Below are 230,686 nucleotides of genomic sequence, written 5' to 3'. Positions count from 1 at the left end.
ACATAAATTTGATGTGGAAAAATTTGGTTGTGATTGGGCATACACTATGGATGGAAGCCAAATAGGTGAATTAGAATACGAAAATTTTAATGCTGCTGGTGCAAAAATCACATTCAAAGGAAAAAGTGTTCATCCTGGATACGCAAAAGGAAAGATGATTAATTCTATGCTTTTGGCTAACGAATTTATCTCAGCTCTACCAGAAAACGAAGTTCCTGAAAAAACAACTGATTACGAAGGTTTTTTTCATGTTCATCACTTAAATGGAAACATAGAAGAAACCGTACTACAATTGATTATAAGAGATCATGACAAAGACCTTTTTGAAGCTAGAAAAGACTTAATTCATACCATAGCTACAAAAATGAACAATCAATATGCAAAACAATTTGGAGAAGATATTTGTATTGCCGAAGTGAAAGACCAATATTATAATATGCGAGAAAAAGTAGAACCTGTTTTTCACATTGTTGAAATTGCCGAAAAAGCAATGAAAGAAGTTGGGATTACTCCAATTATTAAACCTATACGCGGAGGGACAGATGGATCTCAATTATCATATAAAGGGCTTCCTTGTCCAAATATATTTGCTGGCGGACACAATTTTCATGGCAAATATGAATACGTTCCTGTAGAAAGCATGGTAAAAGCAACAGAAGTAATCGTTAAAATTGCTGAATTAACAGCTCAAAAATAATTGAATAAGAGGAAGCATGCTTCCTCTTTTTTTATACACAGCTATATGTCAGAAAAAAAAGTTTGGGATAAAACCAATCAATGGGCGGAAGAACTGGAAACTTTAAAGTCCATTATCGAAAAAACCGATTTAGTAGAAACTACAAAATGGGGAACAGCTGTTTATACTCATAACAACAAAAACATCATTGGCATAGGTGGTTTTAAATCTTATTTTGGGATATGGTTTTATAATGGTGTGTTTTTGAAAGATGATAAAAATTTATTAATTAATGCACAAGAAGGAAAAACAAAATCGTTAAGACAAATGCGTTTTCAATCCAAAGCAGAAATAGATGAAAAAAATATTTTAACTTATATTAAAGAAGCTATTGCTATTGAAGAAAAAGGATTAACTATAAAAGTAGAAAAACAAACTTTCCAGTCTGATTATCTGGAAAATGCACTAAACGCTAATTCCGAATTAAAAAAGGCTTTTCTTTTATTTACAAAATACAAACAAAATGAATTCATAGAATATATTGCTAGCGCTAAACAAGAAAAAACAAAACAAACCCGTTTGGAAAAAATAACACCTATGATTTTAGCCAATATTGGACTCAACGACAAATATAGATAACCCAAAAAAAGCAAACAAAACAAACATCTAAAACTAATTCCTTCTAAAACCTAATATGAAAAAAGTAACATTCTTTATTTTACTTCATATCTGCTTATTAACCTACTCTCAAAAAAACAAATTAAAAGATACTGACTATCTAAGGCTACAAGATAAAGCTCGAAGCTATCTTTACATTGATATCGACAGCGCCTACTACTTTGCCTCTCAAATAGAAAAATCTTCAAATCACATTCATCAATCTTTTGCAAATGGAATAAAAGGATATATTTTTCAATTGAAGAACGACACTTTAAATTCAAAAAAACATCTTAATTCAGCTTATGATTTACTTAAATATATTCCAGATTCAAAAGAAAAAAGGATGACAACTTCCTATCTTTTAAACTATGACGGCTTGATTGAATGGAAAAAAAATAATTTAACTATTGCTTTGAAAAAATATCAAGAAGGCAAAAAAATAGCTGAAAGTATAAATGATATCGTTCAAACAGTAAAATTTAATGCTAATATTGGATTAATAAATAAGAACATCAAAAATTATGATATAGCTATTACCACTTTTAAAAAAAGTTTGCTACTAGTAAATCAAAACTTTGAAGTATTTCCAAAAGAAGAAATAAACTCCATGATTAGCAATATTCACTTAAACATAAGTAATTGTTATGAAAGAAAATTTCAAGAAAAAAAAGACATAAAAAAAATTGACTCTGCCTTATATCATACTCAAAAAGCATTACAATACACTAGAAATAATGGTCTTTTAAAAATGCGTTCTTTAACCAGTCTTGGAAATATTTACTTTTTAAAGGATGATTATACTAATTCTAAAAAAGCATATCAAAGTGCATTAATAATAGCTAAAGAAATTGGTATGTTAGCCGACTACAATACACTTTTATGCAATCTAGGTCACATTAATTATTATTATAAAAAAGAAAAAGAAGCGCTCGTATATTTTACAAAAGTAGACTCTCTATATCAGGCAGAAGAAAGCAATTTAACAGAAGAATATGTGCTTTCAAATTATTATTTAGCTAAAATTTACAACATATTAGGGAAAAATGAAGAAGCTTCTAAATACTCAAAAAAGTATCTTGAAAATTATGAAGCTATGGCTGTAAAGGAAATCAAAGAAACTTTGGACATCAATAACACCTTAAACAATCAAAAGCTTCAAGAAGAAATGATTCAAATAAACAAGCAGCATCAAAAAGAAAAAATAATAAAAATAACGACATGGGTTATTATTCTTAGCTTGTTATTATTTCTTCTTTTCTATTTTAGAAAAAAAAACAAATTGAGGATACAGCAAGTAAAACAAACAGCAGAAAAATTTCAATTAGAAATAGAAAAAACAAAAAGTAAAAATATCGCTTTACAAAATGAAATAGAAGATTTTAAAAAAGAGAAGAAACCTAAAAACACTGTTACAATAGATAGTGAAAAAGAGGAGCAAATTGTAACCATGCTTTTAGCTTTGGAAAAAAAAGAAGTTTTTTTAAATCATGACTTCACACAACCGTTTGTCGCCAAAAAAATAAAAACAAATACAGCTTATTTATCACACGTAGTTAACAAACGATTTGGAAAAACTTTTAGCGAATATGCAAATGATTTAAAAATTAATTATGCAATTCATCAAATGAAAACAAATCCAATCTATAGAAAATATAACACGCAAGCAATTGCTGAAAGTGTCGGGTTTAAAAGTGCTGTTTCTTTTCGTAAATCTTTCAATAAAAAAACGGGGCTTTCTCCTACTCAATTCTTAAAACAAATAGAAGAAGAACAAAATAAATAATGCTATCTATTAATAAAACTTAAGAAGTAATCAGTCTTTATATACTTCTATTTTTCAATGTAAAAAGAGGGAAACAATTTGTAAATTAATTCCAAATAATTTATAAATTGTTTCTCCTTTTTATTTCTATTTATTTCATTACTAGATACTTTTGACCTAGCAAATTATAAAGAAAATGAAAAAATAATCCTCATTTTCAAAATCAATTTTCAAACAAAACAAACAAAAACAATCAAAATGAAAAAAAGAAAAGTACTCTTAAAGTTAGGAGCATGCCTGCTATTGCTCAAATTAAATGCTCAACAACTTATCATTTCAAGTCAAAAAGGGTTTATCAACTTCAACACAAAAGAAAAAAAATCTGAACCGCTCAAGAACCTTAAATTCAACACAGAAATCATTCCTCAAAGCATTCGCTATTTAGATCAATTAGCTTTCTATCCCCATCAAATCTCTACTGAATTAACAGAAAAAAAAGGATATGATTTTTTTCAAGGTTTACAATCTCCTTTTGATTCAAATATTTGGATATATATGGAAAGAGAAAAAATTGGAGGAAGCTATATTATTCATAAATTAAATACAAAAAATCAGAAAAACCTCATTCTTGTAAATGTAAAGAACAAAGACAGAAAAAAGTTAGCCTACAAACCCATTGCATGGAGTCATAATCCAAACGAAATTTATGTAGAAGGACTATATTTAGATAGCGCTGAAGAACATGAAGGGCTTTGGGTTTTAAATGTAAATAATGGAAAATTAAGACCTGTTTATTTGCCTTTTAAATTTATGAGAACCCCTATACTTTCTCCAGACAGACAAACTTTCTATGGAGTAGGTTCTTTGGATTCTAACATGAATATATTACATGGAAACACAGATATTGTTTATCAATACGACCTGTCTTCACAAAAAGGAAAAACGATTCTTGAGGACAAAGGAGAAACATTTCTTATTAATGGTTGGCAAAATGATTTAAACAACAAATCTATACCGTATAATGAAGCCAAAGCATCTAATATTGATTATTATCTGCCATGGGATTACAATAAAGAATTGTGCGTATCAAGACACGGAACACCTGCTCCAACAGGAATAAACAACAATGTAGGAATTTGTAATATTTTTAGTCCAGGAGGGCAACATAGTTATGCAGCAGTAGATTTTGCAACTTCTACAAATAGCAACGACAATGTTAGAGCGGCTGCAAGTGGTACAGTATCTTTTGCAGGAATTAGTGGTAGTTTAACTTCTGGTTATGGAAGACTAGTTATTATAACTCATAATGATGGAACAAGAACCTATTATGCCCATAATTCATCGATAGTAGTAACCCAAGGACAAAATGTTACTCAAGGACAAATCATAGCTAAAGAAGGCACTACTGGCGGATCAACAGGAGATCACATTCATTTTGAATGGAGAGCTGCGGGTGGTAATGCTTCAACAATAGGTAGTTTTAAAGATATTGGGCAACCCCGTGTAGATAACAGATATCGATCTAACAACAGCACAACTCCTCCTAACGTTCCAACCCCTATTTCGCCAGCAAATGGTGCCACTAATTTAGGTTTACCAATCAATTTTACATATTCATCACCTGTAAATGCCAATGCTTTTAGAATTCAAGTTGCCACGTCAAATACAGGTTGGAATGCTGAAGATGGTTTTACAGCAAATGATACACCAAACGCAACAGTTGTAGTAAACGCAAGTATTAATACAACTAATTATTATTGGAATGAAACTGCAGCTGGAAGTTTTGAAGGTCCAAAAGCAAGTAAGACTTATTATTATACTATCAGAAGTTGGGACAGTACAACAGGCACTTCTAACTATTCTCCAGTAAGAACAATTACAACCGCTTTTGGAGTACAACCCATTGCTCCAATAAATAATGCAACGGTGAACAGTCCGGCTAACTTATCTTGGACCAGTACCATCTCTGGAGCTTCGTATCGTTTACAAATTGCTAAAACAAACTCGGGTTGGACTGCTGAAAACGGTTTTACTACCGATACCAATCCTACGGCAAACGTACCTGTAAATTATAGCACAGCCAATTTATTAAATTATACTTGGCCTAATCAATATACTGAAACACAAAATCTACCTACTTCAGGAAACACTTACTATTGGACTGTAAGACTTTGGAGTTCTGCAACAGGACCTTCTAAATATACTCCTGTGAGAAGTTTTACAATTCAGTAAATTTAATTTATAAAAAAACCAAATTACATATTCAAGTAATTTGGTTTTTTATTTTATAGAAATTAAAAAAATTATTTTTTCTCTTTCTCCACTAATTTAGCGCTCAATTCTAAAGAGATAGCAGATTTTTCCATTTTTATTTTCCCTGCCATAGTTTCAACAACTACTGTACTTTCTGATAATTCAGCTATTTTTCCATGAATTCCAGCTTTTGTAATTATTTTATCTCCTACTTTTAGTCCTGTCTCAAAAGCTTTTTCTTTTTTAACTCTTCTTTGTCCTGGTAAAATAATAAAAAAATAAAAAATTGCTATTATCGCTACTACTTGTAAAATTATTGGGTTCATTTAATTATTTATTTTTATTTTTAATTAGCAATTCCACTTCCTTCTTTAGGAAGCACATTCGCTTTAATAGTAAAAGTTTCTTTACCTGTTTCAGTATTCGTTGTTAAAGTAACTGTTTTACTTTGTTGACCTGTCTTTCCTGTAGAATCAAAACTTACTTTTATAGGAGCAGAACTACCTGGCTTAATTGGTTCTTTTGGAGGATTTGGCACAGTACAACCACAACTTCCATGTGCTTCTAAAATGATCAAATCAGCCTCTCCAATATTTTTAACCATAAATTCGGTTTCCACTTTTTCACCAGATTTAATAGTTCCAAAATCATGCTCTAATTTATTAAACTGAATTTTTGGATATTTACCATCCACAGGCTTAACTGGCTGATTTGTATTGGCCATCTGATTATCTGCTGTTGACGACTGGGAATTATTTGTATTTGCTGCAACTTTTTCAGATTCAAATGTTTTCATATCATCCTCTGTAATTTTTGCAGTCCCATTATCTTTACATGCTGTAGCAGAAAATAGTAATGATACTACTAATAGGCTTACTGTTTTTTTAAACATAACTAAAATTTTTATTGGTTATAATAATCCTCTTCCCGCTTTGCTTAAGCGGTTGTCTTTTTGAAAATCTTTAACTAAATTATCTAAGATTCCGTTGATAAAAATACTACTTTTTGGTGTAGAATACTCTTTTGCAATCTCTAAATATTCGTTAATTGTTACTTTAACAGGTATAGAAGGAAATTTCAACAGTTCACAAATAGCCATTTTTAAGATAATAGTATCTAATTCAGCGATACGTTCTGTATCCCAATTAGGTGTTTTATCAATATATTCTTTTGAAAATTCCACTTCATTTAAAACTGTTTTTCTGAATAATGTTTTCACATATTCTTTATCATCTAAATCTTTGTATAATTTAGAAACAGAGAAGTCATCATCAGTTTCCCTCAATTGTTTTAATTGCTTTAAAATCAATGTATTGACCGCTGGCAAATCATCTAACCAAGTTAATTTATGCTCTTCTAAATAATCGTAAAGTCTTTCGTTTGGAGCTATTACATCAGTAAATAAAGTGGCAATAAATTCTTTATCATCATCAAAAGTAGCCTCTTTTACATCAGCATTCATGTAGTCTTTGTAAATAGCACTTTCTTTAATGGCATCTAATAAGAATAATACGATATCGTCATTGCGTTTCCAATTTGTAATACTTCTATCATCAATAATAGAGTTTAATGAGTGACTCTTTCCTAATAAGTTTAAAACTTTATTATTTACAAATTTTTTATTGGGATTTCGCTCTTCTTTAGTTGCTAAATATTTTTTTGAAGCTAATTCTAAATACTCTTCTTCTTTTTCACGTATTTCGATTAATGCAGAGAGCATTAAAAGATATAAATCATGCATATTTTCAATACTTTGAAACAAGAATTTTTCTTCTTTATCCAAGTTTTCAGCTTGGTGTTGATGCATCGCATAAATACTTTGCATTACTTTTACGCGTATATGTCTTCTACTTAACATACTATTATAAGAACTTTTAAAAATTAAGAAAGCGAAAGAAACTCTTTCGCTTTGCAAAAATACAATATTATTATTTAAATATTATTTATTCTCTAACTCTTTTTTTCTATCATCAATTCTTTGTTGAGCAATAGAAAGAGCCGCTTGATGTGTTGTAATGTTATTTTTAGTAGAAAAATCAAAAATTTCAAGAGCTGTGTTATAAATATTCTCTGTTTTTTCCATTACCTGAGCTTTAGTTAAGTTAGCTAATTCAGAATAAACATTAATAACACCTCCAGCATTAATTAAAAAATCTGGAGCATATAAAATCCCTTTTTCTTTTAAAATTTGACCGTGTACCACTTCATTCGCTAATTGATTATTAGCTGCACCAGCAATAATTTTAGCATTTAATTTAACAATAGTATCATCATTAATAGTAGCTCCTAAAGCACAAGGCGCATAAATATCTACATCTGAACTATACAAATCATCTCCTGTAAAAATCTTAGCCCCATATTTTGCGCCTACTTCATGCAATCTATCTTCATTAATATCTGATATAGTTACAATAGCTCCTGACTTTGTTAAATAGTCTACTAGCACTTCACCTACATGACCGATTCCTTGTACTAATACTTTTTTTCCTTCTAAATTATCTGAACCAAACTGATACTTAGTAGCTGCTTTTATACCCATGAAAACACCATAAGCTGTAATAGGCGAAGGATTACCTGATCCGCCTTTACTTTCTGAAATTCCTGAAACGTATTTAGTTACCTCTCTTACCGTATCCATATCCTTAGTTTCCATTCCTACATCTTCAGCTGTAATATATTTTCCAGATAAAGAATCCACGAACTGACCAAAACGTCTCATTAATTCAGGTGTTTTTTGAGTTTTTGCATCTCCAATAATAACAGCTTTACCTCCACCTAAATTTAATCCTGAAATAGAATTTTTAAACGTCATACCACGAGATAAACGCAATACATCATTTAACGCTTCCCATTCGTTAGAATAATTCCACATTCGGGTTCCTCCCAAAGCTGGTCCTAAAACTGTATTATGTATTCCTATAATTGCTTTTAATCCTGTATCTTTGTCATGGCAAAAAACAACTTGCTCATGTCCGTCAAATGAAACTTGACCAAAAACTGGATCAACTTTATGTAGCTCGTTAGCTTGTAATAGTTCTGTTGACATATGATAAATGTGTTGAAAATTATTCAATAATTGAACACAATATTACGAAATATTTTAAAATAATTCAATATTTTATATTATTTTTAGCGATATGATAATTTTTTTGCCGATTTTTAAATTTTATTTTATTAAAGATTAATCACAAAAAATTGCCTTTTTATCAAAAATTAACACAAGTCTTAAATCAAAAATGAAAGAATTACAATATTTAAATAAATATTTTATAAAATACAAATACCGTTTCTTGCTTGGGATTATCATTACTATTGCCGCACAAATTTTTAAATTATTTGTTCCTAAGTTTTTCGGAGATTCCTTACGAGCTATAGAAAATAGTGGCATTTCAAAAGAACAGGCTTACAGTATTTTGGTTGACAACTTCATATACACCTTATTAGCCGCTTTAGCAGGAGGTTTTTTAACCTTTTTGATGCGTCAAACATTAATAGTAATGTCTAGACATATTGAATTTGACTTAAAGAATGAGATTTATGCGCATTACCAAGCCTTAACTCAAAAGTTTTATAAAAGAAACAGAACTGGCGACTTAATGAACCGAATAAGTGAAGACGTGAGTAAGGTAAGAATGTATGTTGGCCCTTCGGTGATGTACTCAGTTAATACACTTATAACTTTTATAGTAGTGATTATACAAATGGCCTTAATTTCTCCAAAATTAACGTTATATTCTTTAATTCCTTTGCCACTATTATCTTATGGCGTCTTTAAAATTAGCTCAAAAATTCATAAAAAAAGTGGGTTATTTCAACAAAACTTATCTACACTATCTTCTTTTGCTCAAGAAATGTTTTCTGGAATAAGAGTTATTAAAGCGTATGCAATTGAGAAACAAAAAACAAAAGAATTTATTGCCCTAACAAAAGATAGTAATGACAAAGCCATGAGCTTAGCAAAAACCAATTCTTTATTTGGGCCGTTAATGATTCTACTAATTGGTTTAAGTAACCTCGTTGTTATCTATGTTGGAGGTATGATGTATATTAATGGAGCCATAAAAGACACTGGTGTAATTGCTCAATTTATTTTATACATCAACATGCTTACATGGCCAGTAGCTTCGTTAGGCTGGGTTTCATCTCTTGTTCAAGAAGCTGAAGCTTCACAAAAAAGAATCAATGAATTTCTGAAAACAGAACCAGAAATTTTCAATGAAGTTGCAACACATACAGAAATTCAAGGAGATATTAGTTTTAACAACGTTTCATTTACTTATGAAGACACTAATATTCAAGCCTTAAAAGAAATTAGTTTTACTGTCAGATCCGGTCAAACCTTAGCTATTTTAGGAAAAACTGGCTCGGGTAAATCAACCATTTTATCTTTAATAAGTCGTTTATACGATGTTTCATCTGGAACCATTTTAATTGACAACACACCTATCCAACAAGTTAATTTAGACGATTTAAGAAATAATATTGGCGTGGTTCCACAAGATGCTTTTCTTTTTTCTGATACTATAAAAAATAATATTAAATTCGGCAACGAAAAAGCCACAGATGAAGAAGTAATTGAAGCTGCAAAAAAGGCATATGTTCATCATAATATTGAAGGCTTTACCAATAAATACGACACTGTATTAGGAGAACGAGGCATAACCCTTTCTGGAGGACAAAAACAACGCGTTTCCATCGCAAGAGCTATTATCAAAGATGCTCCTGTTCTATTATTAGACGATTGTTTGAGCGCAGTAGATACTGAAACTGAGGAAGCTATCCTTACTAACTTGATGGATTTCTGCAAAAACAAAACCACACTATTAGTTAGTCATAGGGTTTCTTCTGCAAAAAACGCTGATTTTATCATCATTTTAGAAGACGGAAAGATTATCCAACAAGGTTCTCATAATCAATTAATAAATCAACAAGGTTATTATAAAGATTTATACAACAAACAACTATCTGAAAAAGAAATTGTCTAAAATATTGCTTTATACATTTTTTTTTTAGACTTTTGGAAAACATAAAACTAAAAATTGACAGTTTGGATTATGAGAGAAAATGAAATGTTAGAAAAAGAAGATATTTTTTCTAAAGTATTAAGAGCTGGAAGAAGAACATATTTCTTCGATGTAAGAGCTACTAAAGCTGATGATTATTACATTACCATTACTGAAAGTAAAAAATTTACTGAAGAAGATGGTTCTTATCACTTTAAAAAACATAAAATCTATTTATATAAAGAAGATTTTGTTGCTTTTAAAGAAATTTTAGACGAGATGACTGAATTTGTTGTTTCACAAAAAGGGGAAGAAGTTATTTCTGAAAGACATCAAAAAGACTTCAAAAAAGAAGTGTATTCAGAAGCAGTTTCAGAAAATCCTTCTACAGACAGTTTCACTAATATAGATTTTGACGATATTTAATCATTTCTTTAGAAAAATTAGAAAAAAATTAAAGTCCGATGTCTCGGGCTTTTTTTATGCCATCCTCAAACCGTTTGGCACTGGAAAATCTGGAGATAATAACACAACATCGTTTTCTTCTCCAACCAATCCTAAAACCAAACATTCACTCATAAATTTCCCAATTTGCTTCTTTGGAAAATTGACTACTGCAATAATTTGTTTACCAAGTAACTCCTCCATTTGGTAACGGGTTGTAATCTGAGCTGAAGATTTTTTAATCCCAATTTGTTCTCCAAAATCTATTTGCAATTGAAAAGCTGGTCTTCTTGCCTCGGGAAAAGGATTAACTGCTATAATAGTTCCTACGTGAATAGCAACTTTTTCAAAATCATTCCAAGAAATTAAATTATCTTCCATTAAATAAAGTATGAATTACCCAAGCTGGGCCAATTAATAAAAACTGTAAATCTTTTAGAAAAGAAGGCTTTTTCCCTTCTATTTTATGTCCGTAAAATTGTCCTATCCAAGCTACAACAAAAACACCAACTGAAAACCACAACAAGGGTATTTTTTGAGCTATGAAGTAATTTCCTATTAAACAAAATACTGCAAAAAAAGTCATTTTAAATCCCATTGAAAATGACAATCTATAATAAAACAATAACACCAATAATAAAATTACACCAGCCCAATTAGCAAGTAACGGATGCATTTGTGTAACAGACAACAAAAAATCATTAGGTATACAAAAAACCAAACCTACAACTGAAAAAAAGATAGCAGGCACACAGAAATAATGAATTTTCTTATTAACCTTGTTTTGATGACTAACACTATATTCTGTAAACCAGTCAGATAACGTTTTCATGTTTAAAGCACTAAAGATTCTATATAAAACTACTTATTTTGTAACTAATTCACAAATTAATACGTATAATAATCAAAGAAGCTATCTGTCTTTCTAACTATTAATTTCAAACTTAAAAATGGCACAAACACCTTCTAATATGTTATCTCTTGGAACAAAAGCTCCAGATTTCTTATTACCTGCTACTAATTTCAATACAGTTTTTAATTTCGATAGCTGTAAAGGACAAAAAGGAACTTTAGTAATTTTTATTTGCAATCATTGTCCGTTTGTTTTACACGTAATTGATGAAATAGTCATGATCGCAAATGATTATCGTGTGCAAGGAATTGGTATAGTAGCCATCTCTAGTAATGACATTGTAAAATACCCACAAGATAGTCCAGAAAAAATGGCTGATTTTGCACTTGAGAACAAAATAGACTTTCCGTATTTATTTGATGAAAGTCAAGCCGTTGCAAAAGCTTATGACGCCGCTTGCACACCTGATTTTTATCTTTTTGATTCCGAAAAAAAATTGATATACAGAGGACAATTAGACGATTCAAGACCTGGAAACGGCATTCCTGTTAGCGGAAGCGATTTAAGAAATGCGATTGATAGCATAATTTATAATAGACATTTAAACGAAGTACAAAAACCCAGTATTGGTTGCAACATTAAATGGAAATAATCTTTGCCTTTTTGTGCAAAAAATCATAGGTCTGCTTTTTTAGATTAGTTACCTTTGCAAAAAATCTTTTAGAAAACCAGCAAATTCCTTAAAAATGACAAATGAAGAAACTGCCATTAAAGCAACTTATTTTAGCATTATAGGAAATATTGGTTTAGCTACAATAAAAGGCTTAGCGGGCTTTTTTGGAAATTCATATGCTCTTATTGCTGATGCAATCGAATCTACAGCAGATATATTTTCTTCATTTTTAGTCTTATTTGGAATAAAATATTCCAATCGCCCTGCAGATGAAAACCATCCTTATGGTCATGGAAGAGCCGAACCATTGATTACTTTTATTGTTGTTGGTTTTTTAATAACCTCAGCCACAATAATTGCTTACGAAAGCATTCAAAATATTGGTACACCACATCAATTACCCAAATCATGGACATTATTTGTCTTAGCAATCATCATCATCTGGAAAGAATATTCTTTTCAAAAAGTAATGAAAAGAGCTATTGAAACCAATAGTTCTTCGCTTAAAGCAGATGCTTGGCATCATCGTAGTGATGCAGTTACGTCAATTGCCGCTTTCTTAGGTATTTCTATTGCTTTATTTTTTGGAAAAGGATATGAAGCTGCTGATGATTGGGCTGCTTTGTTTGCTTCTTTTTTTATTCTCTATAATAGCTATTTGATTTTCAGACCTGCTCTTGGTGAAATTATGGACGAGCATCGCTATCAAGACTTAGAGCAAAACATAAGAATAATTTCTTTGACAGTAGAAGGTATTTTAGGAACTGAAAAATGCTTTATCAGAAAAGCTGGTATGAAATACCATGTTGATTTACATGCTATTGTAGATGCCAACATCTCGGTTAAAGAAGGTCATGATTTAGCACACAAATTAAAAGACACCTTACGGAATGAAATCTTTGAATTAGGTCATGTTTTAATTCATGTGGAACCACACGAATAAAAAAGATTATTTTTCCAAAATAACCTCTACAGGATTATTTGTCCTTTTACCAAACATTTTCGCTTTTTCATTTTCGGAAGAACACAATACATACATATTAAAACTTTGTAAGGGAATGTTTTGTGTTTTATAAACACCTTGAATATCTTCTATTTTTATACTAAAAGTTTCGGCAGGAAAAGTATTGGTAACAGAAATAAAGTAATTATCCTTAGCATATGGAAAAAAATAACGCTCCTTTTCACCTTTTTTACTAACTAAATAATTCTGGGTAAAAACCAAGGGTTCATTTCCTTTGTTCCAACTATACATATTATTTATATTGATTACTTCTTTTCCATTTTCAGCAACAATGGTAATTTTTAGACTTTTAGGGTTTTCCGTAACACCATTTTCATGAGCATTCACCACAATATAAGATGTAAAATCATACCCACAATGTTGAATTTGACTAAAAGCAAAAAAAGAAAAAAGAAAAAAAAGGAAAGAAAATGTATTTTTCATAGTAAAAAAAGGCTCGTTATATACTTTTAAAACAAGCAAAAAACGAGCCAAAATATTATTTATTCATTACTAAATAATTAAAAACTAAATCACGTTGTGCATCTGTAATTCTAGCTTTTTTCTGCATTCTTAAAACAATAGGTTCCCACTGCTCTTTTGTAAATTTATCTGCACTAAATAAAGCATGGCATTTTCCACAATTATTTTCATATAACATTTTTCCTTCTGCGTGCTCTGGTGAAAGTACAACTTCCTTACTTGCTACAACTTCTGTTGTTTCTACTGTTTTTTTACTTGATGAACAAGCTACTAAAAAAAAACCAAGAACAAATCCTGTTATTATTTTTATCTTCATATTTTAAAGTTACTATTTTGGTAAAAATACAAAATCAAATAGGATATAAAATATTTTTTTTTATAAACACTAAACAATATAGAAAGCAATTTATTTGTTTTTAAAATGATGCTCTAAAAAATCATATACTAAATCAAAGTGTTTCAAAGGCTCGGTGTGTCCTCCATGAATAGGAATATGTTGATAGTATTTCTTATAATTATTTTCTTTTAATCTTTTCACAACAGCTTCACTCATTTCCATAGATGGCCATTCTTCATCTTTAGTTGCAGAAAGCAATAAAAGAGTAGCATTCATTTTCTCCACTGGAATAGTTGCTTTTTTAGCCGCTTCTTTTTCATTCAACATCATTTGAAAAGCAGCTAATCGATCCCCTTTTAACAAACAAGGTATTATTGCATAAGGAGGCAAAATAAAAGGAATTTCTGTATCATTGTATGTCCAAGAAGAAGTATTGTTCATTATCGTTAATGCAGGAAAGCTTACATTACTTGCTACAATAGCTACTACTGCATCTATATCTGAATATAAACTAGCTAAATTCAACACTAACTCACCTCCTTTTGACCCACCAATTATTGCAATTTTGGAAGCGTCAATTTTAGCATGTTTGGCAGTATTAATAATAGAGTCGTGAATAGCATTGAGAGAAATTCGATCTAAATTTGAAGAAGTCGTTTTGCCTCCAAAATATTCAACTGCTAAAAAAGCATATCCTTTTTTTAAAAATTCATCTCGAGTAGATTTCCAATAATCACTTTCCCAAGAATTACCCCCTTCCGAACCTCCAAAACCTACTATTAAAGGTTGGTTTTCAGATTTACCAACATATAATCTACATCTTATTTTACCATAATTTTTATCTAATGGTGGTCTGTAATATTCTAAAAAAATATAAATACCTAACAGAAGTAACAATAATATTGATGCTGTTTTTAAAAGTTTTTTCATTTTTACAAATTTTAATTACATCAAAGAAAACTTTAAAAAACAGTAAAACTTTTGACCTACATCAAAAAATCATTTTCTAATTCTACTGAGTGTTTCTTGTGCAATTCCTAAATATGAAGCCATCATTCCAAGAGGAATTCTGTGATAGACATCTTTATAAACTTCGCAAAAATGTTCATATTTTTCTTTTGCAGTGGTAAATCGTAAAATAGTTATACGTTCTAGTAAATGTCCTAAAATGGTTCCCATGGAAAGCCTTGCGTATCTTTCCATCTCAGGAAAATGATCAAATAAATATCCCAAATCTTTTATATCCAGACAAAAGACTTTTGTATCTTCAATAGCATCAATGGCATAAATATCTACTTTTCTTTGCATAAAACTTTTTGGAGAATTTACCCATTCATTTTCACAACAAAAAAATTCTGTAATTTCTTTTCCGTCTTTCAGAAAAAAACTTCTTACTAGTCCTTTTTCTATAAAATAACTTGTAGTACATATTTTATGACTTTCATGTATTAATTCCCCTTTTCGAAATTCTTTACATTCGATTCTATCCAATAATTCTTTTCTTAAAGATTCACTCAAAGGAATAAACTCTTCAAAATGACGACATAAAATAATTTCTTTTTCAGTTTGCATAATGATTTAATAAAAAAAATCCCGAAGTGTTTTTCGGGATTTTAGTATTATTTGTTCAAATATATTTTTAAAATTAAGGATTATCTTACATCCATTAATTCCACATCAAATACTAAAGTAGCATCTGGTGGAATAACTCCTCCTGCACCTCTAGATCCATAACCTAAATAAGAAGGAATTACAAAACGAGCTTTATCGCCTACTTGTAACAAAGCAATTCCTTCATCCCAACCTTCAATAACTTGACCAACGCCTAATTGAAAATCGATAGGTTGTTTTCTTTTGTAAGAAGAATCGAAAACTTGCCCATTATCTAAAGCTCCTTGATAGTGTACAGAAACTTTTTTCCCTTTTTCAGCTTGCTTTCCGTTTCCTTTTTGGATAATTTGATAACGTAAACCACTTTCCGTTTTTTGGAAACCAGCAGCTAATTTTTCTAAAGCTTCTTCTGCTGCTCTTTTTTGTTCTGCTAACCTTTTCTCACGAGAACCTTCAAATGTTCTAAAAGCCTCTATAGCATTCCAATTTTTAGCTTCATCTCCTACTCTTATAATCTCTACAGATTCCATAACATCTCCTTGTGCTACAGCATCCACCACATCTTGTCCTTCTACTACATGACCAAAAACAGAATGCTTCCCATCTAACCATGGTGTAGGCACATGTGTTATAAAAAACTGAGTTCCATTGGTTCCTGGTCCAGCGTTTGCCATAGACAAAACACCTGGTTTATCATGTTTTAATTCTGGATGAAATTCATCATCAAATTTATATCCTCCATCTCCAGTCCCAGTTCCTAATGGACACCCACCTTGAATCATAAAGTCTGGAATAACACGGTGGAATTTTAATCCATTATAATATGGTGTCCCCATTGCTTTTGCCTTGTTATCTAATTGACCTTCAGCTAATCCTACAAAATTCCCTACTGTACCTGGTGTTTTATCGTGTGTTAATTTTACTAATATACTACCTTTAGGAGTAGTAAATTTTGCATAAATTCCGTCTTGCATTTCTTGTTTATTTAAATTTTATGGTACAAATTTACTAATATTATATCTAAAAGATTTATAAATAAACTATAAAATCTCTTCTCCTTTATCTAATTTTGTTGTTCTAACACGTTACAAATGAAACCGCTTATTATTTCTTACAAACCAGAGTATAAAAATGATTTTATTTCTTTAAACAAGGCTTGGCTAGAAGAATATTTTGTTGTAGAACCACATGACAATGAAGTTTTTAACAACATTGAAACTTACATATTAAAACCTGGTGGAATGATTTTCTTTTGCTTAGTCGATAATGAAGTTGCTGGAACAGTAGCAATGCAAAAAATAGATAACACTACTTATGAATTAGCTAAACTAGCAGTGGCTAAAAAATTTCAAGGTCATAAATTAAGTAATTTATTAATGGATAACTGTCTTGCTTTTGCGAAAGAAAAAAAAGTTCATACCATAATGCTTTTATCTAATAAAAAATTACAAAATGCATTACGCCTATACGAAAAATATGGTTTTATAGAAGTTCCTATGAAAAAAAACGATTACACTAGAGCCGATATACAAATGGAATTAAAGTTATAATTTTCATTTTATAAATCTCTGTTTATTCAAATTAAATTTACCTAAATTTCATACAAAACTTTCAAAAATTTATCGCACAAACAACTAATTTTGTTACCAAATTAAAATTTAAAAAAATGACAACTTTAAAAGGTAAAAAAGCGATTATTACTGGAGGCAGCAGAGGTTTAGGAAAAGCGACTGCTATTGCATTTGCAAAAGAAGGAATAGACGTTGCAATTACTGGGAGAAATGAAAAAAAACTACAAGAAACAGTTGAGGAATTACAACAATTTGGCATAAAAGCAAGCTACGCTGTTTTTGATGTAGGTAATTATGATGAAGTAAAGAACGGCATTAAAAGAATAATTGCTACTATAGGAGCGGTAGATATTTTAGTTAACAATGCTGGTATAGCTGCTTTTGGCTCGTTTAATGATATGGAAGTAAAACAATGGACGGAGATTATCCAGACTAATGTTTTGGGGATGTATTATGTAACCAAAGAAGTGCTTCCTTTCTTAATAGAAAAAAACGAAGGAGATATCATTAATGTTTCTTCCACAGCAGGTTTAAACGGAACTCCAAATACTTCTGCCTATTCAGCTTCAAAATTCGCTGTAATTGGAATGTCTGAATCGTTAATGAAAGAAGTGCGCAAAAACAACATCAGAGTATGCACGTTAACACCAAGTACTATTGTTTCAGACATGTCTATAGATTTAGGTATTGCTAGTAATGACACTCTCGATTCTGTATTACAACCAGAAGATTTTGCAGCATTAATTGTTGCTGGTTTAAAATTACCAAGAAGAGCCATGTTAAAAGGAGCTTCACTATGGTCTACAAACCCATAATATTAAAGATTTAAAAAAATGCATAATAGAAGTAAAATTCTGTTATGCATTTTTTTGTACCTTGTAAGCAACAAATAAAAAATCATGAACGCCAAAGATTATGTTGCTATAAACAAAGCGACTTGGAACAATAAAGTACCTATTCATATTGATTCTGAATTTTACGACATGCCCTCTTTTCTAAACGGAAAAAATACAATTCCTGCTATTGATTTAAAATTATTAGGTAAAATTCAAGACAAAAACATTTTACACTTACAATGTCATTTCGGTCAAGATTCTCTTTCTTTAGCCCGTTTAGGTGCCAAAGTAACTGGAATTGACTTATCTAATATGGCTATTGAAAAAGCAAAAGAACTCAACCAACAATTACAATTAGACGCGACCTTTATTTGTTGCGATGTGTATGATACTTTACAACATATTAATAAGAAATTCGATATAGTGTACACTAGTTATGGTACTATTGGTTGGTTACCCGATTTAAATCAATGGGCAAAAATAATTGCTAACAGTTTAAAACCTGATGGAAAATTTGTTTTTGTAGAGTTTCATCCTGTAGTATGGATGTTTGATGATGATTTTCAAAAAATAAAATATCATTATCATAATGAAAAACCAATCATGGAAGAATATTCTGGAACTTATGCAAATAAAAATGCTCCAATTACTACAGACTATGTAGGCTGGAATCATTCGATAGCTGAAGTACTTCAAGCATTATTGCAAAACGGTTTACAAATAGTTCGTTTTGAAGAATACGACTATTCAAATTACAATTGTTTTAACCAAACCATAGAATTCGAGCCTGGAAAATTTAGGATACAACATTTAGACAATAAAATCCCTATGATGTATAGTTTAGAGTGCATTAAAAAATAAAATTATCTTATTTTTACAATTATTTATCGTAAAACAATAATTATTTATATATTTGCAATAATAATATATTTGTTTTATGAAGACAACCAGAATCATTTCAACCCTATTATTTTATTTTGTAAGAATAATTGCGTTCTTATATGGTCTAACTACAGTTTATGTAGCCATAGTAACAATTTTTAAAACTACTGCGCTGCGAATACTAGAACATAATCGTTTTGCCGTGTGTTATCCTTTTACAGATAAAAATTTTATCTTGGGTAGCGCCTATACTTTTCATTACATCACAGAAATGTTAGTCACTTTAGCTTTTTATAGTTTGTTTTTCTTTGGTTTAAGTAATGTATTTCAAACCTTCAAACAAACAAAATTATTTACCGCTCGTGGTGTATTTCATTTAAAATTTTTTTATATAACAAATCTACTTGTGGCACCCATTATTTTTAGCTGCATTAGTATTAATCCTACAGAAGATTTTCCTTATTTCGCTATGATAGTAGGACATGCCATTATTGGTATATTCGCATTCTTTATAGCAGCTATATTTCAACAAGGTTTACATTTGCAAACCGATCAAGACTTAATTATTTAAAAACATGCCAATTATTGTTAACATAGATGTTATGCTTGCCAAGCGTAAAATGCAAAGTAAAGAATTGGCTGAAAAGTTAGGTATAACTCAAGCCAATTTATCCATACTAAAAACAGGAAAAGCCAAGGGTATTCGTTTCGAAACTTTAGAAGCAATTTGTGACGCACTAGAATGTCAACCAGGAGACATTTTAGAATACGTTACTGAATAACATCTTTTAAAAATACTACTCTTTTTTTCAACTAAAATATAGTTGAGAGCCTGTCTATTGTCTAAAAACAAAAATAATAATCATCAAAATCAATCTCAAAATGAACAGTTTAACCATCAACAACCTCCATAAGACATATAAAAATGGGGTCGTAGCGATAAATGATATTTCGCTAGAAATTACTAATGGCATGTTTGGACTTTTAGGCCCAAATGGTGCTGGAAAATCATCATTAATGAAAACCATTGCTGGTTTACAGAAGCCAGATAATGGCACTCTTTTCTTTAACGGAATTGACTGTCTTGAAAATCCTCTTTTTATAAAAAAGCAACTTGGTTTTTTACCTCAAGATTTTGGTGTGTATCCAAAAATTTCTGCTTATGATTTACTAACTCACATTGCTATACTTAAAGGTATTACCAATACAAAAGAGCGTAAAGAACAAGTTAATTTTTTACTAGAAAAAGTAAACTTACAACAACAAAGCAACAAAGAAGTACATACTTTTTCTGGTGGTATGCGACAACGCTTTGGTATTGCGCAAGCTTTACTAGGTAATCCACAATTAGTTATAGTAGACGAACCCACGGCAGGTTTAGATCCTGAAGAAAGAAATCGGTTCAATAACCTACTTAATGAGATAAGTGAAGACATCATTATTATTCTTTCTACTCATTTGGTCGAAGATGTAAAAAATCTATGTAAAGAAATGGCCATCATTCATAACGGAACACTTTTAGTAAAAGGCAAACCAAATGATTTTATTACAGCACTTACTGGAAAACTTTGGCAAAAAACCATAGACAAAAAACAGGTAATACATTATGAAAAAGAACATAATGTTGTTCTAACTCAATTAAATATGGGAACCGTAACGATTCATGTACAATCGGATGCACAACCAGACACTTCTTTCAAACCCATTCTACCTAACCTAGAAGATGTGTATTTCTCTATTCTTAACCAAAAATAAACACTCATGAATGCTTTATTACAATTTGAATTGCAGTCTTATTTTAAAAAAATAAGATTCCATCTCCTGATGGCTTTTATTTTAATCATAGGTGTTTTTGCTGGAACAAAATTCTCTATTTCTGTAGGCTCTGAAATTTACAAAAACGCACCATATACCTTATTTTATATGATTGGCTTTCTTAGTCTTTTAAATATACTTTTTACAACACTTTTAGCCTCACAAATACTTTTTAAAGAGAAAGAAGCTCATTTTAATTTAATTCTATATACTACACCAATTACTAAAAAAGTGTATTTAAAAAACCGGTTTATTTTAGTCTTTGGCATCAGTTTTCTCTTTTTTTCTCTTCTCGTTTTAGGCTATGCTATTGGTCTACAAATAAGATGGAATCCTAGCGATTATACTCATTTTAATCTTTTAGCTTTTCTTATTCCTCTTTTTCTCCTTGGAGGTATTAATACTTTCTTTTGTAGCGCAATTATTTGCAGTATTAGTTGGTTAACTCAAAACAAATTAACTACTTATATTTCAGGCATATTTATCTACATCCTATACATGGTTGCTTTGCTTTTTTCCAATTCCCCTTTTATGGCACAATCCATGCCTCAATCGGATGAAGCAAGGAAATTATCTGCACTTATAGACCCCTTTGGTCTTTCAGGGTTTTTCATGCAAACCAACACCTATTCTATCACTCAAAAAAACTCCAAAATTATATTTCCTGAAAATTATTTTCTTATCAACAGAGTAAGTATTTTATTATTCTCTATCCTTTTTTTAGTAATTACCTATCGCTTTTTTTCTTTTCAAATTAAAAATAGAAAATCAAGAAAAAAGAATACAATAGTCATAATCGAAAACAGTACAACCGTACCCGTTAAAAAAGTAATTCCCATTTTCAATTGGCAGACAGAATTGAAAACTTTGCTTTTTTCAACTAGTTTACATTTAAAATATATTGTTAGAAGTATTCCTTTTATTTTAATTTGTTTAGGCTTGCTTTTTAGTGTGGGAATGGAAATTTATGGAGCCATTGAAAAAGGAATTAGGTTGCCTCAAAAATATGCAACTTCAGGAGTAACAACCAATGCTATTTTAGACACTTTTCCAATTCTTGGACTTATAATTATTCTTTTTTATGGACATGAAATTATTTGGCGAAGCAAAACAAATCGTTTTCATCTCATTGAAAATGCCACACCTCAAAAAGAATTTGCAAAGCTTCTTTCGAAATGGTTAAGTTTATCTATCATCGTCACAGGGTTGAGCACTTTACTATTACTTTTAGGCATACTATTTCAGGTTGCGTATCACTATACTTTTATCGATTGGAAAGCTTATAGTGGCATCTATCTTTTTGCTAGTTGCCCTTTATTGCTTAGTGCCGGACTTATTTGCCTCATTCAACATTGGATTCCTAACAAATATATGGGTTTAACCATTTCTTCTATTTTTATTATATTAACAGCTACCGCTATCGGGAAAAGTTTTTTAATTCATCCTTTACTACGTTTTCAGATCCCATTAAAAGCAGTTTATAGCGACATGAATGGTTTTGGAGTATATGCCTCTTCGTATATTTGGCTACTACTCTTCGGGTTTGCTTTTGTGGGTTTGCTTTTGTATATAACCACACAAATGTTAAGTAAACAAAAAACATCCCTTCATATTACTATTATAATCATATTGGTTTTTACAACTGGAGTAAGCGGATTTCTATTTTCTAAAGATTTTCAATTTAAAAATCCTCATGAAATATTAAAAAATCAAGCGCTATATGAAAAACAATATCGAAAATTTCAAAACAAACCTCAACCATCGATAACCAATGTTGTGACTAACGTAGCTCTTTTCCCTAGTCAAAATAAATATAGCATTAGAGGCGAATACCAAATTCAAAACAAAACCGACAAACCCATTTCAGAAATTTTAGTGAATTTTAGTGATAATTTTAACATTAAAAAAGCCATTTTACAGCTACATAATGCTTCGTATACAGTAACGAATCAATACGAAATCATCTCCTTACAAAAAGATTTATTACCGCAAGAAAAAGCTGTTTTTAATTTTGTTTTAGAATACCAATGGTTTCCTGTAAACGGTCATCAATCCTTCAATGCAATTGTAACCAATGGTTCTTTCATGAGAATTAGCAGGTATTATCCTCAATTTGGTTACCAAGCCGATAAAGAAATAGAAAAAAAAGAACAAAGAGCAAATTTCCAGCTTGGTGAGGCTACTATTTTGCAAAAATTAGAAACTCCAAAAACAAAAACAGATGATTTTATACATCTAAAAATGACAATCTCAACGGAACAAAATCAAACCGCCATTGGTGTTGGTGAATTAACAAAACAATGGAAAGAGAAGAACAGGAACTATTTTGTTTATGAAACTACAAGTCCTATTCCGTTTCGTTTTGCTATTTCATCTGCTCGTTATTCCTTAAAAGAAACCCTTTATAAAGGCAAAAAAATTGAAGTATATTATCATTCAAAACATAGTGAGAATGTCGCTCATTTAATCAAAAATATTAAAAACACTCTCGATTATTGTCAAAATAATTTTAGTGAATACCCATTCAAAACCATTCGTTTTGCTGAGATTTCTTCGTTTACCAAAGGTTTTGCAGCTACTGCTTATCCTAATACTATTTTCATGACAGAAAACACCCTATTTCACAGCAATATAAAAGCAGATAAGCAACAAGACGTTATTAATGAATTAGCAGGTCATGAATTATCACATATATGGTGGGGAAACAACCAAATTAATCCAGACAACAGAGAAGGATATACGATGCTCACTGAAAGTTTTGCCATGTACACCGAACTCATGCTAGCAAAAAAAATGTACGGGCAAAAAAGAGTATTGGAAAACGTGAATTTACATACAGGTATTTATTTAAACGAACGAAACTTTGAAACTGAAAAACCATTATATAAAGTTAATCATGACCAAACGCATCTTAACTATTCAAAAGGTATGGTTGTACTGTATCAACTGAGTGAACGAATAGGTGAAGCAAAAACAAATGAAGCCCTGAAAAACTTTCTAAACAAAAATAAGTATCCCAATCGCAATCCCACGACTACCGATTTTTTAAATGAATTATATGCCATTACTGAGAAAAAAAAGCATCCAAAAATAGATGATTTGTTTAAAAGAATTACGTTTTACAATTTCGAAGCAAAAAATATGATTGTAAAAGAAAACAAAGATACTTTCGAATTACAATTGAATATAATAGCTCATAAATATTATGAAAATGGTAAAGGAAAAAAAACAAATGCTCTTTTTAATGATGCTGTTGAAATTGCTATTGAATTTTCAGATGGAACTAACAAAATAATACAAACCCCATTGTTTAAAGATAATAAATCAATTAAAATTATTTTAGAGAAAAAACCAGTATATTTATACTTCGACCCGAATCAGAAATTCATCAAACAAACCAATGAACGCTTTTTTATACAATAAAAAACAGAATAAATACATTTAAAATTGTAAAAGAGACACATCTATATCTCATTATTTTCTAATACTAAATAGTTATACCAATGAAAAACATTTTCGAACCAAAAGATAATCAAGAAATCATAGCAAGAATTCACAATCTAACTCCTGAGTCTAAAGCACTCTGGGGCAAAATGAAGGTAGACCAAATGGTTTCTCATTGTATTGCCCCTATTAATGTTGCACTTGGAAGAGAAAAAATTAATGTCCCAATTCCACTAAGAATTATGGGAAGATTGATGAAAAAATCATGGTTAGATGCTCCAGAATTTAAAAAAAATTCTCCCACAGCAAAAGAATTCATTCGTAAAGAAACCTATGATTTTGAAGCTACAAAAACAGAATTAATAAAAAGTGTACAAAAACTAGGTGAAGGTTTTCAGGTAGTACAGTTGGAAACACATCCATTTTGGGGAAAACTCAATGAAAAAGATTGGAACAATCTCCAATGGAAACATTTAGATCATCATTTAAGACAATTTGGAGTTTAATTATTTTTTGTATCCGTTTTAAGTTACTTAAATTTGCACTTCTTTTTTGTTTTTTAACATACATCTGAAATAAAAATTACCATGCGTATCGATATTATTACTGTATTACCTGAATTGATTAAAAGTCCGTTTGAAGCTTCTATTCTTAAAAGAGCTATCGAAAAAGGACTTGTTGAAGTTCATTTTCATAATTTGAGAGATTATACCACAAACAAACAGAAAAGTGTGGATGACTATCAGTTTGGTGGTGGTGCAGGAATGGTAATGAGTATTCAGCCTATCGATGATTGCATTACAAAATTAAAGAGTGAGCGTACCTATGATGAAGTAATTTATATGACTCCAGATGGAGAAACATTAGATCAAGGGATAGCAAACAGCATGTCTCTTTTAAAAAACATTATTATTCTTTGCGGACATTATAAAGGAGTAGATCAAAGAGTTCGTGACCAATTTATCACACGTGAAATTTCAATTGGAGATTATGTCTTATCTGGTGGCGAATTAGGTGCAGCAGTATTATGTGACAGTATTATTCGTTTAATCCCTGGTGTTTTAAGCAATGAAACTTCAGCTTTAACCGATAGTTTTCAAGACAATTTATTAGCACCTCCCGTTTACACTAGACCTGCTGAATATAAAGGTTGGAAAGTTCCAGACATCTTATTAAGTGGCAATTTTCCAAAAATAGAAGAATGGAGAGAACAAAAAGCATACGAGCATACAAAAAACAGACGTCCAGACTTATTAAGTGAATAACTATCAAAAGCTTATGCTTTAGAATTACTGTTAAAAAGTAAAGAAAACAAGTAAAAATATTAGCGTATGGGATTTGAAAATTAGTTTTTTTAATTATCTTTGCACCCACATTTGGACCAACCTCTAGCGAAAGACGTGTATGTTGCTCTGAATCAAATATTTATTTTATACAAAATGGCTAATTTAGTTGATTTCGTAAATAACGAATTCGTTGCAAAAAAAGATTTCCCAGATTTTAATTCTGGAGACACAATTACTGTGTATTATGAAATTAAAGAGGGTGAAAAAACAAGAACTCAGTTCTTCAAAGGTGTTGTAATCCAAAGAAGAGGTTCTGGTTTAACTGAAACTTTTACAATTCGTAAAATGTCTGGTGCTGTTGGTGTAGAGCGTATCTTCCCAGTTAACATGCCAGCATTACAAAAAATTGAAGTGAACCAAAGAGGTAAAGTTCGTAGAGCTCGTATTTTCTACTTCAGAGAACTTACTGGTAAAAAAGCAAAAATTAAAGAAAAAAGAAGACGTTAATATCTCATTTTCTGAAAATTATAAAAAAGTCGCAACAAATGTTGCGACTTTTTTTATTAGACACAAATCTATCTATAGCAACAAAACGAATAACTTAATTAGCTATATTTGATATACTAACCTTAAAATTATTCATATGAGAATAGCAACGATTATTATTCGCATCCTTCTAGGATTATTTTTACTTTTTGCTTCTATTACTTATTTTTTTTCATTGGGAGAACAGCCCGCACCAACTGGTGATATGGCAACTGTTTTTACAGGATTTATGGCTACTAAATACTTAATGCCATTGGCAAAATCTGTAGAATTATTAGTGGGCCTTTCTTATGTTTCAGGAAAATTTGTACGCCTTTTTAATTTAGTTTTGCTTCCAGTTTCACTCAATATTCTATTATTAAATATATTTCCATCTAAAGAAGCGCTGCCTATCGCATTGGTTTTATTTTTAGGAAACTTATTTTTAATTTATTCGCATTGGAACAGTTATAAAGATATTTTAAAAGCCTAATCTTTTAAAAAACAAAAAAAGCCAAATTCATTGATGAATTTGGCTTTTTTTAATACTATAATTTTTAATTTATACGTGTAAAGCTCTGTTATCTGTAGCTGCTAAAGCCGCTTCTTTTACCGCTTCCGCAAAAGTAGGGTGCGCATGAGACATTCTCGAAATATCTTCTGCACTAGCTCTAAACTCCATAGCCGTAACTGCTTCTGCAATTAAATCCGCACAACGAGCACCAATCATATGAATTCCTAAAACTTCATCCGTTTTTGCATCAGCTAAAATTTTAACAAATCCATCCGTATCACCACCAGCTCTTGCTCTACCTAATGCCTTAAATGGGAAGCTACCCGCTTTATAAGCAATACCTGCTTCTTTCAACTGCTCTTCAGTTTTTCCAACCGCTGCTACTTCAGGCCAAGTATACACTACGCCTGGAATTAAATTATAATCAATATGTGGTTTTTGTCCTGCTAAATATTCAGCTACTAAAACCCCTTCTTCTTCCGCTTTATGAGCTAACATAGCACCACGAATTACATCACCAATGGCATAAATATTAGAAACGTTGGTTTGCAAATGATCATTCACTTCCACCAAACCTCTTTCTGTTATTTTTACACCAGCTTTATCAGCATGCAATCCGTCTGTATATGGACGACGACCTACCGCTACTAAACAGTAATCTCCTTCTAAGACCAATTCTTTACCTTTGGCATCATCTGCTTTTACAGTTACATTGTTTCCACTCCTTGTAACTTCTTTTACTTTATGAGAAGTATAAAATTTCATTCCTTGTTTTTTCAACACTTTTGTCAATTCTTTAGACAAAGCCCCATCCATACCAGGAATAATTCGATCCATATATTCTACCACAGAAACTTGAGCTCCTAAACGCAAATACACCTGACCTAATTCAATACCAATAACTCCACCTCCAATAATTACAAAATGTTTAGGAACTTCTGGCAACTTTAAAGCTTCAGTAGAAGTAATAACTCTTTCTTTATCTATTTGGATAAAAGGCAAATTAGATGGTTTAGATCCAGTAGCAATAATTGTATTTTTAGATTCAATTACCTCAGAAGAACCATCTTTTTTAGAAATTTTTATATGGGTTGCATCTTCAAATGATCCTACTCCTTCAAAAACAGTAATTTTATTTTTATCCATTAAAAATTTAACACCACTACACGTTTGATCCACAACAGCTTGTTTGCGTTCAATCATTTTCTCTAAGTTGATTTTTACATCTCCTGAAACCTCAATTCCGTGATCTGCAAAATGTTGTAATTCTTCATAATGATGAGAAGAAGCTAATAATGCTTTTGAAGGGATACATCCTACATTTAAACAAGTGCCTCCTAAAGTACTGTATTTTTCTATAATTGCTGTTTTGAATCCTAATTGGGCACATCGTATAGCTGATACATATCCACCAGGACCAGAACCTATAATGGTAACATCAAATTGACTCATAATATATTATTTCGTTGATTTATTTTAAAAGTACAAAATTATAAAATATTAATCCTTTTTCTACATAATTTGCAGATATTTAAAATAAAAAAGTCTGCCTTATACAGACAGACTTTTAAATCATTTTAATTTTAAAGAAATTTAAATTTCTTCATGACATGTATATACTTGTGGGCAAGCAATGAATTTTTGGCAATAAAATGGTCCTGTTACAGATCCGCTACAAGAACACCCACATTTTGACAAATCATAATCACCACTTATTCCTCCTAAAATATTTTTTTGACTCTCTTTAGAAAGAACTTGTACTCCAGCGATGTTTAAAAATTTACTTTTCATGTTTTTTAAAATTTTATTTGTTAGTGATGCTAATATACAAAAAAAAATTAGTTGTTCTGCAATCTAAAAACAGTAGTATTTTTCACTTCACCAATCATAAACGTACTATGCGTACTTCCAATATGCTGAATAGTAGTTAGTTTGGTTACCATAAATTCACGATATGCTTCCATATCTTTAACATAAATTTTTAAAATATAGTCGTAATCACCACTCACGTGAAAACATTCTAAGACTTCGTCTAATTTAACAACCTCTTTCTCAAATTGTGCAATTAAATCGATATTATGTTGTATCAATTTCACATGACAAAAAACAACAAAGTTTTTATCTATCTTTGATTTATCTAGAAGTGCTACGTATTTTTGAATAACATGCTCTCTTTCAAGCTTTTTAATTCGCTCATAAACAGCTGTAACAGATAAATTTAATTTCATTGATAATTCTTTGGTAGTCTTTTTAGTATCTGTTTGCAACAGCTCTAACAACTTCTTATCAATAGCATCTAGTTTCATTTTTTATATTTTTAACCAAATTTACAAAATAATAGTATAAAAAACTATTTTAAAACAATTAAATAGCACTAAATTCTAAATAAACTAATTTATGTTGAAAATTTAATTTGATTTGCTCAATTTTGAATCAAATTAAAAATATACTTTATGAGCTCATTTAATCCAGCTGACAAAATCCAAGACCTACAATATTTTGGTGAATTTGGTGGCGTTAATCCATCTATATCTGATAGTTCAACATATACATTTCTTTCTGCAAAAACCATGTTTGATACTTTTGAAGGAAACGCAGAAGGCTGTTATTTATACTCTAGACACTCTTCTCCTAGTAATCTTTACCTAGATAAAGCATTAGCCGCTATGGAAGGCACAGAATCTGCCAACGTAGCTGCATCAGGAATGGGAGCAATAACACCTACTCTTTTACAATTATGCGGTAATGGAGACCATATTGTTTCTAGCCGAACCATCTATGGAGGAACATATGCTTTTTTAAAGAATTTTGCACCAAGAATGGGAGTCCAAACCACTTTTGTAGACATTACAAAACTACATATTGTTGAAGCCGCTATTACACCAAACACAAAAGTAATCTATTGTGAGACTGTAAGCAATCCATTGTTAGAAGTTGCAGATTTAGCTAACCTGTCTAAAATCGCAAAAAAACACAATATAAAATTAGTAGTAGATAATACTTTTTCACCTCTTTCAGTTTCACCAATTCAATTAGGTGCAGACATTGTCATTCATTCGCTTACAAAATACATTAATGGTAGTAGTGACACTGTAGGGGGTGTTGTTTGTGCTTCACAAGAATTCATAAATGATTTAAAAAATGTAAATACTGGGGCTAGTATGCTTTTAGGACCAACAATGGACAGCATGAGAAGTGCGAGTGTCATGAAAAACCTTAGAACTTTACATTTAAGAATTAAACAACATAGCTATAATGCGGCTTATTTAGCTGACAAATTTGAACAAGATGGCTTAAAAACAGTTTACCCTGGGTTAAAAAGCCACCCAAGTTATGAAACGTATAAAAACATGATTAATCCAGAATATGGTTTTGGAGGCATGTTGACAATAGATGTGGGTTCTCTTGAAAAAGCAAATGAATTAATGGAATTAATGCAAGAAAGGAATTTAGGGTATTTGGCTGTAAGTTTAGGATTTTACAAAACATTATTTAGCGCTCCAGGAACATCAACATCTTCAGAAATACCATTAGAAGAACAAAAAGAAATGGGATTAACAGATGGTTTAATTCGTTTTTCAATTGGTCTCGACAATGATATTGAAAGAACCTATCAAATGATGAAAGCTTGCATGATAGAATTAAACGTTTTATAATGCAATTCATTTAATATGTTATAAAATCCAATTACAAAAACGGTAGTTGGATTTTTTTTATCTTTGAAAGAAAGTAACTACAATGAAAAAAATAATTTTCTTTATCTTTCTACAATTTTCTTTATCTTTCCACGCACAAGACTCCCGAATCTATGATATTATTAACAATATATCATCAGACAGAATAAAAAAAGACATTACTAAATTAACCGAATTTGGTACCCGAAATACATTTAGCGATACCGTTTCCAATAAAAGAGGCATAGGTGCCGCAAGGAGATGGATAAAATCTGAATTTGAAACTATTTCTAAAAACTGCAAAAATTGTTTAGAGGTGTTTTACCAAAAAGATTTTGTTACCACCAATGATGGAGAACGCGTTCCAAAAGACACTTGGATTGTCAATGTTGTAGCCATACAAAAAGGAACAAAATATCCGAATCGATATATTATTATGAGTGGCGATATAGACAGTAGAAATTCAGACACTATGGATTATACTAATGATGCTCCAGGTGCAAATGACAATGCTTCAGGTATGGCTGGCACCATTGAAGCTGCAAGAGTACTTTCTAAATATCAATTTGAAAACAGCATTATATATGTTGGCCTTTCAGGTGAAGAACAAGGGTTGTTCGGTGGCAAAGGATTTGCTAATTACGCTCAAAAAAAAGAATGGGAAATTATAGGTGTACTCAATAACGATATGATTGGAAATATAGAAGGAGTAGATGGCGTAATTGATAATCGAACATTTCGTATTTTTTCTGAACCAACACCTGCAAATGAAACAGAAAAAGAACGCAACCTGAGACGTTTTTACGGCGGAGAGGTTGACGGTATTTCAAGACAATTAGCACGTTATATCGAAAAAACTACCAAAACCTACATGCCGGAAATGAATCCTATGATGATTTATCGATTGGATCGTTTTGGTAGAGGAGGACATCATCGCCCCTTTAACGATTTAGGTTTTGCTGGAGTTCGAATTATGGAAGCACATGAAAATTACAACAGACAACATCAAAATATTAGAACAGAAAATAACATTAAATATGGTGATGTTTTGGAAGGTGTTAATTTCGAATACGCTAAAAAACTCACTTCAGTAAACGCTATAAACTTAGCTTCTTTAGCTTGGGCGCCACCTGCACCAAAAAATGTTCAAATAGGAGGTATTGTAAAACCCAATGTCAAATTAAAATGGGAAGAAATAGATGACAACACCATTTTGGGTTATAAAATATATTGGAGGCTAACTACTTCCCCTCAATGGGAATTTAGCAGGTTTGTAGGCAACACTAATTCTTTTGAACTAGAAGGAATTGTGATAGACAATTATTATTTTGGCGTAGCAACTGTAGGTAAAAATGGTCATGAAAGCCCCGTTGTTTTTCCAAACGATATCATTAAAGAAACCTTTAGAAAAAGATAACACAAAATCACAAAAAAAAGACCTTATAACCATTAGCTAGTTACCATAGTTTTAACGATAATTTTTTGCTAATCGTAACACTTTGGCTATATTGCGGCTTCAAAAAAAATAAATGGACACAAAAATTATAAAAAACAAAGAATTAAATATTTGGGAAGCATTAATCCCTGTAGTAGCATTAGTAATAATGCTGGGTTACAATGTATATGTATTTGGAGATAGTGCCTTAGGTGGAAGTAATCAATTCATATTAATCCTTGGTGCTGCTGTAGCTGCCATAGTGGGTTTTTTCAACAAAGTCTCATATCAAAAAATGATTGAGGAAGTAGCCGAAAACATCAAATCTACTGCAGGTGCCATTCTTATTTTACTTATGGTTGGTGCTCTGGCAGGCACATGGTTAATTAGCGGTATTATTCCATCAATGATATACTATGGTTTACAAATTTTAAGTCCTGCTATTTTCCTACCTGCTACATTAATAATTTGTTCAGTAATCTCAATCGCAACTGGAAGTTCTTGGACTACATCAGCAACAGTAGGTATTGCATTAATTGGTATTGGAGGTACTCTAGGATTTCCATTAGGAATGGTTGCAGGAGCAGTTATTTCTGGAGCTTATTTTGGAGACAAGCTATCACCTATGTCTGATACTACTAATTTAGCACCAGCTATGGCCGGAACAGATTTATTTACCCATATAAAATATATGGCTTTAACCACAGTTCCAACTTATGTTGTTTCTTTAATTTTATTTATTATACTTGGATTAACAGTAGACACCGCTGGAGTTGCTGACTCTTCTGTATTATTAGCCGACATAGAGAAATCGTTTCATATTACTCCTTGGTTATTTATTGTACCAATAATAGTAATTGGTTTAATTGTAAAGAAAACAGAGCCTTTAATTGCTTTATTAGTAGGAACCTTATTAGCAGGAGTATTTGCAATAATTTTTCAAAGCTCAATAATTTGGAACAAAGGATTACGATATAGTATATCAGAAATACCATCGGAATTTAAAGAATATGTGCAATGGGATACTAATTTTAATTCTGTTTCTAAGAACGCTTATCAATCAACTGGTACCTATGCCTTGATTCCTAAAAATGATGAAATAAAATTATCGGAAAATATAAAAGTTGATTTAACTTCTAATCCAAATGAATTAAAAACAATAGAAAAAGAAATTACCATTTTTAAAAATGAAAAAGAAATTGGAAATTATACTTTTATCGCAAAACCTACAAATTACCTGACCACTTCATATATTGCTATTTTAAATGCAATAACTACAGACAATGAAATCCACACAGATAATACTGAATTAGCTGACTTATTCAAATCTGGAGGAATGCAAAAAATGTTAAGCACAATATGGCTTATTTTATGCGCCATGGTTTTTGGTGGTATAATGGATGCTATTGGAGCCTTATCTAGAATTAGCCAAGCTTTATTAAATTTAGCAAAATCAACTTTTGGTCTTTTTGCTTCTACTGTTGGAAGCTGTCTTGCTTTAAACATCACTGCATCTGATCAATATTTAGCCATTGTTGTTCCTGGAAAAATGTTTGCCAAAGCCTATGCAGATAAAGGGCTAGCACCAGAAAATCTAAGTAGAACATTAGAAGATTCTGGAACAGTAACTTCTGTTTTAATTCCATGGAACACTTGTGGGGCCTACCAATCTGGAACATTAGGAGTAGAAACATTTGACTATTTACCTTATGCTTTTTTCAACTTGTTAAGTCCATTCATGACATTACTTTTTGCCGCATTCAATATCAAAATAAGACAATTAGTTTCAACTATTAAAAAATAAAAAAACTATAGTTAAAATCTATTTTAAAATAAAAATTAACCATTACTTAAAAACAGTAGTGGTTTTTTTATTTGTAAATTTGAGAAACAATCAATTGATTATAAAAACATTTGATAAAAATTTCTCAATATTAATACAAAATCAGTAAAACTATGGAACATTCAAACGACCTAGGCAAATGCCCTTTTCACAGTAAAGAAAATCTCACCAAAAAAGGAACTAACAATCAATTTTGGTGGCCTGAGACACTTAATCTAGATATTTTACATCAACATGACTCTAAAACAAACCCTTTAGGAGAAGATTTTGATTATGCTGAAGAATTTAAAAAATTGGATTTGGAAGCCGTAAAATCAGATCTAAAAAAATTAATGACCGAAAGTCAAGATTGGTGGCCTGCAGATTGGGGACATTATGGTGGTTTAATGATACGATTAGCTTGGCATTCCGCTGGAACCTATAGAGTTTCTGATGGTCGTGGAGGGAGTAATACGGGTAATCAAAGATTCGCACCATTAAATAGTTGGCCAGACAATGTAAGCTTAGACAAAGGAAGGCGATTACTATGGCCAATTAAGAAAAAATATGGCAATAAAATTTCATGGGCCGATTTAATGATATTAGCAGGAAATATGGCTTATGAATCTATGGGACTTAAAACTTTTGGTTTTGCTGGAGGAAGAAAAGATATTTGGCATCCAGAAAAAGATGTTTATTGGGGTGCAGAAAAAGAATGGTTAGCAGCTACAAAAGAACGCTATGATAATGATGAAAACAGAGAATCATTAGACAATCCTTTAGCTGCTGTACAAATGGGATTAATTTATGTGAATCCTGAAGGCGTAGACGGAAAACCCGACCCATTACGAACAGCTATAGATGTACGTACTACTTTTAAACGTATGGCTATGAATGATGAAGAAACAGTTGCACTAACCGCTGGAGGTCATACTGTAGGAAAAGCACATGGAAATGGTGATACCTCTATTTTAGGAAAAGAACCAGAAGCAGGAGAAATTGAAAGCCAAGGTTTTGGCTGGGGTAATCCAACAAGAACTGGCGTTGGTACAGATGCGGTAACAAGCGGTATTGAAGGAGCTTGGACCACAAATCCAACACAATGGGACAATGGTTATTTTTATTTACTTTTCACTTACGATTGGGAATTAAAGAAAAGTCCAGCTGGAGCATGGCAATGGGAACCAATTAACATTAAAGAAGAAGATAAGCCAATTGATGCGTTTGACTCTACAAAAAGAAACAATCCTATTATGACTGATGCCGATATGGCTATGAAAATGGATCCAATCTATAGAGAAATTGCCGAAAAATTCTATAAAAATCCTGATTATTTTACAGACGTTTTTGCAAGAGCATGGTTCAAATTAACCCATAGAGATTTAGGTCCAAAAGACCGTTATCTTGGAGCCGATGTTCCAAAAGAAGATTTAATTTGGCAAGACCCTATTCCTAAAGTTGATTACACATTAAGCGAACTTGAAATCACTGAACTAAAAACACAATTACTAAACAGTGGTTTATCAAAATCCGACTTAATTACTACAGCTTGGGACAGTGCTAGAACATTTAGGGGATCTGATTTTAGAGGAGGAGCTAATGGCGCACGTATTCGTTTAGCACCACAAAAAGATTGGATTGGAAATGAACCAAATAGATTACAAAAAGTTCTACAAACACTTTCTGAAATACAAGCTAGATCATCTAAAAAAATTAGCCTTGCCGATTTAATTGTATTAGGAGGAAGTGCTGCTGTTGAAAAAGCAGCTCAAGAAGCCGGATTTAATGTTACTGTTCCTTTCTTAGCTGGTAGAGGTGATGCTACTACTGAAATGACAGATGCAGAATCCTTTGCTGACCTTGAGCCAACTCATGATGCCTTTAGAAATTGGTTAAAAAAAGACTTTGCTGTTAAACCTGAAGAATTACTATTAGACAGAGCACAATTAATGGGATTAACCGCTCCAGAAATGACAGTACTTATAGGAGGAATGCGTGTTTTAGGTACTAATTATGGCAATACCAAAGAAGGTGTTTTCACAGACAAAGTAGGTGTACTTACCAATGATTTTTTTGTAAATCTAACCGATATGATATACAGTTGGAAGCCAACTGGCAAAAACTCTTATGCTATTGTAAATAGAAAAACAGGAGAAACGAAATGGACAGCAACTCGAGTTGATTTAGTCTTTGGATCAAATTCCATTTTAAGAGCCTATGCTGAAGTGTATGCACAAGACGATGCAAAAGAAAAATTTGTGAACGATTTTATTAAAGCATGGGTAAAAGTAATGAATGCCGACCGTTTTGATCAATAAGCAATAAAAATACATCTAAACAAAAAACACCACTTATTCAAGTTGGTGTTTTTTTTTATTTATTCAATAAATAAAACACAAAAAAAATAGTAATTCAATAAAAAAAAAGTTAATTTTTTGTAAGAAATATAGGTATAATTATTATCTATCCATCAATAAAAACAAACCATTAAAACACCCTAAAAATACTTGTTGATTTTGTAATTTTGCATCAATAAAATAACATTAAAAAGTATTTAATTATGTCATTAGTAGGAAAAAAATTCCCAAACATTACAGTTGATGCTATCTCAGAAATGGGAGACAATTTAAGAATCAACGTTTTAGAAGAAGCTACAAAAAACAATAAAAAAGTTTTATTATTTTGGTATCCAAAAGATTTTACTTTTGTTTGTCCAACGGAACTACATGCTTTTCAAGCGGCTTTAGGTGAGTTTGAAAAAAGAAACACAATAGTTATCGGTGCTTCTTGCGATACTAATGAAGTACATTTTGCTTGGTTAAACACTCCTAAGAATAACGGTGGTATCGAAGGTGTAACTTATCCTCTTTTAGCTGACACTACAAGAAACTTATCGGCAGCTTTAGACATTTTAGACGCAGAATGGGTTTATGATGAAAACCTAGATGAAGAGATCTTAGAAGGATCAAATGTAACATTTAGAGCTACTTACTTAGTAGATGAAGATGGGAAAATTTTCCACGAAAGTGTTAACGATATGCCATTAGGAAGAAACGTAAACGAATATTTACGTTTAATCGATGCGTACACTCACGTTCAAACTAAAGGAGAAGTTTGTCCTGCAAACTGGGAAGAAGGAAAAGAAGCTATGAATGCAGATCGTTTAAGCACAGCTGCTTATTTAAGCCAAAACTAAATTAAAATAAACACAACATCAGATTCAATATCCCATATGCTGATATTGAATTTTGATGTTGTAATTGAAAATTAAAAAATATGTTTACAGAAATAGAACAAGACAATCTATCAGAAATTATTAATTCTAATGAAACTGTTGTAGTACAATACTCTGCAACATGGTGCGGAAATTGTAGAATTATGAAACCGAAATTTAAAAAATTAGCTTCAGAAAATGAAACTATTCCTTTTTTAGTGGTAGATGCTGAAAAATTTCCTGAATCTAGAAAACTAGCTAAAGTGGATAATTTACCAACTTTTGCTACTTTTAAAAATGGCGCATTGGTAAACCAAACACAAACAAATAAGGCTGAAGTATTAACTGAGTTAGTAAACGAAGTGATTTAAAACCTTTATCATTTAATTTTTTTTCATAAAACTAATGAAATTACCCGTAATAAAACAATTAACACAATTTATTGAAGATAATGATGCTGACTACATCATCGAAAGTATTGAAGTATTGGAAAATCTAACCGAAATTCCTTCCCTAAAAGACGAGGAGTTAGATGTAATTGGCGAGTTAATTTCTAACATGTATGGTGCTTTAGAAGTTCACAAATCAATTAAAGACGGAAAAGACAAAAAAACAGCTTTAAATGATTTTATGCAACGTGTTCTTGGTTCAATAGATAAATAAAAACGCTCCATTTAGCGTTTTTTTTTATAAAATCAATCAATAACTTTTAAAACAAAAATACAGCATCGAAACGAATTCCAACACTGTATTTTGCTTAAAAACTAATAATCTCAAATTAACTTAACAATATTATTCTTTTATAATTTTATTGGTAATTATTCCTTTTTTCCCAGAAAGCCTTAGAAAATAAATCCCAGAACGTAATCCTGAAGCATCCAATTGTATTGATTTGTTATCTCTAATCTGCTTTTCAAACAAGACTTGCCCCGTATTATTCATCAACAATACCGAATCATAATCTACTAAAGAGTTCAATTCAATGGTGATATAATCTTTAACTGGATTTGGAAAAATTTTATAAGCAACTTCAGCTACATTGCTTTCATTATTTTCAGCTATTTTATTCGTTGCATTATCACAAGTACCTACAACAAAATTCATCTTATCGTTAGCTGTATTATTCTCTCCACCAGTTGATAAACTATAGGTATAATAAAAGTACACCGATTGACCAGCTGATGCATTTATTTGATAAGGCACATTAGGTTGAGCCATATAACCTGGATAGGTTGCATTAAGAACGGTACTGTAATACAAAATCAACGTGGTATTTCCTAGACCAGTTTTATTTGGTACAAAAGTAACATAAGAACCGTTCGCATCGTTAGTAATCACCGCATTAAAATCGCCATTAGCAGCTACTCTTGTACAAGAATTATTAGGAGGTGGTGGCGGACTTTGAGTTACTTCTGTAAAAGTGAATTGCTCCCATGTATCTTGTGAATCGACACCTACTTGCTTTAAAATTCCAGCACTATTTAATTGTAATCTTCTTAAATTACTTTCCAAAGTAGTTAAATAAAAAGTTCCATTACCCGCTGGAGTTATTTGCCAACGTTCCCAAGTACCTGCATAACTACTTGGTTGCATATCTGTAAAATCAGTATTATCAGAACGTAATCTCGGATTACCTTGACCTCCTACACAATCTATATAGTAACTATTGTTTGGAGCTGTTGTAAACTTCCATTCCACCGTAGCTCCAGTAGTCGTTACTGCTGTACTAAAAGGATCTTCAGAACCATTAGCACCGATTCTTTTATTATGAAAAGGATTAGCAATATAATAAGTCTTATTAGGATCTGGTGTAAATGTATTGACTGAAGTTACAGTAACGACGAACGTCTGTGTTGTTGTAGCACCACAATCATTGGTATAAGTAGCCACATAATTCCCCGCTCCACTAGATTGTACATTTGACAACGTTATTTCTCTTGAAACAGCAACAAATCCGTTTGGACCAGACCAACTCCAACTACCTCCAGTTGTAGGTTGTGGTCCAAAAATCACATTATCACCTGCTTGCAAAGGAACCGAATTAGCAGATACCCAACCTTGATTATTTATATTATAATAAGGCACAATTGCTGTCGGTTGACACACGGTGGTATTTCCATCTTCCCAAACAATATCATCAATTGCAAATTGAAAATTAGACGCTGGAATTGCACCATCATTTCCAATTCTAAACATATATGACATATCTTGAAATGCGACTAATCCACCTAAATCACTTATCGGTATAGTTACTTGTCCCCATTCTCCATTACGAACCAAACCATATTTGGTTTGTCCTGCAGGAAATTTCACCTCAGCTGCATTCGTATAATTATCATTAACACCAATAAAGAAAGACACATCAGCCGGTATTTTAATTTTAAACTTTAAAGAACCATTTTGCGTATAATTTGACATGTTTTTACCAAACAAAGTAGTAATTCCTGCTCCAAACCAACCTTTAGAACTATCATTTGTAAAAGACAGCACATTAGATCCTTCGAAGGGTGGTGTAGCATTATTTTCAATTAAAGTTTCACCAAAAATGTAAAATTCAGCATCTGAACCAAACACCAAACTATTATTAGTAGGCGTGGTATCTGTAAAAAGCCCGAAAGTCCCGTTTTCAGCAGGAATTGTTCCATCAGAAAGTTCTACACTTCCGTACCCGTTCCATTTATGTACACGCACATAATCTACATACATTTTTCCTGGTAACGGTGCAGTAACTCCTCCATTTGAAGACACTCCTGGCAAAGTTCCGCCAACAGCGAGGTTCAGCAACATATAAAAAGGTCTTGTAAAAGGTGCTGTTACAGAATTATTTGCATCAATAGGAAAAGGGTTTTCATATAAATCGTATTCATTATTACCGTCTACAACAGTAAAACGAATTTGTGTTGGTTCCCAATAAATTCTATATTTCACAAATCGATCATTTAAAGGAGTTGTGGCGACATACGGCTTATTATAATTTACATCAGACGCAATATTTCCAACGCCACCAGGAACTGGAAAAAAAGTATTAGCACCAACATAAGTATTTACTGAAGAAGATGGTTCTCCTTGTTCATTCCTAGCTGCCTGACTAAAGCCCATTTCCATCATATCAATTTCCCCTTTAGCTGGCCAAGCCAAATTTGTGGTTCCTAACATCCATACAGCCGGCCATAACCCTTGATTTAAATTAGGCACGCGCACACGCACTTCAACCATACCATAATGAATAGCAACTTTATTATCTGTATTTACTTTTCCTGAAGTAAAGACTCTAGAACCAGAAACTTCATTTTTAGCTTCCAACACTAATGCCTTATTGCCTGTTTCCCCTGGAATATCTGTAACATATACATTATTAGATTCATAAGATTGTAATTCTTGGTTTCCCCAACCACAGAGTCCTATATTACATCCATCTCCAATATCTTTCGTCCATTGTTGTGCATTAAAAGTATCAAAATTATCCTCCCAAATTACAGGACCAATTTGGGAAAAAGAAATTTGCAAAGTGAATAAGTAAAATCCCAAAAGCAATAATGGCTTTTTAAAAATTGTTCCACATTGAAACCATTTTTCATTTGTAAGAAAAACAGAGTGATTGTTGTTTTTTTTCATAATGTTTGTAGCGTTTGTTTTGTTTGCATCTTGAAAAAACACGATTTTATTAAAATTGAAAAATTATGATATCAAAAAAAATAAACTTGTTTTTTTACGGTATTTCAAAAATAATGTTAAAAAAATACATTATAAACAAAGTAACTGCTACAAAAAATATACAACTTTGTTAAACTAATACTTTTCTCCTTATAAAAATACAGTCATACCCTAAAGACGCTATATACCGCATAATAATCACAACACCACTACATTTATAGGGTATCTTACAATGACACGTTTTAAAAATTTGTTGTGGTAATGTTGAGGAAAGCTATTTAAACAAGATGAAAATTAGCAATATTAATTTTTAAGATTTACAACTTGTGAAAAGACATAAGCCATTTCAGAAGCAATTTCTAAACTTTTAGAGATGTATTTTTCATTCATAAAATCGGTTCCGTCAAATACTTTGGGATCATCATAACGAATAGAAAATTTTTTTTCCGCACCTATCACAAAAGGACACCCTACATCAGCCGAAGAACACGTCATTATTGCTGCAAAATTTGATTTTGGATTGAATTGATGATCAAATGTTTTCGAAAACCCAATTATTGGCAAATTATTATCATCATTTTTTATCGCATAAATCGGGTTAGAAGTATCACTCAATTGCTGAATACAAAAACCTTGTAACTGAAGCGTATCAACCACTTTACTAAACATAGCTGTTGCTTCTGTACCACCTGAATAACAATAAACATTAGAAACATTAAAATATGCAGCCAACGTTTGCGCCCAAATTTGAGAAAAATGACTTCTTCTCGAATTGTGTGTACATATAAAGTTTAGAGCAACAACTTCTTGTTGATTCAACTTTTCTTGAATATAAACTATTAATGAATTAAGCTCTTCTTTCCTTTCTTCAGAAATAGTTATATTTTTTAATCCATTTATTGTTTGCAATAATTTAGTATACATTATCATTTATTTTTATAGCCCAGACAGCAACAACTACCCTTTTGCAGTTGAAAACATCGTTTGCTTTTTTTTTAAAAAGCGACCTAAGAAGCTCTTTTAAAAAACAAAAAAACAGTTTGAAACAAAAAAGATAGTGTGAATGGCTGGAATTAGCTTCTTATCATTAACAACAACCAGACCCAGGAGCACATGAATTTTCTTTTGCTTTCCACTCTCCTATTCTAACTTTGGTTTTTTCTTGAGGAATTCCACAGGAATCACTAGCCAAACAAGTAGTAAGTTTTGAAGTTAATAAAAATTTTTCACCATTAAAATCGAGATTAAATTTACCAATAGTATCCGACATTTGATACTCTACTTCTATTTCTAAATCCTCAATACCAATAATTTTTTCCGATAATTCAATGATATGGATTAACTTTTCAGGATGCAGGCGATGATCATAATCATGAGCTTCCCATAATTGAAAATTCACCACATCTTCATGACGAACAGTACCGCCACAATCGATAAAATGCTTTGACACTTTCCCTACTTCAGTAACATGAAAATGTGAAGGAACTAACTCTCCGTTTGGCAACTGAAAAGCCAAAGTATTCATTTCTTTTAATTGCTGTTTGATTTCAGATAGTTTCATATATTGTTTTTTGATTTTAATTTAACAACACTTCGTATGTAATTGGTTTGATATTTCTTTAAAATAAGTTTCTATACCATTAAACGTTTCCTTGTTTAAACAATAACAAATAGCCGTCCCTTCAATAGCACCTTTGATGATATTTGCGTTCTTTAACTCTTTTAAATGTTGCGAAACGGTTGGTTGTGCTAATGGCAATTCATTTACAATATCACCACAAATACAAGAATCAACACTTAACAAATATTGAATGATTGCAATTCTCGCAGGATGTGACATTGCTTTAAACAACACAGCCATATCATTTTGTTCTTTTGTAAAAAATTCGGTTTTAGAAACTCCCATGAGTATTTAAATTTACTTATTTGATATAATTTAAAAACGATTCTCGATACAATTTTATAATTATTATCAATTATTATATTGCAATATTACGATATATGAATATAAATTACAAATAAAACTAAAATTTAACACTTATGATACATATACACAAGCAGTTGTTACATGAGTTTAACCTAAAAAAATACGACTTCTTTACCTTTACAACATCAACATTTAAACAAGAAAAACATGAAAAACTTAAAAATGATAGCAATAGGCGCATTTTGTATAGTAGCTATAGCTTGTCAAAATGACTTCAAAGAAGTAGAAACAACGAATACTTCACAAAAGGAAATTACATTTTCAGAAAAACTAGCGCCTTGCCCAGAACTCTACGCCTTAGTTTTACCTGCAAACGGAACTGGAAGCCCTATATTACCAAATGTTGAATCTTTTATTTTTAAAATAGATTTAAGCATTACCCCTATTGACTATAACTTTGTCTCACAAATTAAAATTGGAGGTGTACCCGTAACATGTGTTACCGGAATAACTGACATGCTTGGAGTACCCAATTATGCTTGGGCTGTAACCGGAGTTAATTCCAATTTTCCAAAAAGATTACTAAAAGTAAAAATAACTACTGGTCAAGCTTCAATAGCAAACACCACCACAGACTACCTACAAGATATTGATAACTTAGACGCAAATACATTGGTAGGCATAAAAGAAGGTAGTTCACAAATAATGAAAATAGACATTAGTTCTGGAACTTGTTCCCCTTTTGGACCTAGCGGATTTCCTTCACAATATAATGGGCTAACCGTTTCAGGAGGAAAATTATATACTATTTCCGGTAATACCGATTATATTTGCTCTGGAAAAAGAGGAGACATATTTCAATACGAACTAACCGGAGGTGATTATACAGAAAAGTTTTCATACAAATCAACTAGTTCGAGCTATACTATGAAAGAATTAGGCTTTTACTATGATGCTTGTTATGGTAAAAAATGGCTCATTGGTAGCGCACAAGCTATTATATCAAACAACACCAATATAAAACCATGCGCTATTCCATATCCTACATTTATACTCAATACAGTTACAACCCATCAAAATTATCATGGTATTTACGATTTTATGAGTAAAATTTAAGCATAAAAAAAACTCCCAAAAAAATTTGGGAGTTTTTATTTATTTAAAGAAAAACAGGATTATTTTTCTCCTTTTTCCATTTTAGCTTTTAATTCAGCTAATGCATCGATATCACCTAAAGTTGATTTTTCTACATTGTTATTATTTGCAGAAGATGTTTCAACAGTTTTCGCTGCTTTTTCTTCTTCTTCACGGAAGATAGCAGTATGAGAAGCTACCACTCTTTTGAATTCTTTATTGAACTCAATTACTTTAAAGTCTGCAGTATCTCCTTTTTTCAATTTTTTACCATCTTCTTTTTCTAAATGACGTGTTGGAATGAAAGCCACTACATCATCACCGAAATCTACAGTCGCACCTTTGTCAACGATTTCTCCGATAGTTCCATTATGAACAGTACCAACAGCGTAAGCATCTTCATGTTTATCCCATGGATTTTCAGTTGTTTGTTTGTGACCTAAAGATAATTTACGTCCTTCAACATCTAACTCTAAAACAACCACTTCCATTTTGTCTCCAACGTTTACAAATTCTGATGGGTGTTTAATTTTCTTAGTCCAAGATAAATCAGAGATATACACTAAACCATCGATTCCTTCTTCTAATTCTACGAAAATACCAAAGTTTGTGAAGTTTCTAACAATACCTGTATGCTTAGAACCTACTGGGTACTTAGCAGTGATATCAGTCCAAGGATCTTGCGTCATTTGCTTAATACCTAAAGACATTTTTCTCTCATCTCTATCTAAAGTTAAGATAACTGCTTCTACTTCATCACCAATTTTCATGAAATCTTGCGCACTTCTTAAGTGAGTTGACCAAGACATTTCAGAAACGTGGATTAAACCTTCAACACCTTCAGCAACCTCAATGAAAGCACCGTAATCAGCTAAAACAACCACTTTACCTTTTACTTTATCACCAACATTTAAGTCAGCACTTAAAGCGTCCCAAGGGTGAGCGTTTAATTGTTTTAAACCTAATTGAATTCTTGTTTTCTCATCATCGAAATCAAGGATTACTACGTTTAATTTTTGATCTAATTCAAGAACTTCGCTTGGGTGATTGATTCTAGACCAAGATAAGTCTGTAATATGGATTAATCCATCTACACCACCTAAGTCAATAAACACACCGTAAGAAGTAATGTTTTTAACCACACCTTCTAAAACTTGTCCTTTTTCTAATTGACCAATAATTTCTTTCTTTTGCTCTTCGATATCTGCCTCGATAAGCGCTTTGTGAGAAACAACTACGTTTTTGAACTCATGGTTAATTTTTACCACTTTGAATTCCATAGTTTTGTTCACATATTGATCGTAATCACGAATTGGTTTTACGTCAATTTGAGAACCTGGTAAGAAAGCTTCAATTCCAAAAACATCTACAATCATACCCCCTTTAGTTCTGCATTTTACAAAACCATTCACGATTTCTCCAGACTCATGAGCAGCAATAACTCTATCCCAAGCTTTGATAGTTCTTGCTTTTCTGTGAGACAATACTAATTGACCTGTTTTATCCTCACGAATATCAATAAGTACTTCTACTTTATCACCAACTTTTAAGTTAGGGTTATAACGAAATTCGTTTAAAGAGATAACACCTTCAGATTTAGCATTGATATCAACAATAGCGTCTCTATCAGTAATTCTAACTACAGTACCTACTACTACTTCCTCATCCTTAGTATCGATAAAAGTTTTAGATACTAGGTCTTCAAATTCTTGTAAGTTTTTCTCATCTACTACATCAATACCTTCTTGGTAGTTGTGCCAGTTAAAATTTGCTAAAAACTCTTCTTGTGTTTTGTTAATTTCAGACATATGCTGATTTAAAAATTTGTATGTTGCGTTCTTATGGGTTTTTTTAACAGAGTAAAAACAACAACAGTGTTTATATATTTTATTGATTCCTAATGAAAACCCAATCCCGTCAAAAGGTGTGCAAAATTACAAATAATTTATTAACTAACAAATATTTAAGTCAAGAAAAACAAAACACTTATCACCTTATAATTAACAACAAATGAAAAATGGTTTTTTTGTAGCTTTATAAATAAAACTAACCATGCATCAATACATCGCGATAATAACTTTAGTAGTAAAAGATTATGATGAGGCAATTGCTTTTTACACACAACGATTAGCATTTAAACTCTTAGAGGATTCCTATATAAATACAGAGAAAAGATGGGTTCTTATTGCTCCAAAAAACTCACAAGAATGCGCCATCTTGTTAGCCAAAGCTGCTAATAATGAGCAGAAAAAACACATCGGAAATCAAACAGGTGGTCGAGTATTTTTATTTCTATACACCGATTCCTTTTGGGAGGATTACCAAAAAATGCTAGCTAATAAAATTCGTTTTTTAGAAAACCCAAGAAATGAATCATATGGAATTGTGGTTGTTTTTGAAGATTTATATGGAAATAAATGGGACTTAATCGAACCAAAAAACAGCACTAAGAAGTTAATTCAGCCCAAATGAGTTTCATTACTAAATCAAATTGTTCTTTTTTGGTCATTGTAGAATTATCAACCTCTACCGCATCGGTTGCTTTTACCAAGGGAGAATCCTCTCTATGCGTATCAATATAGTCTCGTTGTTGCACGTTTTGAAGCACTTCTTCATAAGTAACACTTTGACCATTTTCTAACAGCTCATCATATCTTCTTTGGGCTCTAGTTTCCGCTGAAGCATTCATAAATAATTTCAATTCTGCATCTGGAAAAACCACTGTTCCAATATCTCTTCCATCCATTACAATAGCTTTGTTTTTACCCATAGCTTGCTGTTGCTCTACCAATTTAGCTCTCACTTCAGATATTTCAGCAATTTGACTCACATTTCTAGAAACATCAATCGTACGAATGGCTTGCTCCACATTTTCACCATTTAAATACATTTCAGCAAAACCTAAAGCAGGATTAAATTGAAATTGCAATTGAATAGTTGGTAATTGAGCAATTAAATTTTCTTTATCTAAAAAATTATCAGAAACCCATCCTTTCTCCATAGCATAATAAGTTACTGCTCTATACATTGCTCCAGTATCCACATAAACATACCCTAATTCTTTGGCTACTTGTTTTGCTAAAGTACTTTTACCTGTTGATGAAAAACCATCTATTGCTATTGTAATTTTTTTCAAAATATGTATCTCTTTTCTTTATAGTTCTTTTATGTTACTCTAAATTGATCATTAAACCAAATAAATTCGTACTGGCAGCTAATGTATACCTCGAATACGAATAATCAAATTTTATCTTACCAAAGCGCAAACCAAATCCTGCTGAAATACCAGAAAAACTTCTCTGATCTAGAATTTTTAATTCTTGACCTCTTCTAAAATTATACCCTAAACGAATATTAAATCCTTTTTCAGGAAATAGTTCAGCTCCTAAAATAACATGTCGCAAAGCATTATTAAAAAAAGACACCTTTTCTTCAACTACTTCACCATCTAGAGTGGTTTCTGCTCTATTTGGATTGGAAAAAGCAATATTCCATTGTTGCAAGTTTTCCAAAGTTAAATGCCAACGAATAGGTACATTTTCTAATAATTGTGAAATTCCAGCATCTATAGACAAGGGTAATTTTTCTCTTACATCTTGATACGGTGTAATTTGAAATCCTAAATTACGAACCGAAAACCCATAATTAATATCATTTTTTTCATCTACATACAAAAACCCTAAATCTGTAGCTACACCCCAAGAGTTATAGGATTCTAAAGTGGAAGAAATTAATTTCACATTGGTTCCCAAATACACACTTGTCCAAGGTATATTATAAGCATAACCCAACGACAAAGCAGCTTCACTCCCTGTAAAATCAGAAGTTTCATTTCCTAATTCATCTCTTCCTTCAAAGGTACCGTAGTTAATGTAATTAATTCCTGCATGAAAAGTTTGCACATGTTGATCCCAGGTATAGGCATAAGCTGCTGTACCATAAGAAACTTCTCCATAATAATTTCCATAATTAACAGACAACCGATTACTCATTTCCTGATTAATCGTGGCTGGATTATAAAAGGCTTGATTTACATCATAATCCACTACAGTTACCGTTTTACCACCTAAAGCAGCTTGTCTAGGAGATTGTGCTAAATTCAGAAATTGGTATACATATTTCCCTCCTATTTGCGCTTGACAAAGAGTAACAGAAAAAACAAAAAACAACTGTAATTTTAATTTCATTTCTAACTTTAATTACCAACCAGCGACTAATAATCTTTTAGCTGATTTTTCACTGCACTTTTGATACTTAGCATATGCTTTTGCCGCTGCTTCAATTATCATACTTTCATTTCCCCCATTACAATACTGATTAATAGCATCATGAATTGTATAGGCTTCTGGTGCCATCAGACCAGTAGTCCAAACCAAAGGATTCACATTCGCCTTACTTATAAACGAAGAAAAAAAGCTTTTACTATAGCACGCTAATATAATACAATCTCTTTTATTATGATCGATATTTTTTATTTCATCATCTATAGTAAAATCCATTAACCCATCGTGTCCTATATATCCCACTAAATTTGAATTTCCATTAATTCCTAAAACTTTATCTCCAACAGTAATGGTTTCTTTTAATTGTCCTGAACAGCTTTTTAAGAAATCTATCGTACACTCTTTAATATACTTACCATTATAAGCATCTGCAACAACATAACTTTCCTGACTTACATGCTTAAAGACCAAGCGTTCCATTTTAACACTATCTAATAGCTCTGTACTAATTAATTTCCAATTTGCGCTTTTTTTAAAATAGGTTTTTACACCATAAGCACAACCCCAATACAAATTATTTTTTGGATCTTGACCATTACCGATACCTTTTGGAACAGGAACAATACCTTGGTATTTATTATCGCACAAAGCTACTAAAATATGTATAACATTCTGTGATTTATTAATAAACTCATTATTAATCGAGTCTCTTTCTACGAAAGAATTGACCGATTTGAAAGACTGTTCTTCATTTTTTACAGTAAGAAATACAGAAAAAAAGAAAAACACCTGGACAATAGCATGGGTAAAATAGGTCATTAACAAACAATTTTAAAAGATAACGTTAGAATGCTTTTTTAAGTATATATATTAAAAATCAACTGAACAAAAAATAGCCCAAACCATGATATAGTTTGGGCTTCTTTATTTTTTTTGAAAAGTATTAATCTAATTTCTTAGCGTTTTTAACTTTTTGATTGGTTATCGCAATATCAACCACTTCACTCATTCGATCTACATAATGAAATGCAAGTCCTTTTAGATACTCGGGTTTAATTTCATCAATATCTCTTTTATTCTCATGACAAAGAATAATTTCCTTGATATTCGCTCTTTTGGCCGCCAATATCTTTTCTTTTATCCCACCTACTGGCAATACTTTCCCTCTTAGTGTAATTTCACCAGTCATAGCGATACTTTTCTTTACTTTTCTTTGCGTGTAAGTTGAAACCATTGAAGTTAACATCGCAATACCTGCACTAGGACCGTCTTTTGGTGTTGCTCCTTCTGGCACATGAATATGAATATTATTATTACTAATTACATCATTTGGTATACCCAGCAATTCATTATTCGATTTGATATATTCTAAAGCAATAGTAACCGATTCTTTCATTACTGTACCTAAATTTCCCGTCATAGTCATCGCTCCCTTACCTTTAGAAATAGTTGACTCTATAAATAAAATATCACCTCCTACCGATGTCCAAGCCAAACCAGTCACCACTCCAGCCATATCATTATTTTCATATTTATCACGTTCTAATGTAGGTGCTTTTAGAATAGTTAGAATATCTTCATCAGTTAATGCCTTATTGTAGTCTTCTTCCATTGCGATAGATTTTGCAGCATAACGAACTACTTGTGCAATTTTCTTTTCCAAACCACGCACTCCGGATTCTCTTGTGTAGCCTACAACAATTTTTTCTAATTGCTTTTTACCAATTTGCAAATCATTTTCACTTAAACCATGCTCTTTTAATTGCTTTGGCAACAAATGTCTTTTGGCTATTTCTACTTTTTCTTCAATAGTATACCCAGACATTTTAATGGTTTCCATTCGATCTCTCAAAGCAGGTTGAATTGTTGCCATATTATTAGATGTAGCAATAAACATCACTTTAGATAAATCATATCCTAATTCTAAGAAATTATCATGAAATTCACCATTTTGTTCTGGATCCAACACTTCTAATAATGCAGAAGATGGATCACCATTAAAACTACTAGACAATTTATCTATCTCATCCAATACAAAAACTGGATTTGAAGTTTTTGCTTTTTTAATACTTTGGATTATTCGACCTGGCATCGCCCCAATATATGTTTTTCGATGACCACGTATTTCCGCTTCATCTCTCATTCCTCCTAATGAAACACGAACATATTCTCTCCCTAAAGCTTCTGCAATAGATTTCCCTATTGAAGTTTTCCCAACTCCTGGAGGTCCAAAAAGACAAAGAATAGGCGATTTCATGTCATTTCTCAGCTTTAATACCGCTAAATGTTCAATAATACGTTGCTTTACATCTTCTAACCCAAAATGATCTCTATCTAATATTTTTTGAGCTCTTTTTAAATCAAAATTATCTTTAGAATATTCATTCCAAGGTAAATCTAAAAACAATTCTAAATAATTTCGTTGAATACCAAAATCAGGCGAATTAGGATTAGAACGTTGCAATTTAGAAACTTCTTTTTCAAAATGAACAGCCACTTTTTCATCCCAGTTTTTACTTTTGGCTTTAGTTCTCATTTCTTCTATTTCTGCCTCATAAGAAACACCTCCTAATTCTTCTTGAATAGTTTTCATCTGCTGATGCAAGAAGTATTCTCTTTGTTGTTGATCTAAATCAAAACGGACTTTAGATTGAATATCGTTTTTTAATTCTAATTTTTGCAATTCTAAATTCATGAATCGCAATGTTTCTAAAGCTCTATCTTTTAAATTGTTAATCGAAAGTAAATTTTGTTTCTCATTAACTGTCAGATTCATATTTGAAGAAACAAAATTGATTAAAAAAGGATTACTTTCTATGTTTTTAATAGCAAAAGTTGCTTCAGTAGGAATATTAGGACTCTCTTTAATGATTTGTATTGCTAAATCCTTAATAGAATCTACAATAGTATTAAATTCCACATCTTCACTATCAGGACGAACTTCACTTACTTCCTTAATGGTCGCTTTTAAATAAGGCTCTTCTTGCGTAAAAGCATCAATCTCAAAACGTTTTTTTCCTTGCAAGATAACAGTGGTATTCCCATCTGGCATTTTTAAGACACGAATAATTCTCGCTACAGTTCCTATATGATGCACATCGGCTGGGGTTGGCTCTTCAATTTCTTCATCTATTTGAGCCACAACTCCTATAACTTTTCCACCTGCGTTTGCATCATTTATTAATTTTATAGATTTATCTCTACCAGCAGTTATAGGAATAACCACTCCAGGAAATAAAACTGTATTTCTTAAAGAAAGAATTGGTAAATCATTTGGCAACTGTTCATTATTCATTTCTTCCTCATCTTCAGGAGTTAATAACGGAATCAATTCTGCATCAGAATTAATTTCTTGAAGTGACAAGTTGTCAAATGTTAGTATTTTTTGATTTGGCATAATTATAAAAGGGTCATTTTGTCATTAATAACTTATAATATTCGTTATCATTGCCTTACAAAATTAAGATTAAAATATTGAAAATCAGCAATAATAGCAAAATTTGCTTTTTACAAGCTATTAATAAAGTCAACATTTATGCCATAAAAAAAATCCTGAAAAAAAATTCAGGATTTTAATTTTTAATTTAGTAATACACATCAAATTCTCCATCTGTAATTGAATGGGTATCGGTATTAAAAAAACTAGTTCCTGCAAACTGAAAAGTTCCTACGATATGTCTAGATGTTGTATCATGAGAAGTAATGGTTACTGTTCCAGGATCAGCACCAAAACTATTCATACCAGTCGCATCTAAATTATACAATCCAATATTGTTTGTTCCTAAAGGTAGATTTTCCAAGTCATGGGTACCCACTCCTATATTAGAAAGCAATGCCACTGATATAGTTTCAACACTTCCTCTTCTTCCATTAATATTGATTAAATTGTTTGCTAAAATTGCATCAACATTAGTAGGATTAAAATCATTACCATCTAATTTACAGAAAAAATGATTTGTTGAAGGAGAAGTATTATTTTCAGTATAAGGAACAGAGAATTGCCCGTTTGTAAAAACTTTTGTTTGTGTTTGCGTTAATGTACTATCAAATCGTACACCAGTAAACTTAAATGTTCCAGTGATGATTTTTGTAGTTGTATTAATAGAAGATATTACGATCTCAGCGGTATCATTATAATTCACAAATCCTTGTCCTGTTGCATCTGAATTACTAAGACCTATGAATGGAACTTGCCCATTTCCTGTAGAATAAGCCAACCCTGGATACGTAATATTAGTTGCATTAGCCCAAGTATAAGTACCAACTTCTCCTTTAGCAATAGTTATCTGAAAAAAACTTCCGTTTGATTTCATCCCTGTGATAGCAATATAATCTGAATTTACAATTGCTTGTGTGGTTGATGCTAACCATGTTTGCCCATCAAAATCAGCTTTAAAAACACTAGAAGCAGTACCTCCTCCAGAATTTCCTCCGTTTGAACCTGAACCAGATCCGTTATTATTTCCTGAAGAAACTTGTCCTGACAACGCAGGATCTAAAGGCTCCACTTCACTACAAGAAGCAAAAGCAACTATCAATACAATAAAAGCAAAAAAATTATTAATTTTTCTCATTATGCAGAAATTATTGAGACACCAAAATTATTCTTTATTTTTTGGTACTCGGATTAGTAAAAATATTCCAATTATAAAAAAGGCTGTTAAAAAAACAATAGCATTTCGCATGGATCCTGTAATTTGATCAATGGTCGCAAAAATCCCCATTCCTATTACAATACCTATTTTTTCTGACACATCATAAAAACTAAAATACGATGTAGTATCTTCTGTAGCGGGTAAAAATTTAGAATATGTTGAACGAGATAGAGACTGAATCCCGCCCATTACTAATCCCACAAAACCAGCAGTTACATAAAAATGAATTGGTTCGGTTACAAAAAAGGCAAAAATACAAATTACAGCCCAAATAATATTTATAAGTAATAAGGCTTTAATGTTTCCAATTTTAAAAGCCAATTTAGAAGTTAAATAAGCACCTAAAACAGCAACTAATTGGATAACTAAAATACTTACAATTAAGCCTTGTGTTTTTTCACTATCTGAAGCCCAATTAATTTCTTGTTCTCCAAAATAAGTAGCTACTAACATAACGGTTTGAACTGCCATACTATAAACAAAAAAAGCAGCCAAATAACGCTTTAAAGCTACATTATGAAAAAGTTGCTTTTGCACTTTCAAGAGTTCTTTAAACCCATTAAAAAGAACATGACTAGAAATTTTGTTATTCGTTTTATTTCCTTTAGGTAAATAATAAAATGTATATTGACTAAAAATCAACCACCAACCACCAGTTAAAGCAAAAGAAAGACGCATAGCAAGCAAAGAATCTGCATCTGTTTTCCTAGTTAAAATTAACGCCAAACAAGCAATCAACAAAATAACACTACCAACATATCCAAAAGAAAAGCCCTTAGCACTCAAGGCATCCTGTTGTTCTTCATAAGCAATATCTGGAAGGTAAGAATTATAATATACAATACTTCCCCAAAAACCAATTAAGCCAAAATAGAAACAACTAATTCCCCAGTACACATTCTCTGGTGTAAACCAATACAAACCTATACATGATAGTGCTCCCAAATAACAGAAAAACTGCATAAAACGTTTTTTATTCCCAACAAAATCTGCGATACCAGATAGTATAGGAGACAGAACTGCCACTGTTAAAAAAGCAAATGCTGTAACATAACTAATTAAAGCTGTACTCTTAAAGTCATGTCCAAAAAAAGGTATAACAGGATTCTCTTTTGTGTAAAGAAAACCAAAATATAAAGGAAATATACTAGAAGAAATAACTAACGAATATACTGAATTGGCCCAATCATAAAACGCCCAAGCATTTAATAATTTCTTTTCACCTTTTTGTAATTTTTCCATATTTTTAAAATAAAAAATCCCGATTTAAAATCGGGATTGAATATACTTCTTTTTTTTATATTATTTAAAAGTTACTCCAAATTTTGCTGCTTCTTGTTTTGCAAAAGGCAATAACTCTTTAATTTTATTAATACGTGTTTCATTACTTGGGTGTGTACTCATAAATTCTGGCGGAGCCTGACCTCCTGATTGCGCTGCCATTCTTTCCCAAAAACCTACAGCTGTATCTGGATTGTATCCTGCAATTGCCATTAAAACCAACCCTATTTCATCTGCTTCACTTTCATGATTTCTACTAAAAGGCAACATACCACCAAATTGCGTGCCAGCACCATAAGCTGTCATCCATAGTTGTTGCTCTTCAGAAGATTTACTTCCTGTAGCTACTGCTACTCCTGCTGCACCAGCTTGTTGCAACAAACCTGCACTCATACGCTGTTGTCCATGATTTGCTAAAGCATGTGCTACTTCATGCCCCATAACCGTTGCCATACCTGCATCGTCTTTGCAAATCGGCATAATTCCTGTGTAAAAAACTATTTTACCTCCAGGCATACACCAAGCATTAACTGTTTTATCATCAACTAATTTGTATTCCCACGAATATCCTTCAAGATAATTAGAATACCCATTAGCATTCAACCATCTTTCAGCAGCTGTTTTAATTTTCATACCAACATTTTCTACTCGTTTTGCATCTTTTGTACCAGTAATAACCTTATTTTCTGAAAGAAATTGATCATACTGTTGAAATGCCATAGGCAAAATTTGACTATTAGGAACAAGAGCTAAAGTACTTTTACCTGTAAAAGGATTCTTTGCACAAGACAAAACCATTGCAAATAACATTGCAAATACAATTTTTATTTTATAGTTCATTTTAAATAGTTTTTTAACAAAGTTACAGTTTTTAAAATTTCATTTCAAACAATCATACAAAAAAATAATAGTAATTTTGCAGTACTATAGTTCCAAACTACATATATTATGCCAAAAAGAAAAAAACCGATTACTGGCGATTCTGTTCCTAAAAACATAATTCGTTTTTTCTCTATTTTACAAAAATTATCCACCAATATAACTGTTCGATTTGCGAATCGTCTATTCAGCACTCCTATTAAGTATAAAATTCCAAAAAGAGAGTTTAGAATGGACGCAGAAAGCCAACAAGAATTTACTTTTATTCCTACTATCCAGAAAAAAGTAATGACATATAGGTATGGAAAGAGTTCTAAAAAAATCTTATTGGTTCACGGATGGTCTGGTAGGGGGACGCAATTGGTAAAAATTGCCGATGCAATGATTGTACTTGGATATGAAACAATAAGCTTTGATGCTCCTGCACACGGAAAATCACCTGGAAAAACTACCTTAATGCCTGAATTTATTGCTAGCATTCTAGAATTAGAAAAAACATATGGCCCTTTTGAATTTGTTATTGGTCATTCCCTAGGAGGTATGTCTATTTTAAACGCAATCAAACAAGGCTTAAATGTAAAAAAAGCAATTATTATTGGTAGTGGTGATAGTGTTACGGCTATTTTAAATGATTTTGTCTCGAAATTACAATTAGCCCCTAGTATCGCTATAAAAATGAAAAACAGGTTCGAAGAAAAGTTTCAAATAGACATGGAAAGTTTCTCTTCATATATTGCTGCCGAACAATGTAATATTCCAATATTATTATTACATGACAAAAACGACTTCGATGTTCCTTTCACAGCCTCCGAAAACATTCATGCTCATCTAAAAAATAGTCAATTAATACTAACAGAGAATTTAGGTCATCGAAAAATATTAGGTGATGAGAAAGTAATTCAAGCAATTCAGAACTTTTTATCTCAATAAAATAATAAAAAAACACTTCTTAATAGAAGTGTTTTTTTATTTCAACGAATGTAAAATACTACATTCCTAACATAGATTTTTTAAGGTTTTTATCTGCTGGATTATTTGACAACCAAATTCCGAATAATGCTTTTTTAAAATCTTGCCCTTCAATTGCCCCTTTCTTCACACCATTTTTATATACAACTATACCTGTGCCTGAAACATACGCAAACGTAAATGAATCCCCTTTGTTAAATTTTTCTTGGAAGAAAGTTTTAAACTTCTCAATTCTTTCTTTTAAAGGCTCTAAATTATTATTAGTTGACTTAACAAAACCTTCATCTAACGCACCCATCATTTTTTCTGCCGATACCATACCAGATACAACATCTAATTTGATTGCTGATGTTTCAGAACTATTAACCACTTCTGTTCCATTAGTACTCTTCTTAGGAAGATACAAAGATCCTACATAAAGATCAATCCACCATTTTTCCCTAGTTCCAGCACCATTAAGAACTAACTTTTTACCCTCAATCGTAATTGTTTCTTCTAATTTAACACCTGAAATAGTTGTTTGAGCCGAAACAAAAGATGTAATGAGAATGAGAATAAATGCAAAAAATTTTTTTTTCATAACTTATTTATTGTTTTTTTTTGCTAATTTATAATTTTTATTGAAATATTTTTTACTTTTTGTAATTAAAATCGTAAAAAACAGTAAAAACTCAAATTACAAACCAAGCATTGCTTTCTTCAGCTTTTCATCAGCTGGTTTTACACAAAGCCATACTCCAAATAAAGCTTTCTTAAAATCATGCCCTTCAATGACACCTCTTTTTACACTATTTTTAAAAACTGTGATTCCAGTTTTAGGATTATAAACAATCATAAACTCATCGTTTTCTTTCATAGTGTTATCAAAGAATGAAATAAATTTATCTATTTCAGTTTTTAAAGCTTCTGTACTTCCGTTCATAGAATTTTTAAAACCTTCTTCAAACATTTCTTTCATTCTGTCAGATTTTAACAACCCAGACACCACATTTATTTTTATAATAGCTGGTTCTGTACTATTAATAATCTGATCCGCATTTGACGTTTTTGTAGGAACATACAATGATGCAACATACATGTCAATCCAAACTCTTTCTTTGATACCCGCACCATTTAAAACAAGTCGATTTCCACCAAAAGATAAAGTTTCATAAACACTTACTCCAGATAATTTCGATTGAGCTGTAGCAAAAAATAGGGGTAACATTGTAAAAGTTAACAGTAGGTAAAGTTTTCTCATAGTTGAAAATTATTAAATAATTGTTAAATATATAAATTTTTTCTTTTTAATTTGTTAATAGTTGCATTTAATTCAAAACCGAGTAAAAGAACCATACAATTTATCCAGATATAAAACATTAAAACAAGAAGCGTGCCAATTGACCCATACAACTCATTATACCTTGCAAATTTCTCAACATAAATACCAAATATATAAGAAGTTAGCACAATCAACAAAGTTGTAAATACCGCACCATAACTAATAAAAGAAATGTTTTTTGTTTCGGTTGTTCCAAACTTATATAATATTGATGTTGTAATTAATATCATTAAAATTACAAATAAATATCTTCCCCATTCAATCAAATGCACATCATTAGTTATTAATCCTTGTACTTTTATTTTTTGAATTAGCACTTCAAAAATTACTATTGATGCGACTGTAATAATCAGTATTAATGACAAGGTGATTGAAATAGCCAATGCAATAAAATATTGCCGAAAAAAACCTCTTGTAATCGTTATGTGCGTCGACATTTCAAAACCTCCTAAAATCGCATTTACCCCATTTGTCATTAAAAAAATAGATAAAATAAAACCAGAAGAAAGCAAGCTCTTATAACTAGTATTCATAATATCTTTAATAATTAACTCAATTGCATCATAGGTATTTGGAGGCACACCTTTTTCTACAAAAAAAAGAAAATCATCTTGAAAATTTTCAATCGGAATATAAGGAATTAAATTTAAAATAAATAATGCAAAAGGGAATAATGCCATAAAAAAACTAAACGCTACCGCACTAGCTCTATATGAGAACGCTCCTTTTAAAATTCCTAAAACATATAACTCAATAATATCATACAATGTGAGCCCTTCCAAAGAAGACAATCTAATTTTCTTGCAAATAGCAACCAAATTTTTAATTATAGGAATTTTTCCTAATTTATTTTCGATTGCCTCAGACATTAAATCGCTTTTAAGCTTAAATCCATATTATAAACCGAATGTGTTAATGCTCCGGAAGATATATAATTAACTCCACATTCCGCATACTGTCTTATTGTGTTTTCATTAATATTACCTGAAGATTCTGTTAAGCAAGTATTCCCAATTAAAGTAACTGCTTCACGAGTCATTTCAAATGTAAAATTATCTAACAATATCCTATATACTCCAGAGCTTTTTAATATTTCCTTCACCTCATCTATATCTCTAGCTTCTACAATTATTTTTAAATCTTTATTGTTTTCAGCTAAATATGTTTTTGTTTTCTCTATTGCTTTTGTTATTCCGCCAGCAAAATCAATATGATTGTCTTTCAGCATAATCATATCATAAAGAGCAAATCTATGATTTTCACCTCCTCCAATTTTTACAGCCCATTTTTCTGCAGCTCTTAAACCAGGAGTAGTCTTTCTTGTATCTAAAATTTTAGCAGTAGTTCCTTCTAGTAAACTCACAAAATAATTCGTTTTTGTAGCTATAGCACTCATACGTTGCATGGCATTTAAAACCAATCTTTCTGCCTTTAAAATAGACTGTGATCTTCCAGTTACATGAAAAACAACATCTCCATGGCTCACTTTTTGACCATCATCAATAAACGTTTCTATTTCCATCTCTGGATCAACATAAGCAAACACTTTTTTAGCAAATGCAACTCCTGCTATAATTCCTGTATCTTTTACTAATAATTTTGCTTTTCCTTGAGCATCTTTTGGTATACATGCTAACGAACTATGGTCTCCATCTCCTACGTCTTCTCGAATAGCATTAGCGATAATCAAATCCAATTCTCTTTGAAATTGTTCTTCTGAAATCATGTTTATTTTTTTGAAATGCTAAAGTAAGCATTCGTATTCACAATTTTTTATTTTTAACATAAATACAAAAAAAATCCCGATTACATCGGGATTTGGTTAATTTTTTATATTTTATTTATAAACAGCTTCTTTGTTAAAATGTTTTGTTAACAGATAATAAAAAACAACTCTATATTTATTCTTATTGGATTTACCATACTGATCAATTACAGCTGCAATGGCTGTATCTAAATCTGGCCCATCTTTTAAACCTAATTTTTTTATTAAAAAATTATTTTTTACTGTTGCCAATTCTTTTTCGTCTGTACCTGAAACTGTAGAAGAGTCCGCATTGTAAATTGATGGTCCACAACCTATAGTAACTTTCGTTAACAAATCCATATCAGCAGTAAGACCACACTTATCTTTTAAATCAGCTGCATATTTAGTAATTAATTCATCTCTTTTACTCATAATTTTGTTGTTTTATTTGTTTATAGTTTACTTTAAAAATAGGTATTTTAATTTTAAAACGTAAGATTTAATCATAAAAGTATGATATTTATTTCAAATTTTTAAAATAATCCAACAAAATTTTATCATTAACTTTTTCTGGAGTGGCTATTTCTAACAAAGAAGGTTTACTATCATTTTGAAAAAAATCATCCATACAATCATCTAAATCAACTTCATTGGAAGCTAACATATAATTCAAATCAAACATAGCTGCCAAGTGCTTTGCATTTAATCTATGCGAGGTTTCAAAAAACGTATTAAAAACCTTATTTTCTTGATGTCCAGGTAAAATTCTAAAAATACCACCGCCTCCATTATTAATCAATATAATTTTAAAATTGTTAGGAATATAGTTATTCCATAGCGCATTACTATCATAAAAAAAACTAACATCACCCGTTATAAACACTGTCTTTTTTTTCGACCCTATTGCTGCACCAATCGCTGTAGAAGTACTCCCATCTATTCCACTTGTACCTCTATTACAAAAAACAGTTATCGAAGAATCAATAGCTACTAATTGCAAATATCGAACTGCAGAACTATTACTTATTTGTAACTGAATATGGTTTGGAAGTTTTTTGGCTATATATTCAAAAACTTTAAAATCTGAAAAAGGAATTTGTTCTAAATACTGTTTTGTTTTCTCTTTTCTTAATGTAATAATTTCCTGAATTTTCAAATCATAGTTACTTTCTACAAAACGAGAAGCATGAAATAACAAATTAAAAAAATGATTGGGTTCTGTTTGAAAATGCTTGGTAAGAGCGCCATAAGTATCATACGCTCTTAAATAATCTATATGCCAATGCGCTGTAGGTTTATATTTTCTTAAAAAAGCTTTTACTCTTTTAGAAACAACCATACCTCCAAAGGTAACTAAGATGTCTGGTTGAAAAAAAGTAAACTCTTCTTCTGTAAAAGGGGTAATAATGGCATCAATATGATTTACAAATTTAGGGTGAAAAAGATTAGAGGTCTTCTCTGTCATCACAACAACAGAAGGATCAGCCACTAATTGCTCGATTATTCTTTCTTCAATCGTATTCGGTTTATTCTCTCCAATTAAAACCAACTTTTTCTTACTTGCATACCATTGATTTATATCCTTTTCTTCTATTGCAAAAGATTTTTTTTCATTTTCAAAAGTAGCCCAATTTGTAGTTACAGAAATGGCGTCAACAACCTCGTATAAAGGTTCTTCAAAAGGCACATTAATATGTACAGGTCCTTTTAGATTTACTGCAAGATGCAGTGCATATTGAATGGCTAAATCGTTTTTTTCAGAAGCTTCCTCAGTTAAGTTAGCACTATTAATAATATGATTAGCAAAAACATTTTCCTGTCTAATAGTTTGTCCGTCTCCTATATCAATTTTATCATGAGGTCTATCGGCACTAATAACGACTAAAGGAATTTGGCTATAAAAAGCTTCTGCCACAGCTGGATAATAATTTAAAAGAGCTGATCCTGAAGTACAAACCACTGCTACAGGTTCTTCCAATTGTTGTGCAATACCTAAGGCAAAAAAAGCAGCACACCTTTCATCAGCAATACTATAACAAGTAAAAAAGCTATTACTTGCAAAACCAATAGTTAATGGTGCATTTCTTGAACCTGGAGAAATTACAATATGTTTTAATCCTTTGGCTTTACAAATTTCAATTAGACTTTGTGCTAAAGGTATTTTGGGATATTTAGTATTTGGTATCAAATTTTTACAGTAACTATATTCTAAAATGGAACGAATAAATTGAAATACAAAGGTAAAAAGTTACCTAAGTTTTTAATAATTTTACTAAAAATAAATTATGTTCTCATGCAGGTTATTATAAGACCGTACCAAACAGAAGATTGTCAGGCTATTTTAGACATTATCAATTACAACATACATCACACAACTAATATTTATGAGTACGAAGCTCGAACGTTAGAAGAACAAAAAAATATTTTTACAGAAAAAACAGCCAAAAATTTCCCTGTCATTGTTGCCGAACTAAACCATGAGGTTGTAGGGTTTGGATATTACAGTGAGTTTCGTACTAGACCCGCTTATCAATTTACTGTGGAACATTCTGTCTATATTTCTCAGCAGCATTGTAACAAAGGTATAGGAAAATTACTGCTACACAAATTAATTACTTTGGCTAAAAAACAACATAAAAACACCATGATAGCAGTAATCGATTCTGAAAACGAAAAGAGTATTCTATTTCATGAAAAAGCAGGTTTTAAAAAAATAGGAACCATTTCACAATCGGGGTATAAATTTGACCGTTGGTTAAATACCGTATTACTACAGTTATTTCTACAACCTTAACGTTTATTTTCTATCCAATTAATTACAGTAGTATCTGTAGGTAATGTTTTTGGTGAAATAACCTTTTCTACTTCCCCTTTTTCATTAATTAAGTATTTCTGAAAATTCCAAGACACTTCGCTGTCTTCTAAACCATTTTTAGCTTTTTGAGTTAAAAATACATACAGAGGATGCATATCGCCCCCTTTTACAGAAATTTTACTCATCATTGGAAAAGTAACACCATAGTTTCTCTCACAAAAAGTAGCAATCTCTTCATTGTTTCCTGGCTCTTGAGAAGCAAAATTATTAGCCGGAAAACCAACAATGATAAAATTTTGATTTTTATAAGTGTCGTACAATGCTTGTAAATCTTTATACTGAGGTGTTAGCCCACATTTTGAAGCCGTATTGACTACCATTATTTTCTTCCCTTTTAAAGTAGCAAAATCAAATTCATTTCCTTCAATATCTTCCACTTTAAATTGATATATGTTTTCTTTCATACTATTTTTTTTATTATTAGATGTATTGCTCTTTTTTTGAGCAACTAAACTTTGCTGTACAGAACAGATGATGGCACAAAGAATTAAAAACTTTTTCATATTTCTTATTTTTTAACTCAAAATTACATTTTTTAATAGCCTCTTCTTCTTAAACAAATCATAAATATTAATAAAATTTTGTATTTTAGAAATCTAAATAAGTAAACCGTATGTTTTTCTACAGAACCTTAATTTCATTTTTACAAGATGATGAATATAGGGATTTATTAATTACCACTATAATGATTGTTTTGGTAGGAATGTTTACCTATCATTATTTGGAAGGCTGGAGTTTTATAGATTCATTATATTTTTCTGTAGTAACCTTAACAACTATAGGTTATGGCGATTTTGCACCAAAAACGGATGGCGGTAAATTATTTACAGTTTTATACATAATAATAGGAATAGGAATGATTCTTAGTTTTATTAACACCATTCAACATCATTATACCCACATGCGTTATAAAGAACGCAAAGAAATTTTACGAAAGAAATTAAAAAAAGAAAACAAGCATAACGCATAAAAAAACGAACTATCAATAAAGACAGTTCGTTTAAACAAACAAATACAACATGGCAAAACTAATTGTTAATGCTTTTTATGCCCTTTATGCTTTCCATTATTAGCATAATATTTTTTAGCTTTATATTTTCTTTTATGATTGTTAAAATAGGTATAAGGTTTATGTCCGTGATAATCTAACGCTACTCTATATCCTCTTCTCACATCATACTGATTACAATATCTTGGTAAGGTTTTAGATCTTACCCAGCCATTTGATGTATAGTAAATATAAACCGATGAGTTAATATCAAAATAAGCTTCTATCTCTGGATAATAATAATATTCTACAGCTTCATAATGATTGCATCTTGCCGTATGCACATGTCTATATTCTGGAGCATAAGCACGATTGGCATTGGCATTAATACTAACACTAACCGATACCTGAGCATTACTTTGTAATGCAAACAAGGAAGCAAAAATGAAAAACAAAAGGGCTATTAATTTTGTAATGGCTCTATTCTCGTTTTTTATACTAATCGTTTTCATAATACATTATTTTATTTGTTAGTATAAGTATAAAACCAAATACTGTGCCAAAATAAACTTTCATTTTTTTTTGAAAGTTTAAAAACTTTTATATATCTTTGTTTCATCAAATACTCTTTCACATAATAATGGAATACAAAGAAGCAAAAAATAAATTCGTTCAAACTTGGGGCGCCTTAGGCTCGCAATGGGGCATTAATAAAACCATGGCTCAAATACATGCTTTATTAATGGTGAGCAACGAACCAGTTTCTATGGAGGATATTATGGAAGAATTGCAAATTTCTCGCGGAAATGCGAGTATGAACATTCGTGCTTTAATGGATTGGGGAATAGTATATAAAGAATTTAAAGCTGGTGAAAGAAGAGAGTTTTTTACTGCCGAAAAAGATTTAGATGAATTAGCTGTAAAAATTTCAAAAGAGCGTAGTAAAAGAGAAATTAAACCCGCCTTAAAGGTTTTAAAAGAAGTTTCTTCTATTGAAGCGAGTCAAAGTGATGAAGAAAAACATTTTGTAGAGCAAACTTCTAAACTTTACGATTTTGTTTTAAAAGCCGATAATGTTTTGGATAAAATGACCGAATATAAAGACAATTGGCTGGCTCAATTACTAGTTAAGTTTATGAAAAAATAAAAAATTTTAATTTAAACTTTCATTTTTTTCTGAAAGTTTAAAAAAATAAGAATTATGAAAACAATTAAATATTGGAATACTTTTGCTATAGGTCTACCCATTATACTTTTATTTTTAGGCTGTTTAGATGAAGTATTTTTGTTTTACGCTGCTGTTTCTACGATATTAACTGGTCTAATTCAAATTATTTTAGGGTTAAAAATGTTATTTGAAGCACCTTCTAATAAGAGTTTACAACTTTATGCAGGAAGCGTTGGTTTATTCTTTTTTACTTGGATACTAAATGCCAGATTCAATTACATCGACATCATTACTTATATACTGGTACCCATTCCACTTATTTTAACGGTTTATCTCTCTGTAATTATTTATAACACTAACAACTAAGTTATGGAATTCTTAAAATACATCAAATTTATTAATATAATAGCACTTCTCTTTTTACTTTTTGGTGGTTATGGAATTGCTTTCACTGGAATCTTTCAAGTTATTGCTGCCTTTCTTTTTTTATTACACGACCCTAAAAACAAATTAATCTATATCTATTTTGTTTTAGTTATTATATTTTTCACATTTTGGGATGGTGGCTTTGGATGGCTTTTTTTAATTCCTATTACTTTAATTTTCTTTCTAACTTATATTATTCATTTTCACAGAAGAAAATCAGTTAGTTTTCTAACAGCCAACTGGAAAAATCTGGCTTTAATTAATTATGAAATTAATCCTTCTATTTTAGAAAAACACATACCAAAAGGCACCGAGCTAGATGATTACAATGGAAAACACTACGTGAGTTTAGTTGGCTTTCTATTCCAAAATACGAAACTATTAGGTTGGAAGATTCCTTTCCACAGTAACTTTGAAGAAGTGAATTTGCGTTTTTATGTTAAACGTTTTGAGAATAATGAATGGAAACGAGGTGTCGTTTTTATTAAAGAAATAGTCCCAAAACCAGCCCTAACATTAGTTGCCAATACCATTTATAAAGAACATTATCAAACCTTACCTATGAAACATAGTAGTTTACCATCAGAAAATAATTCTAAATTAAGTTACCAATGGAAATACAATAATTTTTGGAATACAATCGAACTGATTACAGAAAAGGAATTACTTCCTATTGAGGAAAACTCTGAAGCACATTTTATTTGCGAACATTACTTTGGATATACTAAAAAAAACGACACTACTACTTTTGAATATGAAGTAAAACATCCTAAATGGGAACAACACAAAGTAGTTGAAACCGAAATAAAAGTTGATTTCGAAGCAGTGTATGGATCGGATTTTGGATTTCTAAAAAATACAGATCCATCTTCTGTAATTGTAGCGAAAGGTTCTGAAATAAGTGTTGAAAATAAAAAAAGAATATCATGAAAACACTAATTAAAATTAACAAAGTCACTTTTTTTACTGCATTAATTCTTATGGTTACTTTTTATGGAGGTCCAATTGGGTTGTTATTCTTGGGTTTTGTACAAATTGTTTCTGCTATCTATTTGAGTTATTCTTTTTATAACAAATCTATTAAAGCCAAAAGATATTTAACAGTGTATTGGGGCTTGACTTTCATTGAATCGTTAATTCTCTTTTGGATATTCAAAAGTAAATTTATTCTTATTCATTTTGAACTCTTTTACGCTATAACACTTATAACTCCTTGGATTGCTGCCACTTACTTCTATATAATTCTAAATAAAATAGTTACAGAAAATGAAAACCTTAACGAACCACACATTACTCTATGACGAAGATTGCCCTATGTGCAATTTATACACTGCTGGGTTCATCAAAGCCAAGATGCTAGATGAAAATGGGCGGAAAGCATTTGTTGCTTTAACTGATAAAGAACAAACCTATATAGATGTAGATAAAGCGAAAAATGAAATTGCTTTAATAGATAACATGAATAAAAAAGTTGTATATGGAATTGACAGTTTATTAAAAATAATTGGCTTCTCTTTCCCTTGGATTGAAAAAATAGGCAATTGGAAACCAGTCAACTACCTGTTGAGAAAGCTATACAAGTTTATTTCTTACAATCGGAAAGTAATTGCACCTAGCAAAATAAACGATTCAAATAAGCTAGAATGCACACCCGATTTTAATGTTGCTTATCGCATTTCATATATAATTTTAACAATTTTATTTACAGCTTTTGTACTATTCCAATATGCCAAATTATTGTCTTTCTTATCAAATACTCTTTTTAGCAAAGAATTAGCATTAGCCTTGGGGCAAATTGGTTTTCAATATCTTTTTATTCGTAAGATAAACAAACAAGACCAACTCCATTATATTGGAAATTTAATTACTGTTTCTGTAATAGGAAGTTTGTTTTTACTTCCAATACTTATTCTAAATCAATTTGTAGTTCTCCATGAATACATTACTCTAGGTTGGTTTGGCATAACCGTAAACCTAATGATTCTAGAACATTACAGAAGAATCAACCTGTTACAATTACCAAAACACCTAACATTAACGTGGATTTTGTATCGCATCTTAGCGTTACCCTTCTTATTAAATTTTTAAAAAATGAAAAAAATTGTCATAGCTGCTGGAACTGGATTTTTAGGTAACGTCTTAGTTCGTTTTTTCAGACATAAATGTGATGAAATAGTGGTGTTAACGCGTGGAAAATCTGAAGATAGAAACCATGTAAAATATGTCCATTGGGATGCCAAAACGCTTACTGGTTGGGAAACCGAATTAGAAAATGCAACAGCTTTAATTAATTTAGCAGGAAAATCGGTTGATTGTCGTTATACAGAAGCCAATAAAAAAAAGATTTTAGATTCTCGAATTGATAGTACTGCCATTTTAAATATTGCGGTTTTAAGTTGCAAAAACCCGCCTCAACATTGGTTAAATTCATCAACGGCCACCATTTACAGACATTCGGAAGACAAACAAATGACAGAACGTAATGGAGAAATTGGAGAAGATTTTTCAATGAATGTGGCCAAGACTTGGGAACAAACTTTTTTTGAAGTACCTACCAAAAACACCTTAAAAACAGCGTTACGTACATCTATTGTTTTAGGTAAAAATGGAGGAGCTTTTATTCCTTTAAAGCGACTGACTCTGCTAGGATTTGGTGGTAAACAAGGCAAAGGCAACCAATTTATTAGTTGGATACACGAATATGATTTTGCTAGTGCTATAGCATTTATTTTGGATCATCAATTAACTGGTGTTGTTAATATTGTAAGCCCAACACCAATAGCAAATACAACATTTATGAAGCAATTGCGAAAAAGTCATGGGATGCCTTTTGGTTTTTCTACTCCAACTCCAATTTTAAAATTAGGGGCAAAATTCATTGGTACCGAAACCGAATTAGTATTAAAAAGTCGAAATGTGATTCCGGATCGATTACTTCAAGAAGGATTTCAGTTTCAATTTGACACCTTAGAAAAAACAATTTCAGATTTAGTATCATGAATCTCAATATCATTGGCTACCTAATTTATTTTAGCATTACATGTTTCATTATCCTAAAAGTGGGAAAAGTATGTTATGACAACGGAAATATTTACGTTGCCCAATTAATTCCTAATCATGAAGCACTTTGTCAAAGAATCAATCAAATGTTGCTCATTGGATATTATCTGTTAAATATTGGTTATTGTGCTATGACAATTATTTCATGGCAAAAAATAATTTCTTTTGAAAACTTAATTGAAATTATTGCATCAAAATCGGCTATTATCATTATTACCATTGCTTTTATGCATTACCTCAACATTTTTTTACTCACTAAATTCATTAAAAAATTAATTTAAATTACACATTATGGAAACTTCAAAAATTTTAATTGGCTACGCTATTTATATCCCAGTAGTTATGTTTTTAACCTTTTATGTTTCGAAAACCCTTTTCAAAAACAGTAAAATTTATATGCTCGATATCTTTAATGGGCGTGAAGAAATTGCTTTAGCTACTAATAAACTTTTCGAAACTGGCTTTTATCTCCTAAATATTGGTTTTGCATTTCGTATTTTAGAAATGAGCATCAGTGATAATTCCTATCAATCTTTAATAGAAAACTTAAGTTATAAAATAGGTGGTTTTTCAATTTATTTAGGCATCATGTTATTTTTAAACTTATATTTATTTTTTAGAGGAAAAAGGAAAGCAAAAGCAAGTCGAAAAACACAAACTGTTGTGGTTAATGGCTAACTCTTTTATTTAAAATCATGACAACCATACATCTTACAACCAGAATTAAAGCACCTTGCCATATTGCTTTTGATATAGCAAGAAACATTGATATACATCAACAATCGGCAACCAAAACAAAAGAGAAAGCCATTGCAGGTAAAACTTCAGGATTAATCGAGTTAGGAGAGACAGTAACCTGGAAAGGGAAACATTTTGGTTTGTATATTAAACATCAAAGTATCATTAGCCAAATGGAGTATCCAAATTCTTTTGTAGACGAACAATTAAAAGGACACTTTAAAGCTTTTAAACATACGCATTTGTTTGAAGAACAAAATGGAATAACCATAATGCAAGATATTTTAGAATATGAAACCCCTTATGGCATTTTTGGAAAGTTATTTGATAAATTGTTATTAAAAAACCATTTAAAAAACTTTCTTAGCTCTAGAAATACAATTTTGAAAAGAATTTCAGAAAAGAAATAATTCACTTTATCCTATTTTTAAAAAATCCCCATAAAATATTTTCATTTATGGGGATTTTAAGGTAAATGTCTTTTATAAAAAATTAATTTACTTCACTAGCTTCAACTACCTTAGCCACATCTGGTCCCATTTTAGCGTCAGTAGTTAATTTCATAAAATAGACATAAGGTCCGTTTTTAGGAGCTTCCGCTATATAAGCACAGTTCCAACCTGTTCCCCAAACTAAACCAGTGTCCCAATCATGATTATGATCGGTATCCCAAGTCCATTTTTTATCATTGTCTGTTGGGTTAGAAGGAAAACCTCCCTTATAAACATATATTCTTCCTTGTTGTGCTCTAAAAGGAGCATTAGTACTCCATCTCAGCCATAAATTACCTTGTTTTTGGTAGGCTTCTAATTTCCATTCAAATTGTGCAGTCATAATTTTTGCTTATTTGTATCCTTACTCGTAAGGCTTTTCAGGTTGCGCCTCGTTTTTTAATGTGATTTCTGAACTTCACTTGGTTGTTGTAATATTACGTTGTAAAATTACTTTTAAACCACAGAAAAAAACAGAGCACAAATAACTGATTTACAATAAAGTAAAAACACTTTTTTTCCAAATAAAAATACCTGATTTACAAAACAAGTAAAATCGCAAAAAAGAGACTATTTATCAATTAGTCTCTTTAACAAATTAAACATAACAAAACCTTATTTTAGATTTAACCTTGTAATTGAGGATTTAAAACTCCAGCAGTAATGGTATAAATTAATCCATTTGGGCCTTCTTGCGCGAATCCAAAAATTCCATTTTTTCCTTCTTGATAAATTTGATTCTCTCTTTCATTATAAGGTATGTTTGCCCATTTTTGAACATCGGAAGCTTTTACCGTTATTTTAGTAACTGGATAATTAGAATCAGAAGGGCAATTAATTTCTAGCTCAAATGAAGTTTCTAAGATGTTGTTTTCAGGAATCAAAAACCATGAAGGGGTATCTCCTGAACTGTTTTGACCTGGAGGTGTTGGTAAATGGACTGCTTCATTAATTGGAAAAGATCCTGTTCTTAAAGTTCCATTCGTAATTTTTGCGAGTGTGCAAAATATTTTGCTTCCGTCAGCAGCTTCTACATCATTTTGGCTTACAGCAGATAATTGAAATACATTAGTTGTTATCATTTTATTTAAATTTATTTGTTTATTCTTACTCATTAGGCTTTTCAGAATACGCCTCGTTTTTTACATGGTTTCTGAACTCCACTACTTAAAAATTAATTTAGCAAACTATTAATTTGTTATATAAAGCTAAAAATGAATTGTAGTAAAAACGAACAAATAACCATGAGCACCAACTTTTTAGTCACAAAACGAGCAACGAATGGAACCAAACAAAAAACACTTTTAAATTGAAAAAACAATCCTCTTGGTTTGAGATTAATTGTTTTCGGTTACATTAAAAAAAGATATTTCTAAAGTATCCACATTGGCAGGGTTTAATGATACTAAAACAGGTGCAAAACGATCGGAGTAAGCAAAATTATAAGCATCAGACAATTGTTGTAAAGTGGCTGCATACTGATTATAATAAGAACTATTACTTTGCAAATAACTAAACAATTGATCATTAGCAATAGTAAACCATTGACTACTAAACATGGCACCAACCATAACATCATTCATTTTAGTTTGCGAACCAATTGCTCCAATATTAAATCCAGCTAATAAATCTCCTGTAATCCATCCATATACATCATTAGCTGGTTTTTGAGTACTAGCACCATTTAAAGAGAATGACGCATTGGCTCCATAAATTCCGTCGGGATTAAGCAAATCTTCTTTTTTATACACCATTGTTGTATTAGTTGTACCTACCCTTCCAGATAAGGTAACATTTCCATTGTCATCTATAGTAGCTGTCAAATCATACGCTTGGGCACTTTGAGGTCCTGAAAGTGGCACATTTGGTCCTACACCATTAAATTGTCCTTTTATATATGCTATTTTTCCAATTCCCAATGTAGGAATTATATGCCCTAAAGTTGTTTTTGTACCAAAATTAGTCATTAAGTAATTCAAATAATCATTAAAAAGTGGATATGGTATAACAGGTACGCCACCAATTGGTGGATAAGAAGAGGGGCCAATAATTCGGGCAAAACCTGTACCTGGCTGGTTTATATTTTGATGAAAATCACCTGGAACCAAAGCTGGTAATGCGTTAGCAAGTCTAGACTGAGTGGTAGATGTAAGATTATTCAAATTAGAATAAATCATTTGTGAAGTAACTCCAGCTTTTATTCCTTTATCAATTTGTATGATAACATCATCTTTTAAGGTAGTTAATTGCATCGGTATACTCCAATAATCTATACTCGTTAAATCGGCCACGTCGCTAGCTTTACCATTAAAAGTAAGTTCCATTTTATCATAGCGAAGAAAAAAATTAACATCGGTAATATTTTGAGCAGGTTCATAAAACGTATTTAAAACTGACCACGTTTGCCCATAAGAAATATAAATTCGACCACTAAAATTTCTTATTGAAACTCCTTTTTTTAAATCCTCAAAAGCATACCATTTTCCTTTCCCTACTTCTTGGTTTAGAGGAAGGATTTCAATATCTAAAGGATCTAACGGGTTAGAATTTGGGTAACTTATTGCAAATGGTGCCGTTGTGCTTCCTGAAACAAATCCAATAGAAATTAACTTGTCGGATAACCCACTTTTATTCTGAAAAATTACATTTAAAGTTGTCATAAGTATTTATTTTTGAGTTTAGTCTATTTTTTAATTACCAAAATCAAAAATAAATTCAAGGAGAATGCATCTGAAAAAAATAGGCATAAGAATGAAAATAATTGGCACGAAGAAAACCTCGTTTTTAAAATTATTTTAAAGTACGCACATTTTTAATAATATCTTTATACTTTTCGCTTAAAGTAGCCTTGTATCCTCCTGTTAAAACAATAAGGTTATCGGCAAGAATAACTTCAGTAATTTTTTTATTATTTACAATAAAATTTCTGTGCGTTCTTGCAAAAAGAGAAGCATCAAGTAATTCTAGAATTTTTGTTAAAGAAATTAGAATAAGAAACTTTTCATTTTCTGTAATGATGTTGCAATACTTTTCTTCAACTTCAATGTAAATAATATCTTCAATTAAAACTTTCTTTAGCGATTTTCCTTTTTTTATAAATAGATATTCTTCACTTATAACCGTATTTTCTTCATCACTTAAAAAAACATCACTTTGATTATAGAACTTTTCCACAGCTAACTCTAAAGCATATAATAATTCTAATTCATTAAATGGTTTCATTAAGTAACTAAAAGGTTTAGTTAATTTGGCACGCTCAAATATTTGTCTGTCAGACGAACTGGTTAAAAACACAAAAGGTTTAGAAGCATTTGGAACAATATTTATGGTTTCTGCAAATGCAATTCCATCTGGAGAACCATTTAAAAAAATATCAATAATTACAATATCTATTTTAGCTTCATAAAACATAGACAAAGCATCTTTATGATTGGTAGCAACACCAGCAACAGTATAATTATTTGCTTCTAATACTTTAATCAATGCTTCACTTTCAGAAGGAGTATCTTCAATAATTAATACATTAATATTATCCATGTAAATGCTTTTTAGGCAAAGATACAATGATTTTTGTTCCTTTTCCTAATTCGCTTTGTATATCTAATTTCCCGTTATTCTTTTTTATAATTGATTTACATAATTGCAATCCTAAACCAGAACCAATTATTTTTTCGTTTTCTTTTTTAGCCAGCAAAGTAGTTTCTTTCAAAAGAGATTGCCTAGTAATTTCACTCATTCCTAATCCATTATCTTCAATAATCAAACGGCAATAACTATCATCAACACTTTCTGAAAATACTTTTATAAACCCGTTTTCATTAGAAAACTTTATAGCATTGTCTAAAAAATTTCTAAGCAATAATTTTAACGATTCTTGATCTACAAAAATGATTTCTTTCTTATTGACTGTATTTTCAAATTGAAGCTTTTTGTCATGCATTAAAGGCAAATAATTATAGGCTACTTGCTCCACTAAAAAATACAATCGCTGAGAAGTAATTTCAAAGTAGGATTGTTTTGTTTGTAATAGTGCCCAATGTAATAAATTATCTAACAAATTATAGGTACTATTTGCAATTTGATTATTTTGGTGAAGTAAAACATCTAATTCCTCCAAGTTTTTAGTCGCTAAATTTTCTAATAATTTAGCATTACTAACTTTCATCATATTTACAGACGATCTCAAATCATGACTTACGATAGAAAACAGCTTGTCTTTAGTGGCATTTAGTTCATTTAAAGCTTCTTTCTGTGCCAAGATAATTTTATTTGTTTTTATTTTTTCTTTATAAAAATAAATTGTTGTTCCTAGCAACAACAACAGTACTATTGCTGAATAAAAAAGACCATTTCGTTCTGCAATTTTAACTTTATTTTCGACCTGTAAAAAACTTACTTCTTTTTGTTTTTCTTTTACAGCAAATTGTTTTTCGAGTTGTGCAACCTCCCATATTTTATTTTGATCGTTTAAAGAGTCCTTCCACTTTTCCAATTCCTTCCTATATTGTAACGCTTTTAAAAAATCTTTTCTATTCTCTTCCACAACTGCCATATTATTCGCCGTATGAAATTTTAACTTATAATCTTTTGTATTCTTAGCTAATTCATACGCTTTTATAAAATAAGGAATTGCCAAATCATCTTTATACTGCTCATAATACAGGTTCGCAATATCACCATAAGAACCTACCAAAAGAAGTGTGTCTTTGTCTTCTTCTTGCTTTTTAGCACTTTGTAACAAATAGTATTCTGCCTTTTCAAAATCTTTGATGTGAATATAGCAAATACCTAAATTATGTTCCACTGTACTTTTCTTAATTCCAAAAAAATCGAGATTAACAACATTTTCTAACTGTTTAAAATAGGACAAAGCTTTTTCAAAATCTTTCAATTCTAGTGTAGTTTCACCTAGAAGCATTACTACTCTATTATAAAAATCAAAATCTTCAGTAACAGAATCAAGTTCTTTTTGACTTTCAAGAAATAACTTTTTTTGTTTAAAACTAAACCCTCTAAAAAAATGGCAATAATTATTTAGTTCCAATTTTTTTTTACTTTCGCTTAATTGTTTCATGGAATAAACTAACGTTGAATCCCAATTTTTCTCTAAGAAAAAGAATGAAGCTTTCTGAAAATGAGGCTTATTTAACCAGTTTTGGGTTTTAATTTTGATGTTTTTTTCAAATAAATCATTTTCAATACTATTTTGACAAAAAGCTGAAAAAGTTAAAAACATCAAAATAATTATACTCTTATCAAAGAATTTCATTTGCTATAATTTGACAGCAATTTACTTAAATTTAAAACATAAAAAAAAACAGAAGTTGTTAGCTTCTGTTTTTTTTAAATCTTAAAGATACATCTTAAGGTTGAACAGTTGTAATAGTACCTCTTGAAGTTTCTGGATCTTCGTTCCAAACTGTAGTTTGAATCGTTTTAGGTTGAGTAGATATATCTAACATAAAATTAACTTGATAAGCGCTAAAATTAGCTGATGACTCTTCAGGAGCATCATAGGTTACATATAAGTTAGGCATTATATCATTTTTTTCATAATACACTTGAATAGCGTCTATACTTGCATTGGCATCTATTAAAACTACTGCGCTAACTTGCAATGCTTTAGACTCAAAATAAGCTTGTACCAAAGGAGGAAAAGGTGTTGATGGTCTCGCATTAGGAAATGCAATATTAACCTCTAGTTTTGTAAACCCAACCTTTTCTAACTGAATTCCTGGCGGAACTATCGTATTTTTCATATTCATATTTTTAAATTGGTTATTTTGAAAATATTTTAAAAGTAAACATAATAAGAAGTATTAAACTGAGTTTGTCCTAGTTTTGGTTTAAAAAAAAATTTTTAAGATACTTAACAAACTCAGTTTATATTCAATTACTTTACAATAATTAAAATTAATATGGTAACACAGTAAATTTTGAAAGCGTATATGCTCCTGTAACTCCACCAGTTGTTATAGTACAAGAACTTCCAGTAACGTTAAATGTCATTGTTATTCCTCCACACCCAGAGTTTAACGTAATCACATTGGCAGTAGCAGACATATTGGCTGAAGGCAATACATTTGCAGAACTCATTATAGTAATATCTCCTGAAGGAGCAATAAGCATAGTTCCTCCAAATACCTGACCTTGAGCGCAATTATTATAAATCATAAAAGTAATCATGGCTCCTCCACTTCCAATACTAAAAGCAGCTGAAGGTGTTCCATCAAAACTATCTACTTGATAATATGGAGCAACCGCAGGACTTGCCCATTGACCATCACCTCTTAAAAAAGTAGTATTACTAGGTGTACCTCCCGCACTAATCTTTGCTGTAGTAACACTAGAATTAGCTAATTTTTCTGTAGTAACAGTTCCATCTGCTACTTTAGAAGTTGTAACGGAATTGGCTACTAAATCTCCATTTTGTATCGAGTTAGTTAAATTTAATTTACTGTAAGAAATAGCTGCCGAAGGGCTTACATCAGCATTTACAATTGTTCCATCTACAATATCTGCTGAAGTTACTGGACCAACTGAAGGAGTAGTCCAAGTTGCAATACCATTAGCATCAGAAGTTAAAACTTTCCCAGCACCCTGATTACCATCTTCAATTCTAATATTTCCTTTAACATCTAACCTAGCCAGAGGATTATTCGTGTTAAGTCCAACCATATTATTCTTAACGGTTATGGTTTCGTAGTTACTAGAGTATAAACGAAGACTACTAGTTGCTCCGCTATTTAACCCGATATAGATATCCTTATCAATAGTACTATTCGTGTTTTGAATAACTCTCATATTAGCGTAACTATCATGAGTAGACAAATCTAATCCTTGCTGTCCGGCACTACCACCGTTTATTACTAATTTAGCAGTAGTAGGATTTGTCGTGCCTATACCGATATTCCCACCATTGTTATAGAAATTATTCCCATTAGTTACCCATGTTGTACCATTCCAATAAGGTGTATTCCCTGCAACTGTTCCGTCTGCTAATGTTCCGTCTGCTTTACCAGCATACAAAGCATAAGGCACACTTAAAAGTTGACTTGTACCAGAGATAGTATAATTTGTACCTCCGTTTAAATCTGTTTCAGATTTAATATAATAATTCCCTGTTGACCAATCTACAGTCGCTAAATTTCCTGTAACTACGTTTCCTGAACCGATTTCTACACTTACTAAACCATTTACGTTAGTTGTAGGTGTATGTGTTTCAACGTATACAGGAGTTCCTGAAGAAGAACCTTCTAAGATACTTATTTGTATACCAACTGTAGTAGAGGTAACTAAAGCGTCACTTGCGTCTCTAATAACTGCCTGATAGCTCATTTTTTGAGGTGCTTGAGCAAAACCTAATATACTGATAAATAAAAAAGTAACAAGAGTAAATATTTTTTTCATAAATTATTTTTTAATGATTTTAAAAGTTTTGATTATTTTGTTGTTTTCCACAACATTTAACAGATAAATTGCCTTTGGATATTCGCTCATCAAAAGGGTTGTGTCTTGACTAGTGATTAAACTACTTGCTAGTATTCTTCCATTAAAATCTACAAGTTGATATGATAAATTTGAAAACGCTCCTTGTTGGATTGTTAAATTTAAAACATCAGTTGTTGGATTTGGATAAACAGCAACATTTAGGTTAATCGTAAATAATTCAGAACCTAGAACGGTTTGAATCTCATAAGGTTGTTGCACCCCTTGAGCAACAGAACCAGTCGTACCAAAATTTGTAGTGTACACTATTTGCCCTACTGAGTAAGAGGTACCACCACCACTTCCAGATGCGTCACCCCCAGAACTTACAGTTCCTTGTTGCCCATAAGTAACAACAGAACCCAAGCCAAAGAGCAAAGCAAAATAAAACTTTGTTTTTTTGTACTTCATAATACTAATTTAATGGTTAATTTAAGTTATTAATTCTACTAATCATTGATTTATGAATTAGGTTTTAAACTTAATAATAATTTATAATACAAAAATAAAGTGTCAAAAAAATTGCTAACATAAAATGTGAACAAGATTGGTATTTTTTGGTATAAGAAGGGTATTTAGTAAAAATAGTCTTTTTTAGGTCCTTTCATTTGTAAAAAGACTACTGCTACCCTGTATAAACAAAAAATCTTCATTAAAGCAATGAAGATTTTTTGTTTATACACAATTCGAATATAATTTATTCATATTCATAATTCACAATTGTTTTTAATAATCCTGTATGCTCTATATGTGTTTTAGGATAATTTAAATCATTATACGTATATATATATCGATATTCTTTTTTGGAAGGTGTTGTAGACGAAAATTTTAAAAAATTATGATATGAAATACTTTCTAAAGGAAATTCTTTTTCATGGGGTGCAATTAAAGTTACAATTGTCTTGTAATTTTTACCAAATACATTTTGAACAAATAATCGCATAGCTGAAAATTTATCATCATAATCATAACTATCTGTGGAACGATCACCAAAAACGCCTTTGTAAGCAATTAAGTCTCCTTCTATATAATCAATTCTTCTATTACTAATTACTTTTTCATTAATATCTCGTTCAGATTCATTTACGATTCGCCCATTTTCTAAAGTATAGTCTATCCATTGTACAAACTTTAATGAACTATTACTCCTTTTTGTAATTGCCTTTATCTTATTACCCTCATACTTATAGGTAATTGTTTTGGAAACGCTTTTCCCTCCCTCTTCATACTCATTCACATATTTAATTAAATTATTTCTATCATCATAAAAATAAGATGCAACTTCTCTCCAATCGCTCATTTCATTTTCACGAACTGTTCTATCTAAATAGCCATTTGCGTTATAAAAAAAAGATTGCACAATATCAGATGTTTTTATGGATAGTATTTTTCCATCTTGAAAAGTATACTTTTTGGTACTATATTCGCCTGTTTTAGTATTTGTTTCGGTACTTGTAATTTGTTTCAGTTTAACCGACGTTTCAGTTTCTTGAGCTTGTACGCACAATGCAAATACAAACCCAAAAAGGGTAAGTAGTTGTTTTTTCATAGGTTTAAATTGTTAGATTTGGGATTGCTAAAATACAAAATCGTTTTTTATAAAAAAACTTTTATTGTATTTCAATTGATTTAAACCCCAAAAAAAACAGATTTGATTTTGATGTAAAATCACTATTTATAATGATGTCTAGTCCTCTATTTAATTACAATTTTGTAAAACTAAAACTGATCGTATTTTAAATCTAAAAAAAATGGAAAGACAACTAAATCAAAAATTAGCACTAGGTCCACATTATCTTTTAACTGATAACGATTCAAAATGGCAAGGATTAACAGGAGAACAACCTATTTTTATTTTTAATTATCTAGAAATAGACAAATTATTACAATATAAAATTAAAAATGATATTGCAGAAAAAGCAAATATCAAAATAACCTCTTTAGACATCATTTGGGTTGAAGGTCAAGAGGAATTACTTGAAAAAGATATTCTTTCTTTTTGGCTTTGGGAAGAAAATGGATTAATCCCATTTGCTTTCATTGGTAAGGAAGCACATAAAGGGCCATTTCAGGACTGTGAAGGTGTTTTATTTATAAATACGAAATCAAAATCTAAAAAAGATATTTTATTTTATGCTATAAAAAACAACACTATTTCAAAAGTCGCAGATCAATATGAAAAAATTCCTGTAATAGAAAGATCCTTTGATAGAAATTTATCAGAAACTATTAAACATCAAGGAAATCAATTATTTGGAGAAGAAAAGTTTGAAGCAGCAGCAAATGAATTTTTCAAAGCAATGTACATTGACCCTACAAATCCTAATCCTTATAACAATATTGGAATGATTAGTCAGGTGACTAAAAAGAGGTACCCTAGAGGTGAGTTTTTTATGCAACTTTCATTTTTGGTTGATCCAAATTTCACCAATGGTATGCGTGGTTATAGTGGCTATCCCGCAAGCAATGGTAATTTTGAAAAAAGTATTGAAATCATGAAGAACTGCATTGCTATTGAACCTTCAATTCAAAATTATATTATTCTAGCAAACTTTTATTTAGAATCCTCAAACTTGGAAGAAGGCAAACAATGGTATAAAAAAATCAAAGCTATTAACCCTGATGTTCCAGAATTAAAGACACTTAAAAAGAAAATAAAAGAATTATCTATTTAAAATTGTTGTTTATCCTAAAGCTTTGAATATTAGTCTTTTCAAAGCTTTTTGTATTTATATAACATAATGTAAGTACAATAATACAGAAGCAATTTGCAATAAACTCTTTTCTACTGGTGAAACAGTAATCCCCATACTCTCATCGTCTTTCATTAATTCTCCAGCATCTGACCAATGTATTTGTTCCCCAGAAGAAGCTAAAAATTTTCCATCTTTATGTATAACAAGAACTTCTTTTCCTTCATTATCCAAAAACAAAGAATCGTTATGATCTCCCAGTTGCAAAATAGTTCGTTCTTTTTTATCCACAATAACTCCTTTCTTTTTTACAGCTCCCACTTTAATTCCTTGTTTTATTACATTTCCTTTTTCATCTACTCTAATTATAGATTGTCCATTAGCATCTGTTATCTTAAATTTAGAAACCATTAATTTATCGGGTTCTGTTTCACAACTTAAAATAGTAAACAATAAAGTTAACCAGATTATTTTTCTCATTTTATTTTTTTTAACAGTTATCCTATTCCAACACATACACTATTTTTATATTATTTTGTATAATATAGTGCAGTGCATATAAAACAACTTACTTAATAGCAAGATGTAAATATAGCAATATTGAAGCTGTTTGAAAAGAGTCTCGATTAGCAGGGAAAATTTTTAAACCTAAGGGTTCGTCGTCTTTTAACAGTTCACCAGTTTCAGACCAAGTAATAGACTCACCAGCGCTATTTTCTACAGCTCCATTTTTATCAATTTGTACTAATTCATTTCCGTTTCCGTCTACAATAAAGTTATCTTCTATTATTTCTGCTAAAACGGTTCCATTCTTAGTACTAATTGTTCCTTCTTTATCGACTAATCCAATAAGATTGTCACTAATATAAATCGTACCATTATCTTCAACTTTAATTTCTGTACGACCTTTCTCATCATTAATTATAAATCTTGAAAAAGTAAGTTTTTCTTTCTTTGTAGCGCAAGAAGAAAAAATTATAATTAAAAGAAAAAAGAGTATTTTTTTTATCATAAGCATTTATAATATATTAATTTTCAATCAATTATTTAAAACTCAATAACTATTATGCAAGCATAATAATGATAAAGATAAAAATTTTTGACAATTAAATCAATACGTATTTACACGTATTTTTTACATAATTCCTACGTATAAATACGTACATATTCTTACAAATCTTCATTTTTATGTTAAATAGCTACATTTTTTCTTTATTTTTTTATACAGTAGATTAATACATAAAAATGAAAAAAATACAAATTCCTCTTAAAATAATATAAAATACTTTCTAGTGAGCTACGCTAATTTTGTAAATATTTTTTTATTCAAAATCATTTTTAAAAGCAAAATCATGAATCTAAAAAGAATTTTTGGTACCATTTTAACCACTCTTGGTATAGGAGCGTTACTTTATACCGCTGTAGTTTTTAGTAATACAAATGGAGGGAATCAAGACATTAGAACTTTAATTATTTATTCTATTTTAGGTTTAGTATTTTTTAGTTCTGGAATTAGTTTAATCAAAACAACAAAAGACGAGTCGTAATAGAAAAAATTCAGCAAAATAAGTCTTAAAATTTAAAATACCATAAAAGTGTGACTTTCAACCAAGGTTTATATCATTATAGAAATAACAGCAACAACAACCAAATTAATGGTACACTTTCAACCCAAAAACTAGTATAATATTTATTTCTCTTAGCGTCAGCAAAAAAAGCAAACAAACTAATTATAGAGGCAATAAAAACAGTTGACAAAAGATGTTTCTCTGTTGCATTTTCTTTCAGAAAGTCTAAAATTATAAATAAGGAGAGCAAAGCATAAATTAAAGCTTTTGTTTTTGGTATGCCTATTTTTTGTGGAATAGTTTCTAAACTACGAACATCTACTTGTAAATCTATAATTTCAAATAGCAACATTAAAACGAAAACCAATAAAAAACGCTGGATACTTTTTAAAAGAATTAGTGTATCAAAATCATATTTAGCATTCAATACGGGCAAAAAAACCGTCACGGCAACCCAAGCAATCGCAACCAAATAAATTTTTACACCACTCCAATTACGCATATTGGATTTCTTTGGAAATATAGGCAAAGTATATAAAATAGTAATTCCTAATGCAATAAAACCAACGAATTTAGTTCTTGTTTTCAATTCTAAAAAACAATATAATGCTGCAAAAAAGGAAATAAAACTCAATCCTATTATGGCTTTAAACATTGCATTTAATTTCACTTTTTTTACTCTAGCTAGTTCATCATATTTGATAAAATTATAACCCACTATAGTACCAAAAAATCCAAAAAAAGCAACCGAATGATCTGGAGGTAAATTAAGTTTTAAAAACGTTATTCGAATTAAGGCATAAACCGCCAAAGCCACATGTAGACTACTTTCAATATAAAAATCGAGAAGGTTTTTTAAATACTTCATATCACAAAAATAACGAATGTGTTAATAAGATAGGCTATTTGTTCAAAAAATCACAAATTTTCAATTTAATTTAGGAAAAAATTACAACATTAATAATTACTTTTGCAGTGGTAATTTAGAATCTTTTTTTAAAACATCTAAATTTAGTTCTTATTACAAAAAAACACAACTCACATATTTATATTTGGATAAATGAAAACAGACTCATTTGCTTTAAGACACTTAGGTCCAAGAGAGACAGATTTACCTAAAATGTTAGAAACCATAGGTGTTGAAACTTTAGATCAATTAATTTATGAAACCATTCCAGATGATATTCGCTTAAAACAGCCTTTACAATTGGAACACATTATGACAGAATATGAATATGCTAATCATATTCGTCAATTAGGTAGAACCAACAAAGTTTTTAAATCTTATATTGGTTTAGGATACCACCCAACGATTGTTCCTCCTGCGATTCAAAGAAACATTTTTGAAAACCCAGGTTGGTACACCGCTTATACTCCATATCAAGCAGAAATTGCGCAAGGAAGACTAGAAGCTATTTTAAATTTCCAAACTATGGTTATTGAACTTACAGGAATGGAAATTGCAAATGCCTCTTTATTAGATGAAAGTACAGCGGCTGCAGAAGCAATGGCCTTGTTATTTGATGTTCGTTCTCGTGATCAAAAGAAAAACAATGTCTGTAAATTTTTTGTTTCTGAAGAAATTTTACCACAAACCTTATCTGTTTTACAAACACGCTCTACTCCAATCGGTGTAGAATTAGTCGTAGGCAATCATCAAGAATTTGATTTTTCAAATGAATTTTTTGGAGCTATTTTACAATATCCAGGAAAACATGGACAGGTTTATGATTATGCAGATTTTATTGCCAAAGCAAATGATAACGAAATAAAAGTAGCTGTTGCTGCTGACATTTTATCTTTAGTAAAATTAACGCCTCCAGGAGAAATGGGAGCAGCAGTAGTTGTTGGAACCACGCAACGTTTTGGTATACCAATGGGATATGGAGGTCCACATGCAGCCTATTTTGCAACCAAAGAAGAATACAAACGCTCCATGCCAGGAAGAATCATTGGCGTTTCTCAAGATGCCAATGGTAATAGAGCTTTGAGAATGGCGTTACAAACTCGTGAGCAACATATCAAAAGAGAAAAAGCCACTTCAAATATTTGTACTGCCCAAGTTTTATTATCTGTTATGGCGGGTATGTTTGCGGTATATCATGGTCCAAAAGGATTACAATATATTGCAGATAAAGTACACGGAATGGCTTCTACTTTAGCAGAAGCATTAAATAAATTAGGCGTTTACCAAACAAATACCGCTTTTTTTGATACACTTGTAGTAAAAGCTGATGCAAAAAAAGTAAAAGCAATTGCTGAAAAATACGAAATCAATTTTTATTATATAGATGATGAAACGATTTCGATTTCTCTAAATGAAACCATTTTATTTACAGATGTGAATGAAGTGATTGCCGTTTTTGCTGAAGCTGTTGGCAAAGAAGCTTTTGAAGTAAGTGAATATGCATTAGAAAATAATTACCCAATGCATTTGAACCGTAAATCAGAGTTTTTAACACATGAAGTGTTTAACAAATACCACTCTGAAACGAGTTTAATGCGTTATATCAAAAAATTAGAGCGTAAAGATTTAGCTTTAAACCATTCTATGATTTCGTTAGGTTCTTGTACCATGAAATTAAATGCTGCAGCTGAAATGTTACCTTTAAGTATGCCATATTGGAATACCATTCATCCATTTGCTCCATTAGATCAAGTGGAAGGATATACCAAAATGCTTAAAAAATTAGAACACCAATTAAGTGTGATTACTGGATTTGCTGGTACTACTTTACAACCTAACTCAGGTGCACAAGGTGAATATGCGGGTTTAATGGCAATTCGTGCATACCATCTTTCACGTGGAAACAAAGAAAGAAATGTATGTCTAATTCCGGCTTCTGCTCACGGAACTAATCCTGCTTCTGCTGCAATGGCAGGCATGCAAATTATCGTAACCAAAACCATGGAAAATGGTAATATTGATGTAGAAGATGTAAGAGAAAAAGCCATTCAATATAAAGATCAGTTATCGTGTTTAATGGTAACCTATCCTTCTACACATGGTGTGTTTGAAAGCGCTATTAAAGAAATTACTCAAATCATCCACGATAATGGTGGTTTAGTATATATGGATGGGGCTAACATGAATGCTCAAGTTGGATTAACCAACCCTGCTACTATTGGTGCCGATGTTTGCCACTTGAACCTTCATAAAACGTTTGCTATTCCTCATGGTGGTGGTGGTCCTGGAGTAGGTCCAATTTGTGTAAACGAAAAACTATTACCGTTCTTACCAAGTAATCCGTTTGTAGCGGTGGGTGGAGAACAGGCAATTACTGCTATTTCTGGAGCACCTTATGGTTCTGCTTTAGTGTGTTTAATTTCGTATGGCTACATTTGTATGTTAGGAGCTGAAGGAGTAACCAATGCTACTAAATATGCGATTTTAAATGCCAACTACATGAAAGCACGTTTAGAAGCACACTACCCTATTTTATATTCAGGTGAAAAAGGAAGAGCTGCTCACGAAATGATTTTAGATTGTAGAGCATTTAAAGCAAAAGGTATAGAAGTAACGGATATTGCTAAACGTTTAATGGATTATGGATTCCATGCTCCAACGGTTTCTTTCCCAGTAGCAGGAACTTTAATGGTAGAACCAACAGAATCTGAAGATGTAGCTGAATTAGATCGTTTCTGTGATGCCATGATTGCCATTCGTCAAGAAATTGAAGAAGCAACAGCAGAAGAGCCTAACAATGTTCTAAAAAATGCACCGCATACGTTAGCAATGCTAACCGCTGATACTTGGAGTTTACCTTATACAAGAGAGAAAGCAGCTTATCCATTGGAATACATTGCTGAAAATAAATTTTGGCCTAGTGTACGTCGCGTAGATGAAACGTATGGCGATCGAAATTTAGTATGCAGTTGTGCTCCTATTGAAGCGTATATGTAATATAGTAATTAGTGACTAAATAGTTAAAATTAGACCCTAGTCCAACCTTATAATTGTCATTTCGAACGAAGTTGAGTGCTCTTTATCCCATAAGAAACTCCTTTTCTTCGAAATGACTTTTTTTTAGCCCTACCCTTTTTTATTTTTACACTATGAATATGAAAGACATAGCCACTAGAGAAGACCTTCTTTTCCTTATGCAAAAGTTTTACGACAAACTCTTAGCAGATGATCAGATTAATTTTTTCTTTACCAAAATAACGCACACCGACCAACATTTACCACATCATTTTGAAGTTTTAGCCACTTTTTGGGAGCAATCTCTGTTTATGAAAGGAGGCTATACGAATAATATGTTTCAAATACATAAAGAGGTGCATTACAAACATGCCTTTACAAAAACGCATTTCGATATTTGGCTCCATCATTTTTACACAACTATCGATGCTCATTTTAAAGGAAAAGTAGCAGAACAAATGAAGACCAATGCTTTAAGTATGGCAACCGTAATGCAAATTAAATTGTAATAAAAAAATAATTCTCATAGATTCATTAATACCGCAATGCTTCTTTGGAATAGCTTTTAGCTTTTACCTACTAGCAAAAAGGATATCATTATAAGCTTTAGAGTTATAAGTAACAGCTTTTAGGTTCTTCATACTATCTTTTTGATTATAATTTAGAGCAAAAAGCTTCTTTTTAATACCTTTTTGGTTCTAATGAATAGCTCAAAGGTTATTTTTTAAAGCTTTTAGGTTCTACCGAATACCTTTTAGCTTCTTTCAATGAACCAAAAGTTTATCAATACTACCTTTTAGACTATATACAACAGCTTTTTACGAGACGCATAAAAAAGACCCCAACTATTATTGGAGTCTTTATTCTTGAAGTATTTCAATATTTATTCTGCCTTATTCGTATTGACTTTCTTAGCTCGTTTAATAAATCGTTGGCTTAAATCTTCATAAATAGGCTTTGCAGTAACAATACCTTTGCTATTTGCTTCTTTAACTTGACCATAGTATAACATAGCTGCTTGTAAAGCTTCACTTCCTGCTAGCATCATGGTATCGTTCACATCAGTGGCTAATTGATTGGCTAGATTCACAATAGGATTTAAAACAGTTACAACAGCTTCATCTTTTAGAAATTCATCCTTATCCATATAAGAAGGAACAAATTCTGGATTGGTATCTACATAAGATTTTGTTTTTTGAACAGTAGCGACGGTTTTGTCTCCCATTTTAAATAAAGAAATACGTTCTTCCATTGTTAAACCTTGTAAATAAGGAGACAACGCTGTTTTACATTCTTGTAGTTTTTGTGTTACTGTATCAATTACCGCCTGAGGAATTTCGATACTAATTTGATTTTTTGCATTCATGTTTTTGAAATTAATTGTTTATAATTCCAAAACATTACAAGTTATGTACCAAAAAACAAGATTACTTATCAATAGTATTTCGTTTTAACATTTTTACAGAAATATATTTAACCAAACAACTGATTTATTGTTGTTTATTATTTTTAAAAAAAATAAAATTTAACTAAGAACATAGTTTTATTGTAATGGTTTCATTATTTAAAAATTACTAGTCGTAATTTGTGTATAAAAAACAACCCCTAATGGAGTTGCTTTTCAAAACATATCTATAAAATAAACACGATAAAATTCTTCCGTTTCGATTTATATATTTTAAAGAACTTGTTTGGTATACGTTTCAGTTATGATGTTTGTAATTGTAGTTTCTGTTCCATTAGTTGTAACTGAAATCTTTTTTACCACAAGAGTTGTTTCATTTACACTTATGATTTCATACGTCATTTTATACGTCTCATCTGAATTTTTGAATTCCATTTTTGAATTCGCAATAGTATATTTATAGGCCTCTGTATTTTCTCCACAAACAAAACCATTCCCATTATATATGGTATTTCCTATTGTAAAAGAACCATTCCCATTCGCATCTAATACTATTTTATTTCGTCCATTTTCGCATCCAGAGATAGCAATTGTATTATCGTCTGCATCTTTTTTAGCACTTAATATCCATGTGGCATGGTATTTTGAAAAATCTTCAGTATTAGTTGTTGTATCATCATCTTTAGAACATGACACTAAAATTAACCCCATAAGAAACCATACAAAAATTATTTTTTTCATTTTTATTTATTTTTAAATTAACCTGGTTTTTAATGAATAGCTTATTATTGTTTTATTATTTTCTTTATAATCGCATCACCGTCAATTGTTGTTGCCTTTAACACATACAAACCAGTTGATAAACGAGACATATCCATATTGTTATCAATTACATTTATTGGTATTTTTTGTCCAGTAATAGTGTACAATTCAATTCTTGCCAATTCTTTCTTGGACTGAATTGTTACTCTATTTTGTACAGGATTTGGATATACCAAAATTATTGAAGTAATTTCAAAATCATCACTACCTAACGCCGCACAATCATCGCTATAGCTCGCTGTTACATCTTTAAGCCAAGCTCCATTGGATGGTGGTGTAAAAGCAGCATCAATTTGAATACAAGTTAGACTAGCATTGTTAGTAGCATTAATTCCTTGTATCATGGTATTATTCCCATTGGCTAAATTTAAAATAGTCAATTGATTATCATAACATTGTAAATACAACACATCATTATTTTGGCTTATATCTAAACTTGTTATTTGATTCAAATTACAATATAATGATTCCAAATTTGCATTAGCAGAAACATCCAAACCACTAATTGAATTCGAATCACAATTTAATTCAACCAAAGCTAGGTTTGTCGATACATTTAAGTTTGTTAACTGGTTATTATAACACCCTAAAACCAATAAGGAAGTATTATTAGAAACATCTAATACTGTTAATTGATTTTGAAAACAATACAAATTTTCTAGGTTTGTATTTTGACTCACATCTAGATTCAATATACCATTATTTCCACAATTTAGTGTTACCAATGCCATATTTTGAGAAATATCAAGAGATGTCAATTGATTATTAACTACCAATAACCCTGTTAAAGAAGTAAAAGTTTCAATTCCTGTTAAATCTGCTATATTTAAATTATTACAATTTAGAGTTCCTGTGAATGTCTGTGCTTCATTACATTGAATTTCGGCATCTCCATTAGTATTAATAGCTGTATTATTAACTAAATAATTCTTAAAATTGGTATCTGGAATAGTTACAACACAAGCATTTGGTTGCTCTAATTTAATCACATATACATCGTTACCTGTTGTACCGTTATTAGGCACTGTACTATTAGAAAAAGGATTTATCGCAAAGTTACCACTTGCCGTATACCCAGACATATATACATTATAATTATCATCTACTGAAATTCCCCAAGCATCATCATTATCCATAGATTTTAAACTGCCACCCCATAAATAAGCTCCTGCATCATCATAACTCGCAATATAAGAATCTTTCGCTCCAAAACTAGAAATAGAAGCACTTGAGGTAGGATTTAAATATACTAAACTCGTAAATGTTCCCGTAGTATATACACGTTCCGGATTTCCTTTTACAGCAATACTTGAACCTCTATTATCGGAACCCGTTGTACCTCTAATTTGTTTCACCCAAACAAATGTGGAAGTAGAAGTATATTTAGCCACAAACGAATCAATACTTCCTGTTCGGTTCAATATATCTCCACCACCTGAACCTGTAGTGTTAAAGTCAGCTTGTGATCCTGCAAAATAACCCGTTACATAGATGTTATTATTGGCTGAAGCTACATCCAAAACAGTATCATTTGATGAAGAACCCAATGACCTTGCCCAAGAAAAATTACCATTCCCTGCTTCTAATACCTGAATAAATCCTGTTGATGTTGAATTACTGTTACTATATAATAAATTGCTTGCGACACTTGGATTAAAATCTACGGAGGTACCTATAAAACTACCAACTGTTACTACTTTATCATCATCAGTAAGAGCAATACCATAAGGAATTTCATCATAACCTGCTCCGGTTGTATTTGACCATATTCTTTCTCCATTCGAATTGTATTTGGCTACAAAAAAATCATAGTTCGTTGAAGCCCCTGCACGAGTTAGTGTTGTCCAAGTACTATTTAAACCACCCAAAGTAGCCGATGCAGTATTAAAAAAACCAGTTGTAAATATATTTCCAGAATCGTCAGTGGTAATACCTAAAAAACCTTCAGTTCCACCTCCAGAAAGATCTAGCACCCATTGTAGCGTTCCAGTCGCATCCATTTTCAACAAAAAACCATCATAACCACCATTACTACTAAAACCTCCAAAACCAGTAAACGTTACTGTATTTTGAAAACGTCCACCTACATAGATATTTCCCGAATTATCTACTGCAATTCTTTGCCCAAAATCGACTCCAGTTCCTCCATAGGTTCTCACCCAGCTTAAAGCACCTGAAGCATCTAATTTTAAAATGAAAATATCTCTACCTCCTGTTGCATTAGCCGTTTGGTTTGAAATTCCAGCACCCGGATCAAAATCTACCGTACCAGAATATTCTCCTGTTAAATAGACATTTCCATTGGCGTCTGTAGCATTATCATATACATACAAATTTTGATTATTACCAATCATTTTTCCCCATGTGTATATAGGAGTTTGTGCATTTGTAAAATAAAAAGCAAATAAAGAAATCAATAGTAATATTTTTTTCATAATGAATAGTTTTTTAGAATTTTAAGTCAAAAGTAGCTTTGCTAAACAACAAATTAAGCCCCTAACTTCTGAATGAATTATTTGGACTTCTAAAAATAGAAAAGCGACTCAATAGTCGCTTTCAAATTAAACTTAAAAAAAACAAATTATTCTTTCATAACCTTACTAATCAATACCTTACCTGTTACATAAGTTCCTTTTACCAAATAGTATCCTTTTGGTAATTCAGACATATCGATAGCATTATTTTCATAGGGAAGTGTTATTTTTTGCCCTGTAAGATTATAAATAGTAATCTCAGCTAAATCTTTACTCCCTGTTACATTTAGTTTATTTTTCACAGGATTTGGATAAAAGACAAAAGCATTAGTACTCTCAAAAGTAGCATTAGATAAGGTAGATTGGCTTAATTTTGCAATAAAAATATCGCTACTTCCATTAACATTTCCTGTTACTAATTGATCACCCGCATAAGGAAGTGGGTTTAAATCTATTTGTGTTGAAGTAAAATGTCCTGCAATTAAGATATTATAATTATCATCTACATTTATGCCCCATGCGTCATCATTATTATTACTATTTGTAAACGAAGTACCCCAGCTATAGTCTCCATTAGCATCTAATCTGGCAACAAAAACATCGCTAGTTCCTGCTGTACTACCATAATTAGGCACAGTTACCGAGTTAGCGGAAGGATCTAAATCCAAACCTCCAAAACTATTGTAAGTTCCAATAACATATATATTACCTAAATTATCCACATCGATACCACTCCCTTGTTCATTCGTTCCAGAACCAACACCTTGAAATGATTTTACCCATTGATAATTTCCAGCTATATCATATTTTGCAACAAAGGCATCAAAACCCGAACCTCCATTAGAATTAGCAATAACGCCAGGACTAAAATTAGCAGAAGTTCCTGCGAATCTTCCTGTTACATATACATTGTTTGCACTATCGAAAGCAGCATCATAAGAAGCACAAGCAGCGGTAGAATTTCCAAACGCTTTTGCGAAAATAAATCCTGCAGAAGAATCAACAACATATAAAAGCCCTGAATCAGCATTACCTATAGAACTTAAATTATAAATTGAAGCGCCAGCAGTATCAAAATCAATTATTCCTCTAAAATAACCGGTTACAGCAACTTTAGTTTCATCATCAGAAAGCGTAACACTATACCCTATATCATTTGAATTACTACCAAACTTATGCGCCCAAAGTGTAGCACCTGTACTCGATAATTTCATTAATAAAAAATCATAAAATCCTTGTGCCGCATTACCAAAATTAGATACAGTACCTGGTCCTAATTCTGCAACACCACCTTTATAACTAGCTGTAGCATATACATTTCCATTACTATCCACGTCTAGACCCACAAAAAAATCAGTACTAGCACTAGCTACTCGTTTATACCAAACTGGAGTTCCAGTATTATCCATTTTTAACAAAAATCCATCATAATCTCCTGAATTTGTAGCTGTACCTGCTGGAGCAAATGAGATAGATGAACTTTGATATCTTCCTCCTACATACACATTTTGAAAATCATCTACAACTACTCTTGAAATTAATTCCATTCCAGTGCCTCCAAAAGTTTTAACCCAAGTATAATTTCCTTGAGAGTCTAATTTTAAAACAAAAGCATCATTTTGACCAGCAGCCGTTCTATTTTGCACACCAGTTACATCTGGATCAAAATCGATTGTTCCAACAAATTCCCCCACAAGGTATATATTCCCATTGGAATCGAATGCATTATCCCACACTTTAATATCATTTAACCCTCCAATGTGTTTACCCCAATCATAGGATGGCGTTTGAGCAAATACAGTAACTGAAATAAATAATGTAAATAGTAAACTTTTTTTCATAATCGACTTAATTTTATTATTTTAAGTCAAAATTAGTTTACAGATGGAGTAAGAATTAGACTCAACTGCTGAATGTAATTTTTCAACTTCTAAATGCAATTACATCAGCATTTCTATAATTTTGTTTAATTCTTCTTTTTTCTCTTTTGAAACAGGGATTAAAGCATTATTTTCTAATTCTATAGAAGTCCCATCTTTTTTAACTATTCTTTGTAAAAACTTTAGGTTTACCAAATAAGAACGATGGGGTTTATAAAACATATCTTTATTTTCGAGCATATCGGTAAAATATTTCATGGGTTTACTAATCAATAATTTTTTACCATTCGTTAAATAAAACTGTGTATACATACTATCTGCTTGTAAAAAATAAATTTCATCTAGTTTAACAAACAAAACTCCTTCTTCTACTGGTAATGCAATTTTCTTAAATTTATCAGCAGTAAGTACATTTTTTAATTCTGTTAACCTTTGTTGTACCTGATTTTGCTCTAAAGCTTTTTTCGCTTTATCTACAGCTTCTTTAACCTTATTAGGACGTAATGGTTTTAACAAATAATCTATAGCAGAAAACTCAAATGCTTGTATGGCATAATCACTGTAAGCCGTTGTAAAAATAACTTCAAAAGTTATTTCTTGAATATCTAAAAATTCAAATAACTGCAAACCAGAATGATTTGGCATTTCAATATCAAGAAATACAATATTAATTTGTTCTTGTTTAATAACCTCAATGCCTTTCATTAGATTTTCTGCCAAAAATATCATTTCAATTTCTGAAGAACAATACTCCTTTATAATAGTATCGAGTAATGATCTGGCTTTACTTTCGTCATCAATAATTAATGCTTTCATTTTTTAATGTAATTTTTTAAAACATGACATTTTTACTTCGAAATTGGAATAGTAACACTAACCATAGTACCTATTGCATTCCTATTTTCGTCAAATAAATCGGTTATAACAAGCCCTATTTTCTTCCCAATATTTTGGTTTAACAATTGCAATCTATTGTTACTCGCTTCAGTTGCAAATGATTTGTACTTTTTGTTTTTATTAATTTCCATGCTTGCTGCACGTCCTATACCATTATCTATAATTTCACACTTTAAAACAAACTCACTTTCTAGTAAAAACCGTATTTCAATTTTCTTTTTACCTTCTTTATGTAATAAACCATGCTTAATCGCATTCTCTACAAAAGGTTGAATTAAGAAGGATGGAATTTGGATACCATCTATATCTGAAATATCTAAAAAAGCAACCTCATAATAAAAGTCATCTTCAAAACGTACTTTTTCTAACTTTAAATACAATTCTAAGGTTTCAATTTCATCTCTAAGACTAATATAATCTTCCTGACTATATTGCAAATAACTACGCATTAAATCGGCAAAATCGCCTAAATAATTAGAAGCAAGTTCCTTTTTATTTTGCAAAATAAATTCCTGAATACTGTTTAAAGCATTAAACATAAAATGCGGATTCATTTGTGATTTCAAAGCAGTTAACTTCGATTTATTTAATTCTTGAATGTATTTCTGCCTTTCAATTTCTTCATTTTTCTTACGAATGAGATAATAAATTCGGATTCTATAATAAATAACAAAACCAATAATAATGAATAAAAGAACACCTACAACAAATTGCCATTTTTTCCAAAACACTGTTTGAATTTCAAAAGAAAACAATTCCATTTGAGTAGCAACAGAAGTATCGTCTTTTAACTTTACTTTAAATTGATACTTTCCAGCTGGAAGTTTAGTAAATTTTATTTTATTATTGTAAAAATCTGTTGTATACCAATTTTCATCAAGTCCTTCGAGTTGATACATATATTTTAAGTTTCTTTTGTCTTTATGGGTAACCGAAAGAAGAGAAAATTCGAGCGTATTTTCTTCGTATGAAAGCACTGTATTTTTTGCGATATTTTTAAATCCGTTTACTAAAACTTTATCAATTTTAATTTTTGGCATTTTTTTTATTTCACTCAAATCATCAAAACTAAATTTTTGTATTCCTTTTGCGGTTATCACATAAATTTGATTCTGTACTATTTCAAAATCGAAAATAGCATTAGACAATAATCCTTCTGATTTAGTAAAATTTTTAAATGTTTTTTTTGCCAAATCATACCGCTGTAATCCTTCATTAGTAGATACATAAACAAAACCATTGGCATACATTAACTTCAACACATTGTTAGATAACAAATCTTCTTTAGTTGTAATTTTGTTTACCAAAGTATCTTTTTCAAAAATTAAAATTCCATTAGAAGTAGCCATCCAAATTTGTTCACCAACGCCTATAATACTTAATGCAAAAACAGTTTTACCATCTATCTCAACTTTTTTAAATTGCTTACTTTTATATATCTCTAATCCTGTTGAAGAGCCTATCCAAAGTGTTTTATTCAACTCGTCGTTATACAAAGCATAACTCCTAACATTATAATTAAGACTCGTATAATCATATTCTTTATCTAAATAAAATAAGCCTGAACGATTTACAAAATAGATAGAATCTGAGAATTGATTTTGAAAAACATCATATTTATTATAGTTATTTTTCCTTAGAAGACTAAAATTGGTTCCTCTATACACTTCATTATTCACAAAAAACAAATCTGCTTTTGGCAAATACTTTATGGATTCGATTTTTCTAGTATTTTGAATCCCTAAAGTAATTTCATCGTTTTGCAGTGTATATAATACTCCTTTTGAACCTCCAAAATAAACTGTATTTCCTCTTTTAGCTATCTTTTTTAAGTCGTCTTTTTCAAGCAACTCACTATTCGTATAATCGACTACTTTCAGGTTAGGAATTACAATGATTCCTTTTCCAAAAGTACAAAACCACAAATTACCTTCGTTGTCTTCTAAATGAGAGGAAATAAAATATTGATTAAAAAGCAACTTATTGTTGTACAATGGCTTCCCATCAATCGTAAAGCAATATACACCATTTTTAGAGCTAGTTATCCAAACTAAATTTTGTTTCTTAGAAAGTAATGCTGTATAAAGAACAGACTTGTCTTTAATGACATTATAATTAACTATTCTAAATTGTTTGTTCTCCTTTAATAATGCCTTTGCTTCAAGATTAACAAATAATCCTATTTTATCATTTGGGAGTATTTCGGCTTTTAATAAGTTAGAAGAAATAGCAGGAAGATCTTTAGAAACAATGGTTAATTTTCCGTTGGCATACTCAAAGAAATTATTATTTTCATAAAAATAAATCTTCCCTTCTTTGTTTTTTACTAGTTGACAGGCAGTTTCTTTTTCATAAGGATAAACTAAGGCTACTTTTTTATCTGGAGTAACTTTTAAAAGGCTGTTTACGGAAACCAATAAATTATTTACATCATCAAAAATAATATAAATAACACTAGAGATGTATTTTTTTGGAACTTGCCAGTATAATTCTATTTTACCGTCAATAATTCGCAAGATTTGACCACTCAAATTATAACAATAAATAATGCCATTGTTATCTTTGGTTAAACCAAAAAGAGACAAATCATTTACTATAGGACTACTTAGTTGTGTAAAGCGCAACCCGTCATAATGATAAATACCATTATTTGTAGCCAGCCAAACCGTTTGATCATCATCTTGAATAATACTGTAAATATTTACACCAGCCAACTCGTCTTCTCCTATTATATTGTGAGAAGGTTGTTGCGCGACACAAATAAAAGTGAGCAGTAAAAAAAATAGTATTTTTAATTTCATTCAAAGATATATTCCTTCAAAAATACATTATTGTTGAATTAATTGTCTCTCAAAACTTTTAAAATTACGCTTTGAGTTTCTGAAAATCGAATCCCTTTATGAAAGTTTATATAAAATTGGTTTCAACAATACCAAATATTGCTCTTCAAACTAACAATTTGACAATTTTTAAACTTTATTTTAACAATATCATAAATAATTACAATTACTACAACGTTTTAGATACGTTTTAAGAAATAATACATAATTTCGTTGTGTTAACCCAATAAATCACCATGAATATAAAAATAACTGGATCTGGGAGCTATATCCCTACAGAAGTCATTTCTAATATCGATTTTGCTAAACATGTTTTCTTAAATGATGATGGAACACCTTTTCCTCATCCAAATGATATTGTTGCTCAAAAATTTCTTGAGATTACTGGAATTCGAGAAAGAAGATATGTAACACCAGATCTAAACACCTCAGACATTGCAACATTAGCAGCAAAAAAGGCTATTGAAGAGGCTCAAATTGACCTGGAAACTATTGATTATATCATTTTTGCTCATAATTTTGGAAATGTAAAAAATGGAGCTATCCAAGCTGACACATTACCTAGTTTAGCTACTAGAGTAAAGTTTGATTTACGTATAAAAAATCCTAAATGCGTTGCCTATGACATGCTGTTTGGATGTCCTGGCTGGGTCGAAGGTGTTATTCAAGCTAAAGCTTTTATACAGTCTGGTATGGCAAAAAGATGCTTAGTTATAGGAGCTGAGACACTCTCACGTGTTGTGGATTTACATGATAGAGATTCTATGATTTATTCTGATGGAGCTGGTGCTACTATTGTAGAAGCTACTGATGATGAAGGTGGTATTTTAGCTCATGAAACTGCCAGCTTTACCTATGACGAAGCCTATTATTTATTTTTTGGAAATTCATTTAATAAAACACATGATCCAGATGTTCGTTATATAAAAATGTATGGTCGTAAAATATATGAATTTGCTTTAAGTAATGTTCCTAAAGCTATGGCTACCTGTTTAAACAATAGTGGTATATCTATTGATGAAGTAAAAAAAGTATTAATTCATCAGGCTAATGAAAAAATGGATGAGGCTATTATTCATCGTTTTTACAAATTATATAAAAAAACACCTCCAGAAAACATTATGCCTATGAGTATTCATAAATTAGGGAATTCTAGTGTAGCTACTGTTCCAACTTTATATGATTTATTGATAAAAGGTGAACTAGAAGGACACCACTTAAACAAAGGTGATGTTATTATTTTTGCTTCGGTAGGTGCAGGAATGAATATCAATGCTATTGTATATCGCATGTAAAAATAAAAAGAGGCTCTAAAAAGTCTACAAAGGTGTTATTCTGAATTTATTTCACAATCTTAAAATGTTTATGATTAGATAAATTAATAATCTGAAATAAGTTCAGATTGACAAAAATTATTACTTTTTGGGCAGCTTCTTTTGTTATTCATTTTTATATACTTTTCCTCCTTTCATGACAAAAGTAACTTTTCCCATTACTTCAATGTTTTTTGTAGGATCTCCATCCACCGCAATAATATCGGCTAATTTTCCTTTTTCTATAATTCCTAAATTATCCGATTGACCTAATAAATCTGAGGCATTTATAGTTGCCGTTTTTATAATTTCCATAAAAGGCATGCCTACTTCATTCATATAAATAAACTCTCTCCAATTATCCCCATGAGCAAAAACACCAGCATCCGTTCCAAAAGCAATTTTTACACCATATTTATAGGCTTTTTCAAAAGTACTTTGAATTTTCGGTCCAATCGCTAGTGCTTTGGGAATCACAATCTCAGGATAATAATTAGGAATTTTAGCAAATTGTCCTACTGCTTTTCCCGCTGTTATTGTGGGCACTAAATAAGTACCATGTTCTTTCATTAATTCCATTACTTCTTCACTCATATAAGTTCCATGCTCAATGGAGTGCACTCCTCCTATTACAGCTCTTTTCATAGCTTCTTCACCATGACAATGTGCCGCTACTTTAAAACCATAATCGTGAGCTGTTGTAACAATACTTTCTATTTCTTGAATAGTAAACTGAGAATTCTCTCCACTCTTTGCTACACTTAAAACACCTCCAGAGGCTGTTATTTTTATTAAATCGCTCCCATTTTTATAACGTTGTCTAACCGCTTTTGCACATTCATCTACCCCATTTGCAACACCAGATGCTGGTCCTGGATTCCCCATTAAATCACTTCTATATCCATTGGTTGGATCTGCATGACCTCCAGTAGAAGCTATTGCTTTACCTGCTGTAAAAACCCGAGGTCCTTTCACTAATTCTGCATCAATTGCTCTTCGCAGAGCAATATTTACATTGGTACCTCCTAAATCTCTAACCGTTGTAAAACCAGTAAGCAGTGTTTTTTCAGCATAACCTACTGAACGATAAGCAATATCTGCTTCATTTAAAGTAAACTCTTCTAAATATTGTTTTGGATTCGTTTCGTGTTCTAAATGCACATGCATATCAATAAGTCCTGGCATGACTGTCTTAGAGGATAAATCCAGAAAAACATCATCCTTACCTACATTAACTTTTTTATCAGTTACCTTTTCAATTTTATCACCTATAACAACAACGGTTATATTATGAAGTACTGTAGCGTTTTTAACATCAATAAATTTTCCACATTGAATAATAGTTCTGTTTTGAGCGACAAGTATACAAGTTACAAAAAGTAACACAATCGAGATTATTTTTTTCATTGTTAGCATGTTTGATAAGAATAAAAATACAAAAAAGACAGTGATAAAATAATCATTTCAAAAGCTTTTATTTCTTTGTAACTTTACCACCCATTAATTTTAATTTAAGAACAAAAGAAAATGTGTTCCGTTGAATATTATGTACGAAAAAACATACCCAAATAAACGCTTTAAAATTACTTTAGAGTTTTTAAAAAAACATATTACCACATCTGAAACCATATTTGATTTAGGTGTTACCAATCCGTTTTCTAAAATTATGAAAGAAAATGGATATACTGTAATAAATACTAATGGAGAAGATTTGGACAAAGATCAAAGCGCCTTAAAAAATGAGAACTATAGTGTGTTTACTGCTTTTGAAATTTTCGAACATTTATTAAATCCTTATACAGTTCTTGAAAAGATTACTTGTGACAAAGTGCTCATTTCAATACCTATGCGATTATGGTTTTCTGCTGCTTATAGAAGTAAAACAGATCCATGGGACAGGCATTATCATGAATTTGAAGATTGGCAACTCGATTGGTTATTAGAAAAAACAGGATTTAAAATTATAGATCGCGTTCAATTTACACATCCTGTTAAAAAAATTGGTTTCCGACCTTTGTTGCGTTATTTTACACCTAGATATTATTTAGTATATGCTGAAAGAAGTTAATAGTAATTAGTTTTAGATGAACTATCAAATAATTATACCCGCACATAATGAAGCACAATTCATTGGTTTAACCTTAGATTCTTTGGTTAACCAAACTGTTTTACCTTCAAAAATTATTGTTGTGGACGATCATTCTACCGATGCGACTGCTAAAATCGTAAAATCCTATTTAGAAAAACATGCCTTTATTTGCTTAGTTGAAAAAAAATCGGAAGCAATCCATTTACCTGGAAGCAAAGTCATACAAGCTTTTCATGAAGGCGAAAAGCAGCTCGATGTAAATTATGACATTATTGTAAAAGCGGATGCTGATTTAATTTTTCCATCTCATTATTTCGAAACCATAATACAACACTTTGAAGCAGATGATGCCGTAGGAATGGTGGGCGGTTTTGCCTATATTGAACGTAATGGAAAATGGATTTTGGAAAACTTAACTGATAAAGATCACATTAGAGGTGCTTTTAAAGCCTATCGAAAAAACACGTTTAAAGAAATTGGTGGTTTAAAAGCGGCAATGGGTTGGGATACTGTAGATGAACTTCTTTGTAAATATTACAATTGGAAAATAGTAACCGATAAAACATTACATGTAAAACATTTAAAACCTACTGGTGCTAATTACAACAAAGCATCTCGTTATAAACAAGGAGAAGCATTTTACAGTTTAGGTTATGGTTTTTTAATAACTACAATTGCATCTTTAAAACTGGCTTTACGAAAAGGCAAACCGTTTTTATTTATTGATTATTTGAAAGGTTTTTTGAAAGCGAAAACAGCTAAAAAAGAATTATTAGTAACTCCAGATCAAGCGCAATTTATTAGAAATTATCGTTGGAAAAAAATGAAAGAAAAAATTTTCAATTAAACAAACATGTCAAAAATCAATTATCTGTTCCTCTTATTATTAACAGTAATCACAGGATTAAACGCCCAAAACAGTACCAGAATTGCATTTTATAAACAACAGTTTTTCTTACTTCAAAATAATCCAGATAGTGCCTTAGTTTATGTAAATAAAATATTTGAATCAAAAGAAGATATTGATTTAGCGTTTGCGTATACATCAAAAAAATATCTTTTAACCATAACTGGAGTTGAATTCAAAAGTTCGGACTATGATACTAAAATTAATTATTTTCTTAAAAGAATAGAACCAAAAAAAGAAACCTATAAAGATTTGGCAAGCATTTATATACTACTAGGACATATAAAAAAAAATCACAACAAACTTGATGAATCTCTTAAAAATTACATAAAAGCAAGAGAATTTGCTCAACTAAATAATGATTCTTTTCAGCTAGCAAAAATTAAAATCAACATAGCCATTAATATGGGCGCTTTAAATCTTTTAGATGAAGCAATTAAAGAAATTAAAGAAACCAAAAAAATATCAAACGATTTTAAAAATGACAGTATTAATTATCAATTTGTAAAAAAATATTGTATTAACACTTTAGGATCTACTTACTTTAGAATATTTAATAATGATCCTGAAAAAAACATAAAGTATTCCGATTCAGCAATTATTGAATTTAATAAAATTATAAAGGAAACAGATGAAAAATACTATTTGGCACCAGCTTCATATTATCTTGGTCTTCTTTACAACTACAAAAAAGAATACACTAAAGCTAATACCTATTTATTAAATTCAGTTGCTCTTTACAAAGAGTTGAATTTCAAACAATCCTTAACAAATGCACAATTTAATTACTACTTTAATAATTTTCAAAAAGGAGATTATAAAATTGCAAAAAAAGGGTTTTTAGAAATAATCGAAAACCATTCTGATAGTATTATTGACTTTAATTATTTATTTTCTCATAAATATCTAACAAAAATTTTCATAGAAGAAAACAATCCAGATTCGATAAATTATTACTATGATCAGTTTTTGTTTTTATATGACAAAAGTACACAAGACGAAAAGAAACAATTTTCAGAGGCTTACAAATTATTAGAAAACTCCGACTTAAAAGAAGCAATTAATTCTGTAAAAAAAGAAAATAAACAATTAAAATTTGACAAAAAAATAATAGTCATTTCGTTAGTATTGATTATATGTACACTTCTAATCCTTTTTATATTTTTTATTTCGAAGAAAAGAAATCAAAAAATAAAATTATTAAAAATAATAGAAGAGTATAATACTCAATCAAAAGAAGTCCTCCAATCGGAAAAAAATTCGACAATTATTAATGATGAAATTGAGCTTAAAATCAATGAGGGTTTAACTAAAATAGAAAAAAATTCGACATTCTTAGATAAAAATTTCAGTTTACATTTTGTTGCAAAAAAAATAGGTACAAATACAACATATCTCTCAAACTTTGTAAACAACCATAAGAAAATGTCTTTTAATGATTATACAAATAAATTAAGAATAGATTATGTTATAAAATTATTAATTGAAGACAAGAAAACAAGAAACTACACTACTCAAGCTCTTGCAGAATTACTAGGATATAAAAATGGGGCTTCTTTCTCAAGAATTTTTAAAGAGAAAACGGGAGTTACCCCGATTCTCTTCATTAATAATTTGATTAAAAAATACAGTTCCCAGGATCAGTTGGATTCTGATACATCTGAACACAATTAAGCCATTGTTGATGTAAAACTTCATAGTTAGGATTAGTAATCTCAGGTTCTGATCCACAAGGACCATTCATACCATCTGGGTTACCACCTAATTTCCCTTCTGAACCTTCAATTTTTATTGCGTTAATATTAATTAGTTCATTTTTGGTTAATTTTTCAAACTGGAATCGATTAAAAGTTTTCTTCATTTTATAATTATTTAGTTAATACTGAAATCAAAATTACAATTAAAAGCAATTTAACAAACGCAAAACCATCCCTTCAAACCATTTAAAGTCCAACAGCGCCATAACAAATTAATAAACAACACTTTATACATAAAACAAAAGCGTACTATTTATAAATAATACATGTATTATTTATAAATAACAACACATATCAATTGTAAAACGCCATTTATAGATACATATTTGCTCCAGATTTCTTGCAAGATTCAAAAAGACTTTAAATTCAAAATACTCTAAAGTTTAAAATTATTTATCATGAAAAAAATTTATTTATTTATTGTTGCATCTTTATTTTGGAACTTAAATGCACAAAAAACTAGCGCTCCACTAAATTGTATTAATGGCCCATTAAACATTTATTTAGGTCAAACTTCAAGCTTCTCTAGCTCTACAACAGCCCAATGCACTAATTGTTATGATTGGGATATTAATAATAGTTCTACTTCTTCCAACAATGATATTGTAGGAAATGTACAAATAGTAGGAAATGATTTTAACCAATCAGTACAAATAAAAGGACTTTCATTAGGTAGTTTTACATTACAATTAACCTATTTTGATGAAACTGGTTGTCATGAATGTAGTATCATTGGTAATGTTATAAATGGTGATTCTCCAACACCATTACCATCGGTAAACTGTTTTGGCTTTGATCCTCCTCAAGGAGGTTTAGACATTAATTCTGAAGGAACTCTAAACTACGCTTATGTTGGTTATCCTTATGGGGCTCCAATATCTTCATCAGGTTTAACATTTACATGGTATTTTAAGTTTGAACAAGGACAGTTTTTAACTTTTAATGTACAAAACCCTACCTTTAGAGAAAAATGTCCGGATAACCCAGTAAGAAGCTTTGCTTTAATTATTTCAAATGGTGTACAAACAAAACAATACAGATCAATAGATCCTGCCTACCCAATACAAGGAATTTCGTCAATTGCCAATACACCAACTTGCTTCTTACATCCTTGTTGTAGTCCAAATGTAATAGATTGTAACAATGGTGGAATTTCTAGAGAAAATAATACTAAATCCCAAATAATAGTTTCCCCAAACCCAACCAGCTCAAAGGTTACTTTTATAGGAGAAAACTTAGATCAATATACTGTTACCATATTTGATTCTAATGGCAATAAAATTATTAATGAATCTAATATAGAAAATTCAATAGAGCTGAAAGGTTACAAAAAAGGAATCTACTTATATATCTTAGAAGATAAAGAAGGAAATCTCCAAAAGGGAAAAATTATAAAAGAATAAAAATAGAATTTTAAAATAGTCTGTAATGTAACTACAGACTATTTTTTTACATAAAAATTAAATTATTTTAAATAACTCGTAACTTCTTATTATTTTAGCAGATATTTATAAACCATGATGCTTATTCGTTACTTATCGCAAATAGGAAGGTATTTTATTATGCTTAAAGAGGTTTTTAACAAACCAACCAAGTGGAGTGTAATGAAACAACTTATATTTAAAGAAATTGATGATTTAATAATAGATTCTTTAGGAATTGTATCTTTTATTTCTTTTTTCGTAGGTGGAGTTGTAGCCATTCAAACGGCTTTAAACTTAACTAACCCTTTAATCCCAAAATATCTAATTGGTTTTGCTACGAGACAATCGGTTATTTTAGAGTTTGCTCCAACTTTTATTTCTGTAATTATGGCTGGTAAAATGGGTTCTTTTATTACTTCAAGCATTGGAACTATGCGAGTTACAGAACAAATTGATGCTTTAGAAGTTATGGGTGTAAATTCTTTAAACTACTTGGTTTTCCCTAAAATAGTTGCTCTTTTATTGTATCCTTTTGTTATTGGATTAAGTATGTTTTTAGGGGTTTTTGGTGGTTATATTGCGGGAGTTTATGGTGGTTTTACCTCTAGTAACGAATTTATTCAAGGAATTCAAACGGAATTTATCCCTTTTCATATTACTTATGCTTTTATAAAAACTATTGTTTTTGCTTTAATTTTAGCAACCATTCCTTCTTTTCATGGTTTTTACATGAAAGGTGGTGCACTTGAAGTAGGTAAAGCCAGTACTGTTGCCTTTGTATGGACATCAGTGGTTATCATTTTGATGAATTATATATTAACTCAACTCCTTTTAAGCTAATGATAGAAGTAAAAGATTTAGAAAAAACCTTTGGTGATCAAAAAGTTTTAAAAGGGATTAGTACCAATTTTGAATCAGGAATGACTAATTTAATTATTGGTCAAAGTGGTTCAGGTAAAACTGTTTTTTTAAAATCGTTATTAGGTATTCATACTCCTGAAACTGGCACCATAGCTTTTGATGGTCGTATTTATTCTAATTTAACAGATGATGAAAAAAGAGAACTTCGTACAGAAATTGGAATGGTTTTTCAAGGTAGTGCTTTGTTTGACAGTATGACTGTCGAAGAAAATATTGGTTTTCCATTAAAAATGTTTACTAAAAAAACAGCTGCAGAAATTAAAGAGCGTGTTAATTTTGTAATAGATCGTGTAAAACTAATTAATGCCAACGATAAAAAACCTTCTGAAATTTCTGGAGGAATGCAAAAAAGGGTTGCGATTGCCAGAGCCATTGTAAACAATCCTAAATATTTATTTTGTGATGAACCAAACTCAGGTTTAGATCCCAAAACTGCGATTGTTATTGATAACCTTATTCAAGAAATTACAGAAGAATATAATATTACAACCATTATTAATACACACGACATGAATTCTGTAATGGAAATTGGACAGAAAATTGTGTTTTTAAAAAATGGTTTACTCGAATGGGAAGGTTCCAATAAAGAAATTTTTAAAACAGATAATGAAGCGGTTACCGATTTTGTTTATTCTTCTGAATTATTCAAAAAAGTAAGAAAAATGTATTTAGAAGACGATAATAGTTAGTCGACTTTTACTTCTATCTTTTTCACTTTCAACTTGGTTTTTAACCAGTTTTCTAATCTTTCAGTAGCTTCAGATTTTGTTTTTGAAGTTACTTTTTTAGACCAAGTAATTCCAAATGTAGGAATAGTGTCTACTTTACTAAAGTTTGTCACAATCTTATCGGCATAACTAACAGCTTCAATATTAGGATCTAATGCTTTCATTTCTTTGGTTACCTGATCAAAAGAAAACAGCGTGGCCTTTTTAGCAGTCAATTGATTCTTTAAATCAAATATTTGGCGATCTTTATCCAACAAATCAGCATCTTTTTTAACTAATAATTGTTGGTTAGACAAAAAGGATTGCTCAATATCTTTCATTTTTGTCATTGTTTCTATGTTTCCTGTATCTTGAAAAACTTTAAAAGTACAATTTGCATAACCTAACTCACTCATTTTCTTTTCAAACTCTTTTACTTCATTTTCAGACAAACTCTTACCTATAACGGCAAAATTAATTTGTCTTTTAGAATAATCTTTCTTTACATCTAAAATTAACACTCCTTTTTCCGTTTTTAATTCTTCAATTAATGTATCTACTTTCTGACCAAAATCAGATTGTTTATACAATTGATAAAACATATATACACTTGGAATAAGTATTGCTAAAGCTAAAAACGAAATAGCACGAGATAATAACTTTCTTCTTTTCGAATTGGCGTATTCCTCATAAGGAAACTTCAAAAAACGAACGACTAGAAAGGTTGCAGAAGCAATAAAAATAGTATTAATTGAAAATAAAAACAAAGCACCTCCGAAAAAGTCCCATTTACCCGTTGCTAAGCCATAACCCGCAGTACATAAAGGTGGCATTAAAGCAGTAGCAATAGCAACACCTGCAATAGCATTAAACAACTTATTTCGTTGACTTATGGCTATAATTAAAGATAGACCACCAGACAATGCTATAATTACATCTCGAACATCTGGAAAAGTTCGCGCAATTAATTCTTGAGTTTCATTTTGGAAAATTGGAATACTGAAAAACAAAAAAGAAGTTAGTAAACTTAAAATAACCATTACGGCAAAATTATTCAAAGCCTTCTTTAACAAATCAATATTATTAATACCTAAAGAAAGACCCATTCCTAAAATAGGTCCCATTAGAGGAGATATTAACATGGCTCCGATAACCACAGCGGTAGAACTTGTATTTAAACCTACCGATGCAATAAGAATAGAAAATATAAGTACCCAAGCAGTAGCGCCTTTCATGTAAATTCCTGCTTTTATATCTTCAATAGTATTGGTCTTATCTGAATCTCTTGAGATATCAAAAATACTAATTACAAATTGTTTTATCTGTTTAACTATCTCTGAGAAATTTAACGGAGTATTATTTTCCATGTTTAATTTATTGTAGTTTACTTACAATTCCTTTGATTTCTTGCTCTTTACTTTTTGGATAAATTAATAAAGTATCGGTTTTATCAACAATTATAAAATCATCAAGACCATCCACAACCACGAGCTTTTTACCTTCAGTCCTAATGATATTGTTAGAAGCGTTTTCTAATATTACAGTAGCATTTACAACGGCATTATTATTGAAATCTTTATCCAATTTTTCGTGTAAAGACCCCCAAGTTCCTAAATCATTCCAATCGAAAGTTGCAGGTAAGACATACACATTCGATGCTTTTTCCAAAATAGCATAATCTATAGAAATATTTTCGGCTAAAGGATAATTTTGAGCAATAAATTCTTTTTCAGCTATCGTATTGTAGCTCTCAAAACCAGAGACAAAAAGAGCATTCATTTCAGGTTGAAATGTTGCAAAAGCTTCTAAAACCGAAGAAACACTCCAAATAAAAATACCGCCATTCCAAAGAAAATTACCACTTGCTAAAAAAGATTTCGCTGTTTCATAATCTGGTTTTTCTCTAAACTGTTTTACTTTCTTTATTGGATTTATATCTAATTTATCAAATTCGATATACCCAAAACCAGTATTTGGAAAAGTGGGTTGAATACCAAGAGTCATTAATGCATTATTTGAAGTACAATAATCAAAAGATTGTTGCACATTTTGCACAAAAGCAGTTTCATCTTCTATCCAATGGTCTGACGGAGCAACAATAAGCAAAGCGTCTGGGTTTTCTTTTTTAATTTTCATAGAAGCGTACAAAATACAGGGTGCTGTATTTCGCATAGCAGGTTCAAGAACAACCTGATTCGGTTGAATTGACGGCAATTGCTCTAATACTAAGTCGTTGTATTTTTCATTGGTTAAAACCAAAATATTTTCAGAAGGAATGAGTTTACTTAATCTGGAAAATGTTTTTTGAATCAGCGTTTCTCCAGTTCCTAACATGTCGTGAAACTGTTTTGGAAATTCGGTTGTACTTACTGGCCAAAAACGCGAACCTACACCACCAGCCATTATTATTGCGTAATAATTGTTGTTTTTCATATATACCTTAAAAGGGTTCTTTTTATAACTTTAAATATACTTAAAAATATAATGCCAAAAAATAGCAATTCAGAAAATAGATAAATTCCTGCAAAAATTGAAATTATAATATTAATATCAAAACTTTCGTTGAACTAATAAACCATTTAATTGGCCACCAATTCTACTTCTGCGTTGGGCTGAAAAAGAAAAATTCTTCCCGTTTGTAGTTCAATACACTCATACCGTTTTACGCGTAGTGCTATTTTTTTAAAAACTCGCCCATTATGAATTTTAAAATAAGCTCCATACGGAATTTCAAAAATATAATTCTTATCTGATTCTTTTTCATCATACTGCTTCAATGCCAAAGATAGTGTAGCGTCTGTATCGCTACTTGCTTTCGGATTTTTAAAATGACGAGCTAATAATGGTAACAATTGATTTGGAAAAATCTCAGGTCGTATATATGGCAACATCAATTGTCTAAACGTGAGTTTCCATTCATCACCATGAGGTTTAATATACCTCCCGTATTTTTCAAAGGCAACTAAATGTGCAATTTCATGAACTAGAGTAATTAGGAAACGATATTTATTGAGACTGGCATTTACTGTAATTTGATGATACCCATTCGCATCTTTTCTATAATCACCATGACGAGTTACTCGTTCATTTACGATTTTTAAATGAACGTGATTGTTTTTGATTAATTCAAAACAAGATTGAACCGCATGTTCAGGTAAATATTTTTGTAAAACGTCGCTCAATTTTTAAGGTGTTGTAGATGAAACCTGCAAAACTTTACCGTTGTAATATTTATTACCCGTTAAACTAAAATCAAAAATATAAGTTGCCATTTCTTTAGCTAAAAGCGGTGCTTGATATCCTGGAAAAGCTTCTTGTAGCATTTCTGTATTGACAGCGCCAAGTGCTAAAACATTAAAAGCAATTCCTTTTTCTTTGTATTCTTCGGCTAACAATTCAGACAACGTTATTACTGCTCCTTTACTAGAGCTATAAGCTGCTAAAGTTGGAAACTTCATACTTCCTTGAATACCACCCATAGAACTTATGGTGACCACATGACTCCCTTTAGACAAATAAGGAATACAGATACGGGTTAATGCTGCAACAGCAAAAACGTTAACTTTATAAACTTGTTCAAAATCTTCAGAAGTTAGTTCAGCAAAAGGCTTCCCAATAAGTAATCCTGCATTATGTATGACTATATCTACATTACTATTCCATGATTTTTCAACAAACTCTTTAACTTGTAGTAATTCCTTTTCATTTGAAATATCAATTCCTAAACAAGTTATATTTTTATTCTCAAGAAATTCTTGAGGTTGTTTTCTTGAAACAGCCGCTACTTGATGTCCTTGATTGGCAAACAACAAAGCTAATTCATATCCAATACCTCTGGAAGTTCCTGTTATTATAATGTTTTTCATTTATTTAAAATTTGAAAGTAAAAAACATAATGATAATCTTTCATTAGTTAATTTTTCATTTTTAGAAGCATTTTTTATGCTTATTTCATCTGAATTTCTTTGCTTGGTGCATTCATCATTTTTTCTAAAACTGGAATCGTTTTATTAACCACATTCGTCATGTGTTTGGTATCCATTAATTCAAATTCATCATCTGGCTGATGGTAAAATTGAAAATTTTCAAAATCAAAGGTAGATACGGTTTGAGCTGGAACTTCAAATTCGGTATAAAAAGGATAATTATCAGATGCTCTAAATAATTGATACTGAGTTTCTGCAGGAATATAGCCTATCAAATTTTCACCTGCATATTCATTCATTTTTTGCGCCATATTACTTTTACCAAAACCAGTTAAATAAAGTAACATATCTTCTCTATTCATTTTTACCCCAATCATTTCATAATTAAACATAAAATATAAATTAAGATTTTGCTCTTTTAATTTCTTTGCTAAGTGTTTAGAACCTAATAATCCTTTTTCTTCTGCTGAGAAGAAAGCAAAAATAATGCTTCTTTTATTAGTTTTATGTTTTGCAAAATATTTTACAACTTCAGTAACCGCCGTTGTTCCTGAAGCATTATCATTGGCTCCATTACCAATATCATCTCCATTTACTGGTGTAATTCTACCTATATGATCATAATGTGCTCCTATAACAACAAATTCATTTTTTAATTTAGGATCATTTCCTTCTATATAGCCAACGATATTATAAGCGGGTAAATCATAATTTGAAAGGGTGTCTCTATAGCTTTTAAAATAAGGTTTTACTTTGTTTTGCTTGAAAACACCTTCTAAAAAGTAACTTGCTTTTTCAATTCCTTTACTACCTGTATTACGACCTTCCAGTTCATCTGAAGTTAAAAACTGAAGTGTCTTTGCTATATCTTCTTGATTTGCAAAAGAATTTTCACTTCCACTGATACTTTGGGAAACTGTGTTCAATTCATTAGAAACCGTTGATTTCGAACCATTACAAGCTAACAAAACTAAGCTTACAATAAAACATATTTTTTTCATTCCTATATTTATTTTCGTAAAAATAATAAAATCCCGACAAAACTTAGGTTTTAAAGCATAAGAATTGAAAACTACATCTTAAATTGGAGAAGTTTAGTAAAGTTGTCTTTGTAAAAATAAATTAGTATTAAGCAGGAGATTAAAGTAATTACTGCTAAGATGAATAAAGTTCCGCCGTCATCTTGAACTTCAACACCCAAAATAGTTAGATGAGAAAACACAGCTCCCAACATTGTTACTCCACCAAGAATTGCTCCTATTAAAGTTGTTTTAGGAACTAAAATTAAGATTGAGGCTATTAATTCGATAATTCCAGAAGTTATTCTACCAAAAGGTTCTGCATTTAAAGTAGAAAAAATATAAACACTTTCTGGTGCAGCAGTAAATTTGAAAAATAAAGTTTGTAATAGTATAATAGCTGCTACACACTTAAGAATCCAAATAAAGACAGTTTTTTTCATAATTTCATCATTTAACAAGGCAAAAATACGTACTAAACGACTCAATAAATGTTAGTTACACTACCTAACTGAGTTTTACACATAAAAAAAAGGCTCTGAAATACAGAGCCCTTTCAAATATTTAAATATAATAATTATGCTAACATCGTTACTGGATTTTCCATAAACGCTTTAAACGTTTGTAAGAATTGTGCTCCCGTTGCACCATCAACAGTTCTATGATCGCAAGCCAAGGTAACAGTCATGGTGTTTCCAACCACAATTTGTCCGTTTTTAACTACTGGTTTTTCAACAATAGCACCTACAGATAAAATAGCTGAGTTAGGTTGATTGATAATAGAAGTAAAAGACTGAATACCAAACATTCCTAAATTTGAAATTGTAAAAGTACTACCTTCCATTTCTGCAGGTTGAATTTTTTTCACACGAGCTCTTCCAGCCATATCTTTAACATTTGCTCCAATTTGAGTTAATGTCATTTGATCTGTAAATTTCAACACAGGGACAACTAATCCATCTTCAACAGCTACCGCAACTCCAATGTTTACATGATGATTTAAAATCATAGCATCTTCTTTCCATTGTGAATTTACTTGCGGATGTTTCTTTAAAGCCATCGCACTTGCTTTAATAACCATATCATTAAAGGAAACTTTAGTATTTGGAATACTATTAATCATTTCACGAGAAGCAATTGCATTATCCATATCTAACTCTATAGTTAAATAATAATGTGGTGCTGAGAATTTTGATTCAGCTAATCGTTTTGCAATTACCTTACGCATCTGAGAGTTTTTCACTTCTTCCTGATACACTTCGCCAGCAGGCACAAAAGGCTTCACATCTGCCACTGCATTTGAAGCTTCTTTTACAGGTTCTATTACTTTTGACGTGGTAGCAACTGTATTTGGCGTAAAGTTTTCTACATCAGATTTTACTATTCTACCGTTTTCACCAGAACCTTTAACTTCGGTTAAATTAATTCCTTTTTCTTCTGCTATTTTTTTGGCTAAAGGGGAAGCAAATATCCTACCATTAGAAGCAGAATGTGTATTCTGAACTGGTACTGAAGTTGCAGACTCAATCGGTTTAGATTCTTCTTGAGCTTCTTTATTTTCGGCGCTCCCAGAATCACCTGATTTATAATTTGCAACTACACCTGAAATATCTGTTCCTGAAGGTCCTAAGATTGCTAAAATACTATCTACAGGAGCAGATTCACCTTCTTGAACACCAATATGCAATAAAGTTCCTGCGTTAAATGATTCAAATTCCATAGTAGCTTTGTCGGTTTCAATCTCAGCTAGGATATCTCCTTCAGAAATGATATCACCTACCTTTTTCAACCAAGTAGCTACAGTTCCTTCTGTCATAGTATCACTTAAACGAGGCATTGTTACAACAATAACTCCTTTAGGTAATTCTGATTTTCCGCTTGCTGGTTTTTCAATATTAGATTCTTCCGTTTTTGATTTTGTTTCTGGTTTTGAATCAGTATTATTTTCAGTGTTAGCACCACTTAATAAACTTGAAACATCTTCACCTTCTTTGCCAATGATTGCCAAAAGAGAATCTACATCTGCAGTTTCTCCTTCATTAATCCCAATATACAAAAGAGTTCCTGCATTAAAAGATTCAAACTCCATAGTAGCTTTGTCGGTTTCAATTTCAGCTAAAATATCGCCTTCTTCTATTTTGTCACCAACTTTTTTAAGCCATTTTGCCACGGTTCCTTCTGTCATTGTATCGCTTAAACGCGGCATTGTTATTACTGTTGCCATAATACTTATAATTTATGAGGTAAAAATGGATAATTTTCTTCTTCGTATACTACATCGTACATCACATTCAATTCTGGATAAGGTGATTCGTCAGCAAATTTCTCACATTCTTCGACCAAATCTCTTACACGGCTATCAATCGCTTCAATTTCCGTTTCTGTAGCATAACCATTTTCTTTTATGATATCTAAAACTTGAGTAATTGGATCGATTTTTTTATACTCTTCTACTTCTTCTTTAGTTCTGTAGTGTTGCGCATCAGACATAGAATGTCCTCGATAACGGTATGTTTTCATTTCTAAGAATGTTGGACCGTCGCCTCTTCTTGCTCTTTCAATCGCTTCATGCATCGCTTCTGCAACTTTTATTGGATTCATTCCATCTACTGGTCCACTAGGCATTTCATAACCTAATCCTAATTTCCAGATATCTGTATGGTTTGCAGTACGTTCTACCGAAGTTCCCATTGCATAACCATTATTTTCTACAATAAATACTACTGGCAATTTCCAGTTCATCGCCATATTGAACGTTTCATGTAACGATCCCTGTCTTGCAGCTCCATCACCAAAGTATGTTAAAGTAACTCCTCCTGTTTCAAAATATTTATCTGCAAAAGCTAGTCCTGCACCAAGTGGAATTTGCCCTCCAACTATTCCATGTCCACCATAAAAACCATGCTCTTTAGAAAAAATATGCATTGACCCACCTAATCCTTGAGAAGTACCTGTAGCCTTACCTAATAACTCAGCCATAACTCTTTTTGGATCAACTCCCATTCCTATAGGCTGAACGTGATTACGATACGCCGTAATCATTTTATCTTTAGATAAATCCATTGCATGTAAAGCACCAGCTAATACCGCTTCTTGTCCATTATATAAATGTAAAAATCCTCTTACTTTTTGTTGAATGTAAAGTGCAGCAAGTTTGTCTTCAAACTTTCTCCAAAATTGCATTTCCTCATACCACTTTAGGTAAACTTCTTTAGTTATTGGTTTCATTTGTTTATGAATTAAATTGGATTATTTTACAAAAAAAGATAAAACTTAATTTGAAAAATTTTACAAAAAGCAAAAATACTACATAGAAGCTTATTGAAAAAATTAATTTTTATCAATTTTCTTTATTTTATTACGAATATGTTATTTTTTATCAACGAAATCGTTATAGATGCTTTTTTTCAAAAAGGAAAGGCAATAGATTTTGCAGGGAATTTGAATGGTATACTTTACCCTTTGATCCCATAAAATAAATTTCAATTCCTGAATCTTGTTTCATCTCATATTCAGCAATAGATTGTCTGCAAGAACCACATGGTGGAATTGGATCTTCTAGTTCTCTATCTTTTGGTGAGGCAGAAATAAACAATTTCAAGACTTTAGCATCAGGGTAATTTGCCCCTGCATAAAAGATAGCAACCCTTTCTGCGCACAATCCTGAAGGGTAAGCTGCATTCTCTTGATTAGAACCCAGAATAATTTCTCCATTATCTAATAATATTGCAGTACCTACTTGAAATTTTGAATAAGGAGCATAGGCCTTTTTTCTAGCTTCTATTGCTTGCAACATGATTGTTTTATCTTTTACATCAAGTTCTTCTAAAGAATCAAACACTGAAAATGTTGTTGTAAATGTAATTTGCTTCATATATATAGGAAAAAAAATCCAAACTCTTTAAGAATTTGGATGTTTCATTTTTTAATTGTTATTATTATAATTCATCATAGCCATCACCAAAATTGAATGATAATGAGAATCGCAATGTATTTTCTAATGGGTTTCTAACTTTTGATGCTGAAAACAAATACGAAACATCTATTTTAACAGCATTGTATTTAAACCCTGCACCTAAAGTAAAATATTTTCTAGCTCCTTTTGTTTCACTTTCATGAAAATAGCCTGTTCTTAAAGAAAAAGAATCTTGATAAGCATATTCAGCACCTAAAGCATAAGTAAATTCTTTTAACTCTTCACTAAATCCATCTGGCGCATCACCAAAAGATTTAAAAATACCACTCACCCAGCCTGTTTTTCTATAATCAATAATAGCCTGACTATTAGCAGTATCAGCTTCAGCTTGAGTATATGCTGTTCCATCTTCTTTCAAATCACCAGAATTAATTCTCTTTGGAGGTGTTGGCACTAATAATTTAGTTACTTCCACTCCTACTGCTACTTTATTATATTCGTCAAAAATAAAATCAAAACCAGCACCTAATCTCATATTAGACGGAATAAAATTTGAATTCTCATCTAACTTATCGTTATCATAGTTAATCTTAGGACCTAGATTTTGAAAATTAAAACCAGCTCTCCATCTTCCGTTAAAATCATTATAAGCTATTTCTTCAGATTGATAATATCCAGAAATATCAACTGCAAAAGTTGAAGCTGCTGTTGCGTCATTATTATCTGTAGCAATTTTTAGATTAGAACGTATAAATCGTCCTCCAACTGACATAGAGAATCGTTCGCTTAATTTCAAAGCATAAGAACCATCTAAAGCTAATTCATTTGGCGAAACTGTATTTTGAAGTTCTCCTTGTGCATTCGTTAACTGTATATCACCTAGCCCAAAGTAACGTAAAGAAGCCGCAAAAGCACTACGTTCATTGATTCGATTAAAATAAGTAACTTGACCTAAGGAAATATCATTTGCGATACTTGTCAAATAGGGCGTATAACTCAACGAAAAACCTTGTTTTTCCAAAGAAAAAGCATATTTTGCTGGATTATGTTGTTGAGAAAAAGCGTCTGTAGAAGTTGCCACCCCCATATCTCCCATACCAGCAGATCTAGCATCTGCAGCAATTAATAAAAAAGGAACCCCTGTTGTAATTACTCTTTCCTGAGCTTTTACATATTGACCAGTTATAAATAGAATTAATAAAACTGCTATTTTCTTCATTAGAATTGTAAATTAAATTAGACAAATATAATATTTTATTATAGTATTACAAGTTTCTCATATTTTTCTGCTGTATCTCCAGTTAAAGAAGATCGCACTGTAAGCTTATACACATAAACGCCTTTTCCTATTTTATCTCCAAAATCATCTTTCCCATCCCATTTTAATTCTCTACACAAAAAGCCTTCAGTCATTACTTGTTGATTAATTGTTTTTATCAGTTTTCCAGTAATGGTTAAAATTTGCACTTGCACATCTAAAGATTCAAAAGGTCTATTATGAGTAAACCAAAACTCAGTATAACTAACAAAAGGATTCGGATAATTTAGAACACGCTCTAAGGCAATATTTTCACTCCCGCAAACTGCATTAAACTGAATTTCAGCCGTTACCAAATTATTATAAACATCCCATGCTTTAAAAAGTATGGTATGCAAACCTGACGTTAGATTTCGAAACTGATATCGCACCTTCCCTTTAGTAAAATCGTCATTTTCAGTTTCATAATAATCATTTAAAATATATGGATTTGATTCATCTCCATCTAAAATCGCAACAATATCATGACCTATGCCACTTGCCGTATTAATACCATTTTCATCTTCTAAAAACGCTAACAATATAGGGGAACAATTTGAAATTCCTCCAGAAACAAAACTTTCATCATTTAAATACAATCTTACTACTGGCGGCGCATTATCTGCTGGAGCGTTAGCATTTACTCCTCCTATTAAAATATCTTTATTATAACCCGTTTGATCTTCTAAAATCGGATTATTTCTCTTAGCATAAAAACTAATCTTACCGTTCCCTACGGGAATTTTAATATCTTGAGGCACCACAAAACTTAATTCAAAAACTCCATTATTTACGGAAGCATTACCTCTAAAAATAGTTTCTCCAATTGTGGTAAAATCCATAATTATAATCCCTGAAGCATCACTAGCTCCATTATTTCCTAAAGTACTTCTATTAATATCTTTATCAAAAATCTGAACGGCTAAATCACCATTATAACCAGTCATTACAACGTCGTTTTCATCTAATATACTACCCTTGATTTTCATCAAACTTAGTGCTTGAAAAGTTCCATTAAATTGATTAATTGGAATATCATTAACCTCTGTAAGCACTACTTTAGGCTTTGGTATTGCTAATTTCAAAGCAGGATCTCCAATATAAAAAACTACCCTTCTATTAGATGATGTTCCGTTTTGAAGTTTAGCCATTCTCAATGCTTCTGCTATGGTAGGATAATTATTAGTCCCAAAAGCATACAAATAACTATTCAAATAATCATTCATTACCAAACCAGTAGTTACACCTATTAATCTTGTAGTTGCAATAAGGCTTACTGCTCCACCTTGCGCATTCCAATACAAATACTCACCACCTGAAAAACGATTAGGATCATCGAATCGAGTAAAATCACAAGTAATAGTTATAAACAAAGGATACCTGTAAGGATTATAAAGATTTTGAGCATCTAATTTTTCAAACAATCTTTCTCTAGCTAATGATTCTTCATTACCATGTCCCAAATAATTAACCACTAGAGCACCTAACTGTATTGCGTCTAAGAAATCACTTTTAGCATCTGGATAACGCTCCCCTCCAGCCGCAACTTGTTGAACATAAGAGTCTGTATGGATTTTTTTTACATTCACAAATGGTTTTGCCGCAATTAAATCATCTGCCAAATCATCTAAAGCAAACTGCAACTGTGCATCTCCTTCTGTATCAGCATCATCAGAATAAATAACATAACTATTTCTCCATCTACCATAGGATTGTTCATCATAATAATCTATCACTTTATCAACCATTTGTTTCGCTTGTTGAACTGAAGAAACAATCATTCGTCCCACAGCGATATCGATTCCATCCATAGTAGAAGTCATTGGACCTTCTCCATTATCCATTAATGTAAAAAAATCATCTGATATAAAAGCCGAAAAAAGCGACATATTAGAAGAATTGTTTACCTCTGAACTATTGGGATTAAATCCATGAAATGTGGGAACAATATTACTATTATTTGGAACTCTATCTTTATAATCATAAGAAGCATCGCCAAAAAGGTTTAAGTATTTTACTCTTCTTGACGAGTCTGAAGCATTCCAATAGACATATTTTACAAAATTCCGAATCGCTGCTACATCCTGTTTACCTGAGCTAAATTCTTTATAAATGGATTCTAAACTAACCACTCGAACCACTAATCCTGAATTGCTTCTATGAAAATTAGCCAATCTTTCTGCCTGATTAACTAAAAAAGAAGGTGTAATAATTAAACAATCAATATCTTGAAAATTACCCTGATTATCATTAAAAATAGTTCCTTTTAAATTTTGATTAGCCACACGTGTAACCGCATCTTTTAAAGGCGTATAGAAATCGGAGTCATCTAAAGCGATATATTTTTTTTGAAACCCCAGATCTACTTTAAAAGAAAAACTAGACTGGTTATTATTCACATAATTAGTAACATTATAAATATCCGTCACATCCCAAACCTCATTAATAGAAGTAGCATTGGAAACCACATACTCACCAACTCCTATATTATTTGCCTCCTCATTATTAAAAAACTCAAATTGCTTGCCATAACCTTGCAAATTTCTTTTAGCCTTTAACATTATAAAATCTAAAAAACCATTTGAAGAAGGCACGCCTCCATTATTGTATGTTAAGTCGATATTCACAGATGATGCTGCACTAAAAGTAGCATTAAATACATTCTCAAAACCTTCTGCTGTTCCGCCACTTTGCACCACAGGAAAAGAGACCGTACCTAAGGCTTGATTATTTACTTTTACAGCAAAAGAAGAATTTCCAAAAGAAACAGAAGCAAAATTAATCTTCAAATTTATAGGTTCGGAAGCATCAACATTTGGGATAGAAAAATTAAAAGTTTGATTGTTATTAATATTAAACTCTTCTCCAAACCATCTTCTCCCTACTTTAGCCACATTAACCAGATCCTTTTCGTAAATGATAACATCATCAAAGTTTGAAAAAGTTAAAGATGCAGAATTTGTAGGTTCTAAAGCAGCTGTTATCCTTTTTCCCTGACCCATACCAGAAGTTATATAGTAATAAGATTTATTTGAAAAAAGATTTATTTTAGTTAAACTTTCAGCATTCCATGTATCTACCCCTTCCGCATAAAAAAGAATATAATCCGAATCATGAAACACACCGTCATTTTCACCCACAAATCGTATGGCATTTTCAGCTATATCGTCTGGATAAGCTGTATCATTTAACAATGGCAACATTCTTCCTCCATTACCAAAAATCTTAATAGTCCTAGGATCAACATTCACATCAAATCCTAAACCTTGAAGAAACGATTTTGATATTTTATAAACACCAGATTTTTCAACATAAAATCGGTACCAACTCCCAGTTGCAAATGCTGAATTTGTAATACTCTGGGTGCTAAAAAAACGATTATTACCTGTTTTAAAATTATAGGCATAACTTAAAGAAACAACTTTTTGAAAAACACCATTATTTTTAATAATTGGCGAAAAACTAAACAAAGAAATTATTTGATCCCTAGCATAAAAAGACTCTATCCTAGGATTTATTGAAGTAGGTATTTTTTGTATATCCAAATCAAACAACTCTTCAGGTAAAATATTCTGATAACTAACATTAGTTACAACTAAAGAATTTTCATCTATCAATTGAGACACAAATGCTTCTTCGTTATAAGAAACAGTATGATTATTTAAATCTAAACTAAAAAAATCGCCCGTAAACCTAGGACATTTAAATGTATAATCTCCATTTGAATAAACTTCAAATCCTTTCCAATTCAAGGAAACAACTTTACTATTTTGTGCTACAGAAACAACACAAATCAATAGAAAGAAATATATAATTTTCTTTTTCATTAGTAGAATAACGCAATTAATATTTTAATATTACAAAGAGAACAAAAAAAATTAAATATACTACAACACAATAAAAAATAAAATAATTCGTTGTTATTAAGCGATTTTAACATAAAATTAATTTTTTTTTAGATTTTTTAAAAATCATGTTGCAAATTAACACATAATTACTATCTTGCGACACTAAATTTATTACCTACTAGAGTATGAAAATTAAGCAAATTATGACTTTGAAGGCGTTATTGATACTATCAATAACTATTGGTTTGAGCAGCTGTAGCAAAAGTTCTAGCACAAAAGGAGCCTCAAGAGCTACTGGATGGAAAATCAACGACAAAAACGGTGGTTTCCAACACAATTCTAAGTTTACAAAACAAGAAACACCTCCAGGAATGGTGCCAATCGAAGGTGGTACATTTACAATGGGTAAAGTGCAAGATGATGTAATGCATGATTGGAATAACACACCAAGTCAGCAACACATTCAATCTTTTTACATGGACGAAACAGAAGTAACTAATTTAATGTATACAGAATACTTATTTTGGTTAAAAACTGTTTTCCCACCTACAGAAGAAAATTATAAAAACATATATACAGGGGCAATTCCAGACACATTGGTTTGGAGAAACCGCCTTGGTTATAACGAAACTATGACAAACAACTACTTAAGACATCCAGCATATGCTGAATATCCTGTAGTAGGTGTAAACTGGATTCAAGCAGTTGAATTTAGCAAATGGAGAACAGACCGTGTTAACGAAAACATGTTAGAAAAAAACGGTTATTTGAAAAAAGATTCTAAAGTTAAGTTAGGTTCAGAAGTTACAGCTGAATCAACATTTAGCACAGAAACCTATTTAGCTTCACCAACTAAAACATATGGAGGTAATGAAGACATTGTTTTAAAAAGAGAAATGAATGGCGGAAGAAAAGAAGTTGCTGATACTGCTAAAAATGTGTATGCGCAAATTAATTCAGGTTTAATTTTACCAGAGTATAGACTTCCAACCGAAGCAGAATGGGAATATGCTGCAAGCGCATTAGTAGGAAACAGAGAATTTAATATTTATAAAGGTCAAAAGAAATACCCTTGGAATGGTCAATACACAAGATCTGGCAAAAGACAACAAAGAGGTGATCAGTTAGCAAACTTTAAACAAGGTAGAGGTGATTATGGTGGAGTTGCTGGTTGGAGCGATGACGGAGCGGATATTACAAACAAAGTAAAAAGTTATCCTGCAAACGATTTTGGTCTTTATGATATGGCTGGAAATGTAGCTGAATGGGTAGCAGATGTTTACAGACCTATGGTTGATGACGAAGCAAATGACTTCAATTACTACAGAGGTAATGTTTACATGAAAAATAAAATTGGCGAAGATGGAGTTGTTGAAGTTGTAACAGCTGAAAATGTAAAATATGACACATTAAGTAATGGTAAAATTTTAGCTAGAAACTTCCCTGGTCAAATTGCACAAGTTCCAGTTGATGATAATGAGACATATTTAAGACAAAACTTCTCAACATCTGACAATAGAGATTATAGAGATGGAGACAAGCCTTCTACAAGATTCTTTAATTTTGGTTCAGATGATGAAGAAGAAGATAAAACGAAGAGAATGTATGAATCTCCAAGACATTCAATAGCTGTAGATTCGGCAACAGGTAAATTAGAGAAAAAATATGACCAGTCAGACAAAAGAACAACTCTTGTAAACAATGAAGTAAGAGTTTACAAAGGTGGTTCTTGGAGAGATAGAGCATACTGGTTAGACCCAGCGTCAAGAAGATACTTCCCTCAAGATATGGCAACCGACTATATTGGATTTAGAAATGCTATGTCTAAAGTAGGTCCAAAATCTAACAAGAAAACGCCTAGAGGTAATCCAAAATTCTAAGACAAATTAATTTTCATATTAAAAAGCCCATTTTTTTAAAAAAATGGGCTTTTTTAGTATATTCGCTTTATGAATATCGATAAAATATACGAAAAGTTTTTAGAATGTAACAGAGTCATAACTGACACAAGAAAGATTGAAAAAAACGATCTTTTTGTTGCCTTAAAAGGAGCTAATTTTGATGCTAATACATTTACAAAAGAGGCCATCAAAAAAGGAGCAAAATATGTACTAATTGACAACCCTAATTATCAAATTGAAGGGAAGACAATTTTAGTTTCTGACACTTTAATTATCTTACAAAGACTAGCCAATTATCACAGAAAAGAGCTTCAAACAAAAATAATTGCATTAACAGGAAGCAATGGTAAAACAACTACAAAAGAACTTATTAATACTGTTTTATCAAAAAAATACAAAACAACTGCAACCTCAGGCAATCTAAATAATCATATCGGCGTTCCACTAACTCTATTGTCATTTACAAAAGATACTGAAATAGGAATTGTGGAAATGGGGGCAAATCATAAAAAGGAAATAGCCTTTTTATGTGAAATAGCTGAGCCTGATTTTGGTTATATTACCAATTTTGGAAAAGCTCATTTAGAAGGCTTTGGAGGTGTTGAAGGTGTTATCGAAGGAAAAAGTGAACTGTATCAATTTCTAGAAAAGAAAAAGAAAATAGCTTTTGTAAATTTAGACGATACTTTACAAGAACAAAAGACAAAAACTATTACCCGTTATTCTTTCTCTACAACACAAAAAAGTGATGTTATTGTAACCGATATTAAGGTAAATCCTATGGTGCAAATGACTTATAAAAATTTAGTTATTTCTTCTCATTTAATTGGCATGTATAATGCAAATAATATTAATGCAGCTATAACTATTGGAGAATATTTTTCAATTAATCCCAAACATATAAAAGAAGCTATAGAATCATATATCCCCACAAACAATCGTTCGCAACTTATTCAAAAAAACAGCAACGAAATTATTTTAGACGCATACAATGCTAATCCAAGTAGTATGCAGGCGGCTATTGAAAATTTCAAACAATTGAAACATCCAAATAAAATAGTTGTTTTTGGAGATATGTTTGAACTAGGTAAAGAAAGTAATGATGAGCATCAAAAAATTGTTGCTCTATTAAAAGAAAATGAAACTATAGTATCCTATTTTATTGGCAAAGACTTTTTTGCTAATAAAATAGAAAAAAGTAACCTTCTATTTTTTGATTCATTTGAAAATTTTTCAAAGCATTTTATCAAAAATACACCTCAAAATGCATTGTTATTAATAAAAGGATCAAGAGGAATGGCACTGGAAAGAACATTGGAACTATTATAAAAAATAATTTCTATTCTTTTAAATTATTTGACAATGCTAGTCTCTTATTTTTATTAATTTTAAAAAAATCGTAGTATAAAACACCAATCACAATACCGTATTCCAAGAAAAGAAAAACCATATTTTCTTGAAAAGGTATTTGGCTATAGGCGTAATAGCTTAAAACAACTGTATAAGTCCATACTATAACAAATCTAAATTTAGTAAACAAAGAAAGTACCAGTAAGTTAATTAAATACCACGGGTGAACTGTTGTAGAAATAAAAAAATAGATAGTTAATGCAAACAAACTATTTCTAAAAAAGGAATACGGTTTTCTATTTTCTTTTACTAACGCAAAAAACAAGATCATTATGACTGCAAAAATTGGTGTTATTTTACCAATAATACCAATTGTATTATATCCTTTAATCCAATACCCTATCGTTCTAAATAGATAATAAAAACTCGCATTAAATTCAAAATTAACAAACCATAAAGCGATTGTATCTGAATAATTTTGAATAAGAGTATTGGTTAAAAATGGTAAAAAGAGTATACAATTAAATAGTATTACAACTAAGCAAAAGAAAAAACTTTTCTTAAATCCTAATCGTTGATAAATAAATGGTAATAATAATAATGGCAACAATTTAACTGATACAGATAATGCAATACAAAAAGCTGCTAAAATCCATTTATTTAGAAAGAAAAAATAAAACCCTAAAATTAAAAAAAACAACATTACTCCTTCAAAATGAGCATTTCCTGCTAATTCCAATATCACTAAAGGATTCAAAAAATATAGAAAAATATTTTTAGTTTCAACTAAAAGTAATTGCAATAACTTTTTACCAAAATAATAGATTCCAATGTCGGAAAAAAATATAAATACTTTTAAAAAAAAAGCTGAAAAGAAAATAGATTTTGGTGAAAGAAAAGCTACAATAGCAAATAAAAATTGGTTTACTGGAGGATAATTTGAAAAATGAGAAGCACTTAAACTTCCCATTTTTTCATATAACTCATGAGATTGCAAAATAGGCACATTGCTAATTATATCATTTGGTTTAAATTCATACGGACTAATTCCTGAAAGCAATACTCTTCCATCCCAAATAAAACGGTAAAAATCTTGTGACCAAAATGGCAAACAAAAAAGAAGTATTATTCTAAAGCAAATTCCAAAAGCAAACAATTGACGTTCTGAAAAAGACGAAGTATATAAAAAATAGAATGCAATAAAAGTTACTGTATATAAAGAAAACAATAGATTAAAACTTTCTCTTGCAACAAAATAACCTAAAAACACATAGGTTAAGGCAGAAAAAAACACAAAAAAAACACTCTTATATTGCAATAACAATTGCTTCAAAATCAAATCGTTTTAAAGGATTTAACAAAAACATAACCATACCCTATAAATAACATTATATGAAAAGGTAAAAGTCCGAAATCATTTAGTTTGTATCCACTATAAATACCAAATAAGAAATACAAAACTAGCAATCCTTCAACTATAGTATTTTTAGAAATTTTACTGGAGAGATAAATATTTTCTTTCCATTTTTCTTTTAAAGATTCAATGTTAAACTTCGGAGTTCTTACAAATTCACTTTTTTTACCAAACAATCCTTCTAAAACAGCTATAGAATTTTGAAAAGAAAACCCCATTGCTATAGTATAAAAAGTAAAAAACATACGAATGTACTTAAAGAAATTTGCGATTCCTCCTCCATTTATTTTCTTATAAGTAAACCAATAACAGGTAAAGAAAATGATAGAAGTTAACACAAAAAAAGCCGCTATATTAAATAGAATTTTCAATTCTGGAAATTGATTCTTTATATACAAAGCAGGTACGCTTAGAATTGCCATAGCAAAAATGCATAAAAACATAGAACTATTTAAAAGATGTAGTAAGCCATGAAACTTAGTTTTTAAAGTAATATCATGTGCTGCAATAACTCTTTTTGACATTTTTTTAAAATTTTCTGCTCCACCTTTATTCCATCTAAACTGTTGTGATCGAGCCGCACTTAAAACAGCAGGTAGTTCAGCAGGGGTTTCTATGTCTTCTAAATAAACAAATTGCCATTTTTTTAACTGCGCTCTGTAGCTTAAATCTAGATCTTCAGTTAAGGTATCACTTTCCCAATTTCCCGCATCTAGTATACAACTCTTTCTCCAAACTCCTGCAGTTCCATTAAAATTTATAAAATGTTCTTTTGAATTACGACCTACCTGTTCTAAAGTAAAATGAGCATCTAAGGCAAATGCTTGTATTTTTGTTAATAATGAAAAATCTCTATTAATATGCCCCCATCTGGTTTGAACCACACCAATATTTTCATCTTTAAAATAAGGTATTGTTTGAAATAGCCAATCTTTATTTGGTACAAAATCGGCATCAAATATGACTATAAAATCTCCTTTTGCAATTTTTAATCCTTCTTTTAAAGCTCCTGCTTTAAACCCTACTCTATTTTTTCTTCTTATATGATGTATTGCTACCCCATTTGCTGCAATAGTCTCAATTATTTCTTTTGTCTGATGTACAGAATCGTCTGTAGAATCATCTAAAACTTGTATTTCAAATTTATCTACTGGATATTCTAATTGAGAAACCGTGTTCAACAATCTTTCTACTACATATTTTTCATTAAAAATAGGCAATTGAATTGTTACAAAAGGTATTTCTGATACTTTAGAAAAATCAAACTTTACTTTCTCTGTCTGTTTCTTCTTACTTTTTAAATAATTTAACAACAAATTAAATTGAGCCAAACTATAGAAAAAAATTAGCACTATAGCCAAGCTATAAAAAAATAAGATTATATAAGATAGTACTAAATAGGTCATTATTTTTTAAAACTATATTTGAGGATCCATCCAATAATTTTAACACCAGCCATAATTGTTCCTTTAACTGTTCCAGAAACTTTAGAAACACCAATTCTATTTTTATACCGTACAGGTATTTCAATATAAGACATTTTTTGTTTCAAAACTTTTAATTGCATTTCTACGGTCCATCCATACGTTTTATCTTCCATTTGCAAAGCTATTAATTTATCATACTTAATAGCTCTAAAGGGTCCTAAATCAGAAAACTTAGCTTTAAAAAATACTTTCATAAGAAATGTAGCTAGCCAATTCCCAAAAATTTGTTGCGGAGTCATTGCACCAGTTTCTCTTAAACCTTTTACCCTTGCTCCAATCACAAAATCAACATTTTGTTCTACAATTGGCGTTGTAAGTTGTATCAGTTCTTCAGGGTAATCTGAATAATCTCCATCTAAAAAAACAATAATATCTGGTTTTTCTAATTGCTGTTCAATGTATTTCATTCCACGTAAACAAGCATAACCATATCCTTTTCTAGGCTCAAAAAGTACAGTTGCACCTGCTGTTTTAGCAACGGTTGACGTAGCGTCGTTGGAGTTATTATCTACCACAATTATTTCAGAAACAAGAGTAGGAATCTCTTTAATTACATTAGAAATCGCCTTTTCTTCATTAAAAGCTGGAATAATAACTTTTATTTTGGGTGTTATCATAAAAACAAAAACGGATTATCTTTTTTAAAAGCTTCCAAACTTTCCCATTGATTGGTTTTCTTATTCATAGTATATTCTTCGGCTCGTATTATTTTATTTTTCTCGTACACAATCGTAAATCCATTTAACTTATTATTTTCAAATTCGCTTTTTTTAACAACTTTACCTTTGGCATCATAAAAAATCCACCATTTTACTTTTTGATTTTTATCATAATGCCCTTCTTCTTTTTTTACGCCATTTTTATCATAAAAAAACCAATAATCAACTTTTTGGTTGTTTTCTACCCAACCTTCTTCTTTTAACACACCCGTATCATAGTAATTCTTAATGTATGTCTTTTGACCAAAAGCAGACATAATAACAATCAAAAATAAGCAAAGTGACAGGTATATTCTCATAGTCTTATATTTTATTTGTTTTGTTTTTTAATACTAGGGTTACTATTCGTTAAGTAAACTTATTTTCAAAGAAAAACAATAGTAATCCAAATTATAAAATTATATACGACCAAACTTTGTTCTTGGTTTTAAAAATTATTTTTTGTTAAGTAAATCCATCAAATCTATATCATTACCTAGTAAAATTTCGTTTGCTTTTATCCTTCCCTTTTCTGGAGCATTTTCTAATTTAAGTACACCTCTTGGACAAACAGCTGCACAAACACCACATCCTACACATGAAGCTCTAACGATATTTTCTCCTTTTTGCGCATACGCTCTTACATCGATGCCTTGTTCACAATAAGTTGAACAATTGCCACAAGAAATGCATTGACCCCCATTGGTAGTGATTCTAAACCTTGATTTAAATCGCTGAATAAGTCCCATATATGCTGCTAAAGGACACCCAAATCGACACCAGGAACGATTGCCAAGTATGGGATAAAATCCAGTTCCAATAACACCCGCAAAAATGGAACCAATCAAAAAGCCATATACTTCATTAATTTTATAAGCATTAATTCCAAACAAAGTATTATTACCTATGTTTGAAGGATTATAAACAATATTATAAGTATTATATCCAACCACAACGGTCATTACTATTGCAAAAACAAGAATGGGATAAATAGTCCATCGCTCTATTTTCCATGCTATTAATCTCTTATCAGAAAGTTGTCTGTAAGGATCTCCTAATGTTTCGGCTAATCCACCACAACCACAAACCCAAGAGCAATACCATCTTTTACCATAGAAATAGACCATAAAAGGTACAATCACTAAACTTAAAACAACACCCCAAACCAACATAAATTTACCTAAATGTCCTGCTTCTAAATGTTGTTTTACATTCCAATCAGTAACAAAATTGTAATCCAATGGCCAAGCATTTTTTAAATCTACTCCAGGCAAATCAAATAGTGGCAATATTTCAACCAAAAGAAAAGCAAAAATAATTTGAAAAAATAAAACGCTTGCTGTTCGTACAACCTGATAACTATTATGACGGTATTTTATAAACATTCTAATTCCCATTACTAGCATAGAAACACAATATAAAACCCCATAAAGAAACCATTGTGATGCTTTGCCATTTCTAATAAACAGCGATTTTAAAGGATCTACTATATTCGTCCAATTAACAATGTAAAAAGGAAAAAAATATAATAAAACATAAAATGAAACTAGAAAAGCAAAAACAAAAAAAGCGACCCAACCTCTATTTGTTGCTTCAGACAAATAGATGCCGTTATTTTTGATTCCTGGTAAAGGTTCCAAAAACAATCCAGTAATAATAAATAATAATGAACCAAATATTCCTAAACCAAAAGTCAACCCTAAATAAGTAGTTTTATTTTCTTGTAATGTTCCTGTAATAGAGGCTTTAGTAAGATCAAATTTAGTATATTTATTAGGATACAATAAAAACTCTTGTGCATTATTTCTATTAATATCGGCTATTTTATTAGTAAAATCGTTTCTAAAATCGGTTTCCTTTTCATAATTTCTATTTTCAGCATACATCCAATTTGTCGCTTCATCCACTAATTTTGCTTTTTCTGGTGCTTTCAGAAAAACAGTATCAACAACCGCTCTAGTGTAGTTAATTCTACCATTTTGAATTGATTTAGCAAAAATCTGATCAATTTCATTTTGCGACAATCCTTTTTCTTTTTCTATTAAATCTGTTATTTTAGTATTATACTCTTCTAATAAGACTCCAACTTCTTTATCAAAAACAAAAACATTATTATACACTTTATTTAAGATATCTTTTTCTTGAGCTACTGTTTTTATAGTTGTACGTACTCTTTCTGGTTTATTCGAAAAAGTAGTATTTAATACTTTCTCAGTTATGGTATAATTACCAATAAATAAAGTTCCTATAAAAGCAACTATCGCGGCAATAAAAAGAACTAAACCTAATAATCGTAATATTTTTAAATTCTTCATATGTGTGCTCTTACTGTTTGTAATACTGATTTAAACTCCTGTGTCATTTCTTTCTCATAATGTGTATAAAATTCAGGATCAAAATTAGCTTGCTTTAAATGATCAATTACATAACCTACTGTCTTTTGCTCTCTTAAGACTTTATCAAAAAAATCATGACGCATTCTGATACCGAAAGTATTAATCCCTAAAAACTGTTGTGTCTCTTTATGATAAGCAATTCTAACGGCTATTTTACCTGACTTATGTTCCCAATAGATTTGTTTCTCATAGTCTCTTGGTTTTGCCCAAACCCAACCATACGTTTGGTATTCTATATCCAAAAATTTAGCAGAGTTAAACCAAGGTCCTGGATTATATGCCATTTTATTACCACAAATAGTTTGCGCTAAAACTTCACCCATCATTCTTCCTGTATACCAAACCGCTTCCACTGGTCTTCTGTATCCAATAGCTTCTCTTTGTTCTGCGCAATCACCTATTGCATAAATATTTGAAAGATTAGTTTCTAAAAAACGATTTACTAAAACACCTTTGTTCGTTTCAATACCAGAACCTTCTAAAAAAGCAATATTCGGTGAAACGCCTACCGTTAGTCCAACGATATCGCATTCAATTTCATCTCCTTCTTCTGTTAGAATTGCTTTCGTTCTTCCATTTTCATCAGTAAGAATTTCTTTCAAATTGGTTTCCAAACGCAAATCGACATGATGTTCTTTTATATGTTTCTCTATTAATTTTGCCTCACCTTCTGGTAAAACACTTCCCCAAAAATACTTTTCTCTCACTAAAAAAGTAACTCCTATTTTTCGAGTAAGTAACATTTCGGCTAATTCAATTCCTATCAAACCTCCTCCCACAATTACGGCATGCTTAGCTTCTTTCGACAAAACTTCTAATTCTTCCAAATCTTGCTTATGATACAATCCCAAAACACCTTTAGCATCTTGACCGGGCCAACCAAATTTATTTGACTTTGAACCTGTAGCAATCACTAATTTATCATAAGAGAATTTCGTTTGATCGTTTAAAAGCAAACTATTTTCATTTGGCAGTACTTTATCCACTTTTTTAAATACTAAATCGATCCTGTTTTTTTTCCAAAAATGGTTTTCATATGGTTGCGTATGTTCAAATTTCATATGTCCCATATAAACATACATTAACGCAGTTCTGGAAAAGAAATATTCTGTTTCCGCAGAGATAATAGTAATTTTTTTATCTGAATTTTTACGAATATGTCTCGCTAGTGTAACACCAGAAATTCCATTTCCAATTATGACGATGTGTTCCATATTAAAAATTTAACTGGGTAAAAATAAAGTTTTAAGATACTAATAAAAGTTAGAAATCTTACTTTTATTTAAAAATAGCTTTCCATTCTAGATAAACTAATTTGATAAATCAAGATAAATAAGCTTTTAGAAAAGATTTTTTTAATGATTCGAATGATTTTGTATATTTAAACATTTTGGTTTAAACTAAAAATAGCATAAAACTTTTCTGAAAATTGATTACTATTTTAAAATGAAAAAGTTATTTTATTTTACCTTTCTTCTTTTTACCTTTTGTTCATCTCAAGAGCATAAAATAAATGGAATAAGCTTTGTTGCTTCTCCTAATTTAACCACTCAAAAAGAAATAAATCCAGTAATAGAAACCCATGCTAATTGGGTTACTTTGATGCCATTTGCCTTTATGAAAACTGTGAATGATACCGCTATTTTTTTTAATTCTAAAAGACAATGGATAGGAGAACGAAAAGAAGGTATTGAAAATGCAAGTACTCTTTTTCATTCCAATAATATTAAAATAATGCTGAAACCTCAAATTTGGATTCCTAAGGGATTTACAGGACATCTTGAAATGAAATCAGAAGAAGATTGGCTAGCCCTAGAAAAAAATTATGCACGGTTCATTCTATTTTATGCTAACATAGCTGAATATCAAAACATTGAATTATTTTGTATTGGAACAGAATTAAATAGTTTTGTTATCAAAAGACCTTTATTTTGGAAAACATTAATCCAAGATATAAAAAAAGTATATCACGGAAAATTAACCTATGCTGAAAATTGGGACACCTATCAAAATGTTCCTTTTTTTAATACGTTAGATTATATTGGCATTGATGCTTATTTCCCTTTAGCGAATGAGCAAACACCTTCTATTGAATTACTTGAAAAAGAATGGAATCGTCATAAAAACAGTATGGAATCCTTTGCTGAAAAACACAATAAAAAAGTTTTATTTACCGAATACGGTTACCAAAGCACGGATTATACTACCCATGAACCTTGGAATTTTTCAAAAGAAAAAAAGGTAAATTTACAAGCGCAGACCAATGCCTTACAAGCACTTTACAATCAATTTTGGAAAGAAGATTGGTTTGCGGGCGGTTTTTTATGGAAATGGTTTGAAGACCACACTTCAGTAGGAGGGGTTAACGATAGTGATTATACGGTTCAAAACAAACCCTCATTAGAAATTGTAAAAAGAATGTATTCTGAAACCAGTAATGCATCTAAAAATTGAAAAAACAAATAAAACTCCCTATCTCATTATTTTATGAAACAGGGTGTTTTTTTTATAAAAATAAGTAAGACTAAAATTTTTATACTAATTCTTTTTCAATTGGAGTTGCTATAGGAAAATCGATAGCGAAATCAGTTAAATTATGAATGTAATTACTAATGATTTTATCACCTATTACTAAAACAACATCAATCATATTTGCTTCATTGTAACCCGCTTGAAAAAAATTTTCTTTGGCTACATTTGTGGCTTTTCCTCTATTTTCAACTACAGAAGCTGCAAATTTAACTAAAGCGTCTAATTTAGAATCAAAAGATGCGAATCCTTTTCTAAGTTCAATAACTTGCTCATCCGAAAAACCATTCATTTTTCCAATTACAGTGTGTGCTGATTGACAATACAAACAATTATTTATTTGACTAGTTACTAAATTAATCACTTCTCTTTCTTTGGCTTTTAAAGTACTTTTTCTGTTTTGCAACGCTAAATAGTCTCCTAAAGCTGTCTCATTTTTAGCAAAATAAGCGTATAAATTAGGTACAAATCCTAATCCTTTTTGTAAGTTATCAAAGATTGCTTGGTTGTTTTCTGATACTTGTTCTCTTGTTGGTACTGTGAAATTTGACATAATTTTAAAAATTTAATTAATTATTGTTCGTTTAATTTAACAGTACAAAGTTGTTTCAAAAAAACAACCATAGGTTAGACCTTTTTTCCTTGATATTTGTTAATTTTTCCCTTTACCCCTTTTTCTTAAACTCAGAAGGGGAAACACCTTCTATTTTTTTAAAAAAACGACTAAAAGTTTGAATGTCTTCATAACCTACTTCATATGTAATTTCTTTAATAGATTTATCTGTATAGCGTAATAATCGAATAGATTCTAACATAATTCGATCCTGAATAATTTGCAAAGGTGTTTTTTTACCCACTTTTTTAAACACATTCGATAAAGTTTTTGGGCTTTTATGTAATAAAACAGCGTAATCTGACACCTGATGTTTGCTTCTAAAATGAATTTCCACCAAATAATTGTATTCTCTAACAATATCAAATTGTTGCTTATCAAAATGTGTTAATTCCGCTTGTTCTTTATAAATTCTAATACAAAGAATAAGCAGTCGTTTTAACATCATTTGTAACATTTCGCTTTTGAGATCGTCTTTGGATAACATTTCAATGACAAACATTTTCCAAAGTGTTTCAAATTTTTCAAATTCTAAATTCGGGATTTCAATTTTAGCTAATTGCGCAGCACCAAAAAACAAAACTCCTTTACAACCTACTTCGCTATCATGGTCTAGAATACAATAGAAAGCTCTATTAAATCGAATTAACCTAACTTTCTGAACTTGAACAATTTCTACATTATGATATTCGGTTACAAAAATGATTTCATTTTCTTTTACTAAAGTAACCACACCGTCTACTTTAATATGCAATGCTTCAACTGCCCAAATAATACTAAGTCCTTCTTTAATTTTTTCTTTCAGTAATTCACAATTATTGGGCGTTATTTCTTCCAATCGAATGAATTCATTTATTTGACCAGTGTAAATCATATAACTTCTAGGTTCTTTTTTTCATTTTCACTTCCAAATTTTACCATAAACAATAAAACTGATAGTAAAACTATCAGTTTTATTGTTTATTTTATAAAGTGTTTATTTCAAAGTAACTGGAATTTCCGCAATTGTTTTATCCCAACCAATTTTAATATGTACTACATTTTTACTTTTCTCATACATTATAATTGATAACGCTTCAATTTCATTTTCGGAAGTTGTTGTAGGAACAGTAACACTTGCGATATCAAAAGAGGCATCATAAGAATAATTACCCCAACCATCATTTATGGAGTTTAATTTAATAGTCCATTCTTTTTCTTTTGGTATAGCGATTAGTGTATATCGTCCTGCTTTTACATTGGTTCCACCAAAAACTGCATCGGTTAAAAATAGTATTTCTGTAGATTCATTTGCTCCTATTCTCCAAGATTCCCCATATTTAACTACGTCTCCAAAAATAGTTCTTCCTTTTTTTAGCGGACGAGAATACAATATTCTTATTTTTGGTTCTGCTTCTACTTGTTTTTCTTTATCTTTAATAAATGCTCTTTTTGTTGCATTTTCAGGAAAGTAGGTAGCGTCCATAACGCTTTTATCTATTTTAGCAAATTCTTGAGCATTACTCAATAATGTAAACGCCCCGAACAAGATACTCAATACCGTTTTTTTCATAAGTTGTTTTTTATTTGTGATTAAAAATTTAGTTTTCTTTTTAGTAATATAGTAGTTAAAAATACATTTTTTATCTTTATTTTTTTAGACAGCTATTTTATATTTCTACTGTAATATTGTAAAATTTTCTCTTGGTTGTAAATCTTTAAATTATACAGTAGATGAATCATCATAAAGTGATATTGCAATTTCCAGAACCCATTTTCCTCATATCGTCTTGCAGATGTAATGATATGTTGCTGAATAACTGTAAAACCTATTTTCTTATACAATCTATAAATCAAATCATTATCTTCATAAATTCGATATTTTTCATTAAAGCCTTTCTCTTCTTGAAATATCTTTTTGGTAACAAATAAAGATTGATCACCTCCTCTAAAAAACTTTACATTAAATTGTGTAAACCATTGTGTTATTTTTAAAACAATATGATTAGAGTTAAATTTCATTTTAAAACAACCTGCTAAATTTCCTTTCCCTACTTCATTTATAATAAGACTATCAAATTTTTTAGGAGGCAAACTATCACAGTGTAAAAAATAGAGTATTTCTCCCTTAGCAAATTGAGCACCATAATTTAATTGTTTCGCTCTACCTTTTTCAGATTGCAAGATGGTAATACTTTTATATATTTTTGCAATCTTAAGCGTATTATCTGTACTTCCACCATCAACTAAAATAATTTCTTTAATTGTGTTATCACCTTTATTTTCTAGGAGATAATCTAATAGTATAGCAATATTTTCTTGTTCATTGAAAGTGGGTATGATAACAGAAATCATGCTTATTCATTTAAATTCCAATTATACTCTAAATAACGAATTTTAGCATTTTCATTGATTTTGATGTCTGCAAATTGATTCAAATAAGTAATTAAAGAGTTATTTTGGGTTTTAAAATCTTTGGAAAACCAATTAAAAATCTCAGAAATCTTTATTTCATTTACCGATAATATATTTTTCGTGCTATCATTAATAAATTTTTTAGCAGCAGTTTCTAGTTGATTATCTAGTGTTTTTGGTAGATAAGGAACATTAGCTAATATTGGACAGGAATAAGAAGCACAATTAATCGCAAAATGAATCCTTGGTTCATTCATTTTTCTCAAGATATTGTGTTCAATATAAGTCAACGAAATTTTCTTAGAACCCAAAGTTATAAACTTATCATCCCAAGCGTTATTAATATCTTTAATACTTTTTACAGGATAATTATCAATTATTTTTTTTAACGTATACACATTATAGGCGTTAATATAATAGGCTAAAATTTCATTTCTAGACCATTTACTAGTAGGGTAGTTCATTTCAAATTGACGTACTACTTTGTTTAGATCCATTACATTTGATTGCAATAGACTATAGTTTACATTTCCTTTATTAGAGACATGTTTACTTAATAATAAGCCATACTCTTTATAGTCAAAATTTTGAGAAAAAATGGGTACTGAAAAGAAAAATAGTAGAATAATATATTTTTTCATAATTGTAACTATTGCTTTTTGTTTAGCAACTTTATTAGATCTAAAAATTAATTATCATCAAAATTAAATTGTTCTTATAATTGTAACGGATACGCTTCTTGTTTTATAAAATCTTTAGGAAATTCTTCATCGTTTTCAAATCCAAGTTCAATATCCTTGCCATCTTTTGGAATGTAATCGCTTTTAAACATGTAATCCCATACACTTAGTGAAATACCAAAATTTGCACCATACTTTCTTGGCATTTCTTTACTATGATGCCAAATATGCATTTTGGGATTATTGAGTATATATTTAAAAAGTCCATAATCCCAACCAATATTGGCATGATTTAAATGGCCAATAGTAATAGCTATAAAATGCACAATAAATACGTCTTGAATACTAAAACCACCAATAATGGCAACGGGCACATACAATAATGTTTTATAGACAACTGGTTCCATCCAATGATATCGTAAATGAGCTGCAAATCCCATTTCTTTTACAGAATGATGCACTTTATGGAAATTCCAAAAGAATTCAAACCGATGCAATAAACGATGCGTATTCCATTGAATAAAATCGGTAATTATAAAGAAAACTAATAAAGCAACTGGCTTGGAAAACTGAGACAAATCAAGGAGTTGTAATGATTGTAAATGTAAACCAAATAAGGCTAAAAAATCATTAAACAACTGTGCCGTTACATTATTCATTGCCATTAAAATAATAAGATTTAAAAGAAAGAAGTTAAAAAACATATAGAATGTATCTAACCAAAAATCTTTTCTTATAATGGCTTGATTTTTTCGCCAAGGAAATACAATTTCTAAAACAAAAACCAATAAAGAAATAATGAGTAATCCATAAAAATAGTTTTCAATGTGCAATGTAACCAATTCGTTTTTCAGATAATTAAAATAATCTGAATAGGATGTTATTATTATTTCTTTATACTTATTCATTATTATAATTTTGTATAAACACCAATATTAATAGTTGGCGCTAAAGGAGCGTTATCTATTCCAAAAGCACCAAAGGTAGAAAAATTAGCCCCAAATTTATCCTGAATAAATTCATAATTAGCTTTGATACCAATAGCATTATATGTTTGTCTATCTAAATGAGAAGCCCACTGAACGGCATCATTAAAATAAGCATCTTCTTTTGCAATTGGATTTCTGGTATCCAAAACTAACATTAAATGACCTTTAGGAATAATATTATAACCCACTTCAATGGTTGCTTTTAGATAATCTGAATAATCGTTGTCCATATAACCATAACCAAGCATACCAAAATAGTACCATTTATTATAACTAGAACCGATACTTACGTAAGGTAAAATTGTATTGGCATTAATTCCTGTGGAACTGACTACTAGGCTTTCATCTTTCTTAATCGAATTAGCTGTAAATAAAACTCCTGAACTAATTTTCCAATTGCCATCCGATAATTTGTATTTTAATCCTAGAGAAACATTACCTAATCCAGAAATACTTTGTGAAACCCCTGCGTTATCATAATTAGCCGTTTTATAAGGCAATATTAATTGTGCTTCCAACTTGTTTGTGATTCCAAATTCAGAATAAATCTGAAATGTAACATCTGAATAATCACCTATATTCTCCACTTTATGACCATCTAATTGAAGGGCATCATAACTCAAACTAGTAACACCTAGCTGTAAATAAGCGCTGCCTTTTTCTCTTGTCCACGGACTTTGTGCATTTGTAAATTGAAATCCAAACGCACATACAATACTTAAAATAGCTGTTTTTTTCATTGTTTTGTTTTTGAATTTGGTAAAAGTAAGATACGACAAAAAAACAAAACGTTAGCTATATTACATAACTTTAAAAAACGAACTTTTTAGCAACAACCTCCACCATTATAATGGAATGTACTTTCACTGATAAAAATATCTTTTCTTCCTAAACTAGCTAAAGCATTTGCCGTTTTATCGCAAACGGCTAAAGGTTGATTTTTTAGCAATACATGTCCTTTTTGATCGTCAAAATAATCCTCTTTTCCATAATATATTGCCGCTTTACCAGTAAAAACACACGGTCCATCTTCTGGCATAGGATCTTTAATAGCACATACTTCAATACTTTCAATATAAATTAACTCGTCTGTAGGATAATTTTCAGGGTCCAAAATACGATAAGGACGTCTACCTCTAATTTCAATAGTTCCAAAACCTACGTCTGTTAGCGCTTTAATATATTCTTTTATTGGAATACTGCCACTTAAGCAAAGAGCTCTTAAATGATCGTCATTACGAAGTGTTGCGTTCATTTCCTGTTCGCATGTGGGATCACTCATTACTAAACGACCGTGTGGTTTTAAAACACGATACATTTCTTGTAATGCTTTTTTTAAATCTTCCGTTTTAAAAATATTAAAAAGACAATTTTGAGCAGCCACATCTATACTCTCGTCTTCGATAGGTAACTCTAATGCATTTCCTTTTTTTAATTCTACAAATTCACTTTTAAACCAATCGTTTTGTTCTTCAGCGATTTGAAAATTTTTCCTAGAAGCCTCTAGCATTTCATCTACAACATCCACACCTACTACGCCTCCTTTTTGACGAGAAAAATAAGCAAATTGCAACAATTCCATTCCACCTCCAACACCAACATATAACACTTTCGGATTATTAATTAAATCTTGAGCTGCAATAGTACTTCCACACCCATAATTCATTTCCTGCATAATTTGAGGAATTTCCAGTCCTGGAAATTTCCATATAGGAGTTGTGGTACAGCACAAGCCCACGTCAGGAGTTAAAGCAGCATTTTTATACAAATCGTTTGTAGCGTCTAAATAATTTTTCATAGCTTAATTATTTTTTCTTTTAATTTATTATTAGTAAGATAACTCCAGATAAAAACGGCAACTGCTGCACCTAATGTAGGTGCTAATAAATAGATCCATAGTTGCTCCATTTGATCAGCCACAAAAGCAGGTCCTAAGGACCTAGCTGGATTCATTGAAGCTCCACAAATGGGCCCAGCAAACATCGCTTCTAAACCTACAACTGATCCTATCGCAATGCCCGCAAACATACCTTGCTCTTTTGAACCATGTGCCACACTTAAAATAACTAACATTAATAAAAATGTAAGTATAAATTCTAGTATAAAAGATTGCATGTTACTTCCAGAAGGAATAGTTGCTCCTAAAAAGGCATTTGATGGAAAAAGTAAATATAATAATCCACTAGCTAATATTGCCCCTAAAAACTGACTTATAACATAGGGAATGATCTCTCTTTTTTTAAATTTATTTGCGATTGAAAATGCAATAGTAACAGCCGGATTAAAATGAGCTCCTGAAATACTTCCTAAAGCATATATCATTGCCATTACAATTAACCCAAATGTAATAGCAATACCCGAATGAGAAATGGTTCCGTTTGTTTCTTGATCGATAATTATAGCACCAGTTCCACAAAAAACAATGGCGAAAGTTCCTATAATTTCGGCAATATATCTTCTCATTTAGATTTTATTAATTCTTTAAAAAGTGTGATCATTTTAGGCTCTGCTTCCCCTGCTACGGCAATAATTTCAGGAATATTTACAGGTTTTAAATCATCTGGGTTGCATTCGTCAGTTAAAACAGAAACAGCCATAACTGGCAATTGTAAATGATTTGCTACAATAACTTCTGGAACTGTACTCATCCCTACAGCATCAGCTCCAATAATTTTCAAATAACGATATTCCGCTCTGGTTTCAAGTTGTGGTCCTACAACAGCAGCATAAACTCCTTTATGCAAAACAATATTATTCTCATTAGCTATAGCTAATATTTTAGTGTTCAACGAAATATCGTAAGGGGTACACATGTCTGTAAAACGCTCACCAAAATCTGAAACAGTTGCAAAAGCCAAAGGAGAACCTCCTTGTAAATTGATATGATCGTCCAACAACATTAAATCTCCTTTTTTATAATTTAAATTGATAGCACCAGCAGCATTTGAAATTAACAAACTAGAAACCCCTAAGGCTTTCATTACACGTATTGGAAAAGTTATTTCTTGTAAACTATAGCCTTCATACAAATGAAAACGACCTTGCATTACTATAACTTTCTTTCCTTCTAACATTCCTAATAGTAATTTTCCTGAATGAAATTCTACGGTTGAGACTGGAAAATTTGGAATTTCAGAGTAATTGATACTTACCTCAACTTGAAGATGATGTACTAACTGTCCTAAACCTGTGCCTAAAACTATCCCTATTTCTGGATTAAGAAATCCTTTTTGTTGTAAAAATTGAGTTGTTGAATTTAAAATTTCTTGTGTCATGTAATCGTATATTTTTTAAAAACTGGTATTTCTTTTATATCCTCGTAAGTATCTATATCGTTTTTCTCTTCTAACAAATAATATGGTAATTCTGAAATATCTTCTAAAGTATCTTTAAAAACGGTAGCCGTGCTCCATTCTTTATTTTGAAATATTTTTTCATGCATTGTTTTCATTCCTAATAAATAATAACCTCCATCTAGAGCAGGACCAAGAACTATATCATGATCTTTTAGCTTTTGGAACGCTTTATCAATATCATTCCTTTCTAAAGCAATCAAATCGGAACCTATAATAACAATCTTTTGATATCCTTCTTTGAAACCTTCTCTAAAAGCGTGATACATTCGTTCTCCTAAATTATTCCCAATTTGTTTTCCTTTTTGAAAGAATTGATTATCCCAAATATCATTGTTATTGATTACTTCAGAATACAATACTCTCTTATCAACGTTAGTTTCTAAAACCGTTTTCTTAGTATGCTCTAATAAATAAATGTATACTTCTAATGCATTTTCGTTACCAATAGTGGCTGCTAAACGAGTTTTAACCTTACCTAATTCGGGGTTTCTTGTAAATATTAAAATTAAATTTTCTTTCATTTTTAAGATACTACAACACCTTGACAACTACTTCCTGCTCCTGCTGTACAACCGTAACAATGTTGAGAAATCACGATATTTCTGTTATTTAAAATTGCTTCATTAAATTCTGAAATATGTTTTGATTTAGAAGCTACTTTTAAATCTAACATTTGGTTAAAATCGCAATCATATAACCACCCATCCCAACTAACAGATATTGTATTAGTACACATTACATTTGCTACTGCAGCAGGATTATAGGCTTCTACTAAGGCATACATATAATCTTCATAATTATCTGATGCGATAAGATAGTCGAGAAATCGAGAAATCGGTAAATTTGTAATAGCGAATAGGTTGTGAAAATGAATATTGAAATCTTCTTTTAACGCTTTTTTAAAATCTTTTTCCATAGAAAATTGATCACTTGGAAGAAAAGCTCCTGAAGGGTTATAAACTAAATCTAATTTTAAATTACTATCTGGCATACCATAACCAATAGCGTTTAATTCTTGTAGCGCTTGGACAGACTTATCAAAAACGCCTTCTCCTCTTTGTACATCCGTTTTTCCTTTAGTCCAATGTGGCATAGAACTTACTACATGAATATTGTGCTTTTTAAAAAAGGCTGGCAAATCGTAATATTTTTTATTAGCTCTAATAATTGTCAAATTAGATCTAACAATAAAATCCTTGACACCTGTTTTAGACGCTTCTTCTACAAACCATCTAAAATTTGGGTTCATTTCAGGTGCTCCTCCAGTTAAATCTAAAGTGGTAACAGCTGTTGTTTTTAGAACGTCTAAAATTTGCATCATGGTCTCTTTTGTCATTATTTCTTTTCTATCTGGACCAGCATCTACATGACAATGAGCACAAACCTGATTGCACATATAACCCACATTAATTTGTAATATTTCAATGTTTCGGGGTTGTAAAGGGAATTGGTCAGTCTTATTAATCTGATCTGCAAAAGTAGGCAACGACCCATCTCTAAAAATTCCGCTGGAGAGAATTTCCAATTGCTTATCTGTTTTTGACAACGGACTTTCTTTTGCATGAAGTGATTTCAACATATTTTTCTGTTTATTCAATGTATCGAGAGGAACAAAAATAGCATAATCCTTTTTTAAAAAATGTTAGCTATTTTACATATATACGAAAATACTACATGGATAGTTTTTTATATTTATTCATCATTTGAACGCCATGAACTAAAGCCGCTCCACTTTTAATGGCCGCAGTAACATGAACGGCTTCCATCATTTCTTCTTTAGTAATTCCCCTTTTCAGACCATCACCTGTATAAGCGTCTATACAATAAGGACATTGTACGGCATGAGAAACGGCAAGCGCAATTAGCGACTTTTCTCTAGCGGAAAGGCTGCCTTCTTCAAATACTTTTCCATAATACTCAAAAAAGCTATTCCCAAGTTCTTCACTCCATTCTACAATTTTTCCAAATTTTTTTAAATCCGCTGGATCATAATATGTCTTTTCCATTTTCTATTTATTTTTTATTATAAACTTTAATTCCTTTGATTAAATACTTCCCCCAAGTTTTTGAAAAGGCATGCACTTCTTCCGTTTCAACTCCTTCATTGGTAAAAACCGCATTTCCTTTGTTTTTCCACTCAAAAATACCACCATATAAGTTGTGCACATTGGTATAACCTAAATTCATAATTTTTTCAGCTATGATTTCACTTCGAATACCTAAAGAACAATACACAATAATAGGCATTTCTTTATCTGGAAACTGTACTTGAAACTGAGCAGTATCAAACTCATTATATCCTATATAAGTGGCATTTTTTAAATGACTTACGTTAAACTCCGCTTTTTCTCTAGCATCTAAAATTATACTGCTATCGTTTTTATCCTTTGTGTCTTCTACGCTAATGTAAGGTACCGTATTTTTATTATATCGTGCAATTACATCCGAAATTTCTTTTTGAGAAAAAACAGACATACATGATATTAAAAATACAAATACTATTCCTTTTTTCATGTGGTAAAAACGACTTATTTTAGAAATTCTTTTTTGTTTTTTTGTGCTTTCTTTTTACTTTCCTTTTTCATGTTTTTTACTTTAAAAGAAAAAATCATTTTATCTATAGTGGTTTCATATTCCTCTTTTTTATCCAATAAAGTCCAACTCATAATCTGATAATAATTATCAACCCCATTTACATAGGCTACCGCGTAAAAAACATTATATGTTTCTACTTTTCCTTCAAATTTTATTAATTTGGTTTGCAAACCATTAATTAGAGTATCTTTTACTGTTTCATTTTCCATTTCAATATCATTTTCCAAACCTATTTTTAATAGATCTACATAACCATTAAAATCATTGGAATATATTTTATCAAGACCATTATTATGTAAAGCTTTTCCTAATTCATTTTTATCTTCATCAATAGCAATTATATATAATTCTTTAAAAACATTTTGATATTGTAAAGAAGCACTATTGTTTAAATTTGTAGTCTTTGAAAGATAAGTCGGTAAATCTAAACTAAAATTATTGACTCCTATTGTTTCAAAATTTTCAAAAGAACCACAAGAAATTAGGATATGTGTAAGTATTAAGAATACTATTTTTTTCATTTATTTAAATTTTATCTATACAAAAGTAGAGAAATATAAATGAAAAGATACGGAAGATTTTTCTAGCAGAAACTTATTTAATCATAAAATTAATTAAATTGATCTCTAAACATCATGGGAGTAAGTTTCGTTTTGGCTTTGAATAATTTATTAAATGATTGAGAATGTTCAAAACCTAATTCGTAAGCTATTTCGCTAATTGTTAGTGTTGTTGTAGATAATTTTTCTTTAGCTTTCTCAATTAATTTTTCATGAATATGCTGTTGCGTGGTTTGTCCTGTAAGAGATTTCAACAAACTACTCAAATAGGTTGGAGAAATATGTAAAGCATCGGCAATATATTGAACAGAAGGTAAGCCTAAGTTATTTTCATCATTAAAGTAATCTTCTATCAGTTTTTCAACATGGTCTAAAGTTTTATGATTACTAGCTTTTCTGGTTAAAAACTGTCTTTGATAAAATCGATCAGAATAAGTAAGCATTGTTTCAATTTGGGAAATAATAATACTCTGACTAAATTGGTCTAAATTGGCATTGTATTCTTGTTCAATATTTTTAACAATACCTTTCAAAATAGTTTCTTCCCTTTCAGATAAAAACAAAGCTTCATTTACAGAATAGTCAAAAAAATCATATTTTTTTATTGTATTAGCCAAAGGTGTATTCCATAGAAAATCAGGATGCACCATCAATATCCAACCACTTTTTGGTGTTGCAATTTCTGCTATGGGTTCGATTCCAAAGACTTGATTAGGTGCAATGAAAAACATTACACCATCATCAAAGTCATAATTTCCTTGTCCGTATTTATATTTTGTACCAATGCTTCTTTTGCATGAGATATGATAAAAATCAAAAACAAAATTTTTATGGTTTACCTCTTTGGAACATTCTATTTTACTATAATCAAAAATACTAATTAATGGATGTTGTGGTGAAGGCAACCCTTTCATTTTATGAAATTCTGCAATCGATTTTACTCTGTGTATGGTTTGCTGATTCATATCTCAAATTTACATTATTTTATAACATCATACCTCCAGAAAGTTCTATTCGTTGCCCATTCATCCATCCTGCTTCTGGAGAACAAATAAAAGCAACAACTCCTCCAATATCTTCTGGTTCTCCCACACGACCAAGAGCAGTAATACTAGCTATTGCATTTCTCTTTCCTTCATCTGATTTGTTCGAACCTCCACCAAAATCTGTAGCAATTGCACCTGGAGCTACAATATTAGCTGTAATTTTTCTAGGTCCTAATTCTTTCGCTAAACACTTGGTATAAGTTTCTATAGCTCCTTTCATACTGGCATAAGCAGAGACATTTGGAAATGAAACTCGGGTTAAACCAGAAGAAATATTAATAATTCTTCCGCCATTATTAAGAATTGGCAATAGTTTTTGTGTTAAAAAGTACACTCCTTTAAAATGAATATTCATCATGGCATCAAAAGCGTCTTCAGATGTATCAGTTACCGAACCATAGACTCCTGTTCCAGCATTATTAATTAAAAAATCGAAAGTGACTACCTCATATTCCGATTTCAAATAAGCTTTTAATGTAGTTATAAAAGTATCAAAATTTTTAACATTACTTGTATCTAATTGTAGTGCTTTTGCTTTTTGTCCTAATAGATTGATTTCCTGAACTACCTCAGCAGCAGCTTTCTCATTACTATTATAAGTTAACATTACATCGATTCCTTTTTTGGCTAGATTAATAGCCATGTCTCTTCCTAAACCTCTACTTGCTCCAGTTACTAAAGCTATTTTAGTTTTTACTTCCATATTTATTCTTATTTATAATTATAGCACAAATTTCGGAAGAAATGTTTTTGACAATGTAGCCAAATCTGAGAATATTGTAGCTAAAATTCTCCTTCATCAAATCTCCTCATTGTTCTATATTCTATCCCCCAATCAGCTATTGTTTCTGTTACTTTTTTTAAAGACATTCCAATTTCCGTTAAAGAATATTCAACACCAAGTGGCTTTGTATCCAAAACTTTTCTTTCAATAAGTTTATTTATTTCCAATTCTTTCAATTCCCTACTTAACATCTTACCAGAAATACCTTCGACTTCATTTAAAATATCTGAATACCTCTTGTTACCATAGCATAAACAGGTAATAATTGATATTTTCCATTTTCCACCAATAATATATATTACATCATGAACGGCTCTTATTTTGTATAAACAAGCCGAATTTGTTTTTTCTATCGTTTTTTCCATCTTATGTCACTTTGTTACCTTTTTGTCACTATTACTTTTAAACACAAAGTTACCAAAAGTAACTCAAAATAGATACTTTTGACATAAATTTAATTGTTTTTACTATGAGTTTAATTAATGATTTACAATGGCGATATGCCACAAAAAGAATGACAGGAAAAAAAGTGTCACAGGAAAAAATAGATTATATTCTTGAAGCTGCCAGATTAGCACCTTCTTCTTCAGGATTACAACCATATGAAATTTTTGTTATTAGTAACCCAACACTTTTAGAAGAATTGAAACCACATTCCTTTAATCAGGAACAAATAACAGAATGTTCTCATTTATTAGTTTGGGCTGCTTGGGACAGTTACAGTTTAGAAAGAATTGAAAAAGAGTTTAATTATATTTTATCTGAAAGAGGTTTACCTTTAACACAAATGGATGATTACAAAAAACTTTTATGGGGGATGTATGAACCATTAGGGACTGATTGGCATGCTATTCACACAGCAAAACAAGCTTATATCTCTTTTTCTGTGGCAATAGTTGCTGCTGCAGAACAAAAAATTGACGCTACTCCTATGGAAGGTTTTGATCCTCAAGCCTATGATCGTATTTTAGGCATGAAAGAAAAAGGTTTAAAAACGGCTGTAATCTTACCAATAGGCTTTAGAGACAGTGGAAATGACTGGAATGAAAACATGAAGAAAGTAAGAAGACCTATAGAGCAATTGGTTACAGAAATTGAATAATAAAAAAAGCACTTAAAGTGCTTTTTTTAATTAAATCCCATTCTGAATTCAATAGGTGTTTTTCCTGATTTGCTTTTAAAAAAACGGCTAAACGATTGCGAATGTTCAAAGCCTAAATCAAAAGCGATTTCACTTATACTTAGCGCTGTAGTTGAAAGTTTTTCTTTTGCTTTTTCTACAATCTTATCTTGAATATGCTGTTGTGTATTTTGACCTGTTAAACTTTTAAGTAAATTTCCTAAGTAATTTGATGAGATATTTAATTTACTTGCTATTTCATTTACGCTTGGCAACCCATTTTGAATTAAACTATTCCCATCAAAATATTCAGATAACAAGTCTTCAAATTGCCCTAAAATATGATGATTAGTAATTTTTCTTGTTATAAATTGACGCTGATAAAAACGCTCAGCATAGTTTAACAAAACCTCTATTTGAGCTATTATTATGTTCTGACTAAATTTATCTATCAATGAATGATACTCTAATTCTATATTCTGCATTACATTTATCAATACATTTTCTTCTTTTTCAGACAAAAACAAAGCTTCATTTACAGCATATCCAAAAAAATCATATTGTTTAATTTGTTTTGCTAATGGTGTATTCCATAAAAAATCTGGGTGAATTACTAATAGCCAACCTGAAGGTTTTATTTCTTGTTCAACAAACTCATATTGAATACGTTGACCAGATGCAATAAATGTCAACAATCCTTCATTAAAATCGTAAATTTGTTGTCCGTAAACAAACTTTCCAGCTACATTTCGCTTTAATCCAATGGTATAGAAACCTTGAATCCAAACGACTTCTTTCTCTGCAAACTGATATTCCACTTTAGAATAATCAATTAAACTAATCAATGGATGCTCAGGTTTTGGCAAATTTGCAATGGTGTGAAATTCGCTAATTGTATTAATTTTATGTACTTTAAATTTTTCCATATTACCTAATAGCTAAAATACAAAATAAACAAACGCAAGACACCTGATACTTATCTTACGTTTGTTTTCCTTTTATTAATAGTCTGTTGAAGTTGCTAATTTTTCGTTAGCATTTAATTCCTTCGTTACAATTTCTATTTTTTGCTTTGCAAACTGATAAGAATCGGAACCTAGAAACAAATGCAAGGGTGGTTTTTCTTGTTTAGAAATAGCTATAAATACATCTGCAGCTTTATCTGGGTTCCCTGTTTGATTTCCTCTAATTTCGTTTACATGCATTTCTTCTAATTTTCTAGCTTCGGTATAAACGGCAATAGGATTTTTTGGTAATTTAAAAGAACCATTGTCTAGAAAGTTTGTCCTAAAATAGCCTGGATAAACAACAGTAGCATGTATTCCTAAACTTCCCACTTCAGCAGCTAAAGCTTCCGTTAAACCAACTAAAGCATACTTTGTCGCACAGTATACACCAAAACTAGGAAAGTTACCCATAAAACCACCTACTGAAGAAATATTGATAATATGTCCCGCTTTGTTTTCTCTTAAATATGGCATCACTTTTCGGATTACATGTAAGACACCAAAAACATTAACATCAAAATTTTCTCTTGATTCTTCATCACTTAATTCTTCTAATGTACCCGCTTGACCATAACCTGCATTATTGACTACCATATCAATTTTACCAAACTTTTCAACTGCTGCCGCTAATCCATTGGTTACACTTTCTTCATTTATTAAATCTACTTCTAGAGGCAAAAAATTATTCCCTAAATAATTGACGGCTTTTTCCAAAGCCAATTTGTCTCTAGATGTTGCAGCTACATAATAATCATTTTCCAATAATTTTTTTACCAAGGCTAAGCCTAAACCTTTAGAAGCCCCAGTTACAAACCAAACTTTTTTTGCATTCATTTTTTTATTTTTTAAATTCATAAAGTAATGATGCAAATTTCTTAAGATCATTTTTCATTGATGTAACCCAATCCGACTTTCCTGTAACCTAATCAATACATTTTAAGAAGTTTTATTTTTAATTTTTTAGCAGAAATACCTGTTGGTCTTTAAGTGTTTTTCTATTTCCCATAAATACAAATTATAAACAAATAGTATCAGGCATGATTTTGCATTCAAAGCCTAATTGGTTCACAAGTATTGTTATCAATTCTGACTCAATTTTATTTCCTTCTATTCGGAGTACAGTATGCCCGCAAGGAAAAACAAGTCCTGTTTCATCCAAATCATAATCAATTTGTAAACCTAAAAAGTTCTTGGAAATCCTTTCAATAACATTTTTCACTTGATATACTTTCGTTATGTTTGTGATGAAAACCTCTATCATAATTTAAAATTTTCTAAAATTCTTCTTTAATTAACTCCATATTTACCATTGCTCCACACATATTTCCAGAAGCAACCGCATGAGCTACAGATCGCAACATAGAACTATTGTCGCCACAAGCAAAAACTCCTGAAATTGTTGTTTTTTGTAAAAAATCTACTTTTAAATGTCCCATCTCAGTTATTTCACAGCCTAGTTCTAACGGAATACTACAATGTTGTGTGAAAGGTACAGCAGCATAAACTGCTTCAAAATTTTCTTGACTCCCATCATTAAAAATAAGTTGGTTTAGATATCCTACCTGATGAACAACTTCTATGATCTCTTTATCAATAATTTTGATGTTATGTTTTTCTAATTTTTGTATTTGTTCGTCTTCTAATAAAGAAATATTTGAAGTAATTAACGTTACATCTTTAGTTAAATTATTTACCAAAGACGCCAAATGAAACGCTTTTTCACCTTGAGCAAAAATTGCCGTTTTTTTATCTTTTATTTCATAACCATGACAATACGGACAATGCACTACAGATATTCCCCAGCAATCAGAAAAACCTTTAATAGTAGGCAGTATGTCTTTTATACCTGTTGCAAAAATTAATTTCTTTGCATAAAATTCTTCTAAACTATTAGTTGAAATTCTAAAATAATCTTTCACTTTTTTTCCTTTTACAGCTACTCCTTCATAGAATATAATCGTTTTATATTGAAGCACTTGTTCCTTAGCTTTCTTAGTAATAATAGCTGGTTTTTCTCCGTCCAAGGTGATAAAGTTATGCGACTGAGGTGTTTGTTTGTTACAAGGTAAACCACTATCAATTAATAGTACTTTTCTCAAGGAACGTCCTAAGGCCATAGCAGCCGATAAACCAGCATAACTTCCTCCAATGATGATAACATCAAATACATTTTCATTTTTCATATTTTATTTATTAAAAGTTAAAAGAAAAATTCAATCTAAATTAAATGCAACTTAATCGCATTAATAGATTTTGCAAATGTAAAAAAATTTTATAATATTGCAACTTAGTTGCATTAATTTATTGCAATTTAGTCGCGTTTACAATGAAAAGAAGAAATACACCTAGCCAAGAAGTTGTTTTAAGCGTATTAACAAATACAAAAAAAGCAATGAGTCATGATGCTATTGAAAAAAAAATAGACATTACAATAGATAGAGCCACTATTTACAGAATTTTAAATCGCTTTTGTGAAGATGGTATTGTTCATAAAATAGTAGCAGATGACGGCAAACAATATTTCGCAGTATGTATGAAATGTGATGAAAACAAATTACCAAATAATCATTTTCATTTTAGATGTACCACATGTCAAACCATTGAGTGTCTTCCTTCTGTTGTAAACTTTTCTATACCAGAAAATTACGAAGTAGAAAAAGTAAATTGTGTTTTAGTAGGAACCTGTAAAGAATGTTTAAACGATACTAAATAACTAAAAAGCAATGCAAATTTATTATTTACATTGCTTTTTAAAAGTCAATTTTAATTTATTTCTGTAACCAATTCTTCATGATTTTTTGTAAAAAAGGAAGCAACACATAGACCATAATAGGCACTTCAACTATTGTTACTACTAAGGTTCTAAGAGGTAAAGATTGGATATTCATAATGTATTCTCCAAGAACAGCAAAAATAAAGGTTGTTAAAGGATAAATTGCTAACCAAATAAGAATTGACCATTTCCATTTTTTTGGTGTACTCATTTTTTAATTTATTTTTTCTGGATTATTTCATAATGTTGCACATCAGGAGCATTTTCAAAATAAGGACCAATTAATGTCCCTAATTCTTGAAACAAACTAGACTGTACAAACGTTACAGTATGATCTTCTAATTTTTCCCAATGAATCACAGCAACATATTGATTACTTTTCTCAATATTTTTTTGTAATTCATGTGAGAGATAGCCTTCTGCTTTCGCTAAGACTTCTTCAATTTTTTCAAATGCAGCTTCAAAAGCTACATTATGATTTTCTTTAATTCTTATGGTTGTTAATTCTACTATCATTATACTTTATTTCTGTTATAAATTCTTGTTTTGGAGTGCGTACTTTTTTTAATTTTACCAAATAATCATTAGCTTCATCTCTATATCCTAGTGCCACAATAACAGCACTTCTCAAGCCTTTATCTTGCAGTTCTAATAACGCATCTAAGGCAATAGGATTAAAACCTTCCATAGGAGTGGCATCAATTTTTTGTTCGGCCGCAGCAACTAGAGCCAAGGCGACAGCAATATAAGCTTGCTTAGCTGCATGATGAATATGCCATTCTTGAGTACATTTTTCATACATGCCCCACATCATGTTTTTGTAATTGTCCATTTTATCTAAGGGAAGTCCTCTTTCTAAAAGAGTTTTATGAAATACCTTTTCCATTTTTTCTAAAGAATAGCCATCCCATGTTGCAAATACTAAAAGATGAGATGCTTCTGTAATTTGCCCTTGATTTAAAGCAATGGGTTTTATTTTTTCAAGTAATTCTTTATTACTAATTACAAAAATGTGATAGGGTTGTAAACCAGATGACGAAGGAGCTAATCTTGACGCTTCTAAAATATAATCTATTTTTTCTTGTGGTATTTTTTCACCCGTCATTTTTTTGGTAGCATAACGCCATTGAAGATGATCTAATAAATTCATTTTATTTCTATTTAATTAAGTTATTTTTTGAAGTAAACCCACCACTCTGCATTAACAAGCCAAACCAGTCTTCTAAATGCCAAGTATGTGTTAATTGACCATGTTGTAAATAATGAAAATCATGAATTCTGACTATAACTCTTTCTTGAGTTGCCGGAATTCCAAACAATTCACTTTGAAGGGTAAAGCTCATTTCAGCTCGAACAGCAATACGTTCATTGGTTCCAAAAACATCTAAAATATTTATTTTAAGATCAGGGAATTTTTGAGTAAAACCTTCTATAATCTTTTTAAAACCTTCCAAGCTATCTTCTTGATTGGGAGCTAAAGGAATATCTTTCCAGTTAGTTACACAAATAGTGTCTAAGACATCATACTGTTTGTGTTCCCATACCTTATAAAACTCAGAAATAGTTTGCATTTCTATAGTGGTAATTCCTTTTACCATTGTATCTAAACTATAATTTGCTATCATGTTACTTATTATTACGGTTACTAATCTTTAAAACACTATCAAGACTCCTATTGCCTGGTCCAAAAAAGAAAAGAAACAATATGATTATTAAATATACCAAAGCTAATTCACCATGTATTTCCATTAGATTTGCTTTATGTACAATAAAAAAAGCAACCAAAAGATTACTTGCTATTAACAACGCGCTCCATCTGAACAGCAATCCTAAAAAAAGAAAAACAGAACCTACTACATCTGCCATAAAAGCAAACAATAAGCTTGGTAATTTTCCTATACCTAATGGATCAGGAAAAGTGATGAGCATGGCGTTAAAATCGACTATTTTTTCAACTCCATGATTTAAAAAAATGAGTAGCGCAATACCAGTTCTTAAACTAAATATCAAGCCATCTATTCGATAACTATCTTTAGTATTATGTCTAATTTTATTCCACATATTAAATTTATTTTAAAATAGTTTAGCAAATAAACTTATAATAGTTTATATTTGAAACTAATTAATATGATTTCACTAAAAAAAGTGGTAACAAAAATGTAACTTATGGGAAGAAAGGTGATTGAAAACAATGATTTTTGTTCAATGGTTCACGCTATGAATATCATTGGAAGTAAATGGAAACCAATTCTGTTATACTTATGTGCGAATGGAAGTATCCGTTTTGGAAAATTATTGTTTTTCCTTCCAGATATTTCTAAAAAAGTCTTAACAGACCAATTGAGAGAATTAGAAGAAGACGGACTTTTAATTAGAAAAAAATTTCCTGAAATTCCACCACGAGTAGAATATTCCTTATCAGAAAAAGGAAAATCATTTTTACCTGTTTTAAAACATTTGAGCGACTGGACCATTCAAAATTATCCAGATATAGCCTTTAAAAAATGTCAGATTATCTTAGAAAATGAAAATTAATATTTAAAAAAAGCCTTTAAATTAAAATTTAAAGGCTTGTATTATAACTTTATTTGTTTTATTGCATGGCTTGAATCACTTTTTGACTATCAACAAATTGCTCATAACTAATAATTTTTGCGTTTTTGAATTTGAATAAATGAGCAACCCTAGCCTCAAATGATTTATTTGTTTTTTTGTTTATTCCACTATAGGTCCCATAAGCTACAATTTTATCTCCATCGACAACAAAATCTTCAACATCGATTTTATAATCTATCCAATCATTTCCTAAATGAATGAATAGTTTTACGACTTCATCAAAGCCTATATATGTACCAGAATAAGGAAAACCTTCTGCTTCTTTCCAAGTTACATTTTTGTCTAAATGTTTCTGAAGATTAAGTACTTTTTCTTCAACAGCACCTTCATAAGTACTTTTTAATATTTCTAAATTTGTCATTTCTCATTTAATTTAAAAACTCGGCAATTGCCGAGTTTAATTTATTACCATTTCATTTCTCCTGTATTCACTTTAGCTCCAATTTCTAAGACGGGTAAAAGACCTGCATTTGGATATTTTTCTTGCATTGTTTTTATCAAACTTTCAGAAGTAGCATTCGTTTTTAAAGCTTGTTTATAAAACAAAATATATTCTTTTGTGTAAGTAACTGATTTTATATCTAGTGAAGCTTCTGCATCTATGTGTGTTGGAATAACAATTTTTGGTTGTAAGCTTCTAATTTTATCCAAAGCTGCGATCCAATTTTTTCTCGCATCTTTCTCCGTTGACTCCTTATCTTCTGCCATCCAAACATGAAATGTATCTCCAAAAACATTAATTCCACCTACAACTGCTTTTATAGAAGGTATCCAAACAAAAGTGCGATGTGCAAAATTATCAGAACCTATAATTTCCAATTTTTTATTTTCTAAAGTGATTGAATTTCCTTTTAGAACTTGAGGCAAAACGACATTTTTAGTAATTGCATCTCCTACCTGTGCTCCCCAAACATCTAATTTCTTTTGCTCAGTAAGTTTAATATGTTCCACTGTTTCTTCTGTTGCATAGACAATCGCTTCAGGAAAATGTCTTTTAAATACTTCTAATCCAAAATAAAAATCTGGGTCACCGTGACTTATAAAAATCGTCGTTAGCTTTTTTCCAGATTTTTTAATTTCTTGTGCTACATTTTCGGCATCAGCCAATGTAAATTGAGCATCAATTAAAACAGCTTCATTTTGTCCAGAAATAATTACCGAAGTAACACCGAAACTAGATGGTGCAGCATAATATACATTTAATGTTATATCACCTGCAACAATACTTTTAAAATTTTGTGCTTGTAAATCCATAACTATAAAAGATAATGTTATTAAAATAATTTTTAAAATAGTTTTCATTCTTATTTTTTTAGAAATTGATGGTACAAAGTTCTGACTATCAAAATCCAAAAACATTGAAAAACTTCAATAAATTCAATCTTAAATTATCTTTTTAGACACAATCTTTTTTCTAATTTTACTTAGTAATTCATGTGAAACACCCAAATAAGCAGCTATTTGAAGATTCGTAAGTCGTTGTAGTAATTGTGGATATTTTTCAAGAAAATCGCTATATCGTTCTTCAGCAGGTTTCCTAAGATTTTCGGACATTCTTCTTTGTAAAGCAATCAAAGCTTTTTGTCCCATAATACGAAACAATTTTTCAACCTTGGGCAGATTAACATATAAATTTTCTTTATCCTCTCTACTAATAAGTAAAACCTCAGCATCTTCCAATGCTTGGATAAAATAGGAAGACGGTTTTTGATTCGTAAAACTATCAATATCGCCCACCCACCAATCTTCTCTTGGAAATGAAATTATTTTCTCAAGTCCTTTCTCATCATAATGGCATACTTTAAACAAGCCTTTGGTTACAAATCCTTCGAATTTACAGATTTCGCCCTCTCGCAATAAAAAATCTTTTTTTTGAATTGAAATTGGCTTAAAATAACTTACAAAATAGGTTTCTTCTTCTTCAGAAAGTTGAATATGCTTTTTTACATTTTGTAATAGCTTTGTTTCCATTTTGCACTTTTAAATAAGTATAAATATACTAAAAATAGAAATTATTTTTAACTTCATTTCAACGGAATTCCATCAAAAACAAACATTACAATGATGGTTTGTTAGTCTTGTTCAAAAGATGTGGAATGAGTTATCTCTTTCCATTTTTCCAAATCTGATTTTACTTTTTCTATTTTTTATAAGACGCATTATAAGCATCTCTACCCATAAATAAATGTAACGGTGGATTATTGCTCTTTGCTATCTCAATAATTACCTCTGCAAATTTTTCAGGATCACCTTGTTGATTGCCGTTCAGCTCATTTTGATAATATTTTTGTGAAATTCTTGCCGCTTCATAATCCTCAATTAAATGAGAGGGTGTTTTAAGAGACGTATCATTTAAAAAATTAGTTCTAAAAGCTCCAGGATATATTACTGTAGATTTTATTCCTATTGCATTGGTTTCTGCAAATAATGCCTCTGTTAAATTCCTCATTGATTTCAAAAACAGGAGTTCCATTAGGTTGAAATACTTCATAATCTCTCAGATTACCAAAATGATGAAAAAAAGCAGGAGTAAAAACACAAAAAAAATACAGACAGTAAAAAATAGCCGCAAAATTCTTGCTAATAAATTAATTAAAGTGATTTGAATTACTAATTTGGAATTTCTTCATAATGAATTGCGTACTCCATAAAAATTAATTGGATATTAAAAGACGATAAATTAGTATTCATAATAGCGACATAAGTATATCCTTTTTTAAGAAAATACCCTTTAACTTCTTTATCCATTAGACATCCTAAAATTATTTTCGTTTTTTCAGTATAGGTAAATTCTTTTGCAAAAAGACCTGAAATAACACTCCTAGATTTACTTTTTATCTTAATTTATGACTATTCATTTCGCCATAAATCTACTAAAGAAAGGTCTTTCTATAAATTGGTAACTATTCTTAATTATAGTATCAAAAATGATTACAAACTGCCTATTTTTTGTAAAATTTCATGATTCTCTTTTTAGCTTTCTTTTTAAGTTCAAAAGATTTCGACACACTCAAAACCCAACTTATTAATTTCTCTACTAATAAAATTATTCATACTGGGAAAGTTATTTATTCTGAGTATTTTTTCAGAGTCTTCCAAATCAAAATTCCATTTTCCTGCACCAACTAGGTAATCAAGTAAAGGTTTTAAATTCTTAACATCACATTTTGAATTGACAGAAGTTCGAAAAATGGATATTTCTCTTTGAATTAAAGTGTTGTTTAATTTTGTCATTTTCATTGTAATTTAATCTAAGTTATGCTTCAATTAAGTAGTTAGAAAGATTCTGAATTATAAATACTTATAAACGTTATTTTTTTAATACCATTCTAAGTTCTTATTCCTTTTTACCATGGGGTATTTTATATGTTAACCCAACACCAAAAGCAACTCCCATTTTTTCTGATTCGTAACCGATATTTTCAATTTCATTATAATCAGCATCTGTTAATCCTGTTTCAGATATTAAATTAATACCTGCTCTTGCATAAATATTGAGTTCATTTGAGAGGTAATAATTAATCTGTGGTGTAAATGCTAAAACGTTTGTGGTTTGATATGCTGGTTTTACAGGCATACTTGAGATAAGGTTGCTATCAAATTCAACATCAAATGCTCCTATATCATAGTTTACCATAAATCCCGCTTCGATTTTTTTAGTAAACCGGTGAAAAACATTCAGTCTAGGATACATTAAATCTATAAGCCATTTATCTGTTTTATAATAAATAAAAGCTACTGGCAAAATTAACGCGTCTCCCATATCTTTAGAATAGGTTACACCCAATCCATATCTAAAATTATCGTCGCCTTTAGGGCTAAAACCAACCGTAACAGCATTAACTCCTTTATAGGCATTTGAAAAATTAAAATTTTTAAAATCTGATTTTACTGAGGAGAAATTTACATAGTTTAACGCCCATTTATTACTTAACTTATAATTAAATATTGTAGCTAACCTAACATCATGCAAATCTTTTGCAAATAATAACTCTTGATTATTTCTACTCGTGAAATCATTTTGATACCATTTATATTCAGCATTATAAATGATTCTTAGTTTTCCTAATTCAATTGGTGGACCAGCTAAATAGAATTTGGTCAAATTCAGTTTATTACTCTTAATATTGCTGCCAAAAAGATTATTATCAACTTCGGAAAAAGAAGTATGACTAAAATTAAATATGTCTTCAAAAGACTGTGCATTAGAATGTGTTGAAACTAACAGCACCATTATTGTTACAAATAGGGTTTTTCTCATTTTTTTTATTTTTTAAATTATTATTCTGAAACAACTTGACTTTTTATATAGCCTAAATTTGAAATTTGTGCGTAAATTTTCTCACCATCTTTTAGATAGTCATCTTCTTTTCGAAGTTTTTTAATAAATTGATCCACTACATACTCCTTTGGATTCCATTTGAAATATTTAAATAAAAGGGAATACTTAATAGCTTTTTTAATAATATACCCTTTTGTTGGGGTTGTAAATATGACACCACCTGGCGTTCCTGTTATTACAATTGTTCCTTTCTCAATGTAATTTTTGGGTAGTAATGAAATAGGTTTATCTCTGAGTGTCCAAATTTCTTTATTTCCAAACTTTAAAGTTTCTTCCGTTATTTTTGAAATATCCCAATATAGATTTTTAGGCGAATCATTTTGCTTTAATTCTGTACCTCTCCAAAGTTTTAGTTCTAAATCTTTATAGTAATCTTGCCATTTTCTGGGAATTACCAAGATAGGTCCAACTGGAAAAAATCCTTCGTGACTTTTACTATTTGTAAACCCAACGGCTAATTCTGGGTGACTCGTATCATATTCTCTTAATTGACTTTCTCTATCTGAATAATCCATAACTACCATAAAACCTAATAATTGATTTTCTAAATCTTCTCTTTTTTTTACATCTTTTGAATACACAAACCCCAACTCTACTTCGTAGTCTAAGAGATAAGCGCTTTTAGTTTTTACAGTACTTATGTAAGGGGTTAATTGTGCAATTTTTGGAAATAAAACGGGGTCTATTTCAACATGGGTCTCTTCTTTGTGTTCAGGATAATTTGTTGCAGCTGCTATGGTATTATTAAGTGCATCAACAGGAGGTAAAACATCTGAAGATCTAACCCTTATGATATTTCCTTGAGAGATTTTTTCTAAAATTTGATCATACCCTACTTCTTCTACTAACTCAAAAATCGCAATTGGATAACGATTAAATTGCTCGCTCAAATTTATTCCCTCAATATATTCATCATCAATTTTGTTTACCTGTACAATGTGTGTTCTTCCATTTTTTTTTATTCTAGCCAATGAAAGTGCTTTTAAAGGATTTGGTTCCTGAGCTTCCATAAGTGAGATAGAAAGTAAGGCAAAAAAAACATAGAATGTCTGTTTTAAATCTAAATTCATTTTTACTATCTTTTTTTAATTTTGATGCTAAATTGCTGCAAAACAAAATCTTAAAAAAGCAATTTCCTATCAACTGTTGAATAAGTTGTTAAACTGTTACTTTTAACCTTTAAAATATTTTTGTTGATTTAATTTTAAAAAACAACCATTCAAAAGAAAATATGCGGTTTCAATGTCTAAAATCAACAGTTTAATAGTAAAAGATTCCCCTATGTAATTAGTTCCTTATCTTTGTTTTTAAATATTCAGGATAATGACAAGAACTACGTATCATCCTTCATTTAAAAAAATATTCATTCGTTTTTTGCTAATTACTATAGTTTTTTTGTGCATCAGGTTAACGGTTAACAAAGAAGATGAAAACATTTTTTTTAGTATTACCAATCTTTTTTACTATTCAACTGCATTTTTATTTTTTATAATTACTTGGGAATTGAATGACTGGCTTATAAAAAATCATTTAAAAAAAGACTTACTAAATAGACTAGAGTGGTTTTCGGGTATGAAAATTTTAGGATTGACACTTCTAACAGTTGCTCCAATTTTTGCTTTAACGTATTATCTCGCTATATTTCATTTTTCTGACACACTTGATATAGTTGATGTAATAGATCCTTGGTTACAATTTCGTAGTGATTTTTTACGAGCTTGTCTAATAGCTGTAACCGTTGTAGTATTTAATTTGTTTTATTTTTCAGGAAAGGTTAAGAAAGATTTAGAGCAAAAAATGATGGAATTGGAAAATGAGGTTATGCAGTCAAAATATAAAAGTTTGAAAAATCAGATAAGTCCTCATTTTCTTTTTAATAGTTTAAACACATTAACATCTTTAATGTATGAAGATAGAGACTTAGCATCTGATTTTGTATCTAGACTTTCTTCTTGCTATCGCTATATTTTAGAAAATGAAGAAGAAGATTTAATAAGCCTTGAAAAAGAGCTTAACTTTTTAGACTCTTTTATCTTCATGATGGATGTTAGACATAAAATATCACTTCAAATTACCACAAAAATTGATTTAAAAGCTAATAATTATGTTATTCCAACCTTATCGCTTCAAATGCTCATTGAAAATGCCCTTAAACATAATTACTATTCCAAAGAACATCCTTTAGTAATTTCTATTACAAATAAAAAAAATGAATGCATCATTGTTGAAAACACAGTAAGAATTAGAAAAGATAGCCAAGAATCTACTAAAAAAGGATTAGAAAATATAAAAAAAAGGTTTTCTTTCTATACGGATGATAAAGTAAAAGTAATTCAAGAAAACGATACTTTTAAGGTTAGTCTGCCATTATTAAAAAAAGAAGTTAAACGACGAACACCGTTAAAATAATAAACAAATGAAAGCAATAATAATAGAAGATGAGCCAATTGCAAGCAGAAGACTTGAAAACCTTATTAATGAGGTTTCGTCTGACATTGATGTTATAGAAATACTTCCTTCTGTAGAAAGTGCACTCAAATGGTTTAAAACTAATACATTACCTGATTTAGTCTTTTTGGATATTCAATTAAATGATGGATATGGTTTTGATATACTTGATACCATAGAGGATCATCCTCCTATTATTTTTACAACTGCTTATAATGAATATGCTATAAGAGGGTTTAAATATAATGGTCTTGATTATCTTTTGAAACCAATAGATAAAAAGGAACTACAACGAGCGTTAGATAAATTTAGACTTTCTCCTTATCCAAAAAATGAGACTATCAATCCCAAACTTCAAGATTTTAAAAATCTTTTTCAAAAACAGTACAAACAACGATTTATGGTAAAAGTTGGTAATCATTTTAGCACGTTTAATGTAAATGATATTGCTTTCTTTAAATCAGAGAATGGTACGATATGCTTAAATACTTTTGATGGTAAAGATTATCCTGTTGAATATACAATTGACCAACTAGAAGATATTTTAAATCCTATTGATTTTTTTAGAATCAACAGAAAATATATGGTTTCATTAAGTTCTGTAAAAGAAATTCATAATTATTTTAACAGTCGATTATTATTAAAATTAAACCCCTCACAAGAAGATGAAGTTATTGTTTCAAGAGAACGCTGCACCGATTTTAAAGCATGGTTAGATATGTAATATATATTCAGTAATGAAGTATAGAAATAACAAAAGGCACTTATTTTATTTAAGTGCCTTTGTTAGGATTAATTAATTATCTCATCAAACTAATATTAGTCATTCCACCATCTGAAAGAAGTTCTGTACCTACAACAAAAGAAGAGTCATCTGAAGCTAGAAAAACTGCTGCTTTTCCCATATCAGAAGGCAATCCCATTCTGCCTACTGGGATAATGTTTTTCCAAACTTGTTTCACTTGTTCTACTTGTTCTTGCGGAACTATTTTACCAAATACCGGAGTATCAATTGAACCTGGAGATAAAGTGTTTACTCTGATCCTTCTATCTAACAAATCAAGTGATAACCCTTTTGCTAAAGATATAATAGCTGCCTTTGCAGCACTATATATGGCCATACCTGGCGCAGCTCTGTGGGCGGCACTTGAACCTATTAAGATTATAGATGCTTCATCATTGAGATAAGGTAATGCTTTTTGAACAGTAAAATAACTACTCTTTAAATTCAAATCCATATATTTATCATAACTTTCTTCGGTAACTTCACTAACCATATCCATAGCAATTCCATCTACAATACCCCCAGCATTAACTACAAGTATATCAATTTTCCCAAATTTATTATAAGTCTCTTTGAATATTTTTTCAAGATCTTTCATTCGGGTTACATCTCCTTTGATTCCAATAAAACTAGAATCTAATGCTTCAACTGAACTATTAATTGTTGTTTGATTTCGTCCAGTTATAGAACCAACTGCACCTTCGTTTTTGAAAGCTTCAGCAATACCAAACCCTATTCCACTATTACCACCTGTAATTACGGCTACTTTGTTTTTTAATTTACTCATATTATAATTTTTATTTTTTATTTTTTTTAGCATTAACTGCTCTTGCTATTTCGAAAGAATCTTCTAATAAATAGTAGTGTGTGATTAAACCGTTTTCAACTACAATATCGATAGTGAATTGCGATTTCATAACATTACCATTATTTTTCATAAGAGATTCAAGGTATCCTAATACTACTACTCGGTTGCCTTGAGCAACTATATCTGTAAATGACAATTTTTGAGGTTGGATATGTAGCTTAAGTAGTCTAAAGTGTTCAGCAATTTCCTTACGCCCTGTTCTTTTTCCAATCCAAGGAACATGTACTGTGTCACCCGGAATATAATGTTCCGCTTTTTCATCAAAAAAATTAGCAAGTTCTTCTGGTGTTGCACCGTTTTTGAACCGATCAAAAAAACGGTTAACAACTTCTAATGCGGTAGGATTTGAATTATTGTTGAGTTGTTCTGATATCTTTTCAACATCTACAAGATACCACATCTCAACAAATTTGCCATTATGAATTCTATATGAAGCAAACTCTGTAAATTCTACTGATTTTCCATCAGGATTTATTCCTAAAACTGAATTTTCTTTGGGAGTTCCAGTATTACGTAAACGAACAGCTAGACGCTCACCATCGATGTAAAGATCTTCGATGTGCCATTTATGATTCGGGATCATATCAAAAACCTGTTTAAAACCTGCTATAGATTCCTCTTTTTTAGTTTTTTTACCATTTATCAAAACATCTTCACTTACCATACTTGCGATTGTTTCAAAATCTCGATTGTTTGCTGCTTCAATATAGCGCTGATAAAAATTACGCATTACAGTTTTATTTGAATTAGTGTCAACATTTGACTTTTGAGCTTCAACATTGACAATGGAAACAATTGTTATAGCTAATGTTATTAAAAACTTTTTCATTAAGTTTTTAGAAGTACTTACTTTCATCTCTTTTGACACATCTGTAAGTATAAATACTTTGTTTTTAATTTTTTTCATTTGTGTGATACATTAAATTTTGAATACAAAAGTAGAATGCTTTTATTTATTTTTGTAACTTTGTAACAAAAAGTAACAGTAACTTAGAAGTAACATAGTAACATATGACAGATAATAATTGTGTACAAGACAATAAAGGAAACATGATGGCCATACAAGATGCCATGTATGTGCTTAATGGAAAATGGAAAATTGCGATTATATCGTCAATTTGTTATCATAACAAAAGAAGGTTTTCTGATATATTGAATGATGTAGTGGGCATATCGAACAAGATGCTCAGCAAAGAATTGAAAGAATTAGAAATAAATAAATTAGTTATTCGGACTGTATTAGATACTCAGCCAATTTCTGTTCAATATCAACTTACTGAGCATGGCAGAAGTTTACAGACTATTATTAATAACTTAACCGATTGGGGAAAAACACACAGAGAAATGATTATTAGTACATAAAAATTAATTAAATGATTGTCTGAACTCTAATGGGCTTTTATTGGTTTTGCTTTTAAATAATTTAGAAAAACTTTGTGAATGTTCAAATCCTAATTCAAAAGCAATTTCAGATACTGATAAATTTGTTGTTGATAGCAGTTCTTTTGCTTTTTCTATGACTTTATTTTGAATGTGTTGTTGTGCATTTTGTCCTGTAAGCATTCTCAATAAATCACTTAGATAACTTGGTGAAATATTTAATTCTTCTGCTATTTTCTGCACTTTGGGTATTCCTAAATTACTTGATTTTTCTTGGTTGAAATAGCTGTTTAAAACTTCTTCTAATTTTTGCAATATTTCATTATTAACTGCTTTACGAGTAATAAATTGACGTTTGTAGAAACGATTACTGTAATTGAGTAATAATTCTAATTGTGAGATAATTACATCTTGACTGAAATCGTCTATTCTACTTTTTAATTCCTCATCAATTATTTTGAAAACTGAAAAAATTGTTTCTTTCTCTTTTTCTGAAAGGTGTAAAGCTTCGTTTGTACTATAAGAAAAAAAACGATGTTGTTTGATTTTTTTAGCTAATGGGTATGTCAATAAAAAATCAGGATGAACTAATAACACACAACCTGAGCTCACATTGTTATGTACTTCAAAAAGTTGATTGGGTGCTGTATAAACTAAACCACCTTCTCCAAAATCATAATAGTGTTGCCCGTATTTTGCCTGACCACAAAGATTTGATTTATACGATATTTTGTAAAAATTTAAAATGAATGTGTTTCCAACTTGCTCGTCTGAAATATTTACATCTTTTACATCAAAAAAACTAATCATAGGGTGCAATGGCTTTGATAAACCAAGCACCTTATGAAAGTCTGTCAATGAATCTATTTTTGTTGAAGTAACGCTTATTTTTTTCATTGTATAAATTTACTAAATTAACACACAGTTTTTTACCATGGACATTCACCCGTATCTGGGTTGTGCTCTTCTGCAATAAATTTTCCAGTAGGTCCATTTTGGTCAATCATTGCATATTTAGAAATACGGTCTGCTGCTTCTTGGACAGTTCCTGTTCCTCGATGTCCATTAAAATCTGTAGCTACAAAACCTGGACAAACTGCATTTACTTTAAATGAAGTATCTTTTAATTCGTATGCCAAATTAATTGTGTACATATTGAGTGCAGCTTTTGAAGCAGGATAAACTGCTGCTTTGTGTGTATAATACTTCCAATTTGGGTCACAATGCAATGTTAGTGAGCAGCCACTTGAAGATACATTTACAATGCGAGGTTGTTCTGCTTTTCTCAATAAATCTATAAATGCTTGTGTTACCCTTGCTACGCCATACACATTGGTTTCAAATACATTTTTAAACTGCTCAATACTTGCTTCTAAAGCTGCTTGTGGCCAACCTCCATTTATTCCAGCATTATTTATTAATACATCTAAAACTCCAGTTTTATTACCAATTTCAGTTCGTGCTTTTTTAACTGACTCTTCACTAGTCACATCTAATTGAATTACTTCTACATTTTTTAAACCTTCTTTATGTAGTTTTTCAATAGCGGTTACTCCATTTTGTAAATCACGACTTCCTAAGTAAACATAGTACCCCTTTTTAAGCAATACTTTTGCAGTTTCAAATCCAATACTTTTGTTGGCTCCTGTTATCAATACTTTCTTCATGATATTAGTATTTATTGATTATACATTTGAGCAAAATCTTGTGCAAAATCGGTTAATTTGATTTTACCTAAAACGGGTTTGTTTTTATAGAAGTCTTTATATAAAATTCCGCTTTCTTGTGCTGCTTGCATTTCAACAAATCCTTTAGCTACCCAGTCGTTCATTCCAGAAGCTATTACTTCCTCTAATAGTTGTTCAGCAGGTATAACCAACCATTTTAACTCATTATTTATGGCATTACCTAAAATTCTCGCTATTTCATTAGGTGACACCTCATCACTAGCTATGTAGCGAAAAGTTCTAGCGTTAAATGGAGTTTCAATTTCTTCTACAATGGCATTGGCAATATCTAAAGGAGAAACCCAAGGTTCTTTAGCGTCTCCTCCATAACTTTGAATGATTACACTATCAGATTTAATGGTTTGCATAAATCTATAAATATTTGGATAAAATGCCACAGGACGCATATATTTTACAAACACATCCATTGGAAGTTGATTCATAATTTGTTCTACCTCGTGATAGATAGAAAGGCTACCAATGCCTGTATTAGTATGTGCCCCAATGCTACTTAATTGTACTACTTTTTTAACTCCTGATTGCTCAATGGCTTGTTTGTAATTATGAGCAATGTTGAGAAATTCAGTAGGAAAATCAATTTCTTTATTGAAGATATTACCTATTGCATCCCATGCAATCATAAGATACACAACATCTGCACCTTTAAAAGTAGTAGTTAAAAAATTTACATCTTGCATACTACCAATAGCTGCTTTTGCTCCAAGTTCTTCAATCTCTTTTTGTCTTTCAGATTTACTACTAATCACAGTAACTGAATGTCCTTTTTTAACTAAACTTTGGGTTAATGGTTTTCCAATTCGTCCTAATGAACCTGTCAATACTATTTGCATATTGTTTTTTTTAAATTTACAATGCAAAGATTGTATTGAATGATTTTTTGATTGTAGCTCAATTGAGGAATTTTGTAGTTGAAATGAAATACTATATTAAACAAAATATAAAAGTTGTCTCAGAATCAGAGACAACTTTATTCATTTAAAAATTCACTGAAATTATTTTTAAAAATATTTTACTCTTTTTCTTCCCATTTAAAATTACCTATACGTTTATCAACCAACCATTCATTATTGATTTTAACATATTCATCTGTATAGATTGCTCCAATAGTTGTTTTTACATTTTCAGTATCAACAAGTGTAATCAAACAATAGCAAGTTCCCGATGCTTTATTACCATTTAAAGTTATTGTTTGTTGACCATTGAGATGATAAATCTTTTTATAATCTTTTAGAAACTTGTTAAAAGCCTCTTCCATTACATTTCTTCCTTCGAGCTTCAAAATGACATTACCATCACTAATTGTTTCTGAAATACCATTTTTAGTAAATAACCTAACCTGATTTTTAAAATCTTTATTATCTCCATAAATTGAAATGTTTGCAACTAGTTCTTGGATAGAAAATTTATCTGATAATTCTTGAATAGTCATAATAACAATTAATTTACCGTTAACACAATTTTACCTTGAATGTGTCCTTTAGCAGCTCTTTCGTGAGCTTTGCTAGCTTCAGCTAATGGAAAAGTACTATCTATGATTACTTTTATGGTTCCATCATTTAACAATGGAACAAATTCTTCTAATTGTTTCCCATTGGAACGTACTTGTGTAGCCGATACAGTAACATCCAGCTTTTGAGCTTCTTCATTATCATTAAATCCTAGAGGAAAAATAGGGAATAATGCTCCGCCTGGTTTTAGTGTTTTTAAAAACCGACTTGTAGTAGACCCTCCTACCGAATCAATTACAAGATCTAGATTGTGGACTATCTCCTCAGCTTTAGATTTTGTGTAATCAATAAATTCATCAGCACCCAATTTACGCAATAATGTTTCTTGTTTGGTTGATGCCACTGCAATAACGTAAGCTCCTTTCCATTTAGCAAGTTGAAGAGCAAAATGACCAACACCGCCTGCAGCGCCATTAATTAACACTCTCTTATTATTAAGTTCAACTGGTTTGTGTGTATTCGATTGTAAAGGATTTTGAACATCATGACCCAGTTCAATCATAAACTGCCATGCTGTTAAAAGAGACATTGGAACTGCAGCAGCTTCAGTGTGATTAATGTTTTTTGGTTTCAAAGCTAATTCTAACACAGGTACGTTTACATATTCTGCATATGCCTGACTTGGTCCGTAACTAGGAAAACGAACCATTGAATATACTTCATCTCCTACTGAAAATTTGCTAACGTCATCTGCGACTGCATCTACGACTCCTGAAATATCGGTACCAAGTATAACAGGAAAAGGCACTTTAGGTTGCCATTCTGGAGGCAACATTTTATATCCTTCTCTTAAATACCAATCTGGCGGATTAAGTCCGATTGCTTTAACTTTCACTCTTACCTCTCCATTTTGAAGTGGTGGTATTGGAGCATCTTCATATTGTAATACTTCTGGCCCACCAAATTCATGTTGCCTGATGGCTTTCATCAACCTAGGATTGTTTTTATAATTTTCCATATTTTTAAATATTTTGATACAAAACTAGAATAATAGTATATTTGTGACAAGTATGTACTTTTTTGTACTCTACATACAAAAAAGTATGTAAATTGAAAATCAACACTTTAAATATGAAAAAAAAAGAAAAAAAATGTCCTGAAGTGGCAACTTGTTCTGTTGACTATGCATTTAAACGTATAGGTGGAAAATATAAAGGAAGAATTTTATGGTATCTTCATCAGTATAACATCCTAAGATATGGCGAACTTAGCAGAACTTTACCAGATATAACTACAAAAATGCTAACACAAACACTTAGAGAACTTGAAGCAGACAAATTAATAGATAGAAAAGTATATCACGAAGTTCCTCCCAAGGTAGAATATACTCTAACTGAAATAGGTAACGAACTTATACCTTTTATAATTCATTTGAAAGAATGGGGTGATAAGCAATTAGAAAAAGAAACTCAACTTTAATGCGTTTTTTTTTAAAGAAATTATTCCCACACTATTGGGGGTTTTTTATTTTAATTTTATAGTATCTAAATAAATTTAAAATGAATATTTATAAGTAATAATTAGAATAGTTTTTATAAAAATATCATATAGAGGCTTTATTTTCTATTTCGCTTATTAGCTTAATCAACTTGTTTATTGGATTCACTTCTTTGTTTAAAACATTAGAATAGAATAGTTCAATATTCAGTTCTTTACACTTTTCAATTATTGAGGGTATTGGCAATTCTCGAGAAACTAAAATTGATTTTGCTATAGCACCACCATATGTTTGCTTTACTACCTTCATTTTATTGATATCCTCTTGTTTAACTAAACCTGATTTACACTCAATAAAAATCAACTTTTTTCCTGTATTTATTAAAATATCAATTTCATTTTTTGTTGTATTTTTATCAGATTTGAAATTAAGTTCAAAGCCTAAAAATAATTCTTTAAATTTTATTGATTTAGCAATTTCATTTGCTATTAACAATTCCCACCAAGCTGCTTTAAAAAATAAATCATTAATAATAGATGAATTTAAATCTAGTATAATTTTATTATTAGATTTTATTTTTAAATTTAAAGGGTCCCAAATTATTTTAAGATTATTATTAATTGATTCATTACCAGATAACGACAATGCAATGTTTTTATTAAGATATTTTCTTCTTAGATATCCTATAATTACTTTATATCTAGTATCATTATTCGCAAAATTTCCAATTTTTTCAGCAGCTTTAAAATCTTCTGTTTTAAAATCTTTAATTGTTTTATAATTAAAAGTTTTATGACCACTTAAATCAAAAAATTCATTTACAGTTAACTCTAAACTAATATTTTTCCTTTCGTAGGAAGGCAATTCTAAATAAGAATTATCTTGATTAATGTAAAATCCTTTTATCCCTTTTTCGTGTATAATTGCTTGGCAAGCTAACACCATAATTTTAGTACCACCAGTAAGATTAAATTCGATGGTGTCGTTTGGATTTAATTTCTGAATTATCTGTTCACAAATGGATTTAATTTCATAAAAATCAAATGGATTACATTGGTATTCATTTAAGAGAATACCTTTAATAATTGGCTTTATGTTGTTTAAACTTGTAGCCGATTCTTTTGAAACAATAAAGTGTATTTTGCCAGGATTAAATTCTTTAATACCTACATATATTGGTAATAATTGTCCTCCAACGAGTGAAATTTGATGCTTCATTATATGAATAATTCAGGTTGATTGACTAAAGGATCGTAAACAATATTCATAATTTCTGAACCTGGCAAAGGTTTTCGTAAATCTTTTAAATATTCGGTAAAATCTACATAAACTATTTTACAACCATAATCTTTGCCAAAGATGCTTGCAGCAGCTACCATAGATTTTTTACCTCCTGTAATATCAAGGGTTATATTTGAGTTTGGATTTAAAATTAAAGATTCTTTTAATGCTTTATACAAAGTATTAAAATTTTCATCGTCAATGTATATCATCTCATATTTTGAGTCTAAAAACTTTTCTAGATAATCATTTCCATCACTTCTATTGTTTGTTGTAAAAATGATATGCTTTTCTGGTTCAATAGCCTTAGCAGTTAAAATAATTGGTTCTGGAGAAAAACCTAAAATTGAAAACAATACTCCACCTGATTCAATTTTATTGCTGAAATTATTTTTAAAATTATCAACAACTGCATTAAAAAGATTTTCATAATACAGTTCCTGTGCTTTGTTGAAATTACCTGAATTTGCTAACTCCAACCATTCTTCTAAGTATGGTAAATTATTTTTCATTACTTGATTTCTAAAATTAAGCTATCGTATTTCAACAAATATTTCTCTCTATTATATTGAAAAGGTAGTTTCTTTATGATACTAAAAATGTTGCCTAAAAATGTTGCCTCATATGTAGACTGACCTACTGTAACATGAGTAAGTATCTCTGAAACATTATAAAATATTGGTAAATTTTTAAAATCTTCAATTTCAATATTTATTTTTTTATTCGCTGAAATTATAATTTGCTGAGGAATTGTAGGAGGCTTTAATTTTTTAAAACGTTCATAATTACAAAAAGTTTTAAATAAATCTATTCTTTTGGGATGAATTGCAAACTTATGAGTACTATTATAAATCAATTCTTTGTGAAAGTTAAAAAAATCTTCATATTGTTCATCATTTAATATATACCCAACCTCAAAACCATTTGTTAAACCATGATTCCCATCGATATTAGCTGTAAAAATCATTGCTTCATTTTCTGTAACAATTCCTTTTGAGTGATTGTCATAATTTGCAAAAATATCACATCCTAATTCTACTAAAGCTTGTGAAGCAACAACATGATCGTTACGATAATTCATTCCTCTACAAAATATCTTTATAACTACCTCTCTCTGAATTGCCGTCTTAATTGCTTCCATAAATTTCTCAATATTTTGTAAACCTACAATACTGTATGTGGATAAATAAATAAATAAATTTGCCTCATTAATACATTTAATTATTTGTTCTAAAAGATTTGTATGCTCATCTATAAAAGTGTATCTAAGGTTTGAATCTTCTGGTACAGGTAAATTTTTGAAAGCATCATCGATATCTGAACTTATTACAAACATTTTATTTGAACTAGATGAATCTAAAAACTTTGTATAATTTGTTCCTTTTTGATAAATAATATCAAATAAAATATCTAATTCTTGACTACTATTTTCATCCAAATACACACCCGATTCCATATTTTCATTTAATGATGGAGTTGTAAGGTTTGCGCTAGTAATAAAACCTTTATCTCTATCGGAAATAATAAACTTGGCATGAGCAGATACCGAAGCCCTGATATGAACACCTACATCATATAATTTTTTGATATTTGATAAATGTTTTTCTTCTGGTTTTTCTGCTATTTCTTCCTCTGTAATAAAATCTAAATGATTACTTCTACTTGTCATTTTTTTAGCATCCAACTGAGTTAATATGAATATAACGACATCAGTTGATGTTGCCTTGTCTATTAATACTTCAAAAATTTCATCATCAGTAATTATAAAACTACAAATTTTAAGTACTGTTTCTGCCGAATCGATAATTTCAATAATTTCTTCTTTAAGTCTTTTATCTTCTTTATGAGTACAATAAATAGATTCATAATCATAAAAATTATAACTAGATTGTTGGCTCTCTATGTTGATAAATGCTCCTTGATTGAGAACATCTGTAGGTTTAACTTCAAAATTCATTACTTAAGTTGTAACATGTGATTATAAATATCTATAGTTTCTAATACTTCAAATTCACCGGCTGCTTTTAAACATTCTCTGAAATCGTATTTGTACTCAGGATAAGAATAAATAATGGTCTTAAAATCTTTCTTGTTTTTTGTATATTCATCAATGATTTTTTTAAACTTAATTACTTTATTAACAAATGCATCTGTAGATTTATAATACAAATAGAGCATAAATACATTATAATACGTTTTTAATATTATATAGTCTCTTTCCCTCAATAAATTTGATAATAATGTCTTTCTATCATTTGAAGCAAGCAACATTTTTTTTGTGATGTTGATACCAATTTCAGATTCTTCATTAATCAAATTTTCTATTTCAACGTTTTTTAAGTTATAAAGCTTTTCAACTACTTCTTTTAGGTCTTCTTTACTGAAAATAAAACATTTTTGATTACTTTCTTTGTATTTGTCAATTTCATTCCAATTAGAAGTAATAAGTGGTTTTTTATCTGTATTTACTTCCTCTCCTTTATTGGGTATTATAATTTTAAATTGCAAATTTTTGATTCTCTCTATACAATTCTTTTCAAATCCTATAACATTTTTGCGTGCTTCATCATAGTATGAATTTTCACTATCAAAAGCATGAAATACAAAGCCATCAATTAATTCTTTTTTTATTCCATTTTCATTTTTTGTAACATTAATTAGAATTGGTAATGATAGTTTTGTAAATGATATATCTTCAATTTCAACTAAGCCTAATGGAATCGCATAGCTTTCTCTTTCAAGTTCAGGGATATCCATTATTTTATTTACTAAAGTTTCTTTTGCAATAGGAGTATGAACAATATCTGGAGCAAACGGTCTATTAGTACTAGTTTTTCCTTTGTTAATTGTATAGTATTCTATATCATACTCACTAAAAAAATTGGCTTTATAGAATTTGTAAAAATCTTCACTTAAAGGGTTTAAATTAATCCCATCTAAATAAAAGTCATATGATTTTTTATGAAGTCGTTTTAATGATTTATTAATAAAAACTTCTTTACCTGATTCTGTAATAATAAAATTATTTTCTTTTTTTTCTAAATGGTTATCTACAATTAATTTATCAATACGGTATTCTATTAATTTTTTTGAAGTACCTAAAATAGCTGCTAATTGTAATTGTGAATAATTTGATTTTATATTTAAACAATCTATTATTAATTGGTCTAAACTGTCTAAACTATCAATTGAACTGTCTAGAATATTTGTATGAATACAATATATTGGATATTGTATGCAAAACATACCAAGAATTTTTTCACCTTTTACTGAAAGTTCCTTGTAAATTTTTTCGATATCTAAGCTAAATAAACCCATATTATATTTTTACCGCTATTTGTTTTTTATTGTAATCTATTTCATGGATTTTGACTTCAATTTCATCATTTATATTCACAATGTAATTCTCTGGAATTTGTCGATTGTGAAGTAATGCATCAAAAATGTTATCTAATTTGACAAAATAACCAAATTCGACTTTCTTTGTAATTATTGCTTTAATAGTTTTGTCTACAGAAAGATTATCTTTTATTGAATCCCAATACTTATTTCTCTTACTCAAAGCAATATTATCTCTTTCCTTTTTTGATAATGGTAATATTAACGTTATTCTTTCTTGATCTTTATCTATTTTATATATCGATAATTTGACAGTTTGCCCTTTCTCCAAACTTTCAAAGTATTTTAATTGATGATTAGGGATATGTGATTTAGGTAATAAAGCTTTTACACCATCAATATAAAAGAAAGCTCCAAACATTTTTTCATTTGTTTTACCTATGTTATCAAATTTTGCTTCTACAATATCTCCTTCCTTGTACTCTTTATAAAAATTTTTGAATGATTTTATGCTACTATTATAATTAGCAATGTTTATTAAGTTTCCTATATCTCTATTCTTACTTAGTTTTACTAACTTTTTAAATAAATCTGTATAATTAAAAAGAAGGTCGAAGTGAGAACGTTTGTCGGTTAAAGTTGTCGCATTGCCAACTAAAATTAATTTTTTCTTTGCTCTACTAAATGCTACATTCAATCTTCTTGCATCGTCTAAAAAACCAACTTTATTTGATATCTTTTTACCATTTATAATTGTTGGTTTTGAAAAATTTGATGCTCTTGTAAAACTAAAAATAATGATATCGTATTCCTTACCTTGGAAAGAATCTAGTGTTGCTACATCAATATTTTTTTGTTGGCATAACGTTGATTTCTTTATAAAATTCTTAATATTCGAAACTTGAAATTTATAAGGTGCTATTATTGCAATATTTTTCTTATAAACACCATTTTTGAACAATTCTGGTAAAATGAACTCTGATATGTATTTAGCTTCTGTATCGTTTTTTACAGAATTTTCACTTTTTATTTCATAAGGATTTGAGGTATTTGAAGTGTCAAAAAATATAATTTCTTTATCAAATGGAGTGGGTAAATTTAATCTATTAAGATGCGTTCTACTTCCCATTTCTACTTCAGTATCATAAAATGATTCTGATACAAATTTTCCTATATTAGGGTGCATTCTATGTTGATAATTCAACATTTCTTTATTCTCTTTGGGAAACAAATCTACAGTGATACGGTTTATTAAAAACTCAAAAAATGATGTCTTTAAAGCATGTGCAATTTCATCTTCGGTGAAACCATAGCCATATATTGAATTTGGAAAGCTATTTTTATCATTTTTATCCAAAAGTGAACTATCCATATAGGGTGGTAATTGCATTTGATCTCCAACAAGGATTATTTTCTTACCTAACTCCATTGCTACTAATGATTCTGCTATATTTGCTTTACCTGCTTCATCAATAATAACCGTATCAAATTTGAAATTAGTTTCCCTAAAAATCTTATCCCCTTTTATTCCAATACAAGTAGCAAATACAACGTCGACAGAATTGTATATAAATGGTTGTAATAAAATTTCGTATTCCTTACTAAATGAATTTTCCCAGTTTTCAAGTATCGTAATGGTTTCAATTAACTCTTGTTCAGAAAGATTTGACACATTATCTCGTAAAAGAAAATGCTTTTGTATAAATGTTTCCTTTTGCGAATTATAGTTTCCCGCTAGTTGATAAACTTTATCTTTAAACCTGCTTCTTTGTTCAGTTGCTTCAGTATTATTTTCATTAAATGCAAGTAATAACTTTGTTAACTCTTTTTGATTTGTTATAAATTTTTTGAAATCCAATTTATATTCTTCAACCAAATTCTCATAACAATATTTCACCAAACTTTCATCAATTCTTTCTATATTCCCTACTCTCAAAAGATTTAAATTTGGTTTTTTTGAGATTTTTTCGAGAACATTATCAACTGCCACGTGATTTTGGCCTGTTACTAAAATTTTTTCTCCTTTTTTAGTTAATTGCTCAATGATTTCTGCAATAACTGTTGTTTTTCCTGTACCTGGAGGACCTTGTATTAAAAATACATTTTGATTACCAATAGCTTTTTCAACAGCTTTGATTTGATTGTTATCTGGTTGTTCTTCTTTTGTTCTTTGTAAATCTTCATTAATAAAGGTAACCTGTTTTTTTATTGGATTTTTGACCTTATCAGGGTTCACTAACAATGATTCTATGTGGTCAATTTTAATTTTTCTTTCTAAGAAATCTTTGATGATTTCTCTTTGAATATCAAATTGTCTCGTTGATACTTTAACATCAATATAAAAACCTTTTTCTAAATTTGTTAAATTTATTTCATTAATAAAATCAATTTGATATTCGTCATTTATTATTGAAATTACACCTTCACTAATTTTTTGTTTTTTTTCGTCTTTTAATACTCTGATGTTAACAATATTATCTTCTGCTAATTCTAATCTGTCTCCTACTACTTGATGAATTTGAATAGCACTATTGCCTTTATTACTTTTTACTCTTTCGAAACCTTTAATTTCAATACTATTTGCTTTGTCTTTTTTTAATAGATCAATTTGATATTCTAAAAATTTATCGATGATTCCTAATGTTCTTCCTTCTTGTTTTAAAATTTCCCCTGATTCTATTTTTAGATTTTGATAAATTTCAAAACATTCTGTTTTTGTAACACAATAATTTAAAAATTTACTTTGAGAATCGTCAAATGGAATTACACCATTAGGTGCTACCAACTTTACTTTATTATTTAAAAGAAATGAACCATATTTTTCATTATTTTTTTTTGCTTTCGAGGCAGAATGAAACGATTGGCCAAAACTGAAGTTTTTAATTAAAAAATTGACGTCTTTCACTTTGTTATTTTTTATAACCTCACCATAAAAATTAATTTCGTTATTATATAAAGTAAACCCTATTATCTCATTAGGTTCATTCTCTTTATTATTTTTATTGTCGATTCTTTTATTTAATTTGAACCAGTATTTTTCATCAGATAATTTATCTAACAATGCTTTTTCATTTGCATCGTTATATTTTTCACCATTTAAAAAATAAGGTATGGCTTGAGATTTAAAATTATTTTCATACGAAGCATCACTCATTCTAAATTGAATATAAAATGTTACTCCAGTATCAATTTCTTTACTAAATATATTATTATCTAATTGAAAACCTTTTTCAATACATTTTAATTGTTCTTTAGAAGCTGTATTACCTAAAATTGATTGTTTAAATTTTGAAAATGTTCTAAGTTCTGGTTTAATAAAACTTGCGTGTTCTTCAATTAGTCTTTCATATTTTGACTCTTCGTGATTCTGATGAACAATAGGAATAAATTCTAACAAACTTGCTTTGTTTAATTTAGCATTTACTCTAAAAACTTCCTTATTTAAAGTCTCTTTATCTACATTCCTACTAAGTAGACCAAATAGTGAGTTATTTGTTTTTACTATGTAATTCTTATGAAGACTTTGTACTATTTCTAAATTAACTTCTTCACCTCTTTTTATTTTTTGCCATTTAGCTGTTTGGTTTAAAGGTGTTACTAAATGTTTTTGAGATAGAATGATTTGCTTTTTCTTTTCATCTATCTTTAAAATAACTGCTTTAATATTGGAGCCAATTTTATATTTTTTAAATATTTCTTCTCCCTGAGGAAATGACCATGAAATATCTAAAACTGATAATCTTCCTGTATATCCAGCTACGTAAGAAGTAATAATTTGCGAGGGAGCTATTATTTTTGTTATTGAAACATCTACTACGTTATCAATAGTGAATAATCTTTTATCATTTTTAATTTTTTTTTGAGCTTCTTTTTCTTGTATTTCGCTTCTATTTTTATTTAAGACTAATCGATGCATTACTTCCATTGAAGCTTCCTTTTTTCTGTTATCGTATGAAAATTGATAACACAGTAAATCGTACTCAGATTGAGATATTTTTGCATTAGGGCTACTTTCAATTTCGATATCTTTTTCTTTTAAAAAATCTACCGCTCTATCTAATGATATGTTTAGCTCCCTTAAAACTTTATTTATACGAATTACTCTATTATTAGGCATTACACATACATTTTTTTAATTTTAACGAAAAGTCATCAATTAACTATTATAGAAAAACACGGTTTAAACTATGCGTTTTTTTATTAAATATAGGAAATTCAGTCATATTAAAAATTCATCCCATAAAAATAAAAAACACAAATCAATGTAAAATGAGGAATACCTCATCTTGAATAAAAAGATTAATAATATTTGTTAAAGAATTAACGAAAACCCGTTTTTAATTCATAATTTATAAAACACATCTGCGTGTAGAGTTTAATTTGGGTAATTATTCTTTACAATATTGAATTATGACTACAAGGGTTTTATTATATTAGAAAATATTCCAAGATTCATAAAGGTATTTTAGTTGAAATAATTTACTAATAATGCATTAAAGACCAATTAAAAAAATCAAAAATGATTTTTTTAATTGGTCTTATTGGATCTAAAAACACTAATTAAGAATAGAATAGATTATTTCATTAGATTTAGTCCTTGCTCGATTGTAACGATAGGTTTATATCCGAGTTCCACTCTTGCTTTTTTATCGGTAGTAATAAACTCTAATCCTAAAGCATTTATAAGACCTTTATAAAGTGGTGGATGTCCTTTTAACCTGAGAGTTTTCCAAACAAATTCCATAATTGAAGCTACTCTTTTAGCTGTTGCCAATGAAACATTCTTATCAGGGATAATCACTCCTTGTGTACCAACATATTTTTTTATAAAATGCTTAAAAATTGGAGTTTCTCCATCTGTTATAAAGTAGGCATTCCCATTATTTTTCCTGATTGTTTGTTCAGCTAATAATAAAGCATGACAAACATTGATAACATTACAGGTTACAAAACGATGTTGACCTCCTTCAATAAATTGCATTCTCCCTTTCTTAACGGCATCGATTATCCCTACTAAAGTATTTGGATCTCCTTTGCCCCAAATTAATGGAGGTCTAATAGATACGGTTTGAAAAGAAAGTGTATTGGCATTTAATACTAATTTTTCTGCTTGCGATTTTGTTCTAGAATAGCCATCAATAATATTATCCGACACAAAAGTTTCATCTGCATTTACTATTGGTTTTCCATTCATAATTACCGAAGCTGCGCCTAAATAAATAAACTTATTTACATTATTGCTTTTTGAAATAGACAATAACAATTCTGTAGCATCAACGTGCAATTTTTTTAGATCTTTTTCAGATGCAAAAAAATCAACAGAAGCAGCCAAGTGAAATACTACTGAACAGTCTTTAACACCAATTGTCAATGCTTGTGAATCGTTTAAATCGCCTTTAACAGCAATTGCCCCTAATCTTTCTACTTTTTTAATCGATTCATTAGAACGAGCTAAAGCTTTTACCTGATACCCATTTTCTTTGAGCATTACGATTAGATTCTGTCCTACAAAACCTGACCCCCCAGTTACAAATACATTCTTCATTGTTATTAGTTTGCTTTAGTCCAAATGTTTGTTTTACCCAATAAAGAAATGCCCATGTAACCTCTAACTTTCAGAGTCTTATTGGGTTGAATTGTCAAATAACAAGAATACGTTTTACCAGTTCTTGCATCATAAATTTCACCCCCTTCCCAAGTAGATTTACCATCGAATTCCAGATCTTTTAATATTACTAAACCAATTATTGGATCTTTGTGTTTTGCTTTATCTGGATTCTTGTTGTCTGTTTTTGGTTTACCATTTTCGTTTGGTTCTTTGAGCCAAATAATTTTACCGAAGAATTTTTTTTCTTGTTGATATATTTCAATTTTGGCAGCTTTCTCTTGGTTAAACCATATACCGACTATTTCATTATTAGCTATTTGACTAAATGAATGTGTGGTTTGTAATAGGAACAACAGTAAAAAAAATAGTCTTGTAAATCTTTTAAGTAAATTATCCATTCTCTTTGTATTTTAAATTAGAATACAAAGGACAGAAATTGGGTAAACTTAATTTTTGCTAATTCGCAAAAAATCCTTTTTAGTTAATTCTTTTTTAATATGGCTTAATGTGAATTGAGAAATCCCAAGATAAGATGCTATATGACTCGCTTGCACATTGTTTGCAATAGTTGGGAAATGCTCTAAAAATGAAATATATCTTTCTTTTGCAGTATTTTGAAAAATTTGATCTCTAATTTTTATTTTATCAAATAAGGTTCTTTCAGTTATTTTTCTACACAGCTTGTCCCATTCAAAAATTTCTTTATTAAATATATTTAGTACTGAGTGCGTAATAATAATAATTTCACAATCTGTTGCAGCTACACAAGACACAGAAGAAGGTGTTTGAGAGTTTAAGCTATCAAGGTCTGCAATAAACTTATTAGAGTTAACAAAATGGACAGTATGTTCCTCTCCTTTTTCATTATAAAAAAATAGTCTTACAACTCCTGATGTAACAAAATAAAGATTATTGCACTTTTCACCTGTTTTCCATAGTAAGTCACCTTTTTTTAGGGTATCAAATTCTAGAAAAGAAGCTATATAATTTTTACTTTCAGATGAAAGTCTTACAAATGTTTCAAAATAGTTGAAAATACTCTTCATAATTTTTTTAGTAAAGTTTTACCGCTTTTTTGATTACTATTATAATATTTAAGCTTGTAACAAAATAACTTAAAAACAAATAAAAATCATTAGAAATTTATTTAATAAAATTAGATAAAATTCAGTAAATATTTTTTGCTATTTAACAAAAAATATTTACTGAATTTAACGTGAGGATAGTTTACAATAAAATTAAGACAGTCATGAATAAGTGTATATTATTTTGCTTGAAATAAATTTATTTTAGTATTTGAAAATTTTTCTTTTAAAAAAATCTGTATCTTCAATCACTCTTCTATCTTAACTTTTGGATTATATTAAATTGCACTTAATTTGTTTTTTTCAGTATTTTATTTACACCTTCAATTGGTTTTCCATATAAGCATTACTGTAGTTGGGAAGGTATGTTGAGCAATGAGAAAGGTTAGTTCTTTATTCATTTCACAAAGTCCTACTATCTCTTTTAAGTACACTTTTATTTGTAATTGAATAGTAGCTATTTGTCTTTATTTAGATACTGTGGATGATTTTCGTATTTATTAATTATTATTTCTAAAGCTAAAAGAATAGATTTTTTTTAAAAAAGTCTTAAAAACAAACCTCTTGCAATTGTTGTAAGAGGTTTGTTTTTTATGAAATCATTTTTTTCATTGTTCCAATTAATTCAATAGACCGCAATAGTTTATCCTGATTTATGCTGGCCATGTCCATTTGAAAAGTTAGTCTGTCTATACCTCCCAAGGTCTGGTTATGATACTCAATTTTTTCAGCAATACTTTCTGCACTGCCTACAAACAAAGCTCCAAGTATAGAAGTATATTTTTCAAACTGTGAATGAGTTACAGGTGGCCAACCTCTTTCTTTGCCCATTTTTGTCCAAATAGTTTGGTAACCTGGAAAATATTCTTCCTTGGCTAGTTTATCAGTTTCAGAAAGATAACCTGGTACATGAATACCTACCTTCAAATCTTCCGTTGCATAACCAGCCTTATTCCCAGCTTCTCTATACATATCAATTAATGGGCGAAAACGATGCACTTCTCCGCCAATAATGGCGACCATTAAAGGCATACCTAATTGTCCTGCTCGTTTAAAAGATGAGGGAGAACCTCCAACTCCTAACCAGATTGGTATTTTTTCTTGTTGCGGTCTTGGGTAAATTGATTGTTCTATTAATTGAGATCTGTATTTTCCCTGCCAAGTGATGGTTTCTTCTGCACGGATTTTTAGAAGCAATTCTAGTTTTTCTTTAAAAATAGCATCATATTCTTGCAAATTAAAGCCAAACAAAGGAAAACCTTCAATTGAAGAACCTCTGCCCACTACAATTTCGGCTCTCCCATTTGAAATTAAATCGATCGTAGCAAATTGTTGAAATAATCGAACAGGGTCAACTACACTCAATACCGAAACCGCACTCGTTAATTTGATATTTTTTGTGCTTTGCGCTGCTGCTGCCAATATAATAGGGGAGGCAGCATCGGCAAATTCTTTCCGATAATGCTCTCCAATTCCAAATACATCCAAACCTACTTCATCAGCTTTTTGAATACGTTGCAAAAGTTCTAAAATAGTTGTACGGTAATCTAAATTATTCCTTTCATCTATACCTACAATTGTAGAAGCAAAACTGTCTATTCCTAGTTCCATAAGATTAAATTTTAGTGTGTCCTTTATGAATATATCTTATCATAAAGGTCACTAATATTTTATTGTTTATTGAAAATTCGATTTGTAATTTCAGGAAAACGAATTACTGCCGCTATCCAAATAATCGCTTCAAATGTCGCTGGAAACATAATATCTTGTTCATGTTGTAAATGTGTTGCTATTGCTCCACCTAAATAGGAAGAGAGTAAAAGCAACCCTAAAATTGCTGTTCGAGGATATAAAAATAATATTACCGAAATCACTTCAATAATACCTAAAATGGCATATGTATTTTTTGAAAGCCCAAAACTTACTCCCATTTCTAAGGCATGTTGCGAACCTATAATTTTATCAATTGCTGATGCAATTAACATTAATCCAACAAGTCCACTTAGTATCCAACCAATGATGTTTTTTGTTTTTGTTGTCATATTATTACTATTTACTTATTTAAATTTTATTTCTCTGAAAGTATAGGCGCTTTGCCAATAAAGTTATCTGATTCTATATTGTTCACGATAAATGTAGCTAATTGCAATCTACTCATTTTGAAAGGTGATGGTGTTTTAGCATAGTTGACGACTAAATTTTTCAGGTCAGTACTGTTATTTAAACCGACAGGTCTTAAGATTATCCAATCGAGTGTTGAGTTTCTCAATAATTGTTCTTGAGCATTATGATCAGTAAAAACAATTTTAAAATTGGATATTTTAATAAAAAGTTTCATAAACCAAGGTGCGTATTTCCAAGAATCTCCTACACCTATAGAGGACAGTGTAATGATGCGTTTTACATTATATTTTAGCATACTTTCTATTGTGTAATGCATCATTTTCTCTAAAGTGTGCGGTGCATCAATTTTTTTAAATGACATACTTTCTTTTTCCGATAACGCACTCAAAGTGTTAATCACAACATCACAATTCAATATGGCTCTTTCTATATCTTGAGACACCGTTGGCAATCCTTTTATCACAGTTAAATTATTATGAACAAAATTCAGTTTATTAGGGTTGCGAACTAAAGCCGTTATTGAATAACCTTTATCTAGAGCTAATTTTAGGACTAATTCTCCTGTTCTCCCTGTTGCTCCATATAGCAATATTTTTTTCATACTTATTTATAATTAGTTTTACAAAGGTTATTATTTAATATGGTATATTTGTAACTAATTACATAAAGGTAAGTAGTTACAAAGAGGATAGTTATGGACAATAATATTCAAGTAGCGTGTCAAAATGTGCATTCAGCCATCCAAGACACTTTATATGTTGTAAACGGCAAATGGAAATTGGTTATACTTTCAATTTTAGTAAACAGCGGTACTAAAAGATTTGGAGAGTTATCTAGAGAGGCAGGTATTTCGCCTCGGATACTTTCTAAAGAATTAAATGAGCTTGAAATGAATCAATTAGTTACAAGGAAGGTTTGTGATACAAAGCCAGTGACTGTAGAATACACAGCTACCCCTTATGCAGAAACACTTAAAGAAGTTATTATCGCCATGATACGCTGGGGTGAAAATCATAGAAAAAAAATAACCTCAATATAAAGAGAAAATGCCTTTAAATTAAATAAGTGGTTTAAAAATTGAACCACTTATTTAATTATTAGTAAATACCTTTTATTGAGACACTTTATTAAACATATATCTTGAAATTTTCCAGATACCATTTTCTTTCTCAAAAAGGAAAAATTCTCTATTAATCTCAGGAACATTTTCATTATTAGCTTTGACAAGTGAAGTCCCTTTGGAAGTACTTGTCACGATTGCTGATGTACCAATAAACAAGATTTCATCAATATTAAATTCAATGGTTGGAGTTATCAAAGAAAACACATAATTATATGATTCTTTAATATTTTGAACTCCTAACGCTGATGGCCCTCCTTGTGGCATAAATTTAGCATTTTTAGTATATAAGCTAGAAGCTAAATTTGCATCTGCTGCACTCAATGCTCTTTGATAAGTAATAATTACAGCTTCTATTTCTTTTCTGTCTTTTTGAGATTGCGCATTTGCAGTATTAAAAGATATAATCACTACAAACATTATTATTGCGAATTTAATTGTATTTTTCATTTTGTTTTTTTATTGTTTATAAACTTTAATTATAAAGGGATTTGCTGGGTTTCCGTTATCAATGCCAAAGGCATAACCAAACTGTGATTCACAAACAAAAAGGTAATTTGAATTTGCATAACTACTAAAAAATATGCCCGAAGAATCTCGTAATCCTGTTTGATAAATTGAATGGATTCCTGTGGTTGTATTACTTAAAACGATTTTGCCTGTAAAACCTTGTGCACCTGAAATAAAGACATCATTAAAATTATAATAAATTGTATTGTTCCCAGCCCAAGTCATGCCATCTGCATCCACTTCAGCACCGCCAGTGTTTACTTCAATAGACTCTTGTGCAGCCCCATTTGAATCAATACCTACAAAAAATAATTTTTTATTTTGACTGTAATAAAAGCCGTTCGTCTTATTGAAAATCATTCCACCAAGTCCAAAGCCTCCGTCTGTAAAATTGGTTCCATCAGCCCACACAGAAACTACATTCGTAATAACATCTATTTTAACTATTCTAGCGTTTGGTCCAATATCACTCACATATATATTTCCTGCATTATCCACATCAATAGCATTTCCGATGCATCCTTCTGGTAAATTCCAACTTCTCTCTAGTACACCAGTTTCGATATTATACGCATTTACTATTCCCATCTGTCCAATAGCATTAGCTGGATTGAAATCATAGGGTTTGTTTCGAATACTTAGCAACCAATTTTTAGAAGGATTAATATTTAGTCCCCAACCCGCATTATAAACACTTGTGGGTGCTGAAACAAAAGTACTTGTTGATAGATCACTTAATTTCACACGAGTTATTGCACCTGTAAAAAAATTTGAAGTATATAAAAAACCATTATACTCTTTTACATCTTCTGGAGAAGCATTTGTTCCTATTTCAATTGTAGCAGGCAAAGGTGGAATACCTATAGGATTATCAACATCTGAACAAGATGACAGCATACTTAAAATTAAGATTGCAGTGAATGACATTTTTTTAAAATTTGCTACCATAACATTAATTATTTTGTTTTATCCATTCGTCTAACGTTGTAAAAGACTCTACTGCTATTTCTTTTGCTAATGCTATTGAAGCTTCAGAATTTGGTCCCATGAAACTATATTCTTCAATATAACCAAACATTTCAGCATATAAATTTGCTCCTTCAAAAAAGGTAGAAAACACTTCTCGATTTACTTGAGTAAAACTGTAATCCTTTCCGTTACCTTTATAGGTTTCAATAATTTCGTTAAAACTGCTTATTTGAGTTACAAAAGACAGCATGCTTCCATTTCCAACTTTCTCAGGATTGGAAAATGCGCCAGTAACTACTTTTCCTAAATCATTGATATCTCCTAAGTGAATTGATTTTTGTTTAGGATTGATTGGGAATGTCCATCCAATGGTGCCATCTTGTTTTAACATTGGAGCTAATATTCCACTAAAATTTTGAAAATAAAAAGGAGGTTGAACAAAAGTATGGTATTTAAAACCCGCATTTGTCACTAATTTATTAGCTTTTGCTTTGCCTGTAAAAAAGGGAACATTAAATTTACCTTTGCTTATTACTTCGACATTTGGAAGTGTTGACCAAATAAAATGTTGAATTCCATTAATTTTTGCGGCTTCAATAACATTTTTGACTTGTGAAAGTTCATCTTGATGTTCTGTAAAATTGGTTACTACAAAAACACCATAGGCATTTTTAAATGCCTCTTTTAAAGTATTTACCTCATTTAAATCCGCTTTTACAACTTCATTTGCTTTTCCTGAATAGTTGTCTGGATTTCTGGTAATTGCTCTTACATTAAAAGAGCCGTTTTCATCAAGAAATTTTACAACTCCTTTACCTTGCATACCTGTTGCACCAATTACAACAATTGTTTTTTTATTCATCTTTTATCATTTTAAATTAATAATGCAAAGATGAAACAAGTACTAAAAGTGTACTTATAAGATATCTTAAGAAAAAATCTTAAACTAGATTAAGGTTTTTATATTTTTGAAGTGAGGTCTTTTCTTATTTTGCTAAGAAATTCTGGGGTAACACCTAAAAAAGAAGCTATTTGAACGTTTGAAATTCTATTAAATAGACTGGGATAATTTTCAATAAAATCTACATATCGTTCTTCAGCTGTAGAACTAATATTTTGAAGTACTCTTTTTTGAAGTCTGATAAATGCATTTTCTACTAATACTCTGAAAATCCTGTTGAAAACTAAATAATTGGTATATAAGTGTAAAAGATTTTTTTTCTCTATTTGAAGTATAATGGAAGATTCCATTGCTTCAATATATAATTCACTAGGCTTATTAGAATAAAAACTACCTAAATCACCAATCCAACCATTTTCTATAGTAAACTGTAGATTATGCTCATTTCCATTTTTGTCAACTTTATACATTTTAAAACAACCTTTTACAACAAAAGTATAATGTTTGCAAATATCACCCTCTTGTAAAATAAATTGTTTACGTTTAATATTTCTTTCTAATAATTTAGTTTCTAATTCTTTTATTTCCTCTTCTTTTAAAGGCAAGTAACTCGTCAAATGATCTATAATAGGCTGGGTATTCATTTTAATAAATTATTTTCAGGTAATGATTATTACAACTATCACAAGACAAAGATATTAAAAGGTTCTTGTTATTATTTTCTATTTCGTGAAAACAATTCCATGTAAGTTTAATTTAATTCTTCAATAAAAGGTATCAATCTTTGATTGTATTCTTTAAAAGCCTATCTAAAATTTCCATTACATTTTTAAAAATCGTCAGCCATAGAATAGACAGGGATATTTTTGCTTTTTTTAGCTACTATCTTAATTCTATCTTATGACACAATTGGGGTTATTATACTACTAAATTTTCTTATTGGTTCATTTTACAAATGCTAAGTTATTTTCTTTTTAAACTTATAGATTTAAATAATAACTTTGCAGTCATTTAACACATAAAAAGGAAAACATAACACAAAGTACGGAATATTGAAATTTTAATATTATGAATTTTAAAATAATCGTTTTTTGTAGCAAATTTTTCTCTTAAAACTCTCATATCCTAAACTACTTTTCTATCTGAAAGCTTAACATAGTGTCGAGTGGTTCGCAATTTTTTATACCCAAGTATTTTGCTTACCAATTATTTTTTTTCAATTTTATATTTTTTTTTACTTTTTTTGATAAGCGCTCACACCATTCTTTTCCTCCTTTCTTTATATCTAAAAGAAATAAAAGTACTATCATAACAATAAGATTAGAAAAAACATGAAAACCAATCTGTTTTTTATTAATAGCACAGTAGCCTTTATTGAAAGAAATATCAATTATATTGTCGTCAATAATTATTATTTCAAAAATAAAATTTGCTAGATTAATTAGTATTAGGAATAAAATTGATTCAATGAATAAGTTTAAAAAGTAATTGTTATGTATTTTCATATTTTTGATTAGTTTACCTAAAAGATTCTATTGTTGAAAAACATAAATTAAGATGTATTATAAAATTTAATATATATTATTATTCTATAAACTTCAATTAAAGGACTGTCTGAACTGTAAAGGTGTTAGTTTAGTTTTAGTTTTAAAAAATTTACTAAAACTTTGACTATGCTCAAAACCTAGTTTAAATGAAATTTCACTTATAGAAAGCTCTGTAGAAGAAAGTTTTTCCTTGGCCATGGAGATTAATTTGTCCTGAATATATTGTTGAGCATTAATTCCTAACAAAGAGCGCATCATGTCACTTAAATAGCCTGGTGAAATAAATAATTTATCAGCAAAATATTTTACTGTTGGAGTACCTGATGTTAAAGTTTTTCCTGACTCAAAGTAATCATCTATAAGAATTTCAAATTTTTGCAATAGATTACTATTTATAGCTTTGCGAGTAATAAATTGTCTTTTGTAAAATCTATTGGCATAATTTAAAAATAATTCAATTTGAGATAAAATCACATCTTGACTGTATTCATCAATTCTGTTACTTAACTCTTCTTCAATTGCAAGAAACAAAGAGACAATCATATTTTTTTCTTTATCAGAAAGATGTAACGCCTCATTCACAGCATATGAGAAAAAATTATACCTCTTAATTTTTGTTGCTAATGTATGTCCTTGAAAAATGTTAGGATGAATTAAAAGAGCAAATCCAGTATGATCAATGTCTTCTTCAATAGAAGTTACGACTTGATTAGGTGATAAGAAAAATAGTCCCCCGTCATTAAAATCTAATAGTTGTTGACCATACTTGATGATCGATTTACCTGATAAATTAGGTTCAAAAGTAATTTTATAAAAATCTAGTGAAAATGACTTTGGCATATTCTCAGTAGCCACAGTATTATTGCTGTTATTTATAACACTAACTAATGGATGCATTGGTTTTGCAACACCTAATCTTTCATGTAATTCTATTAAAGTCTTGATACGATGAACTGTATTTGCTCTTTTTTTCATCATTATGTATAATAATTATTTAGTTTTTATAATTCCTTTTGCATCAGAATCCTTTTGAAGTTGCAATTTCAAATCAATCCATGATGTATCTAATGGATTTAAAGCACTCTTAATATAAGCTAATGTAGATTCTCTTACAAAATTCATGGTTTCAGGATTTTCATCTTGAAGCTGTGCTGCTTCGTCACAATCATAGCCAGATATACCGCCTAGCATATGATGGGTATTTTTTACCAATAACATGCTTTTTTTACCAGGACTGTAATTGTAAGCGTCTTGTCGCCAATCGCTTCTTTCAGAAAAGAATGGATGTGCATCTATATCTCCAACTACTAGCAATACTTCACGATGCATTTTAGAGAACTCAGCATCTATAAAAATTGGAAATTTCTCAGCTGCCGTTAGTGCTAAATCTTTCCCAATACCAGGAGTACCATACATTACAAATGCTTTTATTCGTGGCTCTTCAAGATTAGTAATAGAACCATCTACATTATCTTTTACTTCCATGCCAGCAAGCATTCCTACAGTGTGTCCTCCCATTGAGTGACCCACAATAGCAATACTATCTTTATCAACACGACCTTCTAAACTCGGAACTTTACTAATAATTTCATCTAAATTATCGAGAATAAAATGAAAATCTTTGGCTCTTGATTTCCAGTACAGTGCTCCTTCAGGACCATCCTTGGGTAAATCTAAGCTTTTGGCTTCTAAGTGGGTGGGTTGAATTACCACAAAACCGTTTGGTGCAAAACACTCTACAAGAGGCTCATATCCACGATAAGAAGAAAGAAAGTTTGACCAACCTACTCCGTGAGAAATTAGTATGATAGGTAAATTATGGCCATTTAAAGGCGCAGAAACTCGGAGTTCCATATCAACCAAACGATTGGGAGCTTCTATTACTATAGGACTTACAGACATATACGATGTCTTTTTAATTAAATTTTTACTTGTCATTTTGTTTAATTTTAAATTACAACACAAAATTGAGTAATAAGTAAAGATTGGATGTATCCAAATTGAGAAAAGCTTTAGCCAAATTAAGGTTTTTAATTTTCTACAAAAAATCTCCAAATCTATAATAAGCAACTAAGAAAGATAAAGTAAAAACAACGACTAACATAGGCATCATTTTGTATTCTTTCTTCATTAAATGAACTACTGTGTCGGCAAGCATTAATAAACAAAAACATACACTTGTAATTGGAGTTAGAATTGGTAAGACACTACTATACCATGGCAAAACAATTCCTATGCATCCCAATAATTCTAATACACCTAATATCCGAATAGGTAATATAGATTGACCAGATTTAATGTGACCATCAGCAATATGTTGTTTCTTGGAATTTCTAATCTTGACAATGCCTGGCAAGATGAAAAATATTGAAAGTACTACTTGAAATATCCAAACAACTATATTCATTTTCTAAAAAAATTAGGTTACTTTAAATGCAACACAAATTCTGCAATGGGTAAACGAACTTTTTTAAGCTTGGCCAAAAAATCATTTTCTTCATCTCTATAGCCTAATGCAAGCAATACAACGCTCTTAAGCCCTTTTTCGTTTAATCCTAATAACTTATCAAATTCCTCTGCGTTAAAACCTTCCATTGGTGTAGCATCCACTTTTTCGGAAGCAGCAGCAATTAATCCTGTTCCTAAGCCAATATAGGCTTGCTTTGAAGACCAAATAAAATTCTCTTGATCCGTGTTATTTAGCAAGCCTTGTAACATACCTTTAAAATCAATTAGTTTTTCAACAGGCATTTGTCTTACTTTAGCAATAAGATTGATATAATTTTCTATTGATTCTTGCTTTATTGAATCAAAGGCTGCAAATAGTATTAAATGTGAAGCCTCTTGTACTTGAGGATTAAATGAAGCTGCACTCAATTTTTTTCTTAAATCGTTGTTTTCAATCAAAAAAAGACGATATGGTTGAATTCCCAACGATGAAGCGGAGAAATTAATAGCTGAGATTATTTTTTTTATTTTTTCATCAGATACTTTTTGTTTATTATACTTCTTTGTAGCGTATCGCCAGTTTAAAACATCTAAAATTTCCATAATTTATTATTATAATTTTTGTTAATATATTTAGCAGAAAGTTTTGTATTCTTGAATAGTATTTGCTTCTACACAAAACAATACTCCAATAAATTCGAATTCTATATTATCTGCCCCTGAGATTCTAATGGCATCATCTTTTTCGATAAAATTATTTTGAATCATACCTTCTCCTTCAACCATATAAAAAGTGTAGCTTTTTTCTTTTTTTAAAAAAATAATTTCTTTGGATTTTTTTTCAAAAATAAATTTCTTAATCGCAATATTTGGAGTTAACGTTTCAACTTCACTACCATCCCCGATATAAGTAATTGTTTTAATACCATTGATAATTTTAGCTCTAAAATCGGACGACTTATAATCCTTATATGAAGGTGGTTGATTTAATGAGAGTTTAAAATTTGGGTCAAACCAAATTTGAAATCCACTTGTGCCAGCATCTAATTTTTCTGCATGATATATACCCGAATTTGATTTTATAATTTGAAAATCACCTTTATTTAAAGGAATCCATTTTTTTGTCAATGTATCAAAGTGTTCCTGTCTTCCTTCTAATACAAATGTCATAATCTCAAATCCTTGATGTGGGTGTAAAGGAAATTCAATAGACTCCTTAGCAAAACCATGATTCCAATAAAAAAGATTTGAATAAGGTTTTATATTTTTTTGTTCAGTTGAAACCGGTTTGTTACCAAAAAATTTATTGTTAAATATTATTTCATTGTACTGTTGAGACTTTTTTATTATTTCTATCATGTTTTTAATTTCATTTATAGAATTTGAATAAAGTTTAATAGATTATATTTATTCTAATAAAGTTATCTAATGAATACTTTAAAAGCTTTTTTAAAATGAAAAAAATAATTATTCATAATCTAATTTTCAAATATATGTTCCCAATAGGGCTTTATTTTATGTTACAAATTTACATATCTTTGCTTACCAAAAGATACTTGTTACCCATTAGTAACTAGTTACCAATGGGTAAGTAATGAAAATAATATGAGAGAAGGAAAAGAAGAAAACATATGCCGAGTTAAACTATTAATTGCAAGAGATACTATTGAATTAATACAAGGAAAATGGAGAATTCCTATAATAATTTCATTGACATCTGGAAAAAAGAGATTTGGTGAAATTAAAAGAGATATTGAAGATATATCCCCAAAAATGCTTTCACAAGAGCTAAAAGCATTAGAAGAAAATAAAATCATTTCACGCACTCTTCATAATAGTATGCCAGTAGCAGTTGAATATGAATTAACACCTCTTGGCATTTCCTCAAAAGGACTTTTAAATGAGTTACTGAAATGGGGAATTCATTTTAGAAAAGAAGTTACAGGTAAGTAGTATTAATTTATTGTAATCAATAATTAATATTGTAAATAAATTACACATTCATTTATAAGTTTTTTAGCTTTAAATCAATAACTTAGTTGGTTAGTTAATTTTTTTAATTTTAAACATTTCATTTTTGATAATAAATTTATCTTTCAAAATCTTCATATCCTCATTTACTTTTTCATCCAATACTTTTGCATAATGTTGCGTAGTTCTTAAGTTTTTATGTCCAAGTATTTTACTTACGCTTTCAATTGGAATACTATTAGTTAGTGTTACCGTAGTTGCGAAAGTATGTCGGGCGATGTAAAAGGTTAATCCTTTATCGATTACACAAACTACGGCTATTTCCTTTTAAGTAGGCGTTCATTTTTTGGTTGGATAGGACAGGTAAAAAGTTTATCTTCATTAAGGCATTGTGGATAATTTTCGTATTTATCGATTACATTTTTACAGTTAAAGAAATTGTTTCTTGAAAAATAACTTTATGAGTTGTCCTAAATCAATGTCAAAAATATGTTCAAAATATTCGGCTATATCTTTTAAATCCGCAGCTCCATTATTGAAAACTCCTTCGGTATGCAAAGCATACATTAATTCAATTAAAGCTACTTTTGATCCAGTCCACATTAATTTCACGTTGGGTTTGCGTTGTGATTTATCCCCAAGGTCTTTATTCTCTATCATAATCAACTGGTCTTCGAGGTATAATTGTATTAAATCGTTTGCAAGAATTCTTGCTACTTTGAAATCGTGAGAGGTTGAAAACACACTATCAGTTTCAATCAAAGTAATAGCTATCTAATGCTAGTTGTATATCGTATTTCCCTCTAAGAAAATATTTATAATCAAGATAGGAACTACCTGAACGATAATATTTGTAAAAATCTAATTTGTTATCAAAATAGGCTTTTAGCTTTTGCAATTCATTATTGTAGTATTTTTTTAAAACAAAAACACGATTACCTCCATTAGGTCTTTTCATTTCAATTTTATAAACCATATTGTAATAAATCAGTTTTGAAGTAAATTGAGGTTTTATATCTTTAAAGAAATGAATTTCTTCAATTTCTGATTTAAATTTATAATTAATTACAAACTTCTTAAGATTAAATATTGATTTTAATGTTATTTCAATTGTATTTTCACACTTTTTAATCTCGTTATCAATTTCTAAATCTATAAAATTGAGTTGTTCATGGAGATTGTTTAGGCATTGTGAGATTTTTGAAGTCACTTTTTTTAATATTCATTTTTATAATTTTTTTTTTGACCTAAAATCTAATTTATGATTTAAAGAAACCATTAATGTATGATCATTTTCATATTTATTTTCCTTTATAACAATATATTGATTCATATAACCTAAACCTAATGTAATTGTTTTATTAATCGGTACTTCAAAACCTGCATAAACTCTATTTTGACTAAAATTTTTACCATTGGCTTCATTGTCAATATTTAATATAATTTGGTCGAAAAATGAAAAAGTTAATTTTTCTTTACCTTTATCTGATTTAATTATCGGATATTTAGCTGCAAATATTAATCTTAATCTGTGTCTAGTTAATTCATTTAAAAATCTTTGTTCTAATTGAATACCATAATTTATAGATACATTATCAATCTTATTTTTAATTATAATTTGTTCATAAATACGATGTTCAATTCTTTTTTCCGGAACTGGAAATTGACCATATGGAAAGAGTATTACCCATTCATAACCTAAACTAAAACTTAAATTATTTGAATAATCATAGCCAGTTGCTATTCTCAATTTTGATTGCTGCCAATCCTTTACAAAATCATGTCTACTCCAAGAATATAAAGTTTGAATATTAAATTTATTATCTAATTGGTATTTTCCTGAATAATACCACCAAGAATTGAATTGGTTTGCTTGTTGTGCATTAATGTAATATTTACTTAATAAGAGGAATGCTATTAATATTATTTTCTTCATTTAAATTTAATTTATAAAGTTGTAAAACTATCTCTTAAATAACTTTTTGAGATAGGACAAAAGTGAAATTGAATTGCACAAATAATGTTTTTAGCTTTTATGTTTTGTTTTTAAAATTGAAATAATCCATCCAAAACTTATTAAAATGCCTGCTATGATAAATGTAAAGCTCATTCCTTTTGATATATTATGAATATCGGCCTCTTTAAAATTACTTGTACCAACGGCATAAGCAAATAAAGCTCCCATAGCCGAAGCTCCAGTTATAAGACCTAAATTGCGAGATAAATTGAGAATGCCTGATATAACGCCTTGCTGATTTTTATTAGCATCCATCATAACTGATGTATTATTTGCAGCTTGAAATAGCTGATAACCTGGTGTCAAAATCGATAATGAAATAATATACCCAAAAACTCCAATTTGAATTGGTAATATTGAAAGTAAAAATGCTCCTATTACCATAATTAGTAATCCTACCCTAATTATTAATTTGGAACCAAAACGATCTACTAATTTACCTGAAGGTACTCCTGTTATTGCAGATATAATTGGACCAAAAGACATAACTATTCCAACATAAGTTTCGTTAAGTCCTAATGCAAAAGATAAAAAAAATGGACCTACAACCAAAGTTGTCATCATAACAGTTGATACTAAAGAATTTACAAGTAAACCAATTTTTAAATTTTTATTTTCCAGAATGCTTAATTCTATTAATGGTTTTTTTATTTTGTTTTGTGAATAAATAAATATTACACCTCCAATTCCAGCTAATAAAATTAATGTAAGATTTAACCAATTAAAATTTCCCTTACCAATGGTCATTGCCATTGTATAGCTAGATAGAGTTATGATTAATAAAATTATTCCTATCCAATCATTTTTTTTATCTTCAGGGTTAGATTGTATTTTAGTTTTGGGAAGATATTTTTTAATTAGAAAAAAGTTAAAAACACCTAAAGGAATCATAATATAAAAAATAAACCTCCATCCTAGATTTTGGATTAATAATCCACCAAGAGTAGGTCCCAAAGCAGTTCCTATTGCTGACATAGTACCTAACATTCCCATTGCACTCCCTATTTTTTTTTCAGAAATTACATTTCTAACGAAAGCTAGGGTGATTACAATTAAAATAGCAGCACCAAAACCTTGCAAAGCTCTTGATAAAACTAATGACCACAATGTTGGAGATATTCCACATAGAAATGAGGACAATGTATAAATAACAACTCCAAATAATAATATTTTCCTTAAACCATAAATATCTCCAAATCTTCCAATGCTAACAATCATAACTGTTATTGATAAAAGGTATGAAATAACAACCCATTGTACAGATTGAAAAGTTGTGGAAAATTCTATTGTTAAAGTTGGTAAAGCAATATTAGCGATACTTACGCCTAAAGATGCCATTAAAGTTGAAAGTGAAAGACTCACTAAAACCCATTTATTAGAAGTCTGTTTCATTTGTATTAGATTGTTTTGTTTATTCTTTTTATAGAAATTGATGTTAAGAAAAGTCCAACACCATAAACTAAGTGAATAGTAAAAGTTTTGATAATTAATATTGATTGAATAGGTGTATTAGAAAATGCAATTCCAAAACCCATTATAGGCCATGCAATAAATAAAGGAAAGATTGTGGAAACCAAGCCAAAATAAATACTTATGGAAAGTTTTGGGTTATTTAGCCATTTACTATTTATTTTAAAAAATAGAAAGCTAAATATTATCCCAATTAAATAATGTGCTGACCAACCTAGAACCCAGTTTTGTGAAGTTGATAGGTTTAAATTTAAAATATTTGTTGATAACCAACTGCCCACAATTAACAAACCACCAGATTTAACTCCAAAAAAGCGAAGTATAAAAGACCATAAATCCGTTAGAAATGTTGCTCCCAATCCTAACAAAAGTGGGGTTACTATTTTCCTCATTTTTATTAATTTTTATAACTTTTATTTGTTACAAAATTAAATCAGGACTATAAGACTAGATTAGGATATATATGGAGTTAAGTAGGATTTATTTAAAATTTTTTCTAAAAGTTTCAGGTGAGTAACCTGTATGTTTTTTAAAAAAACGAACAAAATATGAAACATCATCATAACCTAAATTAAAAGCTATTTCTTTGACTTGATTTGTAGTTGCCAATAAAAATCTTTTTGCTTCCAATATAATTTGTTCATTAATCAATTCAGAACATGTTTTACCTAGAGTTGTTTTCGTAATTGCATTTAACTGGTAAGTCGAAAGGTTTAGCATTTCTGCATATTTTGATACTTGTTTAAATTCTTTTAAATTAGTTTCTAACAAATTCACAAATTCTTCTAAACGCTCCTGTTCGTAAATATTTTTAATATCACTATTGCATTCTAAAATATTTCTGTTACGAATTAGCTCTGTAAAAAATATACCTAGATTCGCTTTTATAACATTTTCATATTCAGATTGTTTATCATTATATTCAAGTAAAATATTTTCAATAATTGTGTATAGTTTATTAAATTTTATTTCTTCAAATTGATAATAATTTTTATTTCCAACTCGTCTTAAAAGAAGACGTGAATTTTCATCTTCAGGATAATAGAATTGTGAGTCAAATTGTATTAAAAAACCTTTACTTTTTGCTGATAAATTTAATTCATGTACTTGTCCTGGTCTGATAAAAAAGACATTTCTTTCTGATATAGGATAAGGGTTAAAATCTATTGTATGAGAACCTTCTCCCTTAAATAAAACAATGATTAAAAAGAAATCATGACGATGAATGTTTTCAACCATATCATTTCCATCTAATAAGCTTTGTATATCGCGAATATTAAAATTGCCAAATAGGACAGGCTCTTTTATTGGTATATTTGAAATATGTCTAACAGGAATATTTTTCATATTAAGAATTTGTCTTTTAAAGATTTATAAAAAATCTATAATTACAAAATTAAATAATCAATACTAAATTAAAACTAGGACAATTGTAAAAAAGAATAGGATTTAATTTATGTTCTAAGAAAATATATTTAAATTCTTGTATCAATTCGCATTTTTAAATTCTTCTTTTTTAATAACAAACTTGTCTTTCAAAATCTTCATATCCTCATTTACTTTTTCATCCAATACTTTTGCATAATGTTCCGTAGTTCTTAAGTTTTTATGTCCAAGTATTTTACTTACGCTTTCATTTGGAATACTATTAGTTAGTGTTACCGTAGTTGCGAAAGTATGTCGGGCGATGTAAAAGGTTAATCCTTTATCGATTTCACAAACTACGGCTATTGCCTTTTAAGTAGGCGTTCATTTTTTGGTTGGATAGGACAAGTAAAAAGTTTATCTTCATTAAGGCATTGTGGATAATTGTCGTATTTATCGATTACATTTTTACAGTTAAAGAAATTGGTTCTTGAAAAATAACTTTATGAGTTGTCCTAAATCAATGTCAAAAATATGTTCAAAATATTCGGCTATATCTTTTAAATCAACAGCACCGTTATTAAAAACTCCTTCGTTATGTAATGCGTAAAGAAGCTCGATTAATGCAACTTTTGAAGCTGTCCAAGTAAGCTGTAAGTTGGGTTTGCGTTGTGATTTTTCAGAATTATCTTTGTTCTCAATGATGATTAGCTGATTTTCTAAGTAGAGCTGGATTAAATCATTAGCTAAAATCCTCGCTACTTTGAAATCGTGAGAAGTTGAAAAATTTCTGTCAGTTTCAAAATAGTAGCTGTCTAAAGACATTTTGATGTCGAATTTGCCTCTTAAAAAGTATTTGTAATCTAAATAAACACTTCCAGAGCGATAATATTTGTAAAACTCTAATTCGTTGTCAAAAAACGACTTTAACTTTATAAGTTCATTGTTGTAATATTTCCTAAGAACTCTATTACCGCCGTTCGGCTTTTTCATTTCGATTTTGAAAATTACATTATAGTAGATTAATTTTGAAGTGAACTGTGGCTTTAACTCCTTAAAGAAACGTATTTCTTCAGCCTCTGTTTTAAAGTCATGTTTTGACACTAATTTTTTCAGATTATACATAGAAATCAAAATTACTTCGATTGCTTTTTCACATCTAGAAATTGGATTATCAATTTCCAGATCGATAAAATTAATTTGTTCATTAAGGCTTGCGAGAAGCGTATTTATTTTAATATTCAATTTTTCTTTAGAATCAATTATTAATTAGAAAAGCTGCCAAAATTTGGCAGCTTTTGAGTATTGTTGTTTAAAGTCCTACAAACAGTTTACCTATCAAACCAATTTCCGATTGACTCCTGTGATAATTGTTTTGGGTCTAATATTGTGAGGCATCGGCCAGCCTCTATCCCATAAATAAATTGCTAAATCAGAAGTATTGTCCGCCACATCGATTCTCACGATTTTATTTGACACAATAGTGAACAATAGTGTTTCAACCGAAGTTCCTTCTCTACCAGTAGGTTGCAATCCGAAAAATTCTTGCTCATGCTTCCAGTTTAAATTAACAGTTATGAATGCTCTACCATTTCCTTCACCGTCAATGGCAAGATGCTCATCAATAAGATCAATTTGATATGCCACCTGGCCGAAGGCATTTATCCAATCTTTTAAGGTTTGCAATCCACTCAAGTTATATCCGGCTGGACTATTTATCGCAACGTCTTTATCTACAATTGCATCCCATCTATTGACTTCAATCTTTTGGAAAGCGTCAAAAAAATGGTATGTTATTTTATTTTCGATATTGTTATTTTCGTTTTCTTTCTTCATGTTATTTTGTATAAGATTATCATTTATTTTTTAAATACTTATCTCTGCAACTGTGATTTACACTTTTTTTGCAAACGCAAACTTCGCAACCACCATTGCACTCTAGATTATGCAAAACGAGCTTATTCTTCAATTTTTTATACTTAAATTATTAAACTTTTTTGTTGATATTGAAATGGTTTTGATATCCATTTTATTTTCAAAAAAGAGGTGCATTTCTGCACCTCTTTTTTGAAAATAACCTATGTTATTTAATTTGAGTTAAACCTCCGTCAACAGGAATATCTGCGCCGGTAATATAACTACTATCGTTTGAAGCTAAAAAAAGAATAGTTGATGCAACTTCTTCTGGCTCACCCAAACGCTTCATCGGAACAAGTTCTGCAAACTGAGCTTTGCCAGATTCAGCAGCTTCCTTATTTTCGAATTGATTATTTACAAAAGGAGTTTCAATTGGTCCCGGACTTACTGCATTTGCACGAATATTTCTAGAAGCCAAATCACCTGCCCACGTTTTAACATAGGCACGTTCAGCAGCCTTCGTCGCAGCATAAGTTGGGTAATATGGTAGCCCCATGTCTTTAACACAGGATGAAACAACTACAATTGCTCCTCCTTCATTTAATATTGTCATTGCTTTTTGAACTGTGAAGAAAGTACCTCTCGCATTAGTATCAAATGTTTTGTCGAAATTCTCCGGAGTTACTTTATCGGTTGGAACCATCGAAACATAACCCGCATTAGCTACTACAATGTCCAGACTTCCTTTTTCGACCTTGATAATTTTAAATAATCTATCAAGGTCTTCAAGTTTTGAAATATCTCCTTGTACGGCAATAACACCAGTGCCAATTTCTTTCACAGCTTTATCAAGTTCAGCTTGTTTTCTACCTGTGATATAAACAAATGCACCTTCTTCCACAAATTTTTTAGCAGTGGCTAAACCTATACCGCTACTACCTCCGGTTATAACAGCAACTTTATTTACTAATTTTTTCATTATTTCTAGATTTTGAATTAATAAAATAATTAGTATTGAGCGGCTCCACCATCGATAAACATGTCAATGCCTGCAACATAAGAAGAATCGTCCGATGCCAAGAATAAGGCTGCTTTAGCCATTTCTTCTGGTTTTCCAAAACGACCTAGCGGAATTGTCGGAGTAATTTGGTCAATTACATCCTGCGAAACAACATCAAATACAGCTGTATCCGTATGACCGGGACTAAGCACATTGACGCGGATGCCACGAGGCTTAAGATCTAAAGTCCAAGTTCTTGCAAGGGAACGGACTGCTGCTTTACTAGCACAATATACTCCCATTCCTGCAATGCCTTTGATACCAGCTATAGAGCCAGTCATAATGATAGAACCACCGTCTTTTAAAAGAGGAAGTGCTTTCTGAACTGTAAATATTGTACCTTTTACGTTTACATCAAAAGTTCTTATGTAAATATCTTCGGTTACATCTTCAATAGGTACTCCAAAATCCCCTATACCGGCACTTGCATAAAGAATGTCAATGCTTCCCTTTTCTTTTTTAACGATTTCAAACAACCTGTCAAGGTCTTCCAGTTTTCCTGAATCAGCTTGAACGGCGGTAACATTATGTCCAATTTCTTTTACCGCTTTGTCTAATTGGGATTGACGCCGACCAGTAATAAATACGTAAGCACCTTCGGCAACAAATAATTTCGCAGTTTCTAAAGCCATTCCACTTGATGCTCCTGTGATAACGGCTACTTTATTCTCTAATTTTCTCATTGTTTTTAGAATTAAATTTTCTATGTCAATATTGACACCACAAAGTTGTGGTAAACATTAGAGAAGGAAAATCTGCTACTTTACGAAAAACAGTGAAACTAGATTAACTTTTTATTCGATTGTTTCGTATTTTGGATAAAAATTGAGTAGTTATTCCCAAATATGAAGCGATTACATACTGTGGAAATTTATGAAGGAATTTAGGATATCTATGTGAAAATTCATCAAATCGTTCTTCTGCTGTTTTACTTAAGTTCGATAACATTCTTTTTTGCATACCCGAAGCAATACGTTGTGAATGCAATCTGAAAAAACGCTCAAATTTTGGAATTAAATCATATAATTTTTGTTCATTCTCAAAACTTAACTGAACTATTATTGAGTTCTCCACTGCCTCAACGAAAAAAGTTGCAGGTTCCTGATTTATGTAACTAGTAAAATCGGATATCCACCAATCATCGATAGCCAAGCCAATGACATTCTCGTGCCCGTCTTTTGGGTTAACGATGTATGCCTTTAAAGCTCCTGATACAACATATGTTCTAAATTTACACACAAAGTCAGGTTGCACAATTTGTTGTTTTCTCTTAATACGAACAATTTTAAGATGCGATGAAAGTACATCTATTTCTGACTTGTCTAGAGTTACAAAACGATTTATATTATTTACTATAGAATTAATCTCATTCATTCTACAAAATTAATTATTTTTCACCATTTGAGACAGGTCTTTGAATATAAAACAAAAATACCCTCAGATAAGAGGTTATTATTAAAGACTTTGCTGTTTGACTATATAAGTAAACACTTTAACTATCCTATTTTCAAGTTATCGATTTTGATTGCTTGTAATTTATCTTTTAATGACTTCATATCCTCGCTTTCTTTTCTATCCAAAACTTTTGCATAATGTTGAGTGGTTCTCAAATTTTTATGCCCAAGCATTTTGCTAACGCTTTCAATAGGTACACCATTAGTTAGCGTTACTGTTGTTGCAAAAGTGTGTCGGGCTATATGAAAGGTCAATTCTTTATCAATTTTACAAATCCCTGCAATTTCTTTTAAATAGGCATTCATTTTTTGGTTGGATAGGATTGGGAGTAATTTATCTTCATTAAGACATTGTGGATGATTTTCGTATTTATCGATTATCATTTGTGTAACAGGTAGAATAGGGATTTTTGAAGCTGATTCAGTTTTTTGTCTGTGAGTGAATATCCATTGCTCGCCATCAATACCATAGCTTATATGTGATTTTGTTAAGTTTTTGACATCTATATAAGCTAAACCAGTAAAGCAGCTGAAAAGGAAAATATCGCGTACTAGGGATAACCTTTCCGTTTTAAAGTCTTTTTCAATTATAGTTTGAATTTCGTTTTCGTTGAGGTAAACACGTTCTACTTCTTTGACTTTTGATTTATAGTTTGCAAATGGATTTTTATCGAGCCAATCATTGGCTAAACATATCTTGATTATTTTATTGAAGTTTTTGATGTACTTCACCGCTGTATTATTAGCGCAGTTTCTTACGCTTCGTAACCAAAATTCATAATCGGTTATAAAAGCATGATCTATCTTTGTAATATCGATATCGGAAACGTTGTATTTCCATTGCATGAACTCGATAGTATGCTTCAATGAAGTAGTATAGCGTTCCAGTGTTCCTGGTGCGTATTCTTTTCCAACCAATTCTTTTATTTTGTTGTTGTGGTCTTGGAAGATAGGAACCAACATTCTTTGTCTTTTATCTGTCCCTTGAAGCTTTGCTTTAATTGATGTAGCAGTTGCTTGGTCTTTATCTTTTAATATTTGGTGGTGCGCTTCGTAAACTTGTTGCTCTAAAGTTTTGAGGTATGCATTTAATGATTTTACTTCAATACTTGAACCAATAGCTTTTTGGAGTTTGTTATCCCATTTATCGGGTTGGATATTTCTTTTAGATGAAATTTCTTTGGGTACTCCATCAATAGTAATTCTTAAATAGATTGGGGCTGAACCATCGGCTTTGATTTTACTTTTCTTGATAAAGAAAAGTAGATTGAATGTTTTGTTCATAATAGTGGTGACTTTAAGTTTATAAAATTATCTTTTAAACCCACTCAAAACAAGATGTTCAAAACGTGAACACCTTATTATTCAAGTGTTTCAGCTTATTTTAGTGACCTATTTGTTTTGTAAAAAACAGGTCACTAAATAGGTCACTGATAGAATACCATTTTATGAACTTTTTGGTATAGCCACTAATGAAAAAACCCCGTAAATCATAAGATTTACAGGGTTTTGCTACCGTTTAGGATTTTTTCAGCGGAGAAAGAGGGATTTATCATCCCCTTATAAACGCTTGATATTATTGGTTTTAACAATTTTAAAAATCCTAGGCTCTCGCTTTTGCATCGATAAATAATGTGCAAATTTTTCGAAATCTTATTAGTACAAATCTATGAAAATTAGAGGATTAAACAAAGTAAAAAAGTATAATTATTGTTCATTTATTGAACTGGTTAAGAGTGTAAAAAGAGTTTAAAATGAAGTTTAATAATTAATACTTTCTTTGTCAATCTTATCCAATTATTAAAGGTTCTACTTGTTCAATTTTTAAGCTTGTGTAGTTACAGAACTCTTCAACCGATACAAACTCATTTTCAAGCTTTTCAAGGTCAGTTCTTATCTTTTGCAACAATCGTGCACTTTGTCTATAACTCTTCCCTGTAATGCGTTGTATGTCCTTTGGATAGATACATATTCTCTTTTTTTCGATTTTCATACTTTATCTATGCCTTTGACTAGGCTTTGAATTACTTATTTCATACTGATTATCAGAATTAATTTTAGTAAAAGTAATTATTATTTGAACTGGTTCAGAAACGATAAATGAACTTGTTTAGATGTCATATATGTCGATTTTGGACAAATGTGTCATGTGATGACACACTACTTTGAAGCTTACATTTATTGTTTAAATTTTGTTTCTAAATCAATCTAAAAATGTTGCAACGTCATGGAGATTGAAGGAGTTTTTAACTGATTTATTAATAAAATTTTTGAAGTTATGGCTAGACAGAAAGGCATAATTAAATTGAAAGGTACTATCGGGGATATTACCTTTTATAAAACTCAAGATGGTCATTTGGCTCGTGAGAAAGGTGGAATTGACGCAAGCAGAATTGCTAGCGACCCTGCGTTTCAAAGAACACGTGAAAACGGTTCTGAATTTGGTAGAGCTGGAAAAGCCGGAAAGATTTTGCGTACCGCATTACGACCATTGCTTTTGAATTCTGCTGATGGTAGAATGGTGAGTCGTTTGACTCAAACAATGGTAAAAGTAATTCAAGCGGATGCTGTTAGTGAAAGAGGATTACGAAATGTAATTGATGGTGAAGTTGAATTGGTACTTGGATTCGAATTTAATATTCGTGGAAAATTAGGTACTTCTTTGTTTGCTCCGTTTACCTCAGCGATTGACAGAGCTGCAGGAACTTTAGATGTTTCTATTCCATCTTTTGTGCCGGCAAACATGATTGCAGCTCCAAGTGGTACTACTCATTTTAAAGTTATTTCTGGTGGTGCAGAAATTGACTTTACTAATGAAACGTATGTAGTAGCAACTAGTGAAACAGCCATTTTACCATGGGATGCTACTGCAACTGCGGTTATCAACTTGAGTAACGCGGTTACTGCTAACTCAACTCATCCTTTAGTTTTAGCTTTAGGTATTGAGTTCTACCAAGAGATTAATGGGCAAATGTATCCATTGAAAAATGGTGCTTTTAACCCGTTATCGATTGTGAGTGTTGATGGAGGAGTTTAATAGTATTCAGTGGTCAGTAATTAGTGGTCAGTAATGTTGCTATTTTTAACAAGAACTTATTTCCCTGAAGGAACTAACGGAAAACTAGAATGTGAAGGTAAACTTATTGCTTATACCATTGAATTACCATGGAAGCAAAATGAGAAAAGAGTTTCTTGTATTCCTGAAGGGAAATATTTTATTAGAAAGCGATACAGTACCAAATACAAATGGCATTTAGAAGTAGTAGATGTACCGAATAGAAGTTTGATTTTATTTCATCCTGCTAATTATGCTCAAAAAGAGTTATTAGGTTGTATTGCTCCTGTAACGAAACTTTCTGGTCCTGGTATGGGGTTATTATCTCGTAAAGCTTTTGCTAAGTTGAAAGACAAGGTTTTTAAAGCATTGGATAATGGAGAAAGTGTTTCATTGATTGTACAATAAGTCCTGATTGGATTTTAAAAATTGATATTATGAACGTATTAGATCGTGCTAAGGCACCTACACCAAAATTCTTTAAGGTTTTACGAACCATTGGATTAGCCTTATTAGCAGTTAGTGGAAGTATTGTAGCTGCTCCAATTGCTTTGCCTACTGTTGTTGTTACTGTTGCAGGTTATGCAGCAGTTGCAGGAGGAGTTTTATCGGCGGTTAGCCAAATCACTGTTGATGAAAAAAGTATTAACAAAGATGAAGCTGACACTGAACCCGAAGTAAAAGAGAATGGATAATTCTTTAACTTTGAAGGCAGGAACTTTTGGAGGTGTTGCGTTGAGTGTATTGCCCAATATTACCTCAGCAGATGTCTTTAAAACCATAGTTTTAGCCTTTGTGGGAGCAGTTGTTAGTTTTGGTGTTACATTGCTTTTAAAGAAGTTTACTACCAAAAAGAAATAATCTCAGTTTTGATTGGTAACCTTTACTGAGAAAATAGAAAGCCTAGTCGATAGACCAGGCTTTTTTTGATTATAATTAAGTTTTTAGACTTTTCATCGGGAGGTTTTTAGAGTACAAAGTTTAATTATATTTTGTGTCTCATAATTTCATAAAACGGGAACAGCAATTTGAAAACATTAAGTGTTTCAGTCGGTAAATTTGCTTCCGACATTTCTACATCTGTTATATTATAGTCTTTTCCTATGATAAAGTATTCTTGGATGTTGTCTTTTTTACAGAAAGTATGCAATTCCTCTGCAGAATTAAATTCGGTAAAAAATTTTTTCTCGCCACCAACAGCAATAAAATAATCATTTGGAAGTGATTTGACCATATTAAAAAAAGTCTCTCTGTATTCTCTTTCTCGCATTTTTGTTTTAAAGAACTCTCTATCAAATAAACCACCTTCATTCTCTTTTGCAAAAAGAAACCAAATACCAATATTCTCAAAATCAATTCTAATTTGAAGTCGTGCATGATGAATAAAAGTTTGTTTTGCTTTTTGATCTGGTCCTACAATTTTTTGATACTCTTTAATTTCTCTTTCTCCTTTTCCATAACTTAACCACATAGCATTAATTGCTCTTGGTTTTGTCGGGTCAATCTGTCTAATCATTGAGATTAAATGGTCAGACATTGGATTAGGTTGTAGTATTTGAATGCCGTAATTTTTGAACAATGGAAAAATATTATTGTGCAATTCAATGCACTTATTTTTACCAACTTCCCTTTCTCCAATCGCATCTTCACTATCTGAATACCAAAGGTCTTTTCTGAAAGCTAAATGATGTTCTTTTTTAAAATATCTATCAGAAAAATCTATATTTTCTAAAGTGTTGTTAATACTTTTAGGCTTATTTAATTTGATAGATTTCCTTTTTCTTTTAAGTTGTTCTTCAATTTCTTTTACTGATTCAAATTGCTTTTCATATTCATTAATGTTTTCATCGGTTAATGGGTAAGAATCATTAAACAAAGAATTGAACCACTTTAAGATATAAAGACAGTCTTCTTGATTGGTTATTTTGTAATTAAATTCAATATTATTTTCAAAACCACCATCCGTCAAATTAGATGAGCCTACAAATGCTGTATATTCTTCTCCTGATTTAATTAAATATACTTTAGGGTGAAAATTAAAGTCAGATTTATATATAGCACATTCATAAACTCCTTTAGACTGTTTTTTTTGTAGTTTTCTCAAAACTGAAATAGGTGTTGGTAAATCTATTCCAACAAGGTAATACTGAATACATTCTTTTTTGATATTAGTTTGAATGAAGTCTAACGCACTATCTTTTACTAATGCTACAGCTATCCATAATCTATCAGCTTTCTTCAGATAAGGTTCAATTTCTGATTTTAATTTTTTAGGTCTCAAATTTTGAAATTTTATGTCATTTAGTGTTTATGGAACATGTTGTATAACGTTTGTTGTCAACAGTCACTATATAATAGTGTAAAAACATAAAATATTCAATTTATTTGCACTATTGATTGTGATTTTATTTCAAATATAATTATTCTCTTTCAAATTAAATGTTTATCAAATAAAAAAGCCTAGACATTTAGTCTAGGCTATTTTTATTTTATGAGATACCTCAACAATATTGCATTTCGAAGTTCATTGATTAGGTGTATATTTTTTGCGTAATGTGTTTCTTGTTGTTGTAATAATTTTAAAGCTTTAACATTTTTTTGATGTTGTTCATACTCTTGGAGTAAACGAGTTGTTTTTGGGAAAAACTCTTTTTTGAATTCGTGTAGGGCTAAAAATGGAATAACAGAACCTCGTAAATAAGGCATCCAAAATTTTGATTTCCATAAACTAGTCGCTATCCAATATATATCTTCTTTGTCAGCTTCATTTTGGAAGATAATAACAAAGGAATTTGTAAAAGGTTCGTTTTGTGGTTTTCCGCTATTTAAACCTTTGTTTAATACAAAGAAATGCGGTTTTTCATAGGTTTTTCCGGTTACGTGGCTTTTAACGATAAAATTTGTCATACTAAAAGAATTAAAGATTAACTCTTCTTCCGTTCCTTCATCCTTTTCAATTGTTTTTTCGAAAAGAAAAAAGGAAAAAAAGAAAGCCTTTACTTCCTGTGGAAGGTTTAAAAAAAGCAAGATTTTCAATAGAAACCCGAAGGGCTTGAACTTGCTTTTTTGAATACCTGGAACAAATCTTTGTTTTCTTTTTTTTCTATTTTTTGTTTTGAATAACGAGGTTTTGTATAGCAATCTAACACCCCTAAGCACCGCAAGGCATGAAAAAAGCGTTAGCACGCATAGTCTATAAATAGCTTTTTGAAATGACTGAGGAGCGTGATGGCGGTGTTGCGGCAATGTGAGAAAGCCTGCGACACAATATGCGGACAAGGAGGAACGAAGTGAGGACGCGGAGCAAAGTGACGCAGTGTGCTGAAAGCATAACCCTGTTGTAACACGAAGTGTTATCAGACTATCAAATTGTGGCTTTGCCACTCTAATCAGGGTGTACTGAACGAACAGAGAGCAACCGCCCAAAACACAAGGGGCGATGGACATATGCAGGAGCTGACTAAAAGGAAGCTGCTGCCATGGACATACTAGCCCCGACGAACGACGCCCTTGAACGTGTGAAGATGAGGACAATATGTAAAAGCAGGAAATGGGCTTGATAGCTTATTTACTGCTTTTATATTTGTGTACTGTGCAACGGAAGGAGGAACGACTGACTGAAACAGCCGAACGAAACAAAGTGAAATAAGGAGTGAGACCGCTTGATTGCTTTACTAATTATTAGAAATGATTTAAGTGCTTGTAATCAAAGTAGTAATAAAAAAGATATACAATTTTATAGCTTTAAAACTTGTTTCAATTTATCTAGTGCTTCTTTATGTTTATGTGCTGGCATTTTTTCAAGATTAATCATTTTCCATTTTACAGATGGTAAATTAGCTACAATTTCAATATTATCCATTTCTAGAAGAGACCAATCGGGTGTTTTGTTTTTGAATGATAATAGGAATTTCTTTTCATTTTCGGTCATTTGTGAATTGATTTGATGTATTAGATTTTCTCTAGCTTCTTCCAATTGATTGAGTGGCACATCAACTTCAGCCATTTCTTTAAATTCTGTTTCGTATATTTCACTAATGTCTTTTCTGTTTGGATCTAATAGTTCAGAAATTGGTCTTTGGTGACTTATTAAAAAGATTAAAAATGTTTTACGGAGGTCGTCTGTTAATCCTTCATTTTCTAATAAGAATTTTACATCGAATAAATCGCGTGGATGTTGTCTGTCTAATGCTGCACATATTTTACCGGCATATAAATCGGGTAATGACGCAACTTGCATTTCGACATAACCGAATTCATTTTCAACCTCTTCAACGACTTCCATTACTACTTCAGGAAAAATAGTTCCTCTAATTACGGGCGATAATTCTACTTTAATTCGAACTTCTCCTTGACTCACAATTAATCTTAATGCATCACTTTGCTCATGCGCATCTTGCACTTTAGTTCCTGGAATTGCTTGTTCAATTTTTTTGCTAATACGAGAAAGTGCTTCACGAATATTCTTTAATGCCGTTTCACGATCATCCATTGGCAGATATAGTAAATCAATATCTACTGAAAGTCTTGGTAATGGTCTGTAAAATAAATTGATTGCAGTACCTCCCTTTAATGCAAAGCATTTTTCAGTATCTACTATTGGTAATACACGTACTAGTAATTGTACTTGTTTTGCATATATATTGTTTGCGTCTATAGCCATTCTGGAACTGTTATTTTATATTTTTTGTCTAATTTACCTCCTTTAACTATCATCCTGTTTCCGGAACCTAATGTTATTTTATCATGGTCTAATTTGTTTGACCATGCGTAATTATGTCTTTCTGCAAACCACAGAAATAGTCTTTTTACTTTTATGTTTTGGCATTTTTCTAGGAGTTTTTGTAAACTTCTAGGTGATAAAGTTGTTAATCCTTGTATTAGTTGGTCTGCGTGTTCAAAAGTTATTTTTGATGGAACATCTGAAAGTACTTCTAAATAAGCTCTTTCTGGTGTAGCTATAATTAATTTTCTTCCTTCATTATCCCATTCACGTTCTATTGTAAACAACTTATTTTGACTTTCATTGTTTTCATTTTCTAAAAATCCTTTTGTTGTATGTTTTATGAATTTTATATTTATGTCTATCTCTATTAACCAATTAGGTATTTTATCATTACCATATAAATGTATCGTTTTGTTTTCTGAAAAAGAGAGATAGTGTGAAAGACCTTGTATTTCTAAAGCCGATAAACCTCCTAAAACAAAATCTGTTTTTAGTATTGTTTGTAGTGAGTATACTAATGACTGCCAAGTTATTTTACTTGAATTTCTAACATATATGCCTTTACTTATAAGTTGTAACTGATCGCTTTTTACTAAATTGTCTATTGCATGACGACTTAGGTTATTTTCCATTAACCATTTACGTGTTGTTATTAGACCTTCTGGCATAAGGTCGTATAACTCTTTTCTACGTTCTACATTTATAGCCATTGTTTATTATTTAGCTTTTATTGCGGTGATTATCGCCGTTAAAACAAAGGTAAGGTAAATATATTGATTTACAAAGAATATTCTTTAACGGCGTTTATCGCCGTTGTTTACATATAAAGGTAAATTTTTTATTGTTAGCTACAATATGTTACTAATAAAGTTAGTGATAAGAATCTAATTTATTTTTCCTTTTTTCCCAATCAGGCATCATAAGTGTTAGTAAATTGAAAAAGTTTTTATTATGATGCTTATGAATAGTATGACATAGTTCATGCATGATAACATATTCAATACAACGTTTTGGTGTTTGAATTAATTTAGGATTTATAATTAATTTATTTTTAATTGTGCAACTACCCCAACGAGTAGGCATTTCTTGAAAAAAAATATCAACTGGTACTGGATGAAAAACAGTAAAGTTTTTTATTATAGGTTGTGCAATTTCTATAATCTTTTTAATCGCTCTGTCTTTGAACCAAGATTCAAAAATATGCTGAGCATTTTCTTTTTTCTGTACTGATATTTGAAATAAATTTCCTTTGTATGATACTTCGTTTTTATTATCAGTTTCAACAATTATTTTATACTGACGCCCCAAATAATGAATAGAATAGCCGGATTTTATAATAATATCATTTGTGATTGTATCCATTGAAAGAAAATGAGATTTTTGGTTTAAAATCCACATTGCTTTTTTTCTTACAGCCGATTTAATTTTAGCCATTGAAGTTTCTATTGGAGCAGTTACAATAACTGACGCATCTGGTTGAACTTTTATACCTAAAGTTTTTCTATTAGAATATTTTAATTCAAATGAAATATTATGTGAACCAAAATCAATTTGCTCTTTCATTTTATCCTTTGTTTGCAATTGCAATCTCAATAGCATTTTTAGTTAAATTATCAGCCATATCAATTGAAAGATTTAATTCATCCATGAGATAATCACCAAAATCTAATTCAATTTTATTGATAATATCGTTTCGCTTTTCCCAATCAACAACTTCATAATTTGATAAAAGCTTATCAAATACTAATGTAGCTTCTAAATGCTTTCCATTTAAAATTGGCTCTTCTTGAAAAAGATGATAAATAGCAATTTTTCTTTTTTTATCTTGAACTTCTTGTGGTAGTTCATTTCTATTTCCTTTGAGAGCCTGTTCTTTAAGCTCCTTTAATTTTTTTAAAGCTTCGAGTTCAGATATTCTATTGGCACGCATATCTGCAATAGTTTGAGAAATAAGTTCAGATAACTTTTTAAATAAGATTGGGTCAGTATCTATATTAACTGAAATATATTTTGATGTAGCAGCAGCAATTTTCTCTGCTTTTGCTCTGTGTCCAATTAATTTTTCAACTTCTTCTTCAAAAGTCTCGGAATCTAAAATATTTACAGGATCTACTAAACGAATAACTTCTTCAGTAATAACGTGCTGGTCTAATAGTTTTTGAAGTTGTTTTTCATATTGAGAAAAACTAACAGTATCAATATACACACTATTAGCAGCTACTCTTATACCAGCATACTTTTTGAGTTCTTCTTTGTATTTTTTTATCTCGTCGTTTGAGGTATTATCATGAAAATCAATAGTGGCTAAAGCAATTTTAAGGAGTCGAGCAAAAGAGCTGAATTTATTGTAAAATTCTTCTCTAACAGCTTCGTCTGATAAAATACGAATATAAGCTTCAATATCTTGATTGTTTTTTACAGATTTAAAAACACTTACTAAATCAGCATAAACTCTTGGAAGGTTTGCTATTTCATCTTGAATATTGGTCATTGCATCTTGCAGATCGTTAGCTTCAAAAACGTCATTATCACCTGAATACGTTTCCATAGCTTGGTGAAGTTCTTCCATAATACCAGCGTAATCAATAATAAATCCGAAATCTTTTCCAGGATAAACACGGTTTACACGAGCTATTGCTTGTAACAACGTATGTTCTCTAAGTTTACGACATAAATACATTACTATAGTTTGAGGAACATCAAAACCAGTTAATAATTTATCAATAACAATAAGTAACTCAATATTTTCTCCATATTCAAATTGTTGAATTATCATATTATCAATATCGCTACCATATTTAGATTTTAGTAATTCGTAATATTGATTTACTTCTGGAGCTTCTGAACTATGAACATCTTCATTATTTTCTCTAGTATCTGGAGCAGACATAACTACTTCGGTAGTAACTTTTCCAATTAGATCAAATGCTTTTTTGTATTTAACTGCCGTTAATTTATCTTGGCATACTACCATACCTCTGAAACCAGAGTGTATACCTGTATCGTCTTTACCCCAATTACTACTAAAATGTTTACTAATATCTAATGCAGTTTGAAATATGTTTTGATCTGTCTTTGTAATCAAACCCGCTTGACTCATTTTCTTTTTAAGGTCTATTTTATGGTAATCAGGAAGATCTTCCATTACTATATCTACACCTTTATCTAATGCTGTTTTATTAACATCTTGAACAGCCAAACGTCCTTCATATAAAATAGGAACTATTGCTCCATCTGAAACTGCTTCTTTAATTGAATATTCGTCTATTATTCCTCCAAATTTTTGGGCTGTATTTTTTTGTTTTTTCATTAATGGTGTTCCAGTGAAAACAATAAAACATGCATTTGGTAATACTCGTTCCATATTTACATTGAACACACCATGTTGTGTTCTATGTCCTTCATCAATCAAAACAAAAATGTTTGGACTGTGTAATTGATTGTCTGACAAACTATTTACAGCTGCTTCAAATTTGTTTATAATAGTTGTTATAACTAAATCTCCATTACCTTTTAGTAGACTTACCAATTGTTTACCTGAAGCTGCATTAATAACATCTACCTCAACTTTTCTAAGAGTATTTGTAATTTGTCTATCTAAATCAACTCTATCGGTTACAAGAATAATTTGAGGATTTTTTATTGTATCCTGTATTTTACGTGCCAACATAGCCATAGTAAGTGATTTTCCACTTCCTTGAGTGTGCCAAACTACACCACCTTTTCGTTTACCATTTCGAATTGGTTTTATTCTATCGATAATTTTATTGATTGAGAAAAATTGTTGAAAACGAGCTACTTTTTTGATTAAACCTCCTTCAAATAACACGTAATCTTTAATAAAAGAAAGTAAGCGCTCTGGATTTGCAATACCATATAAAATTATGTCTTGCTCTGTTACAGAAACATGTTCATTGTACTTGTCGTAAAAGGCTTTTTCATTTGATGGAGATCTACTATCAGAATTTTTGAAAAAAAGTGAAGTAATAGATTTGTCCGGTGTTCTATTTACTAACTCTTCTATATTCTCCAAATACAATTCTTCTTTTTCTTTCCAAACTGCCCAAAACTCTTCTTTAGTATTTGTGGTTGCGTATTTTGCTTCAAGTAATGAAGTTGCAATTAAAATTTGGCTATATACATATAGATTACGAATTCCATTTTCTTGTTGATTTCTAATGTGTTGCGATATAGCTTGTTTTAAAGGGTCTTTAATAGTTGGACTTTTACATTCTATAACAACGATAGGAATACCATTAATGAAAAGAATAATATCTGGTCGATAGGTGTCCTTACGTCCCATTCTCATTACTGGAAATTCTTCTGTAACGTGAAAATAATTATTTTCTAAATTTTCCCAATCAATAAATTGAATGGTATGACTTTTTTTATCTCCTTCAATTGATTGCTCTACTGCGATACCAAATAATAAAAGGTTATAAATTTGATTGGATGCATGTATTAAACCTTCAGAAAACTGAACATCTTGCAATTTTAGAATGGCTTTTTCAATATTTGAAGGATCAAATTTTGTTGTTTTGCTTCCTAGCTTAACATCGTTTATACTCATTAAACGTTCTCTAAGCACTTGTGTTAAAATTACATTGCTTTCACGGTTGTCTCGTAATTCTAATGCTTCCTTTGGATTTAAATATTTGTAGCCTAAATTGGTTAGCAATTTAAGTGCAGGTAGCTGCGATATGTTATCTTCTGTAAAACCCATTAGATGTAATTTTTTTGTTGTACTTAAATAAATGTTTAATGTTATACCAACCTTACTTTACCAGTAAGTAATTGTTGCATTAACCCTTTTTTTTGTTCTTTTAATTCTTCAAGTTTTTGTTTCTCTAATTGAATTTCTTTTTCTGCTGTTTTTAAAATTTCAGCAATTGCATTTTGCTCTTCAAAAGAAGGAACTTGATATTTAATTTTTGAAAAATCTTTATACTTACAATTTAATGTATCTTCTACTAAACCTTGAGAATTTCTCCAAAATAGATTTGTTAATTTACTCGTTTTAAATAAAATTGAAAAATAATAGGGATTGATATTGTTTTTTGGAACAAGAATAGTATACGCTGGACTCACAATTCCTTCTAAACTACTTAAAGCAGATCTACCTTGCCACATGCGCATTGTGTTATACCCAATATCTCCTGGAACGATTCTTTTATATTTGGATTTATCTGCATTTGAAATATCACGTTTATTAGAATCTGTTTGAGGATATACACCTTCTTGACCTATAGATAATAATGGTAAATTATCTAGCTTGGTTTCGTTACGTTCACTAAATAATGAACCAAGTTTTACTTCTTTCCAATTTTGAGAAAAGCCAGACAACCTTTTCTTACCAGTAAGTAATTGTTGTGTTAGAGCTTTCAATCGATTTTCTTTTATTTCAATAAATTTAACTTGCAAATCAATAGCGTTATCCCAAGTATTTAGACAAGAAGCAATTGTTTTTTGTTCATTAAGTGGTGGAATTAAAAATTTTAATTTTAATAAATCTTTGGTATATATAGCTGCAACACTTGTAGTACCAGTTGCATATCTTCTTAAATTGTTTATAGATATCTCAGAGTTAAATTGATAATTAATATAATCATTATTGTCTATAAATTTTTCTTTAAAATACATTCTCATTAGATTTGAATTGTATATTGCAAAAGGTAATTCACCTTTGTATATAGCAACTTTACCTACTAAATCTAAAGTATTTCGTGTATTAAACAAAAGGTCATTAAATTTTAATATATCATTTTCAGAATATTTAGATTTTTCTGATAAATATTCAATTTTAGTCAAATCAATTTTACCACGACCAATATTACCCATTTTAATTAATGGTATATCTGATACATCTGTTGAATTTTCATAATTTCCGCCTAATGAATAACTTTTTAATATTTCATTAAGATGTTTTACAGACCAATCAGAAGGTATAATGCCTAATTCAGTTTTTTTATATCCATCTTTCATTGCAATTATTTAAAAAATTGAAGATATTTATCCATTTCCGATTTCACTTCTAACAATTCTTTTTCAAGTACATCTATACTTTTTTGAGTTGCGATGATGTCTATTTCTGGTTCTTCTTCAAAAGTATCTACATATCGTGGAATGTTGAGGTTGTAGTCGTTTTCTATTATTTGTTCAATGTTTGCAATAAAAGCAAATTTATCTTCAACAACCCCAGTTTCCATTACTTGGTCATGGAATTGATTAAATACGTCAACAATATGTTGAATGTGATTTTCTCCTAAGATATTTTGGTTTTTTCCTGATAAAAACTCTTTACTAGCATCGATAAACAAGACTTTATTTTTGTTTACTTTTTGCTTGTTAAAAATGATGATAGCTGCAGGAATACCTGTGCCAAAAAATAAATTTGAAGGCAGACCTATTACTGCTTCTATTAGATCTTCGGTTAATACTTCTTTACGAATTTTACCTTCTGAAGCACCTCTAAATAATACACCGTGAGGTACAACAACACCGGCTTTACCAGTAGTATTTAAAGATTCAATCATATGTGAAATAAATGCCCAATCTCCTTTAGATTTAGGAGGTAATCCCCTATGAAAACGATTAAATGGATCTGCTGAAGCATCGTATGCCGAAGCGTGTGTTGGGTCTTTTTCTTTATCCTTTTCATCAACAATACCCCATTTGTCTAATGAAAATGGAGGGTTTGCTACTACAGTATCAAACAACATTAATCTTCCATTATCTAAATGTTTAGGATTTCTAACTGTATCTCCCCAACGAATAATAGCATTATCATAACCGTGTAAGTACATATTCATAACGGCTAAAGCCCAAGTACTTCCATTGGCTTCTTGACCATATAACGAAAAGTTATTATCGCCAACTTGACGACCAGCCTTTATTAATAAAGAACCTGAACCACACGTAGGATCATAAATACGTGAACCAGGTTTCGATTTAGTTAATTTAGCTAGTAATGTTGATACCTCTGCAGGTGTAAAGAATTCGCCTGCTTTCTTTCCAGAATCTGAAGCAAAATTTGCAATTAGAAACTCATAAGCTCCTCCAATTACATCACTATTTTCAAGATTAGTTGATGAAAGGTTTAAGGTTTTGAAGTCGTTTAATAAATTTCTTAAACGGGCTAATTTACCTTTAGCATCACCTAAGTTTGAACTATTAAAATCGATGTTTCTAAAAATGTTTGAACCATCATGGCCACCTAGTTTTTCGCGATTAGCTTCTTCTAGTTCAGCTAATGCATGGTTGATCATTTCACCGATTTTAGGATTACTACGGTTTTCATATAAAAAATCAAAGCTTGATTCTAATGGAACGATAAAACGTTCACGTTCCAATGCTCTTTTTACACGTTCTTGATTGCCTTCGTATTTTACATCATATTCGCTTTTTTTCTCATTATATACATCTGTTACATATTTTAAAAATAACATTGTTAAGATGTAATCTTTGTATTGTGAAGGATCGATTGTACCACGGAAAGTATCACAAGCTTTCCAAACTGTATTGTTAATGTCTTTTTGACTAATTTTAGTACTCATTTTTTATTTTTTTATACGTTAATGCATTAATGTAATTTTCTTCTAAAGAAATTAATTCTTTTTGAATTTTGATTTGTCTCTTTTTTAATTTATCTAGTGCTACAATTTGCTCTTGAATTTCAATTGATGGAATTATAATTTCTAATTCACCTAATTCTTGTTTTGAAATGGAAGGCATAACCTGAGTAGACATTTTGGAATTAAAAACTTTTAAAGTTTCTGGATGATTAAGAAACCATACTAAAAAGTCTGGAACTACTGAATTCTTAGTTAATGTTAAAACTAAAAAAGAGGCACTTGCAATTGTATTCTCGTATTCATTTGTAAACAAATAAGCAAAGAATCGTCTCCCTTTAGCATTGAAAAGTATCTCACCGAATTGTAAATAGTTTTTTTCTATAGAAGATTTATACAAAACATTAGGTTCTATATTATCAACTAAATTATCGTTTTCATCAAAATCGGACGTACCAACCATTCTAACAAATGCCTCAGTTAAGAGTTTTTCATCATTGTTAGCCGTTTTTGAAACAACCATTCCCGATCGAAGTTTAACTATATCTTGTAGTTTAAAAACCTTATTCATTGTTTTTTAGTTATTTATAACCTGCTCTTAACTTTTCTGCTAAGAGCAGGTTAATTTATTAAAAATTATGGGGATGTTCAGGTCCTAGCCAAACTTTATATATTAAAAAGTGTTCATAATATATAACCCATTCTGAAATCCAAGGAATTATATCAACTAAATCAATATATGGTTTGCTATTTAAATCCTTTACAGGATGATAAAGACAAAGTGAACCATCTCCATTAAAGTGTGTTTCAAAACCTTTTTTTAGTTTTTTAGTTTCCACCCAAATTCTATCAAATCTACCCGGAAAGAAAGGTGACCATTCTATTCTAAAGTAATATTTATTTCCATTACGTTCTAAAACACCAGAACCAGATAATAACTTTCCATTTACTTCAAAATTTAACCATTTATAAGCTCTTTCACATTCTATTTTAGTTTTGTATAAAAAACCAGCCCAATATTTTTGGGCTCGTTCTTTAGGACTCAGCATAAAATCCATGTCTACCATTTTGAACACCTGTTGAAGTGTTTATGTTACCACTTGAATCTGTAAATGCATTACCAGATAACAACTTTTCTAATTGAGGATTTCCTTTTAAACGTTCCTCTAATTTTATATAAGTTTGAACATTTTCTTTATAAAAACCATTTCCAAATAAGTCTTTGTAAATAGTTGGGTCAATCTCGTTGTTTAAAAAAGCAAAAACCTTTTTTTCTAAATCTTCAACAAATGAAATAAAACTTTCATAATGTTTAGCTTCCCAAGAATCAGTAAAGTTTTCTCTTTTATTTTTGTCTTCATGATTATCTACGGGATTATAGACAGCAAATTTTTCTTTTCTTAATTTATAACCATCTGATAAATTACGTAGCTTAAGTATTGCGTTTTTTAAAGCATTTTGTATCGAAAGACCACCGTCATGAGATTGTGCTAATAATGTTGTTAAAACAACACTAGAAACAGCTGGTGTTTTTGAGGTGTCTTTATCTTGATAAAATAAATCACGGTATCTTTTTACTATTTGGACTGTACGTTGCAACGGTGTTTTTAAATATACATCAGCGGGTAAATCTTCAGTTTCAATCTTTGCTTCCGTAATTAAATTATAACGTTCTTGAAGTAAGAAGCTATTTTTATTTCTTTCTGCTATTTCTTTAAACCATTCTGCATAACCTTTTGGATTAGTTCTTGACCAAGATAATCTACGCTCGTCTTCAGGAATCATTAATCTACTGTTATTTATTGTAATGATGCATCCTGGTAAAATATCCATATGAAAGTCACTATTGTAATCAATACGAACGCAGCGACTTTTTTTCTTTAGAAGTGGCTTGTAAGTATCGTGGTTACTTAATACGCGATATAAAGCATTATAAATTTCAGATGGTGTATGATTTAAATATGAACTCTCTACATGTAGTACTATATCTAAATCAAATTCTTTACCTGGTAATGGTTTAATGGTTGTGCCAATTAACATAGAACCTTGTGGATAAACTGTTATTTCATATCCTTTAAAAAATTCTTCATCACTTGATAATACATCATTTACTGCTTTGTAAGCCGTTTCCATTTGTTTTTTACGTGTAGCATCTAACTCTAAGTTTGATGCAATGATGGCTAAAAGCTCATCTTTTTTATATTCTTTTTCAGTATATCTTTTCATGTTACTTTTCATTAATTAGGTATTTTGTGTGTGCACCAATTTTAGCAATTTGATCTTCGTTTTCTAAAACTACCAATCTTTCAATTTCACTTATATCTACAATCATAAAACCATCAGCCAACTTACGAGGAATTTCAAGTAGTTTTTTTAACTCTTGCTCTTGCTCTTTTGTAGGAATAAATTCTACAATATCGTATATTAAGACTTCGTGACATTGATGAAAATCACTGTAATTAAAAATCTTCATAACTTTATGAACTTCTCTAAATGTTTTAGAAGAAAAGATGTTTTTATCAAAACCATGATCTTCTACAAGTTCTTCAATGAATTCGCGTTCAAAAGTTGTTTCTCTATTTTTTCTAGATTCAAACCATTTAATTACATCTGTAGTAAATTTACCTTTTACTCGAAAACGTAAATCATCTTTACTGATATCATCTGTTTTAATACCTCTAGAACCACAATCCTCTTTGTAACCCCATTTTTCAAATTCTGAAAAACCATTCAATTTTTTATAAACTCCACCAACTGGTTGTAATTGTTCTTTGATACGATGACCACGAACCAATAAAAATTTTGAAGTGCCTGGAATTTTTATCTTGATAAGATAACTTATAGAAAAACGAACATCTTCGTTTTTGATTTTTGTAAAATTGGATTTTACATACGTTAATATAAAATCTTTGTTATCTAACAACTTCTCTGTTGTTTTTTTTATGATAACTTTACCTGCAGCTAAACCTAATGCTGCTAAAATAGTTTTTGCCATAAGCATTAATTTATTATTTTTAATATTAATTTTTTGCTTAATGGAGTATTTATACCAATGAAAATTGCAAAAAAGCAAATTATGCCTTATATTTGCATTGATTAAAATTAATTGACATATTAATACTCAAATCATAATTGAGGTGACTAGCCTCTTTTTTTACTGTTAAGCTCAGTAGTTTGTTTATTAGTCATTCTATAATTTATAAAAACCAAACGCTACTGCAATAGCATTTGGTTTTTTTTGTTTGTAATTTGATTACAAAGATATTATTTATTTTTTTAAAAAACAAATAAATAATACAGTACAAAGATTACAAAATATAAAATATTACAGATAAATATATATAAATAATTGTTATTTAGCGGTTTATGTTTTTTAAAAAATATTTTTTTTAAATCATCTTTTGTCTTTTGAATTTATTGAAAAAGTAACCAAATTAAACATTGATCTCATTCTTGATCTTAAACGATTACCATATAGATTTTCAATTTCACTTGCTGATAAGTTAGTGGTAATGTGGGTAATGGATTTATTTTGAACGAAATCTTCGTAACGAGAAATGATAATTTCTGCCATAACGTTGAGGTCGTTGCCGTAATGTTTGATGTTTTGTTCTGCTCCTAAATCGTCAAAACAATAACCGGACAATCTTATTTGTGTGTGTTGTTTTTGAGTGTAATGTTGGATGGTTTCAAATCCATTTTTTGCGAATTCGAATGAGATTTCTCTGCATGTTTTTATTTTGTAATCGTTTTTTTGGTAAAAGAATGGTTTGATTAATGAAATGATTGATGTTTTACCACAGCCAATTGGTCCTGATAAAAGGATTCCTTTATTGATGTCAAGATTTAGTTGATTTGCTTTTTCCTGGTCTTGAATGGCATAGGTTATTAATTTGTATATGGTTGGGTAATCTACAGGGTCTAGTTGGAAATATCTTCCATAAATTATTTTACCTTGTTGTTCGATGTAGTTCAAACATTTTTGAAAATCGTAATGTTTAGTATTGTTGCGGATTGTGTATGTATCTTTGATGTGTGGCATAACTTTCTTTTTTAGGTGTTATCTTTCTTTTTTTAGCTCATTGATTCAGTTTTTTTGTATTCGCTGAATCTTTGATTTCTTGATAAAAAAAGAAACAAAAAAATCAAGTCTTGAAACCCTCGTCGGTCAAATTTTGATTTGAATTTGAAATGAAAAGAACTTGCAAACAGAGTTTGCTTCGAACAGCTTTTCATTTTTTTCAAATTCTTCATCTATTTGACGCTCGACTGCGGATTTAAAGGACGGTTTAAAGAGCTTCGTCATAGTTTTTATGATTTGAAACGTGCAATTGGTTTGGGGTTAGATTGTACGTTTTGGAATCAGTTCTAACTGACGAATTTTTATCAAATTTCTTTGCATTGATCATCCAATTTCTTGCAGCAGCTTTCCAATCTTTCATTTTTGTTTTTCCTCCAATTAACCAACCATTACTTTCGTAATAGTTGTAGAATTTTTCTGCTTCATATTCTGGTATGTTTTTTTCAAGGAAATAATTTTTGGTTTCTTCAAATAAAGGCTTTGAAAATTTTGATTCATTTTTTTCTTTTTTAGAATTTTGAGTGTTATCCTTTTTAATGTTTATACTGTTTGTATTGTTTATAATAGGTACATGTTCATTACTTGTTTGGTGCTTGTTTATTACTTGTTCAATAACCTTTTCATTTTTTGATATAGCAGTTAATTTTTTTATTTCTTTTTTTGTCACAGGTTTTGTGTAGAAGTCTAAATTGCATACTTCTAATAATGAGCCTCTGAATGGATTGTAAGATGGTTTGTAAATAATGTAGTCTCTTTCTGCAAGTTCTTTAATACACTTGTGGTAGGTTGCCGTAGAAGCGATTTTACTAATTCTCATTAATTCATCGCGAGAAATGCTAATTGGGTTTTGAAAACGGTTCTGATTCCACAATTGAAATATGGCCATATATAGACTAATATGTGTTGGGTTGAGGTCATAATCGATACTTACCTTTTCGAAGAAACCTGTAAGGTGTTTGATGTAGTTCATTTTACTAGTTGTTAGTGTCTTTCGATGACAGTATTAGTAATTGCTTTTAACTATGTTTTTTTCTTTTCTTTTGGCTTGACCCAAAAGAAACAAAAGGTCAAGGCTTGGATTTTCATCGGTCAATTACAATTTCAAATCCTAAAAGAAAAGAACTCGGACTTTGTCCTCAAACAGCTTTTCTTTTCACGGATTTTTCAATTTATTGACACTCGCTTCCAAATCCTAATGCCGATTATTAATTGGATTATAGTCATTGATTCAGCATTTTGACGATGTCTTCGTATTTGTAGTAAATGATTCCGCCAATACGTTTGTATTTTAAAGTGCCATTTATTCTAAGGTTTTGTAAAGTACCAGGAGAGATTTTGAGTAAGCTTCTTACTTCTGAAGATTTAAGCCATTGTTTTTGAGTGGCATCGTTTGAAGTAGCATTCTTTAGTTCGTTTAAGAGTAAATTTCCAAAATTTAATAAATCTCTTTTAGTGACTACTTGGTGATTTAATAATTCAATGTTATCCGTTTCAGGAAAAAGTGATTTGTGATTTAAATTGTTCATAATGCTATGTTTTGAATTAATTTGAAACAAAACAATAGCTTTTGGAAAATAAAAATTCCCAAGTTGGTACCAACTTGGGAACGATTTTTATAAGATTTGGATAGAAATTGAAGTATTTAATACGAATCCTTTTCGATTTTGTTTTCGAGTTCTGCTTGTAACTGATTTAAGAAACGTGTTGGTTCAGTTTTTCTGTTTTTGATATCGATAAAACTTCTGGTAATGTTGTCGCCTAAATCAATTTGAAAGGCTTTTTCAAAAACGTGTGTTATTTCTTTGATATCTGCTTGACCATTGTCGAATACTTTAGCTTGATGTAATGCATAAATTAATTCAATTAGATCAATCTTTTTTGCTGTCCAATGTAGATTTGAATTAAAGTTTGTGTTTGCAATTGCACAAGATTTGTTGAGGTTATCGATGCAGTTTTCAATGTAAATTGCTAATAATTCATACGCTATTACTTCAGCTAACAAATAGTCATGTGAAGTAGATAATTTAGCATCTTGATTGATAACAACACAATCGTTTAAGAAGAGATCTTTGTACTTTTTTCGAGTAAAATATAGCTCATCAAAATGTATTGATTGGCTTTTTATGTATTTAATAAATTCTCTGTTTTTTCTGTGGAATTGATTAATTGCATTCAATCTTTTTTCAAAGTATTTTACCTTTTTGTTTTTGTCTATTGGCTGGGTAGCAATTAGTAATAAGACTTCTTTATAGAAGATTAGTTTTGCTACTATATTAGGTTTAATTTCCTTAAAAAATATAATCTCATCTTGAATGGAATCAAATACATGGTTTTTTAACCAACTTGAAATTTGTTTAAGTGTTTCTTCAATGAAACTAATAATTTTTTTAGCTTTTTCTATTTCATTTGAATGCGTGTTTAGGATAGTACATAGTTCATTTTCAAAATCTACCAAAGAGTTATTTTTTATAGTTGTAATCATAAAAAGAATAGATTTTAGTTTGTCAAATTAAACTAAAATCTATTTATATAAATGTTGATAAAATCTTAAAATGATTTTATTTTTTCACAATTTTAGTAATTCACTGATTTGCTTGAAGTTTGCAAATTATTACTGAATTTGGATTTTAATACCTGCATATCTTCACTAATTTTCTTATCTAAAATCTTTGCATAATGTTGGGTTGTTTTCAAATTTGTATGCCCTAACATTTTACTTACTGTTTCAATAGGAACTCCATTACTCAGTGTAACTGTAGTCGCAAATGTATGTCTTGCCATGTGGAAAGTAAGGTCTTTTTTAATACCACAAACATTTGCAATTTCTTTTAAGTACGCATTCATTTTTTGATTGGATGGAACAGGGAGGAGGTTACCTTCATTCAAACAAACTGGGTGTTCTGCATATTTATCTAAAATATATTGAGCTGTTGGAAGTAAAGGTATTTTTGAATTCGTGTCTGTTTTTTGACGATTTTTATTAATCCATTTGTCACCATCAATATCCAATACAATATTATTACTTGTAAGTTGTTTAACATCTATATAAGCTAAGCCAGTAAAACAGCTGAAAACAAAAATATCTCTAATTTGCTCTAATCTTTCCGTTACAAATTCTTTGTTCATTATATCTTGAATTTCTTGCTCTGTTAGAAACTCTCTAATTACTTCTTTTACTTTTGATTTGTAATTTGCAAAAGGGTCTTTTGTTAACCATCCATTTGCTAAACAGATATTGATGATTTTATGGAAATTCTTAATGTATTTCACTGCAGTATTATTCGCGCATTTTCTTTCTGTTCTCAGATAGAATTCATATTCGGTAATAAATGCATGATCTATCTTGGCGATATCAATATCTGAAATGTTGTATTTCCATTGTAAAAAAGCTTTGGTATGTTTTAAAGATGTCTCGTATCTCTCCAATGTGCCTGGAGCATATTCTGAACCGACTAATTCTTTAATTTTTCGATTGTGTTCTATGAAGATTGGAATCAATGTTCTTTCTCTTTCTTTTTTGCCTAAGTACTCATTTTTGAAGTTTTCAATATTGATTTGTGTATTACTCATGAATAATCTTTTCTCAACATCGAATACTTTAGATTTTACCATATCTAGTCGGTTATTTATTGAACGAGCTTCTTCTGAATTGCCTTTCATTCTGCCTGCTTCAGCGCTCCATTTTACTTCTTCAACAAATTGTCCGGTACTAATTTCATAACGTTTTCCTTCGATAGTTATGCGTTGATAAATTGGAACTTGTCCATTGGCATTGATTTTTGATTTTCTAATGTAGAAAATCAGAGAGATTTTTGTAGTCATAATGGTAACCTTTAAATTGATAATTAATTTATTTTAATTCTCAATATAGGTCAAGATGTTTACTCATTGAACACCTTATTTTACAAGGGTTTTCAAAAAATTCGGTGCACTTTTTTTGAGCGAAACCTGAGTGCACCGATTGTGCACCTTTTTTTTGATTAAAAATGAATAAATTGGCTAATATATAAAATGAAAAAACCCTTTAAATACTACTATTTAAAGGGTTTTGATTTCGTTTGAGCCTTGCTCAGCGGAGAAAGAGGGATTCGAACCCCCGGACCTGTTACAGTCAACAGTTTTCAAGACTGCCGCATTCGACCACTCTGCCATTTCTCCAGTAAGACTGCATTCATTTCCTGATTGCGAGTGCAAATATAGAAACCTTTTTCGAGTTTCAAAAAGAAAATCTAAAAAAAAATACACTTTTTTTTGAATAAATTTACAACCAATTCATTATCAGTTACTTTAGTATTTTATAACTTTTAAATAACAATTCAAGAAACGTATATAAACAAAAAATCCTACATTTCTGTAGGATTTAATTTCTGTGGGCGATGAGGGGTTCGAACCCCCGACCCCCTCGGTGTAAACGAGGTGCTCTGAACCAGCTGAGCTAATCGCCCCAATAAATCGCAATTATTATTTTGTTCATTAACGAACAGTACCTTATTTACTATAAGGTGTTCATTGAACTTGTTTGCGGGTGCAAATATAAGACAGTTTTTATTATTTGCAAATCTTTTTTATTATTTTTTTATACTATTTCTGCAACCACAAATGTACTTCCTCCTACATAGATAAAATCTTCTAAAGTCGCTTCAACCTTAGCTTTTTCAAAAGCAACTGAAACTGAAACACATACCTCTCCATTTAATCCAAAAGCTTGGGCTTTTTGTTGTAAAATAAAAGCATCCAATCCTCTATCTAAATTCGGCTTACAAAAAAAATATTTTGCTTTTTTAGGAAACAATGGCAATATGGAATCTAAATCTTTATCATTTACAACGCCTAAAACAACATATAAGTTTTTATAGGTTTCTCTTTTAATTTGATTCATCACTATTGATAAACCATGACTATTATGAGCCGTATCACAAACTATTTTAGGTTGCTGTCCTAAAATTTGCCATCTACCCAATAATCCCGTATTTTGAATCACATTTAAAAACCCATTTCGAATATGCTGCTCACTTATATTAAAATGATCTTTTACTACTTTTAACGCTTCCAAAACCCCTTTTTTATTCGCTTTTTGATATTCCCCTAACAAAGCACTAGGTAATTCTTCCCATGCTTCATCTTGTGCAAAATAAAGAGGTGCTGTTTCCAATCTTGCTTTCTCCAAAAAGATTTTTTTAGTTTCAACCACGTATTCACTCACAACCACAGGTACATTCTTTTTTATAATTCCCGCTTTTTCAACAGCAATTGCTTCTAAAGTGTTTCCTAAAAATTGCGTATGATCTAAACCGATGTTAGTAATTACAGAAACCAAAGGCGTAATTACATTGGTAGAATCGAGACGACCGCCCATCCCAACTTCTATGACTGCGACCTCTACTTTTTCTTTCGCAAAATAATCAAAAGCTAAACCAACAGTCATTTCAAAAAAACTGAGTTGGTGTGCTTCGAAAAAAGCTTTATTTTCCGCTACAAAATCGACAACAAACTTTTTTTTGATTTTCTTTCCATTAATTCGAATGCGTTCTCTATAGTCTTTTAAATGAGGCGAGGTATACAAACCTACTTTATAGCCCGCTTCTTGCAATACAGAAGCTAACAATGAAGACGTGGAACCTTTTCCATTGGTTCCAGCCACATGTATAGACTGAAATTGGGTTTCTGGGTTTCCTAGATGATTTACTAATAAAATCGTATTGGATAAATCTTTTTTATAAGCTGTTGCACCTTGTTGTTGAAACATCGGCAACTGTTTAAAAAGCCATTCGGTTGTTTCTTGATACGTCATTTTGAAATTCTGAAGCGAATGATTCGGTGTTTTTGGTTTCCATTTTCCCGCTATACATTACAATCTAGGTAAACCTAGGATTTTCATTTCTATCGGGGCTATTAAAATACAGTTTGGGTTTCTTTGAGTTATTCTCCTAATTTAAAGTTGACTACCACAAAACCAATTTGTGTTTCAGGAGCATTGGCATCGGCTTGCCATTTAAAACTTTTTGCAGTTTCTAATGCAGGATTTACCAAACAAGGATTCGTATTTGTAGTTCCCTGACTTCTTTCGGCTTTAATAACATTTCCGCTTCTATTTACCCAGATTTTAACAACTACTTTCCCTTCTTCGTTACAGTCTTGTTGTCTTTTACTATTTCCAGATAATTTTCTACCAGCTAAACCCCAACCTGTTCCATTTCCTGAACCTGTTCCATTTCCTGAACCATTACCATAAAAGCTATTTGCATAAATACTACCATTTGGATCGCCTTTATCTCCAGGCAAACCATCATCACCATGACCGCCTTGTGCCGTTCCTTCCGATTTTGGACCATTTAAAATACTACTTAAAGCATTATTGGTTTGTTGAGAAGGCTTAGGTGTTTCAACTTTTGGTTTTGGAGTCTCTTTTGGAGTCTCCTTTTTAGGTTTAGGCGTTTCTTTTTTTGGGGTTACTACCACAGGTGCATCTTCATCTTGGGTTAAGATTTCTTCTTCCACCGCTTTTACCGGCTCACTTACTGTAGGCTGTGGAGCCGATTGTATGGGTTCTGTAGGTTGAATTTCTCCTTGACCTACATCGCTAGTTCCAAAATTAATAGCAATACCATTTTCTGGCGGTGGATCCATATAGGTTAACCCTAGAAAAATACATAATAAAAGTAGTATTGCAAAAATTACACTGGTAATTGCAAACGATTTTTTTTCTTCTGGAGTTTCAAGAAATTTCATTTCTCAGCATTTATGTTTTATACGACACTACTTGTATTACTTCCTATTTTCCTAGCCCTGATAGCAGTGGAAATCCTTTTATTTTTTTCTTCAACAAGTCATTTAAAGTAGAAAAAAAATAAAAGATTGCAACGAATAGCAGGAAACAGCTTCAAAAAATTATTTTGGATTCACTGCCACTACCATTTTTATCCCATTTCTATACGCAATATCCATTACGTATACTACTTTTTCATGAGGAACCGATTTTTCGGCACGCAACACTATGGCTTTGTTTTCATTATTTTCTAGGATAGCCAATAATTGATTTTCCAATTGTGTTTCTTCTACCTTATCTTTATCAATAAAAAAAGTTAAATCTTTATCGATACTAACCGAAATATTTTTGTTACTATCGGTTTTTCCTTTCCCTTTTGGTAAAACCAAATCTAAGGCATTCGTAGTAACCATAGTAGAGGTTAGCATAAAAAAGATCAACAACAAAAACACGATGTCTGTCATAGACGACATGTTGAATTCTGTTGAAACTTTATTTTTATTCTTACCTAACTTCATTATACAGGCTCATTTAATAAATCCAAGAAATCTACTGCGTTAGCTTCCATTTGATTCACCACTTTATTCGTTTTTACCACTAAGTGGTTGTAACCAATATAAGCAATAATACCTACAATTAATCCTACTACAGTAGTAGTCATTGCCGTGTAGATACCTTCTGCAAGCGAACCCACTTCAATTTGTCCTCCACCGCTTGCCATTTTATGAAAAGCAAGAATCATACCAACAACTGTTCCTAGGAAACCAATCATTGGGCCTGCACCAGAAATTGTAGCCAACATACTGGTGTTTTTTTCCAGTTTGTACAATTCTAAATTTCCAGCATTCTCAATTGCTGTGTTGATATCTTCAAGTGGTTTTCCAATACGAGAAATTCCTTTTTCGATTAATCGAGCCACTGGAGAATTAGTTTGTGCACAAAGCATTTTTGCCGCATCGATTTTCCCTGTAGTGATATTCATTTTAATATTATTCATAAAACTAGCATCTATTTTACTGGCTTTATTAATTGCCATTAGTCTTTCAAAATAAAGAAACAAAGCAAAGAACAATAAAATGAACAACACTAAAATTATGACTTGACCACCTATTCCTCCACTGGTTAATAATTCCCATATGGAAAGTGTTTTTTCAACAGGTTGATCCTCTAATAAAGCTTCGTTAGCTAAAGCTAAACTATCTACTTGAAGAAATATACTCATACAAATTATTTTATAAACTAATAACGTTAAACTACTCGAAAAATTATATTAGTGTACTACGTTTAAAAGAAAATCTCTAATGAAAACAAATCCAATGGCACCAGCTAAGAAACCTACTAAAGCCAACCAACCAATCTTCTTTAAGTACCAAACAAAATCGATTTTTTCCATTCCCATGGCTACAACTCCAGCAGCTGACCCAATGATTAACATACTTCCACCTGTTCCCGCTGCATAGGCAATAAAATGCCATGCTGGTTCATCAGTACCAATTTGAAACATTCCTATACTTGCAGCAACTAAAGGTACATTATCGATAACAGCTGAACCTCCTCCTAATAATAAAACTACTAAATCAGAAATTTTTGTAGAGGCATGTTCTGTACCTAAATAAGGCACATTATTTTCTAATATTCCAGCAAAATCAAATAACATTCCTAACGACTCCAAAGCTGCAACAGACATTAAAATACCTAAGAAAAACAAGATACTTGGCATTTCAATTTTAGAAAGTGATTTGTGTACTGGACTATGGTGTGACCCTGAATCCTCTCCTGCATCGCTAACTGTAAATTTTCGATTACTTAAAAATTCTGCTACTGCTGCTACAATAGCTAAAGACAACATCATTCCTACGTAAGGAGGTAAATGTGTAATTGTTTTGAATACAGGTACAAATAAAATAGACCCTAAACCTAAATAAAACATCAAACTACTATACTTTGGCGATAAAACTGCACCATCAGATTCAGGTTCAATATGTCCTTTAAAAATTTTCATTCTTGACGCAATGAAAGTTGGCACCGCAAAACATAAAATAGAAGGAATTAGAACATGTTCAATTAATTGAGAAGCAGACACCTTATTAGCAATCCATAACATGGTCGTAGTAACATCTCCAATTGGAGACCAAGCTCCACCAGCATTTGCAGCAATAACTATTAATCCAGCGAACCATAATCTGGTATCTCTTTCTTTAATAATTTTTTGAAGAATAGTGATTAATACAATTGTCGCCGTTAAATTATCAATGATTGCAGATAATACAAAAGCTAAAATAGTAAACAACCATAATAATTTTGATTTACTCTTAGTCTTTATAAAAGATTTAATAGTAGAAAAACCATCGAAATAGTCAATTATTTCAACAATTGTCATCGCTCCCATTAAGAAAACTAAAATTTCAGCAGTTTTCCCCAAGTGATGCAATAATACACCTTCTAAATGATGTGGCTCTTTTCCAATGCCTGGAACTACATCGAAAACTTGCAAGTGATCAACTGCAATTAATGCCCACAGTATAGCCATCATAGCTAAGGCAGGTATTAATTTATCGATTTTTAAAGAATGTTCCATAGCTATAGCTAAATAACCTAGAACAAAAATTACTATCAGTAAAATTTCCATTTTTTATTAAGTTAAATTCGGGTTTTGTTTAGATAAGTTGTTTAAGGGCAATTTCAAATGCACGAGCGCTTATATTTTTCTTATCTGGACTAAGGTCATATACTTTTTGCAATGCTCTTTTTATTACATCTGAAGTATCTGAAAAAATAGCATCATCTGTCATTTGTACTTTTTTCTCCATGAAATAAGCAAAAACTCTCGCCATACCACAGTTAGCGATAAAGTCTGGAACAAGACTCACTTTAGAATCTGTTTCCTCCATGATGGCACCAAAGAAAATTTCTTTATCTGCAAAAGGCACATTCGCTCCACTTGATATCACTTCTAATCCTGAAGCAATCATTTGGTCTACTTGGGATTTAGTTACTAATCTTGAAGCAGCACATGGCGCAAAGATTTGGGCTTCAATAGACCATATTTTTTCATTTATTTCCTCAAAAGGAATCATATTTTGAGCCACTAATTTGTTACCATCTTTATTTAAGAAGAGTAATTTAATTTCTTCAAATGAAAAACCATTTTCATTGATTAATCCACCATCTCTATCAATAATTCCAACTACTTTTGCTCCCATTTCTGCCAGATAAAATGCAGCAGCCGAACCTACATTTCCAAATCCTTGAACAATTGCTTTTTTACCTTTTACATCGCCACCAAAAATGGAATAATAATGTTTTACTGCTTCAGCCACTCCGTAACCAGTAATCATATCCGCTACAGTGTATTTTCGGTTAACATCAGGCGAGAAACTTGGGTTTTCAATTACTTTTATTACTCCTTGTCGCAATTGTCCAATTCTGTTAATTTTATCAGCTTCTGTTGGTTTAAAATGACCATTAAAAACTCCTTCTTGCGGATGCCAAACACCACAATCTTCGGTCATTGGTATTACTTCATGAATTTCATCCACATTTAAATCTCCTCCTGTTCCATAATAATTTTTCAATAAAGGAGAGACAGCTTTATACCATCTTTCTAAAACTCCTTTTTTTCGCGGGTCATTTGGATCGAAATTGATTCCAGATTTTGCACCACCAATTGCAGGTCCAGATACTGAAAACTTAACTTCCATTGTTTTGGCTAAAGAAAGCACTTCATTCATATCTAACCCTTTTCTCATACGAGTTCCACCACCTGCTGCACCACCTCTTAATGAGTTAATAACTGTCCATCCTTCTGCTTCTGTTTCTGGATCTTTCCAATTGAATACTATTTCTGGTTCTTTATTTTCAAATTTTTTAAGTAATTCTTTCATTATGATATTAAAATTGGTAGACAAATTTAAGTTTTTACTTTTTTTTAAAAGGTATTTTTAAAGTAATATTTTCGAAGAGCTTATTATTTAACAATTTATTCACATTATTTTACCTCATTTAAAAATTTACAACAATTTATTTTTATTTTTAGATACCAATTGGTATCTTTGAATATGAGAAAGCCAGAACAAACGAAAGAAAAAATTTTAAGAGAATCTTCTATACTTTTTAACACCAAAGGTTATAAATCTACTTCTATTAGTGATATAACCAATGCAACTGGCTATACTAAAGGGGCGATTTACAGGCATTTTGAAAACAAAGATAATTTAGAAATACAAGCTTACGAGAAGATGATTCGATACATCTTTACCAATTTAAAAACAAAAATTAGGGAAGCAAAAAATACGAAAGACAAACTTTTCATTTTTTTAAATCATTTTGAAAACTATATTATTAATGAAAATTTTGCAGGTGGTTGTCCTTTATTAAATGTTTCTATAGAAGTAGATGACACTAATTACGATTTGAAATACAAAGCCCAAAATACACTTACCGTTTTTAAAGAAACCATTAAAACCATTCTAACAAATGGAAAAAAACACCAACAAGTTCAATTAAATACCGATGAAGCACTAGTAGCTTCTGTCATAATAGCTTCATTAGAAGGAGGTATAATGATGAGCAAGTTAACACAATCCGAAAAAGACATTAAAAATGTGGTTACACATCTTAAAACTTGGATTGAAAAAGACATTTTATTATAAAAAAATTTAAACAAAAAAATACCGATTGGTATCTTAATTATGAGAAAAAAAATCAAAAAAATTATTCAGAAAACTGTAGGCTATTATTTCAATGTATTAGCTTATATAAACCCAAAAACGCTAGAAAAACAAGGGTTTCTATTATTTTGTAACCCGATGGCTAAAACTGTAAAAACACATCAGTTGGAATTTTTAGAGAAAGGTAAAAATGAAATTTTGAATGTTGAAAATGAAAAAATACAAACCTATAAATGGGGAAATGGTAGTAAAAAAATTGTATTTATTCATGGTTGGGCAAGCCACTCGTTTCGATGGAAATCGCACATTGAGAATCTAATAAAAAAGGATTTTACTGTATATGCATTTGATGCTCCCGCTCATGGATTATCTACAGGAAAAATGCTTCATGTCGTCTTATATGGAAAAGCTATCAATCAAATGATACTTCATAACCAAGAAATTGAATATATGGTAAGCCATTCTATTGGTGGTTTTGCAACTACTTATTGGTTAAATCACTATAAAAACAATGCAACTAACATTAAAAAAGTGGTAATTATGGGAGCTCCAGGCGAAGCTAAAGATTTTTTTGATTTTTACCAATCTATTCTTGGCTTATCACAAAAAGCAATTGAAATTATTAGTCGTTCTTTTACAAAAAGACTTGGGCACGAACCGAGTTATTTTTCTGCATCAAAATTTGCAACAGAATTGGAAAAAGATTGCCTGATTATTCATGATAAAGAGGACAAAGATACCAATCCGAATTATTCGATTCAATTGAACAAAAATTGGAACAAAAGTCAATTAATTTTAACCGAAGGATTAGGTCATAATTTAAAAAGTAAAAATTTAGAACAAAAAGTAATCGATTTTATTCTTAATTAACATTTATAAATCACACCTGAACTATGATCGCGAATAGCTCCAGTTACTGAAGCTAATGTATTATTTTCATTTCTTAATTTTAACACGCCAAGAAATCCAAAAATAAGAGCTTCTTTAAATTCAATTAACTGTTTATCGGGAACAACTAAAACTACTTTTGGTAAATAATACTGAATTCTTTCAATTAAAAATTCATTATAGGCACCACCACCCGTAATTAAAATTGTTTTAGTATTACTGCTACAATTGTGTGCTATTTGAAAAGCAATATGTTCTACAAAAGTTCTCAAAATAGTTTCAATTGGTAAACTAAAACTTTCAATAATAGGAAGTACATTATTATGTACAAATTCCATTCCTAAAGATTTTGGAAAAGTTTCTTTGTAAAACGAAATCTGATTTAATTTTTCAAACAAATTACTTTCCAAAAGACCTGATTTAGCAATTTTGCCTTTGTCGTCATATTCTAATCCTAATTGATTCACATAATAATTCAATACAGTATTAACAGGTGAAATATCGTATGCAATTCTTTTTCCATTGTATTCAAAGGAAACATTAGAAAAACCACCCAAATTCAAGCAATAATCATAATTAGAAAACAATAATTGATCTCCAATTGGCACTAAGGGAGCACCTTGACCACCTAAAGCTACATCTTGTACTCTAAAATCACACACTATAGGGTAATTTAATAAACTTCCTAATTTAGGCAAATTGCCAATTTGTAAAGTAAAACCATTCTCTGGCTGATGTAAAATCGTATGTCCATGGCTACAAATTGCATCTATATCAACTAATCTATACTTATTGATAAATTCTAAAATAATAGAAGCTAATAAATCAGTATAGGAATTATTTAAAGAATTTAAATCATCTTCATTAAGATAGAAACCATTTTTTAATATATTAACCCATTCAGAAGAGTAGCTAACCGTTTCTGAAAACAATATTTTAAAAGACCAAGATTCCTTTTTTTCAAAATTGATATAGGCTAAATCCACTCCATCTAGCGAAGTTCCTGACATAACACCTATAACGTTGTAGTTTTCTTTAAACATGGGTTAAAATTACAAATTGTTATTGAAAAATAAGCAATAAATACCTACATTTGGTACGGATTTTAAAAATAATTAAATAGTATTCAATAAAATGGATTTTAAGCTAACCGAAGAACAAATAATGATACAACAGGCTGCAAGAGATTTTGCTCAAACAGAATTATTGCCTGGTGTCATTGAAAGAGATGAACATTCAATTTTCCCAACGGAACAAGTAAAAAAAATGGCAGAACTTGGTTTTCTTGGTATGATGGTTGACCCAAAATACGGAGGAGCTGGTCTTGATAGTATTTCGTATGTTTTAGCAATGGAAGAAATTGCTAAAATTGATGCTTCAGCTGCAGTTATCATGTCTGTAAATAATTCTTTGGTTTGTGCTGGAATTGAAAAATATTGTAGCGAAGAACAAAAACAAAAATATTTAGTACCTCTAGCTAAAGGAGAAGTAATTGGAGCATTTTGTTTGTCTGAACCAGAAGCAGGATCTGATGCTACATCACAAAAAACTACCGCAATTGATAAAGGAGATTATTATTTGTTAAATGGTACAAAAAATTGGATTACCAATGGTGGAACAGCATCTACTTATATTGTTATTGCTCAAACTGATGTAGAAAAAGGACATAAAGGTATTAACGCCTTTTTAGTTGAGAAAGGCTGGGAAGGTTTTTCAATAGGTCCAAAAGAAAAGAAAATGGGAATTAGAGGATCTGACACACATTCATTAATGTTTTCCGATGTTAAAGTACCAAAAGAAAACAGAATTGGAGCTGATGGTTTTGGATTTAATTTTGCGATGGCTGTACTAAATGGTGGTCGTATTGGTATTGCATCACAAGCATTAGGAATTGCTCAAGGTGCTTATGAATTGGCTTTAAAATATGCTCAAGAAAGAGTAGCATTCAAAAAACCTATCATGCAACATCAAGCAATTGCCTTTAAATTAGCAGACATGCATGTTCAAATTACTGCTGCTAGAATGTTATGCTTTAAAGCTGCTTCTGAAAAAGACAATGGTGAGGATATTTCGCATTCTGGAGCTATGGCAAAATTATTTGCGTCAGAAACAGCTATGAATACTACAATTGAAGCGGTACAAATACATGGAGGTAATGGATATGTTAGTGAATATCATGTAGAAAGAATGATGAGAGATGCTAAAATTACTCAAATTTATGAAGGAACATCTGAAATTCAAAGAATTGTTATTTCAAGAGGTTTAACAAAATAAAAAAAATAAACTTAATTTAAAAGAGTTCAATATATACTATTGAACTCTTTTTTTATTAATTTTAGAAAAAAATGTTATTTACAGATTGGCAAAAAGAATTACAACCTCTTATTGATATATATAAAGGTAAAAGACATCCTTTACATTTTCAAAACCCCTACCAACTTGTAATAATGGTTATTCTTGCTGCTCAAGATTCGGATGCGAATATTAATATAATTTCCAAACCTTTCTTTGATGAATATCCCGATTTCAAAAGTCTTTCAAATTCCAATTCTAACAA

General features: G+C 30.4%; 240 protein-coding genes, 2 tRNA genes and 2 pseudogenes (1 of these 244 cut by a window edge). 71 read left to right on the top strand and 173 right to left on the bottom strand.

The window, feature by feature from the left end; genetic code table 11:
- From pepT to CX675_RS05405, 4 genes are all read left to right on the top strand, one after another.
- A protein-coding gene (gene pepT / locus CX675_RS05420; RefSeq protein ID WP_130734202.1) for a peptidase T crosses the window boundary here: on the top strand, positions 1–697 show its 3' portion. 542 nt of this gene lie to the left of the window's left edge; only the last 697 of its 1,239 coding nucleotides appear in the window; its start codon lies off the left edge, out of view; the stop codon is at positions 695–697.
- 45 nt (positions 698–742) lie between these two features.
- Positions 743–1,315, top strand: a complete 573-nt coding sequence (locus CX675_RS05415; RefSeq protein ID WP_130734201.1) for a YdeI family protein — start codon at positions 743–745, stop codon at positions 1,313–1,315.
- Between the two features lie 55 nt (positions 1,316–1,370).
- Positions 1,371–3,119 carry a helix-turn-helix domain-containing protein gene (locus CX675_RS05410; protein ID WP_130734200.1) on the top strand — a complete coding sequence of 583 codons (1,749 nt, stop codon included), beginning with the start codon at positions 1,371–1,373 and terminating at the stop codon, positions 3,117–3,119.
- Between the two features lie 237 nt (positions 3,120–3,356).
- Positions 3,357–5,330 carry a M23 family metallopeptidase gene (locus CX675_RS05405; protein ID WP_205728606.1) on the top strand — a complete coding sequence of 658 codons (1,974 nt, stop codon included), beginning with the start codon at positions 3,357–3,359 and terminating at the stop codon, positions 5,328–5,330.
- Positions 5,331–5,401: 71 nt separating this feature from the next.
- Here the strand turns inward: CX675_RS05405 and yajC are convergent, their stop codons facing one another.
- The 4 genes from yajC to CX675_RS05385 form a co-directional block, all read right to left on the bottom strand.
- Positions 5,402–5,677, bottom strand: coding sequence for a preprotein translocase subunit YajC (yajC, locus tag CX675_RS05400; RefSeq protein WP_130734199.1), 276 nt, complete (start codon positions 5,675–5,677; stop codon positions 5,402–5,404).
- A gap of 20 nt (positions 5,678–5,697) precedes the next feature.
- Complete coding sequence (locus CX675_RS05395; RefSeq protein ID WP_130734198.1) at positions 5,698–6,243, bottom strand: DUF1573 domain-containing protein; 546 nt, start codon at positions 6,241–6,243, stop codon at positions 5,698–5,700.
- A gap of 18 nt (positions 6,244–6,261) precedes the next feature.
- Positions 6,262–7,209: a transcription antitermination factor NusB gene (nusB, locus tag CX675_RS05390; protein ID WP_165395979.1), complete on the bottom strand. Its 948-nt coding sequence runs from the start codon at positions 7,207–7,209 to the stop codon at positions 6,262–6,264.
- An 81-nt stretch (positions 7,210–7,290) separates the two neighbouring features.
- Positions 7,291–8,397, bottom strand: coding sequence for a Glu/Leu/Phe/Val dehydrogenase dimerization domain-containing protein (locus tag CX675_RS05385; protein WP_130734197.1), 1,107 nt, complete (start codon positions 8,395–8,397; stop codon positions 7,291–7,293).
- Between the two features lie 190 nt (positions 8,398–8,587).
- Between CX675_RS05385 and CX675_RS05380 the strand changes: the two genes are divergently transcribed.
- Positions 8,588–10,336, top strand: coding sequence for an ABC transporter ATP-binding protein (locus CX675_RS05380; protein WP_130734196.1), 1,749 nt, complete (start codon positions 8,588–8,590; stop codon positions 10,334–10,336).
- Between the two features lie 69 nt (positions 10,337–10,405).
- Positions 10,406–10,780 carry a PUR family DNA/RNA-binding protein gene (locus CX675_RS05375; RefSeq protein WP_130734195.1) on the top strand — a complete coding sequence of 125 codons (375 nt, stop codon included), beginning with the start codon at positions 10,406–10,408 and terminating at the stop codon, positions 10,778–10,780.
- 54 nt (positions 10,781–10,834) lie between these two features.
- On the opposite strand, the gene CX675_RS05370 is transcribed toward CX675_RS05375, so the two are convergent.
- Both CX675_RS05370 and CX675_RS05365 read right to left on the bottom strand, forming a co-directional pair.
- Positions 10,835–11,179, bottom strand: coding sequence for a tRNA-binding protein (locus tag CX675_RS05370; RefSeq protein WP_130734194.1), 345 nt, complete (start codon positions 11,177–11,179; stop codon positions 10,835–10,837).
- Positions 11,169–11,630 (bottom strand): DUF962 domain-containing protein, encoded by a 462-nt coding sequence (locus tag CX675_RS05365; RefSeq protein ID WP_130734193.1) that lies wholly within the window; start codon positions 11,628–11,630, stop codon positions 11,169–11,171. The genes CX675_RS05370 and CX675_RS05365 overlap by 11 nt, the downstream gene beginning before the upstream one ends.
- Positions 11,631–11,748: 118 nt before the next feature.
- On the opposite strand from CX675_RS05365, the gene CX675_RS05360 reads away from it, so the two are divergent.
- Positions 11,749–12,303: a thioredoxin family protein gene (locus tag CX675_RS05360; RefSeq protein ID WP_130734192.1), complete on the top strand. Its 555-nt coding sequence runs from the start codon at positions 11,749–11,751 to the stop codon at positions 12,301–12,303.
- Between the two features lie 94 nt (positions 12,304–12,397).
- Complete coding sequence (locus CX675_RS05355; protein WP_130734191.1) at positions 12,398–13,267, top strand: cation diffusion facilitator family transporter; 870 nt, start codon at positions 12,398–12,400, stop codon at positions 13,265–13,267.
- Positions 13,268–13,273: 6 nt separating this feature from the next.
- Here the strand turns inward: CX675_RS05355 and CX675_RS05350 are convergent, their stop codons facing one another.
- The 5 genes from CX675_RS05350 to CX675_RS05330 form a co-directional block, all read right to left on the bottom strand.
- The gene (locus tag CX675_RS05350; RefSeq protein WP_130734190.1) at positions 13,274–13,771 is read right to left on the bottom strand and encodes a hypothetical protein; all 498 of its coding nucleotides are present in this window, start codon (positions 13,769–13,771) and stop codon (positions 13,274–13,276) included.
- 55 nt (positions 13,772–13,826) lie between these two features.
- Positions 13,827–14,126 carry a cytochrome c gene (locus tag CX675_RS05345; RefSeq protein WP_130734189.1) on the bottom strand — a complete coding sequence of 100 codons (300 nt, stop codon included), beginning with the start codon at positions 14,124–14,126 and terminating at the stop codon, positions 13,827–13,829.
- A gap of 90 nt (positions 14,127–14,216) precedes the next feature.
- Positions 14,217–15,077 (bottom strand): acyl-CoA thioester hydrolase/BAAT C-terminal domain-containing protein, encoded by an 861-nt coding sequence (locus CX675_RS05340; RefSeq protein ID WP_130734188.1) that lies wholly within the window; start codon positions 15,075–15,077, stop codon positions 14,217–14,219.
- Positions 15,078–15,146: 69 nt separating this feature from the next.
- Positions 15,147–15,719, bottom strand: a complete 573-nt coding sequence (locus CX675_RS05335; protein ID WP_130734187.1) for a Crp/Fnr family transcriptional regulator — start codon at positions 15,717–15,719, stop codon at positions 15,147–15,149.
- 80 nt (positions 15,720–15,799) lie between these two features.
- Positions 15,800–16,732: a peptidylprolyl isomerase gene (locus CX675_RS05330; RefSeq protein ID WP_130734186.1), complete on the bottom strand. Its 933-nt coding sequence runs from the start codon at positions 16,730–16,732 to the stop codon at positions 15,800–15,802.
- 117 nt (positions 16,733–16,849) lie between these two features.
- Here CX675_RS05330 and CX675_RS05325 point away from each other — a divergent pair, with 117 nt between their 5' ends.
- From CX675_RS05325 to CX675_RS05275, 11 genes are all read left to right on the top strand, one after another.
- Positions 16,850–17,308, top strand: a complete 459-nt coding sequence (locus CX675_RS05325) for a GNAT family N-acetyltransferase (protein WP_130734185.1) — start codon at positions 16,850–16,852, stop codon at positions 17,306–17,308.
- A gap of 116 nt (positions 17,309–17,424) precedes the next feature.
- Positions 17,425–18,144, top strand: a complete 720-nt coding sequence (locus CX675_RS05320; protein WP_130734184.1) for a 3-ketoacyl-ACP reductase — start codon at positions 17,425–17,427, stop codon at positions 18,142–18,144.
- 84 nt (positions 18,145–18,228) lie between these two features.
- A complete protein-coding gene (locus tag CX675_RS05315) occupies positions 18,229–19,026 on the top strand; it encodes a bifunctional 2-polyprenyl-6-hydroxyphenol methylase/3-demethylubiquinol 3-O-methyltransferase UbiG (RefSeq protein WP_130734183.1) in 798 nt (265 codons plus the stop codon).
- 76 nt (positions 19,027–19,102) lie between these two features.
- Positions 19,103–19,618: a DUF2975 domain-containing protein gene (locus CX675_RS05310; protein WP_130734182.1), complete on the top strand. Its 516-nt coding sequence runs from the start codon at positions 19,103–19,105 to the stop codon at positions 19,616–19,618.
- 4 nt (positions 19,619–19,622) lie between these two features.
- The gene (locus CX675_RS05305; protein WP_130734181.1) at positions 19,623–19,829 is read left to right on the top strand and encodes a helix-turn-helix transcriptional regulator; all 207 of its coding nucleotides are present in this window, start codon (positions 19,623–19,625) and stop codon (positions 19,827–19,829) included.
- A 100-nt stretch (positions 19,830–19,929) separates the two neighbouring features.
- The gene (locus tag CX675_RS05300) at positions 19,930–20,802 is read left to right on the top strand and encodes an ABC transporter ATP-binding protein (protein WP_130734180.1); all 873 of its coding nucleotides are present in this window, start codon (positions 19,930–19,932) and stop codon (positions 20,800–20,802) included.
- 6 nt (positions 20,803–20,808) lie between these two features.
- Positions 20,809–24,285, top strand: coding sequence for a M1 family aminopeptidase (locus CX675_RS05295; protein ID WP_130734179.1), 3,477 nt, complete (start codon positions 20,809–20,811; stop codon positions 24,283–24,285).
- An 80-nt stretch (positions 24,286–24,365) separates the two neighbouring features.
- The gene (locus CX675_RS05290; protein ID WP_130734178.1) at positions 24,366–24,812 is read left to right on the top strand and encodes a DUF1569 domain-containing protein; all 447 of its coding nucleotides are present in this window, start codon (positions 24,366–24,368) and stop codon (positions 24,810–24,812) included.
- Positions 24,813–24,893: 81 nt separating this feature from the next.
- Complete coding sequence (gene trmD / locus CX675_RS05285) at positions 24,894–25,571, top strand: tRNA (guanosine(37)-N1)-methyltransferase TrmD (protein WP_130734177.1); 678 nt, start codon at positions 24,894–24,896, stop codon at positions 25,569–25,571.
- 174 nt (positions 25,572–25,745) lie between these two features.
- The gene (gene rplS / locus CX675_RS05280; protein WP_130734176.1) at positions 25,746–26,099 is read left to right on the top strand and encodes a 50S ribosomal protein L19; all 354 of its coding nucleotides are present in this window, start codon (positions 25,746–25,748) and stop codon (positions 26,097–26,099) included.
- 136 nt (positions 26,100–26,235) lie between these two features.
- On the top strand, positions 26,236–26,610 hold the full coding sequence (locus tag CX675_RS05275) for a DoxX family protein (RefSeq protein ID WP_130734175.1): 375 nt from the start codon (positions 26,236–26,238) through the stop codon (positions 26,608–26,610).
- Positions 26,611–26,679: 69 nt separating this feature from the next.
- On the opposite strand, the gene lpdA is transcribed toward CX675_RS05275, so the two are convergent.
- The 3 genes from lpdA to CX675_RS05260 all read right to left on the bottom strand — a co-directional run bounded on the left by lpdA (position 26,680) and on the right by CX675_RS05260 (position 28,937).
- Positions 26,680–28,083 (bottom strand): dihydrolipoyl dehydrogenase, encoded by a 1,404-nt coding sequence (gene lpdA, locus CX675_RS05270; protein WP_130734174.1) that lies wholly within the window; start codon positions 28,081–28,083, stop codon positions 26,680–26,682.
- A 141-nt stretch (positions 28,084–28,224) separates the two neighbouring features.
- A complete protein-coding gene (locus CX675_RS05265) occupies positions 28,225–28,422 on the bottom strand; it encodes a hypothetical protein (RefSeq protein ID WP_130734173.1) in 198 nt (65 codons plus the stop codon).
- Positions 28,423–28,469: 47 nt separating this feature from the next.
- The gene (locus CX675_RS05260; protein WP_130734172.1) at positions 28,470–28,937 is read right to left on the bottom strand and encodes an Lrp/AsnC family transcriptional regulator; all 468 of its coding nucleotides are present in this window, start codon (positions 28,935–28,937) and stop codon (positions 28,470–28,472) included.
- 147 nt (positions 28,938–29,084) lie between these two features.
- Between CX675_RS05260 and CX675_RS05255 the strand changes: the two genes are divergently transcribed.
- The 7 genes from CX675_RS05255 (at position 29,085) to CX675_RS05225 (ending at position 37,439) form a co-directional block, all read left to right on the top strand.
- Positions 29,085–30,287: an aminotransferase class I/II-fold pyridoxal phosphate-dependent enzyme gene (locus CX675_RS05255; protein WP_130734171.1), complete on the top strand. Its 1,203-nt coding sequence runs from the start codon at positions 29,085–29,087 to the stop codon at positions 30,285–30,287.
- Positions 30,288–30,369: 82 nt separating this feature from the next.
- Complete coding sequence (locus CX675_RS05250) at positions 30,370–31,722, top strand: M28 family peptidase (protein WP_130734170.1); 1,353 nt, start codon at positions 30,370–30,372, stop codon at positions 31,720–31,722.
- Positions 31,723–31,834: 112 nt separating this feature from the next.
- The gene (locus CX675_RS05245; protein ID WP_130734169.1) at positions 31,835–33,544 is read left to right on the top strand and encodes a Na+/H+ antiporter NhaC family protein; all 1,710 of its coding nucleotides are present in this window, start codon (positions 31,835–31,837) and stop codon (positions 33,542–33,544) included.
- A gap of 152 nt (positions 33,545–33,696) precedes the next feature.
- Complete coding sequence (gene katG / locus CX675_RS05240) at positions 33,697–35,880, top strand: catalase/peroxidase HPI (RefSeq protein WP_130734168.1); 2,184 nt, start codon at positions 33,697–33,699, stop codon at positions 35,878–35,880.
- Positions 35,881–36,122: 242 nt separating this feature from the next.
- Positions 36,123–36,758 (top strand): peroxiredoxin, encoded by a 636-nt coding sequence (locus tag CX675_RS05235; RefSeq protein ID WP_130734167.1) that lies wholly within the window; start codon positions 36,123–36,125, stop codon positions 36,756–36,758.
- Positions 36,759–36,838: 80 nt separating this feature from the next.
- Positions 36,839–37,147 (top strand): co-chaperone YbbN, encoded by a 309-nt coding sequence (locus CX675_RS05230; RefSeq protein WP_130734166.1) that lies wholly within the window; start codon positions 36,839–36,841, stop codon positions 37,145–37,147.
- Positions 37,148–37,181: 34 nt separating this feature from the next.
- Positions 37,182–37,439 carry a hypothetical protein gene (locus tag CX675_RS05225; protein ID WP_130734165.1) on the top strand — a complete coding sequence of 86 codons (258 nt, stop codon included), beginning with the start codon at positions 37,182–37,184 and terminating at the stop codon, positions 37,437–37,439.
- 129 nt (positions 37,440–37,568) lie between these two features.
- Here the strand turns inward: CX675_RS05225 and CX675_RS05220 are convergent, their stop codons facing one another.
- The 4 genes from CX675_RS05220 to CX675_RS05205 form a co-directional block, all read right to left on the bottom strand.
- On the bottom strand, positions 37,569–40,391 hold the full coding sequence (locus tag CX675_RS05220; RefSeq protein ID WP_130734164.1) for a T9SS type A sorting domain-containing protein: 2,823 nt from the start codon (positions 40,389–40,391) through the stop codon (positions 37,569–37,571).
- A gap of 342 nt (positions 40,392–40,733) precedes the next feature.
- Positions 40,734–41,354: a protein-tyrosine-phosphatase gene (locus tag CX675_RS05215; RefSeq protein ID WP_130734163.1), complete on the bottom strand. Its 621-nt coding sequence runs from the start codon at positions 41,352–41,354 to the stop codon at positions 40,734–40,736.
- 163 nt (positions 41,355–41,517) lie between these two features.
- Entirely contained in the window at positions 41,518–41,991 is a 474-nt protein-coding gene (locus CX675_RS05210) for a DUF6428 family protein (RefSeq protein WP_130734162.1), read from the bottom strand.
- Positions 41,992–42,012: 21 nt separating this feature from the next.
- Positions 42,013–42,336 (bottom strand): helix-turn-helix transcriptional regulator, encoded by a 324-nt coding sequence (locus CX675_RS05205; RefSeq protein WP_130734161.1) that lies wholly within the window; start codon positions 42,334–42,336, stop codon positions 42,013–42,015.
- Positions 42,337–42,564: 228 nt separating this feature from the next.
- Between CX675_RS05205 and CX675_RS05200 the strand changes: the two genes are divergently transcribed.
- Positions 42,565–43,473: a hypothetical protein gene (locus CX675_RS05200; protein ID WP_130734160.1), complete on the top strand. Its 909-nt coding sequence runs from the start codon at positions 42,565–42,567 to the stop codon at positions 43,471–43,473.
- A 59-nt stretch (positions 43,474–43,532) separates the two neighbouring features.
- On the opposite strand, the gene rpsA is transcribed toward CX675_RS05200, so the two are convergent.
- Positions 43,533–45,299, bottom strand: coding sequence for a 30S ribosomal protein S1 (rpsA, locus tag CX675_RS05195; protein WP_130734159.1), 1,767 nt, complete (start codon positions 45,297–45,299; stop codon positions 43,533–43,535).
- A 244-nt stretch (positions 45,300–45,543) separates the two neighbouring features.
- On the opposite strand from rpsA, the gene CX675_RS05190 reads away from it, so the two are divergent.
- Positions 45,544–45,963, top strand: a complete 420-nt coding sequence (locus tag CX675_RS05190) for a VOC family protein (protein WP_130734158.1) — start codon at positions 45,544–45,546, stop codon at positions 45,961–45,963.
- On the opposite strand, the gene cmk is transcribed toward CX675_RS05190, so the two are convergent.
- The 7 genes from cmk to CX675_RS05155 all read right to left on the bottom strand — a co-directional run bounded on the left by cmk (position 45,938) and on the right by CX675_RS05155 (position 54,490).
- Complete coding sequence (gene cmk / locus CX675_RS05185) at positions 45,938–46,627, bottom strand: (d)CMP kinase (protein ID WP_130734157.1); 690 nt, start codon at positions 46,625–46,627, stop codon at positions 45,938–45,940. The genes CX675_RS05190 and cmk overlap by 26 nt on opposite strands.
- 34 nt (positions 46,628–46,661) lie before the next feature.
- Positions 46,662–47,678, bottom strand: a complete 1,017-nt coding sequence (gene porQ / locus CX675_RS05180; RefSeq protein WP_130734156.1) for a type IX secretion system protein PorQ — start codon at positions 47,676–47,678, stop codon at positions 46,662–46,664.
- 12 nt (positions 47,679–47,690) lie between these two features.
- Positions 47,691–48,533, bottom strand: coding sequence for a hypothetical protein (locus tag CX675_RS05175; protein ID WP_205728605.1), 843 nt, complete (start codon positions 48,531–48,533; stop codon positions 47,691–47,693).
- A 124-nt stretch (positions 48,534–48,657) separates the two neighbouring features.
- Positions 48,658–51,111, bottom strand: coding sequence for an endopeptidase La (gene lon / locus CX675_RS05170; RefSeq protein WP_130734155.1), 2,454 nt, complete (start codon positions 51,109–51,111; stop codon positions 48,658–48,660).
- Positions 51,112–51,298: 187 nt separating this feature from the next.
- Positions 51,299–52,288, bottom strand: coding sequence for a DUF6252 family protein (locus CX675_RS05165; protein WP_130734154.1), 990 nt, complete (start codon positions 52,286–52,288; stop codon positions 51,299–51,301).
- A 27-nt stretch (positions 52,289–52,315) separates the two neighbouring features.
- Positions 52,316–53,611: an MFS transporter gene (locus CX675_RS05160; protein WP_130734153.1), complete on the bottom strand. Its 1,296-nt coding sequence runs from the start codon at positions 53,609–53,611 to the stop codon at positions 52,316–52,318.
- 60 nt (positions 53,612–53,671) lie between these two features.
- Positions 53,672–54,490 carry a M48 family metallopeptidase gene (locus CX675_RS05155; RefSeq protein WP_130734152.1) on the bottom strand — a complete coding sequence of 273 codons (819 nt, stop codon included), beginning with the start codon at positions 54,488–54,490 and terminating at the stop codon, positions 53,672–53,674.
- A gap of 108 nt (positions 54,491–54,598) precedes the next feature.
- Between CX675_RS05155 and CX675_RS05150 the strand changes: the two genes are divergently transcribed.
- Positions 54,599–55,459 carry an alpha/beta hydrolase gene (locus CX675_RS05150; RefSeq protein ID WP_130734151.1) on the top strand — a complete coding sequence of 287 codons (861 nt, stop codon included), beginning with the start codon at positions 54,599–54,601 and terminating at the stop codon, positions 55,457–55,459.
- A gap of 58 nt (positions 55,460–55,517) precedes the next feature.
- On the opposite strand, the gene CX675_RS05145 is transcribed toward CX675_RS05150, so the two are convergent.
- The 6 genes from CX675_RS05145 to menD all read right to left on the bottom strand — a co-directional run bounded on the left by CX675_RS05145 (position 55,518) and on the right by menD (position 60,754).
- Entirely contained in the window at positions 55,518–56,078 is a 561-nt protein-coding gene (locus CX675_RS05145; protein ID WP_130734150.1) for a chalcone isomerase family protein, read from the bottom strand.
- A 96-nt stretch (positions 56,079–56,174) separates the two neighbouring features.
- Positions 56,175–56,738 carry a chalcone isomerase family protein gene (locus CX675_RS05140; RefSeq protein WP_130734149.1) on the bottom strand — a complete coding sequence of 188 codons (564 nt, stop codon included), beginning with the start codon at positions 56,736–56,738 and terminating at the stop codon, positions 56,175–56,177.
- 23 nt (positions 56,739–56,761) lie between these two features.
- Complete coding sequence (locus tag CX675_RS05135) at positions 56,762–57,688, bottom strand: YihY/virulence factor BrkB family protein (protein WP_130734148.1); 927 nt, start codon at positions 57,686–57,688, stop codon at positions 56,762–56,764.
- The gene (gene nadC / locus CX675_RS05130) at positions 57,688–58,545 is read right to left on the bottom strand and encodes a carboxylating nicotinate-nucleotide diphosphorylase (RefSeq protein ID WP_130734147.1); all 858 of its coding nucleotides are present in this window, start codon (positions 58,543–58,545) and stop codon (positions 57,688–57,690) included. The genes CX675_RS05135 and nadC overlap by 1 nt, the downstream gene beginning before the upstream one ends.
- Positions 58,546–58,656: 111 nt before the next feature.
- Positions 58,657–58,998, bottom strand: a complete 342-nt coding sequence (locus tag CX675_RS05125) for a DUF2853 family protein (RefSeq protein WP_130734146.1) — start codon at positions 58,996–58,998, stop codon at positions 58,657–58,659.
- A gap of 88 nt (positions 58,999–59,086) precedes the next feature.
- Complete coding sequence (gene menD / locus CX675_RS05120) at positions 59,087–60,754, bottom strand: 2-succinyl-5-enolpyruvyl-6-hydroxy-3-cyclohexene-1-carboxylic-acid synthase (RefSeq protein WP_240723597.1); 1,668 nt, start codon at positions 60,752–60,754, stop codon at positions 59,087–59,089.
- Between the two features lie 105 nt (positions 60,755–60,859).
- On the opposite strand from menD, the gene CX675_RS05115 reads away from it, so the two are divergent.
- Entirely contained in the window at positions 60,860–61,360 is a 501-nt protein-coding gene (locus CX675_RS05115; protein WP_130734145.1) for a GNAT family N-acetyltransferase, read from the top strand.
- Here CX675_RS05115 and CX675_RS05110 read toward each other — a convergent pair.
- A complete protein-coding gene (locus tag CX675_RS05110; RefSeq protein WP_130734144.1) occupies positions 61,357–61,944 on the bottom strand; it encodes a glutathione peroxidase in 588 nt (195 codons plus the stop codon). The genes CX675_RS05115 and CX675_RS05110 overlap by 4 nt on opposite strands.
- Positions 61,945–62,054: 110 nt before the next feature.
- Here CX675_RS05110 and CX675_RS05105 point away from each other — a divergent pair, with 110 nt between their 5' ends.
- Positions 62,055–62,411 carry a potassium channel family protein gene (locus CX675_RS05105; RefSeq protein WP_130734143.1) on the top strand — a complete coding sequence of 119 codons (357 nt, stop codon included), beginning with the start codon at positions 62,055–62,057 and terminating at the stop codon, positions 62,409–62,411.
- A 65-nt stretch (positions 62,412–62,476) separates the two neighbouring features.
- Here CX675_RS05105 and CX675_RS05100 read toward each other — a convergent pair whose 3' ends face one another.
- Positions 62,477–62,941, bottom strand: a complete 465-nt coding sequence (locus tag CX675_RS05100) for a hypothetical protein (protein WP_130734142.1) — start codon at positions 62,939–62,941, stop codon at positions 62,477–62,479.
- A gap of 128 nt (positions 62,942–63,069) precedes the next feature.
- Here CX675_RS05100 and CX675_RS05095 point away from each other — a divergent pair, with 128 nt between their 5' ends.
- Genes CX675_RS05095 through CX675_RS05055 form a run of 9 tightly spaced genes read left to right on the top strand, consistent with a single transcriptional unit; the run spans position 63,070 to position 68,231 of the window.
- On the top strand, positions 63,070–63,576 hold the full coding sequence (locus tag CX675_RS05095) for a GbsR/MarR family transcriptional regulator (protein WP_130734141.1): 507 nt from the start codon (positions 63,070–63,072) through the stop codon (positions 63,574–63,576).
- A gap of 54 nt (positions 63,577–63,630) precedes the next feature.
- Positions 63,631–63,963: a hypothetical protein gene (locus CX675_RS05090; protein ID WP_130734140.1), complete on the top strand. Its 333-nt coding sequence runs from the start codon at positions 63,631–63,633 to the stop codon at positions 63,961–63,963.
- A gap of 3 nt (positions 63,964–63,966) precedes the next feature.
- Complete coding sequence (locus CX675_RS05085) at positions 63,967–64,953, top strand: DUF2071 domain-containing protein (RefSeq protein ID WP_130734139.1); 987 nt, start codon at positions 63,967–63,969, stop codon at positions 64,951–64,953.
- A complete protein-coding gene (locus CX675_RS05080) occupies positions 64,950–65,324 on the top strand; it encodes a hypothetical protein (protein WP_130734138.1) in 375 nt (124 codons plus the stop codon). Before CX675_RS05085 ends, CX675_RS05080 begins: the two co-directional genes overlap by 4 nt.
- A complete protein-coding gene (locus tag CX675_RS05075) occupies positions 65,290–66,111 on the top strand; it encodes a DCC1-like thiol-disulfide oxidoreductase family protein (RefSeq protein WP_130734137.1) in 822 nt (273 codons plus the stop codon). The genes CX675_RS05080 and CX675_RS05075 overlap by 35 nt, the downstream gene beginning before the upstream one ends.
- Before the next feature lie 3 nt (positions 66,112–66,114).
- Positions 66,115–67,023 (top strand): TIGR01777 family oxidoreductase, encoded by a 909-nt coding sequence (locus CX675_RS05070; RefSeq protein ID WP_130734136.1) that lies wholly within the window; start codon positions 66,115–66,117, stop codon positions 67,021–67,023.
- A gap of 59 nt (positions 67,024–67,082) precedes the next feature.
- Positions 67,083–67,364, top strand: coding sequence for a hypothetical protein (locus CX675_RS05065; RefSeq protein WP_370277564.1), 282 nt, complete (start codon positions 67,083–67,085; stop codon positions 67,362–67,364).
- A gap of 10 nt (positions 67,365–67,374) precedes the next feature.
- Entirely contained in the window at positions 67,375–67,761 is a 387-nt protein-coding gene (locus CX675_RS05060) for a hypothetical protein (protein ID WP_130734134.1), read from the top strand.
- A 17-nt stretch (positions 67,762–67,778) separates the two neighbouring features.
- A complete protein-coding gene (locus CX675_RS05055; protein ID WP_130734133.1) occupies positions 67,779–68,231 on the top strand; it encodes an SRPBCC family protein in 453 nt (150 codons plus the stop codon).
- Positions 68,232–68,313: 82 nt separating this feature from the next.
- On the opposite strand, the gene CX675_RS05050 is transcribed toward CX675_RS05055, so the two are convergent.
- The 9 genes from CX675_RS05050 to CX675_RS05010 form a co-directional block, all read right to left on the bottom strand.
- On the bottom strand, positions 68,314–68,655 hold the full coding sequence (locus CX675_RS05050) for a hypothetical protein (protein ID WP_130734132.1): 342 nt from the start codon (positions 68,653–68,655) through the stop codon (positions 68,314–68,316).
- 283 nt (positions 68,656–68,938) lie between these two features.
- Positions 68,939–69,394: a hypothetical protein gene (locus CX675_RS05045; protein ID WP_130734131.1), complete on the bottom strand. Its 456-nt coding sequence runs from the start codon at positions 69,392–69,394 to the stop codon at positions 68,939–68,941.
- 255 nt (positions 69,395–69,649) lie between these two features.
- Positions 69,650–70,972, bottom strand: a complete 1,323-nt coding sequence (locus tag CX675_RS05040) for a beta-1,3-glucanase family protein (protein WP_130734130.1) — start codon at positions 70,970–70,972, stop codon at positions 69,650–69,652.
- Positions 70,973–71,102: 130 nt separating this feature from the next.
- The gene (locus CX675_RS05035; protein ID WP_130734129.1) at positions 71,103–71,849 is read right to left on the bottom strand and encodes a LytTR family DNA-binding domain-containing protein; all 747 of its coding nucleotides are present in this window, start codon (positions 71,847–71,849) and stop codon (positions 71,103–71,105) included.
- A complete protein-coding gene (locus tag CX675_RS05030) occupies positions 71,842–73,581 on the bottom strand; it encodes a tetratricopeptide repeat-containing sensor histidine kinase (protein ID WP_130734128.1) in 1,740 nt (579 codons plus the stop codon). The genes CX675_RS05035 and CX675_RS05030 overlap by 8 nt, the downstream gene beginning before the upstream one ends.
- A gap of 94 nt (positions 73,582–73,675) precedes the next feature.
- Entirely contained in the window at positions 73,676–74,071 is a 396-nt protein-coding gene (locus CX675_RS05025; protein WP_130734127.1) for a hypothetical protein, read from the bottom strand.
- 154 nt (positions 74,072–74,225) lie between these two features.
- A complete protein-coding gene (locus CX675_RS05020; RefSeq protein ID WP_130734126.1) occupies positions 74,226–75,722 on the bottom strand; it encodes a hypothetical protein in 1,497 nt (498 codons plus the stop codon).
- 3 nt (positions 75,723–75,725) lie between these two features.
- Entirely contained in the window at positions 75,726–76,211 is a 486-nt protein-coding gene (locus tag CX675_RS05015; RefSeq protein ID WP_130734125.1) for a T9SS type A sorting domain-containing protein, read from the bottom strand.
- Positions 76,212–76,497: 286 nt separating this feature from the next.
- Complete coding sequence (locus CX675_RS05010) at positions 76,498–77,349, bottom strand: hypothetical protein (protein WP_130734124.1); 852 nt, start codon at positions 77,347–77,349, stop codon at positions 76,498–76,500.
- A gap of 202 nt (positions 77,350–77,551) precedes the next feature.
- Here CX675_RS05010 and CX675_RS05005 point away from each other — a divergent pair, with 202 nt between their 5' ends.
- Positions 77,552–78,475: a M48 family metallopeptidase gene (locus CX675_RS05005; protein WP_130734123.1), complete on the top strand. Its 924-nt coding sequence runs from the start codon at positions 77,552–77,554 to the stop codon at positions 78,473–78,475.
- 54 nt (positions 78,476–78,529) lie between these two features.
- On the opposite strand, the gene CX675_RS05000 is transcribed toward CX675_RS05005, so the two are convergent.
- Both CX675_RS05000 and CX675_RS04995 read right to left on the bottom strand, forming a co-directional pair.
- Positions 78,530–78,973, bottom strand: coding sequence for a hypothetical protein (locus tag CX675_RS05000; RefSeq protein ID WP_130734122.1), 444 nt, complete (start codon positions 78,971–78,973; stop codon positions 78,530–78,532).
- A gap of 88 nt (positions 78,974–79,061) precedes the next feature.
- A complete protein-coding gene (locus CX675_RS04995) occupies positions 79,062–79,505 on the bottom strand; it encodes a hypothetical protein (RefSeq protein ID WP_130734121.1) in 444 nt (147 codons plus the stop codon).
- A gap of 340 nt (positions 79,506–79,845) precedes the next feature.
- Between CX675_RS04995 and CX675_RS04990 the strand changes: the two genes are divergently transcribed.
- The gene (locus CX675_RS04990; protein ID WP_130734120.1) at positions 79,846–80,040 is read left to right on the top strand and encodes a hypothetical protein; all 195 of its coding nucleotides are present in this window, start codon (positions 79,846–79,848) and stop codon (positions 80,038–80,040) included.
- Positions 80,041–80,116: 76 nt separating this feature from the next.
- On the opposite strand, the gene CX675_RS04985 is transcribed toward CX675_RS04990, so the two are convergent.
- Positions 80,117–80,929: a hypothetical protein gene (locus tag CX675_RS04985; RefSeq protein WP_130734119.1), complete on the bottom strand. Its 813-nt coding sequence runs from the start codon at positions 80,927–80,929 to the stop codon at positions 80,117–80,119.
- Between the two features lie 192 nt (positions 80,930–81,121).
- Between CX675_RS04985 and gcvP the strand changes: the two genes are divergently transcribed.
- Both gcvP and CX675_RS04975 read left to right on the top strand, forming a co-directional pair.
- The gene (gene gcvP, locus CX675_RS04980; RefSeq protein WP_130734118.1) at positions 81,122–83,965 is read left to right on the top strand and encodes an aminomethyl-transferring glycine dehydrogenase; all 2,844 of its coding nucleotides are present in this window, start codon (positions 81,122–81,124) and stop codon (positions 83,963–83,965) included.
- A gap of 158 nt (positions 83,966–84,123) precedes the next feature.
- Positions 84,124–84,492, top strand: a complete 369-nt coding sequence (locus tag CX675_RS04975; protein ID WP_130734117.1) for a group III truncated hemoglobin — start codon at positions 84,124–84,126, stop codon at positions 84,490–84,492.
- Between the two features lie 374 nt (positions 84,493–84,866).
- Here CX675_RS04975 and CX675_RS04970 read toward each other — a convergent pair whose 3' ends face one another.
- The 6 genes from CX675_RS04970 to CX675_RS04945 form a co-directional block, all read right to left on the bottom strand.
- Positions 84,867–85,349: a hypothetical protein gene (locus CX675_RS04970; protein ID WP_130734116.1), complete on the bottom strand. Its 483-nt coding sequence runs from the start codon at positions 85,347–85,349 to the stop codon at positions 84,867–84,869.
- Between the two features lie 312 nt (positions 85,350–85,661).
- Positions 85,662–86,129, bottom strand: a complete 468-nt coding sequence (locus tag CX675_RS04965) for a hypothetical protein (protein WP_130734115.1) — start codon at positions 86,127–86,129, stop codon at positions 85,662–85,664.
- A gap of 44 nt (positions 86,130–86,173) precedes the next feature.
- Positions 86,174–88,645: an SBBP repeat-containing protein gene (locus tag CX675_RS04960; RefSeq protein ID WP_130734114.1), complete on the bottom strand. Its 2,472-nt coding sequence runs from the start codon at positions 88,643–88,645 to the stop codon at positions 86,174–86,176.
- Positions 88,646–88,791: 146 nt separating this feature from the next.
- Positions 88,792–90,525, bottom strand: a complete 1,734-nt coding sequence (locus CX675_RS04955) for a T9SS type A sorting domain-containing protein (protein ID WP_130734113.1) — start codon at positions 90,523–90,525, stop codon at positions 88,792–88,794.
- A 99-nt stretch (positions 90,526–90,624) separates the two neighbouring features.
- Complete coding sequence (locus tag CX675_RS04950; protein WP_130734112.1) at positions 90,625–91,380, bottom strand: LytTR family DNA-binding domain-containing protein; 756 nt, start codon at positions 91,378–91,380, stop codon at positions 90,625–90,627.
- Between the two features lie 32 nt (positions 91,381–91,412).
- Entirely contained in the window at positions 91,413–94,262 is a 2,850-nt protein-coding gene (locus CX675_RS04945) for a sensor histidine kinase (protein ID WP_130734111.1), read from the bottom strand.
- A 275-nt stretch (positions 94,263–94,537) separates the two neighbouring features.
- Here CX675_RS04945 and CX675_RS04940 point away from each other — a divergent pair, with 275 nt between their 5' ends.
- Complete coding sequence (locus tag CX675_RS04940) at positions 94,538–95,596, top strand: 3-oxoacyl-ACP synthase III family protein (protein ID WP_130734110.1); 1,059 nt, start codon at positions 94,538–94,540, stop codon at positions 95,594–95,596.
- A gap of 144 nt (positions 95,597–95,740) precedes the next feature.
- Here CX675_RS04940 and CX675_RS04935 read toward each other — a convergent pair whose 3' ends face one another.
- Positions 95,741–97,021 (bottom strand): amidohydrolase family protein, encoded by a 1,281-nt coding sequence (locus CX675_RS04935; protein ID WP_130734109.1) that lies wholly within the window; start codon positions 97,019–97,021, stop codon positions 95,741–95,743.
- Between the two features lie 139 nt (positions 97,022–97,160).
- Between CX675_RS04935 and CX675_RS04930 the strand changes: the two genes are divergently transcribed.
- From CX675_RS04930 to CX675_RS04920, 3 genes are read left to right on the top strand one after another with little or no spacing between them, the layout of a single operon-like run.
- The gene (locus tag CX675_RS04930) at positions 97,161–97,682 is read left to right on the top strand and encodes a methyltransferase (protein ID WP_130734108.1); all 522 of its coding nucleotides are present in this window, start codon (positions 97,161–97,163) and stop codon (positions 97,680–97,682) included.
- Positions 97,683–97,698: 16 nt separating this feature from the next.
- Entirely contained in the window at positions 97,699–98,550 is an 852-nt protein-coding gene (locus CX675_RS04925) for a glycosyltransferase family 2 protein (protein WP_130734107.1), read from the top strand.
- A 6-nt stretch (positions 98,551–98,556) separates the two neighbouring features.
- Entirely contained in the window at positions 98,557–100,284 is a 1,728-nt protein-coding gene (locus tag CX675_RS04920; RefSeq protein ID WP_130734106.1) for an AraC family transcriptional regulator, read from the top strand.
- Here CX675_RS04920 and CX675_RS04915 read toward each other — a convergent pair.
- Positions 100,229–100,471 (bottom strand): hypothetical protein, encoded by a 243-nt coding sequence (locus CX675_RS04915; protein ID WP_130734105.1) that lies wholly within the window; start codon positions 100,469–100,471, stop codon positions 100,229–100,231. The genes CX675_RS04920 and CX675_RS04915 overlap by 56 nt on opposite strands.
- A gap of 294 nt (positions 100,472–100,765) precedes the next feature.
- Between CX675_RS04915 and CX675_RS04910 the strand changes: the two genes are divergently transcribed.
- The 3 genes from CX675_RS04910 (at position 100,766) to CX675_RS04900 (ending at position 103,401) form a co-directional block, all read left to right on the top strand.
- A complete protein-coding gene (locus CX675_RS04910) occupies positions 100,766–101,770 on the top strand; it encodes a T9SS type A sorting domain-containing protein (RefSeq protein WP_130734104.1) in 1,005 nt (334 codons plus the stop codon).
- Positions 101,771–101,884: 114 nt separating this feature from the next.
- On the top strand, positions 101,885–102,631 hold the full coding sequence (locus tag CX675_RS04905; RefSeq protein WP_130734103.1) for an ABC transporter permease: 747 nt from the start codon (positions 101,885–101,887) through the stop codon (positions 102,629–102,631).
- The gene (locus CX675_RS04900; protein ID WP_130734102.1) at positions 102,631–103,401 is read left to right on the top strand and encodes an ABC transporter ATP-binding protein; all 771 of its coding nucleotides are present in this window, start codon (positions 102,631–102,633) and stop codon (positions 103,399–103,401) included. The genes CX675_RS04905 and CX675_RS04900 overlap by 1 nt, the downstream gene beginning before the upstream one ends.
- On the opposite strand, the gene CX675_RS04895 is transcribed toward CX675_RS04900, so the two are convergent.
- The 11 genes from CX675_RS04895 to porU form a co-directional block, all read right to left on the bottom strand.
- Positions 103,398–104,786 carry a DUF389 domain-containing protein gene (locus CX675_RS04895; RefSeq protein WP_130734101.1) on the bottom strand — a complete coding sequence of 463 codons (1,389 nt, stop codon included), beginning with the start codon at positions 104,784–104,786 and terminating at the stop codon, positions 103,398–103,400. The two genes, CX675_RS04900 and CX675_RS04895, sit on opposite strands and share 4 nt — an antisense overlap.
- A gap of 7 nt (positions 104,787–104,793) precedes the next feature.
- Positions 104,794–105,852, bottom strand: a complete 1,059-nt coding sequence (locus CX675_RS04890; protein WP_130734100.1) for a mannose-1-phosphate guanylyltransferase — start codon at positions 105,850–105,852, stop codon at positions 104,794–104,796.
- A gap of 146 nt (positions 105,853–105,998) precedes the next feature.
- Positions 105,999–106,601: a SprT-like domain-containing protein gene (locus CX675_RS04885; protein ID WP_130734099.1), complete on the bottom strand. Its 603-nt coding sequence runs from the start codon at positions 106,599–106,601 to the stop codon at positions 105,999–106,001.
- Positions 106,602–106,604: 3 nt separating this feature from the next.
- Positions 106,605–107,285, bottom strand: coding sequence for an SDR family oxidoreductase (locus CX675_RS04880; RefSeq protein ID WP_130734098.1), 681 nt, complete (start codon positions 107,283–107,285; stop codon positions 106,605–106,607).
- Positions 107,286–107,365: 80 nt separating this feature from the next.
- A complete protein-coding gene (locus tag CX675_RS04875; protein ID WP_130734097.1) occupies positions 107,366–108,346 on the bottom strand; it encodes a M20/M25/M40 family metallo-hydrolase in 981 nt (326 codons plus the stop codon).
- A 71-nt stretch (positions 108,347–108,417) separates the two neighbouring features.
- A complete protein-coding gene (locus CX675_RS04870) occupies positions 108,418–108,807 on the bottom strand; it encodes a DoxX family protein (protein ID WP_130734096.1) in 390 nt (129 codons plus the stop codon).
- A gap of 134 nt (positions 108,808–108,941) precedes the next feature.
- Positions 108,942–110,588 (bottom strand): pyruvate dehydrogenase complex dihydrolipoamide acetyltransferase, encoded by a 1,647-nt coding sequence (locus CX675_RS04865; protein WP_130734095.1) that lies wholly within the window; start codon positions 110,586–110,588, stop codon positions 108,942–108,944.
- A 5-nt stretch (positions 110,589–110,593) separates the two neighbouring features.
- Positions 110,594–111,592: a pyruvate dehydrogenase (acetyl-transferring) E1 component subunit alpha gene (pdhA, locus tag CX675_RS04860; protein WP_130734094.1), complete on the bottom strand. Its 999-nt coding sequence runs from the start codon at positions 111,590–111,592 to the stop codon at positions 110,594–110,596.
- A gap of 163 nt (positions 111,593–111,755) precedes the next feature.
- Positions 111,756–112,238, bottom strand: a complete 483-nt coding sequence (gene cdd, locus CX675_RS04855; RefSeq protein ID WP_130734093.1) for a cytidine deaminase — start codon at positions 112,236–112,238, stop codon at positions 111,756–111,758.
- 64 nt (positions 112,239–112,302) lie between these two features.
- Positions 112,303–113,499, bottom strand: coding sequence for a type IX secretion system outer membrane channel protein PorV (gene porV, locus CX675_RS04850; RefSeq protein WP_130734092.1), 1,197 nt, complete (start codon positions 113,497–113,499; stop codon positions 112,303–112,305).
- A 38-nt stretch (positions 113,500–113,537) separates the two neighbouring features.
- Entirely contained in the window at positions 113,538–117,404 is a 3,867-nt protein-coding gene (gene porU, locus CX675_RS04845; protein WP_130734091.1) for a type IX secretion system sortase PorU, read from the bottom strand.
- A 206-nt stretch (positions 117,405–117,610) separates the two neighbouring features.
- Here porU and gldJ point away from each other — a divergent pair, with 206 nt between their 5' ends.
- Complete coding sequence (gene gldJ, locus CX675_RS04840) at positions 117,611–119,305, top strand: gliding motility lipoprotein GldJ (RefSeq protein ID WP_130734090.1); 1,695 nt, start codon at positions 117,611–117,613, stop codon at positions 119,303–119,305.
- Positions 119,306–119,374: 69 nt separating this feature from the next.
- Positions 119,375–120,655, top strand: a complete 1,281-nt coding sequence (gene murF / locus CX675_RS04835) for a UDP-N-acetylmuramoyl-tripeptide--D-alanyl-D-alanine ligase (RefSeq protein ID WP_130734089.1) — start codon at positions 119,375–119,377, stop codon at positions 120,653–120,655.
- A gap of 10 nt (positions 120,656–120,665) precedes the next feature.
- Here murF and mptB read toward each other — a convergent pair whose 3' ends face one another.
- The 6 genes from mptB to CX675_RS04805 form a co-directional block, all read right to left on the bottom strand.
- Positions 120,666–122,009 (bottom strand): polyprenol phosphomannose-dependent alpha 1,6 mannosyltransferase MptB, encoded by a 1,344-nt coding sequence (gene mptB / locus CX675_RS04830; RefSeq protein WP_130734088.1) that lies wholly within the window; start codon positions 122,007–122,009, stop codon positions 120,666–120,668.
- A 2-nt stretch (positions 122,010–122,011) separates the two neighbouring features.
- Complete coding sequence (locus CX675_RS04825; protein ID WP_130734087.1) at positions 122,012–123,496, bottom strand: cellulose synthase family protein; 1,485 nt, start codon at positions 123,494–123,496, stop codon at positions 122,012–122,014.
- Positions 123,496–124,194, bottom strand: coding sequence for a glycosyltransferase family 2 protein (locus CX675_RS04820; RefSeq protein WP_130734086.1), 699 nt, complete (start codon positions 124,192–124,194; stop codon positions 123,496–123,498). The genes CX675_RS04825 and CX675_RS04820 overlap by 1 nt, the downstream gene beginning before the upstream one ends.
- Entirely contained in the window at positions 124,191–124,595 is a 405-nt protein-coding gene (locus CX675_RS04815; protein WP_130734085.1) for a toxin-antitoxin system YwqK family antitoxin, read from the bottom strand. The genes CX675_RS04820 and CX675_RS04815 overlap by 4 nt, the downstream gene beginning before the upstream one ends.
- 135 nt (positions 124,596–124,730) lie before the next feature.
- Complete coding sequence (locus tag CX675_RS04810) at positions 124,731–126,590, bottom strand: 4Fe-4S dicluster domain-containing protein (RefSeq protein WP_240723596.1); 1,860 nt, start codon at positions 126,588–126,590, stop codon at positions 124,731–124,733.
- The gene (locus CX675_RS04805) at positions 126,587–127,885 is read right to left on the bottom strand and encodes an NAD(P)/FAD-dependent oxidoreductase (protein WP_130734084.1); all 1,299 of its coding nucleotides are present in this window, start codon (positions 127,883–127,885) and stop codon (positions 126,587–126,589) included. The genes CX675_RS04810 and CX675_RS04805 overlap by 4 nt, the downstream gene beginning before the upstream one ends.
- Before the next feature lie 232 nt (positions 127,886–128,117).
- Here CX675_RS04805 and CX675_RS04800 point away from each other — a divergent pair, with 232 nt between their 5' ends.
- Complete coding sequence (locus CX675_RS04800) at positions 128,118–129,125, top strand: glycoside hydrolase (protein ID WP_130734083.1); 1,008 nt, start codon at positions 128,118–128,120, stop codon at positions 129,123–129,125.
- A gap of 79 nt (positions 129,126–129,204) precedes the next feature.
- Here CX675_RS04800 and CX675_RS04795 read toward each other — a convergent pair whose 3' ends face one another.
- The 18 genes from CX675_RS04795 to CX675_RS04710 form a co-directional block, all read right to left on the bottom strand.
- A complete protein-coding gene (locus tag CX675_RS04795) occupies positions 129,205–129,753 on the bottom strand; it encodes a carboxymuconolactone decarboxylase family protein (RefSeq protein WP_130734082.1) in 549 nt (182 codons plus the stop codon).
- 112 nt (positions 129,754–129,865) lie between these two features.
- Complete coding sequence (locus tag CX675_RS04790; RefSeq protein ID WP_130734081.1) at positions 129,866–130,687, bottom strand: AraC family transcriptional regulator; 822 nt, start codon at positions 130,685–130,687, stop codon at positions 129,866–129,868.
- Positions 130,688–130,789: 102 nt separating this feature from the next.
- A complete protein-coding gene (locus CX675_RS04785) occupies positions 130,790–131,365 on the bottom strand; it encodes a DUF2911 domain-containing protein (protein ID WP_130734080.1) in 576 nt (191 codons plus the stop codon).
- Between the two features lie 92 nt (positions 131,366–131,457).
- On the bottom strand, positions 131,458–132,147 hold the full coding sequence (locus CX675_RS04780) for a TIGR04283 family arsenosugar biosynthesis glycosyltransferase (protein WP_130734079.1): 690 nt from the start codon (positions 132,145–132,147) through the stop codon (positions 131,458–131,460).
- Positions 132,148–132,149: 2 nt separating this feature from the next.
- Entirely contained in the window at positions 132,150–132,848 is a 699-nt protein-coding gene (locus CX675_RS04775) for a DUF547 domain-containing protein (protein WP_130734078.1), read from the bottom strand.
- 74 nt (positions 132,849–132,922) lie between these two features.
- Positions 132,923–133,795, bottom strand: coding sequence for a sterol desaturase family protein (locus tag CX675_RS04770; RefSeq protein WP_130734077.1), 873 nt, complete (start codon positions 133,793–133,795; stop codon positions 132,923–132,925).
- Positions 133,796–133,797: 2 nt separating this feature from the next.
- Entirely contained in the window at positions 133,798–134,616 is an 819-nt protein-coding gene (locus CX675_RS04765) for a hypothetical protein (RefSeq protein WP_130734076.1), read from the bottom strand.
- Between the two features lie 86 nt (positions 134,617–134,702).
- Complete coding sequence (gene arsM, locus CX675_RS04760; protein ID WP_130734075.1) at positions 134,703–135,674, bottom strand: arsenosugar biosynthesis arsenite methyltransferase ArsM; 972 nt, start codon at positions 135,672–135,674, stop codon at positions 134,703–134,705.
- Positions 135,671–136,339: an MIP/aquaporin family protein gene (locus CX675_RS04755; RefSeq protein ID WP_130734074.1), complete on the bottom strand. Its 669-nt coding sequence runs from the start codon at positions 136,337–136,339 to the stop codon at positions 135,671–135,673. The genes arsM and CX675_RS04755 overlap by 4 nt, the downstream gene beginning before the upstream one ends.
- Positions 136,336–137,151 (bottom strand): purine-nucleoside phosphorylase, encoded by an 816-nt coding sequence (locus CX675_RS04750; protein WP_130734073.1) that lies wholly within the window; start codon positions 137,149–137,151, stop codon positions 136,336–136,338. The genes CX675_RS04755 and CX675_RS04750 overlap by 4 nt, the downstream gene beginning before the upstream one ends.
- Positions 137,148–137,753: a TIGR04282 family arsenosugar biosynthesis glycosyltransferase gene (locus tag CX675_RS04745; RefSeq protein WP_130734072.1), complete on the bottom strand. Its 606-nt coding sequence runs from the start codon at positions 137,751–137,753 to the stop codon at positions 137,148–137,150. The genes CX675_RS04750 and CX675_RS04745 overlap by 4 nt, the downstream gene beginning before the upstream one ends.
- Before the next feature lie 2 nt (positions 137,754–137,755).
- Positions 137,756–138,811: an arsenosugar biosynthesis radical SAM (seleno)protein ArsS gene (gene arsS, locus CX675_RS04740; RefSeq protein WP_130734071.1), complete on the bottom strand. Its 1,056-nt coding sequence runs from the start codon at positions 138,809–138,811 to the stop codon at positions 137,756–137,758.
- Between the two features lie 91 nt (positions 138,812–138,902).
- Positions 138,903–139,238 carry an arsenosugar biosynthesis-associated peroxidase-like protein gene (locus CX675_RS04735; RefSeq protein ID WP_130734070.1) on the bottom strand — a complete coding sequence of 112 codons (336 nt, stop codon included), beginning with the start codon at positions 139,236–139,238 and terminating at the stop codon, positions 138,903–138,905.
- Positions 139,239–139,245: 7 nt separating this feature from the next.
- On the bottom strand, positions 139,246–139,746 hold the full coding sequence (locus CX675_RS04730; protein ID WP_130734069.1) for a rhodanese-like domain-containing protein: 501 nt from the start codon (positions 139,744–139,746) through the stop codon (positions 139,246–139,248).
- A 14-nt stretch (positions 139,747–139,760) separates the two neighbouring features.
- Positions 139,761–140,348, bottom strand: coding sequence for a hypothetical protein (locus CX675_RS04725; protein ID WP_130734068.1), 588 nt, complete (start codon positions 140,346–140,348; stop codon positions 139,761–139,763).
- A gap of 89 nt (positions 140,349–140,437) precedes the next feature.
- Positions 140,438–141,352, bottom strand: coding sequence for an AraC family transcriptional regulator (locus tag CX675_RS04720; protein ID WP_130734067.1), 915 nt, complete (start codon positions 141,350–141,352; stop codon positions 140,438–140,440).
- A 19-nt stretch (positions 141,353–141,371) separates the two neighbouring features.
- Positions 141,372–142,136 (bottom strand): SDR family NAD(P)-dependent oxidoreductase, encoded by a 765-nt coding sequence (locus CX675_RS04715; RefSeq protein WP_130734066.1) that lies wholly within the window; start codon positions 142,134–142,136, stop codon positions 141,372–141,374.
- An 80-nt stretch (positions 142,137–142,216) separates the two neighbouring features.
- A complete protein-coding gene (locus CX675_RS04710) occupies positions 142,217–142,582 on the bottom strand; it encodes a helix-turn-helix domain-containing protein (RefSeq protein ID WP_130734065.1) in 366 nt (121 codons plus the stop codon).
- 104 nt (positions 142,583–142,686) lie between these two features.
- Here CX675_RS04710 and CX675_RS04705 point away from each other — a divergent pair, with 104 nt between their 5' ends.
- The gene (locus CX675_RS04705) at positions 142,687–143,319 is read left to right on the top strand and encodes an NAD(P)H-dependent oxidoreductase (protein ID WP_130734064.1); all 633 of its coding nucleotides are present in this window, start codon (positions 142,687–142,689) and stop codon (positions 143,317–143,319) included.
- 26 nt (positions 143,320–143,345) lie between these two features.
- Here CX675_RS04705 and CX675_RS04700 read toward each other — a convergent pair whose 3' ends face one another.
- From CX675_RS04700 to CX675_RS04685, 4 genes are all read right to left on the bottom strand, one after another.
- Complete coding sequence (locus CX675_RS04700; RefSeq protein ID WP_130734063.1) at positions 143,346–144,263, bottom strand: AraC family transcriptional regulator; 918 nt, start codon at positions 144,261–144,263, stop codon at positions 143,346–143,348.
- 75 nt (positions 144,264–144,338) lie between these two features.
- Positions 144,339–145,178, bottom strand: coding sequence for an SDR family oxidoreductase (locus CX675_RS04695; RefSeq protein WP_130734062.1), 840 nt, complete (start codon positions 145,176–145,178; stop codon positions 144,339–144,341).
- Between the two features lie 181 nt (positions 145,179–145,359).
- Positions 145,360–145,605, bottom strand: coding sequence for a hypothetical protein (locus CX675_RS04690; RefSeq protein ID WP_130734061.1), 246 nt, complete (start codon positions 145,603–145,605; stop codon positions 145,360–145,362).
- A gap of 13 nt (positions 145,606–145,618) precedes the next feature.
- Complete coding sequence (locus CX675_RS04685) at positions 145,619–146,527, bottom strand: NAD(P)/FAD-dependent oxidoreductase (RefSeq protein ID WP_130734060.1); 909 nt, start codon at positions 146,525–146,527, stop codon at positions 145,619–145,621.
- Between the two features lie 143 nt (positions 146,528–146,670).
- Between CX675_RS04685 and CX675_RS04680 the strand changes: the two genes are divergently transcribed.
- Entirely contained in the window at positions 146,671–147,057 is a 387-nt protein-coding gene (locus tag CX675_RS04680) for a Fur family transcriptional regulator (protein ID WP_130734059.1), read from the top strand.
- A gap of 55 nt (positions 147,058–147,112) precedes the next feature.
- Here the strand turns inward: CX675_RS04680 and CX675_RS04675 are convergent, their stop codons facing one another.
- Genes CX675_RS04675 through CX675_RS04655 form a run of 5 tightly spaced genes read right to left on the bottom strand, consistent with a single transcriptional unit; the run spans position 147,113 to position 149,178 of the window.
- Complete coding sequence (locus CX675_RS04675; protein ID WP_130734058.1) at positions 147,113–147,328, bottom strand: hypothetical protein; 216 nt, start codon at positions 147,326–147,328, stop codon at positions 147,113–147,115.
- Between the two features lie 8 nt (positions 147,329–147,336).
- Positions 147,337–147,633: an antibiotic biosynthesis monooxygenase gene (locus tag CX675_RS04670; RefSeq protein WP_130734057.1), complete on the bottom strand. Its 297-nt coding sequence runs from the start codon at positions 147,631–147,633 to the stop codon at positions 147,337–147,339.
- Positions 147,602–148,267 carry a nitroreductase family protein gene (locus CX675_RS04665; RefSeq protein WP_130734056.1) on the bottom strand — a complete coding sequence of 222 codons (666 nt, stop codon included), beginning with the start codon at positions 148,265–148,267 and terminating at the stop codon, positions 147,602–147,604. The genes CX675_RS04670 and CX675_RS04665 overlap by 32 nt, the downstream gene beginning before the upstream one ends.
- A 7-nt stretch (positions 148,268–148,274) precedes the next feature.
- Positions 148,275–148,742 carry an ester cyclase gene (locus CX675_RS04660; protein WP_130734055.1) on the bottom strand — a complete coding sequence of 156 codons (468 nt, stop codon included), beginning with the start codon at positions 148,740–148,742 and terminating at the stop codon, positions 148,275–148,277.
- Between the two features lies 1 nt (position 148,743).
- Positions 148,744–149,178, bottom strand: coding sequence for a DoxX family protein (locus tag CX675_RS04655; RefSeq protein WP_130734054.1), 435 nt, complete (start codon positions 149,176–149,178; stop codon positions 148,744–148,746).
- 105 nt (positions 149,179–149,283) lie between these two features.
- On the opposite strand from CX675_RS04655, the gene CX675_RS04650 reads away from it, so the two are divergent.
- The gene (locus tag CX675_RS04650) at positions 149,284–149,652 is read left to right on the top strand and encodes a helix-turn-helix domain-containing protein (RefSeq protein WP_130734053.1); all 369 of its coding nucleotides are present in this window, start codon (positions 149,284–149,286) and stop codon (positions 149,650–149,652) included.
- A 58-nt stretch (positions 149,653–149,710) separates the two neighbouring features.
- On the opposite strand, the gene CX675_RS04645 is transcribed toward CX675_RS04650, so the two are convergent.
- The 7 genes from CX675_RS04645 to CX675_RS04615 form a co-directional block, all read right to left on the bottom strand.
- Positions 149,711–150,094 carry a nuclear transport factor 2 family protein gene (locus CX675_RS04645; protein ID WP_130734052.1) on the bottom strand — a complete coding sequence of 128 codons (384 nt, stop codon included), beginning with the start codon at positions 150,092–150,094 and terminating at the stop codon, positions 149,711–149,713.
- 44 nt (positions 150,095–150,138) lie between these two features.
- Complete coding sequence (locus CX675_RS04640) at positions 150,139–151,035, bottom strand: MBL fold metallo-hydrolase (RefSeq protein ID WP_130734051.1); 897 nt, start codon at positions 151,033–151,035, stop codon at positions 150,139–150,141.
- An 81-nt stretch (positions 151,036–151,116) separates the two neighbouring features.
- Entirely contained in the window at positions 151,117–151,704 is a 588-nt protein-coding gene (locus CX675_RS04635; protein ID WP_130734050.1) for a Crp/Fnr family transcriptional regulator, read from the bottom strand.
- Positions 151,705–151,873: 169 nt separating this feature from the next.
- Positions 151,874–152,182 (bottom strand): hypothetical protein, encoded by a 309-nt coding sequence (locus CX675_RS04630; protein ID WP_130734049.1) that lies wholly within the window; start codon positions 152,180–152,182, stop codon positions 151,874–151,876.
- 161 nt (positions 152,183–152,343) lie between these two features.
- On the bottom strand, positions 152,344–152,481 hold the full coding sequence (locus CX675_RS19735) for a hypothetical protein (protein WP_165395978.1): 138 nt from the start codon (positions 152,479–152,481) through the stop codon (positions 152,344–152,346).
- A 589-nt stretch (positions 152,482–153,070) separates the two neighbouring features.
- Complete coding sequence (locus tag CX675_RS04620; protein WP_130734048.1) at positions 153,071–153,994, bottom strand: DUF6268 family outer membrane beta-barrel protein; 924 nt, start codon at positions 153,992–153,994, stop codon at positions 153,071–153,073.
- A gap of 20 nt (positions 153,995–154,014) precedes the next feature.
- Positions 154,015–155,145: a fumarylacetoacetate hydrolase family protein gene (locus CX675_RS04615; RefSeq protein ID WP_130734047.1), complete on the bottom strand. Its 1,131-nt coding sequence runs from the start codon at positions 155,143–155,145 to the stop codon at positions 154,015–154,017.
- A 253-nt stretch (positions 155,146–155,398) separates the two neighbouring features.
- Here CX675_RS04615 and CX675_RS04610 point away from each other — a divergent pair, with 253 nt between their 5' ends.
- Together CX675_RS04610 and CX675_RS04605 are read left to right on the top strand one after the other, a co-directional pair.
- A complete protein-coding gene (locus tag CX675_RS04610; protein WP_130734046.1) occupies positions 155,399–156,484 on the top strand; it encodes a sensor histidine kinase in 1,086 nt (361 codons plus the stop codon).
- A 7-nt stretch (positions 156,485–156,491) separates the two neighbouring features.
- On the top strand, positions 156,492–157,247 hold the full coding sequence (locus CX675_RS04605) for a LytTR family DNA-binding domain-containing protein (RefSeq protein WP_130734045.1): 756 nt from the start codon (positions 156,492–156,494) through the stop codon (positions 157,245–157,247).
- 76 nt (positions 157,248–157,323) lie between these two features.
- On the opposite strand, the gene CX675_RS04600 is transcribed toward CX675_RS04605, so the two are convergent.
- Positions 157,324–158,094: an SDR family oxidoreductase gene (locus tag CX675_RS04600; RefSeq protein WP_130734044.1), complete on the bottom strand. Its 771-nt coding sequence runs from the start codon at positions 158,092–158,094 to the stop codon at positions 157,324–157,326.
- 10 nt (positions 158,095–158,104) lie between these two features.
- Positions 158,105–159,082 (bottom strand): nuclear transport factor 2 family protein, encoded by a 978-nt coding sequence (locus tag CX675_RS04595; RefSeq protein ID WP_130734043.1) that lies wholly within the window; start codon positions 159,080–159,082, stop codon positions 158,105–158,107.
- Positions 159,083–159,186: 104 nt separating this feature from the next.
- Between CX675_RS04595 and CX675_RS04590 the strand changes: the two genes are divergently transcribed.
- The gene (locus CX675_RS04590) at positions 159,187–159,537 is read left to right on the top strand and encodes a helix-turn-helix domain-containing protein (RefSeq protein ID WP_240723595.1); all 351 of its coding nucleotides are present in this window, start codon (positions 159,187–159,189) and stop codon (positions 159,535–159,537) included.
- 3 nt (positions 159,538–159,540) lie between these two features.
- Here the strand turns inward: CX675_RS04590 and CX675_RS04585 are convergent, their stop codons facing one another.
- The 5 genes from CX675_RS04585 to CX675_RS04565 form a co-directional block, all read right to left on the bottom strand.
- The gene (locus CX675_RS04585; RefSeq protein WP_130734042.1) at positions 159,541–160,452 is read right to left on the bottom strand and encodes an AraC family transcriptional regulator; all 912 of its coding nucleotides are present in this window, start codon (positions 160,450–160,452) and stop codon (positions 159,541–159,543) included.
- Between the two features lie 32 nt (positions 160,453–160,484).
- Positions 160,485–161,222: an SDR family oxidoreductase gene (locus tag CX675_RS04580; protein WP_130734041.1), complete on the bottom strand. Its 738-nt coding sequence runs from the start codon at positions 161,220–161,222 to the stop codon at positions 160,485–160,487.
- 11 nt (positions 161,223–161,233) lie between these two features.
- Positions 161,234–162,133, bottom strand: a complete 900-nt coding sequence (locus CX675_RS04575) for an NAD(P)H-binding protein (protein ID WP_130734040.1) — start codon at positions 162,131–162,133, stop codon at positions 161,234–161,236.
- A 179-nt stretch (positions 162,134–162,312) separates the two neighbouring features.
- On the bottom strand, positions 162,313–162,732 hold the full coding sequence (locus CX675_RS04570; RefSeq protein WP_130734039.1) for a nuclear transport factor 2 family protein: 420 nt from the start codon (positions 162,730–162,732) through the stop codon (positions 162,313–162,315).
- A gap of 8 nt (positions 162,733–162,740) precedes the next feature.
- Complete coding sequence (locus CX675_RS04565) at positions 162,741–163,769, bottom strand: NADP-dependent oxidoreductase (protein WP_205728604.1); 1,029 nt, start codon at positions 163,767–163,769, stop codon at positions 162,741–162,743.
- A gap of 113 nt (positions 163,770–163,882) precedes the next feature.
- On the opposite strand from CX675_RS04565, the gene CX675_RS04560 reads away from it, so the two are divergent.
- The gene (locus CX675_RS04560) at positions 163,883–164,230 is read left to right on the top strand and encodes a helix-turn-helix domain-containing protein (RefSeq protein WP_130734405.1); all 348 of its coding nucleotides are present in this window, start codon (positions 163,883–163,885) and stop codon (positions 164,228–164,230) included.
- 124 nt (positions 164,231–164,354) lie between these two features.
- Here the strand turns inward: CX675_RS04560 and CX675_RS04555 are convergent, their stop codons facing one another.
- From CX675_RS04555 to CX675_RS04505, 11 genes are all read right to left on the bottom strand, one after another.
- Positions 164,355–165,467: a Card1-like endonuclease domain-containing protein gene (locus CX675_RS04555; protein WP_130734038.1), complete on the bottom strand. Its 1,113-nt coding sequence runs from the start codon at positions 165,465–165,467 to the stop codon at positions 164,355–164,357.
- On the bottom strand, positions 165,467–166,042 hold the full coding sequence (locus tag CX675_RS04550) for a hypothetical protein (RefSeq protein WP_130734037.1): 576 nt from the start codon (positions 166,040–166,042) through the stop codon (positions 165,467–165,469). The genes CX675_RS04555 and CX675_RS04550 overlap by 1 nt, the downstream gene beginning before the upstream one ends.
- On the bottom strand, positions 166,042–167,487 hold the full coding sequence (locus tag CX675_RS04545; RefSeq protein WP_130734036.1) for a phosphatidylserine/phosphatidylglycerophosphate/cardiolipin synthase family protein: 1,446 nt from the start codon (positions 167,485–167,487) through the stop codon (positions 166,042–166,044). Before CX675_RS04545 ends, CX675_RS04550 begins: the two co-directional genes overlap by 1 nt.
- Complete coding sequence (locus CX675_RS04540) at positions 167,487–168,776, bottom strand: hypothetical protein (RefSeq protein ID WP_205728603.1); 1,290 nt, start codon at positions 168,774–168,776, stop codon at positions 167,487–167,489. The genes CX675_RS04545 and CX675_RS04540 overlap by 1 nt, the downstream gene beginning before the upstream one ends.
- Before the next feature lie 73 nt (positions 168,777–168,849).
- Positions 168,850–172,986, bottom strand: a complete 4,137-nt coding sequence (locus CX675_RS04535) for an AAA domain-containing protein (protein WP_130734034.1) — start codon at positions 172,984–172,986, stop codon at positions 168,850–168,852.
- Between the two features lie 459 nt (positions 172,987–173,445).
- Complete coding sequence (locus CX675_RS04530; protein ID WP_130734033.1) at positions 173,446–174,414, bottom strand: NAD-dependent epimerase/dehydratase family protein; 969 nt, start codon at positions 174,412–174,414, stop codon at positions 173,446–173,448.
- A gap of 5 nt (positions 174,415–174,419) precedes the next feature.
- Positions 174,420–174,875, bottom strand: coding sequence for a DUF2147 domain-containing protein (locus CX675_RS04525; protein WP_130734032.1), 456 nt, complete (start codon positions 174,873–174,875; stop codon positions 174,420–174,422).
- A gap of 48 nt (positions 174,876–174,923) precedes the next feature.
- Entirely contained in the window at positions 174,924–175,523 is a 600-nt protein-coding gene (locus CX675_RS04520) for a Crp/Fnr family transcriptional regulator (RefSeq protein WP_130734031.1), read from the bottom strand.
- A gap of 630 nt (positions 175,524–176,153) precedes the next feature.
- Positions 176,154–177,173, bottom strand: a complete 1,020-nt coding sequence (locus CX675_RS04515; RefSeq protein ID WP_130734030.1) for an LLM class flavin-dependent oxidoreductase — start codon at positions 177,171–177,173, stop codon at positions 176,154–176,156.
- 59 nt (positions 177,174–177,232) lie between these two features.
- Positions 177,233–177,604: a DoxX family protein gene (locus tag CX675_RS04510; RefSeq protein WP_130734029.1), complete on the bottom strand. Its 372-nt coding sequence runs from the start codon at positions 177,602–177,604 to the stop codon at positions 177,233–177,235.
- Between the two features lie 26 nt (positions 177,605–177,630).
- Positions 177,631–178,287 (bottom strand): NAD(P)-dependent oxidoreductase, encoded by a 657-nt coding sequence (locus tag CX675_RS04505; protein WP_130734028.1) that lies wholly within the window; start codon positions 178,285–178,287, stop codon positions 177,631–177,633.
- A 126-nt stretch (positions 178,288–178,413) separates the two neighbouring features.
- Here CX675_RS04505 and CX675_RS04500 point away from each other — a divergent pair, with 126 nt between their 5' ends.
- Complete coding sequence (locus CX675_RS04500) at positions 178,414–178,725, top strand: helix-turn-helix domain-containing protein (protein WP_240723594.1); 312 nt, start codon at positions 178,414–178,416, stop codon at positions 178,723–178,725.
- A gap of 72 nt (positions 178,726–178,797) precedes the next feature.
- Here the strand turns inward: CX675_RS04500 and CX675_RS04495 are convergent, their stop codons facing one another.
- The 9 genes from CX675_RS04495 to CX675_RS04455 all read right to left on the bottom strand — a co-directional run bounded on the left by CX675_RS04495 (position 178,798) and on the right by CX675_RS04455 (position 186,540).
- Entirely contained in the window at positions 178,798–179,256 is a 459-nt protein-coding gene (locus CX675_RS04495) for an SgcJ/EcaC family oxidoreductase (protein ID WP_130734026.1), read from the bottom strand.
- 9 nt (positions 179,257–179,265) lie between these two features.
- Entirely contained in the window at positions 179,266–180,243 is a 978-nt protein-coding gene (locus tag CX675_RS04490; RefSeq protein ID WP_130734025.1) for a hypothetical protein, read from the bottom strand.
- Between the two features lie 25 nt (positions 180,244–180,268).
- Complete coding sequence (locus tag CX675_RS04485; RefSeq protein ID WP_130734024.1) at positions 180,269–181,147, bottom strand: NmrA/HSCARG family protein; 879 nt, start codon at positions 181,145–181,147, stop codon at positions 180,269–180,271.
- A 98-nt stretch (positions 181,148–181,245) separates the two neighbouring features.
- Positions 181,246–181,830, bottom strand: coding sequence for a Crp/Fnr family transcriptional regulator (locus CX675_RS04480; RefSeq protein ID WP_130734023.1), 585 nt, complete (start codon positions 181,828–181,830; stop codon positions 181,246–181,248).
- A 954-nt stretch (positions 181,831–182,784) separates the two neighbouring features.
- Positions 182,785–183,708 carry an AraC family transcriptional regulator gene (locus CX675_RS04475; RefSeq protein WP_130734022.1) on the bottom strand — a complete coding sequence of 308 codons (924 nt, stop codon included), beginning with the start codon at positions 183,706–183,708 and terminating at the stop codon, positions 182,785–182,787.
- 15 nt (positions 183,709–183,723) lie between these two features.
- The gene (locus CX675_RS04470; protein ID WP_130734021.1) at positions 183,724–184,671 is read right to left on the bottom strand and encodes a chlorophyllase; all 948 of its coding nucleotides are present in this window, start codon (positions 184,669–184,671) and stop codon (positions 183,724–183,726) included.
- Positions 184,672–184,771: 100 nt separating this feature from the next.
- On the bottom strand, positions 184,772–185,140 hold the full coding sequence (locus CX675_RS04465) for a DoxX family protein (protein WP_130734020.1): 369 nt from the start codon (positions 185,138–185,140) through the stop codon (positions 184,772–184,774).
- A gap of 17 nt (positions 185,141–185,157) precedes the next feature.
- Positions 185,158–185,784: an NAD(P)H-dependent oxidoreductase gene (locus tag CX675_RS04460; protein WP_130734019.1), complete on the bottom strand. Its 627-nt coding sequence runs from the start codon at positions 185,782–185,784 to the stop codon at positions 185,158–185,160.
- 30 nt (positions 185,785–185,814) lie between these two features.
- Positions 185,815–186,540 carry a pirin family protein gene (locus CX675_RS04455; RefSeq protein ID WP_130734018.1) on the bottom strand — a complete coding sequence of 242 codons (726 nt, stop codon included), beginning with the start codon at positions 186,538–186,540 and terminating at the stop codon, positions 185,815–185,817.
- Between the two features lie 246 nt (positions 186,541–186,786).
- Here CX675_RS04455 and CX675_RS04450 point away from each other — a divergent pair, with 246 nt between their 5' ends.
- Positions 186,787–187,134: a helix-turn-helix domain-containing protein gene (locus CX675_RS04450; protein ID WP_130734017.1), complete on the top strand. Its 348-nt coding sequence runs from the start codon at positions 186,787–186,789 to the stop codon at positions 187,132–187,134.
- A 90-nt stretch (positions 187,135–187,224) separates the two neighbouring features.
- Here the strand turns inward: CX675_RS04450 and CX675_RS04445 are convergent.
- The 15 genes and pseudogenes from CX675_RS04445 to CX675_RS04380 form a co-directional block, all read right to left on the bottom strand.
- Positions 187,225–187,577: pseudogene (locus CX675_RS04445) on the bottom strand (tyrosine-type recombinase/integrase); the annotation flags it as partial.
- A 4-nt stretch (positions 187,578–187,581) separates the two neighbouring features.
- Complete coding sequence (locus tag CX675_RS20255) at positions 187,582–187,914, bottom strand: RteC domain-containing protein (protein WP_255509211.1); 333 nt, start codon at positions 187,912–187,914, stop codon at positions 187,582–187,584.
- On the bottom strand, positions 187,907–188,362 hold the full coding sequence (locus CX675_RS20250) for an RteC domain-containing protein (RefSeq protein ID WP_255509210.1): 456 nt from the start codon (positions 188,360–188,362) through the stop codon (positions 187,907–187,909). The genes CX675_RS20255 and CX675_RS20250 overlap by 8 nt, the downstream gene beginning before the upstream one ends.
- 18 nt (positions 188,363–188,380) lie before the next feature.
- Positions 188,381–189,088, bottom strand: a complete 708-nt coding sequence (locus tag CX675_RS04435; RefSeq protein ID WP_130734016.1) for a DUF2490 domain-containing protein — start codon at positions 189,086–189,088, stop codon at positions 188,381–188,383.
- Between the two features lie 90 nt (positions 189,089–189,178).
- A complete protein-coding gene (locus CX675_RS04430) occupies positions 189,179–190,561 on the bottom strand; it encodes an MFS transporter (RefSeq protein ID WP_130734015.1) in 1,383 nt (460 codons plus the stop codon).
- Between the two features lie 5 nt (positions 190,562–190,566).
- Positions 190,567–191,031, bottom strand: coding sequence for a DUF2938 family protein (locus CX675_RS04425; protein WP_130734014.1), 465 nt, complete (start codon positions 191,029–191,031; stop codon positions 190,567–190,569).
- A gap of 88 nt (positions 191,032–191,119) precedes the next feature.
- Complete coding sequence (locus CX675_RS04420; protein WP_130734013.1) at positions 191,120–191,986, bottom strand: helix-turn-helix transcriptional regulator; 867 nt, start codon at positions 191,984–191,986, stop codon at positions 191,120–191,122.
- Between the two features lie 141 nt (positions 191,987–192,127).
- Positions 192,128–192,328 carry a tyrosine-type recombinase/integrase gene (locus CX675_RS04415; protein WP_240723602.1) on the bottom strand — a complete coding sequence of 67 codons (201 nt, stop codon included), beginning with the start codon at positions 192,326–192,328 and terminating at the stop codon, positions 192,128–192,130.
- Positions 192,329–192,478: 150 nt separating this feature from the next.
- Complete coding sequence (locus tag CX675_RS04410) at positions 192,479–193,129, bottom strand: RteC domain-containing protein (RefSeq protein WP_240723601.1); 651 nt, start codon at positions 193,127–193,129, stop codon at positions 192,479–192,481.
- 213 nt (positions 193,130–193,342) lie between these two features.
- On the bottom strand, positions 193,343–193,840 hold the full coding sequence (locus tag CX675_RS04405) for a nuclear transport factor 2 family protein (RefSeq protein ID WP_130734011.1): 498 nt from the start codon (positions 193,838–193,840) through the stop codon (positions 193,343–193,345).
- 247 nt (positions 193,841–194,087) lie between these two features.
- Positions 194,088–194,840: an SDR family NAD(P)-dependent oxidoreductase gene (locus CX675_RS04400; RefSeq protein ID WP_130734010.1), complete on the bottom strand. Its 753-nt coding sequence runs from the start codon at positions 194,838–194,840 to the stop codon at positions 194,088–194,090.
- A gap of 29 nt (positions 194,841–194,869) precedes the next feature.
- The gene (locus CX675_RS04395) at positions 194,870–195,604 is read right to left on the bottom strand and encodes an SDR family oxidoreductase (protein WP_130734009.1); all 735 of its coding nucleotides are present in this window, start codon (positions 195,602–195,604) and stop codon (positions 194,870–194,872) included.
- A 103-nt stretch (positions 195,605–195,707) separates the two neighbouring features.
- Positions 195,708–196,295 (bottom strand): Crp/Fnr family transcriptional regulator, encoded by a 588-nt coding sequence (locus CX675_RS04390; RefSeq protein ID WP_130734008.1) that lies wholly within the window; start codon positions 196,293–196,295, stop codon positions 195,708–195,710.
- Between the two features lie 122 nt (positions 196,296–196,417).
- Positions 196,418–197,659, bottom strand: a complete 1,242-nt coding sequence (locus CX675_RS04385; protein WP_130734007.1) for a site-specific integrase — start codon at positions 197,657–197,659, stop codon at positions 196,418–196,420.
- 505 nt (positions 197,660–198,164) lie between these two features.
- Positions 198,165–198,368, bottom strand: a complete 204-nt coding sequence (locus tag CX675_RS04380; RefSeq protein WP_130734006.1) for a hypothetical protein — start codon at positions 198,366–198,368, stop codon at positions 198,165–198,167.
- 285 nt (positions 198,369–198,653) lie between these two features.
- On the opposite strand from CX675_RS04380, the gene CX675_RS04375 reads away from it, so the two are divergent.
- From CX675_RS04375 to CX675_RS19730, 4 genes are read left to right on the top strand one after another with little or no spacing between them, the layout of a single operon-like run.
- On the top strand, positions 198,654–199,412 hold the full coding sequence (locus tag CX675_RS04375) for a hypothetical protein (protein WP_130734005.1): 759 nt from the start codon (positions 198,654–198,656) through the stop codon (positions 199,410–199,412).
- A 33-nt stretch (positions 199,413–199,445) separates the two neighbouring features.
- Positions 199,446–199,838 (top strand): DUF5675 family protein, encoded by a 393-nt coding sequence (locus tag CX675_RS04370; RefSeq protein WP_130734004.1) that lies wholly within the window; start codon positions 199,446–199,448, stop codon positions 199,836–199,838.
- A 29-nt stretch (positions 199,839–199,867) separates the two neighbouring features.
- Positions 199,868–200,125: a hypothetical protein gene (locus CX675_RS04365; protein ID WP_130734003.1), complete on the top strand. Its 258-nt coding sequence runs from the start codon at positions 199,868–199,870 to the stop codon at positions 200,123–200,125.
- Positions 200,118–200,291, top strand: a complete 174-nt coding sequence (locus CX675_RS19730) for a hypothetical protein (RefSeq protein WP_165395976.1) — start codon at positions 200,118–200,120, stop codon at positions 200,289–200,291. The genes CX675_RS04365 and CX675_RS19730 overlap by 8 nt, the downstream gene beginning before the upstream one ends.
- 124 nt (positions 200,292–200,415) lie before the next feature.
- On the opposite strand, the gene CX675_RS04360 is transcribed toward CX675_RS19730, so the two are convergent.
- The 25 genes from CX675_RS04360 to CX675_RS04240 form a co-directional block, all read right to left on the bottom strand.
- The gene (locus tag CX675_RS04360; RefSeq protein WP_165395975.1) at positions 200,416–201,711 is read right to left on the bottom strand and encodes a phospholipase D-like domain-containing protein; all 1,296 of its coding nucleotides are present in this window, start codon (positions 201,709–201,711) and stop codon (positions 200,416–200,418) included.
- Positions 201,712–201,914: 203 nt separating this feature from the next.
- Positions 201,915–202,814 (bottom strand): hypothetical protein, encoded by a 900-nt coding sequence (locus CX675_RS20120; protein WP_240723593.1) that lies wholly within the window; start codon positions 202,812–202,814, stop codon positions 201,915–201,917.
- A gap of 352 nt (positions 202,815–203,166) precedes the next feature.
- On the bottom strand, positions 203,167–204,093 hold the full coding sequence (locus CX675_RS04350; RefSeq protein WP_240723592.1) for a nucleotidyl transferase AbiEii/AbiGii toxin family protein: 927 nt from the start codon (positions 204,091–204,093) through the stop codon (positions 203,167–203,169).
- Entirely contained in the window at positions 204,084–204,866 is a 783-nt protein-coding gene (locus CX675_RS04345; protein WP_130734001.1) for a type IV toxin-antitoxin system AbiEi family antitoxin, read from the bottom strand. Before CX675_RS04345 ends, CX675_RS04350 begins: the two co-directional genes overlap by 10 nt.
- Positions 204,867–205,026: 160 nt before the next feature.
- On the bottom strand, positions 205,027–205,719 hold the full coding sequence (locus tag CX675_RS04340; RefSeq protein WP_165395974.1) for a M48 family metallopeptidase: 693 nt from the start codon (positions 205,717–205,719) through the stop codon (positions 205,027–205,029).
- Between the two features lies 1 nt (position 205,720).
- A complete protein-coding gene (locus CX675_RS04335) occupies positions 205,721–208,879 on the bottom strand; it encodes a type I restriction endonuclease subunit R (protein ID WP_130733999.1) in 3,159 nt (1,052 codons plus the stop codon).
- A gap of 41 nt (positions 208,880–208,920) precedes the next feature.
- Entirely contained in the window at positions 208,921–210,138 is a 1,218-nt protein-coding gene (locus CX675_RS04330; RefSeq protein WP_130733998.1) for a restriction endonuclease subunit S, read from the bottom strand.
- A gap of 5 nt (positions 210,139–210,143) precedes the next feature.
- On the bottom strand, positions 210,144–211,709 hold the full coding sequence (locus CX675_RS04325) for a type I restriction-modification system subunit M (RefSeq protein ID WP_130733997.1): 1,566 nt from the start codon (positions 211,707–211,709) through the stop codon (positions 210,144–210,146).
- Positions 211,699–212,295 (bottom strand): restriction endonuclease subunit S, encoded by a 597-nt coding sequence (locus CX675_RS04320; protein ID WP_130733996.1) that lies wholly within the window; start codon positions 212,293–212,295, stop codon positions 211,699–211,701. The genes CX675_RS04325 and CX675_RS04320 overlap by 11 nt, the downstream gene beginning before the upstream one ends.
- Before the next feature lie 58 nt (positions 212,296–212,353).
- A complete protein-coding gene (locus tag CX675_RS04315) occupies positions 212,354–212,782 on the bottom strand; it encodes a hypothetical protein (protein ID WP_130733995.1) in 429 nt (142 codons plus the stop codon).
- Complete coding sequence (locus CX675_RS04310; RefSeq protein WP_130733994.1) at positions 212,760–213,962, bottom strand: nucleotidyltransferase; 1,203 nt, start codon at positions 213,960–213,962, stop codon at positions 212,760–212,762. Before CX675_RS04310 ends, CX675_RS04315 begins: the two co-directional genes overlap by 23 nt.
- Entirely contained in the window at positions 213,952–214,719 is a 768-nt protein-coding gene (locus tag CX675_RS04305) for an HU-CCDC81 and SPOR domain-containing protein (protein WP_130733993.1), read from the bottom strand. The genes CX675_RS04310 and CX675_RS04305 overlap by 11 nt, the downstream gene beginning before the upstream one ends.
- Before the next feature lie 399 nt (positions 214,720–215,118).
- Positions 215,119–215,766: an ATPase gene (locus CX675_RS04300; protein ID WP_130733992.1), complete on the bottom strand. Its 648-nt coding sequence runs from the start codon at positions 215,764–215,766 to the stop codon at positions 215,119–215,121.
- 247 nt (positions 215,767–216,013) lie between these two features.
- A complete protein-coding gene (locus CX675_RS04295; RefSeq protein ID WP_130733991.1) occupies positions 216,014–216,775 on the bottom strand; it encodes a transcriptional regulator in 762 nt (253 codons plus the stop codon).
- A gap of 250 nt (positions 216,776–217,025) precedes the next feature.
- The gene (locus tag CX675_RS04290; RefSeq protein WP_165395973.1) at positions 217,026–217,331 is read right to left on the bottom strand and encodes a helix-turn-helix domain-containing protein; all 306 of its coding nucleotides are present in this window, start codon (positions 217,329–217,331) and stop codon (positions 217,026–217,028) included.
- 116 nt (positions 217,332–217,447) lie between these two features.
- Positions 217,448–218,287 (bottom strand): RteC domain-containing protein, encoded by an 840-nt coding sequence (locus tag CX675_RS04285; protein ID WP_130733990.1) that lies wholly within the window; start codon positions 218,285–218,287, stop codon positions 217,448–217,450.
- Positions 218,288–218,379: 92 nt separating this feature from the next.
- Positions 218,380–219,627, bottom strand: a complete 1,248-nt coding sequence (locus CX675_RS04280; RefSeq protein WP_130733989.1) for a site-specific integrase — start codon at positions 219,625–219,627, stop codon at positions 218,380–218,382.
- A 251-nt stretch (positions 219,628–219,878) separates the two neighbouring features.
- A tRNA-Ser gene (locus CX675_RS04275) sits at positions 219,879–219,963 on the bottom strand.
- 212 nt (positions 219,964–220,175) lie between these two features.
- Positions 220,176–220,250 (bottom strand) — tRNA-Val (locus CX675_RS04270).
- Positions 220,251–220,381: 131 nt separating this feature from the next.
- Complete coding sequence (locus tag CX675_RS04265; RefSeq protein WP_130733988.1) at positions 220,382–221,596, bottom strand: folylpolyglutamate synthase/dihydrofolate synthase family protein; 1,215 nt, start codon at positions 221,594–221,596, stop codon at positions 220,382–220,384.
- 128 nt (positions 221,597–221,724) lie between these two features.
- Entirely contained in the window at positions 221,725–222,534 is an 810-nt protein-coding gene (locus CX675_RS04260) for an energy transducer TonB (protein ID WP_130733987.1), read from the bottom strand.
- A gap of 159 nt (positions 222,535–222,693) precedes the next feature.
- Positions 222,694–223,089: a biopolymer transporter ExbD gene (locus tag CX675_RS04255; RefSeq protein WP_130733986.1), complete on the bottom strand. Its 396-nt coding sequence runs from the start codon at positions 223,087–223,089 to the stop codon at positions 222,694–222,696.
- On the bottom strand, positions 223,089–223,793 hold the full coding sequence (locus CX675_RS04250) for a MotA/TolQ/ExbB proton channel family protein (RefSeq protein ID WP_130733985.1): 705 nt from the start codon (positions 223,791–223,793) through the stop codon (positions 223,089–223,091). Before CX675_RS04250 ends, CX675_RS04255 begins: the two co-directional genes overlap by 1 nt.
- Positions 223,794–223,841: 48 nt before the next feature.
- On the bottom strand, positions 223,842–225,200 hold the full coding sequence (gene nhaD, locus CX675_RS04245; protein WP_130733984.1) for a sodium:proton antiporter NhaD: 1,359 nt from the start codon (positions 225,198–225,200) through the stop codon (positions 223,842–223,844).
- Between the two features lie 28 nt (positions 225,201–225,228).
- A complete protein-coding gene (locus tag CX675_RS04240; protein ID WP_130733983.1) occupies positions 225,229–226,455 on the bottom strand; it encodes a Glu/Leu/Phe/Val dehydrogenase dimerization domain-containing protein in 1,227 nt (408 codons plus the stop codon).
- Between the two features lie 174 nt (positions 226,456–226,629).
- On the opposite strand from CX675_RS04240, the gene CX675_RS04235 reads away from it, so the two are divergent.
- Complete coding sequence (locus CX675_RS04235) at positions 226,630–227,223, top strand: TetR/AcrR family transcriptional regulator (RefSeq protein ID WP_130733982.1); 594 nt, start codon at positions 226,630–226,632, stop codon at positions 227,221–227,223.
- A 39-nt stretch (positions 227,224–227,262) separates the two neighbouring features.
- On the top strand, positions 227,263–228,111 hold the full coding sequence (locus tag CX675_RS04230; protein WP_130733981.1) for an alpha/beta hydrolase: 849 nt from the start codon (positions 227,263–227,265) through the stop codon (positions 228,109–228,111).
- On the opposite strand, the gene CX675_RS04225 is transcribed toward CX675_RS04230, so the two are convergent.
- Positions 228,108–229,172: an anhydro-N-acetylmuramic acid kinase gene (locus tag CX675_RS04225; RefSeq protein ID WP_130733980.1), complete on the bottom strand. Its 1,065-nt coding sequence runs from the start codon at positions 229,170–229,172 to the stop codon at positions 228,108–228,110. The genes CX675_RS04230 and CX675_RS04225 overlap by 4 nt on opposite strands.
- Positions 229,173–229,263: 91 nt before the next feature.
- On the opposite strand from CX675_RS04225, the gene CX675_RS04220 reads away from it, so the two are divergent.
- Complete coding sequence (locus CX675_RS04220; protein WP_130733979.1) at positions 229,264–230,403, top strand: acyl-CoA dehydrogenase; 1,140 nt, start codon at positions 229,264–229,266, stop codon at positions 230,401–230,403.
- 71 nt (positions 230,404–230,474) lie between these two features.
- Positions 230,475–230,686: pseudogene (locus CX675_RS04215) on the top strand (endonuclease III); the annotation flags it as partial.

The sequence above is a fragment of the Flavobacterium sp. J27 genome (assembly GCF_004303025.1).
Classification (GTDB): domain Bacteria; phylum Bacteroidota; class Bacteroidia; order Flavobacteriales; family Flavobacteriaceae; genus Flavobacterium.
This window is presented reverse-complemented; position numbering and strand designations above follow the sequence as displayed.

Coding starts and splice junctions, on each gene's coding strand:
- CX675_RS04955 (WP_130734113.1), bottom strand. CDS start 90,525: ATGAAAAAAAGTTTACTATTTACATTATTTATTTCAGTTACTGTATTT.
- CX675_RS05265 (WP_130734173.1), bottom strand. CDS start 28,422: ATGAAAAGTAAATTTTTAAACATCGCTGGAGTACAAGTTCTTTCTAAA.
- CX675_RS04700 (WP_130734063.1), bottom strand. CDS start 144,263: ATGGAAAAATTTAAAGTACATAAAATTAATACAATTAGCGAATTTCAC.
- CX675_RS05045 (WP_130734131.1), bottom strand. CDS start 69,394: ATGATAACAACTAATGTATTTCAATTATCTGCTGTAAGCCAAAATGAT.
- nadC (WP_130734147.1), bottom strand. CDS start 58,545: ATGATTTCAGAAGAACAATTTCAAAGAGAATTGGATTTGATTATCGCT.
- CX675_RS04330 (WP_130733998.1), bottom strand. CDS start 210,138: ATGAAAGATGGATATAAAAAAACTGAATTAGGCATTATACCTTCTGAT.
- CX675_RS04390 (WP_130734008.1), bottom strand. CDS start 196,295: ATGAATGAGATTAATTCTATAGTAAATAATATAAATCGTTTTGTAACT.
- CX675_RS04865 (WP_130734095.1), bottom strand. CDS start 110,588: ATGGCAACAGTAATAACAATGCCGCGTTTAAGCGATACAATGACAGAA.
- CX675_RS05070 (WP_130734136.1), top strand. CDS start 66,115: ATGAAAAAAATTGTCATAGCTGCTGGAACTGGATTTTTAGGTAACGTC.
- CX675_RS04570 (WP_130734039.1), bottom strand. CDS start 162,732: ATGACTATTCAAGAATTATCAGATAAATTTTCTATCCAAGAACTAGTT.
- CX675_RS05175 (WP_205728605.1), bottom strand. CDS start 48,533: ATGACCTATTTTACCCATGCTATTGTCCAGGTGTTTTTCTTTTTTTCT.
- CX675_RS04425 (WP_130734014.1), bottom strand. CDS start 191,031: ATGAGGAAAATAGTAACCCCACTTTTGTTAGGATTGGGAGCAACATTT.
- CX675_RS04960 (WP_130734114.1), bottom strand. CDS start 88,645: ATGAAAAAAATATTACTATTGATTTCTTTATTTGCTTTTTATTTTACA.
- CX675_RS04280 (WP_130733989.1), bottom strand. CDS start 219,627: ATGACTACAAAAATCTCTCTGATTTTCTACATTAGAAAATCAAAAATC.
- CX675_RS04680 (WP_130734059.1), top strand. CDS start 146,671: ATGAAAAGAAGAAATACACCTAGCCAAGAAGTTGTTTTAAGCGTATTA.
- CX675_RS04650 (WP_130734053.1), top strand. CDS start 149,284: ATGGGAAGAAAGGTGATTGAAAACAATGATTTTTGTTCAATGGTTCAC.
- CX675_RS05405 (WP_205728606.1), top strand. CDS start 3,357: ATGAAAAAAAGAAAAGTACTCTTAAAGTTAGGAGCATGCCTGCTATTG.
- CX675_RS05275 (WP_130734175.1), top strand. CDS start 26,236: ATGAGAATAGCAACGATTATTATTCGCATCCTTCTAGGATTATTTTTA.
- CX675_RS05320 (WP_130734184.1), top strand. CDS start 17,425: ATGACAACTTTAAAAGGTAAAAAAGCGATTATTACTGGAGGCAGCAGA.
- murF (WP_130734089.1), top strand. CDS start 119,375: ATGAATATCGATAAAATATACGAAAAGTTTTTAGAATGTAACAGAGTC.
- CX675_RS05385 (WP_130734197.1), bottom strand. CDS start 8,397: ATGTCAACAGAACTATTACAAGCTAACGAGCTACATAAAGTTGATCCA.
- CX675_RS05105 (WP_130734143.1), top strand. CDS start 62,055: ATGTTTTTCTACAGAACCTTAATTTCATTTTTACAAGATGATGAATAT.
- CX675_RS04535 (WP_130734034.1), bottom strand. CDS start 172,986: ATGCCTAATAATAGAGTAATTCGTATAAATAAAGTTTTAAGGGAGCTA.
- CX675_RS05245 (WP_130734169.1), top strand. CDS start 31,835: ATGGACACAAAAATTATAAAAAACAAAGAATTAAATATTTGGGAAGCA.
- CX675_RS04785 (WP_130734080.1), bottom strand. CDS start 131,365: ATGAAAAAAACGGTATTGAGTATCTTGTTCGGGGCGTTTACATTATTG.
- CX675_RS04305 (WP_130733993.1), bottom strand. CDS start 214,719: ATGGCAAAAACTATTTTAGCAGCATTAGGTTTAGCTGCAGGTAAAGTT.
- CX675_RS04235 (WP_130733982.1), top strand. CDS start 226,630: ATGAGAAAGCCAGAACAAACGAAAGAAAAAATTTTAAGAGAATCTTCT.
- CX675_RS04750 (WP_130734073.1), bottom strand. CDS start 137,151: ATGACACAAGAAATTTTAAATTCAACAACTCAATTTTTACAACAAAAA.
- CX675_RS05115 (WP_130734145.1), top strand. CDS start 60,860: ATGCAGGTTATTATAAGACCGTACCAAACAGAAGATTGTCAGGCTATT.
- CX675_RS05075 (WP_130734137.1), top strand. CDS start 65,290: ATGAAAACCTTAACGAACCACACATTACTCTATGACGAAGATTGCCCT.
- CX675_RS04640 (WP_130734051.1), bottom strand. CDS start 151,035: ATGAAAACTATTTTAAAAATTATTTTAATAACATTATCTTTTATAGTT.
- CX675_RS04485 (WP_130734024.1), bottom strand. CDS start 181,147: ATGAATAAAAAAACAATTGTTGTAATTGGTGCAACAGGTATGCAAGGT.
- CX675_RS04430 (WP_130734015.1), bottom strand. CDS start 190,561: ATGAAACAGACTTCTAATAAATGGGTTTTAGTGAGTCTTTCACTTTCA.
- CX675_RS04645 (WP_130734052.1), bottom strand. CDS start 150,094: ATGACAAATTTAGAAATATTAAAAAGTACTTATGAAGGTGCTGTTGAA.
- CX675_RS04225 (WP_130733980.1), bottom strand. CDS start 229,172: ATGTTTAAAGAAAACTACAACGTTATAGGTGTTATGTCAGGAACTTCG.
- CX675_RS04480 (WP_130734023.1), bottom strand. CDS start 181,830: ATGAATACCCAGCCTATTATAGATCATTTGACGAGTTACTTGCCTTTA.
- CX675_RS05415 (WP_130734201.1), top strand. CDS start 743: ATGTCAGAAAAAAAAGTTTGGGATAAAACCAATCAATGGGCGGAAGAA.
- CX675_RS05165 (WP_130734154.1), bottom strand. CDS start 52,288: ATGAGAAAAATTAATAATTTTTTTGCTTTTATTGTATTGATAGTTGCT.
- CX675_RS04565 (WP_205728604.1), bottom strand. CDS start 163,769: ATGGAAAATTATAAAAACAATCCTAGGTTGATGAAAGCCATCAGGCAA.
- CX675_RS05375 (WP_130734195.1), top strand. CDS start 10,406: ATGAGAGAAAATGAAATGTTAGAAAAAGAAGATATTTTTTCTAAAGTA.
- CX675_RS05290 (WP_130734178.1), top strand. CDS start 24,366: ATGAAAAACATTTTCGAACCAAAAGATAATCAAGAAATCATAGCAAGA.
- CX675_RS04375 (WP_130734005.1), top strand. CDS start 198,654: ATGGCTAGACAGAAAGGCATAATTAAATTGAAAGGTACTATCGGGGAT.
- CX675_RS04420 (WP_130734013.1), bottom strand. CDS start 191,986: ATGAAAAATATTCCTGTTAGACATATTTCAAATATACCAATAAAAGAG.
- CX675_RS04505 (WP_130734028.1), bottom strand. CDS start 178,287: ATGAAAAAAATATTGCTATATGGAGCAACAGGGAGAACAGGAGAATTA.
- CX675_RS04810 (WP_240723596.1), bottom strand. CDS start 126,590: ATGAAGAATTTAAAAATATTACGATTATTAGGTTTAGTTCTTTTTATT.
- CX675_RS04910 (WP_130734104.1), top strand. CDS start 100,766: ATGAAAAAAATTTATTTATTTATTGTTGCATCTTTATTTTGGAACTTA.
- CX675_RS05080 (WP_130734138.1), top strand. CDS start 64,950: ATGAAAACACTAATTAAAATTAACAAAGTCACTTTTTTTACTGCATTA.
- CX675_RS04530 (WP_130734033.1), bottom strand. CDS start 174,414: ATGAAGAATGTATTTGTAACTGGGGGGTCAGGTTTTGTAGGACAGAAT.
- CX675_RS05145 (WP_130734150.1), bottom strand. CDS start 56,078: ATGAAAAAAAAATTTTTTGCATTTATTCTCATTCTCATTACATCTTTT.
- CX675_RS05410 (WP_130734200.1), top strand. CDS start 1,371: ATGAAAAAAGTAACATTCTTTATTTTACTTCATATCTGCTTATTAACC.
- arsS (WP_130734071.1), bottom strand. CDS start 138,811: ATGTTGAAATCACTTCATGCAAAAGAAAGTCCGTTGTCAAAAACAGAT.
- CX675_RS05350 (WP_130734190.1), bottom strand. CDS start 13,771: ATGAAAAATACATTTTCTTTCCTTTTTTTTCTTTTTTCTTTTTTTGCT.
- CX675_RS04475 (WP_130734022.1), bottom strand. CDS start 183,708: ATGAAAAAAAGAGCAAATACAGTTCATCGTATCAAGACTTTAATAGAA.
- CX675_RS04285 (WP_130733990.1), bottom strand. CDS start 218,287: ATGATTACAACTATAAAAAATAACTCTTTGGTAGATTTTGAAAATGAA.
- CX675_RS04880 (WP_130734098.1), bottom strand. CDS start 107,285: ATGAAAAACATTATAATAACAGGAACTTCCAGAGGTATTGGATATGAA.
- CX675_RS04670 (WP_130734057.1), bottom strand. CDS start 147,633: ATGATAGTAGAATTAACAACCATAAGAATTAAAGAAAATCATAATGTA.
- gcvP (WP_130734118.1), top strand. CDS start 81,122: ATGAAAACAGACTCATTTGCTTTAAGACACTTAGGTCCAAGAGAGACA.
- CX675_RS19730 (WP_165395976.1), top strand. CDS start 200,118: ATGGATAATTCTTTAACTTTGAAGGCAGGAACTTTTGGAGGTGTTGCG.
- CX675_RS04730 (WP_130734069.1), bottom strand. CDS start 139,746: ATGAAAAAAGGAATAGTATTTGTATTTTTAATATCATGTATGTCTGTT.
- CX675_RS04255 (WP_130733986.1), bottom strand. CDS start 223,089: ATGAAGTTAGGTAAGAATAAAAATAAAGTTTCAACAGAATTCAACATG.
- CX675_RS04735 (WP_130734070.1), bottom strand. CDS start 139,238: ATGGAAAAGACATATTATGATCCAGCGGATTTAAAAAAATTTGGAAAA.
- CX675_RS04405 (WP_130734011.1), bottom strand. CDS start 193,840: ATGAAGAAAGAAAACGAAAATAACAATATCGAAAATAAAATAACATAC.
- CX675_RS05090 (WP_130734140.1), top strand. CDS start 63,631: ATGAAAACAATTAAATATTGGAATACTTTTGCTATAGGTCTACCCATT.
- CX675_RS04685 (WP_130734060.1), bottom strand. CDS start 146,527: ATGAAAAATGAAAATGTATTTGATGTTATCATCATTGGAGGAAGTTAT.
- CX675_RS04950 (WP_130734112.1), bottom strand. CDS start 91,380: ATGAAAGCATTAATTATTGATGACGAAAGTAAAGCCAGATCATTACTC.
- CX675_RS04600 (WP_130734044.1), bottom strand. CDS start 158,094: ATGAGTAAATTAAAAAACAAAGTAGCCGTAATTACAGGTGGTAATAGT.
- CX675_RS05010 (WP_130734124.1), bottom strand. CDS start 77,349: ATGAAAAAACAACTACTTACCCTTTTTGGGTTTGTATTTGCATTGTGC.
- CX675_RS05235 (WP_130734167.1), top strand. CDS start 36,123: ATGTCATTAGTAGGAAAAAAATTCCCAAACATTACAGTTGATGCTATC.
- CX675_RS05355 (WP_130734191.1), top strand. CDS start 12,398: ATGACAAATGAAGAAACTGCCATTAAAGCAACTTATTTTAGCATTATA.
- CX675_RS05225 (WP_130734165.1), top strand. CDS start 37,182: ATGAAATTACCCGTAATAAAACAATTAACACAATTTATTGAAGATAAT.
- CX675_RS04935 (WP_130734109.1), bottom strand. CDS start 97,021: ATGAAAAAAATAATCTCGATTGTGTTACTTTTTGTAACTTGTATACTT.
- CX675_RS04800 (WP_130734083.1), top strand. CDS start 128,118: ATGAAAAAGTTATTTTATTTTACCTTTCTTCTTTTTACCTTTTGTTCA.
- CX675_RS05160 (WP_130734153.1), bottom strand. CDS start 53,611: ATGGAAAAATTACAAAAAGGTGAAAAGAAATTATTAAATGCTTGGGCG.
- CX675_RS04940 (WP_130734110.1), top strand. CDS start 94,538: ATGAATATAAAAATAACTGGATCTGGGAGCTATATCCCTACAGAAGTC.
- CX675_RS04345 (WP_130734001.1), bottom strand. CDS start 204,866: ATGGCTATAAATGTAGAACGTAGAAAAGAGTTATACGACCTTATGCCA.
- CX675_RS04320 (WP_130733996.1), bottom strand. CDS start 212,295: ATGAATAAGGTTTTTAAACTACAAGATATAGTTAAACTTCGATCGGGA.
- CX675_RS04985 (WP_130734119.1), bottom strand. CDS start 80,929: ATGAAGTATTTAAAAAACCTTCTCGATTTTTATATTGAAAGTAGTCTA.
- CX675_RS04610 (WP_130734046.1), top strand. CDS start 155,399: ATGACAAGAACTACGTATCATCCTTCATTTAAAAAAATATTCATTCGT.
- CX675_RS04965 (WP_130734115.1), bottom strand. CDS start 86,129: ATGAAAAAAATAATTTTTGTATGGTTTCTTATGGGGTTAATTTTAGTG.
- CX675_RS04970 (WP_130734116.1), bottom strand. CDS start 85,349: ATGAATGCAAAAAATCAAATTAGTATCGAAATTCCTCAGGCGGTAATT.
- CX675_RS05110 (WP_130734144.1), bottom strand. CDS start 61,944: ATGAAAAAGTTTTTAATTCTTTGTGCCATCATCTGTTCTGTACAGCAA.
- CX675_RS05015 (WP_130734125.1), bottom strand. CDS start 76,211: ATGAAGTACAAAAAAACAAAGTTTTATTTTGCTTTGCTCTTTGGCTTG.
- cdd (WP_130734093.1), bottom strand. CDS start 112,238: ATGAAGCAAATTACATTTACAACAACATTTTCAGTGTTTGATTCTTTA.
- CX675_RS04545 (WP_130734036.1), bottom strand. CDS start 167,487: ATGAATTTTGAAGTTAAACCTACAGATGTTCTCAATCAAGGAGCATTT.
- CX675_RS04495 (WP_130734026.1), bottom strand. CDS start 179,256: ATGAAAAATACAATTAAATTCGCAATAATAATGTTTGTAGTGATTATA.
- CX675_RS04660 (WP_130734055.1), bottom strand. CDS start 148,742: ATGATAGCAAATTATAGTTTAGATACAATGGTAAAAGGAATTACCACT.
- CX675_RS04705 (WP_130734064.1), top strand. CDS start 142,687: ATGAGTTTAATTAATGATTTACAATGGCGATATGCCACAAAAAGAATG.
- CX675_RS05260 (WP_130734172.1), bottom strand. CDS start 28,937: ATGAAACTAGATGCTATTGATAAGAAGTTGTTAGAGCTGTTGCAAACA.
- CX675_RS05210 (WP_130734162.1), bottom strand. CDS start 41,991: ATGAAACTATCTGAAATCAAACAGCAATTAAAAGAAATGAATACTTTG.
- CX675_RS05295 (WP_130734179.1), top strand. CDS start 20,809: ATGAATGCTTTATTACAATTTGAATTGCAGTCTTATTTTAAAAAAATA.
- CX675_RS05005 (WP_130734123.1), top strand. CDS start 77,552: ATGGAAAGACAACTAAATCAAAAATTAGCACTAGGTCCACATTATCTT.
- CX675_RS04770 (WP_130734077.1), bottom strand. CDS start 133,795: ATGAATAAGTATAAAGAAATAATAATAACATCCTATTCAGATTATTTT.
- CX675_RS04310 (WP_130733994.1), bottom strand. CDS start 213,962: ATGAAAAGTAACATGAAAAGATATACTGAAAAAGAATATAAAAAAGAT.
- CX675_RS04325 (WP_130733997.1), bottom strand. CDS start 211,709: ATGAGTACTAAAATTAGTCAAAAAGACATTAACAATACAGTTTGGAAA.
- CX675_RS04805 (WP_130734084.1), bottom strand. CDS start 127,885: ATGGAACACATCGTCATAATTGGAAATGGAATTTCTGGTGTTACACTA.
- CX675_RS05190 (WP_130734158.1), top strand. CDS start 45,544: ATGCATCAATACATCGCGATAATAACTTTAGTAGTAAAAGATTATGAT.
- CX675_RS05085 (WP_130734139.1), top strand. CDS start 63,967: ATGGAATTCTTAAAATACATCAAATTTATTAATATAATAGCACTTCTC.
- CX675_RS04585 (WP_130734042.1), bottom strand. CDS start 160,452: ATGAAAAAAATAAGCGTTACTTCAACAAAAATAGATTCATTGACAGAC.
- CX675_RS05095 (WP_130734141.1), top strand. CDS start 63,070: ATGGAATACAAAGAAGCAAAAAATAAATTCGTTCAAACTTGGGGCGCC.
- CX675_RS04455 (WP_130734018.1), bottom strand. CDS start 186,540: ATGATAGAAATAATAAAAAAGTCTCAACAGTACAATGAAATAATATTT.
- CX675_RS04905 (WP_130734103.1), top strand. CDS start 101,885: ATGATGCTTATTCGTTACTTATCGCAAATAGGAAGGTATTTTATTATG.
- CX675_RS04745 (WP_130734072.1), bottom strand. CDS start 137,753: ATGAAAGAAAATTTAATTTTAATATTTACAAGAAACCCCGAATTAGGT.
- CX675_RS04725 (WP_130734068.1), bottom strand. CDS start 140,348: ATGAAAAAAATAGTATTCTTAATACTTACACATATCCTAATTTCTTGT.
- CX675_RS04470 (WP_130734021.1), bottom strand. CDS start 184,671: ATGACAAGTAAAAATTTAATTAAAAAGACATCGTATATGTCTGTAAGT.
- CX675_RS04930 (WP_130734108.1), top strand. CDS start 97,161: ATGTACGAAAAAACATACCCAAATAAACGCTTTAAAATTACTTTAGAG.
- CX675_RS05330 (WP_130734186.1), bottom strand. CDS start 16,732: ATGCAAGACGGAATTTATGCAAAATTTACTACTCCTAAAGGTAGTATA.
- CX675_RS05230 (WP_130734166.1), top strand. CDS start 36,839: ATGTTTACAGAAATAGAACAAGACAATCTATCAGAAATTATTAATTCT.
- porU (WP_130734091.1), bottom strand. CDS start 117,404: ATGAAAAAGAAAATTATATATTTCTTTCTATTGATTTGTGTTGTTTCT.
- gldJ (WP_130734090.1), top strand. CDS start 117,611: ATGAAAATTAAGCAAATTATGACTTTGAAGGCGTTATTGATACTATCA.
- CX675_RS04715 (WP_130734066.1), bottom strand. CDS start 142,136: ATGGAAGTAAAAACTAAAATAGCTTTAGTAACTGGAGCAAGTAGAGGT.
- CX675_RS04870 (WP_130734096.1), bottom strand. CDS start 108,807: ATGAAAAAAACTGTCTTTATTTGGATTCTTAAGTGTGTAGCAGCTATT.
- CX675_RS04615 (WP_130734047.1), bottom strand. CDS start 155,145: ATGAATTTAGATTTAAAACAGACATTCTATGTTTTTTTTGCCTTACTT.
- CX675_RS05340 (WP_130734188.1), bottom strand. CDS start 15,077: ATGAAAAAACTTTTAAAAACAGCATCAATATTATTGTTACTTCTGTTA.
- CX675_RS05155 (WP_130734152.1), bottom strand. CDS start 54,490: ATGAACTATAAAATAAAAATTGTATTTGCAATGTTATTTGCAATGGTT.
- trmD (WP_130734177.1), top strand. CDS start 24,894: ATGCGTATCGATATTATTACTGTATTACCTGAATTGATTAAAAGTCCG.
- CX675_RS04550 (WP_130734037.1), bottom strand. CDS start 166,042: ATGAAAAATAATTTACCATACTTAGAAGAATGGTTGGAGTTAGCAAAT.
- CX675_RS04655 (WP_130734054.1), bottom strand. CDS start 149,178: ATGTGGAATAAAATTAGACATAATACTAAAGATAGTTATCGAATAGAT.
- CX675_RS04775 (WP_130734078.1), bottom strand. CDS start 132,848: ATGAAAAAATATATTATTCTACTATTTTTCTTTTCAGTACCCATTTTT.
- CX675_RS05135 (WP_130734148.1), bottom strand. CDS start 57,688: ATGTCTGAGGCAATCGAAAATAAATTAGGAAAAATTCCTATAATTAAA.
- CX675_RS04630 (WP_130734049.1), bottom strand. CDS start 152,182: ATGAGGAATTTAACAGAGGCATTATTTGCAGAAACCAATGCAATAGGA.
- CX675_RS04795 (WP_130734082.1), bottom strand. CDS start 129,753: ATGTCAAATTTCACAGTACCAACAAGAGAACAAGTATCAGAAAACAAC.
- CX675_RS04710 (WP_130734065.1), bottom strand. CDS start 142,582: ATGGAAAAAACGATAGAAAAAACAAATTCGGCTTGTTTATACAAAATA.
- CX675_RS04395 (WP_130734009.1), bottom strand. CDS start 195,604: ATGAGAAAATTAGAGAATAAAGTAGCCGTTATCACAGGAGCATCAAGT.
- CX675_RS04975 (WP_130734117.1), top strand. CDS start 84,124: ATGAAAGACATAGCCACTAGAGAAGACCTTCTTTTCCTTATGCAAAAG.
- CX675_RS04510 (WP_130734029.1), bottom strand. CDS start 177,604: ATGACAACAAAAACAAAAAACATCATTGGTTGGATACTAAGTGGACTT.
- CX675_RS04875 (WP_130734097.1), bottom strand. CDS start 108,346: ATGAAAAAAATATGTTTTATTGTAAGCTTAGTTTTGTTAGCTTGTAAT.
- CX675_RS05060 (WP_130734134.1), top strand. CDS start 67,375: ATGGAAACTTCAAAAATTTTAATTGGCTACGCTATTTATATCCCAGTA.
- CX675_RS05100 (WP_130734142.1), bottom strand. CDS start 62,941: ATGAAAACGATTAGTATAAAAAACGAGAATAGAGCCATTACAAAATTA.
- CX675_RS04790 (WP_130734081.1), bottom strand. CDS start 130,687: ATGATTTACACTGGTCAAATAAATGAATTCATTCGATTGGAAGAAATA.
- CX675_RS04230 (WP_130733981.1), top strand. CDS start 227,263: ATGAGAAAAAAAATCAAAAAAATTATTCAGAAAACTGTAGGCTATTAT.
- nhaD (WP_130733984.1), bottom strand. CDS start 225,200: ATGGAAATTTTACTGATAGTAATTTTTGTTCTAGGTTATTTAGCTATA.
- CX675_RS04755 (WP_130734074.1), bottom strand. CDS start 136,339: ATGAGAAGATATATTGCCGAAATTATAGGAACTTTCGCCATTGTTTTT.
- CX675_RS05325 (WP_130734185.1), top strand. CDS start 16,850: ATGAAACCGCTTATTATTTCTTACAAACCAGAGTATAAAAATGATTTT.
- CX675_RS04595 (WP_130734043.1), bottom strand. CDS start 159,082: ATGAAAAAAATTAAAAACAAAGTATTTATACTTACAGATGTGTCAAAA.
- CX675_RS05255 (WP_130734171.1), top strand. CDS start 29,085: ATGAGCTCATTTAATCCAGCTGACAAAATCCAAGACCTACAATATTTT.
- CX675_RS04520 (WP_130734031.1), bottom strand. CDS start 175,523: ATGAAGAGTATTTTCAACTATTTTGAAACATTTGTAAGACTTTCATCT.
- rplS (WP_130734176.1), top strand. CDS start 25,746: ATGGCTAATTTAGTTGATTTCGTAAATAACGAATTCGTTGCAAAAAAA.
- CX675_RS04370 (WP_130734004.1), top strand. CDS start 199,446: ATGTTGCTATTTTTAACAAGAACTTATTTCCCTGAAGGAACTAACGGA.
- lon (WP_130734155.1), bottom strand. CDS start 51,111: ATGCCAAATCAAAAAATACTAACATTTGACAACTTGTCACTTCAAGAA.
- CX675_RS05370 (WP_130734194.1), bottom strand. CDS start 11,179: ATGGAAGATAATTTAATTTCTTGGAATGATTTTGAAAAAGTTGCTATT.
- CX675_RS04410 (WP_240723601.1), bottom strand. CDS start 193,129: ATGTATAATCTGAAAAAATTAGTGTCAAAACATGACTTTAAAACAGAG.
- CX675_RS04400 (WP_130734010.1), bottom strand. CDS start 194,840: ATGAAAAAATTAGTAAATAAAGTTGCTGTTATAACCGGAGGTAGTAGC.
- CX675_RS04915 (WP_130734105.1), bottom strand. CDS start 100,471: ATGAAGAAAACTTTTAATCGATTCCAGTTTGAAAAATTAACCAAAAAT.
- CX675_RS04350 (WP_240723592.1), bottom strand. CDS start 204,093: ATGGCTATAGACGCAAACAATATATATGCAAAACAAGTACAATTACTA.
- katG (WP_130734168.1), top strand. CDS start 33,697: ATGGAACATTCAAACGACCTAGGCAAATGCCCTTTTCACAGTAAAGAA.
- CX675_RS04450 (WP_130734017.1), top strand. CDS start 186,787: ATGAGAGAAGGAAAAGAAGAAAACATATGCCGAGTTAAACTATTAATT.
- CX675_RS04300 (WP_130733992.1), bottom strand. CDS start 215,766: ATGCCACACATCAAAGATACATACACAATCCGCAACAATACTAAACAT.
- CX675_RS04460 (WP_130734019.1), bottom strand. CDS start 185,784: ATGGAAATTTTAGATGTTTTAAACTGGCGATACGCTACAAAGAAGTAT.
- CX675_RS04250 (WP_130733985.1), bottom strand. CDS start 223,793: ATGAGTATATTTCTTCAAGTAGATAGTTTAGCTTTAGCTAACGAAGCT.
- CX675_RS05025 (WP_130734127.1), bottom strand. CDS start 74,071: ATGAAAAATACGATAGTTCCGCCAGGAATTCAGTTAGAAAAGGTTGGG.
- CX675_RS05020 (WP_130734126.1), bottom strand. CDS start 75,722: ATGAAAAAAATATTTACTCTTGTTACTTTTTTATTTATCAGTATATTA.
- CX675_RS05125 (WP_130734146.1), bottom strand. CDS start 58,998: ATGAGTAAAAGAGATGAATTAATTACTAAATATGCAGCTGATTTAAAA.
- CX675_RS04620 (WP_130734048.1), bottom strand. CDS start 153,994: ATGAGAAAAACCCTATTTGTAACAATAATGGTGCTGTTAGTTTCAACA.
- CX675_RS05380 (WP_130734196.1), top strand. CDS start 8,588: ATGAAAGAATTACAATATTTAAATAAATATTTTATAAAATACAAATAC.
- CX675_RS05150 (WP_130734151.1), top strand. CDS start 54,599: ATGCCAAAAAGAAAAAAACCGATTACTGGCGATTCTGTTCCTAAAAAC.
- CX675_RS04295 (WP_130733991.1), bottom strand. CDS start 216,775: ATGAACTACATCAAACACCTTACAGGTTTCTTCGAAAAGGTAAGTATC.
- CX675_RS04925 (WP_130734107.1), top strand. CDS start 97,699: ATGAACTATCAAATAATTATACCCGCACATAATGAAGCACAATTCATT.
- CX675_RS04590 (WP_240723595.1), top strand. CDS start 159,187: ATGACAGATAATAATTGTGTACAAGACAATAAAGGAAACATGATGGCC.
- CX675_RS05345 (WP_130734189.1), bottom strand. CDS start 14,126: ATGAAGATAAAAATAATAACAGGATTTGTTCTTGGTTTTTTTTTAGTA.
- CX675_RS04665 (WP_130734056.1), bottom strand. CDS start 148,267: ATGAATTTATTAGATCATCTTCAATGGCGTTATGCTACCAAAAAAATG.
- CX675_RS05305 (WP_130734181.1), top strand. CDS start 19,623: ATGCCAATTATTGTTAACATAGATGTTATGCTTGCCAAGCGTAAAATG.
- CX675_RS04575 (WP_130734040.1), bottom strand. CDS start 162,133: ATGCAAATAGTATTGACAGGTTCATTAGGACGAATTGGAAAACCATTA.
- CX675_RS04825 (WP_130734087.1), bottom strand. CDS start 123,496: ATGACCTATTTAGTACTATCTTATATAATCTTATTTTTTTATAGCTTG.
- CX675_RS05040 (WP_130734130.1), bottom strand. CDS start 70,972: ATGACAACTTTAAATGTAATTTTTCAGAATAAAAGTGGGTTATCCGAC.
- CX675_RS05000 (WP_130734122.1), bottom strand. CDS start 78,973: ATGAGAAAAATAATCTGGTTAACTTTATTGTTTACTATTTTAAGTTGT.
- CX675_RS04315 (WP_130733995.1), bottom strand. CDS start 212,782: ATGGATTTTATGCTGAGTCCTAAAGAACGAGCCCAAAAATATTGGGCT.
- CX675_RS05310 (WP_130734182.1), top strand. CDS start 19,103: ATGAAGACAACCAGAATCATTTCAACCCTATTATTTTATTTTGTAAGA.
- porQ (WP_130734156.1), bottom strand. CDS start 47,678: ATGAAATTAAAATTACAGTTGTTTTTTGTTTTTTCTGTTACTCTTTGT.
- CX675_RS04890 (WP_130734100.1), bottom strand. CDS start 105,852: ATGAAAAACAACAATTATTACGCAATAATAATGGCTGGTGGTGTAGGT.
- CX675_RS04340 (WP_165395974.1), bottom strand. CDS start 205,719: ATGAAAGAGCAAATTGATTTTGGTTCACATAATATTTCATTTGAATTA.
- CX675_RS05055 (WP_130734133.1), top strand. CDS start 67,779: ATGACAACCATACATCTTACAACCAGAATTAAAGCACCTTGCCATATT.
- CX675_RS04555 (WP_130734038.1), bottom strand. CDS start 165,467: ATGAAGCATCAAATTTCACTCGTTGGAGGACAATTATTACCAATATAT.
- CX675_RS04815 (WP_130734085.1), bottom strand. CDS start 124,595: ATGAGAATATACCTGTCACTTTGCTTATTTTTGATTGTTATTATGTCT.
- CX675_RS04490 (WP_130734025.1), bottom strand. CDS start 180,243: ATGTCATTCACTGCAATCTTAATTTTAAGTATGCTGTCATCTTGTTCA.
- CX675_RS04335 (WP_130733999.1), bottom strand. CDS start 208,879: ATGGGTTTTACAGAAGATAACATATCGCAGCTACCTGCACTTAAATTG.
- CX675_RS04560 (WP_130734405.1), top strand. CDS start 163,883: ATGAAAAAAAAAGAAAAAAAATGTCCTGAAGTGGCAACTTGTTCTGTT.
- CX675_RS05365 (WP_130734193.1), bottom strand. CDS start 11,630: ATGAAAACGTTATCTGACTGGTTTACAGAATATAGTGTTAGTCATCAA.
- CX675_RS05030 (WP_130734128.1), bottom strand. CDS start 73,581: ATGAAATTCTTTGATAAGAGTATAATTATTTTGATGTTTTTAACTTTT.
- CX675_RS04465 (WP_130734020.1), bottom strand. CDS start 185,140: ATGAATATAGTTGTTTGGATATTTCAAGTAGTACTTTCAATATTTTTC.
- CX675_RS05050 (WP_130734132.1), bottom strand. CDS start 68,655: ATGACTGCACAATTTGAATGGAAATTAGAAGCCTACCAAAAACAAGGT.
- CX675_RS04990 (WP_130734120.1), top strand. CDS start 79,846: ATGAATCTAAAAAGAATTTTTGGTACCATTTTAACCACTCTTGGTATA.
- CX675_RS19735 (WP_165395978.1), bottom strand. CDS start 152,481: ATGGATAAAGAAGTTAAAGGGTATTTTCTTAAAAAAGGATATACTTAT.
- CX675_RS04945 (WP_130734111.1), bottom strand. CDS start 94,262: ATGAAATTAAAAATACTATTTTTTTTACTGCTCACTTTTATTTGTGTC.
- CX675_RS04365 (WP_130734003.1), top strand. CDS start 199,868: ATGAACGTATTAGATCGTGCTAAGGCACCTACACCAAAATTCTTTAAG.
- CX675_RS04435 (WP_130734016.1), bottom strand. CDS start 189,088: ATGAAGAAAATAATATTAATAGCATTCCTCTTATTAAGTAAATATTAC.
- CX675_RS04290 (WP_165395973.1), bottom strand. CDS start 217,331: ATGAACAATTTAAATCACAAATCACTTTTTCCTGAAACGGATAACATT.
- CX675_RS04580 (WP_130734041.1), bottom strand. CDS start 161,222: ATGAAGAAAGTATTGATAACAGGAGCCAACAAAAGTATTGGATTTGAA.
- CX675_RS04540 (WP_205728603.1), bottom strand. CDS start 168,776: ATGTTTTGCATACAATATCCAATATATTGTATTCATACAAATATTCTA.
- CX675_RS05220 (WP_130734164.1), bottom strand. CDS start 40,391: ATGAAAAAAAACAACAATCACTCTGTTTTTCTTACAAATGAAAAATGG.
- CX675_RS04525 (WP_130734032.1), bottom strand. CDS start 174,875: ATGGATAATTTACTTAAAAGATTTACAAGACTATTTTTTTTACTGTTG.
- CX675_RS05035 (WP_130734129.1), bottom strand. CDS start 71,849: ATGGATAATATTAATGTATTAATTATTGAAGATACTCCTTCTGAAAGT.
- CX675_RS05360 (WP_130734192.1), top strand. CDS start 11,749: ATGGCACAAACACCTTCTAATATGTTATCTCTTGGAACAAAAGCTCCA.
- CX675_RS05300 (WP_130734180.1), top strand. CDS start 19,930: ATGAACAGTTTAACCATCAACAACCTCCATAAGACATATAAAAATGGG.
- CX675_RS04220 (WP_130733979.1), top strand. CDS start 229,264: ATGGATTTTAAGCTAACCGAAGAACAAATAATGATACAACAGGCTGCA.
- CX675_RS05395 (WP_130734198.1), bottom strand. CDS start 6,243: ATGTTTAAAAAAACAGTAAGCCTATTAGTAGTATCATTACTATTTTCT.
- CX675_RS05140 (WP_130734149.1), bottom strand. CDS start 56,738: ATGAGAAAACTTTACCTACTGTTAACTTTTACAATGTTACCCCTATTT.
- CX675_RS04635 (WP_130734050.1), bottom strand. CDS start 151,704: ATGGAAACAAAGCTATTACAAAATGTAAAAAAGCATATTCAACTTTCT.
- lpdA (WP_130734174.1), bottom strand. CDS start 28,083: ATGAGTCAATTTGATGTTACCATTATAGGTTCTGGTCCTGGTGGATAT.
- CX675_RS04695 (WP_130734062.1), bottom strand. CDS start 145,178: ATGAATGCAAAAAAAGTTTGGTTTGTAACTGGGGCTTCTAAAGGTTTA.
- pdhA (WP_130734094.1), bottom strand. CDS start 111,592: ATGAAACCAATAACTAAAGAAGTTTACCTAAAGTGGTATGAGGAAATG.
- CX675_RS04900 (WP_130734102.1), top strand. CDS start 102,631: ATGATAGAAGTAAAAGATTTAGAAAAAACCTTTGGTGATCAAAAAGTT.
- yajC (WP_130734199.1), bottom strand. CDS start 5,677: ATGAACCCAATAATTTTACAAGTAGTAGCGATAATAGCAATTTTTTAT.
- CX675_RS04765 (WP_130734076.1), bottom strand. CDS start 134,616: ATGAAAAAAACAGCTATTTTAAGTATTGTATGTGCGTTTGGATTTCAA.
- CX675_RS04690 (WP_130734061.1), bottom strand. CDS start 145,605: ATGATAGAGGTTTTCATCACAAACATAACGAAAGTATATCAAGTGAAA.
- CX675_RS05200 (WP_130734160.1), top strand. CDS start 42,565: ATGAAAAACTTAAAAATGATAGCAATAGGCGCATTTTGTATAGTAGCT.
- arsM (WP_130734075.1), bottom strand. CDS start 135,674: ATGAAAAATTATTTAGACGCTACAAACGATTTGTATAAAAATGCTGCT.
- porV (WP_130734092.1), bottom strand. CDS start 113,499: ATGAAGAAAATAGCAGTTTTATTAATTCTATTTATAACTGGTCAATAT.
- CX675_RS04240 (WP_130733983.1), bottom strand. CDS start 226,455: ATGAAAGAATTACTTAAAAAATTTGAAAATAAAGAACCAGAAATAGTA.
- CX675_RS04895 (WP_130734101.1), bottom strand. CDS start 104,786: ATGGAAAATAATACTCCGTTAAATTTCTCAGAGATAGTTAAACAGATA.
- rpsA (WP_130734159.1), bottom strand. CDS start 45,299: ATGTCTGAAATTAACAAAACACAAGAAGAGTTTTTAGCAAATTTTAAC.
- CX675_RS04780 (WP_130734079.1), bottom strand. CDS start 132,147: ATGATTTCTGTTATCATACCCACTTTCAATGAACAAGAAAATATTGCT.
- CX675_RS04995 (WP_130734121.1), bottom strand. CDS start 79,505: ATGATAAAAAAAATACTCTTTTTTCTTTTAATTATAATTTTTTCTTCT.
- CX675_RS04380 (WP_130734006.1), bottom strand. CDS start 198,368: ATGAAAATCGAAAAAAAGAGAATATGTATCTATCCAAAGGACATACAA.
- CX675_RS04515 (WP_130734030.1), bottom strand. CDS start 177,173: ATGGAACTAGGAATAGACAGTTTTGCTTCTACAATTGTAGGTATAGAT.
- CX675_RS04605 (WP_130734045.1), top strand. CDS start 156,492: ATGAAAGCAATAATAATAGAAGATGAGCCAATTGCAAGCAGAAGACTT.
- CX675_RS05205 (WP_130734161.1), bottom strand. CDS start 42,336: ATGGGAGTTTCTAAAACCGAATTTTTTACAAAAGAACAAAATGATATG.
- CX675_RS04675 (WP_130734058.1), bottom strand. CDS start 147,328: ATGAGTACACCAAAAAAATGGAAATGGTCAATTCTTATTTGGTTAGCA.
- CX675_RS04260 (WP_130733987.1), bottom strand. CDS start 222,534: ATGAAATTTCTTGAAACTCCAGAAGAAAAAAAATCGTTTGCAATTACC.
- CX675_RS04265 (WP_130733988.1), bottom strand. CDS start 221,596: ATGACGTATCAAGAAACAACCGAATGGCTTTTTAAACAGTTGCCGATG.
- CX675_RS05250 (WP_130734170.1), top strand. CDS start 30,370: ATGAAAAAAATAATTTTCTTTATCTTTCTACAATTTTCTTTATCTTTC.
- CX675_RS04920 (WP_130734106.1), top strand. CDS start 98,557: ATGTCAAAAATCAATTATCTGTTCCTCTTATTATTAACAGTAATCACA.
- CX675_RS04385 (WP_130734007.1), bottom strand. CDS start 197,659: ATGAACAAAACATTCAATCTACTTTTCTTTATCAAGAAAAGTAAAATC.
- nusB (WP_165395979.1), bottom strand. CDS start 7,209: ATGTTAAGTAGAAGACATATACGCGTAAAAGTAATGCAAAGTATTTAT.
- CX675_RS04720 (WP_130734067.1), bottom strand. CDS start 141,352: ATGAATCAGCAAACCATACACAGAGTAAAATCGATTGCAGAATTTCAT.
- CX675_RS05335 (WP_130734187.1), bottom strand. CDS start 15,719: ATGCAAACTGAAAAAGAAATTATTTTATGTCGTCATTTTGAAGAGTTT.
- CX675_RS05215 (WP_130734163.1), bottom strand. CDS start 41,354: ATGTATACTAAATTATTGCAAACAATAAATGGATTAAAAAATATAACT.
- CX675_RS05315 (WP_130734183.1), top strand. CDS start 18,229: ATGAACGCCAAAGATTATGTTGCTATAAACAAAGCGACTTGGAACAAT.
- CX675_RS04820 (WP_130734086.1), bottom strand. CDS start 124,194: ATGATAACACCCAAAATAAAAGTTATTATTCCAGCTTTTAATGAAGAA.